The 230686-nt window shown below is 52.5% G+C and carries 208 protein-coding genes and 3 pseudogenes (2 of these 211 only partly in view); 109 read left to right on the top strand and 102 right to left on the bottom strand.

What is annotated here, in order from left to right; all coding sequences use genetic code 11:
* From ACR02O_RS10095 to rpe, 4 genes are all read left to right on the top strand, one after another.
* Positions 1–69 carry the 3' portion of an AAA family ATPase gene (locus tag ACR02O_RS10095; RefSeq protein WP_494523298.1) on the top strand. The gene continues 5052 nt to the left of window position 1, outside the view, so 69 of the gene's 5121 nt are visible here — the last part of the coding sequence; its start codon lies off the left edge, out of view; it ends in the stop codon at positions 67–69.
* A 28-nt stretch (positions 70–97) separates the two neighbouring features.
* On the top strand, positions 98–799 hold the full coding sequence (locus tag ACR02O_RS10090) for a response regulator (RefSeq protein ID WP_033155367.1): 702 nt from the start codon (positions 98–100) through the stop codon (positions 797–799).
* A gap of 20 nt (positions 800–819) precedes the next feature.
* The gene (locus tag ACR02O_RS10085) at positions 820–3210 is read left to right on the top strand and encodes a sensor domain-containing protein (RefSeq protein WP_415880395.1); all 2391 of its coding nucleotides are present in this window, start codon (positions 820–822) and stop codon (positions 3208–3210) included.
* Between the two features lie 106 nt (positions 3211–3316).
* The gene (rpe, locus tag ACR02O_RS10080) at positions 3317–3988 is read left to right on the top strand and encodes a ribulose-phosphate 3-epimerase (RefSeq protein ID WP_415880394.1); all 672 of its coding nucleotides are present in this window, start codon (positions 3317–3319) and stop codon (positions 3986–3988) included.
* Between the two features lie 70 nt (positions 3989–4058).
* Here the strand turns inward: rpe and ACR02O_RS10075 are convergent, their stop codons facing one another.
* The gene (locus ACR02O_RS10075) at positions 4059–5849 is read right to left on the bottom strand and encodes an autotransporter domain-containing protein (protein ID WP_494523297.1); all 1791 of its coding nucleotides are present in this window, start codon (positions 5847–5849) and stop codon (positions 4059–4061) included.
* 302 nt (positions 5850–6151) lie between these two features.
* Between ACR02O_RS10075 and ACR02O_RS10070 the strand changes: the two genes are divergently transcribed.
* A complete protein-coding gene (locus ACR02O_RS10070) occupies positions 6152–7366 on the top strand; it encodes a glycosyltransferase (protein WP_494523296.1) in 1215 nt (404 codons plus the stop codon).
* Here ACR02O_RS10070 and ACR02O_RS10065 read toward each other — a convergent pair.
* The 5 genes from ACR02O_RS10065 to ACR02O_RS10045 form a co-directional block, all read right to left on the bottom strand.
* Positions 7345–8109, bottom strand: a complete 765-nt coding sequence (locus tag ACR02O_RS10065; RefSeq protein WP_458137052.1) for an inositol monophosphatase family protein — start codon at positions 8107–8109, stop codon at positions 7345–7347. The two genes, ACR02O_RS10070 and ACR02O_RS10065, sit on opposite strands and share 22 nt — an antisense overlap.
* A gap of 84 nt (positions 8110–8193) precedes the next feature.
* A complete protein-coding gene (locus tag ACR02O_RS10060) occupies positions 8194–9462 on the bottom strand; it encodes an ammonium transporter (protein WP_205454462.1) in 1269 nt (422 codons plus the stop codon).
* 156 nt (positions 9463–9618) lie between these two features.
* Positions 9619–9957, bottom strand: coding sequence for a P-II family nitrogen regulator (locus ACR02O_RS10055; protein ID WP_020485493.1), 339 nt, complete (start codon positions 9955–9957; stop codon positions 9619–9621).
* 181 nt (positions 9958–10138) lie between these two features.
* A complete protein-coding gene (locus tag ACR02O_RS10050) occupies positions 10139–11542 on the bottom strand; it encodes an ammonium transporter (RefSeq protein WP_101055169.1) in 1404 nt (467 codons plus the stop codon).
* Positions 11543–11564: 22 nt separating this feature from the next.
* Positions 11565–11903: a P-II family nitrogen regulator gene (locus tag ACR02O_RS10045; protein ID WP_020485491.1), complete on the bottom strand. Its 339-nt coding sequence runs from the start codon at positions 11901–11903 to the stop codon at positions 11565–11567.
* 561 nt (positions 11904–12464) lie between these two features.
* Between ACR02O_RS10045 and ACR02O_RS10040 the strand changes: the two genes are divergently transcribed.
* The gene (locus ACR02O_RS10040; RefSeq protein WP_225892875.1) at positions 12465–13688 is read left to right on the top strand and encodes a porin; all 1224 of its coding nucleotides are present in this window, start codon (positions 12465–12467) and stop codon (positions 13686–13688) included.
* Positions 13689–13852: 164 nt separating this feature from the next.
* Positions 13853–15262 carry a glutamate--ammonia ligase gene (gene glnA / locus ACR02O_RS10035; protein ID WP_020485489.1) on the top strand — a complete coding sequence of 470 codons (1410 nt, stop codon included), beginning with the start codon at positions 13853–13855 and terminating at the stop codon, positions 15260–15262.
* Positions 15263–15389: 127 nt separating this feature from the next.
* Here the strand turns inward: glnA and ACR02O_RS10030 are convergent, their stop codons facing one another.
* Positions 15390–16661, bottom strand: coding sequence for an IS256 family transposase (locus ACR02O_RS10030; protein ID WP_494521800.1), 1272 nt, complete (start codon positions 16659–16661; stop codon positions 15390–15392).
* Positions 16662–16808: 147 nt separating this feature from the next.
* The gene (locus ACR02O_RS10025; RefSeq protein WP_494523295.1) at positions 16809–17171 is read right to left on the bottom strand and encodes a hypothetical protein; all 363 of its coding nucleotides are present in this window, start codon (positions 17169–17171) and stop codon (positions 16809–16811) included.
* A 248-nt stretch (positions 17172–17419) separates the two neighbouring features.
* Between ACR02O_RS10025 and ACR02O_RS10020 the strand changes: the two genes are divergently transcribed.
* Entirely contained in the window at positions 17420–18799 is a 1380-nt protein-coding gene (locus ACR02O_RS10020; RefSeq protein WP_494523294.1) for an L-serine ammonia-lyase, read from the top strand.
* Between the two features lie 329 nt (positions 18800–19128).
* Here ACR02O_RS10020 and ACR02O_RS10015 read toward each other — a convergent pair whose 3' ends face one another.
* Positions 19129–19695, bottom strand: coding sequence for a globin family protein (locus ACR02O_RS10015; RefSeq protein WP_494523293.1), 567 nt, complete (start codon positions 19693–19695; stop codon positions 19129–19131).
* 365 nt (positions 19696–20060) lie between these two features.
* Between ACR02O_RS10015 and ACR02O_RS10010 the strand changes: the two genes are divergently transcribed.
* Positions 20061–20201 (top strand): hypothetical protein, encoded by a 141-nt coding sequence (locus tag ACR02O_RS10010; protein WP_155931185.1) that lies wholly within the window; start codon positions 20061–20063, stop codon positions 20199–20201.
* A gap of 193 nt (positions 20202–20394) precedes the next feature.
* Here ACR02O_RS10010 and ACR02O_RS10005 read toward each other — a convergent pair whose 3' ends face one another.
* Positions 20395–21063, bottom strand: a complete 669-nt coding sequence (locus tag ACR02O_RS10005) for a Bax inhibitor-1/YccA family protein (RefSeq protein WP_171695947.1) — start codon at positions 21061–21063, stop codon at positions 20395–20397.
* A 126-nt stretch (positions 21064–21189) separates the two neighbouring features.
* Here ACR02O_RS10005 and ACR02O_RS10000 point away from each other — a divergent pair, with 126 nt between their 5' ends.
* The 5 genes from ACR02O_RS10000 to ACR02O_RS09980 are packed head-to-tail and all read left to right on the top strand — an operon-like array spanning position 21190 to position 25360.
* Positions 21190–21582, top strand: coding sequence for a group II truncated hemoglobin (locus tag ACR02O_RS10000; RefSeq protein WP_033155379.1), 393 nt, complete (start codon positions 21190–21192; stop codon positions 21580–21582).
* A 5-nt stretch (positions 21583–21587) separates the two neighbouring features.
* The gene (locus tag ACR02O_RS09995; protein WP_458137050.1) at positions 21588–23492 is read left to right on the top strand and encodes a bifunctional diguanylate cyclase/phosphodiesterase; all 1905 of its coding nucleotides are present in this window, start codon (positions 21588–21590) and stop codon (positions 23490–23492) included.
* Positions 23479–24150 (top strand): transglutaminase-like cysteine peptidase, encoded by a 672-nt coding sequence (locus ACR02O_RS09990; protein ID WP_445368516.1) that lies wholly within the window; start codon positions 23479–23481, stop codon positions 24148–24150. The genes ACR02O_RS09995 and ACR02O_RS09990 overlap by 14 nt, the downstream gene beginning before the upstream one ends.
* Positions 24147–24881 (top strand): M48 family metallopeptidase, encoded by a 735-nt coding sequence (locus ACR02O_RS09985; RefSeq protein WP_494523292.1) that lies wholly within the window; start codon positions 24147–24149, stop codon positions 24879–24881. Before ACR02O_RS09990 ends, ACR02O_RS09985 begins: the two co-directional genes overlap by 4 nt.
* A gap of 2 nt (positions 24882–24883) precedes the next feature.
* Complete coding sequence (locus ACR02O_RS09980) at positions 24884–25360, top strand: protein disulfide oxidoreductase (RefSeq protein WP_494523291.1); 477 nt, start codon at positions 24884–24886, stop codon at positions 25358–25360.
* A gap of 23 nt (positions 25361–25383) precedes the next feature.
* Here ACR02O_RS09980 and ACR02O_RS09975 read toward each other — a convergent pair whose 3' ends face one another.
* A complete protein-coding gene (locus ACR02O_RS09975) occupies positions 25384–25773 on the bottom strand; it encodes a PilZ domain-containing protein (protein WP_445368513.1) in 390 nt (129 codons plus the stop codon).
* 4 nt (positions 25774–25777) lie between these two features.
* Positions 25778–26422 carry an FHA domain-containing protein gene (locus tag ACR02O_RS09970; RefSeq protein ID WP_445368512.1) on the bottom strand — a complete coding sequence of 215 codons (645 nt, stop codon included), beginning with the start codon at positions 26420–26422 and terminating at the stop codon, positions 25778–25780.
* A 250-nt stretch (positions 26423–26672) separates the two neighbouring features.
* On the opposite strand from ACR02O_RS09970, the gene pta reads away from it, so the two are divergent.
* The 13 genes from pta (at position 26673) to bfr (ending at position 41211) form a co-directional block, all read left to right on the top strand.
* Complete coding sequence (pta, locus tag ACR02O_RS09965; protein ID WP_171695952.1) at positions 26673–28802, top strand: phosphate acetyltransferase; 2130 nt, start codon at positions 26673–26675, stop codon at positions 28800–28802.
* Entirely contained in the window at positions 28799–29326 is a 528-nt protein-coding gene (locus tag ACR02O_RS09960) for a DUF2380 domain-containing protein (protein WP_171695953.1), read from the top strand. The genes pta and ACR02O_RS09960 overlap by 4 nt, the downstream gene beginning before the upstream one ends.
* 24 nt (positions 29327–29350) lie before the next feature.
* Complete coding sequence (locus tag ACR02O_RS09955) at positions 29351–30556, top strand: acetate/propionate family kinase (protein WP_101055159.1); 1206 nt, start codon at positions 29351–29353, stop codon at positions 30554–30556.
* Between the two features lie 277 nt (positions 30557–30833).
* Positions 30834–32864, top strand: a complete 2031-nt coding sequence (locus ACR02O_RS09950; RefSeq protein WP_494523290.1) for a TonB-dependent receptor — start codon at positions 30834–30836, stop codon at positions 32862–32864.
* 80 nt (positions 32865–32944) lie between these two features.
* On the top strand, positions 32945–34162 hold the full coding sequence (gene zigA, locus ACR02O_RS09945) for a zinc metallochaperone GTPase ZigA (RefSeq protein WP_494523289.1): 1218 nt from the start codon (positions 32945–32947) through the stop codon (positions 34160–34162).
* The gene (locus ACR02O_RS09940) at positions 34131–34400 is read left to right on the top strand and encodes a hypothetical protein (RefSeq protein WP_494523288.1); all 270 of its coding nucleotides are present in this window, start codon (positions 34131–34133) and stop codon (positions 34398–34400) included. Before zigA ends, ACR02O_RS09940 begins: the two co-directional genes overlap by 32 nt.
* Positions 34397–35182, top strand: a complete 786-nt coding sequence (locus ACR02O_RS09935) for a ZIP family metal transporter (RefSeq protein ID WP_205450768.1) — start codon at positions 34397–34399, stop codon at positions 35180–35182. Before ACR02O_RS09940 ends, ACR02O_RS09935 begins: the two co-directional genes overlap by 4 nt.
* A 123-nt stretch (positions 35183–35305) precedes the next feature.
* Positions 35306–35908 (top strand): DUF1826 domain-containing protein, encoded by a 603-nt coding sequence (locus ACR02O_RS09930; protein ID WP_458139232.1) that lies wholly within the window; start codon positions 35306–35308, stop codon positions 35906–35908.
* Positions 35909–35918: 10 nt separating this feature from the next.
* Positions 35919–37604 (top strand): formylmethanofuran dehydrogenase subunit A, encoded by a 1686-nt coding sequence (locus ACR02O_RS09925; RefSeq protein ID WP_205450770.1) that lies wholly within the window; start codon positions 35919–35921, stop codon positions 37602–37604.
* A 43-nt stretch (positions 37605–37647) separates the two neighbouring features.
* Positions 37648–38436 carry a GTP cyclohydrolase FolE2 gene (folE2, locus tag ACR02O_RS09920; RefSeq protein ID WP_205450771.1) on the top strand — a complete coding sequence of 263 codons (789 nt, stop codon included), beginning with the start codon at positions 37648–37650 and terminating at the stop codon, positions 38434–38436.
* A 10-nt stretch (positions 38437–38446) separates the two neighbouring features.
* On the top strand, positions 38447–39442 hold the full coding sequence (locus ACR02O_RS09915) for a CobW family GTP-binding protein (protein ID WP_205450772.1): 996 nt from the start codon (positions 38447–38449) through the stop codon (positions 39440–39442).
* A gap of 189 nt (positions 39443–39631) precedes the next feature.
* Entirely contained in the window at positions 39632–40606 is a 975-nt protein-coding gene (locus tag ACR02O_RS09910; protein WP_205454465.1) for a CobW family GTP-binding protein, read from the top strand.
* A gap of 134 nt (positions 40607–40740) precedes the next feature.
* Positions 40741–41211 carry a bacterioferritin gene (bfr, locus tag ACR02O_RS09905; RefSeq protein WP_205450773.1) on the top strand — a complete coding sequence of 157 codons (471 nt, stop codon included), beginning with the start codon at positions 40741–40743 and terminating at the stop codon, positions 41209–41211.
* Positions 41212–41323: 112 nt separating this feature from the next.
* Here the strand turns inward: bfr and ACR02O_RS09900 are convergent, their stop codons facing one another.
* From ACR02O_RS09900 to ACR02O_RS09880, 5 genes are read right to left on the bottom strand one after another with little or no spacing between them, the layout of a single operon-like run.
* Positions 41324–44482, bottom strand: a complete 3159-nt coding sequence (locus tag ACR02O_RS09900) for a response regulator (protein ID WP_494523287.1) — start codon at positions 44480–44482, stop codon at positions 41324–41326.
* 52 nt (positions 44483–44534) lie between these two features.
* Positions 44535–47183, bottom strand: a complete 2649-nt coding sequence (locus ACR02O_RS09895; RefSeq protein WP_494523286.1) for a PAS domain S-box protein — start codon at positions 47181–47183, stop codon at positions 44535–44537.
* Positions 47180–49501, bottom strand: coding sequence for a PAS domain-containing protein (locus tag ACR02O_RS09890; protein WP_494523285.1), 2322 nt, complete (start codon positions 49499–49501; stop codon positions 47180–47182). Before ACR02O_RS09890 ends, ACR02O_RS09895 begins: the two co-directional genes overlap by 4 nt.
* Before the next feature lie 17 nt (positions 49502–49518).
* On the bottom strand, positions 49519–50439 hold the full coding sequence (locus ACR02O_RS09885) for a response regulator (protein WP_494523284.1): 921 nt from the start codon (positions 50437–50439) through the stop codon (positions 49519–49521).
* Between the two features lie 7 nt (positions 50440–50446).
* Positions 50447–51547 carry a response regulator gene (locus ACR02O_RS09880; RefSeq protein WP_033155397.1) on the bottom strand — a complete coding sequence of 367 codons (1101 nt, stop codon included), beginning with the start codon at positions 51545–51547 and terminating at the stop codon, positions 50447–50449.
* 298 nt (positions 51548–51845) lie between these two features.
* Here ACR02O_RS09880 and tgt point away from each other — a divergent pair, with 298 nt between their 5' ends.
* Positions 51846–52955, top strand: coding sequence for a tRNA guanosine(34) transglycosylase Tgt (tgt, locus tag ACR02O_RS09875; RefSeq protein ID WP_494523283.1), 1110 nt, complete (start codon positions 51846–51848; stop codon positions 52953–52955).
* Between the two features lie 71 nt (positions 52956–53026).
* Here the strand turns inward: tgt and lpxB are convergent, their stop codons facing one another.
* From lpxB to ACR02O_RS09860, 3 genes are all read right to left on the bottom strand, one after another.
* Positions 53027–54178, bottom strand: a complete 1152-nt coding sequence (gene lpxB / locus ACR02O_RS09870) for a lipid-A-disaccharide synthase (protein WP_494523282.1) — start codon at positions 54176–54178, stop codon at positions 53027–53029.
* A gap of 61 nt (positions 54179–54239) precedes the next feature.
* A complete protein-coding gene (locus tag ACR02O_RS09865; RefSeq protein WP_494523281.1) occupies positions 54240–55337 on the bottom strand; it encodes a DegT/DnrJ/EryC1/StrS family aminotransferase in 1098 nt (365 codons plus the stop codon).
* A 12-nt stretch (positions 55338–55349) separates the two neighbouring features.
* Complete coding sequence (locus ACR02O_RS09860) at positions 55350–56288, bottom strand: Gfo/Idh/MocA family protein (protein ID WP_101055132.1); 939 nt, start codon at positions 56286–56288, stop codon at positions 55350–55352.
* 375 nt (positions 56289–56663) lie between these two features.
* Here ACR02O_RS09860 and ACR02O_RS09855 point away from each other — a divergent pair, with 375 nt between their 5' ends.
* Genes ACR02O_RS09855 through ACR02O_RS09840 form a run of 4 tightly spaced genes read left to right on the top strand, consistent with a single transcriptional unit; the run spans position 56664 to position 60864 of the window.
* The gene (locus ACR02O_RS09855) at positions 56664–58130 is read left to right on the top strand and encodes a hypothetical protein (protein WP_171695972.1); all 1467 of its coding nucleotides are present in this window, start codon (positions 56664–56666) and stop codon (positions 58128–58130) included.
* Between the two features lie 2 nt (positions 58131–58132).
* Entirely contained in the window at positions 58133–58639 is a 507-nt protein-coding gene (locus ACR02O_RS09850; protein ID WP_033155403.1) for a cytochrome c3 family protein, read from the top strand.
* An 11-nt stretch (positions 58640–58650) separates the two neighbouring features.
* The gene (locus ACR02O_RS09845) at positions 58651–59232 is read left to right on the top strand and encodes a hypothetical protein (RefSeq protein ID WP_033155404.1); all 582 of its coding nucleotides are present in this window, start codon (positions 58651–58653) and stop codon (positions 59230–59232) included.
* Positions 59233–59247: 15 nt separating this feature from the next.
* The gene (locus tag ACR02O_RS09840) at positions 59248–60864 is read left to right on the top strand and encodes a methyl-accepting chemotaxis protein (protein WP_051669651.1); all 1617 of its coding nucleotides are present in this window, start codon (positions 59248–59250) and stop codon (positions 60862–60864) included.
* Positions 60865–60908: 44 nt separating this feature from the next.
* On the opposite strand, the gene ACR02O_RS09835 is transcribed toward ACR02O_RS09840, so the two are convergent.
* Genes ACR02O_RS09835 through ACR02O_RS09825 form a run of 3 tightly spaced genes read right to left on the bottom strand, consistent with a single transcriptional unit; the run spans position 60909 to position 63987 of the window.
* Positions 60909–61466: a Uma2 family endonuclease gene (locus ACR02O_RS09835; RefSeq protein ID WP_494523280.1), complete on the bottom strand. Its 558-nt coding sequence runs from the start codon at positions 61464–61466 to the stop codon at positions 60909–60911.
* A gap of 9 nt (positions 61467–61475) precedes the next feature.
* Complete coding sequence (locus ACR02O_RS09830; protein ID WP_494523279.1) at positions 61476–63725, bottom strand: heavy metal translocating P-type ATPase; 2250 nt, start codon at positions 63723–63725, stop codon at positions 61476–61478.
* 52 nt (positions 63726–63777) lie between these two features.
* Positions 63778–63987: a heavy-metal-associated domain-containing protein gene (locus tag ACR02O_RS09825; RefSeq protein WP_494523278.1), complete on the bottom strand. Its 210-nt coding sequence runs from the start codon at positions 63985–63987 to the stop codon at positions 63778–63780.
* Positions 63988–64107: 120 nt separating this feature from the next.
* On the opposite strand from ACR02O_RS09825, the gene ACR02O_RS09820 reads away from it, so the two are divergent.
* Genes ACR02O_RS09820 through mutM form a run of 4 tightly spaced genes read left to right on the top strand, consistent with a single transcriptional unit; the run spans position 64108 to position 67227 of the window.
* A complete protein-coding gene (locus tag ACR02O_RS09820; protein WP_445368490.1) occupies positions 64108–65313 on the top strand; it encodes an EAL and HDOD domain-containing protein in 1206 nt (401 codons plus the stop codon).
* A gap of 28 nt (positions 65314–65341) precedes the next feature.
* Positions 65342–65779: a rhodanese-like domain-containing protein gene (locus ACR02O_RS09815; protein ID WP_458137037.1), complete on the top strand. Its 438-nt coding sequence runs from the start codon at positions 65342–65344 to the stop codon at positions 65777–65779.
* 1 nt (position 65780) lies between these two features.
* Entirely contained in the window at positions 65781–66404 is a 624-nt protein-coding gene (hflD, locus tag ACR02O_RS09810) for a high frequency lysogenization protein HflD (RefSeq protein WP_171695979.1), read from the top strand.
* 7 nt (positions 66405–66411) lie between these two features.
* Positions 66412–67227: a bifunctional DNA-formamidopyrimidine glycosylase/DNA-(apurinic or apyrimidinic site) lyase gene (gene mutM / locus ACR02O_RS09805; RefSeq protein ID WP_458137036.1), complete on the top strand. Its 816-nt coding sequence runs from the start codon at positions 66412–66414 to the stop codon at positions 67225–67227.
* 5 nt (positions 67228–67232) lie between these two features.
* Here mutM and ACR02O_RS09800 read toward each other — a convergent pair whose 3' ends face one another.
* Positions 67233–68936 (bottom strand): ATP-binding SpoIIE family protein phosphatase, encoded by a 1704-nt coding sequence (locus ACR02O_RS09800; RefSeq protein WP_458137035.1) that lies wholly within the window; start codon positions 68934–68936, stop codon positions 67233–67235.
* A 75-nt stretch (positions 68937–69011) separates the two neighbouring features.
* Here ACR02O_RS09800 and ACR02O_RS09795 point away from each other — a divergent pair, with 75 nt between their 5' ends.
* Complete coding sequence (locus ACR02O_RS09795) at positions 69012–69383, top strand: DUF6164 family protein (RefSeq protein WP_458137034.1); 372 nt, start codon at positions 69012–69014, stop codon at positions 69381–69383.
* Between the two features lie 7 nt (positions 69384–69390).
* Here the strand turns inward: ACR02O_RS09795 and ACR02O_RS09790 are convergent, their stop codons facing one another.
* From ACR02O_RS09790 to ACR02O_RS09730, 13 genes and pseudogenes are all read right to left on the bottom strand, one after another.
* Positions 69391–69627, bottom strand: a complete 237-nt coding sequence (locus ACR02O_RS09790; RefSeq protein WP_171695983.1) for a TIGR02647 family protein — start codon at positions 69625–69627, stop codon at positions 69391–69393.
* Positions 69628–69651: 24 nt separating this feature from the next.
* Positions 69652–70455, bottom strand: coding sequence for a DUF3530 family protein (locus ACR02O_RS09785; RefSeq protein ID WP_494523277.1), 804 nt, complete (start codon positions 70453–70455; stop codon positions 69652–69654).
* The gene (locus ACR02O_RS09780; RefSeq protein WP_129871393.1) at positions 70452–71201 is read right to left on the bottom strand and encodes an IS5 family transposase; all 750 of its coding nucleotides are present in this window, start codon (positions 71199–71201) and stop codon (positions 70452–70454) included. The genes ACR02O_RS09785 and ACR02O_RS09780 overlap by 4 nt, the downstream gene beginning before the upstream one ends.
* A 90-nt stretch (positions 71202–71291) precedes the next feature.
* Positions 71292–71867: pseudogene (locus tag ACR02O_RS09775) on the bottom strand (IS5 family transposase); the annotation flags it as partial.
* A gap of 86 nt (positions 71868–71953) precedes the next feature.
* On the bottom strand, positions 71954–73024 hold the full coding sequence (locus ACR02O_RS09770; RefSeq protein ID WP_033155782.1) for an AI-2E family transporter: 1071 nt from the start codon (positions 73022–73024) through the stop codon (positions 71954–71956).
* A gap of 18 nt (positions 73025–73042) precedes the next feature.
* Positions 73043–73678: a DedA family protein gene (locus tag ACR02O_RS09765; RefSeq protein ID WP_494523276.1), complete on the bottom strand. Its 636-nt coding sequence runs from the start codon at positions 73676–73678 to the stop codon at positions 73043–73045.
* Positions 73679–73745: 67 nt separating this feature from the next.
* A complete protein-coding gene (locus ACR02O_RS09760) occupies positions 73746–74066 on the bottom strand; it encodes a cold shock domain-containing protein (RefSeq protein ID WP_051669653.1) in 321 nt (106 codons plus the stop codon).
* 355 nt (positions 74067–74421) lie between these two features.
* On the bottom strand, positions 74422–74784 hold the full coding sequence (locus ACR02O_RS09755) for a hypothetical protein (protein WP_033155415.1): 363 nt from the start codon (positions 74782–74784) through the stop codon (positions 74422–74424).
* Positions 74785–74889: 105 nt separating this feature from the next.
* Positions 74890–75297 (bottom strand): ketosteroid isomerase-related protein, encoded by a 408-nt coding sequence (locus tag ACR02O_RS09750; protein ID WP_064007374.1) that lies wholly within the window; start codon positions 75295–75297, stop codon positions 74890–74892.
* Between the two features lie 62 nt (positions 75298–75359).
* Positions 75360–75896, bottom strand: coding sequence for a cob(I)yrinic acid a,c-diamide adenosyltransferase (gene cobO, locus ACR02O_RS09745; RefSeq protein ID WP_033155417.1), 537 nt, complete (start codon positions 75894–75896; stop codon positions 75360–75362).
* Between the two features lie 193 nt (positions 75897–76089).
* A complete protein-coding gene (locus ACR02O_RS09740; protein ID WP_033155418.1) occupies positions 76090–76908 on the bottom strand; it encodes a hypothetical protein in 819 nt (272 codons plus the stop codon).
* 112 nt (positions 76909–77020) lie between these two features.
* Positions 77021–77806: a hypothetical protein gene (locus tag ACR02O_RS09735; protein ID WP_033155419.1), complete on the bottom strand. Its 786-nt coding sequence runs from the start codon at positions 77804–77806 to the stop codon at positions 77021–77023.
* An 85-nt stretch (positions 77807–77891) separates the two neighbouring features.
* On the bottom strand, positions 77892–78221 hold the full coding sequence (locus tag ACR02O_RS09730) for a hypothetical protein (RefSeq protein WP_033155420.1): 330 nt from the start codon (positions 78219–78221) through the stop codon (positions 77892–77894).
* A gap of 133 nt (positions 78222–78354) precedes the next feature.
* Here ACR02O_RS09730 and ACR02O_RS09725 point away from each other — a divergent pair, with 133 nt between their 5' ends.
* The gene (locus ACR02O_RS09725; protein ID WP_033155421.1) at positions 78355–79299 is read left to right on the top strand and encodes a ribokinase; all 945 of its coding nucleotides are present in this window, start codon (positions 78355–78357) and stop codon (positions 79297–79299) included.
* On the opposite strand, the gene ACR02O_RS09720 is transcribed toward ACR02O_RS09725, so the two are convergent.
* The 4 genes from ACR02O_RS09720 to ACR02O_RS09705 are packed head-to-tail and all read right to left on the bottom strand — an operon-like array spanning position 79296 to position 82917.
* Positions 79296–80114: a GntR family transcriptional regulator gene (locus tag ACR02O_RS09720; RefSeq protein WP_033155422.1), complete on the bottom strand. Its 819-nt coding sequence runs from the start codon at positions 80112–80114 to the stop codon at positions 79296–79298. The two genes, ACR02O_RS09725 and ACR02O_RS09720, sit on opposite strands and share 4 nt — an antisense overlap.
* 19 nt (positions 80115–80133) lie before the next feature.
* Positions 80134–80400, bottom strand: a complete 267-nt coding sequence (locus ACR02O_RS09715; RefSeq protein WP_033155423.1) for a SemiSWEET transporter — start codon at positions 80398–80400, stop codon at positions 80134–80136.
* Between the two features lie 10 nt (positions 80401–80410).
* Positions 80411–80605: a hypothetical protein gene (locus ACR02O_RS09710; RefSeq protein ID WP_033155424.1), complete on the bottom strand. Its 195-nt coding sequence runs from the start codon at positions 80603–80605 to the stop codon at positions 80411–80413.
* 5 nt (positions 80606–80610) lie between these two features.
* Complete coding sequence (locus ACR02O_RS09705) at positions 80611–82917, bottom strand: DNA translocase FtsK (RefSeq protein ID WP_033155425.1); 2307 nt, start codon at positions 82915–82917, stop codon at positions 80611–80613.
* A gap of 171 nt (positions 82918–83088) precedes the next feature.
* On the opposite strand from ACR02O_RS09705, the gene trxB reads away from it, so the two are divergent.
* On the top strand, positions 83089–84045 hold the full coding sequence (trxB, locus tag ACR02O_RS09700; RefSeq protein WP_205450797.1) for a thioredoxin-disulfide reductase: 957 nt from the start codon (positions 83089–83091) through the stop codon (positions 84043–84045).
* Between the two features lie 43 nt (positions 84046–84088).
* Here the strand turns inward: trxB and ACR02O_RS09695 are convergent, their stop codons facing one another.
* The gene (locus ACR02O_RS09695; RefSeq protein WP_240348015.1) at positions 84089–84661 is read right to left on the bottom strand and encodes a methyltransferase family protein; all 573 of its coding nucleotides are present in this window, start codon (positions 84659–84661) and stop codon (positions 84089–84091) included.
* An 88-nt stretch (positions 84662–84749) separates the two neighbouring features.
* Between ACR02O_RS09695 and ACR02O_RS09690 the strand changes: the two genes are divergently transcribed.
* The 6 genes from ACR02O_RS09690 to ACR02O_RS09665 are packed head-to-tail and all read left to right on the top strand — an operon-like array spanning position 84750 to position 94379.
* The gene (locus ACR02O_RS09690; RefSeq protein WP_205450798.1) at positions 84750–85448 is read left to right on the top strand and encodes an ABC transporter ATP-binding protein; all 699 of its coding nucleotides are present in this window, start codon (positions 84750–84752) and stop codon (positions 85446–85448) included.
* A complete protein-coding gene (locus ACR02O_RS09685) occupies positions 85445–87856 on the top strand; it encodes an ABC transporter permease (protein WP_458137025.1) in 2412 nt (803 codons plus the stop codon). Before ACR02O_RS09690 ends, ACR02O_RS09685 begins: the two co-directional genes overlap by 4 nt.
* A 47-nt stretch (positions 87857–87903) precedes the next feature.
* Positions 87904–90090 (top strand): PhnD/SsuA/transferrin family substrate-binding protein, encoded by a 2187-nt coding sequence (locus tag ACR02O_RS09680; RefSeq protein WP_494523275.1) that lies wholly within the window; start codon positions 87904–87906, stop codon positions 90088–90090.
* The gene (locus ACR02O_RS09675) at positions 90087–92273 is read left to right on the top strand and encodes a CHASE domain-containing sensor histidine kinase (protein ID WP_494523274.1); all 2187 of its coding nucleotides are present in this window, start codon (positions 90087–90089) and stop codon (positions 92271–92273) included. The genes ACR02O_RS09680 and ACR02O_RS09675 overlap by 4 nt, the downstream gene beginning before the upstream one ends.
* Positions 92263–92712, top strand: coding sequence for a response regulator (locus tag ACR02O_RS09670; RefSeq protein WP_494523273.1), 450 nt, complete (start codon positions 92263–92265; stop codon positions 92710–92712). Before ACR02O_RS09675 ends, ACR02O_RS09670 begins: the two co-directional genes overlap by 11 nt.
* 2 nt (positions 92713–92714) lie before the next feature.
* Positions 92715–94379, top strand: a complete 1665-nt coding sequence (locus ACR02O_RS09665; protein WP_494523272.1) for a diguanylate cyclase — start codon at positions 92715–92717, stop codon at positions 94377–94379.
* A gap of 32 nt (positions 94380–94411) precedes the next feature.
* On the opposite strand, the gene ACR02O_RS09660 is transcribed toward ACR02O_RS09665, so the two are convergent.
* From ACR02O_RS09660 to ACR02O_RS09645, 4 genes are all read right to left on the bottom strand, one after another.
* The gene (locus ACR02O_RS09660) at positions 94412–94825 is read right to left on the bottom strand and encodes an RNA recognition motif domain-containing protein (RefSeq protein WP_101055079.1); all 414 of its coding nucleotides are present in this window, start codon (positions 94823–94825) and stop codon (positions 94412–94414) included.
* A 167-nt stretch (positions 94826–94992) separates the two neighbouring features.
* Entirely contained in the window at positions 94993–96492 is a 1500-nt protein-coding gene (locus ACR02O_RS09655) for a phytoene desaturase family protein (protein WP_494523271.1), read from the bottom strand.
* Positions 96492–98084, bottom strand: a complete 1593-nt coding sequence (locus tag ACR02O_RS09650) for an aldehyde dehydrogenase family protein (protein WP_494523270.1) — start codon at positions 98082–98084, stop codon at positions 96492–96494. The genes ACR02O_RS09655 and ACR02O_RS09650 overlap by 1 nt, the downstream gene beginning before the upstream one ends.
* A gap of 3 nt (positions 98085–98087) precedes the next feature.
* Complete coding sequence (locus ACR02O_RS09645) at positions 98088–99623, bottom strand: phytoene desaturase family protein (protein ID WP_458137019.1); 1536 nt, start codon at positions 99621–99623, stop codon at positions 98088–98090.
* 279 nt (positions 99624–99902) lie between these two features.
* Between ACR02O_RS09645 and ACR02O_RS09640 the strand changes: the two genes are divergently transcribed.
* Positions 99903–101086 (top strand): IS3 family transposase gene (locus tag ACR02O_RS09640; protein WP_458137018.1). Its coding sequence is split into 2 segments (ribosomal slippage): positions 99903–100167 and positions 100167–101086, totalling 1185 coding nucleotides; the frame shifts between segments, so codons are not numbered across the junction.
* Between the two features lie 116 nt (positions 101087–101202).
* Positions 101203–102048, top strand: coding sequence for a PA4780 family RIO1-like protein kinase (locus tag ACR02O_RS09635; protein ID WP_458137017.1), 846 nt, complete (start codon positions 101203–101205; stop codon positions 102046–102048).
* A 69-nt stretch (positions 102049–102117) separates the two neighbouring features.
* On the opposite strand, the gene ACR02O_RS09630 is transcribed toward ACR02O_RS09635, so the two are convergent.
* From ACR02O_RS09630 to ppgK, 4 genes are all read right to left on the bottom strand, one after another.
* Complete coding sequence (locus ACR02O_RS09630) at positions 102118–102288, bottom strand: hypothetical protein (RefSeq protein WP_165385976.1); 171 nt, start codon at positions 102286–102288, stop codon at positions 102118–102120.
* Between the two features lie 127 nt (positions 102289–102415).
* A complete protein-coding gene (locus ACR02O_RS09625; protein WP_458137016.1) occupies positions 102416–104773 on the bottom strand; it encodes a xanthine dehydrogenase family protein molybdopterin-binding subunit in 2358 nt (785 codons plus the stop codon).
* A complete protein-coding gene (locus ACR02O_RS09620; protein ID WP_033155785.1) occupies positions 104770–105237 on the bottom strand; it encodes a (2Fe-2S)-binding protein in 468 nt (155 codons plus the stop codon). The genes ACR02O_RS09625 and ACR02O_RS09620 overlap by 4 nt, the downstream gene beginning before the upstream one ends.
* Positions 105238–105770: 533 nt before the next feature.
* Positions 105771–106514 (bottom strand): polyphosphate--glucose phosphotransferase, encoded by a 744-nt coding sequence (gene ppgK / locus ACR02O_RS09615; protein WP_458137015.1) that lies wholly within the window; start codon positions 106512–106514, stop codon positions 105771–105773.
* A gap of 1163 nt (positions 106515–107677) precedes the next feature.
* On the opposite strand from ppgK, the gene ACR02O_RS09610 reads away from it, so the two are divergent.
* The 5 genes from ACR02O_RS09610 to ACR02O_RS09590 all read left to right on the top strand — a co-directional run bounded on the left by ACR02O_RS09610 (position 107678) and on the right by ACR02O_RS09590 (position 111314).
* Positions 107678–108094: a thiol-disulfide oxidoreductase DCC family protein gene (locus ACR02O_RS09610; RefSeq protein WP_458137014.1), complete on the top strand. Its 417-nt coding sequence runs from the start codon at positions 107678–107680 to the stop codon at positions 108092–108094.
* A 24-nt stretch (positions 108095–108118) separates the two neighbouring features.
* The gene (locus ACR02O_RS09605; protein WP_458137013.1) at positions 108119–108736 is read left to right on the top strand and encodes an SOUL family heme-binding protein; all 618 of its coding nucleotides are present in this window, start codon (positions 108119–108121) and stop codon (positions 108734–108736) included.
* Positions 108737–108847: 111 nt separating this feature from the next.
* Positions 108848–109597 carry an IS5 family transposase gene (locus ACR02O_RS09600; RefSeq protein ID WP_129871393.1) on the top strand — a complete coding sequence of 250 codons (750 nt, stop codon included), beginning with the start codon at positions 108848–108850 and terminating at the stop codon, positions 109595–109597.
* Positions 109594–109965, top strand: coding sequence for a sirohydrochlorin chelatase (locus ACR02O_RS09595; RefSeq protein WP_458137012.1), 372 nt, complete (start codon positions 109594–109596; stop codon positions 109963–109965). The genes ACR02O_RS09600 and ACR02O_RS09595 overlap by 4 nt, the downstream gene beginning before the upstream one ends.
* Before the next feature lie 209 nt (positions 109966–110174).
* Positions 110175–111314 carry a DEAD/DEAH box helicase gene (locus ACR02O_RS09590; protein WP_458137011.1) on the top strand — a complete coding sequence of 380 codons (1140 nt, stop codon included), beginning with the start codon at positions 110175–110177 and terminating at the stop codon, positions 111312–111314.
* A gap of 526 nt (positions 111315–111840) precedes the next feature.
* Here ACR02O_RS09590 and ACR02O_RS09585 read toward each other — a convergent pair.
* Positions 111841–113016, bottom strand: a complete 1176-nt coding sequence (locus ACR02O_RS09585; protein ID WP_494523269.1) for an acetyltransferase domain-containing protein — start codon at positions 113014–113016, stop codon at positions 111841–111843.
* A gap of 78 nt (positions 113017–113094) precedes the next feature.
* Here ACR02O_RS09585 and ACR02O_RS09580 point away from each other — a divergent pair, with 78 nt between their 5' ends.
* The 3 genes from ACR02O_RS09580 (at position 113095) to ACR02O_RS09570 (ending at position 116059) form a co-directional block, all read left to right on the top strand.
* A complete protein-coding gene (locus ACR02O_RS09580) occupies positions 113095–113343 on the top strand; it encodes a Rho-binding antiterminator (protein WP_494523268.1) in 249 nt (82 codons plus the stop codon).
* Between the two features lie 62 nt (positions 113344–113405).
* On the top strand, positions 113406–114080 hold the full coding sequence (locus tag ACR02O_RS09575; RefSeq protein WP_494523267.1) for a transaldolase family protein: 675 nt from the start codon (positions 113406–113408) through the stop codon (positions 114078–114080).
* Positions 114081–114286: 206 nt separating this feature from the next.
* Positions 114287–116059, top strand: coding sequence for a L,D-transpeptidase family protein (locus ACR02O_RS09570; protein WP_494523266.1), 1773 nt, complete (start codon positions 114287–114289; stop codon positions 116057–116059).
* Between the two features lie 65 nt (positions 116060–116124).
* Here the strand turns inward: ACR02O_RS09570 and mepK are convergent, their stop codons facing one another.
* On the bottom strand, positions 116125–117102 hold the full coding sequence (gene mepK, locus ACR02O_RS09565; protein ID WP_415880332.1) for a peptidoglycan L,D-endopeptidase MepK: 978 nt from the start codon (positions 117100–117102) through the stop codon (positions 116125–116127).
* A gap of 434 nt (positions 117103–117536) precedes the next feature.
* Positions 117537–118808, bottom strand: a complete 1272-nt coding sequence (locus ACR02O_RS09560) for an IS256 family transposase (RefSeq protein ID WP_494521800.1) — start codon at positions 118806–118808, stop codon at positions 117537–117539.
* 781 nt (positions 118809–119589) lie between these two features.
* Here ACR02O_RS09560 and ACR02O_RS09555 point away from each other — a divergent pair.
* Together ACR02O_RS09555 and ACR02O_RS09550 are read left to right on the top strand one after the other, a co-directional pair.
* Positions 119590–120912, top strand: coding sequence for a DUF3422 family protein (locus ACR02O_RS09555; protein WP_101055029.1), 1323 nt, complete (start codon positions 119590–119592; stop codon positions 120910–120912).
* Positions 120913–121154: 242 nt separating this feature from the next.
* On the top strand, positions 121155–121325 hold the full coding sequence (locus ACR02O_RS09550; protein WP_020485394.1) for a rubredoxin: 171 nt from the start codon (positions 121155–121157) through the stop codon (positions 121323–121325).
* A 70-nt stretch (positions 121326–121395) separates the two neighbouring features.
* Here ACR02O_RS09550 and proS read toward each other — a convergent pair whose 3' ends face one another.
* On the bottom strand, positions 121396–123153 hold the full coding sequence (gene proS, locus ACR02O_RS09545; RefSeq protein WP_494523463.1) for a proline--tRNA ligase: 1758 nt from the start codon (positions 123151–123153) through the stop codon (positions 121396–121398).
* Here proS and ACR02O_RS09540 point away from each other — a divergent pair.
* Complete coding sequence (locus ACR02O_RS09540) at positions 123134–123256, top strand: hypothetical protein (RefSeq protein ID WP_494523482.1); 123 nt, start codon at positions 123134–123136, stop codon at positions 123254–123256. The genes proS and ACR02O_RS09540 overlap by 20 nt on opposite strands.
* A gap of 117 nt (positions 123257–123373) precedes the next feature.
* Positions 123374–124012: a response regulator gene (locus ACR02O_RS09535; protein WP_033155451.1), complete on the top strand. Its 639-nt coding sequence runs from the start codon at positions 123374–123376 to the stop codon at positions 124010–124012.
* 43 nt (positions 124013–124055) lie between these two features.
* On the opposite strand, the gene ACR02O_RS09530 is transcribed toward ACR02O_RS09535, so the two are convergent.
* The 3 genes from ACR02O_RS09530 to ACR02O_RS09520 all read right to left on the bottom strand — a co-directional run bounded on the left by ACR02O_RS09530 (position 124056) and on the right by ACR02O_RS09520 (position 126798).
* Positions 124056–124961, bottom strand: a complete 906-nt coding sequence (locus ACR02O_RS09530; protein ID WP_101055023.1) for an NAD(P)-dependent methylenetetrahydromethanopterin dehydrogenase — start codon at positions 124959–124961, stop codon at positions 124056–124058.
* 47 nt (positions 124962–125008) lie between these two features.
* A complete protein-coding gene (locus ACR02O_RS09525; RefSeq protein ID WP_101055021.1) occupies positions 125009–125917 on the bottom strand; it encodes an NAD(P)-dependent methylenetetrahydromethanopterin dehydrogenase in 909 nt (302 codons plus the stop codon).
* An 86-nt stretch (positions 125918–126003) separates the two neighbouring features.
* On the bottom strand, positions 126004–126798 hold the full coding sequence (locus tag ACR02O_RS09520) for an inositol monophosphatase family protein (RefSeq protein WP_033155453.1): 795 nt from the start codon (positions 126796–126798) through the stop codon (positions 126004–126006).
* A gap of 90 nt (positions 126799–126888) precedes the next feature.
* Between ACR02O_RS09520 and ACR02O_RS09515 the strand changes: the two genes are divergently transcribed.
* From ACR02O_RS09515 to ACR02O_RS09490, 6 genes are all read left to right on the top strand, one after another.
* The gene (locus ACR02O_RS09515; protein ID WP_494523265.1) at positions 126889–127614 is read left to right on the top strand and encodes an RNA methyltransferase; all 726 of its coding nucleotides are present in this window, start codon (positions 126889–126891) and stop codon (positions 127612–127614) included.
* Positions 127615–127618: 4 nt separating this feature from the next.
* Positions 127619–128371: a serine O-acetyltransferase gene (gene cysE, locus ACR02O_RS09510; RefSeq protein ID WP_494523264.1), complete on the top strand. Its 753-nt coding sequence runs from the start codon at positions 127619–127621 to the stop codon at positions 128369–128371.
* A 62-nt stretch (positions 128372–128433) separates the two neighbouring features.
* Positions 128434–129168 carry a class I SAM-dependent methyltransferase gene (locus ACR02O_RS09505; RefSeq protein WP_458137003.1) on the top strand — a complete coding sequence of 245 codons (735 nt, stop codon included), beginning with the start codon at positions 128434–128436 and terminating at the stop codon, positions 129166–129168.
* A 113-nt stretch (positions 129169–129281) separates the two neighbouring features.
* Positions 129282–129767 (top strand): Fe-S cluster assembly transcriptional regulator IscR, encoded by a 486-nt coding sequence (iscR, locus tag ACR02O_RS09500; RefSeq protein ID WP_033155456.1) that lies wholly within the window; start codon positions 129282–129284, stop codon positions 129765–129767.
* Positions 129767–130870: a cysteine desulfurase family protein gene (locus tag ACR02O_RS09495; RefSeq protein WP_458137002.1), complete on the top strand. Its 1104-nt coding sequence runs from the start codon at positions 129767–129769 to the stop codon at positions 130868–130870. Before iscR ends, ACR02O_RS09495 begins: the two co-directional genes overlap by 1 nt.
* A 15-nt stretch (positions 130871–130885) precedes the next feature.
* Positions 130886–131209: a HesB/IscA family protein gene (locus ACR02O_RS09490; RefSeq protein WP_033155458.1), complete on the top strand. Its 324-nt coding sequence runs from the start codon at positions 130886–130888 to the stop codon at positions 131207–131209.
* A 51-nt stretch (positions 131210–131260) separates the two neighbouring features.
* Here the strand turns inward: ACR02O_RS09490 and ACR02O_RS09485 are convergent, their stop codons facing one another.
* Positions 131261–131605: an HvfA family oxazolone/thioamide-modified RiPP metallophore gene (locus ACR02O_RS09485; protein WP_101055015.1), complete on the bottom strand. Its 345-nt coding sequence runs from the start codon at positions 131603–131605 to the stop codon at positions 131261–131263.
* A 198-nt stretch (positions 131606–131803) separates the two neighbouring features.
* Here ACR02O_RS09485 and def point away from each other — a divergent pair, with 198 nt between their 5' ends.
* Genes def through ACR02O_RS09465 form a run of 4 tightly spaced genes read left to right on the top strand, consistent with a single transcriptional unit; the run spans position 131804 to position 134447 of the window.
* Positions 131804–132331, top strand: a complete 528-nt coding sequence (gene def / locus ACR02O_RS09480) for a peptide deformylase (RefSeq protein WP_458137001.1) — start codon at positions 131804–131806, stop codon at positions 132329–132331.
* An 11-nt stretch (positions 132332–132342) separates the two neighbouring features.
* Positions 132343–133257, top strand: coding sequence for a quinoprotein relay system zinc metallohydrolase 2 (locus ACR02O_RS09475; RefSeq protein ID WP_101055011.1), 915 nt, complete (start codon positions 132343–132345; stop codon positions 133255–133257).
* Positions 133258–133275: 18 nt separating this feature from the next.
* Positions 133276–134109, top strand: a complete 834-nt coding sequence (locus ACR02O_RS09470; RefSeq protein ID WP_458137000.1) for a quinoprotein dehydrogenase-associated SoxYZ-like carrier — start codon at positions 133276–133278, stop codon at positions 134107–134109.
* Positions 134109–134447 carry a DUF2845 domain-containing protein gene (locus tag ACR02O_RS09465; protein WP_101055009.1) on the top strand — a complete coding sequence of 113 codons (339 nt, stop codon included), beginning with the start codon at positions 134109–134111 and terminating at the stop codon, positions 134445–134447. Before ACR02O_RS09470 ends, ACR02O_RS09465 begins: the two co-directional genes overlap by 1 nt.
* Positions 134448–134582: 135 nt before the next feature.
* Here ACR02O_RS09465 and ACR02O_RS09460 read toward each other — a convergent pair whose 3' ends face one another.
* The 5 genes from ACR02O_RS09460 to ACR02O_RS09440 all read right to left on the bottom strand — a co-directional run bounded on the left by ACR02O_RS09460 (position 134583) and on the right by ACR02O_RS09440 (position 140332).
* Entirely contained in the window at positions 134583–135485 is a 903-nt protein-coding gene (locus ACR02O_RS09460; RefSeq protein WP_458136999.1) for an EAL domain-containing protein, read from the bottom strand.
* A 28-nt stretch (positions 135486–135513) separates the two neighbouring features.
* Positions 135514–136512: a sulfate ABC transporter substrate-binding protein gene (locus tag ACR02O_RS09455; RefSeq protein WP_458136998.1), complete on the bottom strand. Its 999-nt coding sequence runs from the start codon at positions 136510–136512 to the stop codon at positions 135514–135516.
* 295 nt (positions 136513–136807) lie between these two features.
* Complete coding sequence (locus ACR02O_RS09450; protein ID WP_458136997.1) at positions 136808–137536, bottom strand: VPLPA-CTERM sorting domain-containing protein; 729 nt, start codon at positions 137534–137536, stop codon at positions 136808–136810.
* A gap of 526 nt (positions 137537–138062) precedes the next feature.
* Positions 138063–139565 carry a hypothetical protein gene (locus ACR02O_RS09445; RefSeq protein ID WP_458136996.1) on the bottom strand — a complete coding sequence of 501 codons (1503 nt, stop codon included), beginning with the start codon at positions 139563–139565 and terminating at the stop codon, positions 138063–138065.
* Positions 139566–139930: 365 nt separating this feature from the next.
* Complete coding sequence (locus ACR02O_RS09440) at positions 139931–140332, bottom strand: hypothetical protein (protein WP_026603983.1); 402 nt, start codon at positions 140330–140332, stop codon at positions 139931–139933.
* Between the two features lie 443 nt (positions 140333–140775).
* Between ACR02O_RS09440 and ACR02O_RS09435 the strand changes: the two genes are divergently transcribed.
* The 7 genes from ACR02O_RS09435 to ACR02O_RS09405 all read left to right on the top strand — a co-directional run bounded on the left by ACR02O_RS09435 (position 140776) and on the right by ACR02O_RS09405 (position 149720).
* Positions 140776–141162 (top strand): hypothetical protein, encoded by a 387-nt coding sequence (locus tag ACR02O_RS09435; RefSeq protein ID WP_458136995.1) that lies wholly within the window; start codon positions 140776–140778, stop codon positions 141160–141162.
* Positions 141163–141597: 435 nt separating this feature from the next.
* Positions 141598–143493 carry an ATP-dependent zinc metalloprotease FtsH gene (gene ftsH / locus ACR02O_RS09430; RefSeq protein WP_458136994.1) on the top strand — a complete coding sequence of 632 codons (1896 nt, stop codon included), beginning with the start codon at positions 141598–141600 and terminating at the stop codon, positions 143491–143493.
* Positions 143494–143736: 243 nt separating this feature from the next.
* A complete protein-coding gene (locus ACR02O_RS09425; protein WP_240348017.1) occupies positions 143737–145251 on the top strand; it encodes a TolC family protein in 1515 nt (504 codons plus the stop codon).
* 119 nt (positions 145252–145370) lie between these two features.
* The gene (locus tag ACR02O_RS09420) at positions 145371–145841 is read left to right on the top strand and encodes a MarR family winged helix-turn-helix transcriptional regulator (protein WP_205450832.1); all 471 of its coding nucleotides are present in this window, start codon (positions 145371–145373) and stop codon (positions 145839–145841) included.
* Positions 145828–146277 carry a YtcA family lipoprotein gene (locus ACR02O_RS09415; protein ID WP_240348019.1) on the top strand — a complete coding sequence of 150 codons (450 nt, stop codon included), beginning with the start codon at positions 145828–145830 and terminating at the stop codon, positions 146275–146277. The genes ACR02O_RS09420 and ACR02O_RS09415 overlap by 14 nt, the downstream gene beginning before the upstream one ends.
* Before the next feature lie 15 nt (positions 146278–146292).
* Positions 146293–147450, top strand: a complete 1158-nt coding sequence (locus ACR02O_RS09410) for an HlyD family secretion protein (RefSeq protein WP_494523263.1) — start codon at positions 146293–146295, stop codon at positions 147448–147450.
* Positions 147447–149720: an FUSC family protein gene (locus ACR02O_RS09405; RefSeq protein ID WP_494523262.1), complete on the top strand. Its 2274-nt coding sequence runs from the start codon at positions 147447–147449 to the stop codon at positions 149718–149720. The genes ACR02O_RS09410 and ACR02O_RS09405 overlap by 4 nt, the downstream gene beginning before the upstream one ends.
* Before the next feature lie 88 nt (positions 149721–149808).
* On the opposite strand, the gene ACR02O_RS09400 is transcribed toward ACR02O_RS09405, so the two are convergent.
* The 5 genes from ACR02O_RS09400 to ACR02O_RS09380 all read right to left on the bottom strand — a co-directional run bounded on the left by ACR02O_RS09400 (position 149809) and on the right by ACR02O_RS09380 (position 154918).
* On the bottom strand, positions 149809–150918 hold the full coding sequence (locus ACR02O_RS09400) for a HupE/UreJ family protein (RefSeq protein WP_494523261.1): 1110 nt from the start codon (positions 150916–150918) through the stop codon (positions 149809–149811).
* A 152-nt stretch (positions 150919–151070) separates the two neighbouring features.
* Positions 151071–152249, bottom strand: a complete 1179-nt coding sequence (locus ACR02O_RS09395) for a hypothetical protein (RefSeq protein ID WP_494523260.1) — start codon at positions 152247–152249, stop codon at positions 151071–151073.
* 60 nt (positions 152250–152309) lie between these two features.
* Positions 152310–153950, bottom strand: coding sequence for a DUF4331 domain-containing protein (locus ACR02O_RS09390; RefSeq protein ID WP_458136991.1), 1641 nt, complete (start codon positions 153948–153950; stop codon positions 152310–152312).
* Between the two features lie 92 nt (positions 153951–154042).
* Positions 154043–154732, bottom strand: coding sequence for a DVUA0089 family protein (locus tag ACR02O_RS09385; protein WP_026603972.1), 690 nt, complete (start codon positions 154730–154732; stop codon positions 154043–154045).
* A gap of 12 nt (positions 154733–154744) precedes the next feature.
* Positions 154745–154918 carry a hypothetical protein gene (locus tag ACR02O_RS09380; RefSeq protein WP_494523259.1) on the bottom strand — a complete coding sequence of 58 codons (174 nt, stop codon included), beginning with the start codon at positions 154916–154918 and terminating at the stop codon, positions 154745–154747.
* Positions 154919–155199: 281 nt separating this feature from the next.
* Here ACR02O_RS09380 and ACR02O_RS09375 point away from each other — a divergent pair, with 281 nt between their 5' ends.
* From ACR02O_RS09375 to ACR02O_RS09365, 3 genes and pseudogenes are all read left to right on the top strand, one after another.
* Entirely contained in the window at positions 155200–155817 is a 618-nt protein-coding gene (locus tag ACR02O_RS09375) for a sigma-70 family RNA polymerase sigma factor (RefSeq protein WP_494523258.1), read from the top strand.
* 5 nt (positions 155818–155822) lie between these two features.
* A pseudogene (locus ACR02O_RS09370) lies at positions 155823–156242 on the top strand (cupin domain-containing protein); the annotation flags it as partial.
* Between the two features lie 204 nt (positions 156243–156446).
* Positions 156447–156662: pseudogene (locus ACR02O_RS09365) on the top strand (cupin domain-containing protein); the annotation flags it as partial.
* Between the two features lie 38 nt (positions 156663–156700).
* On the opposite strand, the gene ACR02O_RS09360 reads toward ACR02O_RS09365, so the two are convergent.
* Positions 156701–158293: an ABC-F family ATPase gene (locus tag ACR02O_RS09360; RefSeq protein ID WP_036276341.1), complete on the bottom strand. Its 1593-nt coding sequence runs from the start codon at positions 158291–158293 to the stop codon at positions 156701–156703.
* A 180-nt stretch (positions 158294–158473) separates the two neighbouring features.
* Here ACR02O_RS09360 and ACR02O_RS09355 point away from each other — a divergent pair, with 180 nt between their 5' ends.
* Positions 158474–159163, top strand: coding sequence for a glutathione S-transferase (locus tag ACR02O_RS09355; protein WP_494523257.1), 690 nt, complete (start codon positions 158474–158476; stop codon positions 159161–159163).
* Between the two features lie 12 nt (positions 159164–159175).
* Positions 159176–159478: a hypothetical protein gene (locus ACR02O_RS09350; protein WP_020485356.1), complete on the top strand. Its 303-nt coding sequence runs from the start codon at positions 159176–159178 to the stop codon at positions 159476–159478.
* 97 nt (positions 159479–159575) lie between these two features.
* Here the strand turns inward: ACR02O_RS09350 and ACR02O_RS09345 are convergent, their stop codons facing one another.
* Complete coding sequence (locus ACR02O_RS09345) at positions 159576–159737, bottom strand: hypothetical protein (protein ID WP_165786391.1); 162 nt, start codon at positions 159735–159737, stop codon at positions 159576–159578.
* Between the two features lie 206 nt (positions 159738–159943).
* Between ACR02O_RS09345 and ACR02O_RS09340 the strand changes: the two genes are divergently transcribed.
* Together ACR02O_RS09340 and ACR02O_RS09335 are read left to right on the top strand one after the other, a co-directional pair.
* Positions 159944–160228, top strand: coding sequence for a type II toxin-antitoxin system HicA family toxin (locus ACR02O_RS09340; RefSeq protein ID WP_494523256.1), 285 nt, complete (start codon positions 159944–159946; stop codon positions 160226–160228).
* A 74-nt stretch (positions 160229–160302) separates the two neighbouring features.
* Positions 160303–161556, top strand: coding sequence for a hypothetical protein (locus ACR02O_RS09335; protein WP_494523255.1), 1254 nt, complete (start codon positions 160303–160305; stop codon positions 161554–161556).
* Positions 161557–161608: 52 nt separating this feature from the next.
* On the opposite strand, the gene ACR02O_RS09330 is transcribed toward ACR02O_RS09335, so the two are convergent.
* The 6 genes from ACR02O_RS09330 to ACR02O_RS09305 form a co-directional block, all read right to left on the bottom strand.
* Positions 161609–166033, bottom strand: a complete 4425-nt coding sequence (locus tag ACR02O_RS09330; protein ID WP_494523254.1) for an EAL domain-containing protein — start codon at positions 166031–166033, stop codon at positions 161609–161611.
* 5 nt (positions 166034–166038) lie between these two features.
* On the bottom strand, positions 166039–166983 hold the full coding sequence (locus ACR02O_RS09325) for an ABC transporter substrate-binding protein (protein ID WP_494523253.1): 945 nt from the start codon (positions 166981–166983) through the stop codon (positions 166039–166041).
* A 50-nt stretch (positions 166984–167033) separates the two neighbouring features.
* The gene (locus ACR02O_RS09320; RefSeq protein WP_458136981.1) at positions 167034–169184 is read right to left on the bottom strand and encodes a TonB-dependent receptor plug domain-containing protein; all 2151 of its coding nucleotides are present in this window, start codon (positions 169182–169184) and stop codon (positions 167034–167036) included.
* Between the two features lie 205 nt (positions 169185–169389).
* Positions 169390–171228, bottom strand: a complete 1839-nt coding sequence (locus ACR02O_RS09315; RefSeq protein ID WP_494523252.1) for a bifunctional protein-serine/threonine kinase/phosphatase — start codon at positions 171226–171228, stop codon at positions 169390–169392.
* Positions 171229–171247: 19 nt separating this feature from the next.
* A complete protein-coding gene (cynS, locus tag ACR02O_RS09310) occupies positions 171248–171691 on the bottom strand; it encodes a cyanase (RefSeq protein WP_415880303.1) in 444 nt (147 codons plus the stop codon).
* Positions 171692–171766: 75 nt separating this feature from the next.
* Positions 171767–172579 carry a formate/nitrite transporter family protein gene (locus ACR02O_RS09305; RefSeq protein ID WP_033155490.1) on the bottom strand — a complete coding sequence of 271 codons (813 nt, stop codon included), beginning with the start codon at positions 172577–172579 and terminating at the stop codon, positions 171767–171769.
* A 531-nt stretch (positions 172580–173110) separates the two neighbouring features.
* Between ACR02O_RS09305 and ACR02O_RS09300 the strand changes: the two genes are divergently transcribed.
* From ACR02O_RS09300 to ACR02O_RS09250, 11 genes are all read left to right on the top strand, one after another.
* Positions 173111–174313: a hypothetical protein gene (locus ACR02O_RS09300; protein ID WP_494523251.1), complete on the top strand. Its 1203-nt coding sequence runs from the start codon at positions 173111–173113 to the stop codon at positions 174311–174313.
* A gap of 2 nt (positions 174314–174315) precedes the next feature.
* Positions 174316–175446 (top strand): glutathionylspermidine synthase family protein, encoded by a 1131-nt coding sequence (locus ACR02O_RS09295; RefSeq protein ID WP_494523250.1) that lies wholly within the window; start codon positions 174316–174318, stop codon positions 175444–175446.
* Positions 175447–175448: 2 nt separating this feature from the next.
* Positions 175449–175865, top strand: a complete 417-nt coding sequence (locus ACR02O_RS09290; RefSeq protein ID WP_494523249.1) for a DUF350 domain-containing protein — start codon at positions 175449–175451, stop codon at positions 175863–175865.
* Positions 175866–175869: 4 nt separating this feature from the next.
* Positions 175870–176562, top strand: a complete 693-nt coding sequence (creB, locus tag ACR02O_RS09285; RefSeq protein ID WP_171696048.1) for a two-component system response regulator CreB — start codon at positions 175870–175872, stop codon at positions 176560–176562.
* Positions 176559–177989, top strand: coding sequence for a two-component system sensor histidine kinase CreC (creC, locus tag ACR02O_RS09280; protein WP_171696049.1), 1431 nt, complete (start codon positions 176559–176561; stop codon positions 177987–177989). Before creB ends, creC begins: the two co-directional genes overlap by 4 nt.
* A gap of 83 nt (positions 177990–178072) precedes the next feature.
* Positions 178073–178375, top strand: a complete 303-nt coding sequence (locus ACR02O_RS09275) for a hypothetical protein (protein ID WP_171696050.1) — start codon at positions 178073–178075, stop codon at positions 178373–178375.
* A gap of 242 nt (positions 178376–178617) precedes the next feature.
* Positions 178618–179181, top strand: coding sequence for a protoglobin domain-containing protein (locus ACR02O_RS09270; protein ID WP_171696051.1), 564 nt, complete (start codon positions 178618–178620; stop codon positions 179179–179181).
* Positions 179182–179191: 10 nt separating this feature from the next.
* Entirely contained in the window at positions 179192–179554 is a 363-nt protein-coding gene (locus ACR02O_RS09265; RefSeq protein ID WP_033155499.1) for a roadblock/LC7 domain-containing protein, read from the top strand.
* Between the two features lie 340 nt (positions 179555–179894).
* Positions 179895–180644 (top strand): flagellar brake protein, encoded by a 750-nt coding sequence (locus ACR02O_RS09260; RefSeq protein ID WP_033155500.1) that lies wholly within the window; start codon positions 179895–179897, stop codon positions 180642–180644.
* A gap of 131 nt (positions 180645–180775) precedes the next feature.
* Positions 180776–181408 (top strand): LuxR C-terminal-related transcriptional regulator, encoded by a 633-nt coding sequence (locus ACR02O_RS09255; protein ID WP_051669661.1) that lies wholly within the window; start codon positions 180776–180778, stop codon positions 181406–181408.
* Positions 181409–181463: 55 nt separating this feature from the next.
* Positions 181464–181976: a PepSY domain-containing protein gene (locus tag ACR02O_RS09250; RefSeq protein ID WP_494523248.1), complete on the top strand. Its 513-nt coding sequence runs from the start codon at positions 181464–181466 to the stop codon at positions 181974–181976.
* 84 nt (positions 181977–182060) lie between these two features.
* On the opposite strand, the gene ACR02O_RS09245 is transcribed toward ACR02O_RS09250, so the two are convergent.
* A complete protein-coding gene (locus tag ACR02O_RS09245; RefSeq protein WP_494523247.1) occupies positions 182061–183575 on the bottom strand; it encodes a phenylacetate--CoA ligase family protein in 1515 nt (504 codons plus the stop codon).
* Between the two features lie 99 nt (positions 183576–183674).
* Between ACR02O_RS09245 and ACR02O_RS09240 the strand changes: the two genes are divergently transcribed.
* Complete coding sequence (locus ACR02O_RS09240; protein WP_494523246.1) at positions 183675–184652, top strand: MDR/zinc-dependent alcohol dehydrogenase-like family protein; 978 nt, start codon at positions 183675–183677, stop codon at positions 184650–184652.
* 48 nt (positions 184653–184700) lie between these two features.
* On the opposite strand, the gene nadA is transcribed toward ACR02O_RS09240, so the two are convergent.
* The 3 genes from nadA to ACR02O_RS09225 form a co-directional block, all read right to left on the bottom strand.
* Positions 184701–185795 (bottom strand): quinolinate synthase NadA, encoded by a 1095-nt coding sequence (gene nadA, locus ACR02O_RS09235; RefSeq protein ID WP_494523245.1) that lies wholly within the window; start codon positions 185793–185795, stop codon positions 184701–184703.
* 71 nt (positions 185796–185866) lie between these two features.
* Positions 185867–186262 (bottom strand): hypothetical protein, encoded by a 396-nt coding sequence (locus tag ACR02O_RS09230; protein ID WP_415880287.1) that lies wholly within the window; start codon positions 186260–186262, stop codon positions 185867–185869.
* Positions 186263–186419: 157 nt separating this feature from the next.
* Positions 186420–186968: a DUF2780 domain-containing protein gene (locus tag ACR02O_RS09225; RefSeq protein ID WP_494523244.1), complete on the bottom strand. Its 549-nt coding sequence runs from the start codon at positions 186966–186968 to the stop codon at positions 186420–186422.
* A 266-nt stretch (positions 186969–187234) separates the two neighbouring features.
* On the opposite strand from ACR02O_RS09225, the gene ACR02O_RS09220 reads away from it, so the two are divergent.
* The 3 genes from ACR02O_RS09220 (at position 187235) to ACR02O_RS09210 (ending at position 193026) form a co-directional block, all read left to right on the top strand.
* On the top strand, positions 187235–188164 hold the full coding sequence (locus ACR02O_RS09220; protein WP_494523243.1) for a ZIP family metal transporter: 930 nt from the start codon (positions 187235–187237) through the stop codon (positions 188162–188164).
* A gap of 82 nt (positions 188165–188246) precedes the next feature.
* Positions 188247–188903, top strand: coding sequence for a TMEM165/GDT1 family protein (locus ACR02O_RS09215; protein ID WP_494523242.1), 657 nt, complete (start codon positions 188247–188249; stop codon positions 188901–188903).
* A gap of 25 nt (positions 188904–188928) precedes the next feature.
* Positions 188929–193026 carry an EAL domain-containing protein gene (locus ACR02O_RS09210; RefSeq protein WP_494523241.1) on the top strand — a complete coding sequence of 1366 codons (4098 nt, stop codon included), beginning with the start codon at positions 188929–188931 and terminating at the stop codon, positions 193024–193026.
* A 186-nt stretch (positions 193027–193212) separates the two neighbouring features.
* On the opposite strand, the gene rnd is transcribed toward ACR02O_RS09210, so the two are convergent.
* Positions 193213–194361, bottom strand: a complete 1149-nt coding sequence (gene rnd, locus ACR02O_RS09205; RefSeq protein ID WP_205450934.1) for a ribonuclease D — start codon at positions 194359–194361, stop codon at positions 193213–193215.
* 201 nt (positions 194362–194562) lie between these two features.
* Between rnd and ACR02O_RS09200 the strand changes: the two genes are divergently transcribed.
* Positions 194563–196893, top strand: coding sequence for a TonB-dependent receptor (locus tag ACR02O_RS09200; protein WP_494523240.1), 2331 nt, complete (start codon positions 194563–194565; stop codon positions 196891–196893).
* Positions 196894–196923: 30 nt separating this feature from the next.
* On the opposite strand, the gene ACR02O_RS09195 is transcribed toward ACR02O_RS09200, so the two are convergent.
* Genes ACR02O_RS09195 through ACR02O_RS09185 form a run of 3 tightly spaced genes read right to left on the bottom strand, consistent with a single transcriptional unit; the run spans position 196924 to position 201424 of the window.
* Positions 196924–197469: a DbpA RNA binding domain-containing protein gene (locus ACR02O_RS09195; protein ID WP_494523239.1), complete on the bottom strand. Its 546-nt coding sequence runs from the start codon at positions 197467–197469 to the stop codon at positions 196924–196926.
* A gap of 6 nt (positions 197470–197475) precedes the next feature.
* Complete coding sequence (locus ACR02O_RS09190) at positions 197476–198762, bottom strand: peptidylprolyl isomerase (protein WP_458136959.1); 1287 nt, start codon at positions 198760–198762, stop codon at positions 197476–197478.
* Between the two features lie 7 nt (positions 198763–198769).
* A complete protein-coding gene (locus ACR02O_RS09185; RefSeq protein ID WP_494523238.1) occupies positions 198770–201424 on the bottom strand; it encodes an LPS-assembly protein LptD in 2655 nt (884 codons plus the stop codon).
* Between the two features lie 257 nt (positions 201425–201681).
* Between ACR02O_RS09185 and ACR02O_RS09180 the strand changes: the two genes are divergently transcribed.
* Complete coding sequence (locus ACR02O_RS09180) at positions 201682–202683, top strand: aminoglycoside phosphotransferase family protein (protein ID WP_458136957.1); 1002 nt, start codon at positions 201682–201684, stop codon at positions 202681–202683.
* A complete protein-coding gene (gene murU, locus ACR02O_RS09175; protein WP_458136956.1) occupies positions 202680–203378 on the top strand; it encodes an N-acetylmuramate alpha-1-phosphate uridylyltransferase MurU in 699 nt (232 codons plus the stop codon). Before ACR02O_RS09180 ends, murU begins: the two co-directional genes overlap by 4 nt.
* Here the strand turns inward: murU and hemJ are convergent.
* The 6 genes from hemJ to pyrC all read right to left on the bottom strand — a co-directional run bounded on the left by hemJ (position 203375) and on the right by pyrC (position 208439).
* Entirely contained in the window at positions 203375–203800 is a 426-nt protein-coding gene (hemJ, locus tag ACR02O_RS09170) for a protoporphyrinogen oxidase HemJ (protein WP_458136955.1), read from the bottom strand. The two genes, murU and hemJ, sit on opposite strands and share 4 nt — an antisense overlap.
* A gap of 17 nt (positions 203801–203817) precedes the next feature.
* On the bottom strand, positions 203818–204270 hold the full coding sequence (locus tag ACR02O_RS09165; RefSeq protein WP_458136954.1) for a DUF4124 domain-containing protein: 453 nt from the start codon (positions 204268–204270) through the stop codon (positions 203818–203820).
* A 127-nt stretch (positions 204271–204397) separates the two neighbouring features.
* Positions 204398–204769, bottom strand: a complete 372-nt coding sequence (locus ACR02O_RS09160; protein ID WP_033155518.1) for a lipid-A-disaccharide synthase N-terminal domain-containing protein — start codon at positions 204767–204769, stop codon at positions 204398–204400.
* Positions 204770–204816: 47 nt separating this feature from the next.
* Positions 204817–205542 (bottom strand): glycosyltransferase family 2 protein, encoded by a 726-nt coding sequence (locus ACR02O_RS09155; RefSeq protein WP_458136953.1) that lies wholly within the window; start codon positions 205540–205542, stop codon positions 204817–204819.
* 76 nt (positions 205543–205618) lie between these two features.
* Positions 205619–207196 (bottom strand): ArnT family glycosyltransferase, encoded by a 1578-nt coding sequence (locus tag ACR02O_RS09150; protein ID WP_458136952.1) that lies wholly within the window; start codon positions 207194–207196, stop codon positions 205619–205621.
* Positions 207197–207401: 205 nt separating this feature from the next.
* Positions 207402–208439: a dihydroorotase gene (gene pyrC / locus ACR02O_RS09145; protein WP_458136951.1), complete on the bottom strand. Its 1038-nt coding sequence runs from the start codon at positions 208437–208439 to the stop codon at positions 207402–207404.
* A 113-nt stretch (positions 208440–208552) separates the two neighbouring features.
* Between pyrC and ACR02O_RS09140 the strand changes: the two genes are divergently transcribed.
* From ACR02O_RS09140 to ACR02O_RS09130, 3 genes are all read left to right on the top strand, one after another.
* Positions 208553–208816 carry an FmdB family zinc ribbon protein gene (locus ACR02O_RS09140; RefSeq protein ID WP_026603920.1) on the top strand — a complete coding sequence of 88 codons (264 nt, stop codon included), beginning with the start codon at positions 208553–208555 and terminating at the stop codon, positions 208814–208816.
* Positions 208817–208906: 90 nt separating this feature from the next.
* The gene (aspS, locus tag ACR02O_RS09135) at positions 208907–210697 is read left to right on the top strand and encodes an aspartate--tRNA ligase (protein WP_494523237.1); all 1791 of its coding nucleotides are present in this window, start codon (positions 208907–208909) and stop codon (positions 210695–210697) included.
* A 246-nt stretch (positions 210698–210943) separates the two neighbouring features.
* Positions 210944–211219, top strand: coding sequence for a hypothetical protein (locus ACR02O_RS09130; RefSeq protein ID WP_101054934.1), 276 nt, complete (start codon positions 210944–210946; stop codon positions 211217–211219).
* A gap of 90 nt (positions 211220–211309) precedes the next feature.
* On the opposite strand, the gene epmA is transcribed toward ACR02O_RS09130, so the two are convergent.
* Complete coding sequence (gene epmA, locus ACR02O_RS09125) at positions 211310–212287, bottom strand: EF-P lysine aminoacylase EpmA (protein ID WP_494523236.1); 978 nt, start codon at positions 212285–212287, stop codon at positions 211310–211312.
* Positions 212284–212853: an elongation factor P gene (efp, locus tag ACR02O_RS09120; protein ID WP_033155525.1), complete on the bottom strand. Its 570-nt coding sequence runs from the start codon at positions 212851–212853 to the stop codon at positions 212284–212286. Before efp ends, epmA begins: the two co-directional genes overlap by 4 nt.
* Before the next feature lie 73 nt (positions 212854–212926).
* Between efp and epmB the strand changes: the two genes are divergently transcribed.
* The 5 genes from epmB (at position 212927) to ACR02O_RS09095 (ending at position 220719) form a co-directional block, all read left to right on the top strand.
* Positions 212927–213913, top strand: coding sequence for an EF-P beta-lysylation protein EpmB (gene epmB, locus ACR02O_RS09115; protein WP_494523235.1), 987 nt, complete (start codon positions 212927–212929; stop codon positions 213911–213913).
* Between the two features lie 99 nt (positions 213914–214012).
* Positions 214013–218011 carry a PAS domain-containing protein gene (locus tag ACR02O_RS09110; RefSeq protein WP_494523234.1) on the top strand — a complete coding sequence of 1333 codons (3999 nt, stop codon included), beginning with the start codon at positions 214013–214015 and terminating at the stop codon, positions 218009–218011.
* A gap of 4 nt (positions 218012–218015) precedes the next feature.
* A complete protein-coding gene (locus ACR02O_RS09105) occupies positions 218016–218939 on the top strand; it encodes a diguanylate cyclase domain-containing protein (RefSeq protein WP_033155528.1) in 924 nt (307 codons plus the stop codon).
* 89 nt (positions 218940–219028) lie between these two features.
* The gene (locus ACR02O_RS09100; protein WP_020485298.1) at positions 219029–219754 is read left to right on the top strand and encodes a sulfite exporter TauE/SafE family protein; all 726 of its coding nucleotides are present in this window, start codon (positions 219029–219031) and stop codon (positions 219752–219754) included.
* A gap of 11 nt (positions 219755–219765) precedes the next feature.
* The gene (locus ACR02O_RS09095) at positions 219766–220719 is read left to right on the top strand and encodes a sigma-54 interaction domain-containing protein (protein ID WP_033155529.1); all 954 of its coding nucleotides are present in this window, start codon (positions 219766–219768) and stop codon (positions 220717–220719) included.
* 53 nt (positions 220720–220772) lie between these two features.
* On the opposite strand, the gene ACR02O_RS09090 is transcribed toward ACR02O_RS09095, so the two are convergent.
* The 10 genes from ACR02O_RS09090 to smc form a co-directional block, all read right to left on the bottom strand.
* Positions 220773–221516 carry a PP2C family protein-serine/threonine phosphatase gene (locus ACR02O_RS09090; protein ID WP_494523233.1) on the bottom strand — a complete coding sequence of 248 codons (744 nt, stop codon included), beginning with the start codon at positions 221514–221516 and terminating at the stop codon, positions 220773–220775.
* A gap of 4 nt (positions 221517–221520) precedes the next feature.
* Positions 221521–222264, bottom strand: a complete 744-nt coding sequence (gene pdxJ, locus ACR02O_RS09085) for a pyridoxine 5'-phosphate synthase (RefSeq protein WP_494523232.1) — start codon at positions 222262–222264, stop codon at positions 221521–221523.
* A 73-nt stretch (positions 222265–222337) separates the two neighbouring features.
* The gene (gene recO, locus ACR02O_RS09080; RefSeq protein ID WP_171696081.1) at positions 222338–223039 is read right to left on the bottom strand and encodes a DNA repair protein RecO; all 702 of its coding nucleotides are present in this window, start codon (positions 223037–223039) and stop codon (positions 222338–222340) included.
* Positions 223039–223929 carry a GTPase Era gene (era, locus tag ACR02O_RS09075; protein ID WP_171696082.1) on the bottom strand — a complete coding sequence of 297 codons (891 nt, stop codon included), beginning with the start codon at positions 223927–223929 and terminating at the stop codon, positions 223039–223041. The genes recO and era overlap by 1 nt, the downstream gene beginning before the upstream one ends.
* On the bottom strand, positions 223926–224609 hold the full coding sequence (gene rnc, locus ACR02O_RS09070; RefSeq protein WP_494523231.1) for a ribonuclease III: 684 nt from the start codon (positions 224607–224609) through the stop codon (positions 223926–223928). Before rnc ends, era begins: the two co-directional genes overlap by 4 nt.
* On the bottom strand, positions 224606–224983 hold the full coding sequence (locus ACR02O_RS09065; protein ID WP_033155535.1) for a DUF4845 domain-containing protein: 378 nt from the start codon (positions 224981–224983) through the stop codon (positions 224606–224608). Before ACR02O_RS09065 ends, rnc begins: the two co-directional genes overlap by 4 nt.
* Before the next feature lie 96 nt (positions 224984–225079).
* Positions 225080–225856, bottom strand: a complete 777-nt coding sequence (gene lepB / locus ACR02O_RS09060) for a signal peptidase I (RefSeq protein WP_494523230.1) — start codon at positions 225854–225856, stop codon at positions 225080–225082.
* A gap of 12 nt (positions 225857–225868) precedes the next feature.
* Positions 225869–227668 carry a translation elongation factor 4 gene (gene lepA / locus ACR02O_RS09055; protein WP_494523229.1) on the bottom strand — a complete coding sequence of 600 codons (1800 nt, stop codon included), beginning with the start codon at positions 227666–227668 and terminating at the stop codon, positions 225869–225871.
* A 71-nt stretch (positions 227669–227739) separates the two neighbouring features.
* Positions 227740–228477 (bottom strand): cell division protein ZipA C-terminal FtsZ-binding domain-containing protein, encoded by a 738-nt coding sequence (locus ACR02O_RS09050; RefSeq protein WP_033155538.1) that lies wholly within the window; start codon positions 228475–228477, stop codon positions 227740–227742.
* On the bottom strand, positions 228477–230686 hold the 3' portion of the coding sequence (gene smc, locus ACR02O_RS09045; RefSeq protein ID WP_494523228.1) for a chromosome segregation protein SMC. It continues 1291 nt past the right edge of the window; the window shows 2210 of its 3501 coding nt (coding positions 1292–3501); its start codon lies beyond the right edge, outside the window — the gene reads right to left on this strand; its stop codon occupies positions 228477–228479. The genes ACR02O_RS09050 and smc overlap by 1 nt, the downstream gene beginning before the upstream one ends.

Genomic DNA, 230686 nt, shown 5'->3' with positions numbered 1-230686 from the left:
GGCTCGATAGCCGTGGAAAGCCGCATTGGCGAAGGTTGCCGCATCCGGTTAAAATTCCCCCACTTTTAGTATTTGTTAACGAATAGAGACACAGGCGATGGTAAACAACATTCTGGTGATTGACGACGACCCGGCGGTACGCGGCGCCTTCAAGCTGATTCTGGAAGAAGAAGGCTATCGTGTGCGCGAAGCCGAGAACGGTCTACAAGGTATCGCCATGGTGGAAGCCGATCGTCCCGATCTGATATTTCTGGACTTACGCATGCCCGGCATAGACGGCGTGGAGACCTTACGCCGCCTGAAGGCGTTGGACACCAGCCTGAATGTCTATATCGTCACGGCCTTTGCCGCCGAATTTATGGACCAACTGAAAGACGCCCATGAAGAAGGCTTGCAATTCGAACTGGCCAGCAAACCCTTGTCGGCATCGCAAATCCGCAATATCGCCCAAGTGGTGCATATCGCCAAAGTTCACGAAGAACGCCGGGCCAACCACCATAAGCTGGTTTTGACCTTATACGTGGTGTCGCTGAATCCGGAAACCCGCAGGCTGGTGGAGCAAATCAGCGCGGTGCTGGCCGGCATATACGAGCCCGGCCATTGGGTATTCGACGTGGTCGAAGTATTGGGCATGCCGGAAAAGGCGCTGGAAAAAGAAATCTTTGCTACGCCGATGCTGGTGCGCGACCTGCCGGAACCGGTGTTGAAACTGCTAGGCGATCTTTCGCGAATGTCGTCGGTGATGGCGGCCATCACTACCCAAAATGTTGGTACAGGTGTGCAGACAGTGATCGTTTGATGCCCGTTCGTAACCACTAAATGCCACAAACACTCAAACAACTCAATCTGATCCTGGACACCATTACCGACGGCGTAATGGTGGTCGACCCGCAAGGCAGCGTTATTTATGCCAATCAAGCAGCAGAACAATTGCTGGAACGCGGCAGCCTGATCGGCCATTCCCTGGCAATTCCGATTTCCGCCGACAAAATTCAATTTCAAGACATCAACCTGATTCGCCCCAGCGGCATAGCCTGGGCCGAACTGCGCTCCACGCCGCTGGAATGGGAAGGCGCGCCGGCCTATGTCATCGGACTGCGCGACATCACGGCCCGTAAGCAAGCGGAAATCGCGTTGCAGGAAAGCGAGCTACTTTTTCATACGCTATCGAAGATTGCCCCGGTCGGCATTTTTCGCACCAACGAAAAAGGTGAGTGCGATTACGTCAACCATCGCTGGTGCGAAATCACCGGCTTGCATTTTATCGATTCGCACGGTGACGGCTGGATAGCCGGTTTGCTTGCCGAAGACCGCGAATCGGTAATTGCCGAATGGCAGCGATGCGTATCCGCCTTGCAGCCCTTCAATATGCAATACCGTTTTCAACTGGCGGACGGCAGTGTGCGCTGGGTGGTGGGGCGCGCCGAACCGGAATTGGACGAAACGGGCGGATTGTGCGGTTACGTCGGCACCATTACCGATATTTCCGACATCAAAGCCAACGAAGAGCGCTTGGGACAAGCCGCCGCCGTATTCGAAAGCACCCGAGAGGGCGTGATGATTACCGATGCCCAACGCCGAATCACGATGGTCAACAAGGCCTTTAGCAACATCACCGGTTACGATAATCGGGATGTGATCGGTCATAGCCCCAGCATCTTAAGTTCCGGCCGCCACAACGCCGATTTTTACCGGGAAATGTGGGCCAATATTGCCACTACGGATCATTGGCAAGGCGAAATCTGGAATCGCCGCAAGTCCGGCGAGGTGTATCCTGAATTGTTGAGCATCAGCACCGTGCGCGACGGCAAAGGCGAGATCAGCCACTACGTGGGTGTGTTTGCCGACATTTCCAAGCTGAAGGCTTCGGAAATGGAACTGGAATTCCTGGCCCACCACGACCCGCTGACCAAATTGCCCAACCGCATGCTGTTCCTGTCGCGCCTGCAACACAACATCGAAAAAGCCCGCCGCCAGGCCAACAAGATGGCGGTGTTGATGCTGGACTTGGACCGCTTCAAGGACGTTAACGATAGCTTCGGCCATTTGGCCGGCGACGATTTGCTGCAAATGGTCGCCGAACGCCTGACTACCCGGCTGCGTACTAGCGACACCATTTGCCGGCTCGGCGGCGACGAATTCGTGGTGTTGCTGGAGGAAGTCAACCAACCTGAGACCGTCGCTCATGTGGCCACGCAAATCATCAATGCCTTGAACCAAACCTGGCAACTACCCAGCGGCCATGAAGTACGCATCGGCGTCAGCGTCGGCATCGCCATGTTTCCCGAACACGGCGCTTCGCCGGACGAGTTGATCCAACAAGCCGATACGGCCTTGTATCAAGCCAAAAATGAGGGCAGGAACCGCTTCAAATATTTCTCGGAAGATTTGACCCGCGCCGCGCGCGAACGTATCGATATAGAAATCCGCCTGCGCCAAGCTATCGAGCAAGGCGAATTGCGGGTGTTTTTCCAACCGCAAATTTGCATCGAGAATGGCGCGATTATAGGCGCCGAAGCCTTGGTCCGCTGGCAGACTGCCAGCGGCGAACTGATACCGCCGCTACGCTTCATCCCGATTGCCGAGGAAACCGGTCTGATTACCAGTATCGGCAATTGGGTGTTGAGAGAAACCTGTCACCACGGCCAGCGCTGGCGGCAAGCCGGTTTTCCAGCCTTGCGTCTGGCGGTTAACCTATCGCCGCAACAGTTTTTGCATAGTGATATTAGCGAAGTGGTCGCCAGGATTTTGGCAGAGACCGGTTTTCCGGCCGAGTGCCTGGAACTCGAACTCACTGAAAGCGCGTTGATGAAACGGGAAAAAGAAGCCATCGAAATTTTACACAAGCTGCACGGCTTGGGTGTGCATCTGGCCATTGATGATTTCGGCACCGGTTATTCGTCGCTGGCTTATTTGAAACTATTTCCGCTGGATGTCTTAAAGATCGATAAAAGTTTTATTGAAGACATCCCCAAACACACTGACGATATGGAAATCACCGCGACGATTATCGCCATGGCTAAGACGCTACGCATGCGCGTGGTAGCGGAAGGCGTGGAAACCGCCGAGCAACTGGCTTTTCTGAAAAGCCGGCAATGCGATCTTTACCAAGGTTATCTGGTCAGCAAACCGCTACCGATAGCGGAATTCGAAAAGTTTCTGACCGACTACGCTCTTAACAAAAATCTTGAGCCGGTGGTGTCGGCTTGAAACAAGCGCCGGCAGCCCTAAAGTGTGCAATCAATCCACTGTTTTAGCCAAACGCCGGAAAAAAGTTATAATGCCGGTTTTTTAACCTCACCAAAAGGATCAAAAGATGGCTGACAATCTGATTGCACCTTCCATACTCTCCGCAGACTTCGCACGCTTGGGCGAAGAAGTTGTTAATGTCTTAAATGCGGGCGCAGACATTGTGCATTTCGATGTGATGGACAACCATTTTGTGCCCAATCTGACTATCGGTCCCTTGGTTTGCGAAGCGCTACGCAAGCATGGCGTTACCGCCCCAATCGACGTCCATTTGATGGTGGAACCGGTAGACCGCATCATCCCGGATTTCGCTAAAGCCGGCGCCAGCTACATTACTTTCCACCCGGAAGCATCCAGACACATTGATCGTTCACTGCAAATGATCAGAGACTTGGGTTGCAAATCCGGTCTGGTATTCAACCCAGGCACCCCGTTGCATTACCTGGAGCACGTGCTCGACAAAGTCGATATGATTTTGCTGATGTCGGTCAACCCCGGATTCGGTGGTCAATCTTTCATTCCATCCGCGTTGGATAAATTGCACCAAGCCAGAAAAATTATCGACGACAGCGGTTTGGATATCCGCCTGGAAATCGACGGCGGCGTAAACGTGGCTAATATTCGTGAAATCAAGGAAGCCGGCGCGGACACCTTCGTAGCGGGCTCCGCTATTTTCGGTAAACCGGATTATAAAAAAGTCATCGACGACATGCGCGCGGAATTAGCCGCAGCCAAATAAGTCTGAATTAAAGACAACCGCTGCGGGATGTCCCGCAGCGGTCACTTCCCCAAAGCATTCACTATATTCCTTAAAACGGAATTCTCGCTCCCAACTCGATAGTGTGATCGGTAATATAGGCCTGCCCTAAGCGGTATTCGTATCGCAAAAAGCCCGCCCGACCTTCCGGCAAGCTCAATGCCAACGACGTACCGATATTGAAATAGTCGCGATCCGGCGTATCGGTTTTTACGCTGAATCTTCCGGCACCGGCAGCCGCCTGACTAAAGCGCGCCTGAATCAAACGGCTTTCGTCCAGATATTGATGCACCCATTCGAAGCGCACGCCGGGCGACAACACACCCCAAGAGGTGCTGATCGCGTTACTGGCTTGACCGCCGATAGTCGATGTCGCCGAATCGATAGATTGGCCGGCAAACTCCATGGCTAAACCTCCACCGCCGCTTTCCTGATAGCTATCCACTTCGGTTTTGCTGTAATCCAGCCTTACATAGGGATTAATCACAAAACTTTGCAGCGCAAAGTCTTTACCAAACCCCAAACTAAAGCCGTACTGGTCGCCATTAGCGCTACTGGTAGCCGTATTATCGAATCCGGTATATTGGATGCGCCGATTGATATCGAAGGAATGCAGCGCATAACTCATAATCCAGTCGATATAAAATGACTGCGGCAGGAAATAACTGCCATACGACGAAAACTCGTACGCATCGGTCGACATACTCCCGCTGTTTAAATTGTAATTGGTATCGGTAGAGCCGTAACCGAAGGCCGCACCCAACACCAATTCATCCATAAAACTGTAATCCAGACCGAAGGTAACCGCCTTTCTGTCGGCTTTGAAGCCCCGTTCGCTGCCGGTATTGGCTTTTTCGCCGACGTTGAATTGACCTTTCAGAAAGAAACCTAACGGGCTATCGCGAAACGGCTGTTCGTTTGGATCATCCCCAGCCGCCCCGCCCCGAGCCGGGCCTAATGCTGTCATCAACGCCTTGCCGACCGGTATGGTTTCGCCATTGACATTAATGGTGGAATAACCCAATAAGGAGGCGCTTTGCTGTTGGGAGTTGCGCAGATTAACGATGCGGCCATGCACCACGGAAAATTGCTTGTAACCAAAATCCACGGCGGCCGCACCTTGCGCCGCCACCGCATCCGGAATCACCGCATTCAGGTCGGCGTTGTTTATTTCATTGCAGCGGGCCAATAAATCGCCGCCAGCTCCCGAGCAAGCACTGGTTAAACCTTCGTAAATTGCTTGCTGATTAGGGGTAAAGGTCGGATCGGCGGTTAAGTTGGGCGTCGAGGTTATTGGCGTAGTGGGCGTAGTGGGCGTCGTTGGCGTGGTGGGGGGCGGAGCGACGTCGTTGTCCGCGATGCTGGCGACTGCTGACGCGCCCGCCGACACCGAATCACCGGTACAGCTTGGCGTTACATTCTGAAGAGATAAGGTCACAGTTTCAGTACTTTCTACCAATGCATCATCGATAATATTGATGGATACCGGCGCACTATCGGTATGAGACCCGCCAAACAAAAAGGGAACGCTGAAAGAAAAGGTGCCGCTCGAAATATTGTAGTCACTGCCTGCGGTTGCACTGCCGCCGGCAGCGACGACATCGCCGCTTATGGTGCAGCCGCCATAATCGCCGGAGCTGCTAGCCAGACTAACGTTAGCCTGGACAACACCATCCGCTTCGTTAAAGTTATAGGACCTGGAAGAAAAATCCAGAGTCCAGGCTTGTACTGAAAATGGTGCGAAAGATAAAGCGGCCGCTGCTACCAGCAATACTTCCTTGGAACTGAATGCAAGGGGTCGAATTGCCCGGTTTAAGCACTGGCGCGAAGACATTGGCGGCATTGCCGTTAGTCCGCATAAACCTGATAATTTTTCTGAATGTAATATAGGTAGGATCATGAGAATTTAGCAGGTTAGATACAGCGTAATTAAAGAATAAAAACCTTGTATGCTAATTATGGCACTGAATACTATCGATGATTCCAAATCATTAGCAAACAGTCTGAATTCTATTATTGACTACCATCATGAACATAGATAAATGCTAGCGCATAAATTCTTAAACCAGTTGTTTCAACAAAAGTTATTGCTAAACGCTGTAGACAAACTCCAACTTCAACCTTTTGTAAAGCAAATCCACTGCCATGGCTAGAGTCCTGTATTGCTGGGAATTAGGGGCCGGCTACGGTCACACTGCCGCATTTCTGCCCATAGCCCGACAACTTAAAAGTCTCGGGCACGAGGTTATATTCGCGCTTAAAGATTTGGAATACGCCGACACTTGGTTAGCTGCCGATCATTTTTGTTACCTACAAGCCCCGATACGCTGGCCTGACAGTCGTCCGCAAGCGCCAGCCTCCAGTTATCCGGGAATTCTACAAAACGCCGGCTTTACCGATGAAACTGCTCTGCTAACCCGAGCAAAAGCCTGGCAATCCCTTTATCGCCATGTAAGTCCTGACTTGATCGTATGCGACCACGCACCGACCGCGTTACTGGCTGCCCGCAAATTTGACACGCCTCGAGCGGGGTTCGGCACCGGCTTTTTTTCGCCGCCGCGCATCAGTCCGATGCCCAATATTCGCCCCTGGTTGCGCGTTAGCGATAAGGCCTTAAACATTATCGAAAGCCAAGTGTTAAACACGACTAACTCGGTTTTAGAGCGTTTGAATACACTACCATTAAGGATTTTGGCGGACTTGTTAGAGTTTACGGAAGATTTTATCTGCACGTTTCCGGAGCTGGACCATTATCGGCAATACCGTAACGCAAATTATTGGGGACCCACCATTTTGCAGACGGACGGCATGGAGCCGATCTGGCCGAGCGTCGGAGCCGAAAAAATATTCGTCTATTTGCACCCGGAATATCCCAGCCTGGAAGTGTTGCTAAAACAGTTGCGCGCGTCACCTTGGTCGATATTGGCGCACATACCCGGCACAACACCCGTATTTATAGAAAAAAACAGCAGCGCCAATCTACACATTACTCCGCAACCGGTAATCATCTCGACTGCTGCCAAACAATGCGATTTGGCTATTTGCCATGGCGGTATGGCGACATTGTCGGCATTTTTACTGTCTGGCAAACCCTTGCTGGCATTGCCTTTTCAGCTCGAACAACTGATCAGCGCTCAAAACCTCGCCGCTCTGGGCGCGGGCACTTACATCACGGCGGAAAGCAAAAACCCTAACTACAAGGCAGCCCTGACTGAGTTATTGCGTCATTCGAAACACACGCAGGCCGCCCAGCAGTTTGCGGAAAAGTACGCCGATTTCTCGCCCGCCCAGCAAGCTATCGATATTGCCAAGCGTTGCGAGATGTTGATGAAAAACGCTTACATCAACGGCAGCAACTGATCGAGAATCTTGCCGTTTGTTACAAAAACCTGCTTGGGAAACACGCCGGGATTACCTTTAAAATCGGTGACCGTCGCGCCCGCCTCTTTGGCGATCAACACACCCGCCGCGATGTCGTAAAGATTCAACTCCTGCTCCCAAAAGGCATCGACCTGGCCATCCGCAACCGTGCATAAATCCAGCGCGGCGGAACCCAGGCGCCGCTGACCGGTAGTGGCTTGTGCGATACGATTAAATCGCGGCAGGTTGTTGTCCTCCAAATACTGACGCAGGCACGCGAAACCGGTGGATACCATGCTGCTGGCCAAACTGGTTTCATCCGAAACCCTGATAGGTTTGCCGTTTTTCCAAGCGCCCTTACCTTTTTCCGCGCAGTAATAATCGTCCAAGGCCGGGCCGTAAACCGCGCCCATTCTCAATTCGCCGTCAATTTCCAAGGCTACACTAATGCCCCAAAAATACTGGCCTTTCGAGAATGAATGGGTACCGTCAATCGGATCAACGATCCAGCGGCTGGTTTGATTGGCGGTTTGACCGCTTTCCTCGCCCCAAAAACCGTACTCGGGACACTGCTCGCCGAGAGCTTGTTTCAGATAATTTTCCACCGCAACATCGGCATCGGTGACCAAGTCGCGCGCACTTTTTTTGTTGATCGCCAGAGAATCTAAGTCGTTGAAATATTGCATCGCCACATCGCCGGCGGCGCGAACGATGGTTTCTAAAGCTTCGAGAGTAATGGGCATGATTTTCCTGATTTTATAGGGATGCGGGCAACACGGCCATCCGCCCTGCCCGCAAAGAGAAGCCTGTAGTTTAAGCGCTAATGTTTACAGATTGTGGTAGCCGGTTTCTTCGTGCAACACAATATCCAGACCTTGCTGCTCTTCGTCTTCGCTGACGCGCAAACCGATGAACACGCCGATGAGTTTCAATAAAACGTAGCTGAACAAAGCGCTCCAGGCCGCCGTCACTAAAACCGCAAGCGTTTGCACGCCGACTTGCTGGGCAATAGTCACGCCGTTCAATCCCAAGCCGCCGAAACTTTCAGCAGCAAACACGCCGGTTAAAATCGAACCGACGCAGCCGCCGACGCCATGTACCGGAAACACGTCCAAGGAATCGTCGATTTTCAAACGGCGTTTGACGAATTGCGTGGCGTAAAAACACACGGCGCCAGCCACAATACCAATAACCAAACCACCCATGGGCCCGACAAATCCAGAGGCCGGCGTAATGGTGCCCAAGCCGGCGACCATCCCGGTGACGATACCTAAAACACTGGGCTTACTAAAACGCAGCCATTCAATGGTCATCCAGGTTAAAGCACCGGCGGCCGCGGCGATATGAGTCACGGCAATCGCCATCCCTGCACTGCCGTCGGCTTTTAACGCGCTACCACCGTTGAAGCCGAACCAGCCGAACCAGAGCATCCCGGCACCCGTAACCACCATGGTCATATTATGCGGCGGCATCGCCACCGTGGGAAAGCCTTTACGGCGCCCCAACACTAATGCCGCCACCAGAGATGCCACTCCGGCGTTGACGTGAATCACAATCCCGCCGGCGAAGTCCTTCGCACCCATCGCCGCCAGCCAGCCGTTGCCCCATATCCAATGGCAAATCGGCATATACACCACAATCAGCCAAAGTCCGCTAAACCACAGCATGGCTGAAAACTTCATCCGTTCGGCAAACGCGCCAACGATCAAGGCCGGGGTAATAATCGCAAAAGTCATTTGAAACATGAAAAACACGGTTTCCGGAATATCGCCGATCAAAGTTTGCGTGTTCATGTCCGGCAGAAAGATCTTGCTGCCGCTCCCCAAAAACGGCTGCCAACTGCCGCCATCGGCAAATACGAAGCTGTATACACCGGCCAGCCACAGTAGTGATACCAGACAGGTAATCGCAAAACATTGCATCAATACCGACAGCACGTTCTTGCTTCTGACCAAACCGCCATAAAACAGCGACAGGCCAGGAATGGTCATGAATAAAACCAGCGCGGTGGAGGTTAAAACCCAAGCGGTGTTGGCTTGGTTAATGCCTTCGGCCCAAGCCTGCTGCGGCAACATCAAGCTGTATGCCATTAGCATCAGCGTTCTTTTTATTGTTGTCATTGTCTTTCACTAGATGATGTGTGTTGTTATTTTTAAGCTGTCTATAAACAACAAAATCGCCCTGGTCTGCGAATTTCGCGCAGACCAGGGCGATTTTTGATGTTCTACTGCTTTTTGTTTTTTGTTGAAGACTTAGATAGCGTCTTCTCCGGTCTCGCCGGTTCTGATACGGATAATCTGTTCCAGGTTGGTCACAAAAATTTTACCGTCGCCAATTTTGCCGGTGTTTGCGGCTTTGACGATGGTTTCCACGGCTTGGTCGACAACGTGTTCCGCAACTGCAATTTCCAGCTTGACCTTAGGCAGAAAATCCACCACGTACTCAGCGCCGCGATATAACTCGGTATGGCCTTTTTGCCTGCCAAAGCCTTTTACTTCGGTCGCCGTTACACCAGCCACCCCGATCTCGGACAAGGCTTCCCTGACGTCGTCCAGCTTGAATGGTTTGATAATCGCTGTAATTAATTTCATGCTATCCCCAAATTCGAATGATTAAAAAGCTGTTTCGTCACTGTTGCCACCATAATAAATAATTCCGGTAGAACCTACAATTTACCCGAGCAAAAGCACCAAAGTAGTGCTTCATGATAACAAAAACGGGCAGCCATCGCCGACCACCCGTTTCTTTTCGCGTTAACCGCAGCTTTCAACCCTAAACGTGATAAGCGGTTTCGCCATGCTCGGTGACATCCAGACCTTCGCGTTCGGTCGCTTCGCTAACCCGCAGACCAAGAGCCACATCGGCAATTTTGAAGGCAATGAAGGACACCACGCCGGACCAAACGATGGCGATGCCTACACCCCAAGCTTGGCTGGCAAGCTGGGTAAGCACACTGTAGTCAGGCAAGGTTGCGTTGGTGACGTAGTCCCAGACGCCGGTACCACCCAAATCAGGGCTGGCAACCACAGCAGTACCCAAGGCGCCGATAATACCGCCCACCCCGTGCACACCAAACGCATCCAGCGAGTCGTCATAACTCATCGCGTGTTTCAAAAAGGTTACCGACCAGAAGCATACTGCGCCGACCACCAAGCCCAAACCGATAGCACCCATCGGCCCTGACCAGCCGCAAGCAGGCGTAATCGCAACTAAACCGGCAACCGCGCCTGAGGTAGCGCCCAACATGCTAGGTTTACCACGCACAGCCCATTCCGCACCCATCCAGGCCAGAGTTGCCGCCGCTGCCGCCAACAATGTGTTGACGAAAACCAATGCCGCCAGACCGTTGGCTTCCAGGTTGGAACCTGCATTAAAGCCAAACCAGCCTATCCATAACAAGGATGCGCCTATCATGTTCATCGTCACGCTGTGCGGCGCGATAAATTCTTTACCATAACCAATACGCTTGCCTATCATTAAACAACCGACCAAGCCGGCGATACCGGCGTTGATATGTACCACGGTGCCGCCGGCAAAATCCAAGGCGCCTTTTTGGAATAAAAAGCCCGCAGTCGCGCCTGCTGTTTCAGCTGCAGCGGCATCGGTATACGCATCGGGGCCTGCCCAGTACCAAACCATATGCGCCATCGGTAAGTAGCAAAAGCTAAACCAGATCACGGTAAACAACAGCACCGCTGAAAATTTAACCCGCTCGGCAAATGCGCCGATGATCAACGCGGGCGTGATGGCCGAGAAAGTCAGCTGGAACGCTACATAAATAAATTCAGGTACATAAGCCCCTTTGCTGAAAGTGGCCGCCATCGAATCCGGGGTAATACCCTTCAAAAATGCCTTGCTGAAACCGCCGAAGAAGGCGTTACCCTCGGTAAACGCGACGCTGTAGCCGAACGTCGCCCACATAATCGCCGTCAACGAGAAGATAACAAAGACTTGCATCAAGATAGACAGCATGTTTTTGGCTCGCACCATACCACCGTAGAACAAGGCCAAGCCAGGTATTACCATTAAAGCAACCAGTACGGTTGCAACTATCATCCAGGCGGTATCGCCTTTGTTAACGGTGGCTTGCACGGCCGGTGCCGCCACTTCTTCCGCAAACGCCATGCCCGAGAGTCCAAACAGCGCGAACAGCGCCATGCCTGTTAAATATTTCATTGTTGGTTTCCCCATCTTCATATTAAAGAGCTTCTTCGCCGGATTCGCCGGTTCTGATCCGAACCACCTGCTCCAGATCGGTTACAAAAATTTTGCCATCGCCGATCTTCCCGGTATTGGCTACTTTCACAATCGCTTCGACGGCTTGCTCAAGCAAAGCATCCGCAACCGCTACCTCGATTTTTGCTTTGGGTAAAAAATCCACCACATATTCGGCACCACGATACAGTTCCGTATGGCCCTTTTGCCGACCAAAGCCTTTTACTTCAGTAACCGTCACGCCAGATACACCGATATCCGACAACGCCTCACGCACGTCGTCTAGCTTAAACGGCTTAACCACCGCTGTTATCAGTTTCATAGTTCAACACCTCTTTGCTTGAGTTAATAAATTCCCGAAACAAGCAAAGCATGATGCATGCCACTATTTATTCCCCTGATTTTTAAAGCTTTATTAAACACATCCATTAAAAGGACAACAGAATCGCACCAAACCAGTGCAACGCTTTTTGGATTGCACCATTGCAACTCAATACCACCCTACAGGCCTTGATCTGCCAGTTTCAGTGGTTTGCTTTAAGAATAAATAGGGCTTTGTCGCAACATAGCAACACTGCATTACTTTGGTGCAACAAAAAGAATTTGCACCATTGCGAATCATGAACTAGTCTACATATGCCGCCTATCTTATTGATTTTTAATAAATCGAATATGGCCTAAAAACTGCTATAGAATCTTCAGTAGTCACTGAACCAAGGGGATAACCACCATGAGAAACAACACAACGTTAACAAAATCACACAGCCGCGCTTGCTTAGCCGGGTTAATGGTGATTTGCAGTGCCTCCGCTAGCGCGGACAGCTGGACAGAAGCATCCGGACTACTGGGTGCAGCGGGGATTGACCCAAACGCATCGAAATTCATGACCGATCATAATCTGAAGGTTGGCGGCTGGCTGAACAGTAGCGTCGGCGCCAACATGAATAGCAACGGTGACGGTTTTAACGGCCCAGTGACATTCAACGACCGTAGCGGTGAATTGCAACTCAACCAGTTGTATCTGTATTTGCAAAAAGCTATCAATGTGAACGGCGACTCTTTCGACATCGGCGGTCGCGTCGATGTGATGTACGGTACCGATGCCGCGTTTACACAAGCTTACGGTTCATTCGGATTCGACCCCGGCACCCTAGCGGACAGTGACCGTGGCAACTGGGATCTGAATTTGAGCGGACACGGGGAGCGCTTCTACGGCTTGGCATTACCACAAGCATACGCCGAGTTTAACCTCCCATTCGGTAATGGTATCGCAGTCAAAGCCGGGCACTTTTATACTCCAATCGGTTACGAAGTAGTTACCGCTCCCGATAACTTCTTCATCACCAAACCCTACACTATGCAATATGGCGAACCATTTACCCATACTGGCATACTCGCAACCTACGCTTTCAATCCGAATTGGACAGTAATGGGCGGTGCAGTTACCGGAAGCAACTCGGGCGGCTGGGACGGCAACTGGGACAGAGACCTGGGCAACTGGGCTTGGTTGGGCGGGGTAACCTGGACAAGCGACGACGCCGGCACATCTCTGGCTATTACTTCAACGGCTGGCGAACGCTCCGAAAACAGCAAAGACACATGGGCCATGTACAGCATCGTCGGCAAGCACAATTTCACCGACAAGTTGCATTATATCATTCAACACGATCACGGTTTTGCCAATAATATCTGGACCGGGAACGCAAGCCTTGCAGGGCTTCCAGACGGCAGGGAAGACGCCGAATGGTATGGCGTCAACCAATATTTGATTTATGACGTCAACGACAAAGTCTCAGCCGGTCTGCGTGCAGAATGGTTCCGTGATCATAACGGCATCCGAGTTCTCGGCCCTGGCCGTTGCTATGCTGCAGCAGGCACAGTCGGCGACAACTTCGCTTGTGGCAGCAACTACGGCGCTAACTATGTCCCGTTTCAAGAAGCCAGCGGATATTACGCCGTTACAGCCGGCTTGAGCTACAAACCGGCAAAATGGTTGAACTTGCGTCCAAACTTGCGTTACGACTTTACCGATAATGCTAAAGCGTTCGACAACGGTACACGCCACAACCAATTCTTGGTTACTGCGGACGTAGTCATCACTTTCTAAGTTGGTAGCCTAAGTAAATCATCGTTATAAAGCTGTACGCCTCCATTGCGTTGAAAGCCCTTTGGAGGCTCTGTTTGTTATAGCTCTTTACTACGTTTGATGATATTGTTAAATCGTTTAAGCTTCTCAACCAAAACAACTACAACCTACGGAGACCCTCACTAATGTCTGTTGATCACGTTCTGAAATTAATTCAAGAAAACGACGTTAAATTTGTCGACTTCCGCTTCTGCGACACTCGCGGTAAAGAACAACACGTTACTTTCCCAGCGCACACCATCGACGAAGACACCTTTGAAGAAGGTAACATGTTTGACGGTTCGTCCATCGCCGGCTGGAAACACATCAACGAATCGGACATGATTCTGATGCCGGACCCCAGCACCGCGGTTATCGATCCTTTCTTCGACGACAAAACCCTGATCTTGCGTTGCGATATTATCGAACCGAAAGACATGCAAGGTTACGCTCGTGACCCACGCTCTATCGCCAAACGCGCTGAAGCCTATTTGCAATCTACCGGTATCGCCGACACCGCGTTCTTCGGTCCTGAAAACGAATTCTTCATTTTTGACGACGTCCGCTGGAACACCAGCATGGGTGGCTGCTCCTACCAAATCGACTCAGAAGAAGCCGGCTGGAACTCAGAAAAAGTTTACGAAAACGGCAACATCGGTCACCGTCCAGGCGTTAAAGGTGGTTACTTCCCCGTACCGCCAGTCGATTCATTCCAAGACATGCGCTCTGCAATGTGCCTAGTTCTGGAAGAAATCGGCCAAACCGTTGAAGTACACCACCACGAAGTGGCAACTGCCGGTCAGTGCGAAATCGGTGTTAAATTCAATACTTTGGTTAAAAAAGCCGACGAAGTACTGGGCTTGAAATACGTGATTGCCAACATCGCGCACGCTTACGGCAAAACCGCAACCTTCATGCCTAAACCACTGGTTGGCGACAACGGCAGCGGCATGCACGTTCACCAATCTTTGGCTAAAGGCGGCGTCAACCTGTTCACCGGCAACCTGTATGGCGGTTTGTCAGAAACCGCGCTGTACTACATTGGCGGCATCATCAAACACGCCAAGGCATTGAACGCTATCACCAATCCATCAACCAACAGCTACAAACGTCTGGTTCCTGGTTTTGAAGCGCCTGTGATGCTGGCTTACTCAGCACGTAACCGCTCTGCGTCTATCCGTATTCCTTACGTCACCAACCCTAAAGGTCGCCGTATCGAAGTACGTTTCCCAGACTCCACCGCTAACCCATACTTGGCGTTTTCTGCTATGTTGATGGCGGGTCTTGACGGCATCCAAAACAAAATTCACCCAGGTGAAGCGATGGATAAAGACTTGTACGACTTGCCACCAGAAGAAGAAAAAGCGATTCCACAAGTGGCGTTCTCTCTGGACGAAGCCTTAGCGGCTCTGGATGCAGACCGCGAATTCTTGACTCGCGGCGGTGTATTCACCGACGACGTAATTGATGGCTACATCGCATTGAAACAAGAAGACGTGACTCGTCTGCGCATGAGTACTCACCCTGTTGAGCTGGATATGTACTACAGCCTATAAATAGTTAAGCCCGTTCTTAGCCTGTACTATCCCAAAACCCCGCAAGTCATAGGCTTCGCGGGGTTTTTTATGCACTGGCGCGCACCCTCACGAGAAATAGTCAAATCTGGTGTATGGCTGATTTGAATCAGGCGGCCATCTGCTGTGTTTCTTCTGTTTTCTCCGGTTCCATAATGACAGCCATGCCGTCCTGAAAACGAATGCCCTCAATCACATCCGGCAATCGTTTAAAGCCGCGTATCTTGCGCCAACTCTTCTCGGCGGTTAACGCCAATTGGAACACCAAGCCCAACAAGGTATTGCGGGACACGCAGTTCTTGGTGCGGGTGGTCCGATGGCGAATCGTCGCAAAGCTGGATTCGATCGGATTTGTCGTCCGAATGTGTATCCAGTGCTCGGCGGGAAAGTCGTAAAAGGCCAATAGCGATTCACGGTCTTTTTCCAACACGCCCACCGCCTTGGGGTACTTGGCTTCAAAGTCACGCAAGAACGTGTCGAAGGCTTGATTGGCCAGGGCTTTGGTTTCCGCCATCCAGATTTCTTTCAGCCCCGCCTTGGCCTTGCCTTGGATTGAATCGGGTAGCGTCGCCAGCACATTCGCCGTCTTATGCACCCAGCAGCGCTGGTGTTGTGTGGTGGGCCAAGCTTCGTTGATGGCTGCCCAGAAACCCAAAGCGCCGTCGCCGGTAGCCAGTTTCGGCGCGTCCTGTAGACCTCGCGTTTGTAAATCCTGCAAAACACTCAGCCACGAGGCTTTCGATTCCCGATAACCGTCCGATAAGGCCAGCAAGCGCTTTTCACCCTGTTCGTTGACTCCGATGATGACCAATAGGCACAGCCGATCATCCTCGCCACGCAGGGTCGAATAGATGCCGTCGGCCCAGACATACACAGTGCGCTCCTTCGATAAATCTCGCCGATTCCAGGCCAGATAATCCTCGGCCCATTGGGCTTTCAGGCGGCTAACCACGGCAGGTGACAAGCCTTTGGCATCGTCACCCAGCAACACCGATAAGGCCGACTGCATGTCGCCGGTGGAAATGCCGCGCAAATACAGCCAGGGTAAGGCCGCTTCCACCCGTTTTGTCTTGCGAACATACGGCGGCACCAGCGACGAGTTGAACTTGATCCTGCCGCCGGAACGGTCTCGAACCTTGGGGATTTTGACCGTCACGTTACCCACGCCCGTCACGATCTCCCGCTCCGGCAAATAGCCATTACGCACCACGGTTTGCCGGCCCCGTAAATCGGTAACCTTGGCGTATTCGCCCAGAAAAGCCTGTAGCTCCGCCTCAACGGCTTGTTGGATCAAGGCTCTAGCACCCGTCTTCAACAAATCCGTCAAAGGATCGTTAATCCCACTGGCATTATTCCAGTCTTTTGCATTATCTTTGTTCATGGCGTCTCTCATTTTGCTGTTATTCGATCTCGACAATCTCATTTCAGCAGAGGGCGCCACCTTTCATCAAGTCGGGCCGTACACCAGATTTAGTTATAACTCCACCCTCACACACCTGTACCGCTTTTTAGGTGCGTAGAAGAACACCTATTTGTCATCCTCCGGCAATTCAGGCTCGTTCCATGTCCCCCGCTTATGGGCTTCCATCACGGTTTGCCACCCATCCTCCAGTTCCTTTTCAGTGATACCAAGTTGCTGAAGAATGCCATTAAGGCCGGACGGCACTTCAAGCGTTGGCTTGGCAATATTATTGGCGCGCGGCACGCCCTTTGGAGAAGATGAAATTATTACGCTGCCATTGATAGGTTTGATGGCTCCTCTAGTACACCGCGCCTGATCGTCGGTATACAAGGTTTTTCCATCGACCACACATTTCATGGGTTCGGCTAACGCCTGACAAACCGGTAAAAATGCGAATATGCTAAAGCCCATTAAAAATAGTATTTTCACGGCCTAATTCCATTGGTTTAAAAGAAAGACATTCGCAGCTCGAACGCAAAGTGCATCGAAAAACCGGCACCCAATTTTTTTCGCAAGCAACCTTTACCGACAAGTCTAGTTTGGAATGCCCCTGCTCATTCGATTCGAGATGCTGTTTATAATCTCACAACGGAGGTACATTAATTGCTTTTCAACTGAAGGGGGCATAGCTCCTTTGTTCCCGATACCCTTTCCTCAGCACTATTTAGGCGACAATTATGGCTATCAGCGTCTTCGATATTTTTAAAATCGGCATCGGACCTTCCAGTTCTCATACTGTGGGGCCCATGCGGGCAGCAATGACGTTTGTCAATAATCTGGAACAGCGAGGTGTTATTGATGAGGTACAACGCCTGCGCATCGAATTATTCGGTTCGCTTGGTGCGACAGGTAAAGGCCATGGCACCGACAAAGCGATATTACTTGGCCTGGAAGGCGAAGCACCCGATTTGATTGACCCCGCCATCATCCCACAACGGCTATCCGCAATCCGCGAATCCGGAGCAGTTAGGCTATTGCAGCGTTACCCGGTAGCGTTCAACGAGAAAGCCGATTTGCTGTTTCAACGTAAAGTACTTCCCTACCACTCCAATGGCATGCGCTTTAGTGTGTTTGGCGTAAACGGCGCCGAACTGCTGCAAAGCGATTACTATTCGGTAGGCGGCGGGTTTGTCGTGACCGACGCGGCAGCCGCAGCGGACAGGCTGAGCAATGACGACACCTGCCTACCCTATCCTTTCAAAACGGGTGCAGCGATACTAAAACTGTGCGCGACACATAACAAATCAATCAGCGACTTGATGCTGAGCAATGAAAAAGCTTGGTTGGGTGAAGAGGAAATCCGCGAGAAATTATTGAACATTTGGCAGGTGATGCAAGCCTGCGTCAAACGAGGTCTGCATGAAGAAGGGGTTATGCCGGGCGGCATGAAAGTCAGGCGCAGAGCGGCCAATCTCTACCGGCAGTTGAGCGGCGAAATTCCTCGGCAAACTCCCAGCATGCCGGTGGGAACCATGGAATGGGTAAACTTATTTGCACTTGCCGTCAGCGAGGAAAATGCTTCCGGCGGACGGGTCGTAACTGCACCCACCAACGGCGCTGCCGGCATCATCCCGGCGGTATTACATTATTACTGGCGCTTTTGCGATGGTGCGAATGAAGAAGGGGTGATTCGCTTCTTGTTGACGGCAGCTGCAATAGCGATTCTGTATAAAGAAAACGCCTCGCTATCCGGCGCCGAAGTCGGCTGTCAGGGCGAAGTCGGGGTCGCTTGCTCTATGGCTGCCGGCGCACTGGCCGAAGTATTGGGCGGCACGCCCGAGCAGGTGGAAAATGCCGCCGAAATTGGCATGGAGCATAACTTGGGCTTGACCTGCGACCCTGTTGGCGGTTTGGTGCAGGTGCCCTGCATCGAGCGTAACGCGATGGGTTCGGTTAAGGCTATCAACGCGGCGCGCATTGCCCTGCGCGGCGACGGCAAACATTTTGTATCGCTGGACAAGGTAATCAAAACCATGCGCGAAACCGGCGCCGACATGAAAACCAAATACAAGGAAACCTCACGCGGCGGTTTGGCGGTGAATCTGATTGAATGCTGACAACGGCTTAAACGCAATCTCAAGCTGTTTTATATACCCTCTTTCGCAAGAATCTCCAGCGCAGCGTCGCCCCTGCATGGAAACGGGTAGCCAATCACATAAATGGTACGCTGCGAATAAGATTTTCTGCGCTGATCGGCTTTGAGAACCTTCTGCATGAGGGAATGACGAGCTTTTAGGCGCCGGTTTTAAACGCTATTCACGCTATCCTTACAAATTACCTTTCGCCTTAATGCCTTTAGTCTATTGAAGGCCACACAAGCCCGGGCCTCGACGAGCACAGCCTGAACGGCATAAGCGTAATAAACAGGACCGGGTAAACAATAAAACTAGCCATGCGTCCGGAAGTCGGTCGTTTTTTCACCATCATCATAAATAGCTTGGCCCCTGCCCAGAATACCGTCCCGGCCGGAAGCCGCGAATGCCATGATCTGCTCAGTCGTTTCCTGCGGAACTTGCAATTGATTGAGGCTGCTTTGCAACAGTTCCAACACCACATCGTAGTTATCGTCAATGGGCTGTAATCTTAAAAAATGGGAATGTCCGGGACATAGCAGGGTCAGATGGGGTTTCTCGTCGCTACCGACTAGATCGCCCGTAACGAACATCTCCAAAAACGCAAAGTCTCGATTATTGACCAAACTGGGCTTGGCGTTCCCTCTGGCAAAAGCCGCCGCAAAATAATCATCAGCCAATTCGGCAAGTTTTTTAGGCTCGACCGGCTCTGCGCTGAGCAAAGCATTAACAAGTTGCTTCAGCGGTTTGGTTTGTTCTTCTATGGGCCTGGAGTAAAAATACCGGTTGATACGATAGTCATCGAGCATGCCGGCATAGAAAATGTCCACGATTTTGGACACCAGGTTCTCGTCAATTTTTGGCAATAGTTTATCGTTCATCGTTTTATCCCCCGTTTTTGTAGTTAACCAGCTTATTTGCTTAAGTCAAATACCGCATGAGTAGGTCCCTTTTGCGTCTATTAACCGCAGCACCAGAGTATAAGTCCGATCCGATAATATCCGCTTAAACGTTTTTCAAAAATCAGCGTCCGCCAGCTAAAGACATAGCCTCTGAAAAAAAAATTTTTAGCAAACAACATTAAAGTCCAATGTTAAGTCTCTGAAGATACGTAACATTGAAAAATCGCGCCACAGATGTCGTTTAAAAACCACTTGAAATCCTTGTTTAACATAGGAAAATCGCGCCCGAAGCGAGGTTTTTTTAGACGCTGTTCACACTTTATTCGATCAAATGAGGAGGCATTATGAAAATTGCACTTGTCGCTATGGCCGGAGTCACTATCGGGGCGCTGATAGCTATTTCAGCTTTTCAATTATTGAAAGTCATTTTTCAAGAAATGTACAAAATGGCAGCTGAAGCTTGGTATAGCCCCGAACAACATTAAAGCGGCCCGTATACATCCTTGCGGACGGGTTAAGTAACAGGCGAAAACCAGCCCTTCGCTCGCCCCCCAGCTTTAATGCCCATACTCAAAAAAATGCCCCGCCGGTTTCCCGACGGGGCATTTTCTTTATCAACGTTGCTCTAACAGCCCGCTTTGTCTAGCACGCACTGTGATAAGGTATTTGACCGAATTATCAGTCGTTACCGCCAAATACGCCCAACAGTTGCAGTAAGCTGGTGAACAGGTTGTAGATGGACACGTACAATGACACGGTAGCTAAAATGTAGTTGGTTTCGCCACCGTGGATGATTTCACTGGTTTGATACAAAATCATACCGGACATCAACAATACGAACATCGCGGAAACCGCCAACGACAGCGCGGGTACCGAGAACAGTAACGCAGCCAAACCCGCGAAGAACGCTACCAGAACGCCCACCATCAGGAAGCCGGCCATAAAACTAAAATCCTTGCGGGTGGTCAAGGCATAGCCTGACAAGCCAAGGAAAATCACGCCGGTACCGCCCAGTGCGGTTAAAATTAGTTCATGACCGTTGCTGAACGCATGTATATACATGTTTAAAATCGGCCCCAAGGTCATCCCCATGAAACCGGTCAATGCAAACACAAACACCAAGCCCAAAGCACTGTTACTGAAACGGGTGGTTAAAAACAGCAGGCCGAAATAGCCTACCATGGTGATAATCAAGCCCGGATGCGGCAAATCCAGCGTCATGGCTACCGCAGCCATAGCGGCGCTGAACAGCAAAGTCATCGATAGCAATAAATAAGTATTCTTTAAAACCTTATTGGTCGCCAGTATGCCGGCTTCCGAACGAGCAGTTGCAGTATTTAAACGCATGATCAGTTATCCTCTCAAAGTTACAAGTAATGCTATGACCGCGCAACGGCCCTGGAGTTTCAAGGCATTGTCGGTACCGTCTGCTAGTATACCTAAAGAAATTGCACATACGAGGTTAAATAGGACATGAGCCCCACCCCCTACGAGTTAATCGGCGGCGAGAATGCGTTGCGCAGCCTGGTCGACAGATTCTACTTTTACATGGATATTCTGCCGGAAGCCCAGGGCATCCGGGCCATGCATGCCCCCAGCTTGGCAAGCGCCAAAGACAAATTATTTAAGTTCTTCTCCGGCTGGCTGGGCGGCCCCAATTTGTTTATCGAAGAATTTGGCCATCCCATGCTGCGCGCCAGACACTTTCCGTTTCAAATTGGCGAATCGGAGCGCGATCAATGGATGCTATGCATGAACAAAGCCTTGGATGAAATTGAGACAGACCCACGCCTGCGCGAAAACATCCGTACCGCCTTACAACAACTCGCGACGCATATGATCAATCAAGAAGCCACGGGAAGCTGAGCCAAATGTCATTATCCAAACAATTGTTAATCCTGATATCCGCGCTGTTTTTGATGATCTTCAGCGTCAATTTCGCATTGAGCGTCAACAACATCAAGGACTATCTGGAAGGCGAATCAAAAAACCATGCCCAAGATACGGCCACCTCGCTGGGTCTATCGCTTAGCCCTTACATGGTCGATAACCGCGATCCGGTGATTAAAACCATGATGAGCGCCATTTTTGATATGGGTTATTACAAGGAAATCAGGCTAGTCGACGCCGACAACAAAGAACTGGTAGCCCTGAGCAGCGATAAACGCATAGAAGGTGTGCCGGACTGGTTTACCGAACTGCTGCCCATGACATCGGCCACCGCCGAAAGCGAAATCAGCTCTGGCTGGAACATGAGCGGCGTGATCTACGTGACAGTCAACTCCGGCTATGCCTATTTAAAACTGTATGAGCAAGCCAAATCCGGATTTTATTATTCCCTGGCGGCATTTTTACTATCCATTGCCTTGTTAGCCTTGTTATTGCGCGTCACGCTGGCATCGCTAAGTAGAATCGATTTACTGGCTCAGCAGATCAGCGACGGCCATTTCGAAAGCATAGAAGCCTTGCCCTGGACCCGCGAAGTGCGCAACGTGGCGGCATCGATGAACACCATGTCGCATAAGATCAAAACTACGATAGCAGCGTTGCATGGCAAGCTGGATCAAATGGGCGCCAGCCTGTTACGCGATGACTTGACCGGGCTGTATAAAAAATCCGTGTTCGAAACCGACATGAAAAATTTGGCATTGGAAGACGCCGATGCTTTTGTAGTTTTGATTAAAATCGATAGCTTGGTCGATCTGGTCAAAGAGCGCGACAGCGACGTGATCGATCAATTCTTACAAGCGTTTGCCGCCATCCTGGGAAAAATCGCCGATCTGGCTGGAGCACAAGCCGGCAAAGCTTATCGATTCTACGGCGCCGAATTTGCACTCGTACTGAAGCTTGGGAATTCGGAACAATTGGAAGAGTTGATGAAAACCTTGAGCAACGAAGTAACCGAATTGGGCGAACGTTACCAAAAAACCGATTTGGCCCACATCGGCGTGGTTGCTTTCAATCCGCTGCTGACCACCGAAATTTTATTGGAAGCCGCCCACGAAGCTTATGAACAAGCGCATCTGATCGGCACTAACAGTTATTTCATCCGCACCGGCGATAATTTTGCGCGTGATATTGCCACCTGGAAGGACTTGGTCTTCGATTGCGTCGATAACGACGGTTACTCGGTTTGGTATATTGGCCAGATCGCCGCATTCAGTAGCGGCGAACTGTTGATGGAAGAGGCTTTCATTCAGGTACACGATAAACAGGGCGGCCTGGTGGCCATCGGTCCATTCATCTCGATTGCCGAAAAATTCGCCAAAATCGTCGATCTGGATAAAGGTGTGATACGCATCGCGCTAGATCATATTCAACACAATCACATCGAGCACGCCATCGCCGTCAACGTATCGACCCGCACTATCAAAAACAGCGATTTCCGGCTCTGGTTGGAAAAACTAATCAAACAAAATCCGGCGGAAGCCAAAAAGCTGGTATTCAGTTTGTCGGCTTATGCCGTCGTCAAGGATATAGGCGCCTATCAGGCCTTCATAGAGACTGTGCATGCTTGGGGCGCCCGGGTGATGATCAAGCGCTTCGAAACCCAATCCATGTCGGCGGAATTGGTCAAACGCCTGAAACCGGACTTTATCCGCCTGGCCCGCGACATCGGCAACGGCATCGACAGTTCCTCGCAAAAACACGCTTTTGTGCAAACCATGCAAGAAATTTCCACATTGCTGGATATTTCCATCTTGGCGGAAAACGTGCAATCGGATCAGGATTATCGCCGCTTAAAGGCGATAGGAATCGTCGGTGCCAGCCGTTAACAAGGGCGCACTCAACGCTGCCAAAATCGCTATTATCGCCTTCAGCCTGTGTTTCGGCATTGCGCTGGCAGCCGGCCTGTTAATCGATCAGAGTCTGCTGGATAGAGTCGAAAAAAAATACGGTGCGGCCGCCAAGCAACGTTTTGTGGACTGGCAAAGTTTGATCGAGAACGGCAAGAGCTGGCCTGAAGCAGAGAAATTGGAGCGGGTGAATAATTTTTTCAACGGTAACGTCGAGTTTGTTGACGATATTATCCTGTGGCAAAAAACCGATTACTGGGCGGCACCTACCGAGTTTCTGGCTAAAGGCGCCGGCGATTGCGAAGATTACTCCATCGCCAAATATTTTACTTTGGTAGAAATGGGCGTCGATGAAAGTAAATTGCGGATTACCTACGTCAAGGCTTTGGAACTGAATCAGGCGCACATGGTATTAACCTATTTCGACTCGCCGCGCGCGGTACCCTTGGTGCTGGACAATCTGAAGCCGAGCATAGTCCCGGCTACGCAGCGCAGCGACTTACAGCCCGTATACAGCTTTAACGGTACCGGCTTATGGCTTGCCAAAAGCAAAGGCTCCGGGCAACATGTCGGCGGTTCGGACCGCTTGAGCATGTGGACCGAACTTAAATTAAGAATGCTGGAATCGCCTTTTTGAACAAGCAAACCACCCCCTTACCTTACAAGCTGCGCCGCAGCAGCCGGGCCAAAAACACACGCATCGTGGTAACCGCCGACAAAATAGAAGTGGTAGCCCCGCTCAAAGTGTCCGAACGGCACATTCAGGATTTTGTGCAAGCCCAAAAAGACTGGATAGAAGCCGCACTAAAGCGCGTCGCCGGCAGAGTGCAAACCGCCGCCCCCAAGCTAGCACCAAGCGAGTATCGGGATGGCGCGCATATACCCTACCAAGGCCGCCGCTTACCACTAAAAATCACCACCGGCAAAGCCAAAACGGTCCGCATCGAGTTGCTTAACGACGAGATGTTTTGGGTGAAATTACCGGTTGGGATTGCCGATGAACAATACTCCGCACTGATCCAGCAAGCGTTGACACGTTGGATGAAAAACCAGGCCAAACAGCATGTCCAGCAATGGGTTGATCTGCACGCGCCGCGCTTTGCCCTGTTTCCGCGCAGCATCCGCATCAAAACCCAAAAAAGTCGCTGGGGCAGCTGCGGTCCACAAAACGACATCAATATGAATTGGCTACTAATGCTGGCTCCGGCCGCCGTTTTGGAATACGTGGTAGTCCACGAACTTTGCCACATCAAACACAAAAATCATTCTCCGGCTTTTTGGCAATTGGTTGGCGAACACCTACCCGACTTTAAACAACGCCGGCTCTGGCTAAAACAGCACGGCGCCAGCGTGATGCAAGGTCTGTAATTTTGAAAAAATTGGGATTTTATATATTTGCGGCACTGTTTATCTTTGCGGGGCAATTTTTAGTCCATCAGGATTTGGTCAGCGGCACCCCGCCGCCCATAGTGCAAACCACGCTGACCGGCGAAAACCCTATGCCACGCATAAGTAAAGGGCCGGCTGTGTTGTATTTCTGGGCGGAATGGTGCGGGATATGCCGAAGTATGCAGGGCAGCGTCAGCAATGTACTGCGGGATTATCCGGGACTGACTATAGCGGTGCGCTCGGGCGACGACGGCACCTTACAGAACTATCTGAACGACAAACAACTGAACTGGCCGGTTGTGAACGACAACAGCGGCAATCTCGGTCAACGCTATGGGATTAGAGGCGTGCCGGCTGTATTTTTTATTAACGCCACCGGCGAGATTGTCTTTACGACAGTAGGCTATACGTCGGAATGGGGTATGCGTTTTAGACTTTGGCTGGCAGGATTGAGCTGAGTTTATCGAAGTAACAATCTCAATCAATGATCAGCGTGTTCAGCTAAATCACCCAAGGCCGCCAGCTCCCGCTCCAGCAGCTCGCTATCGCCCAGGTTGAGTTCCACCAATCGGCGTAAGTTGGAAATGCTATCTATGTCGATATGCACGCATTTAAAACCCACCCTGTTGGCATCGGCATGGGTTGCTGCCACTTCCATGCTGATACTGATTTCTTCGGATAAATCGAATTTCAAGTTATATAAAGTATCGGCCTGACCGGCTAAGGGCTGCTCACAATCCAACAGGCAACCGCGCAGGGACAGATCAATAATTTTGCAAGGATAGGTTTGACCCGAACCGGTTAACACAGCGCCCGTATGGTAAAAAATCCTGTGAAAACGGCGTTTATCATCGCTTTTTTCAAATGTCATACGCTTAATCCAAGAAAAATTGCATTGAGGTACTGTCAACGACAATCACATCGTTGCGCTGCAACTGTACGGTGCGGTCGCCTAAGGGCTCATCGTTAATCGCCAGCCCCTCATGCCCTTGCAAGGCGGAAAGGAAATAGCCGTCCTTGCGTCTGGCTATCACAATAACCCCTGCGCCTTCGTGGCCCAGGCGGGTCATGGCTTTCTTCAAGCGCAGAATTCGACCGATATGCATGCCGTTCAATACTTGCAAATTGGCTTCGGGGGATTTGACGGCATCTTCCAGCTTTTCATTTAAGGCCCGCACGTCTGCATCGCCAAAGTCGGCTGGCGTCGATACCAGGACTTTTTCCGAAAACTCATCGGTCGTGTGGTAGACGATATAGTGCTTGCCGATATTGATGATGTCGTTGTTTTGCAGACTCCATTCTTTGGTGTGCTGATCGTTGACCAACAGCGGAAATTTTTCGTTCAATTGCTTGAGAACACAAGTGCCGTCTTTAATCACGGCAACGGCATGCGCGGGCGCGACGGCAAGACTATCAACCACTAGGTCATTGGTTTCATCACGACCAATATGCACTACACCAGAATCAAAAACACCTGTATGGATTGCATTGTCTTTAAAATAAACGGTAAATTTCGCCATCTCTGTTGTTCAAGTAATCCCTGCGCCCGGCTAGTAGTATAGCCATTAAAGCCAAGCTTGCAGATTAATCAATAATTATTTTGATATTACATTATTTTTTAAATCCAAACCTATGATAGCCAAAGACTATTTGCATGCATCCAATACCTCTGCGGTGCCCGAATAAATAAAAATATACAGTCGCCAAGCGGCGCGCCATGTGGCAACATCCACGGTTAGACTTTCCCATCAATACATTAAGTCATCGATCATGAATCCAACTCAGCCCCATGCACCAAGCGAGCCCTTGATTTCGCAAGACATCTATATTGCCGGTGTCGACGAGGGTAACGGTAAATCCTTGATCATGTTGGCCATCATCGAAATGTTGTCCGGCTACGCCGACAATATCGGTTTTTTTCGGCCCATTATTCAAAGCGATACCGACAAAGACGATTTGATTCAATTCATTAGCCACCGCTATCAGCTCTCCACACCCTACGATGCCATGTATGGATGTACCAGCGCGGAAGCCAGGCAGCTCTTGGCAAACGAACAGTACGACGAACTGCTGAAAACCATTCTGGCTAAATACCGGGCCTTAAAGGCCCGTTGCGATCATGTGCTCTGCGTCGGCAGCGACTATCGACACGGCAACGCCATTTCCGAATTCGATTTCAACGCCGATGTCGCCAACAATTTGGGCTGCCTGATGATGCCGGTTATGCAGGGCGAAAATCGTAGCGACGAACAAATTTTAAATGGTTTGGCCAGCCTGAAACATTCCATGCACGAGCACGATTGCGAATCGCTGGCCACAGTCATCATCGGGGTCGCGCAAAATCAAATTGCCAGCCTGCGCCACAGCTTGAATCATTCCACTGAATTTCCGGTGTACGTGGTGCCCGCCGAATCGTCCCTGGAAAAACCTACCGTCGGCAATATTGCCAAGGTTATCGGCGCTAAAGTGTTTTCCGGCGAAAACGCCACCATGAGCCGCGAGGTGTACCACTACAAAGTGGCGGCCATGTTGGTGCCGGACTTTCTGGACTATGTGGAAACCGGCGACTTGATCATCACGCCTGGCGATAGATCGGACATCATCATGGCCAGCCTGATGGCCTACAACTCCAGTAACTATCCGCAAATCGCCGGCTTGATATTAACCGGCCACCAACAGCCTGCCCCGCAAGTGCAAAAATTGATCGATGGCCTGGGCGGCACACCGTTTGCGGTACTCGGCGTCGATTCCGACACCTTCACCACGGCTATGCAGGTCAGCCAGGTCACCGCCCGCCTGCATTCGCAAGATGACCGCAAGATCGCCACCGCGCTGGGACTAATCGAAAGTAACATGAATATGGTGGAACTGCGGCTGCGGCTGTGCAGCAAGGTTTCGCATAAAATCACGCCGCTGATGTTCGAGTACGATCTGTTGCAGCGCGCCAAAGCCAAGAAGCAGCATATCGTGCTACCGGAAGGCAATGAAGAGCGGATTCTGCGCGCGGCAGAGATTTTGCTGCTGCGCGATGTCGTGAAAATCACCCTACTGGGTAACGAAGCCGAGATCCGGCAAAAAATTCAGGCCATGGCTTTGAAGATGGACAATGTCAACATCATCGACCCGATTAAATCGGATCTGCGGCCCTTGTTCGCGGAAACCTATTACCAAGCCCGCAAGCATCGATGCATTGTTTACGATACTGCCTTCGACCTAATGGCCGATCCCAGCTATTTCGGCACCTTGATGATTCATCTTTCTTATGCCGACGGCATGGTCTCCGGCGCGGTGCATTCGACGCAACATACCATTCGTCCGGCCTTCGAAATCATCAAAACCAAACCGGGCGCGTCCATTGTTTCCAGCGTGTTTTTCATGTGCCTGGAAGATCGCGTATTGGTCTATGGCGATTGTGCGGTGATTCCCAACCCCAACGCTGCGCAATTGGCCGACATCGCGATCAACGCCGCCGAAACGGCACGCATGTTCAACATCGAGCCGCGCGTTGCCATGCTGTCCTACTCCACCGGTGAATCCGGCAAGGGCGAAGCGGTGGACAAAGTCAGAGACGCCGTCAAAATCGCTCAAAGTCTGCGTCCGGACCTACAGCTGGAAGGCCCGATGCAATACGATGCCGCCGTGGACGCCAGCGTTGCTAAAACCAAACTACCCGACAGCCAAGTTGCCGGCCGGGCCACAGTATTGATTTTTCCGGACCTGAATACCGGCAACAACACTTATAAAGCGGTACAGCGTTCCTCCGGCGCAATCGCTGTCGGCCCCATCCTGCAAGGCTTGAACAAACCGGTCAATGATTTGAGCCGCGGCTGCACCGTGACAGACATCGTCAACACCGTCGTCATCACCGCGATTCAAGCCCAAGAAGCCGACAAAACATGATATATAAAACGCTATCAAGCAGTTTGCTGTTTTGCCTTCTAAGCTTTAATTTACAGGCACAGACCCGCATCGCCATCCTGGATTTTGAATTGAAAGACCTGACACTGGCTCCCGGCGTCCCCGCCGAATTGCAAAGAACCGCGTCGATCAAACCGCTGCTGGAACAAGAATTAGCCCGCGCCGGCTATCTAATCGTAGCCATACCGCACCAGGCACAGCAAGCCGCCAATAGCGGCGTTGGCTATTTGTTCGACCATGCCGACGCCGCCGCGCAACTTGGCAAGCTATACCACGCCGACTACATTTTGGTGGGGCGGCTACACAAACCCAGCTTTTTATTCGCATATCTAATGGGGCGTTTGGTCAAGGTAGACAATGGTAGATTGGTCGGCGATTACATTGCCGAATCCAAAGGCCCCAACGCCAGCCTGACCATCAAAGCCGTGGAAAGCCTGACCACGAAAATCGACCATGATCTGGAGCGCCGCTACAGCCCACCGCCACCGGCGAAGCTTGTACATTAATCACCCCACCCTTTTACGATATTCATGAAAATCCTGGTGCTCAACGCCGGCAGTTCATCGGTTAAATACAGCTTATTCGAGATGTCTGATCGCTCGGTGCTGATCGCCGGTATCATCGAACGTATCGGCGAAGATGCCGCTAGCCATAGTTATGCGCTGGCGAATAATGACCGGACACGTGACGAAATCAATTGCCGCAACCATCAACAAGCCTTGCAATTGTTGTTCGAAACACTGGCTGCCTGCCGCGTTTTGACCGACCGCCGCGAACTGGCCGGCATTGGTCATCGGGTGGTGCATGGCGGCGAACATTTTCGTGAACCGGCCTTAATCGATGCGCAAGTGATGCAGCGCATTGCCGAAGTGATCCCATTGGCGCCGCTGCATAACCCTGCCAATCTTTTGGGCATTGAGGAAGCCATCCGGCAAATGGACGATACGCCGCAAGTGGCGGTATTCGACACGGCGTTTCATCAAACCCTGCCCGATTATGCCTATCGCTATGCCGTGCCCAACCATCTTTATACCGATCATGGCGTCAGACGTTACGGCTTCCACGGTACCTCGCACCGCTATGTTGCCGAGCAAGCCGCGCAGTATCTTAGCAAACCGTTGTCTGACACCAATCTGATCACTTTGCACCTTGGCAACGGTGCCAGCGTCACCGCCATCCAAAACGGTCGGAGTATCGATACCTCGATGGGTATGACGCCGCTGGAAGGTTTGATGATGGGCAGCCGCTGCGGCGACATCGATCCGGCCATCCATTTTTATCTAAGTCGCACGCTGAATTTGTCCAATGAGGCCATAGAAACCTTGTTAAACAAAGAAAGCGGCTGCAAAGGCGTTTGCGGCGAAAACGATATGCGGGCGATACACCGGATGGCGGAAGCCGGCGACGATCATGCCCGGCTGGCATTAGCGATGTACGCCTATCGCATCAAAAAATACATCGGCGCTTATTTTGCGGTGCTGGGCCGGGTCGATGCCTTGGTATTTACCGGCGGCATCGGCGAGAACGACGCTTGGCTGCGCGAACACGTCTGTCTGGAAATGCAAATCTTCGGTATTGCCTTGGACCCGGAAAGAAACCAAAAACCGGTGAAACCATGCGACAACATCAGCCCAGCCAACGCCGGCGTGGCGATATTGGTGATTGCCACGAACGAGGAACTGGAAATTGCCATCCAGGCCCAGCAATGCCTGGAACAAAAGCACGCCCTAAATTAGCCGGCCGTAGGCACAAACTACTAGGCGTTACCAACTCAGCCGGGAATAAGTATTTCATCCCGTAGCTCAAAGAAACATTTCCGTAACATTTCAACCCTATGATCTCGAAAGCGGTCCGCGCCGCCCTTCGGGATTGTTACTGTCAGCTTGTTGTTTTCACCACGCTTCGAACGCAAATCTTCAAATAGGCCGCAAAAAAACCAATGTGATAATATTGCATTCATGTGCGTTACAATATAACATCTTTGCACATCTTTACTGACAGCTTGTCTTACTCATGAAAAAAACCGCTGCCCTAATTTTAATGTTGCCATCGCCGGTTTTGCTGGCCGAAGAACTTGCGATTCAAGCACTAGACGAAATCATCGTCACGGCACCGTTGCAAGATAAAAAATCGGACAGTCCGGTACCGGTCACCGTGTTGAGCGACGACGATTTACGTATGAAGACCGGCCACAGCATCGGCGATACTTTAAAAAACGAATTGGGTATCAGCAGCCAATCTTTCGGCCCCGGCGTCGGCACCCCGGTGATACGCGGCCAGGCCGGCCCGAGGGTGAGAGTCTTGAGCAACGGCATCGGCAGCAATGATGTCTCGGCGATCAGCCCCGACCACGCCACCAGCGTCGAACCGCTGCTGGCGGAGCGCATCGAAGTCCTGCGCGGCCCGGCCACCCTACTCTATGGCAGCGGCGCGATGGGCGGCGTGGTTAACGTCATCGATAACCGCATCCCAGGCCGCCAGTTCGACAAGCTGGTAGGTGCGGCGCTAGAACAACGCTTCGATTCCACCTCCGACGAAACCAGCACCACCATGAAAGTCGAGGGCGGCAAGGGCAACATTGCCTACCACCTGGACGGTTTCTACCGCCACCGCAACAATCTGGACATCGGCGGCAGCGGCATAGACACCGCTAAAGTGGCCATCACCGATCCCAGCTTGGCGATTGTCGACAACCCCAAAGGCTATCTAAACAACACCGGCGCCGAAGCCATCAGTGGCTCGGCCGGCTTGTCCTGGATCGGTGCCCCCGGTTTTGCGGGCGTATCCATCAATAATATAAATAACAATTACGCCATCGCGCCCGACGGCACCGGCGACGAAACCGTCAGCATCGCGATGCGGCAAACCAAATACGATTTTAAGAGCGAATTAAACAACCCGTTCCGTTTCGCGAAAAGTCTGCGTACCCGGCTTGGATACACCGATTACCAACACACCGAAATTGCCAACGGCGAACCTGGCGCTTATTACACCAATCAGTCCTACGAGGGCCGCATGGAAATGGCTCACCAGGACCTGGGACCGCTGCGCGGCGTGGTGGGTTTTCAAGCCCAAGCCAGCGATTTTAATGCGATCGAAAAACTCACCGGCGACAGCATCGTCCCGCGTTCGGACATCAGCAGTTACGGTGTATTTGCCGTGGAATCGTTCGATATTGGTGCGGTGACTTATCAACTCGGCACCCGCGTCGAACAAACCGATATTCGCCCGGACGGTTTCGCCAATCTCAGCTACACGCCCGTCAGCGCGTCGGCTTCGGCCGTTTGGAAACTGGATAATCGCAACAGCCTGAATCTGGCAGTCACGCGCTCCTCGCGCGCCCCGCAAGTCCAGGAACTGCTGTCCGACGGCTACCATGACGCCACCCGCAGTTACGACAGAGGCGACCTGGGTTTGCGAGAAGAAACCTCCTACAACCTGGATCTGGGTTACCGCTTCAAAACCGACTGGTTACGCGCCGAATTCGACTTATTCCACAACTGGGCTAGCGATTATATTTTCCAGCAACGTAGCGGCGAATTCGTCGATCAAGACGGCAATCCCTGCGTAGCGGATTGCGTGCCTTTGGTTACCAGCGGACAACACGACGCCATCTTCAAAGGCTACGAAGCCAAACTGATTATGCCCATGATGGAAAACCAGGTCGGCTTATTAGAGATGACCTTATTCAGCGACTACACCCGCGGCGAATTTCTCAACGGCAGCGACGTACCGCGCATGCCGCCTTTGCGCTACGGCCTACAACTGGATTTCAACCGGGACAAATTATCCACCTATCTGCGCTTTACCCGCGCCGAATCCCAACCCCATGCCGGCGATTTCGAAACCTCCACCGCGGGCTATTTCTTGCTGAATGTCGGCGCCAACTATCAGGTCCAGGCCTATAAAGACGCCAAACTGATGGTGTTCGCCAAAGGTAACAACTTGCTGGATCAAAACATCCGCAACTCGACATCGTACTTGCGAAACTTTGCGCCGGAAGCCGGACGCGGCGCGGAAGTCGGCTTTAGAGTCAGTTATTAAAACGCTGAAACCGGCGCTGTTTTTTTCGACAGCGCCTTTTTTTGGCTAAGCAAACGCTACAATATATCATCCAAAACACCATGACCCTCGCATCCGCACCAGCCAAACAACTCCCTGTCACCGTACTGTCCGGCTTCCTGGGTGCGGGTAAAACCACCTTGTTGAACCACATCCTCAACAATCGGGAGAATTTAAGCGTGGCCGTAATCGTCAACGACATGAGCGAGGTGAATATCGATGCGGCAACGGTCAAAAACCAAGTACAACTGAATCGTGGCCAGGAAAAACTGGTCGAAATGAGCAACGGGTGCATTTGCTGCACGCTACGCGAGGACTTGCTGATCGAGGTCGGCAACTTGGCCAAGGATGGCCGCTTTGATTACTTGGTAATCGAATCCACCGGCATTGCCGAGCCTTTGCCGATTGCGGAAACCTTCACGTTTCGCGACGAACAGGGTTTGAGTTTATCGGACATTGCCCGCCTGGATACGTTGGTGACCGTGGTGGACGCGGTCAACTTTATGCGCAATTACCTGGAAGCCTTGAGTTTAAAAGAAACCGGCGAATCACTCGGCGAAGACGACGCACGTAACGTCGCCGATTTGCTGGTCGATCAAATTGAATTTGCCAATGTCATTCTGATTTCCAAAATCGATCTGATCGCCAGCGACGAGCTTATCAACCTAAAAGCGGTGTTACACAGCCTCAACCCCGATGCGGAAATCCTCCCTATCGTGATGGGTCAGGTCGATTTAAGCAAAGTACTCGACACCGGCTTGTTCGATTTCGAAAAAGCCGAGCAAGCCCCAGGCTGGTTAAAAGAATTGCGGGGCGAACATAAACCGGAGACCGAGGAATACGGCATAAGCAGCTTCGTTTACACCGCCCGGCGCCCCTTTCATCCGCAGCGTTTCTATGATCATCTGCACCACGGCGATTGGGATAACGGCACATTGTTGCGTTCCAAAGGTTTTTTTTGGTTGGCATCGCGCCCGGATCACGCCGGCAGCTGGTCACAAGCGGGCGGCGTGATGCACCATGGTTTGGCGGGTCGCTGGTGGGCGACAGTACCGCCTCAGGAATGGCCGCAAGACTATCTGCTGGACATCCAGTCACAATGGGCCGAACCCTACGGCGACTGCCGCCAAGAGCTAGTATTTATCGGTCAAAACCTCAATGCCGACCAAGTGCGCCGCGAATTGGACGAGTGCCTGTTAACCGACGCCGAACTGGCAGCCGGCCCGGCAGTTTGGCGACACTATCAAGATGAATTTCCGCAGTGGTTTGCCGATGGCTAGCATCGACAGCTATCTGCATATCATCGGCATTGCATTGTTGCTTATTCTGGCCATTGTCTTGCCCTTGATTGACAGACCGCCCACCAAACGTGTGCTGTCAAAACTGTTTTTGACTGTGTTGGGGTTCATGCTGGCGCATTTTGCTACCCATGCCTTGCCGAACAAATTAGCCGGATTTATTTACAGTTCTCAGCACGAATACCACTCGCTCAAAGCCAAAACACCCCATCGCACATGACTATCGCTATCAGCACTATGGCCGGCGTCATTGCGGCCTGTCTCGCCGTCAGCCTTTGCTCGTTGTCCAGCTTATTTGCATTGTGGTTGAAACCCGACACCTTGCATCGGGTAGTACCGTATCTAGTCGCGCTGGCAGTCGGCGTACTCCTGGGCGATGCTTTTATTCATTTGATCCCCGATGCCATAGACCGCCACGGCAGTGTCAGCGATGTCTGCCTGACGGTATTAGTGGGTGTATTCGGTTTCTTTGTATTGGAAAAATTGGTGCGCTGGCGGCACGACCATAATGTCGACAGCACGCCAACCGGTGGTGAGGTCATGCCATTGGCTAAAATGAATCTGATCGGCGATGCCATGCACAACTTCGTCGACGGCATCTTGATTGCCGGCAGCTTTCTGGCCGATCCGGCACTGGGACTGACCACCACCTTGGCCATTATCGCCCACGAAGTCCCGCAGGAACTCGGGGATGTTGGCGCCCTGCTGCGCGGCGGCTATACACCCAAGCAAGCCGTACTCTACAACTTTTATTGCTCGCTGACCGTTTTGCCGGGCGCGATTTTTACCCTGTTACTCAGCCAGTTAGCCGAATCTTCCTTGTCGCTGCTGTTACCCATCGCTGCCGGCGGCTTTATTTATATCGCCGCCTCCGATCTGATTCCGGTATTACACGAACCATGCAGTTTTTCCAGCCTGAGCGGACAAACCGCCGCGTTTGGTTTCGGCATAGTCTTTATGCAATTCATCGTATTTTTCGAACAGTTCCTGATCGCTAGTTAAGGAGTTTTTGTGTTTGCTCGCATACCCTTTCGTCAATCATCCCTGTCGCCGTTAACCGGCCCCACATCCTTCCAGCCCGTTTCGTATCGGCCATCGACCCGCTCCGTCGTCTCCACAAACTTCGTGGATTTGACGCGCATCTACGAGGATGGCGTGAACTTTTGCTTAATAGAACGACCATTGCCCGCCACAATTGAAGGCTTTATCTATCAAGCCTTGAAGCTATTCGGCCCCTTGGAACTCAGTCAGCCCGTCAATCCATCCGAATTCAACTATACAAACCTGTGGCCCCAAACCCGGCAACTCGATGGCTATGACACATGGCTGGCAGACATCGAACTATTGACGACGGCGTTCTGCGAGCTATTCGAACTCAAGCAAGCCGGCTTGCGCCTAAGGACCTTGAAAACCGCCATGTGTCCGCGCTTTCATGTGGATAGAGTACCCGCACGGATGATTTGTAGCTACGGCGGCATCGGCACCGAATGGCTACCGGAATATGCGCTGGATCGACGAAAGCTGGGGATGGGCAGTGGCGGCCTGGATGATGCGCAGTCCGGTTTGATCGTCGACCAAACGGCGATTCGGCGGATGCCCGCCTATGCCGTGGGCCTGATGAAAGGCGAAGCCTGGGAAGGTAACGAAGGCCAGGGGTTTGTGCATCGATCACCTACGCCAACGGCGGTGCAGCCGCGGCGCTTGGTACTGACGCTGGATATGCTGTGAGGGCCGGCCATTGCTGATCAAATTAGCAGGCGGACACCTCTACGATCCCGCACAAAACCGGCAAGGTGAATCGCACGATCTATTTATCCGTGATGGCGTAATCACAGCCGACCCGGGCCCCGACGCCAAGTTCGATCAGGTATACGACGTATCCGGCCAGATTGTCATGGCCGGCGCGGTGGATATTCACAGCCATATTGCCGGCGGCAACGTCAACACCGCACGCCTATTGTTGCCTGAACAACACCGTAATCACATGGAACGGCGCTTGCGTCATCCCTTCAGCACGGCGAAATGGTCGACCACCGACACCGGCTACCGCTACGCGCGCATGGGCTACACCACGGTGGTCGAACCGGCCATGTTACCGGTCAATGCCTTGGACGTGCATTTGCAGATGGCCGATATTCCCATTATGGATACGGCCGCCCTGGCTATTCTGGGTAACGACGACTTGTTGTTGCGACTGATACGAGCCAAAGCCAGCCAAAACCAAATCAACGACTACGTAGCCTGGACTTTACACGCTACCCGCGCGCTGGGCTTGAAAGTCATCAACGCCGGTGGTGCCAACGCCTTTAAAAGCAATGCCCGCCAATTCGCTTTGGATGACATTGTCCCCGACTACGGCGTCAGCTCCCGGCAAATTCTGCAAACCTTGCAAACTGCCGTATGCCAACTAGGCGTGCCACACCCGGTACATGTGCATTGCAACAACTTGGGTATTCCAGGAAATATCGAAACCATCATAGACACCATGGCAGCCGCGCAAGGACTGCCTATGCATCTAGCCCACGTCCAGTTCTACGCCTATGGCAAGGACGGCAGCAAGGGCTTTTCCTCTGCAGCCGCGCAACTTCTGGAAGCGTTCAACCGCCATCCGAATATCACCATGGATGTCGGCCAGGTGCTGTTCGGCCAGACCGTGACCATTTCCGGCGATGTCATCGCTCAATACAGCCGCCACGCGGATGCCAGCCCCAATAAATGGGCAATGTGGGACGCCGAGTGTGAAGGTTCCGGCGGCGTGGTGCCTTACCGATACCGGGAAGCCAGTTTCGTCAACACCTTACAATGGGCCATCGGCTTGGAGCTTTTTTTGCTTGCAGAAGCCCCGGAGCGTTTATTCTTTACCACCGACCATCCGAACGGCGCACCGTTTACCGCCTACCCCGAATTGATCCGACTGTTGATGGACGCCGATTACCGCCAGGCCTATATGGCAGGCTTAAATCAAGAAGCGCTGGCGATGACCTTGTTGCCCAACCTCAAGCGCGAATTTACCTTAAACGAAATTGCCAGCATGACCCGCAGTGCTGCCGCAAAGTTATTGGGCTTGCATGATCGCGGTCATCTGGCGCCGGGGGCAATAGCCGACATTGCCGTCTACGACCCGGCGGGTATTGGCAGATGCGATCCGATCACCGGTGCATTTACCACCCATCCCCAAGCAAATATCGCTGCCATGTTCGCCAATGCCGCTCTAATGTTTAAACACGGTGAACTAGTGGTGCAAAACGGCGTGGTCGTGGCGCGGCCAAGCGGCCGAGCTCAAATGCTGCAACCCAATTACGATGCCCGCATCACGCGGACGGTGCAAGATCATTTCAACCGGTTCTACAGTTTGAAACTTAACAATTTCGCCATCAACGATGCCGACTTCGCAGAACGCCCCCGGTTTAGGGTGCACCGCTGATAAGCGGACGAACACAAAAATCCTGAATAATTCAGTTAAACTCATGCTCCCTATCGAAGACATTCAAGGCCGCCCTGACACACGGCGCATTGCCATCGACAAAGTCGGCATCAAAGACATTCTGCACCCGATCCGGGTCAAAGAGAAAAGTGGCGGCGAACAACGCACCGTTGCGCACTTTGCGATGTACGTCAATTTGCCGCACGACTTCAAAGGCACCCATATGTCCCGTTTTGTGGAAATCTTGAACGATCACGACCGGGAAATCAGCATTGCCTCATTTCCGGCGATGCTGCAGGACATGCTCGCCAAATTGGAGGCCGAATCCGGGTATATCGAGATGCGTTTTCCCTACTTCATCGATAAAGCAGCGCCGGTCAGTGGCGTCCGCAGCTTAATGGACTATCAAGTCAGTTTTATTGGCGAAATCGATAACGCCGGCTGTCGCATCAAAGTGAAGGTGATAGTGCCGGTCACCAGTCTGTGCCCTTGCTCCAAGGAAATTTCCGAACGCGGTGCCCATAATCAACGCTCACACGTCAGCGTGACTGTAGAGGCCAAGTCGTTTATCTGGCTTGAAGAACTGATCACGCTGGTAGAAGCCGAAGCCTCCTCGCAAATTTACGGCCTGTTAAAGCGCCCGGACGAAAAATACGTCACCGAATACGCCTACGACCACCCCAAATTTGTCGAAGACATGGTGCGCGATGTAGCCGCCCGCTTGAACGCAGAGCCACGGATCATCAGTTACAGCGTCGAATCGGAAAACTTCGAGTCTATCCATAATCACTCAGCTTATGCACTGATACAGCGTGTCAATTCCCCATCCTGACGGAGGCCCTATGAACGCCAACCCCAAACGTAACTACCCCGTACCGGTGACCATTCTCACCGGCTTTCTCGGTGCCGGCAAAACCACTTTGCTTAACCGAATTCTTAGCGAAGACCACGGCAAACGGATTGCGGTGATAGAAAACGAATTCGGCGAAGCCGGTATCGACAACGAGCTTTTGATGCAGGCCGACGAACAAATCGTGACCATGAATAACGGCTGTATTTGTTGTACCGTGCGCGGCGACTTGGTGCGTATCCTCGGCGAACTCAGCGATGGCCGCGAATCCGGAGAACTCCAATTTGAGCGGGTCATCATTGAAACCACCGGTTTGGCCGACCCGGCTCCGGTTGCCCAAACCTTTTTCATCGAGGAAAACATTGCCGAAAACTACCATCTGGACGCCATCATCACCGTCGTCGATGCCGTGCACGCCCACCACCAGCTAGCCGAACACCACGAAGCGCAAGAGCAAGTCGGCTTTGCTGATCGCATCCTACTATCCAAAACCGACCTCCAAGAACCGGAAATTGTTTTAGACCTGGAAACCCGCCTCCGGGCTATGAACCCCAGAGCGCCAATCAAACACGTGCATTTCGGCCAAACCGAACTGCAAGATATTCTGGATATTGACGGTTTTAACCTGGATGACATTTTGAAAATCGAACCGGATTTTCTGGAAGACGTCAGCCACGAGCACGAGGACGACATCCGTGCCTTGGTCTACCAAACCGACCGGCCTCTGGATGCCGCGCGGATTCTGGCATTCCTGAACATCATGATCCGCGACTACGGCAACGAGTTGCTCCGCTACAAAGGCATTCTCAACATCGCCGGCAGCGAACAAAAAGTGATTTATCAAGGTGTGCATATGCTGATGACCGAGACTTTCGGCAACCCTTGGCAAGCCGATGAAGCACGGGAATCGAGTATGGTGTTTATCGGTCGCGACTTACCCAAGGAGGATATTCTGGAGGCCTTGGCTTCTTGCCGGGTAGGCGTTTAGACAAAATCGCTGAATGGGTTTTTGGGCACTGGGCAGATGGCCAGTCACCAGTTGTCTTTGACGTTCCGGTTCAAAAAACAGGCATAATTCGCCTTTACAGATAACCGGTCCGAATAGGTAAATTAAATTTGTATTCGCTTGGACCTCGTAATCACAGCTTTTCATGAAGAAAGCGGCGACCACTTGAAAATGCCCGATCCAGACAAAATCCCTGTTTTTGTGCTCACCGGCTTCCTCGGCAGCGGCAAAACCACCTTGTTGAATCGATTTTTGGCTGACGGGGTAAAGACCGCTGTGGTGATAAACGAGTTCGGCGAAATACCGGTCGATCAGGATTTGTTGGCAAACCAAAATCTGCCGCTGACCGTGCTGTCCGGCGGGTGTCTATGCTGCAAGGTCAAAGGCGCGTTGGCGCCCACGTTAAAAAACCTGTGGATGACCTGGGAGCAAGCGGCAAGCAAGCCTTTCGCACGCATGATTATCGAAGCCAGCGGCATCGCCAGCCCGGAACCGATTCTGGATACTCTGTTGCGCGAGCGCTGGCTGGCCAGCCGTTATCATTTACAAAACGTCATCGCCACCCTGGCTATACCCTCGGCTGCAGCACAGCTGGACAGTTTTGCCGAAGCGCGGGCGCAGGTGGCTTGGGCCGATACTTTATTGCTGACCCATGCCGACGTAAGCAATGCCGACCAGCAAACCGCATTGGCAACCCGCTTGCAAGTTCTAGCGCCGGCCACGCCCAGACTGACGGCAGAAGACTTTCATGCACTTAGCCTGCTGACTAAAGCAGGCCCAAGCTTGCGCCGCTTGCCTCCTGCCGGCCCGTTACCGGTACATAACTTTCGCAGTATCTCGCTGCATCTGGAACAAATTCTGCCCTGGCAACACCTGCAAACCCTCCTCCAAGAGCTGCTTAACCGCCACCCACAAAACTTATTGCGCATCAAAGGCGTGGTTTATCTTGCCGAACAAACCGAACCGATGGTGATTCAGGCAGCCGGCACTCGACTGTACCCACCTACCCCATTAACCGCCAGAACAAGCGACGACGGCCGCAGCCGGCTGGTATTCATCATTCATGGCGAGCCAACGGCACTTGCTACCGATCTAAACAAGACTTTTGTTCCGCTGCTTAGCAGGAACGCTATCAAGCTGCATTAATTTATTAAGCCGAATGGTATTTTTAAGGGCCGGGGTGACAATGGCCCAGCGGGAATCCACGCAAACCCAGTATCCGGCGGCATTTTGTATTACCATAGCCCAGGGCATTAGCAAATTTATCCGGGAGGCGGCATATGCAAGGCGACAAACAAGTCATAGCTCACTTAAACGAATTGCTGGCAGGCGAACTGACCGCAATAGACCAGTATTTTATTCATTCCAGGATGTATGAAAACTGGGGCTTCAGCAAATTATACGAACGCATCAATCACGAGGTTCAAGACGAAACCAACCACGCCGATGCCTTGATCAAGCGAATTTTGTTTCTGGAAGGCACGCCGGATTTATCCAAACGCGAACCGCTGGCGGTCGGCACCAACGTGCCGGAGATGCTGAAAAACGATCTGGCGGTCGAATATAAAGTGGTTGCGGATTTGCGTAAAGTCATCGCCTATTGCGAAACCGTGCGCGATTACCAAACCCGAGAAATTCTGGAAGTGATGCTGGACGACACCGAGGAAGATCATGCACACTGGTTGGAAAAACAATTGGGATTGATCGACATGATTGGTTTGCCAAATTATCTGCAATCGCAAATGTCCTGACTCGGCACTTTGCACAGCAATAGCCGCGGTCGCTTTTAGTGACTGCGGCTTTTTTATGCCAGCCGCTACCGATTGACAGCCATAGTTTTAAAACCTCACTCAGCTTACAGCCTTACAAATCCGCAGCTTGTAAAAGCAATAAAGCGGCTTGATAGTCGAACGCTTCGATTTGCCTGGCAAAATCCGGATATGTAGCCCCCAATTTTGACCGCAGCAACACGGCGTATTCCCGCGCCAAACGGCTGGCTTGCGCATCGCCAATTGCCAAAAGACTTGCCAGTGCAGCTACGACTTGGCGCATATTTTCCGCATCGATAATTTCCTCATCCGCGTCGCTGCTTGCCGGTTGGGAAGGTAAATCCAGGATAGCGCGAACCAAATGCGTCAATTCGCTATCGCACAACGCCGCCAACTCCATGCAGACCGCCAAATCGCTGCTTTCGGCTATCGCCCGATCCAATTTAGCCGCCAAATCGGCAACCTGTTTGGCACCCAGCGTGCCGGCAACGCCTTTTAAGCAGTGACTGATGCGTTTTGCTTCGGCGGATTTGCCATCAACCAAGTAGGCCTGAACTTGTTTCAAGTCTTCATTGTGGGCATCGGCAAACATGCTCAACAATCGTTGATATTTATCCACGTCGCCCTTCACTACAGCCAGGCCTTGCTTGGTGTCCAGGCCGCTGATGGCCAGCAAAGCCGGCGGCAACGTATCGTCCGTTGCCCCTGTTTTTGCCGAAAAACGCCCTGCCTCCGCTTTATCGGGCCTCAGGGGACGCGGATCAGAACGCGGTGCCAACCAGCGCAACAAGGCTGCGTAAAGATCTTCCGGAATCACCGGTTTAGCGACAAAATCGTTCATACCCGCAGCGAGCGAAACATGCCGGTCTTCCTCGAACGCAGCGGCGGTCATGGCCAAAATCGGCAAGCCGGCAAAACTCGGCTGCGCACGTATCGCCCGCGTCGCCTCCAGACCGTCCAATTCCGGCATCTGTACATCCATCAACACCAGATCGTAGGCGTTCTCGCCGATTTTTTCGAGGGCGATTCGCCCGTTCTCGGCGGTATCCACTGCCAAACCCACGCCATGCAACAACTCCAGCGCCACTTCCCGATTGATCGGATTATCTTCCACTAAAAGCAAACGCGCGCCGGCGTAATCTCGGCGTAACGCCATTTCCGCGTCGACGGGCTTTTCACTGGGGTGTAAAGGCATGACGCCGTGCCCGCGTTGAACCAGGGCGGTAAACCAAAAGCAACTGCCTTCACCCAATACGCTATCGACGCCGGCATCGCCGCCCATCATATTCGCCAGGCGGCGGGTAATCGCCAATCCCAAGCCTGTCCCGCCATATTTGCGGGTGGTCGACACATCAGCCTGAGTGAAAGCCTGAAATAAACCGGCTTGTTGCTCCGCTTCTATACCGATTCCGGAATCGTTCACCTCGAAGCGCAGCAGCAAGCCCGCCGCGGTTTCCTCCTGCACCATCGCCCGCAACCGGATCGAACCGCGTTCGGTAAACTTCACGGCATTGGTGGCGTAGTTGAGCATGGCTTGGCGCAGACGCATCGGATCCCCGCGCAGCCATTGCGGAACGCCCTGCCCATCCACCTCTATGCTCAAGGCCTTGGCCCGCGCCTGATCGGCGATTATGGAACGAATGTGGTCCAATACCGCCGCCAGGGAAAAATCGGTTTGCTCCAGCTCCAGCCGGCCGGCTTCGATCTTCGATAAATCCAGCACGTCGTTAATAATCGACAATAGATGTTGGGCGGCGCCATCGATTTTGTCCAAACGCTCGCTTTGTTCCGGATTGGGACTGCTTTGCCGCAGCAAATAAGTCAAGCCGATGATGGCATTCATGGGGGTACGAATCTCGTGACTCATATTGGCCAAAAAGGCGCTCTTGGCTTGATTGGCGGCATCGGCCAACAGTTTCGCCGCTTCCAGTTCAGCCGTGCGGCTGGCCACTAAATCTTCCAGGTGGTGCCGATACTGATCCAGCTCCAGCGCCACACGTTTCTTCTCGGTGATGTCTTCCTGTACCGCAACAAAATGGGTTACGCTGCCGTCGGCCTGACGGATTGGCACGATGATGGCAAATTCCACATACTCGCTACCGTCCTTGCGTTTATTGATAAATTCGCCTTTCCAGGTCTGACCACAGCCCAGTGCGCTCCACAACGCCCGATAATTTTCCGGCGGGGTTTTTTTCGATTGCAATATGCGCGGATTACGGCCGATGACCTCGTCGCGCCGGTAACCGCTCACCTGCAAAAACGCCTCGTTAACGTATTCGATATCGCCGTTCAGGTTGGTGATGATAATACTGGCCGGGCTTTGTTCCACCGCCTGCGCCAACTTACGCAGTTGCTGTTCGGTTTGTTTGCGCTCACTAATATCCAGATTGACCCCAAACAGCATGATCGGTTTACCCGCGGCATCGTATTGCGCACGGCCCTTGCTGCTCAGCCATCGCGTTTCGCCGGTTGGCAAAATATAGCGAAACTCCACCTCGAACGCCTCGCCACGCAAAATGCGGCTTTCCCACTGTGCATCAATCAAATGCTGATCGTCCGGATGCACTCTTGCGCGCCAGTCGGCGTTGAACCGCACACTGCCGGGTTCCAAGCCGTATAGCCGCTCGCATTCCGGCGACCAATAACCGCGATCATTGACAATATCCCAATCCCAAATCCCGACATGCGCCCCCTCCTGCGCCAGCATTAAACGCCGTTCGCTCGCGCGCAAGGCTTCCGCGGCAGCTTCCGCGCGCTGGCGGGCCGCGATGGCATCTTCCATCAAATTTAAGGCCGCCAGTTGCGCCTGATGCTGCTCTAACAGCGCTTGCTCCTGGCTTTGCCGCAAGGCCTGCTCCGCGTCACGTCTTATCCTGCGTTGATCGCGTTCCTCGACAGCCCGGCGTATGGAGGGCACCAAGCGGACCGGATTGTCCTTGTACACGAAATCGACCATCCCCAGCCGTAACAACTCCATCGCGACTTCTTCGCCGACGCTGGCGGAGACCAGAATAACCGGCAAATCTTTACTGTGCGTTTGAATGAATTGCAAGGTATCGCGAATATCCATTCCCGGTACCGCGTAATCCGACAGCACCAAATCCCAGTCGTCTTGCAAAGCCAGCGCCAGCGCCGCGCGGCTATCTATCCGCCGGCATGCCACGCTTAGGCCGTTCTGCTGCAAGTGGTGCACCAGGGCCAGATAATCAGCCTGTAATTCTTCGATAATCAGTAATTTCAATTCAGGATTCATAGACCCATCACGATCATCATGGCGGCTAAGTAATACGCAAACCGGGCGCGGTTCATCCCGGAACATTCCCAACCGGGTTTGTGCCGGCTTGCTCTATAAACGCCAGCGGATAGGGTCGTTCCTGTCCCAGTTGCCCGGACAGCTCGTTGATGGTTTGTTTCAATGCGATCATGTCCATTTCCCTGCCGACCATGGCTCGGTTGAAACGCTGCAGGGCCTCAGTTTGCTCGCGCAGAGCAACCTCGGCGGCTTTGCGCTCGCTAATATCTAAGGCATAGGCCACACGCCTGATGGATTTGCCGTCGCCGGATTTGATAATAGTCACGTCTATCATCACCGGAAAACGACTGCCGTCCTTGCGTTGATGTTCCGCCTCAAATACCCCATGACAGGTCGAATCCAGAATATTGATCTGCTGTTTGATCTGTTCGACCCAATCGGCCGGATAAACCGTCATGACCGGTTTGCCGATCAATTCTTCTCGGGCGTAACCACGCTCCTTAGCAAATACCGGATTCACGGCCAAGAACAAATTGCTCTGCGCGTCGGCAATCGCCAATCCGAATTCGGCGTTTTCGAATGCTTGCGCCCAGAGCTTGAGTTCGTTTTCAGTATTTTTACGTTCGGTAATATCGATACAAACCCCAAATACCCTTTGCGCCCGGCCCATATCATCGTAACTGGCTCCGCCCTTGCAATTTAGCCATCTGAAACGCCCCGGCTCCGCTTGCACCCGAAAATCAAAATCAAAAGTCCGATGCGCGGCAACCGCTGAATCTCGAAAATGCTCCAGCTCGACCAAATCGTCGGGATGCACGCGCTGGGAAAAAGCCGAGTAGTCTCCGGAAAAAGTGCCTGGCGCATAACCGAACATCGTCTCAAGTTCCGGAGTCCATTGCACTTTGTCGTTATCAATATGCCAATCCCAGATGCCGATATTGGCAGTACTTTGGGCCAGACGTAAGCGCTCCTCGCTTTCCACCAAGGCCATTTCCGCCAATTTGCGCTCGGTGATATTGGTGTGAGAAACCACCGCGCCGCCTTCCCCAAATCCCAGAGGCGTGACGACCATGGCAAACCAGCGCTGCTTCTGCGCAGAATGGCAGGCATATTCATACCTGAATCGGGGAAGCCGGCCTTCCAGCACCGCCGACAATCCGTTGAACACGGCCTGCGACCCCTGCCGATACGGACCCGATGCCTGCCGGCAAATCTGCAAATAATTGGTGCCTATACTGCAAATATCAGCGGATTGTCCGCATGCCAGAGCATCATCCTCGGCAAACTGCTGCCAGGGTCGATTGACGGAGACAATCACACCATCGCGGTTCAGCACGGCAATGTTGGCGCTCACCGAATCCAAAATAGCCCGCTTAAATTCTTCGCTTTCGCGCAGCGACGCATTCGCCGCTTCAAGCGCTTTGCGGGCCGCCAGCGCATCTTCCATCAAATTGAGTGCGGCTAGCCTGGCCTCGCGTTGCTTTTCCAGGGCCACCCGCTGCGCCTCTTGCAGCGCAAGTTCGGCTTGTTTACGTGGGGTAACATCCTGCACGGTACCATGCAAAGCCACGATATTAGCCTGCTCATCACGGACCGCTTCGCCGCGGGCCACTACCCAGCGATGCAGTTCGCCATCGTTCTGCAATTCCACCTCGCATTCATAAGGCAAGCCGTCGCTACAAGCCTGAGCTACGGCAGCTTGCAAGCGCTGCCAGCTCTCGGGCTTAAAATACCGCCCAACCTCGTCATAGCCGGCTGGCGGTAAATGAGGGGCGCGGCCGAATAAACTGTATATCTGCTCCGACCACTTCGATTCGCCGGTGCGCAAGTCCCATTCCCAACTGCCCAAGGCGGCTAAACGCTGAGCGACTTTCAAAGCCATCTCGCTTTCATGTAGCGCCAGTAACGCTTGTTCACGCTGCTCTATGTTTTCCATGAGCAAGATAAAACACGCAGGGCTACCATCCGGCTTACGCGCCACGGAAGCGCTTAATCTAATCCAGACAACACTGCCGTTCTTATGAATGAAACGCTTGTCTCCGGAAAAACTATCTATTTCACCTTCACCTGTCGGCATCTGCAACAAATCGCCAAAATCCTCCCAATAGGTAATGTCCGAAAAATTGCTGCTTAGCAATTCTTCCAGGCTATAACCCACTATCTCGCAAAATTGGCGGTTAGCCTTCAGCCAACGCCCGTCCGGTGCCAATAGGCAAATGCCTATCGCCGCTTGTTCAAACGTAGTCTGAAATAAGGTTTGGCTAACCTGCAGCTGGTCGCGCGCGTCCAGCAATTGTTGCCAGTGCGCATTCTCGCGTTGCCGAGTCCGCAGCAGGAATTCGCTGAGCAGGCTGATTAAAACGCCATTGGCAATCAATAACGTCCATTGCACTACATCGTAAGGGCCGGCAATTGCCAAGCTGTGATAGGGAGGCAACAGTTGGAAATCGCTGACCATCGCCGCCATCAATGTCGCCAATAATCCAGGCCCCAAGCCGCCGAACAAGGCACTCACGATCACCGGAAACAAAAATAACAGCAACATCGGGCGCTCGCCAATGGATGCCGGCAAACACAAGCGAATTGCCAGCGCGGCCAATACCAGGACCACCGCCGAGACGTAGGCGAGTCTTTGGCTGCTCTGGAAACGGGAAGGCACCAACGCGGAAAATTCGCCTGATGGCGGCTCGGGGATACTCATAAACGGTCTTCTTCCGCAGCCGATGTATCGCCGCCCATTAATCCGTCCGCATTGCTTACTGATATTCCGTCCGGTTTGAGAGGGTCCAAGCCGGATTCGGTGTGAACTTCAGCAAAATCATGACCAACAGCACTTTCGGGTTGGGTTGAGAGAAACGCCAATGTATAGGGGGGCTGGCGACCAAGCTGCGCAGACAGATCATTGACCTGCTGCTTTAAATTAACCATATCCAGCTCACGGCCGACCATGGCCCGATTAAACCGCTCCAATTCATCATTCCGTGCTTTTAATTCCGCGGCCTGGAGATTAAGTTGGTCTTCGGCGGCTTTACGGGCGCTGACATCCAGAATAAAACCAATCACCGCCGGCCGGTTTTTATAATCGAAACTGCGGCCATGGACTTCAACATGAATGCAGTGGCCGTTGTGGTGCAAGCCTTCGAAACGGTAGTTAAGGTCTTCAATCTCGCCATCAATCCGTCGGCGCAAATTTTCCAACACCATCTGCCTGTCCTGCGGACAGACCAGATCGGCCACTGTTTTGCCGTCGATAATATCCTCGGTCCGCTGATAGCCGAAGATCCTGGCAAACCCTGGATTCACGTAAACAAAGCGTGCATCTTGAATAATATAAATGCCGGCCAGTGACTGTTCCACCAAACCGCGAAAGCGCGCCTCGCTCTCGCGCAGCTTCAGCTCGGCCTGTTTACGTTCGGTAATGTCCCGCGAGATACCGAACACCCCGATGGTTTTACCGTTTGCATCGCACAGCGGGCCTTTGGTGGTCAAGAAAGTTCTTGATCCGAATTGGGTGTCCAGGGTTTCTTCTTCCGTCAGCGTGATATTTTCCGCCATTACCCGGCGGCTAAACTCTTTCAAGTGCTCGGCCTGATGCGGCGGAAATAGCGCGCCATCGTCCTGGCCGATGACTTCCTCGACCGGCTTGCCGACAAAATTAGCGGCGGCGGTATTAAACAAAATATACCGGCCGTCTAGGTCTTTGGCATAGATCGCGTCCACGGACAAATCGGAGATTGCGGCTAATAAATCAAGCGCCCGCAATCGCTCCGCTTGCGCCTTCTGCACCGCCGTGGCCAAGGCCAGTCTCTGACTTTGCCGCAACAGATAAAAACCGGCGCAGACGATAAAAATGGTCAAACTACCGACACAAACAATCCAGACGACTTCGCTTCTGGCTTTGCTGTAGATTTCGACCTTATCCAACTTAGTCAGTAACAGCCAGTCGGTACCGCTAATCGCCTGTACCAGACCGATGACGGAGACATTACGGTAATCCTTAGCTTCCAGGATGTTGTCGAGACTAACCGGACTTTGCAACGCCTTGCCGGCCAGCAAGTTAGGCGTGTTGAGCGGCAGACGCAGCGAAGCAGCCGCATCCGGGCGAAAACGTAGCGGATTCAGATAGAGAATCTCATCGCCGGCACGCCGAAACAACAAGGTTTCGCCGCTGCCGCTCGCCACAGGCCAACTCTCCAGAACCGGAAACAGCCACTCGCTGAGATCGATATGTAAAATAATCAGCGGCGCCGCTACCGGCTGCGCTGTCAGCGGCACCACCAAATCCAGCAGGACGCGCCCGCTATCATCTCTGTAGGGATTAACTAATTGGATTTGCCGCGATTTGGTCGACAACTCTGTAAGTTTTAGCAGCTCAGGCAACAGCGTGGCGGGAGCTTTCGCGGAACGCCATAAGCATTCGCCATCGGGTCTAAGCAGACTGATAGCCGTGACTCCCCAGCTTTTACGAAATTGCTCCAAACGGCTTTGCAGGCGCTCGGCGCTTTGCAGATCCCCACCAATCTGCCAACGGTGATACAAGTCGACGATAAATTCGCTGGTTTGGATAAAATCCGCGTCGCCGCGCCGTTCAGTCAGCCAGTCGCTGATTTGCCTGGACTTGAAGCCGGCGACCGCCTGAAGCCTGCCGAACTCTTCTTGGGCGTGTTGCTCAATCGTCAGCGCCGCGCTGGCAGCCATCAAAGCCAGGATGGCGACTATCAATAAGCTCAGCGGCAACCAATGGCTACGCGGTACCTGGGGAACGGTTTGCGGTTCGCTGTTTCGACCAAACCAGCGCCGCATCAAACCGTAGAGCAATAAAGAAGTCACCAACACATAAAACCAGCCTTTCAGCATGCTGGCTAGCGTCAGCTGGTCCGGATCTTTGAATACGTGGTGTACCAATTGATCCGATACCAAAATCCAGCTGGCGGCGAAGATGGCGTATACCAGTACGACGGCTAAGACGCTTTTGCGGCTGACCTGCGCTGAGTTTGATGGATCGTTATTCGACTGCATGGGCTTGCAAAGTCTAATTAATGGTCGAAGCCGTACAAAAAGGACACGCCGTTGACCACAGCAGTTACCGTGTTGCCGTTACCTTGATATTCCAGACGATCAAAGCTCATCAATCTGGCCATCGCGATACCGCGGCCATGCAAATCGAACACCCGTTCCGGGGAAAAATCCAGGAAGTCTTGCCAATCGAAACCATCTCCCTGGTCTTGAATGGTGAACACCAGCTTATCCGGCAAACGCTGGAAATGCACAGTAACAAAACGCCGGCTGAATTTCGGGAGTGTCAAACGTCTTTGAATTTCCTCCAGCCAGACTCCCGCCAGCATCAGTTCGCCTTTTTCCGCATAAGAAACCCCCAGATTACCGTGCTCGATCGCATTGACCATCAACTCCTGCAAACCCTGGACGACGCGCTCCGGCTCCGGACAGGATTGGGCTAAACAATGACTCAACACCTTGGCTTCATCGAGATCGCGAAAACGAAATACGGCGGATTGCACTAGTGCCAAAGGACGCCCGGCGCGATTGGCTGTTTCGGACATTTCCTGCAACTCACGGCGTTGTTGCAGTGCGGCATTGATCACGGCGATCAAGATTTCCGGTTGAATCGGTTTGGTCAGATAGTAATAAGCCCCCTGACTAAGCCCTTCCTGGATGCTTCGTTTGTCGCTGCGGGCGGTCTGCAGAATCACTGGTATGGCAGCCAAGACCCGATCTCCCTTGATCAATCGCAGTAAATCCATACCGTTCATCCCCGGCAAGCCCCGGTCCAACAGCACCAGGTCGTAGCCCATCCGGTCGTGCTGCAACGTTTCCCAGGCAATGCAGCCATTTGCGCAAACCGTCACCTGAAAGCCCTCGGCAGCGAGTAAATCCCGAATGATGATGGCGATGATTTCCTCGTCTTCAACCAACAATATACGAGCGTGTTGCGTCATGACTCATTTACTCCGGGATTGAATCGAGATGGCGTTGGGCAATAGCGCAGAATGAATCGAAATCGGCTAAAAATGCATCGGCTATGTCCGGATCAAAGTGGCGACCACGTCCCTCAGCAATAATAGTCTTGACTTCAGCAAAAGCCATGGGCTCTTTGTAAACGCGCCGGGATATTAAAGCGTCGAATACATCCGCCAGCGCCATAATCCGCGCGGAAACCGGAATGGCATCGCCGGCCAACGCCTCCGGATAGCCGCTGCCATCCCACTTTTCATGGTGCCAATGCGCGATTTCCTTCGCCAAAATCAGAAACTCCACCGAGCGCGTCGCATCGCGTTCGGCCATTTCTATCGCATCGCTGCCCAATTTGGCGTGGGTCTTCATCACCGCCCATTCTTCGGGAGTGAGTTTACCCGGCTTTTGCAGGATTGCGTCCGGTATCCCGACTTTGCCAATATCGTGTAGCGGCGCGGAGCGCGTCAGTAATTCGATGTAATGATCAGTCAATGTCGCGAAAAAGCGCGGATGGCTCTGCAATGCAAGCGCCAAATGCTGCACGTAACCTTGGGTGCGCAGGATGTGATTGCCGGTTTCCGGATCGCGAATTTCCGCCAGATGCGCCAAGGCGCGAATACTGACTTTTTGAATCAACTCGTTTTCGCTCATCCGTTTCGCTATTTCCATTTCCAAGTAGGTGTTTTCGTCGCGCAACCAATCTCTGGCCTGCTTTAACTCCAGCTGAGTGCGGATCCGCGCTAAAACGATGGGCGGCAGAATGGGTTTGGTAATGTAATCGACCGCGCCGACATCCAATCCATGCAGTTCGGACTCCATGCTGTCCATCGCCGTGACGAATATCACCGGAATCGTGCGCGTAATAGGATCGGCGCGCAGATGCTCGAAAACTTGGTAACCGTCCATGCCCGGCATCATCACGTCAAGCAAAATCAAGTCCGGATAAGGCTGATTGGCGGCCATCTGCAAGGCTCTTTGCCCGGAGGTAGCGACGCGCACGCGGTATTGCGGTTGCAGTAATTCGCTGATGACGGTGAGATTTTCCGGAGAATCATCGACTACCAAAATGGTTTTGCTTTTAGTATCCAACATACTTCTCCCGATAACGGCCGATTATTGTTGTTATGGCCTGAAGAAAATTCATCAATTTTGCTAGTTTACATAGTGAAATGAACAATATCCCGATAATAAACGGAATTACTAAACCTGAGGTATTTCGATAGAAAAGCTGCGGCAAGTGCCTCAAATTTATAACACAATCCGACACCAACAAGTTTTCTCAGGGGACAAAAGCCGCCACGCTCGCCTATTGATCTAAAAACGACAACTCCACTGGCTTGCGGAACGAAAAGGACCGATAATTCCGCCTTTTTTCATTTGCCGGATTTGCATGGAATTCAAACTCAAAGCCACCGATGGTCACGCCCGCCGCGGTCAACTGACTTTTGCCCGCGGCGTGGTGGAAACCCCCATCTTCATGCCGGTCGGCACCTACGGCGCGGTAAAATCGCTAACCCCGGAAGATTTAAACGCACTAGGTGCACAAATCATTCTCGGCAATACCTTTCATTTGCTGCTGCGACCCGGCATGGAGGTGATGAAAGCCCACGGCGATCTGCACGACTTCATGCGCTGGCAAAAGCCTATTCTGACCGACTCGGGCGGCTTTCAGGTATTCAGCCTGGGCGCGTTGCGAAAAATCAGCGAACAAGGCGTGACATTCAAATCGCCGGTCAACGGCAGCAAAATCTTCATGGGCCCGGAAGAATCGATGCAGGTGCAGCGCGATCTAGGGTCGGATATCGTGATGATTTTTGATGAATGTACCCCATACCCGGCCACCTATCAAGAAGCCGCTGACTCCATGCGCTTGTCCTTGCGTTGGGCGGAACGCAGCAAGCGTGCGCATGAAGGTAACTCGTCTGCATTGTTTGGTATTGTGCAAGGCGGCATGTATCCGCAATTGCGCGAAGAATCGATAGCCGGGTTGACCGACATCGGCTTTGACGGCTACGCCATCGGCGGCTTGTCGGTCGGCGAACCCAAGCACGAAATGTTGGCGACACTGGATGCAATTCACCAGAAAATGCCGGTGGATAAACCCCGTTACTTGATGGGCGTCGGCACCCCGGAAGATCTGGTGGAAGGTGTCAGGCGCGGTATCGATATGTTCGATTGCGTGATGCCGACCCGCAACGCCCGCAACGGCCATTTATTCACCCGCCACGGCGTGATCAAAATCCGCAACCAGCAATACCAATTTGATACCCGACCCTTGGACGAAGATTGCAGTTGCTACACCTGCCGAAACTACTCGCGCTCTTATCTAAAACACTTGGACAAGTGCAAGGAAATGCTGGGCTCCAGGCTCAACACCATCCACAATCTGCACTATTACCTGGAGTTGATGCAAGGTTTGCGGGACGCGATTGACGGGCAGACTTTCGATGAATTTGTTGCGGCGTTTTACGACCAACGCGGCAGCCGCGGACCGGTTTAAAAGCCGCCGTTACGCATCAAAATACGGTGGTTTGCCGGCAAGCCGCCGGATGCTTTACCCGTGTTGAGCGGCTAAGCACCGCCCAACATCTCTAAGGCCAGTTGCGCCATATTTTTTGAGCCGCCGCCATCACCAAGCTGGTGTTTGACGGCCTGCAACTCAGAGATACAGCGCTGCCGATAATCGCTGTCGCCCAACAGTTGCAGAATCTCGGCCGCCAAATTTTCCGGTGTTAGTTGTTCCTGAATCAATTCCTTGACGATGGCTTTGCCGGCAATGATATTCGGCAGCCCGATAAATGGAATTTTTACCAAGCGCTTACCCAACCAGTAACTGAACGCCGCCAGCCGGTATACGATGACCATTGGCACCCCGAGTAAGGCAATTTCCAGCGAGGCGGTGCCGGACGTAGTCATCACCGCGTCGCAGCATTGGATGACATCATAGGGCTGCTGTTTGATCACCTTAACGGCTAGCGAAGTGTTTACGAAATGCGCAGCCAATTCCGCATCGCTGATCGAATCGGCTTGCGGCAAGACAAACTGCAATTCCGGCCGCTGCGCGGCCAAACTAGCCGCGGCAACCAACATCACCGGCAGGATACGTTTGATCTCGTTGCCGCGGCTGCCAGGGAGTATGCCGACGACAGGCCGATGGGGATCCAGGCCGAACAACTCGAAATCCTCGGAGCGACTGCGCTGCGGATGGACTTTATCGACGGAAGGATGACCCACATAACGGACCGGGACATTTTCGGCTTCGTAATAGCGGGTCTCGAACGGAAAAATCACCGCCATCATGTCGATGGCCTTGCCGTAGGTCACCACCCTGCCCGGCCGCCAAGCCCAAACTTGCGGACTGACGTAAAACAACACCTTCACGCCTTGGCTTTTTGCAAAGCGCGCCAGCTTGAGGTTGAACTCTTTGTAATCGACGCAAACCAGCAAATCCGGTTTTTCATCGCGAATGATCTGTTTCAGTAAATTCAATGCGCGGCGGATCTCGCCGTAGTGCTTCAGAATTTCCACCAAACCGATCACGCCGATGCCGGCCGAGTCGTAGCGCACGTCGATACCGGCCTGGCGCATTTTGCTGCCGCCCATGCCAAGGCCACGAAGCGCCGGACAACGCTGTTTTAGCTCCAGAAACATATTGGCGGCGTGTTGGTCGCCGGAGGATTCGCCGGCACTAAACAGCACCGTGTAGGCAGATTGATTGGTCATTTGAGAATAGTTGGTGGGCTGCGCGGTGCTTAGCCCACCCTACATTAATGCGTTTTGGAATTTACGCTTGGAAAACGCCGCGAATGACGCCGACAATTTGCTTGACGGTATCGTCGCTCAGATTGGAACAAATCGGTAAAGAGAAGCAACGCGCCGCGACTGACTCAGTAACCGGCAGAGAAAGGCCGGCGCACTCTTCTTTAAACACATTCTGTTGATGCAGCGGTACCGGATAGTAGACGGCACAGCCAATCTTCTGCTCTTGCAAGGCTTTCATCACCTCGTCGCGGCGGTCGGACAACAAAGTGTATTGATGATAGACATGCACACCAATGCCGTCTTCATACGGCGTAGTCAAGGGCAAATCGGCCATCAAATCAGAATACAAATGCGCGGCATGGCGGCGAGCGGCATTGTATTGATCGATGCGTTTTAACTTAGCGCGCAACACCACGGCCTGTAGCTCGTCCAGCCGGCTGTTGTAGCCTATCACGTCGTGGTAGTAGCGCACGTCCGACCCGTGATTGCGGTATTGCTTGATCTTGGCGGCCGTCGCGTCGGAATCGGTCGTCACCAAGCCGCCGTCGCCGAAGCAGCCCAGGTTCTTGCTGGGAAAGAAACTAAAACCGGCTGCATTGCCGAAACTACCGGTTTGCTTGTTGTAAACGGTGGCGCCGAAGGATTGCGCGCAATCCTCGATCAGTTTCAAACCATGCTTGTCGCAAATGGCTTTGATGGCGGGCAAATCGGCGGGCTGGCCGAACAGATGCACCGGCATCACGGCCTTGGTTTTGGCTGTGATGGCTTTTTCGATATTTTCCGGGGTGATATTGAACGTGCCCGGATCGATGTCGACAAACACCGGTTTGGCGCCGACGTATTTGATTGCTTCTGCGGTGGCGATAAAGGTAAATGCGCTGGTAATGACTTCGTCGCCCGCGCCTATGCCTTCCGCCAATAAGGCTAAATGCAATGCATCGGTACCGGACGCGCAACCGATGGCATGTTTAACGCCCAGATAGGCAGCGGCTTCTTTTTCAAAAGCCTGCACATTCGGCCCCAGGATAAACGCGCAATTGTTAAGGGTTTCGGTGAAACCGCCGACGATTTCATCTTGAATTTCCGCATACTGCGCTTGCAGATTGACCATGGGGATCATAGTGTCAGCCCTTTATCGATGGGTTAAAAATTTGGTGATTTCTATCGCGGTAGCCAAGGCTTTGCGGCCCGCTTCGCCGGGGACCAGCGGATTTTCGCCGGTCTTGATGCAATTGACAAAATGTTTAATCTCATCAAGCAAGGCATCGCCGCTTTCAAATACCGATTCCTCAGTGACGATTTCCGGAATACCGGGGAACATTTCTTTATCGCCGGTTCTATGTTTAATCAAAACCCGATTCTGAAAATCCACGGAAATATAGGAACAAGGACGGAACATGCGCATCTTGCGTTCCATTTTCATGCTGATGCGGCTGGCGGTGACGTTCGCCACGCAACCGTTTTTAAAGGTGATGCGGGCATTGGCGATGTCGGTACCTTGGGTTAATACGGCGGTGCCGCTGGCATCGATTTTTTCCACTTCCGAATCGACCAGCGCCATGATGATGTCGATGTCGTGGATCATTAAATCCAACACCACGCTGACATCGTTGGCGCGCGGATTGAACGGCGACAAGCGATGCGACTCGATAAATAGCGGTTTGTCTTCCATTTTCTCCAAACCGCGTACGGCCGGGTTGAAGCGTTCCAAATGCCCGACCTGCAGAATAACGTTCTTTTCCTTGGCAATCGCGATCAGTTCATCGGCTTCTTCTACGGTAACGGTGATCGGCTTTTCCACCAGTACATGCGCACCGGCATTCAGAAAGTCTTTGGACACGCTGTGATGGTAGCTGGTGGGCACCACAACACTCACCGCATCGACTTTGCCGAGTAAATCATGGTAATTCGTCAACGCTTGAGCGCCGTTTTTTTCGGCAACTTGTTGCGCCGCCTCGGCATTGATGTCAACCACCGCCACCAACTCGCAATCCTTTAACGATGCGTATTTTTCCGCATGAAATTTTCCTAAATATCCGGCACCTATCACGGCACATTTCAGTTTATTCATAAACGACCTAAGCTTGATTCGCGGTTTCCCAGCCTTTGACAGACGCGCGCCGGGCATAAAACCGTTCATTGTAACATCAGATTCTGTGTTGAATAAGCCGCACCAGCATTCGCAAACGGATCGGCGAATGATTAACCCGGCCCTTAGATACCATTCGCCTTTATGCCCTTGAGAGTACTGAGTCTATCGAAGGAAAAACCACTCCAGCCAGGCTTTGACGAACTCAGCTCAAACGAGGCGCCAGGGATAAGTTGAGCCCGCTGGATAAGGCCAGCCCCATGCATCAACTTGAAATGCCGACAAAAGCAACTAACCTTGCCTCGATACGAAGATTCTGAAAAAAATGTAGTCCTAAGCTTACACACAGAGACAGATATGCATCCAAGAAACCAGCGAATAGCTATCGCCCTGCTCAGCCTGGCAGCCCACGCCAACGCGCATGCCACCGCAGCGGAAGACGAACATATCCGCCAGATTGTGCAAGGCGTGCTGAAGGAAAAAGACCAGAAAATCGAACAACTGGAAGCCCGTATCAAACAACTGGAACAAGAAAGAAGCGGCGCTGTAGCGGCCGCGCCAAGCCCGGCAGTCGCTAAGGCCGGCGAACCCGCCCCGGCACCGGTGAAAACGGCTGCGAACGGCAAACCTGAGCCAACCGTGGACACCAAACTCCAGGCCCTGGACAAAAAAATTGCTGCCTTAAAAGAAGCGGCCGAAGCCAACGGCCTGCAAATGAGCGGTTTTTTCGACATCAACGCCAAAACCGGCAACTCTACTGACCAGACCTTTAGCGTCGGCTCGGTGGAGTTGGACCTGGACTATGTGCACGACGACCACTTCGGTGCCAGCTCGGCTTTAGTGTTATGCGGCAACTCATCCAACGCCGACTATGGTGCGCCCGGTGCGGTATTTTGCGGTAACAGCGGCCCCGGCGCGCTGAGTGGCGGCAGCACAATGGCCGGTATCGCCGTCGCGCTAGTCGACTACCATATGTTTAATGATCGTATTCCGCCGCGCGGCCGGATTTTCAATAACAAAGGTCTGCACATCCAGGCCGGCCGTTTCGACTTACCGTTCGGCAACGATTACCAAAACTTCGCTAACAAGGACCGCATCACTGTTACCGCCCCGTTGACCACCTCCCGCATGCAATTGGGCGGTTACAATGCCGACGGCATTCGTTCCTACGGTGCCTGGGATATATTCAACTATTCGGTATTCTGGACAGACGCGCTGTACGCCAATGACGGCCATACCGTCGGCGGCCGGGTGGGCCTGGCTATGGGGCAAAATACCTACAAAATCCACAACGCCAATCCGGAAGGTATCGAAATCGGTGTCTCCCATCTGAGCGAGTTCGATGGCGAAAACCGCATCCGCAATACCGTTTACGGCGCTGACTTGAGTATCGGCTACGGCATGTGGCGTTTACAAAACGAATTCATGCTGCTGAACGCGCATCAACAGGTGTTTTTGGAACAAGACGCGGATGGCAACCCACTACCTGTCATCATCCCCGATCCAAACACCAGCCCGTTCGGCAAAGGCCACCAATTGGGCTACCACTCCACGCTGACCGTGGATTTGGAAAGCCTGAGCAAACAGCCCATCGTGGTGTTCGCCCGCTACAGCCGCTGGCAGCCTTCGCAAGACCTTGGCCTGGACTTTGATGGCAGCACAGTGGCGATCAACGATCTCTCCATGCTTAGCCTCGGGTTTAACTACAAATTCAGCGATCATTTACGGGTCAAATTTGAATACAACGATTCGCTGGGCACAGAAACCGCCGAGCGCTATTTCGACAGAAAACTGGGCATAGCCCAAATCGTCATGTCTTTTTAATCATGAACAAGCTCCTATACAAATGCTTATTGGCCGGCGGCACCGGCGCACTTTTGTTATTGTTCGTCAGTGGCGCGCATACCGCCGACGACAATCCGCACCTCATTTCCAAGCAATCGCCGCAAGCGGGGTGTAGTAATTGCCATACCACGACGCCGGAAATCAAAGAGGACGGCATTTTACACAGCAAAAATATATCAGCGGATCAAACCACCTTTAGCAAGGATGGCGTGGCCATGTGCTCCTCGTGCCATAATCCCAACCAAGGCCACAAAGTGGGCTTGAATATCGACTTTCCGGTACCCGCCGACTTGCCGCTTAACGAGGAAAACGACATTACCTGTCTGACCTGCCACTACACGCACGGCAAGCTGGATAGCGACCGGCCACAAGCCAGCCACAGCTTCATGGATAAACTGATGAACGCCGAAAGACTGAAAAAAAGCTTTTTGCTCCGCCGTAACAACAGCGACGGCGAGCTCTGTTTAACTTGTCACAACGTCAACTAAGGTTCCTGAAAATGAACAATACCGTTACCAAACGTCGCCAAATTTTTATCAAAAGGGATTTTCAAGGCCGTTTCATCCTCGGCGCTTTTGCACTGATATTGCTGGCCGGATTATGTTCGGCCTTACTGATTTATTGGATGACCGGCGGCGATCTGCAGGCCCAATCCCAGTCGGCGCACGCCAATATCGTTAATGCGGCGGAACGCCTGGGCGTATCGATTTTAATCGGCAACTTGGTGGCCATTTTGGTTGCCGGCGGCATTGCGGTGAGCACCGTTCTTTACGCCTCGCATAAAATCGCCGGGCCCTTATATCGCTTCGAAACACTCTGCCAAGAGGTCGGCGACGGCAAGCTTGATACCGTCACGCACTTGCGAGAAAACGATCAGCTACAGGATTTGGCGCTGTCGTTTTCGAATATGGTTGCCAAACTACGCAACCGCCGCGAGCATCGCGCACGCTTAATTGCCGAACTCAACCGGCAGATCGGTTTGTACGCCTTAAACAACGGCGACGCACTGTCAGAAGCCCAACACCATGCCGTTGCGGCAATGGCGGCGTTGGTGACCGATTTAGAAAAACTTGAAAAATAATTACCCAAAAACCTCATGTTTAAAAATATCTCAATCAAATCTTCGCTGATCTTAATTGCTTCCGCTTTGGCATTTGCCAATCTGCTGTTTGTGTTGTCGCTGTGGCATGCGTTTCAGTCCATAGACGACAACTTGCAGGCGGCAACTCAGAAACAAAACACCTCGGACTATTTGTCTCATGTGCGTTTTCATGTCGTGCAGATTCAACAATTTCTGACCGACGTCGGCGCGACGCATGATGATGGCGGCTTTGCCGAAGCCAAAGAAAACCTGGACGCCGCATTGTTAAATCTGGACAAAGCCGAACAATCTCACCCGGTACTACGCGCGCAAGTCGAAACATTGAAACGGGAAATTCAAGTAATGCACGATGCCGGCGTAAAGATGGGTTGGGATTACATTAAGTTGGGCACCGAAGCAGGCACCGTTACCATGAAGGCGCCGGGCTCAGGTCTTGACGACACAGCTGCCACGCTGACCGAAGAATTAATCAGAATTACCGAGCAACTTGATCGGGAGCTTGCCCTCGCCAAACAACAATTAAGTTCGTCTTTGCACGATTACAGCCTATCGCGTATTGCTTTTTCCATCGTGTTGCTACTGTTTGTGACGGTCTGTTTGAGCATGCTTTATTTCAAAATAGAACCGCCATTGACCGAGCTGCAAAAATCGCTGTATCTGCTTAGACAGGGCGGCGGCGATTTGACCCGGCGCATTCCGCACGAAGGCAGTGACGAAGTCGGCATTATCGTCACCCAGTTCAACGAATTTTTAAGCGTCTTACACAGCCTGATGCGGCAAGTGGCGACGGAATCCAACCAGTTGAACACCGCCTCGAACCGCTTGAGCCAAATGTCCGAGCGGGTACAAGAGGATATTTTGAAACAGCAGATGGGCACGGATCAGGTCGCGGCAACGGTAACGGAACTATCCGCGACAGTGACGGAAGTGTCCAACAACACGGCTAACGCCGCGCAAACGGCGCAGAAAAGCAGCGTGGCCGCCAACCACGGCAAGGCAGTGGTGACCAATACGGTGCAATCGATTCATGCGCTGTCTAACAATATCGACAGGGCCAGCACCGTAATCGGTAATGTCGAGCAAAACTGCGTGAATGTCAGCTCGGTGCTGGATGTGATTCAGAGCATCGCCGATCAGACCAATTTATTGGCGCTCAATGCGGCGATTGAGGCCGCCAGAGCCGGCGAACAAGGCCGTGGTTTTGCGGTAGTGGCGGACGAAGTGCGGACACTGGCCAGCCGAACCCAGGATTCCACGCATGAAATTCAAGCGATGATAGAACGCTTGCAGCAAGGCTCGCGGGAAGCGGTGAAAGCCATGTCGGAAAGCCGAAATCAGGCTAAGGAGACCGTTGAAGTCATCGAAAGTACCGGCGAGTTGCTGGACAACATTTCCAGCATGGTGGCGCAAATTTCCACCATGAATACGCATATTTCCGACGCGGTGAAGGAACAAAAAATCGTCGTCGAGCACATTAATCAAAACATCAATTCGATTAATGACGTCACCATCAACAACTCGAAGGACGCCGAGCAAACCGCGGAAGAAGCCCATCATTTGCAAAAAATCGCCGGTAATTTACATACCACGATTTCCCAATTCAAACTGTAAGCCACCCAGCGCGCTATTCGGTTTGCCTGCAAGCCAATAGCGCCTTACAACTCAAATACCTCCGCCAAGGGCAAAATCAACTCCGGCAAGCTCAACAGGGGCAAATCTTCCTCAACCCCAAAAACGTCGGCATTGGCATAGCGACCGTCTGCGCCCAGAAAAAAACGCTGAACATAATTTTCCAACGGGTCGATGACCACATATTCCCTCACGCCGGCACGCTCGTAGAGCGCTTTCTTTTCACGCATATCCTTCAGCGCCGTGCTGGGGGACAAAACCTCTACCACCAAATCCGGCGCACCGTGTATGGCTTTTTCGCCGATCTTTTCCGGGTTGCAGACCACTAACAAATCCGGTTGCACCACATCATGCTCGGAGAGAATGACGTCCACAGGGGCGATTAAAGGCTTGCAGGGCTTACCTTTTAAAAATTGTTCCATCCGGCTAAAAACACGTCCAGCAACCGTCTGATGTTTGATGCTGGCTGCGGGACTCATATTGTAAGGAACGCCGTCGATTAACTCCCAGCGCTCATCGTCCGGCCATCTCGTATAGTCGGCGACACTGAAGGTTTGTACCGACAATTTAGGTACGCTATTCATTCTTCGCTCCTACTGAACATCCAGCTTAATCCAGCGCAATCGGTTGGCATTGCTGACGACCGTGACCGATGACATGGCCATGGCCGCGCCGGCAATCATCGGGTTCAGCAACAAGCCAAATAACGGATACAGTAAACCGGCCGCAACCGGAATGCCGATAGTGTTATAAAAAAACGCACCCAACAGATTTTGCTTGATATTGGCCACCGTCAATGTCGACAGCGCCATCGCCTCGGACACCTTTAATAAGGAGCCTTGCAGCAACACAATGTCGGCGCTTTCGATAGCCACGTCGGTGCCGGTGCCAATCGCAAAACCGACATCCGCTTGCGCCAGGGCCGGCGCGTCGTTGATACCGTCACCGACCATGCCGACAATTTCGCCTTGCTGTTGCAAGGCTTTTACCACGGCGGCTTTGTCTTGTGGCAAGACTTGCGCTCGGACTTCGCTGATTCCGGCTTGCGCCGCTATCGCTTGCGCGGTGATCTCGTTGTCGCCCGTCACCATCAGCACGCGGATACCCTGCTTCCGTAATTGCCGTACCGCTGTGGCGGAATCGGGTTTAATCGGGTCTGCGACAGACACGATGCCAACGACAGAATTTTCGACGGCCAAAAACATTGGCGTCTGGCCTTTTGCCGCCAATTCGGCCATTTTGTCGCGATGCTTGCTATCGTCGATGCCATGTTCCGCCAGCAACGCGGCATTGCCGAACAAACATTGCCGATCCGCGATGCGGCCGGCGATACCGTGCCCGGCCACGGCCTGAAATTTTCTGACCTTCTCCAACTTAAGCTGTTTTTGTTCGGCAGCCGCCAGTATCGCTGCGGCCAAGGGATGTTCGGACCCCGATTCCAGAATGGCGGCATACTGCAACACCTGAGCTTCGTCGACATCGCCAAAAGCAATCACCTCCGCCAGACTGGGCTTACCGGCAGTGACGGTGCCGGTCTTATCCAAAATCAGACAAGTCAACTTGCCGGCGCTTTGCAAGGCTTCGCCTTTGCGGATCAATATACCGATTTGCGCGGCACGACCGACCGCGACCATCACCGAAATCGGCGTCGCCAAACCCAGCGCGCACGGGCAAGCGATTACCAATACCGTCATCGATGTGACAAACGCATAACCCAGAGCCGGGTCTGGGCCGATACTCAACCAAATTAAAAAAGTCAGTACCGATATGCCCACCACGGTGGGGACAAATACCGCGGAAATCTTGTCGGCCAGTTTGGCGATGGCCGGCTTGCTGTTCTGCGCTTGCCGCACACTTTGAATAATCTGCGCCAAAGCCGTATCGCGGCCGATGCGGGTCGCGCTGAATAAAAAACTGCCTTGCTGATTAATCGTGCCGGCGGCGACACTGGCACCTTCGACTTTCTCAACCGGCATCGATTCGCCGGTGAGCATGGATTCGTCGATAGTCGAGTGGCCTTCCAATACCACCCCGTCCACGGCGACTTTTTCGCCGGGTCTAACCCGTAAGATTTCGCCCAGACCGACTTGCTCAATAGGAATATCAATCTCCTGCCCTTCGCGCACCACGCGAGCGGTGCGGGGTTGCAAGCCAATCAATGCGCGTATCGCCGCCGAGGTTTTACCTCGTGCGCGCGTTTCCAGCGCACTACCCAGATTGATGAAGGCCAAAATCACCGCAGAGGCTTCGAAATAAGCGTGCGCGGACAGCGAAGGCAGCTGACTGGAATAATCGATGACAATACAGGAATACAGCCACGCCGAACCGGTACCCAGCGCGATCAGGGTGTCCATATTGGCTTGCTTAACGAGCAGCAATTTCAGCGCGCTGTGGAATAAATGTCCGCCGGAATAAAACATCACCGCCAACGTCAACAGGGCCACCTCGGACCAAAACACCGTGCCGGCGGCACTGCCCATGGCCGGAAACCAGTCCAGATGTGCGCCCAGCATCAAAGGCAGACCCAATGCGCCTGCCACGCCAGCTTTTCGCAGCAGGTCGCGATAACGCTCTTCTTCCTGCTTTTCCTCTTCACTCGGGTCTTCCAAGCCTTCCATCACCGCCGCATCGTAGCCGGCGGATTTTAAGGCCTGCTTCATGGCTTGATGATCGGGATCGCCGCCGACGGTAGCAGAGTGGTCGGCAAAATTGACGGTGACGGACGCAACCCCCGGCACCGATTGCAAGGCGGTTTCCACTGCACTGACACAGCCGGCGCAACGCATGCCGAGTATGGAAAGGCGTATTTCCTGCTGCTGTTTAGTCGATTGATCTAAAGTCATGACGATTCCCAAGCAATATCGTGTTGATCCGTAGGCAAACGCCGATACGGTTTTATTCGACCTTGAAACCGGCGTCGATGATAACGTCTTCGATTTCGTCCAAGTCGGTTTGCGCCGGATCAAATTCAACTTCGACCCGTTTGTCTTTATGCGAGGCCTGCACCGTTACCACACCGGCAATCGCCGATACCTTATTGACGATGCTGCTCTCGCAACCGCCGCATTTCATACCGCTTACTGTTAACGTTGCTGATTCGGACATGTTGATCTCCTTATAATTGAAATTAAGAGCGGCCGGCCATTCTCGACTTAAACTGTTTGAACATGGTATAAGGCGCGACCTATTCGCATGATAGTGCAATGATCGGGAGCCCGTAAATAAATGACAGATTTTCTGATTGGCAGACAGCAAATTCTGGACCGCCATCTGGACACTTTCGCCTACGAGATTTTATTCAGGGGCAAAGATTTCGATCTCAGTTTGAAAGATGGTGCCGCCAACGCCACAAATCAAGTTATCACCGATACGCTGCTGGAAATCGGCCTGAACGAACTGGTCGGCCCCCACAAAGCCTTCATTAATTTCACCACGCAAAACATCCTAGACAAAACGCCGCTGCATCTGCCCAAAGAGCGTATCGTCATCGAAGTATTGGAAAGCGTTACTATCGATGACAACATTGTCGCCAACCTGAAAGAATTATCACAACTGGGCTATACCATCGCGCTGGACGACTTCGTCTTGTCCCCGGAGTGGCTGCCCTTGCTGGAGTTTGCCGATATTATCAAGCTGGATGTGATGGCCGACGGCCTGGACGGCACCCGGCAACTGATTGAACAGCTAAAACCCTATAAACTCAAATTGCTCGCGGAAAAAGTCGAAACGCATCAGGAGTTTGAAACCCTACGCGAATGGGGTTGCGAGCTGTTTCAAGGCTTTTTCTTCAGTAAACCCAATATTGTGGAAGGTAAACGGCTAGGCGTCAGCCAAACCGCCGCCATCCAATTACTGTCGGCCGTGAACAAGGCGGACGCCAGTTTTGCGGAAATCGGCAAGATTATCTCGCAAGACGTTGGGATGAGTTTTAAATTGCTACATTATTTAAATTCGGCGTTTTTCGGCTTGCCGCAAAAAATAGAATCCATTCAGCATGCCATAGCTTGCCTGGGACTGGTCGAGATCAAACGCTGGGTGAATATTCTGGCCTTATCTTCCATGTCCGGCAAACCGTCCTCGGTGCTGCAAAACGTGCTGATCCGCGCCAAAATGTGTGAATTAATAGCGCGAGAACTTAAAGACGATCAGGAACACTATTTTTTAATCGGCATGCTGTCGGGTTTGGACAGCCTGTTGGACATGCCGGCGAACAAAGTATTGGAACAATTGCCGCTGGCGGAAGATGTTGACGATGCCATTTTGAAATATCGCGGCAACGCTGGCGAAGCGTTACAATTCTGCATCGCCTACGAGCGCTGGGAGCCTGGCCTTGGCACCTTCCGCGGCATAAATCCCGAGTGTATCGCCAATATCTATCTGGAGAGCATAGACTGGTGGGCGACGCGCATTTTACCTTTCTTGGCCGCTTGAGCCATTTACCCCACCTACCGACATCATCATGAAACTGAGACTGACTTTATTCTGGCTAGGCTGTCTATTCGCGGCCCATCTTTACGCCACCGAACTAGGCGTGGTGACGGCAGAACAACTCATAAACATGCAGCAAAATCAGAATGCGCTGGTCGTGGATGTGCGTACCGCGCCGGAATGGCAAGCCACCGGCGTCATCGCCAACAGCCAAAAACTGGAATCCTTTGACGGCAACGGCTACTTCGACCAGGAAAAATGGCTGGCCAACTTGGAAAAACTGAAATCGTCGCCCGACCAACCAATCATTTTGGTTTGCCGTTCCGGGAATCGGAGCGGCAAGATCGGCCAAATCCTCACCGAACAGCTGGGTATGAAAAATGTCTATCATTTGTCTAACGGAATCCAGTCATGGATCAAAGACGGCCGCCCGGTTAAAGCCGATTGTTTGACTACCGCCTGTAAGTAACATGTCCCTGAACACGCTCAGTAACCAAACCATCGCGCTGGCCGGCATCGCCCAAGCCTGCTCCTTGGTGCATCAGCTTGCCGGCACCGGCACTTGTCCAAACGCCGCATTGGAAGCCAGCATCAGCAGTTTGCTGAAAATAGACGCGGACAGCGTGATTGATGTCTACGGCGGCTTGATCGGTATCGAACACGGCTTACAACAGCTCACGACCCAGCTCGGCAGCCGGGTGCTGGCCAGTCCGGAACAGGCCCGATACGCAGCACAGATTGTCTATTTGCAAAAACAGTTGAACAAACAGCCGGACATGCAAAAAACCATACAAGCCGGCGTCAGCAAGGCTCAAGCTCAAACCGAACATTTCGGCGTGCTGCATGAAAATGTGCTGGCCAATCTGGCCGATGTGTACCACAGCACCATCAGTACCCTGCAACCGCGGATCATGGTGCAAGGCGATCAGCAATATCTGGGCAACCAAAGTACTGTGAATAAAATACGCGCCTTACTGTTGGCTGGCATACGCGCCACTTTATTGTGGCGGCAATGCGGCGGCAGCCGTTGGAAGCTATTGTTCTTCCGCAAAAAAATCCAGGACGAAGCCCAGTTTTTACTCACCCAAATTTGACGCCAACATGCCGGAACTACCCGAGGTCGAGACCAGTCGGCGCGGCATAGCGCCGCATATTACCGGCAAAACCTTTAAAGCCGTGATTGTGCGTCACCCGCAGTTGCGTTGGCCGGTTCCTGAGTCCCTGACCACCGATTTGCCGGGCCAGCGTCTGGACGCTGTCGAGCGGCGCGGCAAATATTTATTACTCGGCACGGGGCGCGGCACGCTGATCCTGCATCTGGGCATGTCGGGGAATCTGCGCATCACCACACCCGAGCAAACGCTGCGCAAGCACGACCACATCGACTTCATTTTTGCCGACGATACGGTACTGCGCTTTAACGATCAGCGGCGCTTCGGCGCGGCCTTGTGGACTGCCGAAGATCCGATGTTGCATCCCTTGCTGGCCACGCTGGGGCCTGAACCGCTCTCCGCGGTATTCGACGCTAACTATTTGCGGCAGCGGGCGGCAAACCGCGCGGTGCCGATCAAATCATTGATTATGGACAGCCATGTCGTGGTGGGCGTGGGAAATATTTATGCCAGCGAAGCCTTGTTCTTAGCAGGCGTACAGCCGATGCGCTGCGCCGGAGAACTGGATACGCCGGCGTGCGAAGCGTTGGTGGCGGCGATCAAAACCGTATTGCAACAAGCCATCGATAAAGGGGGCACCACGTTGCGCGACTTTAGCAATGCCGAGGGCAAACCCGGTTATTTCAAACAATCCCTAAATGTGTACGGTCGCGGCGGACAAGCCTGCCTGCGCTGCGAGGAACCAATTCAGCAACTCAAAATAGGTCAACGAGCCAGCTACTATTGCGGCAATTGCCAACACTAAGCCCGTTAATGCCGCCAATCGAAAACGGCGGTTACGCGATTGCCGCAACCGTGGTAGCTCAGGCTGCTGCATAAAGTCTCCAGCATGATAATGCCGCGGCCGCAGTAAGCCTCATCACTCTTCCGCAAACCGATGCGCCGTCGCCAATCGAAGCCATTGCCGCTATCGACGACTTTAACGATCAAGCGGCCACCGTATTCGGTCGCATGATGGATAAACGATAAGCGGATTTTGCCGCGCTGTAGCTGTTGCAAGCGTTCGTCCTTCATCGCATAAAAGCGCATAAAGCCTTCCGGACTGCTCTTCAGAGCCGAATCCAAGCCCAGCACGCCATGGTCCAGCGCATTCGCGAACAATTCACTGACTATCATGAAAATATCCTGGCGATAATTCTGTAAACCCTGGATTTCCATGACGGTGTTGACCATGACCGGCACCGGATTGATCAGGCGCAAACTATCGATGTCAAATTCCAGTACCTGCTTCCAGGTCGTCGCGGCGGTCCGCTGCCGGGGAAGCCGGACTTCTCGCCGCCCCCAGGGCACGCTATCGACCGCACAGCTCAAAATAACCAGGGTATTGTCATCTTTCTGAATCGCACCGCCGGTGTGCGCTTCAAGGCTGGCCTGCAAATTTTTGATGGCGTCGGATTTACTTTGCCGGATAGCATTAAGAATGCGTTCCCCGCCGAAAAGCTCACCTTCAGCATTTTCCGCCTCAAAAATGCCATCCGTGAGCAGATATAAACGCTGATTCTCGCTTACCCGATGCAGTTGCTCTTCGATGTCAATCGAAGGCTGAATACCCAGCGGAATATTCAAAGAGCGTATCGCCAAAAAACTGTTGTCGGCATGATTGACTAAAAAATGCTCGGGTAGCCCGCAGGTAATGCTTTTCATCGACGACGACTCGGGATACAGCGCCACCACCGTCGCCGCCAAAAAGCGGTTGGCCGGCAACACCCGATACAGTTTGGCGTTAATTTCGGTAACGATTTCGTTAATATCGAAACCTTTCCGCGTCATGCCATAGAAAATATCCGCCAGCGGCGTAGCGGCTATCGATGCCGACAAACCGTGGCCGGTAAAATCGCCCAACAGCACATGCAAATGATTTTCCGGGGTTTTGGCAATCAACACCAAATCGCCGTTAAACAAGGCCATCGGCGACATCACCACTTCCACGGCTTCAGTTTCCAGAAAGTCGGCTTTTAACACGTCGTTGAACAGTTTGGCCGCGACTTCATGTTCCAGGTCGGAAGTCTGCCAATAATCGAGCAACAGCGTTTTTTGCGCGTGCTCGTGCTGATACAACATGCGCAGTTTTAACGACGACCGTATTTTTAACAGCAATAAATGCTGATTGACCGGTCGACAAATGACGGCGTCGATCTCAACCGCAGCGCAATGGTCCAGCAGCGTGTCGGTTAAATCATCGGCAATCAATATGATAGGCAGGTAGGAGTCGGCCGCATCGCGCATATCGGCTACCTGCCGCCAAGGCCAATCTCGACAGGCAATAATCAGTAAATCCACCGGCGCATTTGTCAGCAGCTCCATCACCTCTTCCACACTCGACGCCACCGCACAGCGAAAATCCTGCGCGCGCAGCACGCCTTGCAAACTATCTGCACTTGGCTTTGCTCCAGCATCCTCCAGCAAAACAACAGAGGTCTGAGCAGGCAGTGGAAATGAGTTCGGATGATTCATTCTGAAGAGTTTGCTCGCCGCTCGATGCACGCTTATTGATTTATAATTTGTGCTTCTTACACCATGCGACTGGCTATGACGATTTTATTTTTCTCGCTAAGAGGGGTACCCACGGACGAAGCGGACGATGTTCGGCAGTTACTGGCCGACAACGATATTGAATTTTACGAAACGTCAGCAGGCAACTGGGGCATTTCCATGCCGGCTATCTGGCTTTATCAACGCGATGACGTCGATAAAGCCAGACAATTATTCAACAAATACCAACAAGAACGCGCCCTAAACCAACGCGCACTGTACCGGCAATTGAAGGCGCAAGGCGAATACCAAGGCTTTTTCCGCCACAATCTGAACAAGCCCATCCGATTTCTCGGCTATAGCCTGCTCATAGTCCTGATTTTTTACGTCTCTTTGAAATGGTTGTTCGAGCTGGGCCTAGGCCTTTGAATTGTCGTTAGTTAGACTGCAATATCGTCAACATCCGTTGGGCGTGTTCCGCCACTTCTATACCCAGGTCGGTCAGATACCCGCCGTCATGCTGGGTAACCAAACCTTTGTCGAACAGACGTTGCGCCGCAGCAATCAATACCGGCTCAGCATTGCCATGCACCTTGACGCCTTCTTGTACGGACTCCAGATTGAACAAGGATAAAAATTTAATTTCCGCGACCAATTCTTCGGTTAAAAGCATGTGTTACACCCTTTGTAATAATTATTAATCTTCGCTGACCGTCGTAGTCAGCCAACTGTATACGCGCTTTACAAGCAAATCGTAATCTTGTTGATAGCCGTGATCCTCGCCATCCATTCTTATCTGCCGATACACCGGATTATCTTTACCGGCCATACGCCGTTGCCGGGCGCTATTGAGCACTGCCGGTAAATCAAACTCGGCATAGACATCCAAAAAAGGCAATTGCACTTTTTTAATCAAATCGAGGCTTTGCGCCTGTGTTGCAGTGGTTTGCGGCACGGGCAAACTAATCGATACCAGCGCCGTCACGTCATTGGGTTTATCGGCAAGCCTGGACGCGGCCATCAAAGCGCCCATGCCGTAGCCGACAATTGCGATATGTTTCGCACCGTTTTTCAGCAGATGCTCGACAGCCGCATCAATCCGTCCACGTGCTTCCTCGAACAGCGGGTAATAGTCTTCAGCCTGCGCGCCGCTTTCCCTGATAGGCATTTGTAAGGCAAGCGTCGCCCAATTATGCATCGGCAACGTGGTTCGCAAGCGATGAATCAAGGGCTTGGCATCGGGATGTTCGCCCATATCGTGCAGTACGATTGCCACTTGGCTGTTGTCGGTCTTTTCGGCTTCCGTAAAGAGCGCCAGAAAGGTCTTGTCGGCGGATTTCAACCAAGTCGCCTGCCCCACGGGCAATTGTTGCTGAATAGCCGCAGCAAAGTCCTGCTCTCTGCGGCTATCGGTCGCAAACACCGATGTCGAAACTAGCAATAATGCCGTAAATAACGACGCATTGCGCATAGCCAACACTAGGGGCTGTTGCCGTTTCACATCGGTAACCATATAAATGCACAAGCCAGGGCGATAGCACCTTCAAAATTGCGTTTTAGTTTGTCATATCGGGTGGCAATAGCTCTAAAATGTTTCAGTCGCGCAAATACGTTTTCAACGAGGTGGCGATATTTATAGAGACACCAGTCCATTTCCTCATTCCCGACTATTGAATTTTGTTTTCTTGGGATGATGGGGACTGTGCCTTGGTCTCGAATTTGAATCCGTAACGGCTCGCTGTCATACCCTTTGTCTGCAATCATGTAGCCCGCCTGGGGGAGCTTGGCCACAAATTCCGGCGCTTCTTTGCAGTCATGTACTTCGCCCCCCGTAATCGAGAACTGGATGGGAAGTCCACCGGCATCAACCGCCATATGGATTTTGGTCGTGTTGCCTGCGACCGATTTCCCGATGGCTGTTGGATTTTCATGGGCGCCGCCGCTACTGTGTTGATGGGCTTTAATAATGCTGCCATCAATAAATAGCCATTCCAAATCAGGCTCAATCACTAGCGCCTGAAAGATACCCCTCAGCTTTTCTTGCAGTGACCAGGCATTGAAGCGCTTGTACACGGCATTCCACTTGCCAAAAGCGACGGGCAAGTCTCGCCAAGGGCAGCCAACACGCAAACGATAAAAAATCCCTTCGACCGTTTGCCGAAGACCGGGTTTGTCGTAAATGCTGAAACTCAACATAATCGTTTTTAGCTTTTCCCAGTGGGTATCTGTAAGCAGTTGGCGTGGCATTCGCTAGTTATCGTTTGATTGAAAACTCAATCAATATGGCTCGCCAATCGATTTTCAAAGGGATTATGACAAAATGGCAACAGCCCCTATTGAATTTTGTTTTCTTGGGATGATGGGGACTGTGCCTTGGTCTCGAATTTGAATCCGTAACGGCTCGCTGTCATACCCTTTGTCTGCAATCATGTAGCCCGCCTGGGGGAGCTTGGCCACAAATTCCGGCGCTTCTTTGCAGTCATGTACTTCGCCCCCCGTAATCGAAAACTGGATGGGAAGTCCACCGGCATCAACCGCCATATGGATTTTGGTCGTGTTGCCTGCGACCGATTTCCCGATGGCTGTTGGATTTTCATGGGCGCCGCCGCTACTGTGTTGATGGGCTTTAATAATGCTGCCATCAATAAATAGCCATTCCAAATCAGGCTCAATCACTAGCGCCTGAAAGATACCCCTCAGCTTTTCTTGCAGTGACCAGGCATTGAAGCGCTTGTACGCGGCATTCCACTTGCCAAAAGCGACGGGCAAGTCTCGCCAAGGGCAGCCAACACGCAAGCGATAAAAAATCCCTTCGACCGTTTGCCGAAGACCGGGTTTGTCGTAAATGCTGAAACTCAACATAATCGTTTTTAGCTTTTCCCAGTGGGTATCTGTAAGCAGTTGGCGTGGCATTCGCTAGTTATCGTTTGATTGAAAACTCAATCAATATGGCTCGCCAATCGATTTTCAAAGGGATTATGACAAAATGGCAACAGCCCCTAACCTTTGCTGTAAAAACCGCTAAAGGTATAACGCTCATGGATATGCCGCAACAGCACCATAATCACCGACGCCACCGGCAAGGCCAACAAGACGCCTAAAAACCCGAACAGCTGACCACCCGCCAGTACAGCAAACATCACTGCTACGGGATGTAAACCGATTTTGTTTCCGACCAACCACGGCGTCAACAGCATGCCTTCCATGCTCTGACCCACCGCAAAAACGATCAACACCGGCAGTAAATGCATCGCATCCTGAAATTGCAGCAAGGCCGCGATGCAGGCAAAGACGATACCGGTTATAGCGCCCATATACGGCACGAAACTGACCAAGCCGGCCAGCATGCCGATCACCAAGGCCAGTTCCAGATCCACCAACCATAAGCCGACGCTGTAAATCACGCCCAGCGCCAGCATCACGTAAAACTGGCCGCGCATGAACGCACCCAACACCACGTCGGCCTCGCCGGCCAATTTGGCGACAGTGCCGGCAACGCGGCGTGGAAACAAATCGTGGATTCGCGCCACTAAGTCGTCCCAATCGCGCAGTAAATAGAAGGTAATCACCGGAATCAAAACCAGATTCATCACCCAACCAACGATCACCGCACCGGAATGGGAGACCGATTGAATCAGGTTCTCGGCAACGCCGTCGCCGTCTTGCCAATGACTCTTGATCAGATTAATCAATTGATCTTCGCGCAACGGTCTAATCGTGCGTCCCAGATATTTTTGCAAAACCGGCACGACCGATTTGTTTATCCAGTTTAAATAAGACGGCAGTTTGTCGATGAATTCGCTGATTTGATATTCCAGGGCAGGAATGATGACGATCAGCAGCGCCGCTATCGAAAAAATGATGCCGGAAAACACCACCATGACCGCCAGCGTCCGATTTAAACGCCAACCACGGAATTGCAAAGTTTCCAGCCTATCCACAACAGGATCGCCTAGGTAAGCGAGAATGGCCGCAAACGCAAAAGGCATCAGCACCGGCGCCAACACATACAATAGGCCGCCGAAAGCCAGTATAAAAGCCAGTACAAACCATTTTTGCGAATCGTTCATCTCTACCATCATGCGACCTTATTGCTTGGATTGTTTACGGGCTTTCCAAATTTCCAGCACTATCGGCAAGATCGAAATCAGCACGATGCCTAACACCACTAACTCAAAGTTTTTCTTCACCAGCGGAATATTGCCGAAGAAATAGCCGGCAAACACGCAAATTAACACCCATGCCACTCCGCCGATAATGTTATACAAAATGAAAGTGCTGTAAGGCATTTTCCCTATCCCGGCCACGAACGGCGCAAAGGTGCGCACGATAGGCACAAAGCGCGCCAGTACGATAGTTTTGCCGCCGTAGGTATCGTAGAACGCCTGGGCGCGGTCAAGATGTTCGCGGTTTACCCAACTGAGCGAATAGGCGCGTTGACCAATGCTGCGGCCTATCCAATAGTTGACGGTATCGCCCAGCACCGCCGCAGCTCCCAAGACGCCGAGCAATATCGGCAAATTGAAAGCATCCATTGCCACGAAGGCACCGGCGGCAAACAACAGGGAGTCACCGGGCAAAAACGGCATCACTACGAAACCGGTCTCGACAAAAATCACTAAAAACAAAATGGCATAGGTCAGCGTACCGTAGTCGCTGATGATATTGGCCAAATGTTTATCGATGTGCAGCAGAATGTCGGTCAAATAGTGTAGCCAGTCCATGTTTTACTCGTTTGGTTGAAAAATCTCGGTCAATAATATCTGCTACTAATGACAACTTTTCGGCGCGCTAGAAGAAATAAGCCGCTACTGCCCCGCTTATCAGAGCAAGTGCCGCCGCCAGCAACCATACCCACAGTTTAGGCTTACCGGATTTTTGCTCGTAAGGCACGCCTTCGATGCGCGCATTCACTGCTTTCAATTTACCGCCCGTATCACGGGCGACTTCATAAAACAACACATCGCCGCGCACCGGACGGCGAGCCATGCCTTTTAAAGAGGAAATATGTACAAAAATATCTTTGTCGCCGTTATCCGGCTGAATAAAGCCAAAACCTCTATCGTCTTTCCAGGTTTTTAAAACACCTTTCAGGATGGTCGTATCCGCCATCTTTTCACCTCTAGTTAATTATTATTTTTGTGTATTTTGTCTGAAAAATCCCGAAAACATAAAACCCGGCCTGGGCGCTTTTGATCGATTACGCCGCCTGACTTTGCGATTCCCGGTAAACCTGGCATCCGCTACTACGATGCGTTAGCTGTTTTACCAGCCAACGTGCCTGGCAAACGGCAGACGGTATTGCCGGTTCTGTTTGGATGGTTAATTTGCGAAGAAGACGACGACCACACCCGGCGTCGATATTCATAAAAGCACTGACAAATCGGCTAACGAAATCTTTCACCGCTAACCGATCAATGGGAGACAAGGCGACGTTTCCAGCTATCGCGCAAAACGCCGCCTTTGATTAAAATTTCTTGTCAATCAAAACCTTATCATCGATAACCAGCTTCGACACGCCTCCCAATGCCAAATGCAGGGTGCAGGATGCGGTTTTGAAGTTAGAGTCTTTCTCGCCTACCCATTCCATCGTGACATAGGTCGTTTTATCGGTATCGGTTTTGGACGGGAAATACACTTGGGTACCGGTTTTGTTTTCGATCAATTTCGGACATTTTTGGTTAGCCATTTCCTGCATGGCTACCAACGTGCGGATTTGCGCAGCGGCCTCTTTTTCCTCGTTGGATTGATCCTTGCTGACACCCACCAAGATAAAACCGGCTACAAACACCCCCACCACAGCGATCATCAATTTCTGTGTTTCACCCATTGTTGCTCTCCTCTGTTTTGTAGTTATTTTTTCGGCGAATCCGAATTGTTACCCTTCGGATTCTATGCCAATCGACCGGTATCGGCAATGCGCCTGACAAAAGCCTTACTGCGGATCCACCTGCGCAATCCAATCGCCTAAATTATAGTAGTTGGTGATGCGCGCGACTTTACCGTCGCGAATATCGAAAAACGCGCCGGCCGGCAAACGATAAGTTTGGCCGTTGGCTTCCGGCAGACCTTCGTCGGTATTCAGATATTCGCCCAATACCACAAACTCCGCTGCGCCGCGGGTGCCGTCTTCGTTAGCCATGATCACCATATCCACCAACTGTTCTTTGTAGTGGTGATTCATTTTTTTCATGAACTCGCCGAAAGCGGCCTTGCCTTGCTCGCGGTCGCCCTGGTTGATGTCATGTACCACATCGTCGGTCAACAAGCTCAGAAAGGTATCCATGTCGCCGCTGTTGAATGCTTGATAGTACTGTTCGATAAGTTTTTTTGCTTGTTGCATAGTGGTATTGGTGCCTGGATTAAAAACCGGCAATTCTGCCAGAAGCCCGGTTTTTTTTCAGCTTAAAATTCCACGCCCTGCTCGGCTTTGATGCCTGCGGCAAAAGCGTGTTTGATTCGGGTCATCTCGGTGACCGTGTCGGCTGCTTCGATGACTTCCGGTGCCGCATTGCGGCCGGTCATCACCAAGTGTAGCCAGGTGGGTTTATCGTTTTTGATGAAATCGGCGATTTCCTGGCCGCTGATCCAACCATAGCCGCAGCAGTAATTGATTTCGTCGAGGATTACCAAATCAAACTCTTCGGAGAGAATTTTTTGTTTGGCAAACTCCCAAATTTCCCGGCTGGTTTTAATATCTTGTTCCGGATTCTTGGTATCCCAGGTAAAACCATCGCCCAAGGCATGCCACTCGATTTCTTCGAATCGCGTCGCCGCCCGTTGCTCGCCGGTTTGCCACTGGCCTTTGATGAATTGAATCACGCAGACCTTCATGCCCCACCCGGCGGCGCGGAATACCATGCCAAACGCACTTGAGGACTTACCCTTACCTTCGCCGGTGTGTACCAGTACGACACCGTGCCTTCTATCTCTGGTTTTCATTAATTATGCTTCTCTGGCCGATTTAGCAGCCGCTCGTTCAAGTTGGCCGGGCATTGTAACAACTTAGTAGCTGCTACGAGACAGAAGCAGGGATGCGGCACCGCAACCGGTCAGGCGAAGGGCAAAAGCCGCAGTGAAGAATACTTTTGCCGCGCCTGCTTAAAGGCAATGGCGTGTCGATCTAGCCCAGGCACTACTTGCGCCGTACGGAATAGCCCAACATATACAATCCGGCAACAAAAGTCCAAAACGCGGCAGGTAACGGTACGGGCGCATAGCTAAAACCGCTGCCGCTCAGCAACTGATAGCGGCTATCGGCAATACCGAGATATACCAAACCGGTGTTCCCGAAATTGGCGGATGACTCGGTTACGGTGGGTTTGAAATAGCTACTGGCACCCGCTCCGACTTCCAGAAAAGCATCCAGTGAAATCAAGGTATTGACCGGCACCGAAAATGTCGCCACGCCGGTACACGACGCCAGCCATGAACAACTGAAGCTGCGCGGTGTATAACCATTTTCCGTGAAAGAAATACTGTCACCCGTACTTAGTTGCACAGCACCGCTGGCGGCCGCGGTGCCGGACAGTGCTCCCGACACCAAATAAGTCAAAGTCAGATCGATATTTCGACCGCTGGGGCCCACCAACTTGAAGTTATCGGCAAATGACACTTTGCTGCTGGCGCTGGCGACATTCGCGGCATAGGCTGTCGCACTGGCACTGGCACTGGCTTTCATTACGCCGGGAGTGACAAAACCGCCGGCGGCGGAGCGGTACGTCTCAACGTAACTACCCGGCCCACCCGCATTGGGTACTTGATACAACGCATCGACCGCAGACGATGAAGGGCTATTGATGTTGTTTAACACCTTGGAATCCGCATCGTAGGACTGACTGCCATAAGCGGCGTTCGCACTAGCGATCACGGTCAAGGATGTGGTGTACGCAGCTGCTGTTGGTGCATAAGCCAACACTGCACAAAGCGCCAGCAAAGACGAGAAGCGATTCATAAATGTCCTCTAATTGATTAACGTTGTTAAAAATGGTGGATGTCACAACTACCGGCCAGACTCAAAACGTGTGCCGGTGCGCTTAAACGCTACTTTGGAAGTCAGAAACGTTTCAGATACCGGCAGCAGCGGCCCATTGCAGACGCATCGCTCCGATTAGCGCCAATAATACCGATCCGAATAGCCAAGCCGAGGCTGGCAACGGCACTTGAGAAATCCCTGAAACGTTTGCGTAAGCATGAGTGGTAACCCTAAAAAATATGCGCCCGGTGCTCGTGGTTGGCAAAGTGACCGATAAGGTACCTCCAGCGCTGTCCGGCAAACTGCCGACAAAATTGGCGTTAAGAAACAGATCTTTTCGGGCTAGCAGCGATTGGTTAGGGTCGCCGAAATCATTGACCACCAGCACTACGGACGCCGATGCCACATCACTCGGTTCGCTACCGGGTATCAAACTGATATTCATGCTGTAATCGACCGAGAAGGTCGTCACCCCGCTGCCGGAACCAGTAAAGCTACCGGTGCGGGACGACTCAGTAACGACAGCATCGCCAAACGCTGGATCGAGATCCTGGGAATAGCTATATAGGACGTTGGGATCAACATCAGCTCGCGAGGTAAGCGAGCGAATACCGCTACCAGTTTGCAGGCTGGTTAGCGGCGTCACCCAATCGGACGAATAGGTACCGGTGCCATACGGCGTGTCCAGGCGCGTGCCCACGCCCGAAGATTTGTCGTACCAAGCGATGCCGGCATTCACATTGGTTCCAGACGTCACTCGGAAACTCCCCCAGTCAACGCTAACCTCGGCAGTTGCGTTCGCACTCGCGACGGCATTTGTATTGAAGACCACCAGATCGAGGATGGACAGGGTTAGTAATGCAGTTTTGACTTTCATAATATTTCCTTTGGAAATACGAAGCTTGGCTTCACCGGTCAGTTCGAATTTCTAAACGAACTGAAACGGTAGCATAAATAAAGGGCTACTCACTTGGACCAATGGCCAGATAACTGCAAACTACATCGACATCGGTTTCCAAACCTGTTTCGGTATTCGCTGCCGAAATGGCTATCAGGTCTCGGCCACCAGCCGCACCACCCGGAACGTACTCGATAGACCAAGGAACAAACGTAGTACCGGCGTTTGGCATACCTTCGGCGGAGTAGATACTAACGGTTACATCAGGTCTGGCCGAAAAAGGCGGCACACTGGCCCAGAGCAATCGGGTATGCGCGCCGCCCTCGCCTGGTGTCATGTTTTCCGTACCGCTGACGATTTGGGTGTTATTGATATTCAGAACTTGCTGGGTCATAGCTAATACTCCATCTTTTTGGTATTTAATTAAGTAACCATATAGATACCATTTAGATTTTTTTGCGTCAATCGTAAATTATTGGTTTTATTTCGGTACTATTTCACAGACTTTTTTCTAAAACGGAGATGTCGTGTCCATCCTAGTATTAGCCAGCTATGTCCATGCTCATTGCCTGAACGTTGAGCGCTTGCCTTGTTCGGGCGAATCCTTGCAAGCAACCGGCATGATCGAGGAACACGGCGGCAAAGGCTTGAATGTTGGCATAGCCGCGCATAGGCTTGGCGCTGAGGTGGCAATGCTATTGCCGCTGGGAATGGACTCGGCGGCGGATGAAGTAATTGAGCTCATCAAGAACGCGGGCATGAACAGCCGCTGGCTGCTGAAAACAGGCCCGCAATCCGGTTTTGGCGTGGGCTTTATCAGCCCGACCGGCGAGAACTTCCTGGCAGTCTATCCGGGCGCCAACACGCTGCTGAAAGAGGAACACGTCGAACAAGCCCTGGCCTCCCTGCCCCATCTCAATCTGATTTACGCCCAATTCGAAATCCCGGAAGCGCCGATCCGCAGGGCCTTCCAGATCGCTGGTCAGCGTGGTATCCGCACTATGCTGAACCCCTCGCCCTGGCGGCAACCTGATCCCGGCTTGTTAAAGCTGACCGATATTTTGGTGGTAAACGAAACCGAAGCCGCTGCATTATTCGGCCTAAGCAACAATGTGATCAGCCTGGCGCAGTGGCTGAGTAACTTATCCAAGTGGGCGCAACAAATTGCCTGGTCCGGGGAACTACTGGTGGTCACACTGGGTGAGGCGGGATGCGTGGCGTTAACGAAAGACGTGGTTCTTCACCAACCGGCTTGGCCAATAGCCGCACTGGACGCCACCGGCGCCGGCGACGCATTCAGCGCCGGTCTGGCAACTGCCTTGCTGAATAACCTGAGTTTAACCGAGGCTTTGAGACTAGCTAGTGCCAGCGGTGCCTGGGTTGCCAAGCATCATGGCGTATTGGGGTGCTTGCCGACACCAGCCGAGATTAATCATTTTATAAAAACCAATCCAATACCAAAATTAGTCTAGTTCGGCCGGATCTTCAGATTGACCCGGTAGGTATAGGCGTCGCCGCGAAACGTGCCTTCGACATACTCCACAATCTGCCCGTTGTCGGCGTAGGTCTTGCGCTTCAACAACAAGCAGGGACCCGGCTGGTCAAACCCGAATACGGCCGCTTCCGCGTCATCGCTGAGTACCGCTTCGATGGATTGTTCAGCGTGCACCAAGCCCAAGCCACATTGGAGCTCAAGGTATTGATAAGCGGAGCCTTCGCCGTTCCAATCAGCCAAAGCCGGCGCTACCGTTAGATCGTACCAAGCCACTTCGCGCGATAGCGGCATACCGTCTCCCAAGCGCACCCTTACCAAACGTAGAAATCGCGTAGACGCCGGACGATTAAAAATAGACGCGATAGTTCTATCGACGACAATCTTGTGCTCGAGAATTTGCGTAGACGGGATAACTCCCAACTCGCGCATTTCCTCGGTAAAACCTTTCAGTTTACCCATCTCCGGATTAATCCGCGAAGGTGGCGCCTTAACCGTGACGCCGGCGCGACCATGAGTAGCAATACAATCCTGAGCCCGCAATTCTTCATAACAACGCCGCACCGTGGTGCGACTAAGATCCAGCGCTTCCGCCAAAGCTCGCTCGGATGGCAGACTAAAACCATCTCCGAGCTCGCCGGACTGGATCATATCGGTGATGCGTCTTTGCAGTTGCTTGTAGACAGGCTCGGAAATGCCGGTATTCGGGCGAATTTTCTCAATGAAAGCACTGCTGTCATTGGCGGCGAAACTATCGGCTCTTATTTCGATATGGCTGGAAGCACTGGAAGACATTGTGGTTGACCCGGCATATTCATTTACGCAGCAGATTATGGATTTTAAAGCCCAAGATAGCCGCTGCCAGCAAAAAGGTAATAGCGTTGGCTACTATGATAGCTATATTCACCAAATAGATACCATAAATCAACCACAGCAACACCCCCAAGGTAAACATGCTGTACATGCCTAGTGACAAGGATTCGGTGTCGCGGGTTTTGAAGGTCTTAATTGCTTGAGGCAGAAAAGAAGCGGTGGTCAAAGTCGCCGCCAGATAACCGATTAACTCGGGAATTAGGTTCATGTCAGAAAAATCAAGCCGAGAAATGTTTCCAGCCGAAGTAGCTTAAGGCGACCAGCAATAATTGCGCGAAAGCCAACAGCCAGAAATAACCCAAAAACATCATGATCTTAACCGGCGTTTCCTGGCTTTGTTTAGAGCTGACTAACCAGCCGCCGATGCCGGAAACGGCAGCGACGACCAGCAAGCCTATAATGATAATACTCATTGCAATCAGCGCGGCGGGGGTGCCAATACCTCACGGGAGCCGTTGGTTTCCGGCATGCTGACCACGCCGGCGTTTTCCATGTCTTCGATGATGCGCGCCGCGCGGTTGTAACCGATTTTGAAACGGCGCTGCACGCTGGAGATAGACGCTTTGCGCGATTCGGTAACGAACGCCACCGCTTCATCGTAAAGCGCATCGGATTCGCTGTCTTCGCTGTCCAAACCGGCCACTTCGCCGCTATCGGTGCGCTCTTGAGTGATTTCGTCCAAATAATTGGTCGGACCGGTTTTTTTCAGGAACTCCACCACCCGATGTACCTCGTGGTCATCCACAAACGCACCATGGGCGCGCAACGGGATACTAGTGCCGGACGGCAGGAACAGCATGTCGCCGTTACCCAGCAAGGCTTCCGCACCGCCTTGGTCAATAATGGTCCGGGAATCGATGCGCGACGATACCTGGAAAGAAATTCGGGTCGGCACATTGGCTTTGATCAAACCGGTCAACACATCCACTGATGGACGCTGGGTTGCCAACACCAAATGAATACCGGCGGCTCGTGCCTTTTGCGCCAAACGGGCGATCAGTTCCTCGACCTTTTTACCGACCACCATCATCATGTCGGCCAACTCGTCGATGACGATGACGATGCTGGGTAGTGTGTCCAGCAAAGGATAGTCTTCCAATGCCACCGGCGTTTCCGGCCGGAATAGCGGGTCGCGAATCGGCTGACCGGCCGCTTCCGCTTCCCTGACCGCCTGGTTATAACCGGCCAGATTTCGCACACCCAATTTGGACATCAATTTGTAACGACGCTCCATTTCCGCCACCGCCCAACGCAAGGCGTTTTGCGCGTCCTTCATGTCGGTAACGACCGGCGTCAGCAAATGCGGGATGCCTTCGTACACCGACAATTCCAGCATCTTCGGGTCTATCATGATCATTCGCACATCTTCCGGCTTGGCTTTGTACAGCAAACTCAGAATCATGGTGTTGATCGCTACCGATTTACCGGAACCCGTGGTGCCGGCCACCAGCGCATGCGGCATTTTGCCCAGATCGGCCACCACTGGCGTGCCTGAAATGTCCTTACCCATCGCGATGCTGAGCTTGGATTTAGCCCGCTCAAACTCATCCGATACCAGTAAGTCGCGTAGCGAAACCATTTCCCGCTCTTGATTCGGAATCTCCAAACCAATCACCGATTTACCTTCGATAATCTCGACGATACGCACGCTGGTTACTGACAAACCGCGCGCCAAGTCTTTGGCCAGGCTGCTGATGCGGCTGACTTTCACACCGGCCGCCAAGCGTAATTCGAACCGGGTAATCACCGGTCCAGGCAATACCGCTTCCACTTCGGCGGCGATACCGTAATCCTGCAATACATCCTCGACTTGGCGGGAAATTTCTTCCAGCTCGGTTTTGGAATAGCGCTTCACCTTGATTTCACGCTTGTCCAGCAAAGACAAGGTTGGCAAGGCGTTGATGTAGGCGCCGGGCTCCATATCGTCCACGGGTTTGCTGTCTTTTCTACGCAAGGGTCTAACCGCGACAGCGGCAGAAGGTTGCGCGGCTTCTAGCACTTGAATTTGCGACTTTTTCGCGCGCTCTTCGGTTTTAACTTCGGATTGCTGATTACGCGGTTTTTTGGTTTCTTTTACAGGTTCGAGTCGCGCGGGTCTATCCGCGCGATAACGCTCGGGCACCTCAACTGCCTGCCGGCCCACAACCGAACAGGCCGTCATCGCGCATTTGCCGATAAACGCCATCATCGTCAGCCAGGACAAGCCGGTAAACAAGGTCACGCCGGTCATGAAAATGGCCAGTAACAACAGGGTAGAACCGGAATTGCCTAACAGATGTACCAAGGCGTCGCCAATTTCCCGCCCCAGAATACCCCCCGGGCTCTCCGGCAAATCCATCTTGGTACGCAGAAAATGCAGGTGCAAAAACAGAATCGCCGAGCCGGACACTGTAGTAGCCAGGAAACCTGCCGAGCGCGACGCCAGCGCCCACTGCCCACCGGTCTGGCGGGAACCTTGAAACAGGATGTAGCCATACCAGAAAATCATCACCGGAATCAGGTAGGCCATCAAGCCCAGAAAACTCAGTACAAAATCCGCCAGCCAGGCACCAAACAAACCGCAGGCGTTACTGATGGATTGATACGATGTGCTATGACTCCAACCCGGATCGTTGGAATTAAAAGTGACCAGGGCAATTAAAAAAAACAACGCACAACTCGAAAATCCCAGTAATGCGATTTCGCGATAGCCTCGCGAGGCTCTTTCTTCCACAACAGCAACCATAGTTGTCGGCTCACAATAAAAGCGTCACAAAACATGATTATAGATGATGTAAATCGATTTCACATTAGCTTTACCGGCCACGCCATTAAAAACCAGTCGGTAAATCGGTTTTATCGCGGGGGGAATGCCCTTATAATTTTGCTACCCTAACCCGCATGGAGACTCGAAATAATGGCTGCCGCAAAACATTGCAAACTCTTAATCCTAGGTTCCGGCCCGGCCGGTTACACCGCAGCCGTTTACGCCGCGCGCGCTAACTTGAATCCGGTGATGATCACCGGCATGCAACAAGGCGGCCAATTGACCACCACCACCGAGGTGGACAACTGGCCCGGCGACGTGGAAGGCTTGCAAGGTCCGGATTTGATGGAACGGATGCGCCTGCATGCCGAACGCTTCAATACCGAAATCATATTCGACCACATCCATACCGCCGATCTGTCGCAAAAGCCGTTTACCTTGACCGGCGATGCCGGCGTTTATACTTGCGATGCGTTAATTATCGCCACCGGCGCTTCGGCTAAATATCTGGGCCTGCCGTCCGAGGAAGCCTTTAAAGGCAAAGGTGTTTCCGCCTGCGCCACTTGCGACGGCTTCTTTTACCGCAACAAACCGGTCGCGGTGATCGGCGGTGGTAATACTGCTGTGGAGGAAGCACTGTATTTGTCTAACATCGCCTCCGAGGTGATCGTCGTGCACCGGCGCGATAAATTCCGTTCCGAAAAAATCTTGTCGGATAAACTGATCGAAAAATCAAAATCCGGCAACGTGCGTATCGAATGGAATCACGAGCTAGACGAAGTACTGGGTGACGACATGGGCGTTACCGGTCTGCGTATCAAGAGCACGCAGGACGGTAGCACCAGAGATTTGGACGTGCACGGCGTATTTATCGCCATCGGCCACACTCCGAACACCGACATTTTTACCGGCCAGTTGGAGATGGACCACGGCTACATCGTCGTTAAAAGCGGCATCCACGGCAATGCCACGGCCACCAGCGTACCGGGCGTATTCGCGGCTGGCGACGTGATGGATTCGCATTACAAACAAGCCATCACATCAGCCGGCGCCGGCTGCATGGCCGCTTTGGATGTGGAAAAATATCTGGACGAATTGACCGGCTAGGTCTATCCGCTATTGGGGCGGTTAAAACCGCCCCAATACGCTTTCAATATATCCAAGGCAACAACCGCCAGGTCGATAAGCAAAAATCGGCATAAACCGCACCGAACTCAGCCAGCAACATCCGCTCTTCTATCTCAATGCGCCGGGTAAACGCCCAAACCGTCGGCCCTAGCAACATCGCCAACGCCAGAACATCACCCATCGCCACTCCGGCAGCAAACAAGGCTATCAACAAGCCGGTGTAGGCCGGATGCCGTAGCCAACGGTAAGGCCCTTCTTTGATTAATCTGTGTTCTTGCTGTATCAGCACGTTAGTTGTGAAAAATCGGCCCAATTTCATCACCGCCACGTAACGCAAATAAAGCCCCGAAGCAAACAACAGCATGGCCAACATTTGCCTAGGCAGATAATCAATCCTTATAGGCGCCAACGCCAGATTTTTAAACCACAATGCCAGCGCCAGACTTGCCAAAATACTGATCCACAAAATGCGCTGCGAACGCCGCTCCGTATTCACGACCGGCCCGGCTTGCAGCACAGTACGGCGGGCCAAAGCAATTTCCGCCGCTATCCAAACCAGGCAAAGCACTAGCCACAAAATCCGTACCGATGTCATTAATCGCCCTCCGGCGCAGTGTGCGTGAAATGACGGGTATGCCAGGATCCCCGCGCCTCGTGTAACATACCGCAATTTGCCGGCTGTTATGAAAAAGATCATCGAACTGAAACAGGTTTATAAGGACTATCCGCAAGCTGGCACGCTGCAAACTGTCTTGCACGACATCAATCTGGATATTTACCCCGGCGAATTTGTTGCTATCGTCGGCCCGTCCGGCAACGGCAAATCCACCCTTTTAAACTTACTCACCGGCATCGACCACCCCAGCCAAGGCCAAGTCAGCGTCAACGGCACCGAGCTGCAAACACTCAGTAACGAAAAACTCAGCATCTGGCGCGGCGCCAATGTCGGCATCGTGTTTCAGTTCTTCCAGTTATTGCCTACCTTAAATCTGCTGCAAAACATCGTACTGCCCATGGATTTTCTCGGCCGATTAAGCAAAAGCCAGCGCCGTGAGCGGGCCATGTATTTACTGGAACTGGTCGGATTGGCCGATGCTGCGGAGCGCTTGCCCAGCCAGGTTTCCGGCGGCCAACAACAACGGGCGGCGATTGCCCGCGCGCTGGCCAACGATCCCCCGCTGATCGTCGCCGACGAACCCACCGGCAATCTGGATGCGGCCACCGCCGATTCGGTGTTCGATTTGTTTGCGCATCTGCGCGACCAAGGCAAAACCTTGGTAATGGTCACCCATAACGAAACCCTGGCCGACGCCGCCAGCCGCAAACTGGAAATTCGTTCCGGACGAATCCACGCCGACAGCCAACCGGTAGGCAGCAGGTGAATACGCTGTGGCATAAAGTCTGGGCCGACTTATGGCTGACCAAAAGCCGCACTACCTTGGCGATTATCAGCATCGCCGTCGGCGTCTGTTGTGTCGGGACTTTATTCGGCATGATCGATTTACTGCTGAACAAAATGGATGCCGCGCATCGGCAATCGCAACCCTCGCATATCAATCTGATCTTGCGCAATGATGCCGATATTAGTTTGTTGGCGCAAATCAAAGCCATACCCGGCGTAGCCGGCGTCGATACCATGACGCCGCTGAGCGTACACTTCCGCAGACCGGGCGAGACCGACTGGCATCTGGGCACGCTGATTATTCGCCCCGATTATGAACACCAGCATTTCGATAAAACCGCGCTGCAATCCGGCGATTGGCCGAGTGCTGACCGGATTGTGATAGAAAACCTGTCCGCCCTGTCCAGCGGCATGCAAAGCGGCGACATAGAATTCGAAACCGCCCAAGGCCCGCAGACCTTGCCGATTGGCGGTATCGTCCGCCATCCCTTCGTTAAACCGCCCAAATTCGGCGGCCAAATACATTTTTTTGCCGGCACCGCGCAAGCTACCCAATTCGGGATTCCGGCACACAGTTTCCGGCAGTTGCTGGTGCAAATCGCCGAACCTTACAGCAGCGAATCCGCCCGCAACGTTGCCGGGCAAATTCGCAGCCTGCTGAGCGCGCAACATATCGGCGTCAATGTCACCTTATTGCAAGACCCGGAACAACATTGGGGCCGGCCGTTTCTAGCCGGGATCAACGGTGTACTGCAAATCATGGCCTTGGTCTCGTTAGCCCTGGCTAGCGTATTAATTTTAAACACAGTATCGGCCCATATTACCCAGCAAACCGATCAGATCGGCGTGATGAAAGCGCTGGGCGCCAAGACCATCACGATTGCCAAACTGTATCTGCTGGAAATCCTATTTTTATCGTTGATGGCGATAGTTTTCGCCGTACCACCCGCCCTGGCTGCCGCTTATTTCAGTGCCTGCCGACTGCTGGCTTTATTCAATATCGACTGCGGCGCATTCGCCATTTCAGTGCCCGCCGTTAATTACATGCTACTCGGCGGCCTGCTGGCGCCCTTGCTGGCGGGTTTACCGCCGATTCTGCGCGGTGCGGGAATGACGGTACGTGCAGCAATCGCCAGTTACGGCGTGGGCGCCGATTTTGGCTACAACCGTTTCGATCTACTAATAGAAAAGTTCGGCGCGCGCTTTCTACCGACTTTATCCGCCGCAGCTTTAGGGAATTTGTTCCGCCGTAAAGCCAGGCTGGTCTTGACGCAAAGCGTATTGGTCTGCGCCGGCGTGATGTTTTTGGTGTTGACCAGCTTGATCGCCTCGCTGAATTTAACACTGGACCGGGAAATGGCCCGCAGCCGTTATACCGTGCGGCTGGGTTTTACCCAAGACCAATCCGAACAAACAATTCGCGATATTGCCGCAGCAGTAGCCGGCACGGAACAAATTGAATTCTGGCAACGATCCAGCATACAAATTGCCAAGGACGGCCTAGCGTTGCCGCAAAAAGGCAGCCTGGGTCTGCAGATGCTGGCATTGCCGGCCAACTCGACGATGTACCAACCGCTGATTGAATCCGGACGCTGGTTCCAAGCCAGCGACGCCGGCCAGCGCGTACTGGTGCTGAGTGCGGATACGGCCGCATTGAACGCTGTCCGAGCCGGCGACATGCTGGACGTCGCGCTAGGCGCCGATCACCAGAAATGGCAAGTGATAGGCATCTATCGTTGGTTGGCCGGCAATAGTTATGCAGTGGAACCGGTCTATGCGCCGTTGGAAACCCTACGGCAGATTACTCAAAACCGGAAAATGGCGTCGTTTGCACTGCTCGATGCGCCGGTCGCCGACCTACATCAGGAGGCCGACTACCTACGCAACTTGCAACAACAGTTTCAGGACCATGATGTACAACTGGATGTTTACACCACGCTTGCCAAACTGGAACAACGCCAGTTTACCCGCAACCAGTTCAAATCAGTGCTCAACACCCTGCTGGGCCTGGCCTGCATGATTGCAGCGGTCGGCGGTATCGGTTTATCAGGCACATTAGCCATTAGCGTATTGCAGCGCATTCGCGAAATTGGCGTGTTGCGCGCCATCGGCGCCCCGTCCAAAAAAATATTCCGCATGTTTTTACTGGAAGGCCTGCTGCATGGCGGCATGGCTTGGTTACTGAGTATTCCGCTCGCCTATCTGGCCGCCGAACCGCTAGCGAAACAACTCGGACGAACTATGCTTGGCATACAACTGGATTTCCGCTTCGACTGGTGGGCTGTTCTGTACTGGTTGATGATCATGTTAATCGTGGCCTGGATAGCCGCCTTCTGGCCGGCGCGCAAGGCAACCCGCCTGAACATTAGAGAATGTTTGGGACATTGAACAGCTGAGTATTGGGTTTTACCTAAATGAGCCGTGGCCATTTATTAATGATTACAAACGCTTTGCTTAACCGGATTAAATTTCTGTTACTGGGCTGTTGCGTGCTGGTCAGCTTTTCAGCGCTGGCCGACGCACCAGTGCGGATCGGTGTATTAGCCTATCGGCCCAAGCCGCAAACCCTGGAACAATGGCAAGCACTGAGTAAAGTCTTGCACCAGGCTATACCGGAGCGCGAATTCATCGTCGAAGCTTTGAACTACGACGAACTGGAGGCCGGTGTGGACAGTAGCCAATTGGACTTTGTGCTGACCAATCCCGGCCACTATGTCCATATCAGCTATCAACACGGCTTTTCAGCACCGCTGGCCACATTGCTCAGACACGAGGACGGCGGCTCTCAGGATAAGTTCGGCGGCGTCATCTTTGCGAAAGCCGAGCGTTTGGATCTCAACGCACTCGGCGACCTGCGCGGCAAAAAAATCGCCGCTACCAGTCAAGACTCCCTGGGCGGCTTTCAAATGCAAGCCTACGAAGCCGCCCAAGCCGGCATAGACATAGTCAAGGCATCCCAATTGGTCATCACAGGTATGCCGCACGATGCGGTAACGGAAGCGGTATTGTCCGGGCACGCCGATATAGGCTTTGTCCGCACCGGAGTTCTGGAGGATTTGGCCAAAAATGGCAAGCTCGATCTGCGGCAAATCAAAATCCTCAACGTCCAACCCTCTACTGAATTCAAGCTGCTATCGACTGCGCTTTATCCCGAGTGGCCGTTTTTAGCTATGCCCAACGTAGACCGCGCGCTGGCCAAAAAAGTCGCCGGCTGTTTGCTGCTGATGAGCCCCGACCTTATTCCGGGGATTGAAGGCTTTACCATCCCGGCCGATTACAATTCGGTGGAACAACTACTGCGGAACGTGCGTGCCAAGCCCTTCGACGCCGTTCCGTCATTCACGTTGACGGATATTTGGCAACGCTACCCGACACCGATACTGGCACTCAGCGCCGGTGTCATGCTGGTAGTGTTACTCAGCTTGAGTTTGTTCTGGGTAAACCGTTATCTCGCTGCGGAACGGCGCCGAGTCCGCGAACAGAATATTCGACTGGCGGATAGCGAATATCGCTGGAAATTTGCTCTGGAAGGCGCCGACGAAGGGGTATGGGATTGGGACATTGTCAGCGGCGAGGTGTTTTTCTCGCCGCGCTGGAAATCAATGGTGGGTTATCAACCCGAAGAATTCGCCAATAACTTCGATGCCTGGCGCGACAGCCTGCATCCGGACGATACCGACCGGGTACTGCAAACCCTGTCCGACTACTTCGACGGCAAGAATAAATTGTATTGGGTGGAGTTTCGCATGCGCTGCAAGGATGGACGCTATAAGTGGATACTCGCCAAGGGCATGGTGGTGGCGCACACGCCCGAAGGCAAACCGCAACGGATGTTGGGTACGCATGTCGATATCGACAAGCAAAAACAGATAGAACAAGAATTAAGGCAAAGCCACGACGCCTTGTTGCGTTCCAATGTCGATCTGGAACAGTTCGCTTACAGTGTCTCCCACGATATGCGCCAGCCTTTGCGCATGGTCTCCGGCCATTTGCAATTTTTGGAACGCAATCTCAGGGAATCACTGGATGAAGACGCGCGGCAAAATCTGAATTTTGCGCTGGAGGGTGCCAAACGGATGGATGCGATGATCGTCTCGCTGCTCGAGTATTCGCGCGTCGGCCGCAAGACTCAACAAAAATCCTGGATTGCCAGCGACGCGGTCCGCGACGAAGTGTTGCAATTCGTCGAACCCTTGGCAACACAATGCCAAGCCAACATCCGTTGCCAAGGCGACTGGCCTATCCTGTATGCCAGCCGCGACGAGCTCAGCCGCCTGCTGCAAAACCTGTTGGTTAACGCCCTGCACTACCGGCAAGAATACCAAGCTCCCATTATCGATGTTAACTCCGAGGTCATTGACGGCTGTTGGCGGCTCAGCGTGCGCGACAACGGCATCGGTATAGACCCCGGACAATTTGATAGGCTGTTTCAGTTCTTTAGCCGCCTGCAAGCCCGCACGCGCTTCGAAGGCACCGGTATGGGCCTGGCTTTGTGCCGGCGCATAATAGAACATCACAACGGCAAAATATGGGTGGATTCCGCCGGCGAAGGCCTGGGCTCCTGTTTTACGTTTGAAATTCCCTTGGGCTATACCCCCACAACCGACAGCCAGCCGACATGAATAAGCACCCTGAAACTTCGGTCGGCGCCCAGCCACGCTCAAGCCTGAGCAAACCGCGGTATTACAGCCACTGGCTGACGGTGGCAGTCCTGCTGATTACATTGCTCACCAGCTATCAGGCTTGGCGGATTGCGGTTGAAGACTTGGCACACGAACGCCAGCTCTATTTCGATTTCCGCGTCCGGCAATTGGTGCAAAGTATTGAGCAACGATTACAAACTTACGAGCAAATGTTATATGGCGCCCGGGGTTTGTTTGCCGCATCAGGACTGGTAGAACGCAGCGAATATAGGGAATATGTCTCCGCACTGAACCTTGACCAACGCTTTCCCGGCATCCAGGGCGTGGGCTTTTCGCTGTGGATACCGAAAACCGAGAAAGACCGGCATGTTGCCGAGATGCGCAAACAAGGCTTTGCCGATTACGACATCCATCCCGCCGGCGAGCGGGATTTTTATACATCGATAATTTATCTGGAACCTTTTTTAGGTCGCAATCTACGCGCCTTCAGTTTCGACATGTTCTCTGAGCCAACTCGAAACCGCGCGATGAGCTATGCCCGCGACAACAATAGCCTGGGCATCAGCGGCAAAGTAATCTTATTGCAGGAAACCGAACAAGACGTGCAAGCCGGCTTTTTAATGTACCTGCCAGTGTATAAAAAGGACGTGCCGCACGATACGCTGGAGCAACGCCGCGCCGATCTGCTGGGTTGGGTTTACGCACCATTCCGCACCAAGGACTTAATGGCCGGAATTGGCGGCGAACTAGAAAGCGATTTGGGATTGGAAATATTCGACGGAGAAACATTAAACGAAGAAAGCCGCATGTACGGCTCCGCACCGCCGGCAAACATTCAACCACTATTGACTTCCAAACAACAGATTGTGTTGGCTTGCCACCCGTGGACCTTATTGATTCATGCCGAACCGAATTTCCAAGCGCGTGTCGATCAAGACAAGCCATTCATTATCGCCGGCAACAGCGTAAGCCTGAGCCTGCTATTAAGTCTGTTGACTTGGCAATTGGTGAATAGCCGCAGCCGAGCAATGGTCCTGGCAGAAAACATGACCGCCGAATTGCGCGAGAGCGAAAGCCGGTTCCGCGCCATGGCGGACTCGGCGCCGGTGATGATTTGGCTCTCGGACACCACCCAGCGTTATTATTGGTTTAACAAAGTCTGGTTAGACTTTACCGGGCGCAGTATCGAACAAGAACAAGGTAATGGCTGGTCAGAAACAGTGCATCCGGATGAACTGGCGTTTTGTCTAAACCACTACACGCAACACTTTGAAAAACACCTGCCGTTCAGCATGGAATATCGGATGAAACGCTACGATGGTGAATATCGCTGGTTGCTCGACACCGGCATTCCCCGCTACGACGACCACGGCGAATTCGTCGGTTATATCGGCTCGTGCATCGACATTACCGAACGCAGACAAATCAGCATGGCGCTGGAAACCAGCAACGCCGATCTGAGCCGTTTCGCGGAAATTTCCGCCCATCATTTGATGGAGCCGACTCGCCGCTTCGGCAGTTTTACGCAACGCTTACGCAACTCATTGAAGGCGTATCCGGAAGCCTTAGGCGACGAAGACATTAATAGCAGCCTGGATTATCTGGAACACGACGCCCAGCGTTTAATCGGTCTGGTACGTGACATTCAACTGTATGTGACGGCCGATCAAGCCCGCGACAAAATGACCCATGTGGACGCCAAAGCCGCTGCCGAAGCAGCTATCCAGGCATTAGCGGACAAGATAGCAACTGCCGGCGCCAGTGTCAGCGTCGGTGAATTACCGCATGCCTTTATCGATCTCCCCCGCATGACCGAGCTCTTTAGATTGCTTTTGGACAATGCCCTCAAGCACGGCAGGCCAGCCCATCCTGAACACCCCTTACACATCGAAATTGGCGGCGTATCCGATCTGGACGTAAATCGTTATTATGTGCGGGATAACGGCGACGGAATCGATGCGGAATACCGGCAACGGGTCTTTGAAATTTTTGAGCGCCTGCATTATCGCGACAACGAGGCCGGCACCGGGATCGGTTTGTCGATAGCCCGCCGTATCGTCAGTAGCTGTCGCGGCAAAATTTGGATAGAAAGTACGGCGCAGAACGGTACGGCAGTGGTGTTCGAGCTACCCAATATCGAAGGAAATAAGCATGACGGATAAATCAACGCAGCTGTTCGATGTGCTGCTGGTGGAAGACGAACCCGCCGACGCCCATCTGGTGAAAATGAGTTTCAAGGAAAACCGGGTGCGTTGCAATCTGCATCATGTCTGGGACGGTGTCGAAGCGCTGGCGTTTTTGCGGCGGCAAGGTGCCGACTATACCGATGTGCCGCGCCCGGATTTGATCTTGCTGGATCTGAATATGCCGCGTATGAACGGCCGCGAGTTTCTGGCTAAAATCAAGTCGGAACCGGACTTCTCCAGCATCCCGGCTATTGTCCTGACCACATCCGATATTGAGCGTGACGTAGTGGCAACCTACCAACTAGGCGCCAGCAGTTACATCACCAAGCCGGTGGATGTCGAACAATTTATCGCGGCGGTTCGGCAAATCGAAGGCTATTGGTTCAATGTCGTGCGCTTACCCTGCAAGCAATAACTATGACTGAAGCGACAAATTGCTGCGTTTTATTAATTGAAGACGAACCGGGCGATGCCAGCCTGGTTCGGCAATATTTGCGCGCCTCGCCTAATCTGCGTTTTGAGTTGATCTGGCGCGAAAATTTGGCGGATGGCGAACAAATCATTGCCCAACAAAAGATCGACGTGGTGCTGGTGGATTTAAGCCTACCGGATTCGCGCGGCCTGGATACCGTCAGACGCATCCGCAAAGCGACCCGAGTGCTGCCGATTATCGTGCTGACCGGGCACGACGATACCGAGTTTTCTCTGAAGGCTCTGGACTGCGGCGCGCAGGATTATCTGCTCAAAACCAGCATAGACACCGACAGTTTAGTCAGGGCCATACGCTACGCGCTGACGCGGATAAGCTTGGAAAAACGGCTTCACGAGTCCGAACAACGGATGGGCATGGCCTTGCAGAGCGCCAGCCTGGGCTTATGGGATTGGCATGTTCCCAGCGGGAAAGTGATTTTTAACGACCTATGGGCCTCGATGCTGGGGTACACGCTTGACGAAGTCGGATCCGATATCGACATATGGAAACGCTTGGTGCATCCGGATGACTGGCCGTTAATCACAGCCTCTCTGGAGCCGCATTTGCGCGGCGAAACCGAGCTTTACTCTGTTGAACATCGCTTACTTCACAAGGATGGCCATTGGGTTTGGGTGCACGATACCGGCCGCGTGCTGGAGTGGGATTTTCATGGTCAACCAATTCGCGCGGTGGGTATCCATCAGGATATCAGCTTACGCAAGGCGTCGGAGTTGCGCGACCACTTGCTGATATCAGCTCTGGAAACGGTGGAACACGGTGTCGTGATCACCGACATCAATGCCAATATCGAATGGGCCAATAAAGCTTTTGAAACCCTGACCGGGTTTAGCCGCCACGAAGCTATCGGTATGCGGCCCAACGAACTGGTCAAATCCGGCAAGCAAGACCCGGCCTTTTATCACAATTTATGGGACACCATACTGTCCGGAAACACCTGGCGCGGCGAAATCGTCAACCGGCGTAAAAATGGCGAACTGTATGACGAAGAGCTGGTGATTTCCCCCGTCAAGGATCAGCAAGGCTGCATACGCCATTTCGTGGGCGTTAAGCAGGATGTCAGCGAACGTAAACGGATGCAAACCGAACTGTGGGAATTGGCAACGACCGACGGCTTGACCGGTTTTTTAAATCGCCGGCACTTTATGGCCCGTCTGGAAAACGAATTTGCTAGGGTAAAGCGCAATAATCACCGGGTAGCGGTATTAATGCTGGACCTGGATCATTTCAAGCAGATTAACGACGGTTACGGACACCCCACCGGCGACGCGATGTTGCAGCACTTTGCCGGCATTATGCGCGCGGAATTACGTCAGATCGATGTGGTGGGCCGGATTGGCGGCGAGGAGTTCGCGATATTCATGCCTGAGACCGATGCCGAACCCGCCATGATCATTGCCGAACGCTTACGTAAGGAGCTGGCCGATACACCGCTGATGATAGATAAGCATGTAATTCCAATAACCGTCAGCATCGGGATTGCCTTAATGCATGCCGATAGCGGTACGGCGGATTGCGTCTTGACCAAGGCCGATAAAGCGTTATACACCTCTAAGGAAAATGGCCGGAACTGCGTGCGCGTCTGGCTTTAGCAGCGGTCTAATACCCAAACGGCATGGCGCCTTTAAAGCGTGATGGGATAGAACACATTGGAAAAATCGACATAAATTTCCACGCTAGCGCCGCGGCGCCGATCCTGAATGCGTTTCTCGATAATCTCACTCGGCACCGGCACCCCATTGCGGCGCCGGTCATTTTTGACGTCGCGCTGTTTGTAAACTCGCACCAAAACCTCGCAACCGTTAAACAACAGGCCGTTCAGATTCTTAATAGCGCGAATACCGGCTTCATCGGAATTCACTGACACCAGGCCGTGATGCTCCAGCTGATTGCTGCGCTTGTCCCGAATCACCATCACGTCGACGGTTATCACGTGCTTGGCCTGTTCTATTAAATCTTCACTGACCGCCATCGCCACGTAAGAATACAACTCGTTGGGCCGGGTCGATGCCGGGATATTCCGAAAAAAAAGCAGCATAAAATCTAGCTAACAGTAGGCATACGAAATAAGCCAAAGGCGCGTGAACACTGCACTCCGGCGCGAATGGGTTTATGCCGGGCTAACCCCAAGCCATGCAAACGCCGCTTAAGTGTAGGCTTAAATTTAACCGGCTTATGCAAATCCTATTTTTTGTCTGCCTGGGGCTAAGCCTGCCCCAAGTCCGCCAAAATCTTATCCCGCACCAACTGTCCGGACAAGGTCACCATCGGCATACCGCCGCCCGGATTGACGCTGCCGCCGACGAAATACAGATTGCTTAATTGCTTGCTGCGTTGCGGGGCCTTGAAGCCGAGATTTTTCCAACGGTCCGCCACCACGCCGTAAATCGAGCCCAGATTGGAATAATATTTGGCCTGAATATCCAGAGGCGTCCAGTATTCTTCGGTGACGATGTGTTGGCGCAAATCGGTCAAACCCATGCGCTCCAGTTTGGCCAATACCCGCTCGCGCAACGCCCAATAATCGTCGGCCGTCAGCGGTTTGTCCGGATTGATATGCGGGATATGCGGCAGGATCTTGATAATCTCGCAACCGTCCGGCGCCTGGCTCGGATCGGTTTTGCACGGCGCGACCAAATAGATCGTTGGGTCGTCGGACAATTTGCCGCTACGAAACACCGCGTCGAAATGCTCGCGCGGATGATCGGAATAAAAGAAATTGTGATGCGCCAATTGCGGATACAACCGGTTCACACCCAAATGCAACACCAAGCCGGAACAGGTCGGCTCGAAGCGCTGCATTTTTTTCAGTTCCGCCGGTGAGTTATGCAGCAATTTGTCCATCGCCGGAATCACTTCCATATTCGATACCACGATGTCCGCCGCCAATACCTCGCCGCCTTGCAGTTTGATGCCGGTGGCTTTGCCGGCTTGGTATTGAATTTCCTCAACTTCGCTGTTCAAACGAATGGTTACGCCCAACTCGAGCGCCAACTTTTCCATAGCCTGCGCCAAACCGTACATGCCGCCTTTCACATACCACAGGCCGTATTCGTATTGAATGTAAGGCATCAGATTCATCAATGCCGGCGAATCGTAAGGCGACGAGCCGACGTATTTGATGAAGTAATTGAGGATGTCGATCAATTTGGGATGGGAAATAAAGCGTTTGACGCCCTGATCCATCGACCGAAATACGTCGAAATTCAAGGCGCGGATGGGGCCGTAAAACTTCAGCAATTCCCAGAAGGTATCCAAGCCCTTGGCAAAGTAACCGGCTTCGGTTTCCGTACCCAGCTTTCTGGAATAGGCCATAAAGTTGGCGAATTCGGCGGCAGTATTCGGGCCCAGTTTGTCCAGCTCGCGGCGCTGATTTTCCGGGTCTTCACACAAATCAATGGTCGTGCCGTCTTCAAAGAAATTGCGCCAATGCGGCTCGACTTTTTCGATGCCGACATAATCGGCCATGTTTTTACCGACTTTGGTAAACAGTGCTTCGAAGATATGCGGCATGGTCAGGATCGACGGTCCCAAATCGAAAGTGAAGCCGTCTTTGGTCATGATGTTCAGCTTGCCACCGACCTTGTCGTTCTTTTCAACCAACTCCACCGCGAAACCTTCGCTAGCCAGCGAAATAGCCGCCGACAAACCGCCCAGACCGGCGCCGATGACGACGACACGTTTATTGTTATTGTTTTGCTTCATCAGTAGTCCCGTTTCCATGACAACAGTAATTTAAGATTTTGCCAGCGCTGAGTTAAATCGAACGCTGAATATTCCCGAAAAGCTTGTAGCGCCGGCCAGTTGCGCTTGATGCGTTGCAACAGCGAACCTTCGCCGTAGACAAAGTCCATATAGCCCTTGAAATCCTGGTAGCGCTGTTCCGAATACGGAAACCAGTTAGGTTCCTTGGGTAAATGGCTGCGGCTGGTCATGCCCGCCACCGCATACGTAAAATTGCGCAAACCTTCCGCGCCGTGATAACGGCCAAAGCCGCTTTTTTTCACGCCGCCGAACGGCAAGCCGGGATGGCCGATGTTCTTGATCACGTCGTTGACTGCCCAGTTACCTACTTCGAGTTGGCCGGCGACCCGCTCGGCTTTAGCAATATCCTGGCTCCAGATGCTGGCATTCAAACCAAACTCGCTGTCGTTAGCCAGACGGATGGCGTCGGCTTCGTCACTAAAGGCCATCACCGGCAGCAAGGGCCCAAAGCTTTCCTCGCGCATTACCCGCATGCCGTGATGGACATTCCATAGCACGACGGGTTTAAGGTAATTACCCTGCCGTTCCAGCGGCCCGGAGGCTTGCGCGCCTTGGGCAATGGCATCCTGGTAATGCGCCTCGACAACTGCAATTTGCCTTTCGCTGGTCATTGCACCCAAGTCGCCGTGCGGGCGGTGCCCGACCTGCAATTGCGAAACGCCCTGTTGCAACAAGCTTAAAAATTCATCGTGACAGTCCTGCTGGACATACAAACGCTCGACCGACACGCAGACCTGGCCGCTATTGCAGAACGCACCGTACAAAGCCGCATCGGCCGCGCGTTGCAATACCGCATCGTTGAATACCAGCATCGGGTCTTTGCCGCCCAATTCCAGCAACACCGGAATCGGATGCTGCGCGGCGCGCTGCATGACGGCTTTACCACCAGTCAGGCCTCCGGTAAAAAACACCAAATCCGGACCGGCGTCGATCAGCTGCGCCCCGGTCACACCGTCGCCAACCAACCATTGCACTAAACCTTCAGGTAAATCCAATTGCTTAAATAAAGCGAAAATCAGCTGACCGACCGGCAAGCTTAATTCGGAGGGTTTCAGAATCACCGCGTTGCCGGCAAACAATGCGGTCAGCATCGGCCCGACCGACAGTTGAAACGGATAATTCCACGGTGAAATGACCGCCACCACGCCGTAGGGCCGCCGCTCGATACCGGCAGTGGCGCCAGGAAAGGCAAACGGTGACGTGGGAATGCCTTGATAGACCAGGATATTGGCGGCGTGCTTTTGGTAATAGCGGGCCAAATCCAAAACCGGGTAAATCTCACCCAGCAAAGCTTCGGTACGAACTTTGCCCGTAGTCAGACTGATTTGCTCGCAAATCGCGTCCAATTCGGCCATCAATAAAGGCACCAGCTTGGCTAGAATTTTCGCCCTTTCGGCTACCGGCCGTTTGTCCCAGATTTGCGCCGCAGCACGCGCAGCAAGCATCTGCTGCTGAATCGCCGCTAAATCGCTAACCGGAAAGTCACCCAACACGCGGCCATCGACCGGTGAAACGGCCTGCATCGTCGCCATCACTTAGGCCTTGGCTTTTTTCAGCCAGGTACTTTGCTGGATTTCCTTGAAATGCACCCGGTGCTTGCGGGAAATCAGATTCGAGGAAATCCGCGCCGACTCGTAAATAGTCGGCAAACCGCTACCGGGATGGGTGCCGCCGCCAACCAGATAGCAGTTATCTAACTCTTCAAAGCGATTATGCGGCCGCCAGTACAGCATCTGGCTGAACTTGTGCGACAGGCTGAAGGTCGCGCCTTTATAAACGTGCTCCTCGCTTTCCCAGGTGCCGGGGGTGATGATCTTTTCACATTCGATATGCTCACGAAGATCGTTCAAACCCAGACGCGCGCCCAGCGTATCCAGCACTTGCTCGCGCACAGCGGCGCAATGAGCTTGCCAATCCACGCCACTGTCGTTATTCGGCATTGGCACCAGCACGTATAGCGCCGACTTGCCGGCCGGCGCCAGGCTGGCATCGCTGACCGAAGCGTTTTGCACGTAAAACGAAAAATCCTCGGTCAAAGTTTTATTGCTGAAAATATTACGGATATTGGTACGGTAATCCTTGGCAAATACGATGGTGTGGTGCGGCAAATCGTATTGTTTATCCAGGCCCAAATAGAGCATGAAGGTCGAGCAGGAATACTCGCGCTTTTGCAATTGCTGATGATCGTATTTGCGCAAGGTACCGGGCTCCAGTAAATGCGTCATAGCGTGGGCAAAATCGGCATTGACGATCACTTCGTCGCCGCGTACTTCCTCGCCGTTTTGCAGTCTCACACCCTTGGTCGCGCCGTCTTCGACGATCAAGGAGGAGATTTCGGCATTCAAATGAATCTCGCCGCCGGACTCGGTCACCACTTGCGCCATCGCCGTCGCAATCTTATTCAAACCGCCGGCCACATGGTAAATGCCATATTCATGCTCAAGGTACGGCAACATGGTAAACAGTGCCGGACACTCCCAGGGCGACATGCCCAGATACTTGGATTGGAAACAAAACGCCAGGCGCATTTTTTCCTTGTCAAAATACTGGCCCAGGTTGTTGAACACGCTTTTTGGAAAGGCAAGCCAAGGCAAGGCCTTGATCAAATCCAGCGAGAAGAACGAAGACCAATTCGAGTAATCGCGGGTAATGCACGGGTACAAACGATTGAAGCGGCTGCGCTCGTTATCCATGAAACGCTCGTAGCCGGCGCTGCCTTCATCGAATACCCGCTCCAGTTCGGCGCGCATGTTTTCCCGGTCGGAAAACACATTGATCTCGCGGTCGTCATACAACAGGCGGTACATCGGACTCAGCGGCATAAACTGCATATAGTCTTCGCTACGCCGGCCGCACAACTCAAACATTTCGTCCAAAACACCCTTCATCAGCAAAAAGGTCGGGCCGGTATCGAAGGTAAAACCATCCATGGTGATGGCCCGATTGCGGCCGCCGACATTGGGATGTTTATCGAAAATGGATACTTTAAAGCCGCGATGACTGAGTAACATGCCGGCGCACAAGCCGCCCGGGCCAGCGCCAACGATGATGATATGTTTTGAATCTGCCATGATATGAGATGAGCGGTGCTTGCCGAGTCGTTTTATAAAAGCGCTAATGTAACAGCAAAATGTCAAAAAGCGACCTATTCACCAACACCAAAGTAAAACCAAGCGCACTAGCAGACGCTACGCGAGCCCGGCAAACCCGATTTTATCTAAGGTTGTAGCCACCGAGAAATCAACGGCGATTCAATGGATAGCCTTTACGAATCGGCGCTTATTGTAGTGGTCTAATAATAATGGACACCGAGATAGGTTGATAAACTATCAATCTAGAAGGTGAACCTAATGAAACAAGAAAGACGAAGTTTTGATGCGGCGTTCAAGCTGCAAGTAGTGAAGATGATCCAGGAGCAAGGACTGACGGTGGCTCAGGTTTGCCAGGAACTCAAACTGGGTGAGACGGCGGTGCGTCGCTGGTTGAAGCAGGTGCAGGCGGAGCAATCCGGTCAGCCGGGTATGGGCAAGCCGTTAACCCCGGACCAGCAGCGGATTCGGCAGCTGGAACAGGAAAATCGGCAACTGCGTTCGGATAACGAACTGCTCAAAAAGGCTTCGGCCTTCTTTGCCAGAGAACTGCGATGAAACACCAAGTGATTCAGCAGCTAACAGCAGAGAAGGCCGTCACCGTACAACAGAGCTGCCAATTGCTGGGCGTCAGTCGATCTGGACTGTATGCGGCCCGACGGCGCGTTCGGCAGCCGCAAGCGCTTTGCGGCACGCGGGTTCGGCTGCGGAGCCTGTTTGACGCCACGGGTCAATGTTATGGCAGTCGCCGTCTGCGTAAAGAATTGGCGGGACAGGGCGTTGAGATCGGCCGCTATCGTGTGCGCAGCCTGATGAAGGAACTCCAGCTCAAGCCGATCTGGAAGCCCAAATTCGTGCATACCACCGACAGCAATCACAATCTGCCGGTGTACGAGAACGTGCTGGATCGCCAGTTTGAACAGACTGAGGCTAATCGTGCCTGGGTCTCGGACATCACGTATATTCGGACCCTGAGCGGCTGGCTGTATCTGGCGGTGGTGTTGGATCTGTATTCGCGCAAAATCGTGGGCTGGGCCATGGCGCCCAACATGCCGGCGGAGCTGGTTTGCACGGCCTTACAGATCGCTATCGCCCAGCGCCGACCGCCGCCGGGCCTGATCGTGCATTCCGACCGGGGCAGCCAGTACGCCAGTCACGAATACCGGGATTTACTGGCACGCCATGGCTTTCAAGGCAGCATGAGCCGTAAGGGCAACTGCTGGGACAATGCGGTGATGGAGCGCTTTTTTCTGAATCTGAAGATGGAGCGCGTCTGGCGCCGCCAGTATGCCAACCATACCGAAGCCAGCCGCGACGTGACCGACTATATCGTCAATTTCTACAACAGTCGGCGCTTGCATTCGTCACTGGGCTACCTGCCGCCCAATGGCTATGAAATGAAAATGGCAGATCAACAACCTATTTGGCTGTCCGAAAAAAGTTGACCACTACATATTGATTTGAACCGGAGGGGACTATAAGGATTGTTCTCGCGGCTAAAAGTGCATCGATTGGCAGAAGTTTTGCGCGATATTCATGCGAGCGCGGCATAATAGGCAGTATGAAAACACCGAAAAGACTTGAACCCCTAATCGATAGCGGCTTGATCGACGAGGTCATAGGCTCGCTGAAGAGCGGCAAGGAAGCCGCCGTGTATGTGGTGCGTTGCGGCGCGGAAATCTGCTGCGCCAAGGTTTATAAAGAAGCCGACCAACGCAGCTTTAAGAAAAGCGTGCTTTACCAGGAAGGCCGCAAAGTGCGCAATAGCCGCCGCGCCAGAGCCATGGAAAAAGGCAGTAGCTATGGCCGTAAAGAGCAGGAATCGGCTTGGCAAAATGCCGAGGTGACGGCTTTATACCGCTTGGCGGATGCCGGCGTGCGAGTACCTAAACCCTATAACTTTATTGACGGCGTTCTGTTGATGGAATTGGTCGCAGATGCCGACGGCCACCCGGCACCTAGGCTGAACGATCTGGAAATGCCGGCCGAGCTGGCCCGCGAATACCATGCGTTTCTGATTGGCCAGATCGTGCGCATGCTCTGCGATGGTCTGGTGCATGGCGATTTGTCGGAATACAACGTGCTGGTCGGCAGCGACGGGCCGGTGATTATCGATTTACCGCAAGCGGTGGACGCGGCCGGCAATAACAACGCCCGCGCGATGTTGGAGCGCGACGTTGCTAATATGGCCGCCTACTTCGGCCAGTTCGCGCCGGAATTGTTGACGACACACTTTGGTAAGGAAATGTGGAAGCTATACCAAAGCGGCGATTTGCACCCGGAAACTCAGCTGACCGGGCATTTCGCAGACAGTAATAAACCAGCCGATCTACGCAGTGTGATCCGCGAAATAGACGCCGCACGCGAAGACAACGAAGCCAAGCAGCGTTTTCTCCAAACTCCATAGCCCTGAGCCCTAAAAAAGAAAAAGCCGGTGTTACCCGGCTTTTTCTTACTGCTTGGCACCGCTGGCCTATCAGGCATAGGTGTCGATTTTGCTGCCTATTCTTGCATCATTATCGCCATCTGTGTCTTTCACAACCGCTTGCACGGGCGGCGTTGCTGCTTGCTGATTGGCTGCGGGCTGTTTCGCTTGGTTGGTGATAGGGAAATACGGTGTTGAACCTACTCCCGATACGGATGACATGATTTATCTCCTCTGGATTGAATAGTACCCGCCATGTTTCGGCTGGCATCCATTTATCGACCGGTTTTACCAAAGCTTTAAACGGGTGCGGCAAGCTAATTCAGCTCACCGCCATGCCCATAAATTCTCAGTCTTTCAGCAGCTGATCGCCTATCGGTAACTGCCGGATCCGCTGCCCGGTGGCGGCAAAAATCGCATTACACAGTGCCGGCGCAATCGGAGGCACGCCCGGTTCGCCAACCCCGCCCAGGGGCGTATCGAATTCGGCGGGCGGCAGCAGATGCACTTTGATTTCGCGTGGCGCGTCGTCGATGCGCGTGAGTTGATAAGCATGAAAATTGTCTTGCTGCACGGCGCCGTTTTTAAAACTGATTTCACCGAGCGTCGCCAAGCTGACACCGATGACACAAGCCCCCTCGATCTGCGCACGAATCCGCTCGGGATTGACTTGCGGCCCACAATCCACCGCCACATCGACCCTAGGAATGCTTAATTTGCCGGCTTCATCCACTACCACTTCCACAACGACAGCCACATAAGTCACAAAGCTGTAATGTGCAGCCAACCCCAAGCCTTGGCCTTTGGGCAACTGCCGGCCCCAGCCGGCTTCGCGAGTCACCGTTTCGATCACGCGGCGCAGACGGCCGGTATCGACCGGATAAAGCGCGGGCGATTCGCCATGATTCCAGGTGTCGTTTAGACTGGTCGGATCGATACGCCGCGCCGGGCCAATTAAGTCCAGCAGAAAATCCCGATGATCGCGTCCCGCCGCGGTCGCCATTTCCGCCACAAAGGACTGCACGGCAAACGCATGCGGAATATTGGATACCGAGCGAAACCAGCCGATACGGGTATGCGCGGCGGCCGGCGGATTTTCGATACGCAGATTGTCGATGGCAAACGGCACGTTAATCACCCCCATCCCCAATTCCACCGGCATCTGTTGCTTGCTGTCCGGTCCGAAAGTAGATGAAATGCTCGGTGCCGCAGTTCTGTGCAGCCAGGCTATCGGTTTGCCCTGCGCATCCAAACCCGCTTCCAAACGCTCCAAGGACACCGTGTGGAAATAGGCATGATGCAAATCGTCCTCGCGGGTCCAGGTGACTTTGACCGGTTTGCCTTGCATCGCTTGCGATAACAAAGCCGCTTCGATGACGTAATCGGGCTTGGATTTACGGCCAAATCCACCACCCAGCAGCGTAACATTCACCGTCACTTTGTCTTCCGGCAGTTTCAGCCATTTCGCGACCTTATCCCGGGTTAACTGCGGCGCCTGGGTACAAGTCCAAATTTCGCAATGGCCCTTGCTGATTCGGGCCGTCGCTGCCGGTGGTTCCATCGGTGCCTGGGCGAGATGCGGCAAATAATATTCCGCTTCCAGACGTTCGGCCGCGCCTTGCAAGGCAACATCGACATCACCTTGTTGGCGCACCACTTTGCCTGGTTGGCGGACTGCTGCTTCCAGTTCGGCTTTGTAAGCTAGAGAATCGTAGCTGGCGTGTTCGCCATTGTCCCACTCGATTTTTAAGGCGTTGCGGCCCTGAATAGCCGCCCAGGTGTTGCTGGCAATCACCGCGACGCCACCAAGCGGATTAAATTCGGCCGGCAGCGGACTGCTGGGCAGTTCCACGACTTTGACAACCCCCGGCACCTTCAGCGCGACACTGGCGTCATATTTTAAAACCTTGCCGCCCAATACCGGCGGTCGTGCCACGACGGCGTAGAGCAGGCCCTTCAGTTGGGTATCGATGCCATACATGGCACGTCCGGACACAATATCCCGGCCATCATAAATGCCTTGCCGGCCTTTACCGATGTAACGAAATTCCGCAGAATTCTTCAAACGCAAGCTATCGCGGTCTGGCACCGGCAATTTCGCCGCTGCTTTGGCCAATTCGCCGTAGCCCAAGGCTTTGCCGCTGGGGATGTGCAGTATCCGGTGCTGCTCGGCGCGGACTTCTGTTACCGGCACGCGCCAACGGGCTGCCGCCGCAGCTTCCAGCATTTGTCTGGCGGCCGCGCCGACCCGGCGCATCGGCATGAAAAAGTGGCGCATGCTGCGTGAACCGTCGGTGTCTTGATTGCCAAAGCGCTTTTCGTCGCCGGGCGCCTGCACCACATGCACCCTGGACCAGTCGGCTTCCAGCTCGTCAGCCACCACCATCGGCAAGCTGGTGCGTATGCCCTGCCCCATCTCGGAACGATGGCAGATGATATTGACCGCACCGTCGGCGGCGATAGCCACAAACACCAAAGGATTATCAACCCAACCGTGCGGCATTGCGTCGGCCCCGAACTTGCCGGCGGCTGCCGGTGCGGCGGCTTCGTCCGCTCTGAGCAAAGTAGGCAGACCGACGGCCAACACGAAGCCGCTCAAAGCAAACTGCTTGATAAAGGTCCGGCGGCTGACGTTGTCGATCAAATAATCGTCGTCGGTATCGCTTGGCTTGTTATTGGCTTGCAGAAATTCGGCTGAGTTTTTCATGATTGTACCTCCGGCAAACCGGCAGCCTGCTTGATCGCTGCGCGAATCCGCGGATAAGTGCCGCAACGGCATAAATTGCCGCTCATGGCTTTATCGATGTCGGCATCGCTGGGTTGCGGATGATTTTTGAGCAAAGCCGTAGCCGCCATCACTTGCCCCGCTTGACAATAACCGCATTGCGGCACGCCCAAATTCAACCAAGCGTCCTGGACTTTTTTACCGGTCTGATCCTGTTCTATCGCTTCGATAGTGACAATTTTTTTGCCCACCGCAGCCGAAATAGGCGTGACACAAGCGCGGGTCGGCTCGCCGTCGATATGCACCGTACAGGCGCCGCACACTGCCATACCGCAACCGTATTTGGTGCCGGTCAACCCTAATTGGTCGCGCAGCGCCCAAAGCAGTGGTGTGTCAGCGGGCAGATTTATCTTGCGGCTTTTACCGTTGATATTGAGCGTTGTCATGAGTTTTCTCGCTTCGGTCGGCGGTTGATAACGGCGCCGGCACATCCATCAGCAATATCGGCGCGATAGTTCGCAGCATGGTACACGGGCGGGATTGGGCAGTAAAGGCACTTGGCGTTGGAACAAACTAAAACGCTGGTACATGGCGTTTTAGTCATTTGCGGATAAAGAAACTACCAGGAATGATACTGATGACGGGCCTCTAGCTATCTCCCGACCTAGAGGCTTGCGTCACCAGCACCACCCATGATTTGCACCAATCTCCGACAAGCTTGCGATACAAGAAGTCAGAAAATTAGCTTTTACTACATATGGGAAATATGAGGCTGCCGACTATCTTGTCTGATTGCTCTCACGGAAAAATAAATTTTTCACTGCCAGCAACCTCATGAGCTCAGGTTACCGCGGGTAATTTCATAGTCAAGGTGACTTGGAAACAGAATTTATCGAAGGTAAAAATATTAGCGCTACTTGAAAAAACTCTTGTTTTACCGTCTTCAATAACAAGGTTTTCTGTCCTGAAGCGCCATCGCTCAGGTAACTTTCGATTTAGCAAATAAAGCCGCGCCGACAATACCGGCCTGGTTTAGAAATGCCGCCGGCTTCACCGGCGTTTTTATGCCTATCTGCTCTTTGAATTTATCAAATTTTTTACTCGCACCGCCGCCCAAAATGATCAGATCGGGCCAGAACAGTTTTTCCATCGTATTCAAATAAACGTTGAAGCGATTGCCCCAAGCTTTCCAACCCAAATCTTGTAGTTTACGGGCGGCATCGGATGCGTAACGCTCGGCCTCCAGCCCATTTTCCAGATACACATGACCCAGCTCCGTATTAGGTAGCAGACTGCCGTCGGTAAATAGCGCTGTTCCCAAACCGGTGCCGATGGTAATCAACAGAACCACGCCTTTTTGGTCGGCACCCTCGCCGAAATGCATTTCCGCAATACCTGCCGCGTCCGCATCGTTTAAGTTGTGACACTCGCAGTTAGTGGCTTCTGAAAACAATTTATCGATATTAGTGCCGATAAAGGCCTTGGAGATGTTGGCGGCCGTGCGCACAACGCCCTGTTGAATCGCTGCCGGGAAACCGCAGCCCATGGGTCCAGTCCAGCCAAAATGCAATACCAATTGCGCCAGCACTGCGGCTACCGCCTCCGGGGTTGCCGGCTGCGGCGTATCGATCCGGTGCCGTTCGGAGACCAGTTCGCCCGTTAAGGTATCGACAATCGCACCTTTGATACCCGAACCGCCAATATCCACACCAAGAATTTGCATAAAATATCCTGAAAGTTTGCCATGCAGATTAGACATTCTAGGCGAAGAGCAGCTAAGAGCTTAGAAAATTTTCCGTCAAAATGATCGGCAAACAAAGGTTGCAGCTATCGATTTCCGGTGTTGAGTAATTGATGAATCAGGTAACCGTGGTCAATTATTAGCCAATTTACGAGCGCCTGCTTAAATACAGCAACTTGCGCTAACTTTTACCAGCCTACCAACAAGCTTATCCACAGTTTTTGTGGAAAACCCCGATCAGCGCCGACAACACTAACACGCAAAAGCTGTTGCCAAAGCAATTACCGGATTATGTACCCGGATTTCTGTTATAAATGCCGCACAACAATAAAGATAACCAGGAGTACAAAATGATTACAGTGTCAATTTACCTTTTAACCATGTTTTTTGCCGGCTACGCGATTTACCACGTACGGAGCAAATAGCCCGTCATGTAGATAAAAAAAAGCCTCTACCGAATACCACGATAGAGGCTATAGAGTGTGCAGTGCCGGAGTCACTGCTTACGAGGGAGGTCACACATAAAACATAAAGCACTAGCGGGTCCAACAAAAATCAAAGTACTGAAAATTCGCAGCAGCGAACGACAGCGTAGATATAACCAACTCATCCATCGAAAAGTTCCAAATACCCACAGTAAACTGAGGATAGGCAATACTGTTTTTCCTAAGCTTACCTGAAGCGTTTATCTGCTCTGCATCAAGCGTTTGCAGTGGCTCTAAACTACGGCTTCACTATAATCCCCTGTCGAAAATTTACAATTAGCCATTTATGTTATTCATAATTCCCTTTTCATAAACAATAAAACGGGAACTATCGCTGGAATAGCCTATCAACATCGTTTTTGTCCCTGCCGCCCAGAAAGCGGGAATGTGGCGAGATCACCCTACCTTTTTTTAGCATTCGCCCCCTTGCTTCCGCCACATCCGCTGGTAGATTGCGGAGTGCTAAATTTGTTGATTCCTTACACACGTTCCGTCCTCAGAGGGGTGCTTGATAGCCCGTAATCCCCTTCGATGCGAGTTTCTCGCCAACTGCGCGAGTCCCGCATCGTAAGGGGACTTTTTTGCGGAAGCGTATGTTGGATCCGGCTGCCAGCCTGATTATGACAAGCCTGCTAGCGCAAAACTTCCCGGAACAACCCCATGAATAATGAACACGTGTTCACGCTACTTTACGACAGCCACTGCCCCATTTGCCGAAGGGAAGTGACTTGGTTGCAGTCGCGAAACAAGCAAAACAAGCTGGGTTTGCAAGATATTCATGCCGAGGGGTTTAATCCGGCGGACTATGGTAAATCGCTGGACGAATTGATGGCGGAAATCCATGGCGTGGATGCCGATGGCCGCCTAATCAAGGGCATGCCGGTATTTTACGCTGCTTACAGCGCTGTCGGCTTGGGATGGCTGATGGCTCTCACCCGCTGGCCTCTGCTAAAACCGCTGTTTGACCGTCTGTATGCAGGGTTTGCCCGGCACCGTTTACGCTTAGGTACTTTGTTTGGCGCCAAACCCTGCCAAGATGCCAGTTGCAGCATTCGCTCCGGTCATGGAAAAACATGACTCTATCTGACGAGACTCGCTTATATGAAAAACCCCTTAGCACTACTCGGCAGCCTGATTTTGACTGGATGTACGGTGATGGGCATTAGAAGCAGCGCAGAACCGCAATACCAATTGCTCTCGGAACAGGGAGACGTGCAAATCAGGCAATATCCATCCTTGCTGATTGCCGAAACCGTGATCGACGCCGATTATGCGCAAGCCGGCAATATCGGTTTCAATCGCTTGGCCGGCTATATTTTTGGTGGGAATCAGCAAAAGCAACAGATGGCCATGACCGCCCCGGTGTTTCGGGAAAATGCCGGCGAACACATCCCTATGACCGCGCCAGTGTTACAGCAGGCAGTCGATAATAAATGGACTATGGCTTTTGTGATGCCGGCCGGCTATAGCCTCGAAACCTTACCAACGCCAATCGATCCCCAAGTGACTATCAAAGCTTTACCCGCGAAAAAAGTCGCGGTGTTGCACTATTCCGGCAGTCTGACTTTGGAAAAAATTAACGAAAAAAGCAGCCTCCTGATGGCCTGGATCGAACAACAACAGCTCACTGCCTTATCTGCCGCGCGTTCGGCGGCCTATGATCCGCCTTGGACGCTACCAGCCCTGCGCCGCAACGAAATTCATATCGACATCGAATAAGGCTGTCCGGTGACGCATTTACTAGGGGCTGTTGCCATTTTGTCATAATCCCTTTGAAAATCGATTGGCGAGCCATATTGATTGAGTTTTCAATCAAACGATAACTAGCGAATGCCACGCCAACTGCTTACAGATACCCACTGGGAAAAGCTAAAAACGATTATGTTGAGTTTCAGCATTTACGACAAACCCGGTCTTCGGCAAACGGTCGAAGGGATTTTTTATCGCTTGCGTGTTGGCTGCCCTTGGCGAGACTTGCCCGTCGCTTTTGGCAAGTGGAATGCCGTGTACAAGCGCTTCAATGCCTGGTCACTGCAAGAAAAGCTGAGGGGTATCTTTCAAGCGCTAGTGATTGAGCCTGATTTGGAATGGCTATTTATTGATGGCAGCATTATTAAAGCCCATCAACACAGTAGCGGCGGCGCCCATGAAAATCCAACAGCCATCGGGAAATCGGTCGCAGGCAACACGACCAAAATCCATATGGCGGTTGATGCCGGTGGACTTCCCATCCAGTTCTCGATTACGGGGGGCGAAGTACATGACTGCAAAGAAGCGCCGGAATTTGTGGCCAAGCTCCCCCAGGCGGGCTACATGATTGCAGACAAAGGGTATGACAGCGAGCCGTTACGGATTCAAATTCGAGACCAAGGCACAGTCCCCATCATCCCAAGAAAACAAAATTCAATAGTCGGGAATGAGGAAATGGACTGGTGTCTCTATAAATATCGCCACCTCGTTGAAAACGTATTTGCGCGACTGAAACATTTTAGAGCTATTGCCACCCGATATGACAAACTAAAACGCAATTTTGAAGGTGCTATCGCCCTGGCTTGTGCATTTATATGGTTACCGATGTGAAACGGCAACAGCCCCTAGTGGTAGCGCACGGCAGCCGCCGGGAGGATTCCAATCTTGAGATTCGCGAGCTGATAGAACAACTGCGGCTGGCGCCTACCCGCTTCGCCGCAATAGACTATGCTTTTCTAGAAATCGCCGAACCGACTATTGCCCAAGGCTTACGCCAACAAATAGCCCACGGCGCGCGGCAGATTGTCGTGATGCCTTATTTCCTGTCGGCGGGACGCCACGTCAGCATCGATATTCCCGAACAAGTGCAAAGGATTCACGATATACATCCAAAAATCGACATACGCATTGCCAACCATTTGGGCGCGGCGGAGAAAATCCGCGAGATACTGATCGATCTGGCCAGTTTGACAATTTGAACACGGCTTTTGCACGTCAATTTCGCCGCAACGAACAAGCGTCAGATCAAGCTAACACGGGTTTCCTAACCTTAAACCACTAACCGTGATAGACTGCTGCCTGAAAGTTCATCTTCAATATGTAATTCCCTTAGTCCCCGGGCGGACATCGCGACAGCATTACTGCCGCACACAGATTTCTCCCCTTATTTTCCCCTTTGAGACCCTTAATGCCATTTTCCAATCTCGGTTTATCCGAGGCTTTAATTAAAGCAATCGCCGATTCCGGCTACACCACCCCTACCCCTATTCAAAATAAAGCCATACCCGCCGTATTAACCGGCCGCGATTTACTCGCCGCCGCACAAACCGGCACCGGCAAAACCGCCGGCTTTACCTTGCCGATATTGCAGCGCTTGGCGCAAACCAGCCATGGCCGCAATCGCCCAGTCCGCGCGCTGATTCTGACACCGACCCGCGAACTCGCCGCGCAAGTGGGCGAATCTGTTAATAAATACGGCGCGCATCAGCAACCGCGTTTAAAGTCGGAAGTAGTGTTCGGCGGCGTGAAGATCAATCCGCAAATGATGCGTTTACGCGGCGGTGTGGACATCTTGACTGCAACACCAGGTCGGCTATTGGACTTGGTCAGTCAAAACGCCGTCAAACTGGATAAGGTGGAAATGTTGGTGCTGGATGAAGCCGACCGCATGTTGGACATGGGCTTTATCAAAGACATCCGCAAAATTCTGGCGATGCTGCCGAAAAAACGCCAGAACCTGCTGTTTTCCGCGACTTTTTCCGCCGACATCCGCAAGCTAACCGGCGATTTGCTGGTCAACCCGGTCAAAATCGAAGTGGCTTTGGAAAACGCCGCTGCCGAGACCATTGAGCAGCGGGTTTATACGGTCAGTAAAACCGCCAAAACCGCGCTGTTAACCCATTTGGTCAAAACCAAAGATTGGCAACAAGTATTGGTGTTTACCAGCACCAAGCACGGCGCGAATAAACTCACCGAAAAGCTGAACACGGCCAATATCAAAGCCGCGGCGATACACGGCAACAAAAGCCAGGGCGCCAGAACCAGCGCTTTGGCCGGTTTCAAAGCCGGCGAGATTCGCGTATTGGTCGCCACTGATGTGGCAGCGCGCGGCATCGACATCGCCCAATTACCGCATGTGGTCAATTTCGAATTGCCGCGCTCTTCCGCCGATTATGTACACCGCATCGGCAGAACCGGCCGGGCCGGACAAAACGGTCAGGCAGTTTCGCTGGTATCGCAAGACGAATATCAGGCCTTGCGTCTGGTGGAGAAACTGATAGGCCTGCAAATTCCCCGCGAGCAGGTAGACGGCTTCGCGGCCGCTTAAGTTAAGTCAATCCCCGCTCGCCAGCCTGTCATGTGGTTGAGCGTGCAAAAACCTAGGATGCCTCGCTGTTCCGTCAGTCACTTTATCGACAGAACGGCGAGGCAGATTGGGCCGTATTTCATCGCAGTAAAATCATACCCGCACTTGCTTGTCGGCTTTTCGCTGGTAGATTCTTGCTCGCAGTGGATTAGTTTCAATATTTCCTAGTTAATGCTCCCGCCGGCTCGATCAAAGCAATACAGCGCATCGTTGCTGAGCCGGCGGGAGCACTTTTATCCCTAATCAACGCACCACTAGAGGTTTATTATGCCGTTCGCTCACCAACCACCGCCTCCCCGTCCCGGCTGGAATTATCAAAGCTATTTTTTAAATCAGTTGAACAAGCAAAAGCAGGCTAAGGAAGCCACACCCGGTTAATAGCGGTTTAAAATTTTACCGAGCACGGGTCACAGCCATTTGGCAGTTGCCAAACTTGCCGCGAAAACTTAATGGAAAATTGCCGCCTCGTGAAAACACGCCATGCAGGTTACAGGTATTTGAGCCAACGCCAATCAGGCTTGCGGGCTTTTAGGGCTTCAAAACTTCGACAAACCGGATACAGCGTTAGCACCACTAACACCCAAATGCCATAAACCACCGGCAAACCATAGCCGTAGTCTTGCGGCAGCTCCGGCACCCAAATACCGCCACCGATTATTGCTGATACAGGTCCGTCTGTGACCGTCGCCACCAATACTGCCAGACCATGAATCAGGTACAAGTGCAGCAGATAAAATAACAACGGATTCCTGCCGAATACTTGCAAAACACCGAAGCGTTCCGCGGACTTGCCCTCAGCCATCCCCAAAATCAGCAGCGCCGGTCCCAAAGTCATTAACAGATACAATAAGGACGGCGGGTATTTATGACAGTTGATAAACGACAATACGCTAAATACGGGGTCCGGATAGCTTTGCCATGGCTTGGGGTCACCGTAAACATTGCTGAAACGCAAAACCAAAAACAACCCTAACAGGCTTAGACCTAAAGTAAACAGCCGGCGCCGCGTGCGCCAGACATTGTCAATCAATAAGTTTCCAAAACCGAAGCCAACCGCCATCACCCCTATCCACGGAATCAACGGGTAATAAGGATTTAATAGCCAGCCGTCACCGAACGGCACATCGTCACCGGTATGCAGCACGGCCCATAAGGGACCAAAACCACCCAAGTCGGCAGGCTTGACTGCATCGAAGGCATTATGCCCGACGATCATGGCCGCACCGAAGGCTACACACCAAGCCAGCGGCAACTTCACCAGCCCGGCCAAGGCGATCATCGACCAAGCAATTGCCCATAACACACCGCCGTCAATATGCCGCAGATCGGCGCGAAAATTCCACGACCAGGCTTCCACGGTGCAGGTTAAAACCAACAGCAATAGGCCACGTTCCAGCAAAAACCGGCTCAACGGTGCATCCGCTCCCCGGCGACTCTGCCATAGATACGCGCTGGTACCGGCCAAAAACACGAACACCGGCGCGCAGAAATGCGTGATCCAACGGGTCAGAAACAAGGCCACTGAGGTCTTATCCAGATCGGTGGGACTAAAACGGCTGTCGCTGAAAAAATCGCGAGTATGATCCAACGTCATCAATACCATGACCAAGCCGCGCAAAATGTCGATAGACGCCAAGCGTCTTGAAGATGAATTGCTACCCAAAATAATTTGCCCCAGATGATTGGCTGTCGAAGACGTCGAGGGTAAGATCGATGAACAAAAAACTCAAGGGGAGATGCCATGAGCGAATCACGGATCGCTTGCGATTTGCACGACTATATCGAAATTGCCTGTCTATACGGCTATCGGGTTAGATTGACATTAAAGGATCAAAGAATCGTCGAGGGCCGGGCACTGAATGTAGTGACCGAAGAAAGACGCGAATTTCTATTGGTAGAAGATAGCCCGACCAGGAAAATCGCGCTGGATCAACTGGCAAAACTGCAAGTAATCACACCGAACGCGCGATTTACCGAGGTAATTTTCTAAAGATAAGCAACAGCACTGGTTATACTGGCGGCTTTTATCCGTAAAACCACACGCCTTGTTCCATGTTAGAAATTTATTTAGACAGCGCCGATGTCGCCGGCATTAAAAACCTTTGCCCTGCTTTGCCCTTGGCGGGCTTTACTACCAATCCGTCGATTATGGCGGCGAACGGTACAGGTCTACAGGAACTGCTGCCTGCGCTGACAGACATCATTGGCCCACAGGCGCGGTTTCATGTGCAAGTACTTAGTAACTCGGTTGACGGTATCATTGCGGAAGCACATAAACTTCATGAATTGCCGTTCGACATTATCGTCAAAATACCCGCGCATACCGCTGGTTTGAGTGCTATCAAACAGCTGAAAAAAGCTAATATCCCGCTATTAGCCACTGCGATTTACAACGTGCAGCAAGGGATGCTTGCTGCGCTGCATGGCGCGGATTACCTGGCGCCCTATCTCAACCGCATCGACAATCAAGGCTTTGACGGCATTGCTGTCGTCAGCGATTTGCAGGCTTTAATAGACCGCTACCAATTGCCCAGCAAACTTTTGGTTGCCAGCTTCAAAAACGTCAATCAGGTGTTGCAGGTGTTAAAACTTGGCGTTGGCGCAGTGACCTTACCGCTGGACATTGCCCTGCAAATCTTGACCACCCCGGCTACCGACACCGCCGTTGAGAAATTCAGCCACGACTGGCAAGCGGCATTTGCCGATAAACTGTCTTTTGAAAGCTAAAGTACGGGGGAGGAGGTGTAGGGAACTCTGAAAACAACCCCGCCCTTCTCCTGGTACCGCACATTACAAAGCTTTGGCAAGCTTTTCGCGTCAACTGTTGTCATAACAGGGTACAATTAGACTAACATTATATTGATTAGCTTTGCGGCTAGACTTAAGCGCAAAGCGCACAATAAACACCCAATTCGAACCCTATTCGTGTAACCATGACAACTCAATCGCACGCCCTGAAAAATTCGCGCCATAGGTATGCCAGGTTAGCGTTGGCGGCCTGTATTTATTATGCGGGAACGGAGCAGGCATGGAGCGCAGATATGCCGGCTACAGTGCCGGAAACCAGTCTGCCTTCGATAAACAGCGTTCCTGAAGTCGTTAATCCTATCCCTGCCGACAACCCGATTGGCGCCATTCTGCTTAGCAAACGACATCCGCTGTTGTTACGCGCCGACTTTAGCCGCGTTAGCGAACTTGTTAGCCAAATCTACCTGAGTACTCAATTTCAACCGATCTGGTTTACGGCAAATCGCTCGGAAAAAAACCTTAACGATTTATTGAGCATATTAAACAATGCATCCAATGATGCGTTGAATCCTGCCAATTATGATGTTGACCGCCTGAAACAGCTGATCAATGAACCAAATCCGGATAGTGCGGCCGTTGCGGGATACGATGTGGCTTTGACCGTATCTTTGGCGCGTTATCTACACGATTTGCGGCACGGCCAAGTGGATCCGCGCGATGTTGAGTACCCGGTACACATCGCCCCCAAACCCGCTTTGGACTTGGCTGGCTTGTTGAAACAACACTTGGCAGCGCAAACATTGACCGAGGTAGTCGGTCAGTTTGAGCCTAAAACCAAGCAATACCAACAACTCAAACAAATTTTCACCCGCTTACAGCAGTTGGGAAATCAAACGGGGACTCAGGAATTCAAGCCCGGCAAAATGCTACGTCCCGGCGATAAACATCCACATATCGTGCAATTGCGCCAACGGCTACGGGACATGGCCTTACTGGACAATAATAATGCCGCCGACAGTAAAACTTACGACAACGATTTAGTTGCCGCCGTCAAAAAAGTTCAGCAACAACAAGGTTTAACGGCCGACGGCGTGATTGGTTCGGCCACTGCCGCATTATTCAATCAATCTTCGAGCGAAAAAATCGCCCAGATCGCGCTAGCCATGGAGCGCGCGCGCTGGATTCCGGACACCACCGACGGGCCGATGATTGTAGTTAATATCCCGGCATTTGAGTTATGGGCGTTTAATTCAGTTGACGATCCCAACCCGCTGAACATGAAAGTAGTTGTAGGCAAATCCCCGAGCAACCAAACGCCGGTACTTTGGGAAGAAATGAAGTATTTAGAATTTATGCCTTACTGGAACATTCCAAAAACTATTTATGAAAAAGAAATACTTCCCAAAGCAGCCAATAACCAAGGCTATTTAGCCAGCCAGGAAATAGAACTGGTAAGACATCAAAACAGTGAAGAGAAAGGCGGTGGCAGTTATTTACGCGCGCGCCAGCGGCCTGGCAAGAAAAATCCGTTAGGACGGGTTAAGTTCGTATTTCCCAATACCGCCGACGTGTATTTACACGACACCCCAGGCCATGCTGCATTTAACCGCCCTCGTCGGGATTTAAGCCATGGTTGCGTGCGGGTATCGGCGCCGGAACAATTAGCCGAATTTGTTTTGGGTGATCAGGCCGGCTGGGACAAAGAATCCATCAAGCAAGCAATGTCGGCCCCTAAAACCCGCCACGTGACGCTAAAACGTGCCGTACCGGTACTGTTTTATTACGGCACGACATTTGTCGACCATCAAAACCAGTTACGTTTCTACCCGGACGTTTATGGCCAGGACGAACAACTGAAAAAGGCCTTGGACAAAATCCATGCGCCGACAACGGCTAGTTCGACAGCGAATAATCAATTAGTGATGAGCAAAAGCACGGACGTCGGCACTAATCCATAAACAGGAAAATCGAGCAGACATAAAAAAAGCGCCGCAAATGGCGCTTTTTTTATGAGCGAACGACTCTATAACTTCCAGGTTCTGAAGGTTCCCGTGTCCAGATGGATAAAGTTTGACTCAGGATAATATCCAACGCCGCCACGGTGCATAGCCAGTGCCGCACCATGAATACGCCGAAGGTCAAAGCGCTCGATACGAATATCCACTGCCCGCCCCTGCATGTGGAAGCTATTGTTCGCCACACCGGAATTCTCGGCATGCAGTTTAGCGTTGGTCAATGGGGAACGATAACCGCAAATCACATCAAAAGGTTGATTTAAACCCAAAATTTGTTTCAAATCGTGTAACTGATCCAGTAGCTCCGGATCGATAGGATGCACATCGTCGGTACGATAATCGCGCAACAAAAAGCTGATTTCATCCAAGGCATCGCTAAGGTAACGACCTCTTTCAAAATACGTCAGGCTCAATTTGTCCCCAGTATGCGGATTTTGAAAAGCCAAGGCCCGGTGAGTTGCAAAACGCCCGTGATCCGCCAAAAACAAAGAATCCTGGCTAGGCTCCATGAATGATTCTCTTGGTGCCGGCTGAATAATAGAATGCACTCTACCGCCCTGATTACCATGTCGATTGGCATGGTAGGAAGCAGTGTTTACGTGTTGTTTTTTGCCTGTATAAATATCTCGTACACGAGACTCATGTAGGGAGTGGCGTTCTGCATGGGCTGTATGCAGCTGTCCATGCTGGCCGGCTACAGGTCTAAGGTTATTGCCGCCAGCGCTTTTGCTTAGTTTGGCAGGATGACGAACAGCCTTAGTCGCTTGAATGGCTCCATGTTTAGGCAAGCGCACTGCGCTCCTTGCCGACTTCTCCAGTCGATGGTTTTTATCCGCTTTTACCGCTACGCTTTTCGCAGCATGAACGACGCCGGGCATCGCAATAGATAAAACCGCACCAACAGCCAGACGCCCAAAGAAGCTGCGTCGAGACAGCTCTACGTCGTCCTGCTTATTGTCTTGATTTTCTAAATTATGTCTCAGCATCCATAATCTCCTGATTCAACATCATTCGGATAGTGATGATTCCAAAGGCTAATGCCTAACGGGCTTTTGCAATTATAGCACTCTGTCACATTTCAAATTCGCTTTTGCCGACATTTTGCCGCAAGGATTGCTTACAAAGGAGACACGTGCAAACATTCAATCCGCATCAAATTGCCACTCAATACCGCGCGAAATCTCGCTTTCTCTGCTTACTATTCGCGCTGATAGCATTTTACCGACCGCTGTAAAAGCACCAGCAACAGCCTGACAAACGCGAACAATTTAACCCCTTTGATATGCCAATACAGTCAAGCCGCATCATATTGAAATACTCAATTCTTGACCGTATGGTAGCGTAAAAGCTGACTAGAAAATTAAGCCGCCAAAACTTGCGGGGGGAGAAATAGTCAAATCTGGTGTATGGCTGATTTGAATCAGGCGGCCATCTGCTGTGTTTCTTCTGTTTTCTCCGGTTCCATAATGACAGCCATGCCGTCCTGAAAACGAATGCCCTCAATCACATCCGGCAATCGTTTAAAGCCGCGTATCTTGCGCCAACTCTTCTCGGCGGTTAACGCCAATTGGAACACCAAGCCCAACAAGGTATTGCGGGACACGCAGTTCTTGGTGCGGGTGGTCCGATGGCGAATCGTCGCAAAGCTGGATTCGATCGGATTTGTCGTCCGAATGTGTATCCAGTGCTCGGCGGGAAAGTCGTAAAAGGCCAATAGCGATTCACGGTCTTTTTCCAACACGCCCACCGCCTTGGGGTACTTGGCTTCAAAGTCACGCAAGAACGTGTCGAAGGCTTGATTGGCCAGGGCTTTGGTTTCCGCCATCCAGATTTCTTTCAGCCCCGCCTTGGCCTTGCCTTGGATTGAATCGGGTAGCGTCGCCAGCACATTCGCCGTCTTATGCACCCAGCAGCGCTGGTGTTGTGTGGTGGGCCAAGCTTCGTTGATGGCTGCCCAGAAACCCAAAGCGCCGTCGCCGGTAGCCAGTTTCGGCGCGTCCTGTAGACCTCGCGTTTGTAAATCCTGCAAAACACTCAGCCACGAGGCTTTCGATTCCCGATAACCGTCCGATAAGGCCAGCAAGCGCTTTTCACCCTGTTCGTTGACTCCGATGATGACCAATAGGCACAGCCGATCATCCTCGCCACGCAGGGTCGAATAGATGCCGTCGGCCCAGACATACACAGTGCGCTCCTTCGATAAATCTCGCCGATTCCAGGCCAGATAATCCTCGGCCCATTGGGCTTTCAGGCGGCTAACCACGGCAGGTGACAAGCCTTTGGCATCGTCACCCAGCAACACCGATAAGGCCGACTGCATGTCGCCGGTGGAAATGCCGCGCAAATACAGCCAGGGTAAGGCCGCTTCCACCCGTTTTGTCTTGCGAACATACGGCGGCACCAGCGACGAGTTGAACTTGATCCTGCCGCCGGAACGGTCTCGAACCTTGGGGATTTTGACCGTCACGTTACCCACGCCCGTCACGATCTCCCGCTCCGGCAAATAGCCATTACGCACCACGGTTTGCCGGCCCCGTAAATCGGTAACCTTGGCGTATTCGCCCAGAAAAGCCTGTAGCTCCGCCTCAACGGCTTGTTGGATCAAGGCTCTAGCACCCGTCTTCAACAAATCCGTCAAAGGATCGTTAATCCCACTGGCATTATTCCAGTCTTTTGCATTATCTTTGTTCATGGCGTCTCTCATTTTGCTGTTATTCGATCTCGACAATCTCATTTCAGCAGAGGGCGCCACCTTTCATCAAGTCGGGCCGTACACCAGATTTAGTTATAACTCTTGCGGGGGACAAACTACCCCGTAAAACGAAAGCGCCAGCGTTGTGAATAGGCCTGTTTTCTTGCCATTTTTTTGATAAAAACACAAAATAATTTTAACTACGAACCGCTTGTCACAGAAGCTTTTTGCTAGAAAGCGTATGGTATCTCGACTGCAAATCATTGGAGAACGACATGGAAAAACTAATTAAACCCCAAAATCAACTGACACTGTCTCAACAGCTCTGTCATTCCTTTTTTTCCCAAAAAGGCTACGATCCTTTTATAAACTTTCATTCGCACGATGGCAGCGCAATGTACGACTCTTACTTACATCATCAAAGGAGTTTTGCATCCGGGATAACAGGACAAAACTGCCAAATCAGTTTTGTAAGCAAATTCACCAAATTGGAGTAATACACAACGGCGAACATAAAAGCCGCAACCGATTACTCAAACTAGTGAAGCGTCGCGGATAAATAATCGGCCTGTGCCAACAGCAGTAGACTTAGCAATCTCGACACCTAACCCATATCAGTCATTAGCTTGGCACAAGCCGCTTTATCAACACATTAGGATATGAGCATCAACAAGTTCTGATGCAGTTTTTTATAGCCCATTGCCCTCATTCGCTTAGGCAGTAGCAACCTAGCCCTCTCTACGTTATATTCATCGGTAAAAGCGATAGACGCTAACCTTTGATGCTACCCAATTTACTTGTGACTACTCTATTTCAAATCCCGGAAAATCATCCTCAACGGTTTATATTACATAACGAAGTTCATGCCAGGGCCTCGTCTATTCTAAGCTTGCCGGTCAGGGCCAGTTACTTGGCGCTGGCGTTATCAAGCGATGAAAAAATGCAGGAACGTCGGCATTTGAAAGCACTTTGCGAACGGTTTGGAACTGTACCACCCGACCTAGATGCAGACCACTTTAGCGCGAGCTTCGATGCGTTCCAGATGAGTTGGGAGCAACACGGCGAATTCAGTACCTATAGTTTTTATGCCTACGACATAGACACAGAGCCGTTTGCAGCTCCTGCTTTAAAAAAAGTCCCGGTCGATTGGTTATCGCAGATCAGCGGAAAAGTGATTGTTGCCGCACACGCCAGCATCGTTTCCGCCGAGGAGGTTAATTATCAGGATGAAATGGATTTATCCCCGTTAACCGCCTACTTTGCCGGCAACCCAATCGTTGGTTCAAAAGTAACAGGCGGCGCGGCAGCCGTATTTACCGACTTCCGGATTCATGTCGATGGCTTTAGCCGTTTCTTGGTGGTTAATCAAAATTTGAGAACCGCGCAGGCCGGACGCTTATTGCATCGTTTGTTCGATATCGAAGTTTACCGCGTGATGGCGCTGTTGGCGTTTCCGATTGCGCGTAAACTGTATCCGGAATTAAAGAAGGCAGATCGGCAGCTGTATACCATTACTAATTCGATGACCCAGCCGGATAACGACGACGCTAAACTATTGGATGAATTAACGGCATTAGCGGCTGAAGTTGAGAATCATATTTCCACTCATCAATTTCGCTTTGCCGCAGCCAGCGCTTACTACCAATTGGTCGGCCAACGCCTGGAAGACTTGCGCGAAGTGCGGATTCAGGGCATTCAAACCTTGGGCGAATTCATGAAACGGCGTATGGAACCGGCGATGCATACCTGCAATTCCGTATCCCACCGCTTCACCCTGGTTTCCGAGCGCGTCAGCAATGCCAGCCAGTTGTTACGCACCAAAGTCGACATCATTATCGAGCGGCAAAACCAAGGCCTGTTATCCTCCATGGCCCTGCGTGCAAAAATGCAGTTGCGCATGCAACAAATGGTGGAAGGCATTTCGATGGTAGCTATCACCTATTATGCAGCGAGCCTAATCGGCAAAATCGCCGAAGCATTGCACAGTTTAGGATGGCACGTAGACGCCGAGCTAGTGGAAGGCGCATCGATTCCGTTTATTTTGGTCATCATCGGCATAAGTACTAAGCGAATTCACAAGATCATTGCCAATACGACGGAATGAATACCATCCCATCATGGTGTGCGCCGTAAACCAGCCAAATATTGAACAGAACAAAGATGACATTTATTTATCAAAATCATGCCATTAGATGGTTTTAAGGATAGACTGATTAAGCCCGGCCGGACGACTTTCAGGCAGTCCGAACAATCCCCTCCAAATCTTCGTGGTTTTTTGTGCGCGGAGCATCGGCTACAATCGCCGGGCTTTCTTTAAACCGTGATTACAATTCGAGGAATCTATCAATGGCAGAGTATAGAAAATACAAATGCAAAACCTGCGGCCACATTTACGACGAGCAGTTGGGCGATCCACGCAACGGCGTCGCCCCCGGTACTCGTTGGGAAGACGTACCGGAAGATTGGGGCTGCCCTAAATGCGGCGCGGTAAAATCCATGTTTACTCTGGTACGCTAACAAGCGTCTAGTGCGGTAAATAAAAAGGGCGCAATTTGCGCCCTTTTTCGTCTGATTAATCTAATCGACGCTAAGCAAGTTTGTCCTTTATAAAACCGACTAGATTGCCGAACTCAACATTTTGGCTTTCTTTATCCATCCGTCCTTGATATTCGACGGTACCACTATCCAGGCCGCGGTCACCGATTACAATCCGGTGCGGAATGCCGATCAGCTCCATGTCCGAGAACATAAATCCCGCGCGAACCTTTCTGTCGTCCAGCAACACTTCGATGCCGGCATCGGTTAAATCCTTATAGATCTTCTCGACCGTATCGATCAAGCGATCCGACTTATGCATATTCATCGGGCAAATAGCCACTTGAAATGGCGCCAGCTCATTGGGCCAGATAATACCGCGCTCATCGTGGCCTTGTTCGATGGCCGCCGCAACCACCCGCGAGATACCAATCCCATAGCAGCCCATGATCATGATCTGGTTTTTACCGGCTTCGTTAATGATGGAGGCGTTCATCGCTTCACTGTATTTTGTACCCAGCTGGAAAATATGCCCCACCTCGATACCTCTAGCAATGGTAATTTGCCCTTTGCCGTCGGGACTCGGATCACCTTCAACCACCATGCGCAAATCTGCAATGTGCTCCGGCAGTTCTAAGTCGCGTTGCCAATTGACGCCTTGATAATGTTTGCCTGGAATATTCGCACCACATATGAAGTCACTCATAACTGTCACGCTGCGATCTGCAATTATTGGAATGTTTAGACCTATAGGCCCCAACGATCCCGCAAAATGTTCAAAATTTTCTCTTCTTGTATCTCTTCGGTTTTGTTCGCGATTTTGCCTTTGAATTTCTGTTTCACCAAAAATCAAAGTAGCTTCAGCTCGGCTAGTTTCGTTACCCGTTAAAATGTCTTGTAACTCTAACTCTGAAGGAAAAATCAGCGGTGTGCTTATGCCTAACTTATTCAATTTAACTTCGTTGGCCGTATGGTCACCTCGTAGTAATAGAGCTACATATCCACCTTCCTCCTTTTGGACAATTAAAGTTTTCAGAACTTGTCGTTCATCAACTTTGAAGAACCGACTGACATCCTCTATGCTGTGCTGATTTGGCGTATCAACCAACGTTTTGCTTTGGCTCGGCTCGATGCGTGTGCCTTCCGGCATTAAGGCTTCGGCTTTTTCGACATTCGCAGCGTAATCACTGGCGGTAGAAAAGGCGATCGCATCTTCGCCGGAGTCGGCTAATACGTGGAATTCATGGGAAACCGCACCGCCAATTGAGCCTGAGTCGGCTATCACGGCCCGGAATTTCAAACCAAAGCGGTTAAAAATATTGGTGTAGGCTTGATACATTACGTCGTAAGTCGCCTGTAACGATTCCTGATCGAGATGGAACGAGTAAGCATCTTTCATGATAAATTCGCGCGAGCGCATCACACCGAAACGCGGACGAATTTCATCACGGAATTTGCTCTGAATTTGGTAATACGTTACTGGCAGCTGTTTGTAGCTTTTCAACTCATGACGAGCGAGGTCAGTAATAATTTCCTCGTGCGTCGGGCCCAGACAAAATTCGCGGTCGTGGCGGTCTTTCAGCCGCGCCAATTCCGGTCCGTATTTTTCCCAACGACCGGTTTCTTGCCATAGCTCCGCAGGTTGCAAAGCCGGCATCAGTACTTCCAGACCGCCCGCTTTATTCATTTCCGCACGTACAATATGCTCCACTTTACGCAATACCCGCAAACCCAGTGGCAGCCAGGTGTAGACGCCCGCGGCAAGTTTACGGATCAAGCCGGCGCGTATCATGAGTTTGTGGCTGGCTATTTCGGCGTCGGCCGGTATTTCTTTGACGGTACTAAGAGGAAATTGGGAAGTGCGCATATTGGCCCTGAAGTTGTTTTATCAAAACCGCTATTTTAACGGCTAAACGCCAAAACCACGAATCAACGACACTATTTGAGTCTATCCTACTAACTTTTAGCATTGCTGTTGTTGATGAAATTTGGGAAACTTGACCTGATAGAAGCCCCAGAAAAAGGAAGTTATGATTAAAGTATTGCTGGTTGATGATCATGAGCTTGTCAGAAGCGGTATAGAAGCTTTGTTGGCAGCTGAAAAGGATATTGTGGTGGTCGCCGTCTGTAATTGTGGCGAGGAGGCTTTGCGGATTGTCGAACAAGAGCCGCCCGATGTCATTTTGATGGACATTAATATGCCCGGCATAGGCGGGTTTGAAGCGTGCCGGCGCATACTGCAATCGCAGCCATCGATTAAAATCATCGCCTTGTCGGTGCATAACGACGGCCCCATACCGCAACAGTTGCTGAAACTAGGTGTGGTCGGCTTTGTATCCAAGGCTTCGCCGGTCAGCGAAATGGTGGCGGCAATTAAATCGGTAATTTCCGGTAAGCGCTATTTGTGCCAGGACGTGGCCAGTAATTTGGCTTTTCAGTTTTTGCCTGGCGCGGATGTCTCGCCTTTTTTACAGCTTTCCCAGCGTGAGGCTGAAGTAGTACGTCTGATTTTGCGTGGCAGGAGCATTCAGGAAATGTCGGAGGCTTTGCAACTGAGCGACAAGACCATCAACACCTACCGCTATCGCTTGTATCGCAAATTGAATATAAAGAACGATGTGGAGTTGACCAGATTGGCAGTCAAATTTAATTATCTTGATGCCCTTTAAAAAACAGGGATGCGAGGCTGTTTGCCACACATCCCTAGAGTAGTCAGACCAAGGTGCGGGCTTTGGTAAAGGCTTCCCGAAAATCCAGAAAGACCGGTTTTTCCGCTTCCAGCATCATTTTCAACAATTCATGTTGCAACTGATATTTGACATTACCTATCGCCAGCGCACCGACACCGACCGCATTTGTCGCTTGATTCGCCAAGCTTAATGGTGCTGATAAATCATTTAACTCTACGCCTTCTATACCGGAAGGCGGTACGGCATTGACATCACCGGCTACTTTCAACTGCTTGGCTTGCGCCAGAACGGCCGCATTGATAACTCGAATACCGGCCTTTGCCGTGCAGAATACTAAGTCTGCATCGGCTATTAACGCGGCTTTTTCTTCGTCATTGCGGGCAACTCCGCCACTCATGGTGGCACCAAAACGCCGGTTATATTGTTTGGCCGCGTCTTTTGCGGAATCTATTGATAGATGATCCACCAAGATTGTTTCCGCGCCTTGCAACGACGCTATCACGCCGGTGGCGATGCCGACCGGACCGGTGCCGCCGAACACTACCGCTTTACTGCCCTTCAATTCCTTACCATGATGTTGTTTAAGCGCCTTTTCCACGCACGCCACCAAAGCTGCTGCGGTGGTGCAAGCACCGCTCGGATCGGCAAATACTGAAACCTCAAACGGCGGCACCATGGCCGGCTTGGTGGCTTGCAGCATGTCAATAGCCATGCCCATATCCCTGCCGCCGATAAAGATAGCGGTTTTCTTACTGGCCGACGGACTACGCGAAAAAATCGCATCTTGGGTCAAATTGTGAATGGTCTCCAATTTGACGTTGGAATACGGCATCAGCACATCAAAGCCTGCGTCGAGTGCCATGTTAATGTCAAACGGACTGTTGTTTGGCATCGGGTCGAACATGTGAAGTATGCTGCGTTTTGCCATTTTTACCTTACCCTCTGTGATAGGCAGACTTTGGGGAGCTTAGCTAATTACTTAGACGATTTGATGAATTCGCGAGCGACTTCAAAAGCGTGTTCGAAATGTAAGAATAGCGGTTGATCGCTTTCCAGCATTCTTTTCAGCAAACGACTTTGCGCTTGGTATTTGATGTTGCCTATCGCTAGCGCGCCTATACCTACCGCACCGCTGGTGGATCCGGCTAACGGTTTGCCGTTATCGAACGCATCCACACCGGCAATGCCGGCCGGCGGCACCGCATTGACATCAGCGGCTACTTTCAATTGCGCAGCTTGGGAGATTAATTCTGTGCTGAGCAATTCAATGCCGGCCGCACCCGTTGCAAAAACCACATCGGCGGTTTTCATGTATTCGGCCTTATCGGCGTCGGCGCCTGCCAGCACCGTAATTTTGCCGTCGCCAAATTCTTCGCTGCATAGCTCTGCGGTGCGCTCGGCTTTATCGAGTTGCCTGCCGATAATTCTGACTTTAGCGCCTGCTTGAGCTGCAATCACCGCAGCCGCTTGACCGACCGGACCGGTACCGCCCAGGGCGATCACGTTTTTACCTTCCAAGGTGGTGTCGAATTTTTCAGCCAGTTCTTTTTCAACTGCTGCGACCATACCGGCTGCCGTAGTGAATGCACCGCTAGGATCGGCGAATACCGATACTTCGAAAGGCGGGACCATGGAATTCTTGGCCATTTTCAACATATCCATTGCTTGCTTGGTCTCCCGGCCACCGATAAAGATGGCGGTGCGCAACAGACCTTTCGGGCTGCGCGAAAAAATAGCATCTTGGACCAAGCCCCTGACTTCGCTGGGTTCAACATTGATGTAGGGGATTGCTGAAATCCAGCCTGCGTCCATCGCCATATTGACGTCGAACGGGCTTAAGTTCTTGGCTGTAGTCAGCATGTGCAGGATAAAGGGTTTTTCCATGATGGCCTCTTATAATTTGATTAGCCGGTAAGTATAAAAGAAAAGGCAAGACGATAACAATTTTAGGCTAAATGCCGAATTGCGCATTATTTTAAGCGCGCCGGCACATGCGGCTCGATGGCGTGGTACATCAATTGATGCATCTTAGGGTTGCCAACAATGATGTTGCCGGACTGTAAGTATTTGTCGTTAAAGGAAAAATCTGTGGCGACACCACCAGCTTCCTGCACCAGCAATACGCCGGCGGCAATATCCCATTCCTTCACGCCGATTTCCCAGTACGCATCCAGACGACCGCAGGCCACATAAGCCATGTCCAGTGCGGCGGCTCCGGCGCGGCGGATACCTGCTGAGTCGGCACAAACGGCTTTAAACATGCCCAAATAGGGTTCGATATTTTCCATGGTTTTAAATGGAAAACCCGTGCCAATCAGGGCGCCGCGCATACTGCTTTGTTTGGTGACCCGGATTTTACGATTGTTCAACATAGCGCCGCCGCCACGTTCGGCAGTGAAGAGTTCGTCGCGGCTAGGGTCGTAAATCACACCCAACTCTAGTTTATTTTTGTTTTTTAGCGCTATAGACACGGCATATTGTGGAAAGCCGTGTAAAAAATTAGTGGTGCCATCCAAAGGGTCAATTATCCAGGTGTAGTCGTTACCTTTGTGTTCGCCGCTTTCTTCGGCGAGAATGCCATGGTCGGGAAACGCGGCGCGAATGACTTTGATAATTTCCTGCTCGGCGGCCCGGTCAACCTCGGAGGCGTAGTCATTACGGCTTTTTTGATCGATAGTGAGTTTCTCGATATTTTGTGAAGAGCGTTGGATTAGGTCGCCGGCGTTCCGCGCTGCGCGGACGGCAATATTAAGCATCGGATGCATAGATCGAATTGAAAATGAGCAGTTAGAAAACTCGGATAGGATAGCAAATTTTGCTAGAATCGCTGCTTTTTTAGCCGCAGAGGCCGGGCATTGCTATCACATTTTAAAGTGGTTTTAGTGGAGACTTCCCATCCCGGCAACATCGGTGCGGTGGCTAGAGCCATGAAAAATATGCAGATGGACCAACTGCGCTTGGTGTCTCCAAAAAGCTTTCCGCATGCCGATGCCACGGCCAGAGCGTCCGGGGCCGACGATGTGCTTAGATCTGCAACTGTCTTCGGTTCTTTACAAGATGCTATTGCCGATTGCCAGGTAGTATTGGGCTCCAGCGCACGCGATAGAACCATCAGCTGGCCAAGCTTGACTGCCAGGCAAACTGCCGAAAAATGGGTAGTTACATCACCGGAGCAAAATATCGCCTTGGTGTTCGGCCGGGAAAACTCCGGTTTAAAAAACCATGAATTGGACTTATGCCACTATTTGTTGCGGATTCCGTGCAACACAGAATATAGCTCGCTGAACTTAGCGGCGGCAGTACAAGTTGTATGCTACGAGTTATTCGTCGCATCCGGCCAGGAAATGCTCAGCACGGTGGGCGATATTGGCGAAGAACCTCTGGCGACAGCCGAACAGATGGAAGCGTTTTATGTGCATCTCCATCAAACCATGGCGGATATTGGTTTTCTGCACCCGGAGCGCTCTAAATCTATCATGCGTCGTTTGCGGCGCATCTTTAATCGGACCCAACTCGATACCAAGGAGTTGGATATCCTGAGGGGCATACTGCGCTTCTCACAAAATCACAACGCCAAATAACCCCATGCTGGCCAGACTCAAAGAAGATATTAACTGCGTATTTGCCCGGGACCCGGCCGCGCAGTCGGCTTTTGAAGTGATAACCACCTACCCCGGCTTTCACGCCGTACTGATTCACCGTTGCAGCCACTGGTTATGGTTGCGTGGCTTTAGGTGGGCCGGTCGTTATGTATCGTTCTTGGGCCGGTGGCTAACCGGTATCGAAATTCATCCCGGCGCGCAAATCGGCCGGCGGTTCTTTATCGACCATGGCATGGGGGTGGTGATCGGTGAAACTGCCGTGATTGGGGACGATTGCACGCTATACCATGGCGTGACCTTGGGCGGCACCAGTTGGAACAAGGGTAAGCGCCACCCGACCCTGGGCAATGGCGTGGTAATAGGGGCTGGGGCCAAGGTGCTGGGACCGATTGAGGTCGGCGATGGCGCGAGAGTCGGTTCGAATTCGGTAGTAGTAAAATCGGTGCCCATGGGGGTGACGGTAGTTGGGATTCCCGCACATATCGTCGACCCAAAAGCCAAACAAGAAAAAGCCCGGCGCGATGCAATGGCACAGAAAATGGGTTTCGACGCATACGGCGCCACGGGTGATATGCCGGATCCTATCGCTAACGCTATCAATCTGATGCTTGACCATATCCATCAACTCGATAAACAAATAGCCGATATGCAACAGGTATTGAACGATGCCGGCATTAATTTCCATCGCCAAGCCATGTCGGCTTTGGATGATTGTGAAATTAAGGACAAACAATAACTTATAGATGGCTTGGGCATTTCTCTTGGGCAGTCTTCAGAAAGCAAAAAAAGGTCTGCAAAATGAATATCAGAGCGTTGAAAAACCTCCTCAAGCCACTGGCCAACACGCCTTTTCACCCGCAGTGGTTGTTTACGCAAGGCATAAATAAAACTGCCGAGCATTTAAAATCAATTGGTAACGACAAGACCGTACTAGACATAGGCTGCTTTAACAAATGGCCTCGTCAGTTATTACCAAAAAATTGCCACTACATAGGTCTGGACTATTTCGAGACAGCTACTGATTGGTATAGCTCGGTACCAGATGTTTTCGGTGATGCTTGTCATTTACCAATACAAACTTCGACAATCGATGTGGCACTGCTGTTAGACGTGTTGGAGCACTTACCCTCCGCCGAAGATGCTCTTTGTGAAATCAGTAGAGTGTTACGGCCTGGTGGCAGTTTGATAGTTCAAATACCGTTCTTGTATCCTTTACACGATGAACCCAGGGATTATTCGCGATTAACTCGCCATGGTTTTGCCGAACTTGCGGATAAACATGGTTTGGATATTGAGTGTTGTAATGCTCAAGGCCTGCCAATTGAAACAGCTGCGTTGCTGACGAATATCGCCATTACTAAAGTTGTATTCGGATGGATCGCTCAAAAAAAACCAGCCCTAATTTTTTCTATATTGGCACCCATCATCATTTTATTCATCAACTTGCTTGCTAAAGCAATTAGCAGCCTCGGCCAGCAAGATGACTTTATGCCCTACAGCTACCAACTCGTGGCAAAAAAACGATTTGGATAATGGTGTAACTCGCAAATTAGGATGTGAGAGGTTAGTCCACGGTAAATACTTGACCAAATTACTGGGTTTATTTATAGTCAGCATTATTTTCATTAGTTTGTAAGGGGTTTGAAATGCGGCTTACCACAAAAGGGCGTTACGCGGTCACCGCGATGCTGGATTTGGCTTTTCACAGTCAAGCCAACCCGGTTACTTTGACTGACATTGCGACTCGGCAGACCATCTCCTTGTCTTATCTTGAACAATTGTTTGCTCGTTTACGCAAGGCCGGCATGGTGAAAGGCGTTAGAGGGCCCGGCGGCGGTTACACACTTAGTCGTAGCGCCCGGGAAATTAATATTGCCGACATTATCGAAGCAGTCGACGAACCTGTCGATTCGACCAAATGCGGTGGCAAGGCCAATTGCCACAACGATGAGCCTTGCCTGACCCACGATTTGTGGATGGGCTTGAGCGAGCAAATTCGCGCTTACTTAAAAGAAATTAGTCTTGGACAATTACTGGAGCGCGATTTTGTCAGTGACGTGGCAAAAAGACAGAGCAAACAAGTCGAACATGTCATCGAAATGCAACCTCGGCAGGAAAAACGCATCGCGTAATGATCTATCTGGATCATAACGCCACCACCCGTTGTGACGAGCGAGTGGTGGAAGCCATGTTGCCTTATTTGCATGGCATGTACGGCAATCCGTCCAGTTTGTATAAGATTGGCCGCATAGCCCGTAGCGCCATCGACACCGCCAGGGAGCAAATATCGGGGCTGATAGATGCATCAGGAGCGCAGATTGTATTTACCAGTGGCGGGACTGAAGCAAATGCCTTGGCACTAGCCAACGCCCGTGACTGCGGACTAGCAATTTCTGCAATCGAACACCCCTCCATATTCGAAAACGCCGCATACTTCCGGCAGTGTTTTCGCGACTTGCAAACGCTTGAGGTGGATGGCGCTGGAAGAATGCCCTTACTCGCGCTGGACAAAGCAAATTGGCAAGCCGGCGACATGGCCTCGGTGATGTTAGCGAATAATGAAACCGGCGTTGTTCAAGACCTTGCAGCCATCGCCGAACGTTTGGCTGAGCGAGGTGTCAACCTGCATACCGACGCCGTCCAGGCCTTGGGTAAAATCTCATTTTCGTTCAAAAAGCTGGGCGTTAAATTGATGAGTTTATCCAGCCACAAAATATACGGTCCAAAAGGCTGCGGGGCGTTGGTCGTGGCAGAAGATTTTGTTCTAAAGCCTTGGCTACGCGGTGGCGATCAGCAGTATGGCTGGCGGGCCGGAACAGAAAATGTCGCGGCAATAGTGGGTTTTGGCAAAGCAGCCGAGTTGGCTAAGACAGAAATAGACGCAAGACAAGCTCGTACGCTGGCGCTGAGAATGCATTTGGAACAAGCTCTACGCACCATTCCGGGCTTGGTGATCTTTGCCGAACACGCCCCAAGATTACCGAATACCATGCAGTTTGGTATTTCCGGCATTAGCGGCGAAATGTTATTAATGCAGTTGGATCAGCGCAATATCGCGGTTTCCAGCGGCTCCGCCTGTTCAGCATCGTCCGGCGAAATCAGCCCGGTATTGACGGCTATGGGCGTGGAAGCCTCTTTGGCTAAATCGGCTATCCGCGTCAGTTTGGGTAAAGACAACCAAGAAACCGAAATCGATCAATTCGTCGATGTGTTAAAAACATTGATAGCAAATTAATTAGGAGAATGAGTAATGGCTATTACCGTGACCGAAAGTGCCGCCCGGCAAATCCAAAAACAGTTACAAAAGCGCGGCACAGGCTTAGGCTTGAGATTGGGCGTAAAAACTTCCGGATGCTCCGGCTATGCCTACGTGTTGGATTATGCCGATCAGGCCGAAGCCGATGAGGTGGTATTCGATCAACACGACGTAAAAGTGCTAGTAAAACAGGCTGATTTGGATAAATTGAGCGGCATTGAGCTGGATTATGCCAAGGAAGGTTTTAACGAGGCCTTTAAATTCAACAACCCCAATGTAAAAGGGACTTGCGGTTGCGGGGAGAGTTTTTCGGTTTAGCTTATAAAAACGCCGGCTTTGCAATCTCAATAAAGCCGGCGTCATCGGCACTTATTTCATATTAGCGCCGCAGTTTCCTTCCATTTTTTTGCCGTCAGCGGCTTTGTCGGCGGCTGGAGCAGCCGGTTTGTTACCAGCACACTTGCCTTCGGTAGCGGCTTTGCTATCAGTGCTTTTTTTCATCATGGACGCACCGCATTTGCCTTCGCCGCAAGAACCGTCCTTCATTTTATCGGCACCGGCTTCAGGTTTGGCTTCGGCAGTCAGCATATAGCCTGAGCTTAACTCAGACAACGCAAACGGATTGCTGTCAGCTTGAGCAAAATTGCCCGCCAGCGTTGGCAGCAGAGATGCGCCGATTGCAATGGCGAACGGGGTTTTGTTGATTTTCTTCATACTATCTCCTGTGGAAAAAACGAATTGTTCTAATAAGCGGTTTGCAACCGGAGCCCTGCATTTCCGGCAACTGGCCTGTTGTTAATATCACAAAAAAGCCTTGTAAAGTAAAGGCAGGAAGATTACGCCAATCGGCAGTATACTCTCGCCCGAAACGACTTATTTCCGCAACCTGCCTATACGCTATCCGGCACAACCATGACTTCGAAAACACCGATTGCCCAACTGGGAGCCGAGGTATTGCGGCAGCAGGCGCAGCCTGTTGACGACTTTGCCTGCCCGGAGTTCCATAAACTGATTGAAACCCTGCATGAGACTATGCTGGAGGCTAATGGTGTCGGCATAGCCGCCCCGCAGTTGGGTGCTTCCCGGCAAATTTTGATCATCGCTTCCCGGCCGACAGCCCGTTATCCCCATGCTCCGGAAATGCCGCCGATTCTGATGGTCAATCCAAGTTTTAAGATTGTCGATAACTCATTGCATAAAGACTGGGAAGGCTGTTTAAGCGTGCCGGGTATCCGGGCGCTAGTGCCGCGTTACCGGGCTATCGAAGTGCAATATCAAGATCGGCAAGGTGAAACCCACCGCTTGGCCTTGCAGGATTTTCCAGCCCGCGTCTTCCAACACGAGTTCGATCATCTATTGGGATTGGTCTATCTGGATAGGGTGGAAAATAACCAAGATATTATCGCCGAAACTGAGTTTTTCAAACGTATCGCCGCATAGGAGTCGATTGGATGAAGTTTGTGTTGTTATTAGTGGGTCTATTGACTAGTTACAGCAGTATGGCTCTGCCGCCGCTGTCTTTCAGCCAAGTGGCGCCGGGCATCTATCTGCATATCTCAGCACATCATTGGCCGGATCGAGATAATCACGGCGAGATTGCCAATATCGGCTTTATTGTTGGTGAGCGCTGCGTAGCGGTGATCGATAGCGGCGGCAGTCCACAGCAGGGTGCCGCGTTGCGAAATACCATCAAGCAAGTGACCACCAAACCGGTTTGCTATGTGATCAACACCCATGTGCATCCCGACCATATCTACGGCAATATCGCTTTCAAGGAACCGGGCGTCCAGTTTGTCGGCCATTATAAGCTGGCGCGAGCCATGGCCACGCGCGGCGACCATTATCTCGGTCGCGCAGCGGAATTGCTGGATATTCACGTCAATCACGACAACATTATTCCGCCCGATATAGAGGTGAATGACAGCATGACCCTGAACATCGGTAATCGTGAACTGCTGCTGACCGCCCATCCCAGTGCGCATACCGATAACGATTTAAGCGTCTACGACAAGACCACCGATACTATGTGGCTAGCGGATCTGTTGTTTTTAGAGCATATCCCGGTGATAGACGGCAGCATCAAAGGCTGGTTGTCTGAGATGGAGCGCTTGGAGAAAAATCACTACAAACTGGTCGTCCCCGGTCACGGTCTTTTAGTTAAAGATTGGCCGGCAAGTCTGCAGCCGCAAAAAGCCTATTTGAACAGTCTGGCTACCGAAGTAAGGGCTATGATCAAACAGGGCAAAACCCTCGAGCAGGCCGTGAATACCGTCGGCTTGCCTGCTAAAAAAAATTGGCAGCTATTTGAACAATTCCACCGCAAAAACGTGACTATCGCCTTTGCCGAGCTGGAATGGGAAGATTAAACAGAGGAGAGTAAAAGCATGCATAAACCTTACAACCTTATTTATCTGCTGGCTTTAATGATTTTGCCCGCGACCGCTGCTGCGGAAGGCGATGACATTACCTGGAACACGGTTTTGAAAAGCCAGTTTTTCGCCGGTAAAAATATCGACGAATCCAATGCGGTTATCGAATTGGATGCGCCTTATCGGGCGGAAGATCCGGCGATTGTACCGGTTAAAGTCACCAGCAAATTTGCACAAAGCAAAGACAAATACATCAAAAAAATCTGGCTGTTTGTCGATAAAAATCCGTTTCCATTTGTTGGTGAATTCGAGTTCTTTCCGGAGAGCGGTAAAGCCGATCTGGCTTTGCGAGTGCGCGTCAATACCTATAGCGACATTCGCGCGGTTGCCGAAACCAATGACGGCAAGTTCAGCATGACCAAAAAATTTGTCAAAGCCAGCGGCGGTTGCTCTGCGCCGATTGGTGCGGACCTGGATGAAGCCATGAAGCGGCTAGGCAAAGTTAAGTTTCGGCTTGACGACGGTATTCAAAGCGGCCAACCGGCTTTGACGCAATTGATGATCAGCCATCCCAACCTTACGGGCATGCAGATGGATCAAATGACCCGATTCATCCGAAAATCGCACTTTATCGATCAACTAAAAGTGACTTTTAACGACAAGCCCGTGCTTAACGCCAAAATCGATATTGCGATTAGCGCCGACCCTAATTTCCGCTTCTACTTTGTGCCGGATAAGGCCGGCGAGTTAAAAGCCGAATTTACCGATGTATCCTGTGAATCGCCCACCAGCCGAAACGTTTGCAATAAAGGCGGTAGCTACTCGCAAAGTTATACGGTAAGCCCTTAATGACCCGTTCGCCAATCAGAGGCATTTTGTTGGGATTGGGCATGCTGGTATTTGCCGGCGATGCGCTTGCGCTGCGCTGTGGACATAAACTGGTCCAGGTGGGTGATTATAAAGCCGAAGTCTTGGACAAATGCGGGGAACCGGATTCGGTCGAACAGCGCCGCGCAATCCGCGGCAGCCGCTTACGGCATCCCTACGGCGCGTTGGAGGTAGATCAATTTGAAGAGGTGCTGATCGAAGAATGGATTTACAACTTCGGGCCACGCAAGTTTCAGCAGTTGCTGGAGTTTGAAGATGGGGAGTTGAAAAAAATCAGCAATTTGAGTTACGGATACTAAATCGCAAGGTTTTCAGCCCTGACCCAACCTCAAAAAAGCCCCCGCCGAGAAGGCGGGGTTAGCAGGATTGCCACAGGAGAGCACATCTCACCGAGTTTTCGGTAAACCATCAAACTATCTTGCAGTCGCTACACACTACATACCGTGCTGAGCCGGGACGCTGAAACTGCCGAAATGCATCGGCGCACCGGGCATTAACAGATTCTCTTGCGCCGCCAGCCTGGGTTTTTGCCAATACCCAGCCGCAGCAGGCCGGCCCAGGAAATAACCTTGCAGCAATTTACCGCCGGCATCCAAGGCAATATCCAGTTGCACCTCGTTTTCAATGCCTTCGATAATCGCTTGCGCGCCCAGAGCCTGGATGATTTCGATTAATTTCGGCAACACCCGGCGGATCTTGGCATCGGTTTGCGCCTGATGGATGATGCTTAAATCCAATTTCACAAAGCTGGGCGATAAGCGCCACAAGCGGTCCAGATTGGAATGCCGGCTGCCGAAGTTATCGATAGCCACCTGGAAGCCGCGGTCGCGGTAATTGTCCACCGCTTCCAGCAACTGTTGATCGGCTTCCACCGCGTTTTCCATGATCTCCAGCACCACCCTGGTGGTCGGCACCGAATGCAGATGCAAAATGTGCTCGAACACCTTGCCGTGCGTATTCACGCTAACCAGCAATTTGGGGTGCACGTTTAAAAACAACAAGCCTTTGTCCGCCGGCAGATTCAGATAATTCAGCATGTGCAGGGTTCTAGCCACCCTATCCAGCTTCACCAATTTGCCCTGGTTGTCCGCCCAACTGAACGCAAAATCCGGACCCACGGCTTCCAAGCCGGTGGAGGTGCGCAGCAAGGCTTCGTAGCCAAGCAGTCCCTGGGATTTGCCGGCATCGAATATCGGTTGAAACTCGCTGCGCAATTTCAGGCCGATAAACCGGCTCAGTACTTCCTGTTGCTCGATTTCCAGTTTGAATTCGTCCAAATCCAGATACAAGGCCCGTTCCAAATCGTCACGGAGCAATTCGATGGTATTTTCCACCATGGCTACACCCTCCTCTGCCTAAACCTTCTTAGCGCCCGTAAATTTTGTCAAACACGCCGTTATCGTCGAAGTGTTCTTTTTGAATCAAACCCCAGCCACCCAATTGGCCTACGCTGACTAGTTCCAAGGTCGGGAATTGTTTGGCGTATTTAGCTGCGATGTCTTTGTCGGTGGGCCGGTAGAAATTTTTGGCGATAATCTCTTGGGCTTCTTTGGTGTAGAGATATTTCAGGTATTCGATCGCCAGATCCTGGTTACCATTCTTTTTCGCCACTGCTTCGATCACCGCGACCGGCGGTTCGGCCAGGATACTGAACGGCGGGGTGACGACTTCGAATTTATCGGCGCCGAATTCTTTGAGCACCAAATACGCTTCGTTTTCCCAGGTAATTAACACATCGCCGATTTCGCGTTCGGCAAAAGTAGTGGTGGAGCCGCGCGCACCAGAATCCAATACCGGTACGTTTTTAAACAGTTTCTCCACGAAAGCCTTGGCGGCGTCCTTGCTGCCGTTTTTCTTTTCCGCGAACGCCCAGGCCGCCAAGTAGTTGTAGCGGGCACCGCCGGAGGTTTTCGGGTTGGGGGTGACGACGGAGACGCCGTCTTTGATCAGATCGTCCCAATTTTTAATGGTTTTGGGATTGCCCTTGCGCACCAGGAACACGATAGTCGAGGTGTAAGGCAGGCTATTGTTGGGCAATTTGCTTTGCCAATCTTTAGGCAACAGATTGGCTTTCTCGTGGATTTGATCGATGTCGCCGGACAGGGCCAAGGTCACCACGTCGGCTTCCAGGCCGTCGATCACGGCGCGGGTTTGCTTGCCGCCGCCGCCGTGGGATTGCTGGACACTGACGTCTTCGCCGGTTTTGGTTTTCCAGTATTGGGTAAACAGTTGGTTATATTCTTTATACAACTCGCGGGTCGGGTCGTATGACACGTTCAGCAGGGTGCGTTCGGCCAGCGCATTGCCGCTGAGGGCCAGGGCGATGCCGAAGAGTAAGGGCTTGAAGGTATGGGTGAATCTCATGGGTGCTCCTGAAAAAAGTTATCGATCTGCTTGCGGCAAGCTGAATGTTGGTTGACCACGGGGCTTATGCTACGCAAAGCCGATAACCAACAAAAACGATATAATTAGAATTAAATATCTTATATTGAGATATAAAAATCCAAATACAGACCTAACCAACGCATGGCTAGGCTTGCCGTAAACAAAGGCTTTCAGGGAAATTTCGGAACATCAGCGAGTAAGGAGTTCGCTAGTTTTGGTGCGATACCAGACCGTAAAATAGCGGGAAGCCGAAGCTTCCCGCTGTTAACCAAGGTCAAACCGCAACTATCTTACGCCGCCCTACCGCCGCCAATCCGGCCAGCGCACTGCCGAATAACCAAACGGCGCCGGGAACCGGCACTTGCGAGACGGTGATGGTATTGCCAGCCAGAGAAAAATTCAGGGTATCGGAGCTCAAGGTGAGCCGATAGTCGCCATGATCGCGGGCGGGAAGCCCGGTCGGTAAGGTCAAGTTATCGTTAGTATTGATACCCGCGACGGCTTCACTGGTCGATAAGGTGTAATCGGCCACCAGATACAAATAATTGCCGGCCTGCAAGGTTACGTTAAATGCCGGATCGCGCAAGAAAAGCGAACCGTCCGCCGAACCGTCGGTGTTAGTCAAAATCGGCTGATTGCTGCTATCGGGGCAGTGATTGCCGTCGGAATCGTCGCAACGCGCCAACATATCGCCGGCATCCAGCAAGCCGTCATCGCGGTAGATATAAGTATCCGGATCCAGAAATGTAATTTCACCGTCGTTGTTCAGGTCTACTTCCTGGTAACCGGCGGTGGATGTTTGCTTTTGCGTAGCCTCATAAGCCAACACATCAACTTTGAATGTACCTCCACTCAGCATATTGATTTTCCAAGTGTCGTAAGTAGTACCGCCGCTTACTTTATAAATGGTGCCTGACACTTGCAGTGTATTTGCTTGGGCCTCGGCAAAGAGCGCACACCCCGCCAATCCGGCGACACCGATTGATTTTATTAGTTTATTCACGATTACAACCTTTATGTTGATTGAAGTTAAAGCGCGTAGGGATCTTGATTTTAGGAGCCTCTAAAAATTCGCCGTTCCCTCGTCTTTGAAAGCAGGTAGGCCGCGGCGTACTTAGTTTGCTAAGTCGCCTATAGAAACGAGTATGAATTATCGGAAGTCCTTCATCGTGTTAGCCGTTTCCACGCCTATGGCTAAGCACGGCGATCCCTATACAATATTCAGACCACAAAACATTTTTGTTTAAATACAGAAAGATACGTAGATGACCAGTATTAATGCGCGGTGAATTTTCCGTGAAATAACTTACGCACAAAGTTATTTGCCACAATTTATGCCCTTTGGGTATCTGCATAGGCATGACGGATTTTTTGGTTTAACTGAAGCCGCTTATTAACCCGGCCCTCAAATATCGTCGCTCCGGCCAACGCGGGAATAGCGGAACCCGGTATTTTAAGGGTCTACTGAATAAGCTGAAGAGAGGGTGCGCAGCCGCTGATGAAAACTGCTTGGGCAGAGGTTCCTTCAATCAGAAAACTTCGGTATTTCTCCGTTTCCCGCGCACCAGCCAGCCAAACCCGCCGAGTACGGAAAGAAACAGGGAAAACGCCCCCGGCAAAGGCACCGGTGCCGATTGCAGCGGGCTCATATACCAGGCCAACGCATAATCCCAACTGAACGGACTGGCTTCGCCGGATTTGACCCGCAATTCGTAGTCATGACCGGTGACCAATCTAAGCCACAGGTTCTCGCTGTTGTCGGCGCTGCTCGCCGAGAAAGCGGCGATGTTTTGCGCCGTGGCGTCGAATAACTCCAGATTCAGATCGTATAAAGTGGTTGTTAGATTCAGATCGTTCGATACCCCAAGGTTCCAAACCAAAGACGCCTGCAAATTCAAAGCCGTCGCGGCGGCGAATTTGTATGTCGCCAAACTATTACTAGCCAAGCCGCCGAACGCCGTATCGACATCAAATCCAGCCAAGCCGATGCCGTTTGCAGCACCGCCATCTTCCAGGCTATCTTGTTCGCCACCGGCGATGATTTGGTAACTATGCAAAATATTCAGTTGGCCGGCACCGAATCTATCGTCCAGGCCGTTCAGTGTTTGATGCCCGCTGCGGCGATAGTCGACGATGTTGTCCGTGGTTGCAGTATTCTGCGTCGCTCTGTCGGCACCCGCCAGCAACGCAGCTTTAACGGTTTCGGCGCGTTCAGCGTTGTAAACGGTTCCCACGCCCTCAATATTAATCGATCCCTGCGATAAATTAGCCCCACCCTTGTGGCCGGTCTCAACTAATAACGCGGCAGCAGCGGCTACTATGGGTGTGGCTCCGCTAGTGGTGGTTTGCGGCGCCACTAAATCGGGGCGCGTCCGCCCCGATATATATAACGAGTCGACCGCATCGGATCCTCTATCCTGCCTACCGTCCGTGCGCCCTACCGCAATTGCATTGTAAGTGCTGCCCAACAGCGGCGAGTCGCTGAGGCTATTGTGCATACCAACCACTTGGATGAATTGGTTGCGCTGCACCTGTCGATCAACCAAACGCAAAATCATCGCCGTTTCCGGAACGGTGTCGCCTTTGCCGACCCAGCTATGGTTGGCAATCCGACTGGCGTTGAAGGGAGCCAAGGCCGTTGGACTAATCAGACTATCGATCCAGGCGTTGGCATCATAACTGGCAATGTTGCCGATGCCGTTGGCAATGGAATCCTTACCGTAAAATCTGGCACCGACGCTGTCAGCATGTCCCGATGGTGCGGTACTGGCTTTTTTTCCCGGAAAACTGAACGTCTTACCGGCGAATTGGGTGTTACGAATATTCGGCGCATAGATGGGGTAATCCGAGTGATCCCGCGATTCGACTAATGACGCTTCGGCGTGAACCACATTGACACCAGCGCCGGTCGGCGTGTTTGCACCTAATTGCGTGAGCAAGGCTTGATAGCCGATGTCGGCTTTGTAATCAGCGGCGGCAGCGGATGTGAAAAACAACATCGGAAACAGATAAAACCCAGGCTTTTTAGTCATTGTTATCACCCTTTTAATCGCTTGAACTGCGGTCAACGCTATCCGGTCGTTCCGAAAATTACCGCGCAGCAAGCGGGATAAAACTGGCCGTCCGACTCGTGGCGATACCGGAATGAGGCGCCACACTGAGCGCATCTAACGTCCCAGCACTGGATATGCCGGTCAATCGCAACTATAGACCAGATACCAAGTCTTGCCGGATGCGCGTTGTTCGTTGATTTTGGTGATTACAGCATTCCGCAAGGGAAGGCTCTGAATGCCCGGTGTAGATTATTCCTAACCTTGGAAATTGCGGCGGCCGCATGAAGAATGGGACTCCCGCCTGCGCGGGAGCGACGATGTTTGACGGCCGAATTAATTAGCGATTAATGAATGCGAATCAGATAGCCGTCGGTTTTTTCACAACCGGGTTTGCTGTGGGCGGTAATACTCAAGCGCGCAAATCCACCTTCTATAGGTCTATCCACTTTGCCCTTTATCTCCAAGCGGCCGCTAGGTTGTTGGGTGATTTGCAGTTGCTTTGAGGTGAAATGGTATTTGGTTTCGCCGGCACTCACGTTAACCACCACCGATGTCGGTGTGGTGTTCGCGGAAGCCATCAACGAAAACTCGCTGAACGATTGCAAATATTTATTGGTTGCCGGCTGAAACTCCGAAAACACCGGTTTATCGCAGTGCTGAGAACTCTGGCTGCTGCCGTAGGCATGTGCCGCAGTGCCGCTCAAACTCAACAAAGTGGCGGCGGCAATTTTTAATAGCGTGATCATTATTTTCTCCGAGGCGTGGTTATAAGAATAGTTATGCCCTTAGCTTACCAATAAAACCGCACATTGCAGGTGTTCAATTCAATCAAGCAAACGCCAGCGCGCCCTTTACGGCTGGCACGCTTATGCATACTCAATTATAAACCCGGCCCTATTTCACACGGGTACACCGTTCGGACTGAGCGCTTCGAAGCCTTATGCCGCGCGTCCTTCGACACACTCAATCCGAACAATATTTAAGATCCGGGGCAATAAAAAGTGTGACGAAAAGCACACATATAGTTCTTATGAAAACAAATTAAGTTCTAATCAGAACCATAGTCTGATAGACTTTACCCACACTATCAATTGAAACGAAGCTCTCGAAACATAAGTTCGTTTTGATCCTGAAGTGCCGAGGCGCAAGCCGCTATCGATTTTTTTTCTGGTTTACCGAGGCTAACATCATGATGTCATGCAAAAAATTCATAACTTTCTCTATCGCAATCCCCCTTATCAGCGCGCTGAGTTTTCCGGTCTCCGCGGCGACTTTTAGCCACGAAGAAGTAAGAGCCGCTCTGGAAAGCACCATTTCCAAAGTCAAAGCGTCCATCTCCGCAGTAGAAAACGGGGCGGACAAGGAAACGGTAGCCGAACTGGTCAGCCATGCCAAGCAACAGCAAAAAGACATCGAGAACAACGATCTCGAAGTCAAACGCCAGCATGCCGGTAAACGCCTGAATACCGCATGGAAAGCAGCCCGCGGCGGCGATTTGCAATTGGCCGGCGAATCCTTGAAAGACGCTTTAAGTCGCTACGAGGAAATGCACACTCTTTATATTTCCAGCCATTAAGCCGCGTAAAACCGCCGGTTGAGCCACGCCTCAAAGGGCCGAGCGGCGCACAAAATCGGGGCGTTTTGTGTACAAATTGGACACAGGCTAGAGCATTGTAGGGCTCAAGCTGTATGTAAAGACTGCCATTTACGACCCGCATTGCGGATAACGCCGGCGCATTTGATGCGCGTGCGTCGGCCTTGGACCTATGGACCAAGCGTTTTCTTACCTCCGAAAAGACAAACGTGACAGTTAACTTGTTCGCCAGCTGGCGAAGCGGTGATGCGGGTCTTTTTTATATCGAATTAATGGCGCAAAAGTTGCTGATTTTTTTATGTCGAACCAGGGTTCTATATTCTCGCCTGGTTCGATGCGGCAAACGTCCGTGCTCCAACCCAAGTCTTGCCGAAGCGTATCACTTGAACCTTGCATCCTAAACAGGAGATCGCAATCATGAAAAAGCTCTTCATCGCTCTATCCATAACCGTTGGCATTGCTATCGTGATGTTCGCGGTATTCAATCCCAGGCTGTCTTCCTACAATTCGCAAAACGACATTTCCTATTCCGATTTCATTAAGGATGTGCGCAGCAAATCCGTTGCCGAAGTAGTGATCGACGGCAGATCCATCGACGGCCGCCGCCATAACGGCACCCGCTTTGCCACTTACAACCCTGGTGATGCGCGGATCATAGACGATCTTTTGGAATATGACGTCAAGATCAAAGTCGAGCGGCCTGAGACGCAATCCACCCTGACGCAACTGTTATTCTCTTGGGCCCCCACTTTGCTGCTGATCGGGGTATTGATCTATTTCATGCGTAAGCAGCAACAGGGTGCCGGCGCGCAAAACGGCTTTGGTAAAAGTCGGGCCAAATTGATGACTGAAGATCAAGTTAAGATACGATTCAATGATGTGGCCGGCGCCGAGGAAGCCAAACAGGACGTGGCTGAAATGGTCGATTTCCTGAAAGATCCGGGCAAATACGAAGCTTTGGGGGGCAAAATTCCGCGCGGCGTGTTGATGGTGGGCCCTCCCGGTACCGGTAAAACCCTACTGGCTCGAGCGATTGCCGGCGAGGCTGGCGTACCGTTCTTTTCCATCTCGGGTTCCGACTTCGTGGAAATGTTCGTCGGTGTCGGCGCCTCCCGGGTAAGAGATATGTTTGAGCAAGCTAAAAAGCGCGCGCCCTGCATTATCTTTATCGATGAAATCGACGCCGTCGGTCGCCAGCGCAGTAGCGGCGGTAATATCGGCGGCGGCGAAGAACGCGAACAAACTCTTAACCAGTTATTAGTGGAAATGGACGGCTTCAGCGGCAACGAAGGGATTATCGTCATCGCCGCGACCAACCGGGTCGATGTGCTGGACAAAGCTTTGCTGAGGCCGGGCCGTTTTGATCGCCAAGTGCAAATCGGCTTGCCCGACATCAAAGGCCGCGAACAAATTCTCAAAGTCCACGCCACCCGCGTTCCCTTGGCGGACGATGTGAATATCACCGACCTGGCGCGCGGCACACCGGGTTTTTCTGGCGCCGAACTGGCCAATCTGATTAACGAAGGCGCCTTGTTCGCTGCCCGTAACAACCAACGGGAAGTGACGATGCACAACCTGGACAGCGCCCGCGACAAAGCCATCATGGGTGCCGAGAAACGCACCATGATCATGAGTCGCGAGGATTTGCTGATGACGGCCTACCATGAAGCCGGCCACGCCATCGTCGGCCGTTTGATGCCTGAGCACGACCCGGTTTACAAAGTCAGTATCATGCCGCGCGGCGGCGCGCTGGGCATTACCATGTTTCTGCCGGAACACGACCAATACAGTGCCTGCAAAGATAAACTGGAGGGCCAAATTTCCAGCCTGTTCGGCGGTCGGATTGCCGAGGCCTTAATTTACGGCAAAAACAAAGTCACCACCGGCGCCTCAAACGACATTCAGCGTGCTACTCAATTGGCCCGGAATATGGTGACCAAGTGGGGCTTATCTGATCGCCTGGGTCCCATGGATTGCGGCGACAACGACAGCGGATTTATGGGTTCAACCAAACCGATGTCCGAGCAAATGGCCCGCCTGATCGATCATGAAATCAGACAAACCCTGGCGAATAACTACAGACGCGCCGAAGCCATCCTGAAAACGCATATGGATATTCTGCACAATATGGCGCAAGCCTTGCTGGATTGGGAGACGCTGGACAAATATCAGATCGACGAGCTGATGCAGGGCCGCAAGATCGCACCACCCAAGGCAGCCCAGCCGGCAAAACGGCACTGCGACAACGGCAAATCGCCCAGACCGACCACTGAAACGGTAGCTCCTATCGGCAAAATACCGGCTTTGTCGTGATCTCAAGACCTGACAGCCCCTTCGCACAGCAAATTTCGGCAGATCCTCTCTCTCCCCGCCGGCCGGGGTTGGGCGAGGGATCAAAAAACCGAAATTTGACGTGCGACGACTTTATAAAACTTAACTGCATCAATGAACTGTTTCTCGCCGGCCCCAAATAAATGATAGAGTCGGGTTTAAACAATACAGCAATGACCAGAGGATTTTTTCCAAATTAGAGTGATTCGACAACCCAATAAACGCTTGAAAAAATTCGTTTCCAATTCGGCACTATCGGCTTACTTAGCGCCAAGCTATCGCAGCGCGGCGACTGCAACATTGACAGTGTTGACAGCCTGCAGCGTGCCGACGCCGCTACCGCATGCAGAAAACACTCCGCCAGTCCCCGCCCAGTCGGCTGTGTCTTGGCGCGCTTATCAAGCCCAAAACCGGCCGCCAGCACCTGATACATCCAGTCCCAGCGCTGTGGACGCCGGAATCGATATCCAACAAACCTACGATTTACCGGCCTTGGTGGATTTGGCTTTACGCACCCATCCGGAAACCCGGATTAGCTGGGAGGAAGCAAAAGCCGCTGCCGCGCGCCTGGAAAGAAATCGCAGTACCTGGTATCCAACGCTAACGGCAATGGCATTCGGCCAACATTTTACCAGCAGCTTTCCCATCCCCGGCAGCGCGCTGGTCAGCAACGGTTACGCGGCGTTCGCCAGTTTGGATTTGGCATGGACCTTATTCGATTTCGGGCGCCGGGAGGCACTGGTCGATGCCGGTACGGAGCGTCTGACCGCGGCTAATTTTGCCTTCGACCGTAAACACCAGGAAATTGCCTATCGGGTGGCCAGCAGTTTTTTTGCCTATCAGGCCGCCTTGGCCAAGGTGACGGCGGCGCAGCAAACGTTCGAGTCGGCCAAGACCAACGCCGACTCGGTGCAAGCTAAACTCAAACAAGGCCTAGCCACCAAGCCCGACTTGTTGCTGGCCTTGCAAGAGCAGGCAAAATCCAGTTATGACTTGCAAGATGCGCGTGGCTCGGTGACTCAGGCACGCGCCGATTTGACCAATAATTTGGGTATTTCGCCGGCATATAGCCTGCATCTGGTTGACCTGAGCCAGCTGCCCTTACCCGCCGAACTGGCGCAATCGGTGGAAAAAATCGTCGATCAGGCCTTGGAACAACGACCCGATTTGCTGGCGCGCCTCGCCGAATTGCGCGCCCGCGAAGCGGAGGTTAAAAAAGCCAGAGCGGAATTCTGGCCGAAAATATCGCTACGCGGCATGGTCGGCAATCAATACTGGGGTGACGTGCAGACCAAACCGAGCGGCGGAGAGAATTATTCCGCCAACGCCATGGTCGATACGGCCATGTTGAATGTGGAATGGACATTGTTCGACGGTTTTGAACGCAGCAATGCGGTGCGGGAAGCCGAGGCCAAAAGGTCGGCATCCCAAGCCCAGTTGGAGGCCTTGCGTCTGGAAATCATGCGCGACATCTGGAAAGCTTACGCCGACACCAAAACCGCGCTGGAAAAACGCGAGTTTGCCTTGGCGCTGTTGAAAGCCGCCGAAGAGTCCTACGCCGCCACCCAGGAATCCTATACACACGGCTTTTCGACGGTAATCGAACTGTTATCGGCGCAAAAAGATCTGGCGCGGGCCCGCTTTACCGAAATCGACAGTCGTGCGGGCTTATTGCGGTCCGCCGCGACACTGGTTTATGTGTCAGGCAAGCAAAACCAGGACGTGTCAAATGAGCCTTAAACGGCCGTCTTTCATGACCACACAGCCAGTAACCCCAAACCCATGCGCCGGGATGGTCTTGAGCATGAATGAGCTTACGGTTATCATCGAATCCTAATTAGAACAATTATTTTCACATTATGTCCTCCGACTCTACCTTTCCAACCGTTTTGCGCCAGTTACTCCGCACCCACCAGGCCTTTTTGTCTTATGCGGCCCGCCACGTTCACCGGCTCGAATTAACCTTGCCGCAATACGATGTCATCATCACGCTAGGCAAAACCGCCGGCATGCAGCCCAAGAAACTTGGCGAAGAAACCTTGATTACCAAAGGCACGCTCACCGGCGTAGTCAGCCGTTTGGAGGACAAGGGCCTAGTGGAAAGGTTGGCCTCAAAAAAAGACGGCCGCAGCCAGATCATCCGCCTGACCGATGCGGGCCGCGCCGTATACGAACAAACTTTTCCCGAGCATTTGGCCCATATCGGCCGCCTATTCGACGATTATGCGCCCGAGGACATCGAAAGACTGGAGGCGGATTTACAGCGGCTGCATGAAGCGGTCATCGCCGCTCGCGGCAATCATATCGAACAAGTCGATGATGAATTCTAACGAGTACCGAAATCTTTATACGTTTGAAGTGAAGCGCACAATGATCTCCGGGCCATTACTTAAGTGGGCCTCTAAAAATAAAAACACCTCCTTCTCCTCACGTAAGAAGGTTGGGATGAGGGAATTAAAATCAATTACTTACCCCCCTAGCCCTCTCCCTAAGGGCGAGGGAATGTTTAGAGGTTCCCTTAAAACGTTTTTCCCGGCGAGTCTCCCGATTTTCCTGACCGCGTGCGATCCGCTGCTCAGCGTGCAAGGTTCGTTCTGGCCAGCCTGGATCATCTGCATCCTCGGCGGGCTGGCGGCCAGCATGCTGCTGATGTGGCAATTGGTACACTATCGCCTGGCACCGCATTTGGGGCCACCGCTGCTGATCGCCCCCAGCCTGTGGGCTTTGTGCACCTTTAGCATCTGGCTGGTGTTTTATGCAGCATGAAAACGGCGGTGCCTGATGGAAAACAGTCAAAACGATAGTCAAGGGTTAAGCCTGAAAAATCGGATGTTGCTGGGTCGCCTCATTGGCATAGCCATCGTGCTGGGTGCGGTGGCGACCGGCTCGCTGGTTTGGCATATCAACTATCAAAATCCGCGCACCAACGATGCGATGGTGCGGGCCAACATCGTCGGCATCGCGCCGGAAGTCAGCGGCCGCATCGTGGAACTGCATGTACAAGACAATCAGTACGTCAAACAAGGCGACTTGCTGTATGTGATTAACCCGCAGCCTTATCAGGCCAGATTGGACAAAGCCAAGGCCGAATTGCTGCTGGCGGAAAAAGACGTGGATTCCCGGCGCGCCTCCAGCGGTTCCGCGGAAATGGCTATCGAACGCCTGGAACACCAGCGCGCTGCCGCCAGTGCCGAAGTGAAAAAAATCGAGGCGGAAGACGAATATCTGCATAACTATCTGGAACGGCTGGAACCGTTGGCGGATAAGCAATACGTCACCGCCGACCAGCTCAAACAGGCGCGCTCGCGTTATGCGGCTTCGCGCGCCGAACTGGCGGATGCGAAAGCTAAAGAACTGTCGGCTCGCAGTGCCATCGAGGAAGCCAAGAGCGATAGCCGGCGAGCGGTATCGTTAGTCGCCCAGGTCGGCGACGTCAATGCCCGTATCGAAGCCGCCAGAGCCCTGGTCACCGCCGCCGAGCTCGATCTGGAATACTGTTACGTGCGAGCGCCTTTCAATGCCTACGTCACCAATTTGAATACCCGCGAAGGCGAATACGCCAAGGCCGGTACGCAAATGTTCGCTTTGGTCGATGACCGCCAGTGGTATGTGATCGCCGACTTCAAGGAAACTTATTTGCAGTCGATCAAACCCGGCCAGGAAGCCGAGGTGTTTCTGGTTGCTTATCCGGGCAAGCGCTTTCGCGGCGTGGTGACCGGGATCGGCTGGGCCAATTCGCCCGACAATATCAAACAGCATGGCGTGTTGCCGGAGATAGATCGCACGCTGAACTGGGTCATTCTGGCTTCGCGTTTTCCGGTAAGAATCGAGATTAAACAGCATGACCCCGCGCATCCGCTCCGTATGGGCATGACCGCGTTTGTGACGGTACGGAAAGCCACTGCCGACGCAACCGGTACAGCTCTGCCGCCGTCATGACCCGAGGCGACAGCCGGACTGGTTCAAGCACACAGTCAAAACCCAACCGGCTTTGGTTTGGCACCAGCCTGGGGCAATTCCTAACCGCCGAACTCAAAGATACACCGGCACGGCGCGTCGCCGCCCTGCGTTTATTCGTCGTCACCCTGACAATCGCACTCGTCAGCCAAACCTTGCATATCCCACCGCTGGGGGCAATTTCCATCTTGATTTGCCTAAGCTACGACGCTTACGCCAACGCCGGCCAATCCCTGGCATTTGGTATACGCCAGCTCGGTTACCTGATAGTCACGACCTTGGTATCGGTATTGACGCTGATGCTGGCCGGCAACGACCCTTGGTTATTGTTGCCGCTATCGTTCGTCATCTTGGCCTTGTCCCTGTTTCACGCCCGGCTGATCGCCTGGCCTACCGGCATTGCCCTGTGGTATTCGGTGGCGGTGCTGTACAGCCCCAGCACGCCCGATGAAAATATTTACCATGCCTTATGGAATATCCCCATTATTGGCGTACTGGCGCTGGGAACATGGACGGTAGTGCATTTGACCATCAAACCGCAAGATCCTCTGAAACTGTTACAAGCGGAGATCGCCATGCAATTGGCGGCGGTGGAATACATTTTCAGCGCCCGTCTGGCCGATGCCGGTGCGTATAGCCTCAGACCTGAAGCAGCCATGCACGCCGCTGCCGGCAGCCTCGGCAAACTGCTGGGTTTACTGGCCAACGCCGAATTGATCCATCCTACTTTACACGAACGCCACCAGACTTATCGGGCGCTGCTGCTGGAAATAGACGGTCTCCGGCAATTGGCGGATTGGCTTAATCAGGTGCTGGCTGCGGAATATCGAGTCCAGCCGCTGACGCCGGAAAAACTAAATGTTTATCAGGCCTTACAAAGCGCCTGCGCCAATTTGCGGCAAGGCGTGGCGAAATCACGCGATGTGTCCGCAGACGTCACGCGCTTGTTAAGCGAGGAGGTGTTGCAAAGTTATGCCCGGGAATCAAATCCGTCGCTGTTAACCGCTTTGTGGCGGGCCTTGCAACGCATTGCCGGTTTGACACAGGCTTTACATCAACCTATAGATGTTGCGGACAGTAAGGACATCGACCAGGAATCCGACGATAAGCCTGAACATGGCTGGCTGCCGGCCTGGTTGGGTTACGAGTTTTGGGCCAGCCATGCCGACAGCGTGCAATTTGGTATCAAATTCTCACTGGGCGCGATCCTGTGCATGCTGATCGTGGAAAGCCTGGACTGGCCCGACATCAACACCGCGATTCCCACCTGTCTGGTCGCGGCGCAAACCAGTCTCGGCGCCGACTACCGGCTCTCGCTGTTGCGGGTGACGGGCGCTGCTGTCGGCGGCATTTGCGCTTATTTTTACGTATTGGTCTTTCAATCTCAGCTCGATACCGTGGTCGGCTTTGCTTTCGCCACAGCGCCGTTCTGGGCCTTGGCGGCCTGGATTACCGCCGGCAGCGAACGCATCGCCTACCTGGGCCGGCAGCTGGGGTTTTCGTTTGCGTTGTTTGTGCTGCACGATTTCGGTCAAGTCACCGATCTGTATCTGCCGCGCGACCGGGTCATCGGCATTTTGCTCGGACTGATCGTGATGGGCGTTATCGATTACGCGCTATGGCCGCGGCGCTCGACAGTGCTGGCGCGCCATCACAGCATTGCGGCGTTACGCACCCTTGCCAATTTCACCAGCCGCCTACCCGATGTCAGCCAGCTTTTTACTTACACCTTACCCTTACGGCTATCGGCGGAAAAACAGCTGGCCGCCGCGCAAGACTTATTGGCGCACGCGGTATTGGAACCGGATGCGCGCTTAGCCGAAAAAGTGCATGAACGAGCGGCGCTGCGGACTATTGTCAGGGACGCCGGCCATTTATCCGGTTTGTTACAAGTCCGCAAACGCTACCGTTTACTCAGCGGCCAGCGCTTCAGTCATTTTCCCGACGAATTGCAACAACTCAGCCGGGCCTTCGATGCCGCGCTGACAACCGCCCTGGAATATGCCGCCAGCCTCCTGCAAGGCGAACCAGTCGGCAAACCCGTCGAGCTTGCCGAGCACCAAGCACGTCTAAAGCAAAGTTATACCGAACATCATGGTATCGACAATCTGGCAGACGATTTGGCGGTGGAATGGCAGCTACGCTTTATGCTGGACGAGCAAATTGTGGCGCTGATAGCTCGCATCGAAACAGCAGTGCTGGCCGCCAACTCATATACGCAAAAGTCCGCGCCGTACCTTGATTTTCAATAAGACTACCCTACGAATCCACTATAGCCACTGGTCTCCCGCCCTGGCTGGAGCGACGATAAGTAAGCCGCAGCGATATACGCCAAGTTGCTCAAAATATGTTCATCTGAAAATCCAGACTTCGTTCCGCTAACCAAACCAAAGCCACGGCGACGATGGATGCTGAGCCGGTTTTCATCACGACTAGCGGATAATAGCGATAGCGGCTAAAGCCGACTATCAAAGGCAAAACCGCACCGACAATCGCCAACTGCCCTGCTTCCACACCCAAATTAAAGCCCAATAGCGGTAACAGCCGCTGCGTGTCCGGCAAGCCCATGTCCAACAACACACTGGCGATGCCCATGCCGTGGATCAAGCCGAAAGCAAAGGCAAACCAGGTGCGGCGTTTTACCAACACCGGATAAATATTGTTCAACGCTGCCAACACCACGGAGGCGGCAATGGCCGATTCTACCCAGCGGGACGGCAGACAGAGGTATTGCAACACCGTAAGGCTCAGGGTGAATGAATGTGCCAACGTGAAGGCGGTAACCACACCTAGCACGTCGAAAAATACCGGTCTAAAGCCTGGTTTTGGCTGCCAAGCACCCCGCTCCCACGCCAAAGCCGCCGGCAGCAACAGACTTAACAAAAATAGAATATGGTCAAAACCGATCCAGATATGCCATAGCCCGGCGTAGCCGAATCGCGCCACGGTCCGCCACCCGGAATAATCAGCGTCCCGCACAAATTCGCTACGTTGGTGGTCAGGACTAAAGATCGCGGTATCGGTTTTAGCGGCATGAATGACGCTTATCAGCCCGCGATGCTGCGGGTCGAGATCGAAAAGCAAGCGATAGTCTATCGACAACGGCGTGGACGCAGACGGACAAGTCGCCCGGAAATTTAATACGGCGTAATGACCATCGCTGTGTTCGTCCACCCGTAAATCCCCTGCTTGCAGCGAACAGACTTGCTTAGCCGTCGTCATTTGCAAACGACTCAGCGCATAGGCATACACAACATCCCGACTATTTCGCAACTCCGCCCAGGTAATATTACCGTCGTCGTTTGCATCCAAACCCAAGGCGTAATCCAGGTCGCGCAAGGCAATATCCCATTGCCCGGAGATCTGCCGCCCGTCAACCTGCACCGTCATGTAACTATCGCTGGCCTTATGGGCAAAAACATTAAAACTTGCAGTCAGCAGCCAGACCATGATTAACCCGACCCAAATGATTCCGCGTATTCGGTTCGAGCTTAACCCGTCTAAGCTTGGTGGGGCCTGCCCTTCGACAGGCCTGCCCTGAGCGCAGTCGAGAGGCCCAGGGCAAACAGTATTTAAGGGGTGAAGGAATTTTGCCGGCCCGTTCATACTCCGCTCCCACCAATTTGCGCGAGTAGCGTTTGCAGTCGCACATCTTGCAATTTGGACTCGGTTAAAAACATCAGCAGCGGTTGCAGCTGTTGTTGCGTTTTGCCGCTAGCCAGCGCCGCTTCCAACAAAATGCGCGCGTCGCGCGGCTCGCGCTGCACCGCCCAATTGGTTTGCGCCAAGGCCAGCGCCGATTCGGGCTGGTTTAACACATGCAATAAAAAGCGCGCCTCGTCGCCTTGATGGCTGGTATCGCCGCGCATCCGGCTCGCGGCAAAGCGAGCGGTCAGCGCATCTATATGCACAGCGGCGGTTGGCAGCCGCAAGGCTTTTTCGGCAAAAGTCAAACGCAATAACAAGCCGTCGGCGCGCGTATCGTTAGCTAACAATTCCACCACGTCTTGGAAACGATTCCGGTCTAATAAATAATCGGCATAGGTAGCCAACAGATAGCCATTGCGGCGCGGCATTTGCAGCGCCTGCCGATAATAACGGTCGGCCGCATCTGTATTACCCATGCGCTCGGCCATTTCCGCCAGCGTGGTCAATGCCCATTGTTGGTCTGCCGGTGCGGCACTGTGCGTAGCGCTTACTGCTCGTGCCAACTGGCGATAAGCAGTGTCGAGCTGGCCGGAAACACTCAGAATGGAATTCAGACAAACTTGGCCGATCAGCGGCTCTGCCAATTTCAACAAAGGTAAACAGCTGTTCAGAGCATCGGCGTGTTGGCCTTGCACTTCCAAAATCGCCGCCCGCGTCAACCAAGCTTGCGCCAAGCGCGGCTGACGCGCCAAAGCCCAATGCAAATATTCCAGAGCCGCCGGAAATTCGTGGCGATTTTGAAACAAGGTGGCTCGCAACGTCAGGACTTCGGCACTCGGTTGCGCGACTGTCAGCCAAGGCGCCAACGCCGCTTCCGCGTAACCGAAATAGCGCGGATCCGATTCAGCGCGGCCCAATTCGATATAGCGCCGGACTAAAGCTAAAGCCGGTTCCAAGTCATTAGGCTGAGCCGCGACTTGTTTGCGCAAGTAACGAATTTCCAGCCAGCTTTCGCCCCTGGCCGGCAAGACTTCGACGATTTCGTCATCGGTTTTGGGTAAATAAGCTTGTGCCCCGGCGTCACTGAACACAGCAACAGACATTACCAAACCTAATGTAAGCCAGTGTTTCATCGGCTCCTCCTTTGGATGTTTACCAGACAGGGGGCGAGCACAGCCGCCCCCTGACCTCTGCTAATTATTTGGACAACTACCCACAGCTAAGGAAACAGCATCGAAACAACCGGATTCGCCAGGATCGACATGACGGCTTTGCCGACCACTATTGGCAAAGGCCACGTACGGAAATACTTCCTGATAGCTTCTGTCGTTGGTGTTAACGCCATCGGCGACCCGGTTATTCGGGAAGCTGTTGAATGCCGGATTCAACACCCCAACCACCGCTTGCGCGGCAATATCGGTCACATCATCGGACACCCGCCGCCCGTTCGGAAAGCCGGCGCTATCGCCCGCCAGAAATGCCATGCGTTTGCGGGCGCTGACAGGCGCGGGGCCGATGCCGGTGTTCAAGCGCAGCAAATCCGCCACTGGTCCACGTTGGGCTGAAGAACAGCCGGGGCAAATGGGCGCCGCATAAAACACCAAGGGGCCCAGATCAAAACTAGGATTGGCCGGATTTACCCTGGGCGGCGCCGGAATCGGCACCGCACCGCCGTATGCGGCGTTGACGACTCTGGCCAATAACGGATCCAACACATAACCGGCAAAACTAGCGTCGTCCTTGGGTTCGCTCATACTGAACCGGTCTTTGTCGCCGGTACCGATTAACACCTCATTGACCAAGGGATTACCCATGCGCTGAATCTGCACATAGGCATTGGCGAGTTTAGGCTTGCCGCCTGGTCTGTCTGCATACGCTTTGGTGCGCGGCCGCGAAGTGATGGCATAAGTGCCGATCACCGCCAAGGCCTCGCCGGCGCTATGTTGCTTGCCGTCTTGGGTGAGCATGGCGATAGGCAATTCGATAGCGATGGAATTAACGTTGTAACCGGCCACATCGTCCGACGCGAAGTTTTGGTTTTCCGCATCATTTTGGTTCTCGGCAAACACGCCCGGCACACCGGCGCCGGACGCGCCGGACCGGAAATTAAAGGTATCGAAAGTCGCGCCCAAATCGATGTAAAACGGATCGTCGACGGTACCGGCAAACACGCTAACCCCGCCGCCTAAATCGTAAATCCCTTGGCTGGCCAGATTTTGGTAGTTGGGCATGGTGCGCGGTCCGACGTTGGAGGGCACGGCATAGAGCTTTTGCTGATTGGTTAGATCGATGACTTGGCGATTGGCGCCCTTGCCCTTGATCAGCGTCACCGTATAACTCTGCCGCAAACCCAATCCTTCCGAGCCAGGGCCATCCAATGCGGTAATCGCCGGCGGCACGATCAAGCTGCCTGGCGCGACCGGAGCCGGCGAATTGGCCGGGGCGACAATGCCGGTGCCGGCACCGACAAAACCGGTAAACACGCTGGGCAAGCGGGTTTCGGTTTTAAACCTGAACTGCAAGGTAATGTCTTCATCTGCGTCGAAATTGTTATCCACCTTCATTTCATACAGAACTTCCGGATCGAACGGAAAATAATTCGGGCCGTTGCTGGGCTCCAGCAAGGGATCGACATTCAATATCATCGTTACCTTGCTGGGATCGTTATAGCTAACGAAAGCGTACCAATCGGTGATGTCGGCCTTGGTATCCAATGCGGTTAACGGTGCTTCGCGGTGATTGGCCGCATCAACGGGCGGTAGGCCGCCCATCAATAATAAAGCGCTGGCGAACATGGTCAGCGGCCAACGGCTGTAGTGATGTAAGTCTTTCATAGTCTAATTCCTCATTAATTAAAGCCGCAGCTTCAAGCAGCTGCGTTAGGGAATACGTGGAAAATCGGCAAACGGATGCCGGAAAATGGAATTTATGCCAAACGCACCGGACTGGCCGCTTCCGCGTCGGTTCGCGGTGCGGATCTAGCCTTTCCCAGCCGGCCACCGAGCAAAAACAAGCCGGACAAACTCAGCAGCATCAGGGTGGGCGGTTCCGGCACACTGACGATCTGGGCGTTGGCGACGTTGAGAATGTGTAGATCCCAAGCCGCCGTGCGATTCGGTTCCACCGGATCGCCATTGCTATCGGTTAAAGATCCCTCGCAAAACCGGCCGTTCGAACAACCGAAGGCGGCGGTAAATTGCGGATCGGCATCCCGTAAAAATCCGTCGGCCAGCGCGGCGCTTACCGAAAAGTTGTCGTATTGAGTCAAGGTTGCCAGGTAATTCCCGGCGACAAGATTGATGGCTAAATAGCTGTCGAATTCGCCGTAATTGAAATTAACCCCGTTCGACAATTGGCTGCCGCCCAAGCCGCCGTCGTCTTGCTCGGCCAATTGGTTGCCTAAGCCGTCCCACAACGTCAAAATCGGATCGAAACCGCCGCCTAGCCAGGATGAGGTAAACAAGGTCACCGTGCCCGGCGAGCCGAGCGAAAAGGCAAAGCTCAGCTTATCGTTATCGTTGGCAAAGTTGCCGTTAAATTCAAAGTCCGCGGCCTCAACCGCTGTCGCTGCGGTCAGGCAGACGCCCAACAACGCAACCGGAAATAGCTTTTTCATCGTGGTTTCCTCTCAGTCTGTGGTTAGAAATGGCAAGCCGGCGGCGGATTCCAGATGCGGATGGCGATACTCGGCATTCGCGCCGGCTTGCGATGACTGATACGCGGCCAATTCGGCAATGGATGCAAAACAGGTAAAAATATTTGCGGCCGGGTTTGTGCAACGAACGGTCGGTGCTTGGCACATAAGCATCTTTCGATAGGAAACGACGAGTGTTATTAACCCAGAGCGCAAGCCATAATCGCTTCGGTAGTTTGACTATTTGCCACGCGCAAACGGCTGTTTTATAGTGGTCCAACCACAAACCCCTAGTCTCTGCCCTCTTAAATGCGCCCACCAATCTTGGCAAACCAAGAAAAATCCACAGCCCTTATGTCGCTTGGTTCACACTTTGAGCGCTATCCCAACATCGCCTCGCATCCAAACCAACCGATGCCGCGTATAGCTTTTAAAGGGATGCGAGGACGATGACGGATAGCGATTCGGACGACGACCAGAACCGACAACTGGCAACGACCGCCGACGAAGCCTTATTGAGGGAATGGATCGCCGACGTCGTGGATCAGGATCAAGCCGCGCTGGGGCGCTTATACGATAGCCTGGTCGATCAGGTCTACGGTTTGGCACTACGCATCACCCGGCGGTCGCAGTGTGCCGAAGAAGTGGTGCAAGACACGTTCTGGCAGATCTGGCGGCAGGCGCCGCGCTTCGATGCCGAACGCGGTTCGGTAAAAGCCTGGGTGATGACGATGGCTCGCAGCCGGGCACTGGACGCCTTGCGGCAACTGGACGGCAATCTAAGCGAGCTGGAACCGGACGCTCTGGTGCTAATCGAAGCCCCAGCCGAACAAATGCCGCCGGATTTACTATCAGCGGTGCAGCAAGGTCATCGCTTGCAAACGGCCCTGGCGGCTTTGGAGCCCTTGCCCCGGCAATTGGTGTCTTTGGCATTTTTCCGGGGTTTGAGTCACGACGAAATCGCTGTTTGCAGCGGTTTGCCCTTGGGTACTGTGAAATCACATATCCGCCGGGCCCTACAGACTATGCAGCAATTATTGACAGCCGATGCCGGCGAGGTTAACTAAACAACATGACAGACAAATTCCCGCCTTTGGATAGCGCAGATGCCAACGATTTGCAGCAACTCGAAACGCTGCTGGCCGACGGTTTGGCGCCGATTCCGGTTGCCGGCGAACGCCGCAATTCGTTACGCCAAGGCCTGATGACGCAAGTCACGGCCAGCCTTGCCAAACAAGCCGGCTTACTCACCGTGCGCGCCAGACACGGCGCCTGGCAAGCCCTGAAAACCGGCATCCGCGTCAAACCACTATGGGACGGCGGCCCGCAAGGCCACTCGGTATTGATCGAATTCGCCCCCGGCGCCAGCCTGATACCGCATCGGCACAACTGTCTGGAAGAAGGCATCGTCTTGCACGGCGATTTGCAAATGGGCGACTTGCGGCTTGGCCCCTTGGACTATCACGCCTCGCCGGCCGGCAGTCGGCACGGCGGGATAAGGTCGGCTAACGGCGCACTAGCCTATTTACGCGGCACTTCACTGGGCGATAGCCGCGAGGTGTTGCGGGAAGTACTGGCGGGGCTGCTGCCGTTTGGCAAGGCTGAGTCGTTTAGCGTGTTTACCAAGCAAATAGACGACTGGCAGGAAATTGCCCCCGGCGTCTGGAAAAAACCGCTGTGGCAGGACGGGGAACGCGAATCCGGTTTTTATCGCCTGGAAGCCGGCGCCAAATGCCCGGCACACGGCCATCGGCTGGAAGAGGAATGCATGATGCTGGACGGCGACTTGTTTATCGACGACGTCTTGCTGCGCGCCGGCGACTACCAACTGGCGCCGGCCGGCAGCGCGCACCGCGAGGTGTATACCGACGTTGGTGCGACACTGTTCGTGCGCGGTGCCAGAGATTACTGACCGATTTATCCGGGCCGGAATGCTCTGGCGGCTTAGCCTTAGTTGATGTCTTGACTGTTTAAATAGTCTTCGTAATTACCGCTGAAATCTACGATGCCGTTCGGCGTGAGTTCGATAATCCGGGTCGCCAGTGACGACACAAACTCCCGGTCATGGCTGACGAAAATCAGCGTGCCGGGATAATTTTCCAAAGCCGCATTCAGAGATTCGATCGATTCCATATCCAAATGGTTGGTGGGTTCATCCAGCACCATCACGTTGTTTTTTTGCAGAATCAATTTGCCGAACAACATCCTGCCTTGCTCACCACCGGAAATGACTTTTACGGATTTGTTGATTTCGTCATTGGAAAACAACAAACGCCCCAGCGTGCCGCGGATGGTTTGATCGTCGTCCGATTCCTTGCGCCATTGGCCCATCCATTCAATCAGCGGCATGTCTTCGGCAAAATCCTCGGCATGATCCTGCGCAAAATAACCGACGTCTGCATTTTCCGCCCACTTCACTTCGCCGCTGTCCGGGCTCAAATCACCGACCAGGGTTTTCAGCAAGGTAGATTTACCGATACCGTTGGGACCAATCACCGCCACCCGCTCGCCGACCGCAATCATCATGTTCAAGTTCTTGAACAAGGGTTCCGCGCCGTAGCCTTTGGCCAAATCTTTAGCTTCCACCGCCAACCGGTAAAGCTTTTTAGCTTGATCGAAACGAATAAACGGATTGACCCGGCTGGACGGTTTGACTTCGTCGAGCTTGATTTTCTCTAACTGCCGCGCCCGGGACGTGGCCTGCTTGGCCTTGGAAGCATTCGCCGAAAAGCGCGCCACGAAGGTTTGCAATTCGGCAATCTGGGCTTTTTTCTTGGCGTTGCCGGCCAACAATTGTTCGCGCACTTGGGTGACGGCGGTCATGTAATCGTCGTAATTGCCCGGATACACCCGCAATTCGCCGTAGTCCAGATCGGCCATATGTGTGCAGACGCTATTCAGAAAATGCCGGTCATGCGAGATAATCACCATGGTCGAGTTGCGCTCATTCAGTACGTTTTCCAGCCAACGGATGGTGTTGATATCCAGGTTGTTGGTCGGCTCGTCCAGCAGCATGATGTCAGGATTGGAAAACAAGGCTTGCGCCAGCAAAACCCGCAGTTTCCAGCCTGGCGCCACCGCGCTCATCGGGCCGTTATGTTGTTCCAGAGGAATATCCAAGCCTAGTAGCAATTCACCGGCCCGGGCTTCGGCGGTATAGCCGCCGAATTCGGCAAACACCGTTTCCAGATCAGCAGCGCGCATATAATCGTCTTCGCTGGCTTCCATATTGGCGTAGATGGCGTCACGTTCCGACATGGCCGCCCACATCTCGGCATGGCCCATCATCACTACATCCAGCACTCGCTGCTCTTCGTACGCGAATTGATTCTGGCGCAAAATACCTAGACGCTCGTTGGCGTCGACGCTGACGTTGCCGGATGTGGGTTCCAGATCGCCGCTGAGAATTTTCATGAAGGTCGACTTGCCGCAACCGTTGGCCCCAATCAGGCCGTAGCGATTACCGTTGCCGAATTTCACGGAAACGTTTTCAAACAGGGGCTTGGCCCCGAATTGCATGGTGATATTAGCGGTAGAAATCAAGAGAGTGTCCGAGGATAAAGAGTAAAAAGAGCGTTGTCGCCGTTTCAGGCGTGTGACGAAATAAATGGGTTGACGCGAAAATCGGTTATTTTACCAGACTTTAATCGACGGTCATTTACAGTAATGCGTCACTGACGATCCGGCTGGTAAAGAACTTACATTCAATGCTAAAAATCCCCTATGACTGCGCCGCACCCAAATACCACTGCACAGATTTATCCCATCTTTTACAGCTTCCGCCGCTGTCCGTATGCGATGCGGGCACGCTTGGCCATTGCCGCATCGGGGCTAAGAGTCGCGCTCAGAGAAATCGAGCTCAGCAATAAACCGGAGGAGATGCTAAGCGTTTCGCCAAAAGGCACCGTACCGGTATTAATGTTGCCCGACGGGCAAGTCATCGAACAAAGTCTGGATATTATGCGGTGGGCCTTGGCGCAACACGACCCGCAAGACTGGCTGGACCAAATGCCGGAAGATGCGAAGCGATTAATCGACTGGAACGACGGCGATTTCAAATACTATTTGGACCGCTACAAATATGCGGACCGCTATCCGGAACAAACGCAAACTGTTTATCGTCAACAAGGCGAGGTGTTTTTAGCCGAGCTGGAAACCCGCTTGCAGCGGACTCGCTTTTTGTGCGGCTTAACTTTCGGCTTGGCCGACGCCGCCATTGCGCCGTTTATCCGGCAGTTTGCCGCAGTGGATAACGCTTGGTTTTCCAGCTCGCCCTACCCGGCCTTGCAACACTGGTTGGACGACTTTTTAACATCCAATCTGTTTGCGGCGGTTATGCGAAAATACCCGCCCTGGAAAGCTAACGACCCGTTAGTCCTTTTCGGGAACGAGGCCGGCCTCGTACCATTTTAAAAGGTGCCCGACATGTTAAAAATCTACAAGAAAACCATCCGCATCGACAGCTCCGGTGCGCATCCCCGCCTTGAGTCACCTCCACAAAGCAAGCTGTCCAATCTGCTGACCATTCCGGCGATGATTGCCGGCGCGGTCTTGGGTACCGTGGTGTTTTCGGCTTTTTTTGCCTTACTGCTAATTCCGCTGACAATAATCGGTATCAGAGGCTGGTGGTTGCTGCGAAAGCTGAAAAATGCGCAGGTTGACGGGCAAAGCCTGGAAGCTGAATATACTGTGGTTTCAGACCCGGCAAAAACCTCCAAGTCCGACTGAGAAATCGCCTGCTTGAATACAAAAAAAGCCCCCACCTTGAGCAGGGTGGAGGCTGTGGAATGTGTAGCTTTACAACGAGGAGGTACTACGAAAAAACTTAAAATCGGACCGGTTTAGCCACTTCGATATTGCTAAACAGGGAAGCAGCGCCAAAAAACAGTGTGGAAAGAACAAACTGACCGGACAGGAAGCTGAACATACCGGTAGCAAAAAACAATCCGGTGACGATGTCTTTATACAGATTGCTTGACTTGTTCATTTTTTCCACCTTGACTGGGTTTCAGCCGATTCATTGAAGACGGTTTAACTATAAACCTTTGCCATTTATTTACAATAAGGCATTTACTACATGATTTGTTTCTTATTTTGAAACAAATTTAGTTAAACACCACCTTTCACCAGCCAAATTGAACCCCAACTCGGTTCAAACTTAAGCTACCAATTTTGATGCAGGAGGATGCAGCCATGAGCCACCATTTAAATCTGCTACGCGCGATATTCCAGGATCCGGTTAGCGGCAACATCCATTGGCGGGAAATAGAATCGCTGTTGCACCACCTGGGCGCCAACCTGCAACCCAGCCATGGTGCGCGCTTTCGCGTGATACTGAATAATGTCGAAGGCGTGTTGCATCATCCACACCACAGCGGCATATGCACTAAACAGGAAGTCAAACATCTGCGCGAATATCTGGCAAGCGCCGGCGTCAGTCCGTCGGCATATGAAGAACAGCGCAACAAACCACATTAGCCCAACGCCTGCCCTAAGGTTTTTAAGCATTTAACACGACCATGGTCCACAGCAAGGATTGAACGGAACGCCCGATGAAATGGATTACAAAAAGCGTATTGCTGGCAGTGTTGCTATTGCCTGTATTGTCCGGAATGGCGCTATGGCTGGCTATTGATGACAAGCCAAAATTACAAACCCGAGCCGACCTGACACCGGCACAAATTGCCCGCGGCAAATTAATTTTTCGGCAAAACGATCCGCGCCGTCTAAAATCCGGCGCGATCGCCCGAGTGGCACTGGATCAACAGGAATTGGACCTGGCGATCAATTATCTTGCCAATCAATACGCTAACGGCGTAGCGGGTTTACGGCTCTATCAAGGCCGCGCCCACATCGACGCCAGCTTGCCTTTACCCCGAAATCCTGTAGGCCAATATCTGAATTTGACGTTGGCGCTTAAGCAAACCAGCGACTTACCGGAAGTGGACCACCTGTCTTTGGGACAAGTCCGGCTGCCCGGCATGCTAGCCAAACCCTTGCTGAAATGGGCGCTCAACACCTTGCAACCGGCAGCGGATCGGCAAGCCTTCGCCGATATTGTCAAGCATGTGCTGTTTCAACCCCAGCGCCTGACGGTAACCTATCGTTGGCAAACTGACTTGCCCGGCAAATTGCGCGGCGCCTTGCTAACGCCTGATGATCAGCAGCGTCTGCAGGCTTATCAGCGACATTTAGCGGAACTAAGCCGGACAGATAACAAAAGCCTCAGTCTCACTGATTTCAGCAAGCCGCTGTTTCAGCTGGCCGCACAACGAAGCGCCAGCAACGACCCGATTCAGGAAAACCGGGCATTGATTCTGATATTGACACTTTATGCCAATCAACAGCGCCTGACGAAAATTCTCCCGGAATCCAGACTTTGGCCCCGCCCGATTTGGCGCCAAATAACGCTGAACGGCCGCGACGACCTAGCGAAACATTACCTGGTTTCGGCGATGCTGGCGGCCTATTCCGGCACTCCGTTGGCCGACGCGGTGGGTTTGTTTAAGGAAATAGAAGATTCGCGCGGCGGCAGCGGCTTTTCGTTTAACGATCTGGCCGCCGACCGGGCCGGCACGCGCATGGGCGAACAAGCTGTCGCCAGTCCGGCGCTGGCACGGAAAATTCAAGCGATTATGGCTGTCGCCGATGAAAATCAAATCATGCCGGCTACCGCCGATTTACCGGAATCACTAACCGAAGCCGAGTTTATCCGCCGTTTTGGCGGTACCGACGGCGAAGCGTACAAACAACTGATGCAAGACATAGAACGGCGTATCGCGGCCTTACCGGTGAACCGGGAATGATGGATGAGCGAAAATCTGGCTGGCCGGCGAGGCCACCGCAAACGGTTGGTGACTAACCCACGGCCACTTTTGCTCGCGCCAACAAGGCAGTAAACTCGTCGGCGGCCATCGGCTTGCCAAACAGATAACCCTGCGCCTCGTCGCAGTCGTTTCTTAACAAGTATTGCGCCTGCTGCTCAGTCTCCACGCCTTCCGCTATCACCTTGAATTTCAGAATCTTGGCGATGGAAATAATCACCATCACAATCGCGGCGGCGTCTGCGTCGTCGGGTATGTTCGCCACAAATGAGCGGTCGATTTTCAGCTTGTCGAAGGCAAACTGCTTGAGTTGGTTCAAACTGGAATAACCGGTGCCGAAATCGTCTATCGAAATTTGCAAGCCGGCTTCCCTGAGCTTGGCCAATATAGCCCGCTTCCGTCCCGGATTGCGGATGAACAAACTTTCCGTCAACTCCAATTCCAGGTATTCGGCGGGCAAGCCGGTTTCATTGACGATGTCGATAACTTGCGCGACAAAGTCTTCCTGATCCAATTGCCGCGCCGAGACATTGACCGCCATCGTGAACGCCGGATAGCCGCTTTGCCGCCAAATTTGGCTCTGCCGGCACGCCTCGCCCAACACCCACGCACCTATCGCCTCAATCAGGCCGATTTCTTCGGCGACCGGAATGAATTGATCGGGCGGAATCAAGCCCAGCTCGGGATGTCGCCAGCGGATCAGCGCCTCGGCGCCGACAATCCGCCCGGAATCCAGATCGATTTGCGGCTGGTAGTGAAGAAAAAATTCGTCGCGTTGCAGCGCCCGGCGTAAGTCGCTTTCCAGACGCAGCTTGGTCGACACGACAAATTCCATATTATCTTCATAAAAACAATAGGTATTGCCCTGCTCCTTGGCGCGGTACATCGCGGTATCGGCGTGTTTGATCAGCAAACCACTGTCGGCGCCGTCGGCGGGATACAGCGAAATGCCGATACTGGAGCTGACGTAAAACTCTTGCTCCATCAACGCGAATGGCTGGGCGATGGCGATACGGATCTTGTCGGCGACGGCAGCGGCGACTTGCGGATTGCTGATATTTTCCAACAGCAGCGTAAATTCGTCGCCGCCGAACCGGGACACCATGTCTTCCCGCCGCACACAGCCTTGAATCCGCTCCGCCGCGGCTTTCAACAACTGGTCGCCGACATCGTGCCCCAAGGTGTCGTTAGTCAGTTTGAACCTATCCAAATCCAGAAACAGCACGGCATGCAGCTGATTTTGATCAGCGCTGACGGCGATCACCGAGTTCAGCCGGTCGATGAATTGCGTGCGATTGGCCAGATTGGTCAAGGGATCGTGGTAAGCCAGGCGATTCAAGGTCCGCTGGGTCAGGCTGGCTTCCAACAAATGCGCGATACGTTTACGCAATACCGCGAAATGAATCGGTTTGGGAATGTAATCGTTAGCCCCAATGGAGAACGCCAATTCCACCGAATGGTCGTTTTCCAAAGCGGTAATCATCAGTATCGGCACCTCCGCCCCATGGGGCAGCGCGCGAATTTTGCGGCAGGCCTCGAAACCGTCCATTTCCGGCATCATCGCGTCCATCAAGATCAAATCCGCCATTTGCCGCTGGCACAGCGCCAGCGCCTGCCGGCCGGTGCCGGCCAAATCCACCCGGTAGCCATCTTTCTCCAAAACATCTTGCAAGGCAAACCGCATGGCTCTATCGTCGTCCGCCACCAAAATTCTGGGGCCGGCCTGCGGGACCGGGTCAGCAGCCGTTTCCGCGCCTATTTCCAAGCTCAACAGTTGTTCGATGAACCGGTATTCGTCGCGCAATTGCTGCAGTAAGGCCTCGCCGTTTTCAATCTGCGCTTCAGCCGCCTGCTCTTCCAGTTGCCGGGCGATCAGCGCCAGCTTTTCTGCGCCCAGGTTGCGGCTGGCGCCCTTCAGGCCATGGGCCGATTCGCGTAATTGCGCGTGATTGTCCGTCGCCAGCGCCTGGGCGATTTGCTCGATTTGCGCCGGCGCGTCTTCCAGGTAATAGCCGACCATCTTCACAAAACCCTGGCCGATTTCCTCGCGCAATTGGCGTAAAACCGCGTGATCCAGCGCCTCCAGCGACGGCTCCGGCGAGAGCGGCTCGGCGGTCAGGCACGGCCTGCCCTCGAACCAACTCAGCAGTTTTTCCCGCAACGGCTTCAGCTTGATCGGTTTGGCCAGATAATCGTCCATCCCGGCCGCCAGACACAAATCGCTATCGCCTTGCTGAGCGTTGGCGGTCATCGCCACGATGGGCAGCCGGCCCACGGGCTCGGGCAGCAGCCTGATGCGTCGAGTCGCCTCAAAGCCGTCCATAGTCGGCATGTGGCAGTCCATCAGGATCAAATCGAAAGCCTGATGCTCCAGCCAAGACAAGGCCTCGACGCCGGAGCCGGCGATTTCGTAGCGGCAACCCAGCCGCTCCAGCATGCCCGCGGCCACCATTTGACTGGCACGGTTGTCTTCGACGATCAATATGCGCCGCCGGAGCACGACGCTTTGCTCGACCTCGGGCGCCAAGTCGGCCGCGGGTTCCTGATAATCCTGACCGGCGGTTAATATGAAATCGTACAGTTTGGAAACCTGTACCGGTTTCGCCAACTGTGCGGCCACGTTCGGCAAGCGCGATAGATTGACGGCGTTGCCGGGGTCGGACAACAACACGATTTTGACATCGGCCAGCGCCGGGTCGTCAACGACCATATCCACCCAAGTGGCATCGCCGGCATCTCTTAGATCGATGATGACAAATTGATAAGCTTGATCCTGATCGCAGGCGGAACGCAACATGTCCACGGCTTTGATGCCGTAGCCGCTATGCCGGTAGTGTATCTTCCAGCGCTCCAGGCTTTGCGCCAAAAACTGCCGCATTTTGTCGTTTTCGGTGACGACCAATATTCGCAGATTGGCGAAATAAGCTTGCCGGGCCTCGGAGATGCCCTCGGTACCGCGCGGTGGCTTGAAGGGTACGGTAAACCAAAACGAACTGCCGTGCCCTTCTCGGCTTTGGACGCCGATTTGCCCCCCCATCAGTTGCACCAACTGCCGGCAAATTGCCAACCCCAGGCCGGCACCTTCATGATTCCGGGTCCTGGAGCCGTCGGCCTGCACAAAAGCATCGAAAATACTGGTTTGTGCTGCCTCCGGTATGCCCATCCCGGTATCGGTCACGCAGAACCGCAACTGGACGGCATCGCTTGCCGCCGCTTCGACGTTTACATCAATGGCGATGCCGCCGTGTTCGGTAAACTTCAGCGCGTTGCCGACCAGATTAATCAGCACTTGCCGCACCCTGGACGCTTCGCCGTTCAACACCAGCGGTATATCGTCGGCCAGCGAGTAAGTGAGTTGCAGATTTTTTCGGTGCGCCTGCGCGGACATCAATTCGACGACTTCGTCCAAGGTTTCGTAGAGCACGAAGTCGACCGGCTGCCGCTTCATCATGCCGGATTCGATACGCGAGAAATCCAAAATATCTTCGATTAACTTCAACAGCGCTTCGCCGGCGTTGCGGGCTACCATCGAGTATTCCAGTTGCTTGGGCGTCAGCCCCATATCCTGCAGCAACTCCAGCATACCCAGCACCGCATTCAGCGGCGTGCGCAGTTCGTGACTGACATTGGCGGCAAACTCGCCTTTCAGCCGCGCCGATTCCAGCGCTGTGTCGCGGGCTCGTTCCAACTGCCGTTCCCGGGTTTCCAACACCGCCATCATGGTGTTGAAGGCTTCACCCATTTCGATAATATCGCGCGGCCCGTTTAATCTGGCCCGCACATTTTTCTCGCCGGCCGAGGCTTTACGCATCCTCAACGCCAATTGTTGAATCGGTGAGGTCAAGCGCCGTGACATCGCCAGTAGAAACAACAGAAACAGCGCGGCCGAGCCGCTGGACGCCATAAAAGTGGTCCAGCGAATTTTTTCTTTCATGACGCTGAGCGATTGCTTGCCCATCACCAAGCGCACGTAGCCGACCAATTCCGGTGTCGGCATTTGCGCCTCGAACGGTGACGTCTCTTGCGTGGCGGCATTGCGAGCGTATACCGGCGCGGCAAAATACCAGGCTTGCTCGTTCTCATGCACCAAGGCTAGGGACTCCGGCCAGCGCGCGGCGTCAGCATCCGGCATGGCCGGTTCGCCGCGTTCGAATAACGGCTCCAGGGCGCTGTTGTAGATAGCCACGCCGCGCACATCGGGAAACGCCAGGAAACGGCGAGCCGGCTCCTCGGCATTCTCCTTGCTGGCATACAACAAGGCCAGCGTGCTCTGTGCGGCAAAGGCTTCCGTGGTTTGCCGGCCTTGGGCGATCCATTTATCGCGGACAATGTAGTAGGACAGCGTGGAAATGCCGAATGCCGACAACGTCGAGATGACGATCAGGCCGAAACAAAAGGTCACGGCCAGCTGTTGCAGGAAACTCGCCCGCTTGAATCTGGGCCATCGCAAACGCTTCATTGCGTTTAAGGTACCGGGAAAACCATCGCAAATTCACGGCGCGTCTGACTGGAAAAACGCAAACCCAGATGTTCCGCAGTGCGTAAATTAACGGCCACCAGCAAATCCCGCAGCAGTTCGACCGATTCGAATTTACCGCCCGCCTGTACTTGCTGGACCGCCAAACCGGCCAAACTGCGGCCCATGCTGAAGTTGTCCGGGTACAAGGAAAATAACGCCCCTTTGCGCACATGGTCGAGATTGCTGGAAAACACTACGAAATTTTTCTCCCAGGCTTCACGCAGCACTTCCGGTAACAAGGACGATTCGTCCATGGCGGCGTTTTCGCGCGGCAGCCAGAGGGCTATGGAATTATCTTTAATTTCCAGCAAAATCTGCCGAAACTGATCCGAGGAATCGTGTAAGTTGCCGGTCGGCTGCGCCACCAACGTCAAGCCGCGTTCAAGAGCCGCCCGCCCGGCACGCTCGATCTCCCAGGCGGTTTGCCGAGGGTCGTAAATCACGGTAATTTTTTTCACCTCCGGCACCAATTTTTTCAAATGGTCGAACATGGCTTCCGGGGCCGGCGTCAGACTGATACCAGCCAAGCCTTGCACTTCGTCGGGCCGGATCATGGTCGCCCCTATCACCACCGGAAACTCGGTGGACACCGACTTGGCAACCGCCAAGCCGGCGCGGCCCAGTGTCACGACCACATCGATCCGATCGTTTTTCAAATCCTGAATCAATTTTTCGACTGACTTGTCGCGCTCGCTCAACAGGTAATGACCAACCGGCTTACCCAGCTCCTGTTCCATGCCGCGCGCGATCTCCATGAACACCGAACGGTAAGGCTCGCGCACATCGGGATAAACGATGGCAACGGTGGGCGCTTGCGCCCAGGCGCCGCCGCAAAAAGGCCATAGCAGGCATAAGGCCAACCCCAGCTGAAAAAATAGTCTATAGAACAAAATGACTCCCGAACTACGGTGTAAACAAGACCCAAGCAACGGCGCCTCGGCTAAAAATGAAGACTGATTTCGCCGTAAAAACTGCGCGGCGCCAATGGTAAATCGTTAGGAATGGCGGCCGGATTGCCGGCCAGACTGGGTTCACGGGCACTGACATCAAACAGATTGCGCACCGAAAACGCCACTTCCAGATGCTTGGCCAAATTCTGCCGGCGTAGCGTCACATCCACCCAAGTATAATCCGCGACCGGCTTGCGGGTATCGCCGAAACTACGGTCGCGGCCCACTATCCATTTCGCTTGCGGACTGAGCTGCCAATCCGGCAAAAACTCCCAATTCAGACGCAGATAGACCTGATGGTGCGGCGCATACCCGCTATCACGATCCAGAGCCTGGTCGCGGCTACGTTGATAGGCGTAGTTGCCGATAATTTTCAAAGTGTCGGCGGCCTGCCATTCCGCTTCCAGTTCGGTGCCGTAGCCTTGCTGGACACCGGTATTTTGCGCCGTCGAAGTGGTGGCATTGGCATCCGGTACAAAACGGATGATGTCCTTCCACCAGAAGTTAAAGAAATTCAAACCCAGGCGCAGGCTGTCCGTCGGCCGATAGTCGAAGCCCAGCTCGACGTTTTCCATGGTTTCCGGGCGTAAGGCGGCATTGCCGAGTTGCGCCGGGTTGTTGATGATATACATTTCTTGAAACGACGGCGCCCGAAACGCCGAACCGTACATCAGTTTTGCCGTTAAATCGTAGCGGGCTTCCCAGATCAAGGCCGCGCGCGGATTGAAGGTATTGCCGAAGTCCGAATAGCGGTCGTAACGAGCACCGGCGGTCAAACTCCAGTCGTTGGCAAAATTCCATTGGTCTTGTAAAAACAGGTATGCCACTTTCCTATCCACTTCCGGAATGAAGGTCGCGGAGGTGCCGGAAACGTCGGTCAGCGGAATCCCCGGCAGCGACGGTATCGGCGCGCCGGTGGCGGGATCGATACCAAAATTCTGACTGACCCGTGCCTTGAACAGGCTGTCGTAATTAAAACCGATGCCGCTGCGTAACTGATGTCCCTGAAAACCGCCGTAAGCAAAGGTCTGGCTGATGCGGACATGGCGTTCCCACACCTCAGGGTTGCCGATGTAACCATTGGGAAACGTCACCGGCGCGCCGGCGCCGATCTGGCCGTTGGCGCCGATAGGCAAGGTAGTGCCGGCCGGAAATAGCGTCAGATTGCGCTCGATTTCCTGACTGGTTTCGAAATAGCTGGCTTGCGTCGTCAAATCCCAGTTTTCGATGTCGGCGTTATGGTAAGTGACGTCGGCGTTCCAACGGTCGCTGGCATAACGGTTGACCGGGTCCAGGGCTTGCGCGATACCGGAGCCGTTGCCGAAATCGCTGCGGTGTTGCAGCCCGCCGCGAAACCGCCAATGGCCGCGCGACAAATCCAATCGGGCGTCGAGATTGTCGCGCGACATGTTCAACGGCCCCGGCGCCAGCGAAGCGCGGGTCCCCAACAAGCTATCAAACTGGCTTTGTAGGTCGGCATCGACGTTGGCGTCCTGCCCGGCAGTCTTGTGGTATTCGAAAGCCAAGGCAACGTCAAAACCGGCCCATTCGCCGCCATGCAAGGCCCAGCCGTCATAGGTATCGAAGCTTCCGACCCGGCCGCCGACCTCAGTACCTTCAATGTCCTGTTTGGTTTTGGTGATGACGTTGATTACCCCGGCGAAGGCATCGGCACCGTATACCGCCGATCCCGGCCCGCGCACAATTTCGATACGGGCGATGTCGCGGATCGGCATGCCGCCCCACACCTCGCTGCGGCTGCCGGTATAGGAATTGGTGATCGGGATGCCGTTAATCATCATCAGCACTTGCTGATTGAACTGCGAATAAATGCCGCGAAACGTGTAAATCGGGTTATAGCCTATCGTGTTGCGTTCGACGTGCAGGCCGGGCACGCTTTCCAACGCTTCGTCTATGTCGGTGGCGCCTATTTGTTTGATGTCGTCGGCCGTGATAACGGTGGCAATCGACGGGGCTTTGGAAATCGGTTGTTTGTAACCGCTGGCGATACTGACCATATCCTCGGTGCCGTAGATTTGCGACAAAGCTCTTTCTTCCTCTTCCGTGGAAACCGGTTGCGCATGCGTGGACGCACTGATCAGGCAAGCGCAACAAGTGACAAACAGCGGGCGGACCAACATGGCTAACTCCAGTTTGGAATTCTAGTTATTTCGGAAGTTATGCATTAACACTGGGGCTAATTTTGCCGAAGGATACCAAGGAGCGGGCGATGTTTGTTAATTTTCAGCCTATCGATTAACTCAGATCAATTCTTCCAGGTTTTCCGGCACAGCCGAAAGGATAGCAGAGACAAGCAAATTCGGGCCGGCGATACCGATGGGCAGGCTAGCGAGTGTGGGGTGACCCGGCCCTGTTTGCCGCAGGCGCGGGGGACCGGCCACCCTCTTCCACCCGGCTGTTCCGGGCGCAGCTAACAGACTCGGCTTGATCGGTATTTGCGGATTGCCCGATTAACAAGGCCACGATAACCCCCGCCAATATGCAGGACACGCCCTTCCAGAACGCCGCCGGATTGCGTTCCAGCAATGCCGGACCGGTTTTGGTCAAAAACGCCGGATTGGGATGGCGTAAGTCAAAAATGAATTCGGATAAATCTTCGTAGCGCTTATACGGATCGGAATGCGCGGCCTTGCGAATCGCATCGTCGACCCAGCCCGGAATATCCCGGTTGCGATACAAAGTGGCGTCGTAGCGAAGTTTGTTTTGCGCGGCCCTGGATTTGCATTTGACCACTTCCGCGCCGTAAGGCAGTTTGCCGGTCAGCATTTGATAGGTAATCACCGCCAGGGAAAACTGCTCCGAGCGCACCGTGCCCGGCTCGCCCAGAAAATACTCCGGCGCGGTGTATTGCGCGGTACCGAGCATATGCTGATGGCCGATAGGAGTCCCCATTTCCAGCACGCCTGCCACCCGCGTCGAACCAAAGTCGATGATTTTAACGGTGCCGGTGCTGTCGATCATGATGTTGTCCGGCCGCAAATCCTGATGCAGCATTTCCAGCCTATGAAAGCCGCGCAAGCCCTTGGCGATTTGTTCGACGATGCCGCGCACGGTTTCCAAATCAGGTTGCGGATGATCGATCATCCATTGCTTCAGGGTCTGGCCGTCGATAAATTCCGTCGCCACATAAAGAAAATTGCGCTTGCGCGTCTGCGCGCACGGCTGCAACACATGGGCGTTATTGATGCGCCGGGCGATCCAGTCTTCCATCAGAAAGCGCTCCAAATACGCCGGGTCGCCGCGCAAGTCTATGGATGGGGTTTTAAGCACCACTTGGGCCTGGGTGTCGTTGTCCACCGCCAAGTAGATATGGCTACGGCTGCTGGCATGCAATTGCCGGACGATGGTGTAACCATCGAATTCCATCCTGGCGTCCAACGGCGGCGGAAACGGCAAATCGGTCAAGGACTGATACAACTCGTTGGCGCTGGGTAGCGGCAGTTGGTCGATACGCACAATCTGCACGGTCAGATTATCGCTGCTGCCATTTGCGTAGGCCGCCTCGACGATGTTTTTTGCGGCAGCGTCCAGATCGTCGCCGGCTTGCAGGATAGTTTGGGTAACGAAGCGCGGGCTGACGTATTCGTAGACGCCGTCAGTCGCCAGCACCAATATATCGCCCAAACTGACGGCCAGCGTTTGATAGTCGATTTCCAGATGCGAATCCATGCCCATGGCCCGGCTCAGGTAACTTTTTTCCTGAGACAGCCACAAACGGTGGTCGTGGGTCAGCTGTTCTAGCTCGTCGCCGCTTACCCGGTAAATCCGCGTATCACCGACAGAAAACAGATGCGCGGTGGCGGATTTAATCACCAGCGCACTCAAGGTGCAGACATAGCCGCGATCCATATCATAGCAATCGCGGCTTTGCCGGGTTTGCGCATACAGCCAGGAATTGGTGGCCGTCAGTACCCGCTGCACGGACTTCTTCACCGACCAAGCTTCCGAGGTGCAAAAATAATCCGCCAAAAACCCGGTCACCGCCGCCTGGCTGGCGATATGACTAACCTCGCTGCTGCTGATGCCGTCGGCCAAGGCGATGGCAATGCCTTTGGCGCTTAACTGCGGCTCCTTGGCCATATAAACACCATGAAAATCCTGATTCAGCGCCTTGCGGCCCTTGTCGGAATATTGGCCGACTGTAATGCTTAATTTCCCGGACATGGTTTAAAGCAAGGCAGCCTCAGTAACTCTTGTAAGGCAGAAACTTCCCGCTCATGACGATCTTGACCCGATCGCCTTTCGGATCGGGCTCACGCTGCAAGTCCATACTAAAATCGATGGCGCTCATGATGCCGTCGCCGAATTCTTCGTGGATCAAAGCCTTAAAGGTGGTGCCGTAGACATTCACCAGCTCATAGAAGCGGTAGATCAAGGGATCGGTCGGCACGGCGCTAGGCAGCGAACCTTTGTACGGCACTACCTGTAGCTGAGCGATGGCCGCGGGCGGCAACTCCAGCAACGCGCCGATGGTTGCGGCTTGTTCGGCATTCAGGGTCATCTGCCCCAGCAATGCAGCGGTGGTCCACTCCTTACTTAACCCAATCGCTTCAGCCAGTTGTGCCCAGCTCAATTGCTTGGCCAGTTTTTGCGTAACGACCAATTCGGTCACTTCGTTGCGTGTCATGTTTAACTCCTTAGCTAGGTTAACAGCGAGAAAAAACCCCGTGCTCAGCGGCATCGGGGCCGGATCGCTTGGCGCTTAGTTGAAAGAGCGCTTCGGCGCAGTTTTGACATGCGTGGAATACAGCGTCAAACCGGTAAACGCCAAACCGCCGACCAGATTACCCAACACGGTGGGGATCTCGTTCCAGACAAAATAATCCATGATCGAAAAATTGCCGCCCATGATCAAACCTGAGGGAAACAAAAACATGTTCACCACCGAATGCTCGAAGGTCATGCCGAAGAACAGCATGATCGGCATCCACATTGCGATCACCTTACCGCTGACCGAGGTGGAAATCATCGCCCCGACCACGCCGGTGGATACCATCCAGTTACACAGCATGCCGCGGATAAAAATGGTCAGCCAGCCGGCAATGCCGTATTTGGCATAGCCCAGGGTTCGCGCTTCGCCGATGCCGGCCAGTTTTTTACCGACGGCGTCCGGTTCCACGGAGAAGCCATAAGTAAAGACCACCGACATCATCACCGCCACTGTCAACGCGCCGAGAAAATTGCCTAAAAACACCAAGCCCCAGTTTCTGAGCACGCCGCTCAACGTCACCCCGGCGCGCTTGTCCAACCAGGCCAGCGGCGTTAATACGAACACGCCGGTCAGCAAATCAAACCCCAATAAATACAACATGCAAAAACCGACCGGGAACAAAATCGCCCCAAAGATCGGCGAGTTGGTTTGCACGGTAATCGACACCGCAAATACCGCCGCCAAAGCCAGGATCGCCCCGGCCATGTAAGCGCGGATTAACGTGTCGCGGGTAGACATGAAAATTTTGGATTCACCGGCATCGACCATTTTTGTGACGAATTCCGAAGGGATCAGATAGGACATAACTCACCTTTAAATTGTGGGAACGACTTGAATGTCGGTGGTTATCAAGCACCGACATTCGTTTGATTAAGCCTGTATGCGCAAGCTAAAGCTCCCTTGGAAACGGCGTGTTTGTGGTCAGCGAAAGTCCTGAAGGGATAAAAGCAGGACAACGGCCGAGCAAACAGTATTGCGGGTTATAAAACCAGCAACGTTTCAACGCCGTTGTTGAAGGGAACCGAGGGTGCGCCATTGCACCGGGAAAATTGCAGCACGGATTGTGCCAGCGCTTTGAATGCAGCCCAACCAAGCTTTGCGCTGCCAACCTCAGCAAGCTAAATCAGCATCGCGCACCAAAACGGACTGCCACCGCACCAAAACAGGAAAACACCAATCTGAGACAAGCCCGAAGACAGATGCGAAGCCAATGCCAGCAATCAGCTTCCAGCAACCGGCCCCTTGCGGCTATTTTCAGCAAAAACACCGAGTAGCGGCTATGCTTCGCCGACGATTATCCAGCATCTAATTCCATCGCCCTATTTAGCCGAGCCCATGCCATCGTCGTCGCTTAATAAAAAACTGGTTCTTACTTACAGCGCTTGGAGACAACTACTTGCGCTACTGGGATTAGCGCTGGCCTTCCTAATGGCTTGGGCGGGATTTCTAAGTAACTTTTTCATCGTCGAAGTTATTTTTATTTTATTCGGCGCGTATGCTGCTTGGGCGCTGCTTGGCATCATCTCGACTCAATCGATTACGCTGTATCCCGACAAAATCGTCAAACACAGCTGGCTCGGCCAAACTACTATTCCAACCCATGCCTTGCTGGTGGCTGATAGCCAAGATCAAGGAAATGCGAAATCCTGGCGCTTTTTTCACGGCTCCAACAAAAACCAACGTGAGTCCATTCAAATAGCAGGCAATTTTTTGTCGGCGGAGCTGCGACTATGGGTGGATTCGTATCGACGTAACATCTATCGGCTCGGCAGCTTTTCCAGCAGCCCGCTGAGTAGCAACAGCGCTGTCTGCGTGGAGTTCGATAAAGCGGTGTCGTCCTTTCGTTTCATGGCCGTGCAGACCGGCGTCTATCTGCTGGTGTACGTGATTTATGCAACGATGCTGCACTGGCAATATCCGCTATTTGCCGGTTACGCGCCCCAATTGCCGGCCTGGCCGGTGCGCTTGTTGTTTGTTGCCATCGCCTTGGCGGCCTATCCGTTATTGCAAACGCTGGCCAAGCCGCCCATCGGCGTTTCGAACTATACGGTGCGCGTGGCGCTGGCCCAGCAACGAGCCTTCCGCTCCGCATTAATCGCCAATGGCGTGGCCTGGTTGGGCTTACCGCTGTTTCTGCTGTGCGGAAACAGGCTGGACTTTTATCTGCTGTTGTCGATAGGCGCGCTTTATCACTACGACTTCTATCCCCGGCTATCCACCTGGGAAAGCGTGTTGCAAGCCGCACCGGAAACCCGGCCGGTGCAAGCGGCAGTCCCTCGGCGTTCCATGCAGGTGTCACTGGCTTTGTTGGGCGGCTTATCGTTAGCCAATTATCACGCCAACCCCGACGATTTTCGGATCCGCCAACAAGATTGCGTCGACGACCAGGGCAACCCGATTGAATGCCGAAGCAGCGGTGGTCACGGCGGCGGCTCAAGTTCCAGCTATCGCGGCAATGGCAGCGCGGACAGCCATAGTTCGGTCAGACGTGGCGGCTTTGGTTTCTTCGGCGGCTCGCACAGTTCTTTCGGCGGCTAAGCATGCAACGGATCGAACTAAGGCCCCGCGCCGATTGGCAGCAGCGGGTCGAAGCCGTGGGGATGAATTATCACACCCTGGACGGCGATGTTTATTGGGACGAATCGGCCTGTTACCGGTTCACGGCCAGCCAGATCGATATGCTCGACGACGTCACCGCCGAATTACATGCACTGTGTCTAAAAGCCGTTCAGGCCATCATAGACCGCAAGTTGTTCAAGCAACTGCTGATTCCGGATTGGGCCGTGCCCTATATTGTCGATTCGTGGGAACGCCGTGAACCCAGCGTTTACGGTCGCTTCGATCTGGCCTGGGACGGTAGCGGCCAACCCAAATTGCTGGAATACAACGCCGACACGCCCACCGCGCTGCTGGAAGCGGCGGTGGTGCAATGGTTTTGGCTGCGGGATTGCTATCCGGACGCTGATCAATTCAATTCGATACACGAGAAACTGCTGGTCTTTTGGCAAGATTACCGGCAGCGCCAACCTAGCCTGCATTTTGCCGGCGTCGACAGCAGCGACGAAGACAGCGGCAATCTGGAATATCTGCGCGACACCGCTGTACAAGCCGGCCTGCAAACCCAACGTCTGGCTATCGAACAAATCGGCTGGGACGCCAACCGGCTACGCTTTGTCGATCTGCGCAATAACCCCATCCGCGCTTTGTTCAAGCTTTATCCCTGGGAATGGCTGTTGCAAGAAGAGTTTGGTCCTTACTTGCCGCAAGCCCAGCCGGCGATCCTGGAACCGCCCTGGAAACTGCTGCTCAGCAACAAGGGCCTGTTGCCTATTTTATGGGAGCTGTTTCCCGGCCACCCCAATTTGCTGGAGGCTAGCTTCGCCGATAAACCCTTGTTGGGCAATTACGTGCGCAAGCCGCTGTATTCCCGCGAAGGCGCCAACATCCAGATTCGCCGGGGCGCCAGCCTCGTCGAAACCGGCGGCAGTTACGGCGGCGAGGCCTGCATTTATCAACGCTATACCCCGCTGCCCGAGTTTGCCGGCAATTTCCCGGTGATCGGCTCCTGGATCATCGCCGATCAACCGGCCGGCATCGGCATCCGTGAAGACAAAACCGAAATCACCAGCAACAATAGCCGCTTTATCCCGCATTATTTCGTCGAGAATTGACTATGGAATCGCTAGACCTCTCTCACATCCTGGCCGGTGCCAACGGCTTTTTTCTGCACTTCGTCGCGGCCGCCGCGCTAACCGGCGCGTTTGCTTTCTGTTATCTGTGGATTACGCCCTACGCGGAATTCAAACTGATCCGCGAGGGCAAAACCGCGCCGGCCGTAGCGTTTAGCGCCGCGCTGCTGGGCTTCGTATTGGCGCTTTGCGGCGCTATCGCCAACAGCGTGTCGTTTATCGATATGTTGATTTGGGCCGGCATCGCTTTATTTTTACAGGTGCTGGTGTTTGTTGGCCTGCGGCTGGCTTTCGCGGACCTATGTAAACGCATCGCCGACGATGAACTGGGCCCCGCCATAGTGCTGGCGGGCTTTGCGCTGGCGGCGGGCTTATTAAGCGCGGCCTGCATGACTTATTAAAGCCGTGACTGCCGCCAAACGCATCTTAATAGTCGAGGACGAACCGGCGATTGCCGACACATTGATTTATGTGCTGAACAGCAGCGGTTACCGAACCGAGCACGTCAACTTAGTGCAAACCGCCTTGGTCAGATTGCAATCCACCGAGTTCTCTTTGGTGATTCTCGATGTCGGCCTGCCGGACGGCAACGGTTTTGACTTGTGCCGGCAGTTGCGTCGATTTTCGGATATTCCGGTGATTTTTCTGACCGCGCACGGCGACGAAATCGACCGCATCGTTGGTTTGGAAATCGGCGCCGACGACTATGTGACCAAGCCGTTTAGTCCGCGCGAAGTGGCGACCAGAGTGGGCGTGATCCTACGCAGACTAAATGCGCCCATCGGCACCGACCAATCGCCTACGCTTGCCGGACAATTTGAACTGGACAGCCAAGCCGGCCGCATCCGCTATTACGGACAATTGCTGGATTTGACCCGTTACGAATTTTTGTTGTTGAAACTATTCATCGAACACCCCGAGCGGATTTTCTCCCGCGAACAACTGCTGGAAAGAATCTGGCAAGACCCCGGCGACGTGTTCGACCGCACCGTCGATACCCACATCAAAACCTTGCGCGCCAAACTACGCTTGGCCGCCGCCGATCAAGATCCTATACGCACCCATCGCGGCCTGGGTTATAGCTTGCAAAGCCGATGAAGTTATCGGTACGGCTGTTTTTAGGCTACTTCCTGCTGGTGGCCGTGACTGGGCAACTGGTGTTAATGCTGGTGGTGAAGCAGATCGGCCCCGGCGTGCGCACCGCGCTGGAAGCCAGTTTGGTCGATACCGCCAACCTGCTGGCCGAACTGGCCGCGCCGGATTTGCGGCAAGGCAGCATCGCCGACGGCCATTTCGCTCAAGCGGTCAAGCGCTATAGCAAGCGACCGGTATCCGCGACCATCTTCGGCTTTCCGAAACAAAGCCTGGATTACCGGGTTTACGTCACCGACGCGGTTGGCATCGTTCGTTTCGACTCGGCGGTTACGGCAATCGGCGAAAACTACTCGCGCTGGAACGACGTGTATCTGACCCTGCAAGGCCAATACGGCGCGCGTTCCTCGCAGGCCAATCCCGGCGATAAGGCCAGCTCGACCATGCATGTCGCGGCGCCGGTGCGCGACGGCGATAAATTGATCGGCGTGGTCACCGTCGCCTACCCCACCGCCCTGCTGCAACCCATCGTCGACGCCAGCAAGAATGCTATACAACGCGGTGCCTTCTGGCTGTTCGGCGGCGCTTTGCTATTCGGCGCGGTATTCAACTGGCGCTTGACCCGCGCCATCGATTTACTGGTCGGCTACGCCCGCAGCGTGGCGTCCGGCGGCAAAGCCAGCCCGCCCAAATTGCGCAGCGTCGAATTGTCCACGCTGGCACACGCGCTGGAAACCATGCGCCAGGAATTGGAAGGCAAACAATACGTTGAGCGCTACGTACAAACCCTGACCCACGAGATGAAAAGCCCGTTGGCCGCCATTCGCGGCGCGGCGGAATTGCTGGAAGATCCGTTACCCGATGCCGACCGCCGTCGCTTCGCCGGTAATGCCCGCGAACAAGCCGAACGCCTGGACCAATTAATCGAACGACTACTGGGACTGGCGGAATTGGAGCAGCGCCAGCAGCTATCCGATCCACAGCTATTGGATTTAGGCGAATTGCTTAATAGCGTCCTGGCCGAAAAAGCCCCGCAACTGCTGCAACTCAATTTGCACACCGCCGTGTCGGTAGACAAACCGCTGCCCGTGCTGGCTGAAGAGTTTTTATTGCGGCAGGCCATCTCCAATCTTTTGGATAACGCCTTGGCCTTTGCCCCTGCCAAGTCCACAATCGAAATCGACGGCCGCCGCAACGGCAAGCAAATCATCTTGCGCATCCGCGACCACGGCCCCGGCATACCCGACTACGCATTGGAACGTTTGTTCGAACGCTTTTACTCCCTGCCCCGCCCCCACAATGGCCGGAAGAGTACCGGGTTGGGCTTGGCTTTCGTTAGGGAAGTGGCTGTGTTACATGGCGGGAAGATCAAGGTCGGCAATGCCGAGGGCGGCGGGGCGATGGCAGTGTTGAATTTGTCGGCAAGTGATTGAGAAACAGTGTAATCGACGACCAATTTACCTTTGTCTGATCATCATTCCAAACTCCTGAATTCTGACTACCAAATGGAAGAAAAATGAATACATCGACAATTGCAGCCATCAATTTCTATGTCCGTCAGCTAAAATCCGCAATAGCAATAAAGAATATTCGTATCCTCAGATCGGACAAGCATGGCAAGCTGGCAAATATGATCCTTGGGGCATGGGTTTTGGGTTTGGCGACAATACCAACTCCGGCACTAGCTTGCAGTTGTTGGCATCCGCACCCGGAAGAATATCTTCAAGCCAGTGCATTGATTTTTAAAGGCACGGTAGTGTCGATTGAGAAAGTCGTGCCGAAAGCCTTAGCTGGCGAATACGATATCACCCGGTTTTAACCGCAATGCTACAAATTGACCTTAAGCACAATGCTTTGGCGATAGACGCTCGAAAAATTAATAACACGATGGTTTGCGAGCTAATTCTCATAAGCCACAAATAAGCCGTGCAAAAAAATACCTAACAAAAAACCTGGTATATGCTTTCCTCGCTGAGTCTAACTAGCAAGACCATGCGGCCGCACTAAAAACACCCCCACAAAGTCGGCTGCATTTTTTTTAGTTCACGAGGAGAGTGTTTAATGTCATTGGATTTCGAAAAGCTGACCGTATACGGCAAATCGTTTAGCGGGTTTACCCCCGATAAGGAAGCTTTGTTGCTAGAGGTTGGGTCGCAAATTAAGCCACATCTGGCGGCGGTAACCGACGAATTTTATCAACAGTTGGCCACCATACCGGAAACGGCTTCGTTTCTGGAAGGCCGAGTCGAGGGTTTGAAAAAAACCCACCGCCTATGGATGGAAGGACTATTCACAGGCCCCTATGATAAAGACTTTACCGCACAGATGTTCAAGGTCGGTGATGTGCATGTCAAGGTTAAATTGCCTGTCGAATTCATGGCCGGAGCGATGACTTTGATCAATAACCGTCTTTTCACGCTGATAGTTGAAACCTTTGGTGACGATAAGCAATATTGCGCTCGGACGATTGCCGCGGTTAACTCGGTAACCGGCTTTTCATTGCTGGTGATGCAGCAATCCTATCAAGCCTCGAGCCTGGCGGAAGAACTGGAAAAGTTTTTGAAAATTTCCGGCATGAGCCGCACGTTATTCACCAATCTGGCCTTGGCCTACAGAGACAAATAAGGAGATCACTATGCGCGCGGATTTATTAATATCTGTTTTGACGGAATTGAATGGTTCATCGGCCGACATCGAAGCCAGTGGCGTGATATCGACTGATGGTTTAATGATGGCCTCGGTATTACCGGCTTCCATGGACGAAGACCGGGTAGGTGCGATGAGCGCCGCCATGTTGTCATTGGGTGACCGGACTGCGCAAGAGCTGGCGAGAGGCGAGTTGGAGCAAGTGCTGATCAAAGGCAAGGCCGGCTATGTGTTAATGACCTATGCCGGTTCTGAGGGTGTTCTCACCGTTTTAACCAAGTCATCGGCCAAATTGGGCTTGATATTTCTTGATGTTAAGCGAGCGGCGGTTCAGATCGCGGAGATGCTGTAAAGATTGACTTGGAGTGACGGGATTACGCCCGTCACCTCGATCTTACCACCGGTCAGACTGTTTGCCGCATCCGGCAGTCGATCCCTGCCTTCAAATACCTTTACCGCTCCCAGGGGATGTCAATACCAAAGCTAGACAGATCAAGGTGCGCGCTATGCTTCCCTGACAACTTAGCCTGAATTTGTCACATCGGCACTCGCTCATTGCTCCAGCGTTGCACCCACTAGACCTAAACGTCCCCGCCCTAAAAAGCTTAAGCCCCTCCTTATTTCCAACAAGGCAACAATCCGGTTTTTAACGTATATTTTCCGCATATTTGCAAAACCGATGATCACTAGCAATGGAAAACGACTACGCGATTTTTAGCCCGAAACAGATTGTCAATTATTTAACGGAGATCCAGCAGCGTAATTGCATTTTGTCGGCTCGCTATGGCGCGGATAATCAGGCGTTTTTAACTGCGATTGTGCAAATCGACCCTAAACACAATACCTTGGCGATAGACATTGCGCCCACCCAGGAATTGACAGACCGTTTGTTACTGAGCAAGCGCGCGCATTTCTTCACACAGGTGGATGGGATTGATGCGGCTTTTCAAGGGGTGAACATCAAACTGGCGCAAAGCACGCATGGTGCGGTACTGACCATGCCCTTGCCCGATAGACTGTACTGGCGGCAACGGCGTAATTATTACCGGGTGAAAGTGCCGCAGTCGCATGCCGGCACGTATTGCCAATTCGGTTTTAAGCTAAGCGGTGCGGATGGCGAACAAATATCTGTCGTTAAAACCTTCAAACTGATCGATATTGGCTTGTGCGGACTGGCTTTATTGAATCCGGACCATGATTTGCAACAGGAATTGCTTAGTGTTGAAGTCGTCAGTTGCACCTTATTTCTGCAAGACCACGAACACCACCACGCCGACGTTGCGATGCGCGCCAAATACAGTATCGACGTCAAAACCAATACGATAAGCACTGCGCATCGCATAGGTTTTCAATTTACCGCCATTTCGCCGGCTTTTGAGAGTAGTGTGCAGATCTACATGCAATCTATCGAACGGATGCTGAAAAACATCGAGAGTCATTGAATCGGCGCTAACTCGCGCTGTTTCCGTTAATCTCCAAGTTTAGCTGGGCTCAAACTAAAAACGGCAATACCTTATTTACCAAAAGGTCCTAGGTTTGCCATTCCACCCGTTTAGACAATAGGCAATATATCGTGTCAGTCATCAGGTTATTGCTACCCGCGCAAGGGTTTGCAGAAATTAGCCTTAATCCGAAAGAATTGGAAAACCAAGGCATTGCCGTCATCACAATCGAGCCAAACACTACGGAACCGATGAATTTGTTGGCTTTAGACGTCGTCCTGATCGATGGTGACGCGGCGTTGCTAGACAATCTGGATCTGATCGATCAAATAAAAGGCATTACACCCACCTGTAAGTTTGTAGCCTTGCTTAGCCATTCCAGCGCCCATGCCCTGACGTATTTGCAGGTCGGAGTGACCGGGTTGCTGAGATGGTTTCCCGACGCGGCCAAGTTGGCTGAGATCATCCGCACGATTGTGCAGGGTGAATATTACCTGGACCAAGAGATTGCCCAATTGCTGGCCATGCGGCAAATCAAACAACAGTTAGAACCCTTTGTTTCTCTGAGCTCCCGCGAGTTTGATGTGTTTTGCCTATTAGCCGAAGGTTGTTCGTTGCAAACGGTAGCCGCGCAACTCGGTATCAGCAGTAAAACGGTCTCCAATTGCCAAACTCAAATCAAGCTGAAACTGGTTATCGACAGTCGGGACACACTGACAAAATTTGCCAATAGCCATGGCTTGATTATGCATAAAGGCGTATGATTCCCGATATTCGGGAATTTTTCCTATTTTTGCGAGGTGGTTTATGAAAAAGTCAGTGTTAGCATTATCTGTATTAGCCGGTTTTGGCATGTTGTCCGCTAATGCCTTAGCAGCCGATCAAGGCTTGGAAAATTGCATCCAAGCCGTCAAAAAAGAAAAAGCGGGTGAGCTGGTCAAACTGGAAAAGCTCAACGTAGCCGGTAAAGGCGCCTATGAACTGGAACTGCGCGACAACAACCGCCAGGAATGGGAATACATGTGCGATGCCGACAGCGGCAAGCTGACTGAAAAAGAAGCTGAAGTAGCCGACCCCAATAGCCAGGCATTCAAAAAGAATGTCAAAATCACCGAGGAAGATGCCGCGGCAATTGCGTTAAAAGCCAACCCCGGCAAGATTGAGGAAGTCGAATACGAAGTGGAGGAAAACGGCGGCTCGTCTTACGAATTCGACATCGTGAATGACAAAGGCTTAGAAACCAAAATCGAAGTGGATGCCGCCAGCGGCAAAATCATCGAAACCGCCACCGAGGAATGGGAAATCGGCGAAGAGGCTGACGAAAAACGTTAATTCCGGGGCCAGCAACTTCCACAACCCTGGCAGTTTTGGGGCTCTCACTATTAGAGCCCCAGCACCCGCCGCCGAATATACCAATTAACGCCGGGTATACCGGTGTTTTACCCCAACGGGGAAATAATCCGCATCCGCAAAGTTATGAAGGCTAATCATCGGCAGTTGTTTTTCGGCTGGGGTGTAATGGGCAAACTCGCTGTTCAGACGCAGTAGTTGTGCGCGGATAGAGGCGGCTATCGTCGGCGCCATCGCCGGTTCGGGCGCCACGCCAGGCAATAATTCCACGGCAATCTGCAGATACTTATCGCCCTCCGCATTTTCCTGAGTTTGCAATACAAACTTACCGGTCACCCAGGCCATGATCTCCGGCTGTTCCAGACCTACCGTGACGTTTTCCGGATAGATATTGGCGCCGTAGTAGGACACGGTAAAATCGGCGCGGCCGAACACATACACAAACGGCAAATTACGCGCTTGAAAACTGCTAGCCAAACCTAAATCCTCGACCGACTGCACGCCGTGCTGCCGCAAAAAATCCCACAGTTGCTCATAGCTCAGCACCCCGCCCTTGTCGGCGATGTGATAGCGCAGCAAAGGCACACTGTTCTCACCGGAGACCACCAAAGTCCCCTCGTGTTCTTCGAAGAAACGGCTATGCGGATCGTATTGCACCAGGGTGGGCAAGCGCGATTCGCCGAACAACGCTCGGGCCGCTTCCGGTCGTTGCGCCAGCCAGCGGCGAATGGCGATGCTAAGCGGCGTTTCGTTACCCAGCACGCCGCCGTCGGCGGTACCGTATAACGATGCGGAATCGAAACAAACCGACTGCGAGCCGATACGCTCGGACAGCAAGCTGCGCCATTCCTCGCTAAACACCTCGCCGGCAAACACCAGTTTGGGTTTGAATTGCGCCCAGTCTATGCCTTCGGCGGCACCGGCATCGATCACATCTTTCACAAACGGCGGATACCCTAGCAACACGGTTTGCTCAAAGTGCGGCGCCAATTCGCGCACCACTCGAAAAATTTCGGCTTTGTTATTACCCGGCGTCGCCACCAGCAAGGGATAGCCCTTCTGCGCCAGATGCCAGCAGCAGGATGTGGTAAACAAGCCGCCCACCCAATTACCCAAGGCAAAACACACCACCGCCAGCGTACTGCGTTTATCGGCCTGAAAACTGTCCTTGAACACCTGCTCGAAGCGCACCGCCACATCCAACTCATATGCCGCCGAACGCGGCCAGAAAGTCGGCACGCCGGTGGAGCCGGACGACACCGCTACCCGGTCCGCCCCACTCAAACTGCCGCCGAAACAACGCGCCGGCAAAGAATAAGTTTGCATGTAATTAACCTTGTTGATTAACGGCAGCTTTTGAAAATCCGCGTAAGTATTAATCTGCCCTGGATCGATTTGCTGGGCTTGTAAAAACTGCCGATAAGCGGGAACCTCTGCCGCACAACGCTGAAATAGAGCCAGCATTTTTTGCTGCGGATTAAGCGCTTGATGCTTGGTAAGCTTGGTAAGCAAGGTATCCAATGGCGTGGCCAGAAAATGTTGAAATGCTGCCGCAGAAGACGTCGTCGGTAAATCGCTCATTGCAAACCACCTGAAAAATGCTGGAAAAACCCTAAAGATATATTCTTGGATTGAATGTTTGGTAAAACGTTAATTCTGCACAACACCATGCCCATACCGATGCAAGCATTGAGATTAGACAAATCATTATCCTACCGCAACGATATGCCGATACCCGAATTAGCTGCCGGCGAAGCTTTGATTGCACTGCGCCTGGCCGGCATCTGCGCCACCGACCTGGAACTGGTGAAAGGCTATGCCGGTTTTTCAGGCATCCTTGGTCACGAATTTGTCGGTACGGTCATCGCCGTTGCCGATGACAAACACAGAGATTGGCTGAACCGGCGCGTGGTTGGTTCCATCAATATCGGCTGCAACGCCTGCGAGGTGTGCCAGCGCGACGGCCCCGAGCATTGCTTGAATCGTAAAGTTCTGGGAATACGCGGCAAAGACGGGGTATTTGCCGATTATTTCAGTTTGCCGGTTGTTAACTTGTATCCCGTGCCAGATTCGGTATCTGACCAAGCCGCCGTGTTTACTGAGCCGCTGGCCGCTGCTCTGCGAGTAGTAAAACAAATAGCCGCACTGCCCATCGCCGACATCGCGGTGGTCGGCCCCGGCCGCTTGGGTTTGTTGATCGCCAAGGTGTTGCGTCTGGCCGGCTACCAAGTCACGGTGTTGGGCCGGTCGGCGGCATCCTTGGCATTACCTAAACAGTGGCAACTGGCGACCGGCTTGACTAACGAGATTCCAGACAACAGCTTCGGCTGCGTTGTCGACGCCAGCGGCCAAGCCTCAGGTTTTGCGCAGGCCTTGCGTATCGTCAAACCGCGCGGCACCTTGGTGTTGAAAAGCACCTTTGCAACCAACGCGGCGCTGGATTTAAGCAAAGTGGTGGTTTACGAAATCAACATCATCGGCTCCCGCTGCGGCCCCTTCGCGGACGCATTAGCGCTGCTGACAGAAAACAAGCTACCCGTGGAAACCATGATAGACGGCCAATACCCACTGAGCGATGGACTTGCCGCATTCGATCACGCCGCCCAAGCCGGCGTCAGAAAAATTCTGTTACAGCCTGCACTGCATTCAGATTATTAACCCGCTTGAACTCGCCAGCACCGCCAGCGAGCGCAAGCTTAGAAGGCGTTAAGACGCCAGCAGCATATTATCCAAAGTCTTTTTCGCCAGCGCCGCCTGCTCAGCAAGCACGGAGACTTGGTTAACCACATGCCCGGCCGCCAGATTTTCCAGCACCCAGCACAGATGCTGCGGGTCGGTGCGGAACATCGTTGAGCACATACTTAAAGTAGGCGCCATGAAATGCACGCTTTTGCCTTGTGCCTTGCATTCCTGATTCAGGCGATTAACCAGATTCAGCTCGGTCGCCACCAACCAACGGGTATTGGCTTCGGCTTCGCGGACGATTTTCAAAATCATTTCAGTGGAACCGATGTAATCGGATTTTTCGCAGACTTCAAAACAGGCTTCCGGGTGAGATATGACGATGGTTTCCGGGTATTTTTCCTTAAAATTGTCGATCTGTTCGGGCTGGAAGGCTTGATGTACGGAACAATGACCCTTCCAAAGAATAATCTTGGCATCGCGGATTTGCTGTTCGGTCAAACCGCCCTGCGGTTTGTTGAAATCCCAGGTTACCATTTGTTCCAGCGGGATACCCATCCGGTAACCGGTGTTGCGGCCCAAGTGCTGATCCGGGAAAAACAAAACTTTTTCGCGTTTGGCAAAGCTCCATTTCAGGATTTTTTCGGCATTGGAAGAGGTACAGACAATACCGTCATGCTGGCCGCAAAAAGCTTTTAAATCGGCGGCGGAATTGATGTAAGTCACCGGGGTGACGGTATTTTCCACATCAATCACTTTCGCCAATTCGTCCCAACATTGCTGGACTTTGACCTTATTGGCCATGTCGGCCATGGAACAACCGGCCGCCAAATCCGGCAAAATCGCGATTTGCTCCGGCCGCGACAAAATGTCCGCCACTTCCGCCATGAAATGCACGCCGCAAAAGACGATATATTCGGCCTCGGATTGCGCCGCTTCCCGCGATAATTTCAATGAGTCGCCGAATATATCCGCATGTTTGAATACTTCGTCGCGTTGGTAATGATGGCCCAGAATAATGCAGCGTTTGCCGAGTTTGGCTTTGGCGGCTTCTATGCGCGCGGCACATTCGGCATCATCGAGCAGGGCGTAATCATGTATGGGTAAGGCTGCAGTCATTTTTTAACCTGAAAACAAAAAGCGAGAATTTCGAAAACTTAGGCCCGGCTTTTTACAGCCGGCTCCATGGGTCATGCCGACAAAGCATGATTCAGTAAAGTGAGGCCAATCCAGCCAAAACCAAGGGTGGTGACGACAAAACTCAAAGCGGAATAGATCCGCCATATCGGCTTGGACCAAAAATCCGGATCGAATGCCGCCACCACAAACACGCCGGGATTGGTCAAGCCGCCGATCACGACCAACCAACAAGCGGTTACGGGCAGCGGCACTTTTGTGCCGTAAAAGCCCAGGCAAAACAGCGCCATCAACGCAAAGTCCACATGCGCCCGAATCAGGGTTTTGTAGTCTTTTAAAAACTCGCCGTCTATGCCTTTGATCGGAAACCATTTGGCAAAAGTCATCAGCCATGCGGATAACAAAATGGCGAAGATCATCAAAACGGCGCCTATCAATAATATTTCCATGATTTTTTAGTCTGTGATTGTAAAAATTAGATTGAGGTCCACGCCATTTCATTCACCAGGCCCTTATATCTTCTGGTGTCGTCATTCCCGCCTGGGCGCAAACGACGATATTCGCGAGCGGAGAAGCGGGGCCCAAACCGGAAAGTGGGCGCGCAGTTCAATATAAAGCGTGCTGAAGCAAACTCATAGCCCCAGCACCGCTTTGGTTTTGCACATATTGTAAAACCACCGGCACAAACTGGCTGACCATGGACGGATTCATACCCAAAGATTGAAACGATCCGGCTAAATTCGCCAGACTGCCGAGTTGCCCGCCCATTAACCCGCCCGCAGCGCCCAGCAAAGATTGCGAGCCGGAAGTGGAAACCTGTTGCGGTACCGAGGACAAATAGCGGTCCATGTCCGGTACGGCATTGCTCAATTGCGAAAAGTCACCGGGATTCATGCGTTGCTGCGCCACTGAAAAAATTGACCCCACGCCGCCCAGCGCTTGCTGCGGGCTGATGCCCAATTGCCCAACCAGAATATCGATTAACCCTAGTTGGTTGGCCTGCCCCACCGCACCGGCGATAGAACCTGCTGCACCATAACCGGCTGGCGACCCGCCCAAGGCAAAAGTCTGATCTGAAACCTGCTGTTGAACCGGTGCGCAAGCGCTGATGACCGCGAGAACACCGACTGCTGTAAAACCTTGCAAAACCTTCATTCTGTCGAACTCCTGAAAAACGCCGAAATACCGGACCAAGCCACATCATGGCCGCCCAAACCGGCACTGTAAATCGAAACCTGCCCAGGACACAACCTGGGCTATTTTATCGCCGCAGGCGGACAGCCGCGGCGTCCTGTGCAAAGACGGCGTGTTATCTACCGATAACCGAGAAACTCCCCGCAAACATTGTGGGTAAAAATCGGCAATTCGCATGAATTCAGTATAATCCTGGCTTTAGCCACAAGAACAATAAAGGTAAAAATATGCTGAATATTCAAAAAACGCTCGAAGACTATTATCTTCGCTTGCAAGCCCATCCTAAATACCTGCATGTGATGACCTTACCGCTGATGCAACGCTGGGGGGTATTTATCGGTTTGTTTTTGCTTTCCCAGCTTTTGGTATTCGGCAGCCTGTACCTTATTTTTGACAAAGTAGTGGTGATCGGCTTTCTGGCCAGCGTGCTGGCTGGATTGGCTACCGGCATCGGCGCCTTGCCGGCCTTGTTCTTTAAAAATATTTCCGACCGGCTATTCAACGGCTTGCTGGGCGCCGCAGCGGGCGTAATGCTGGCGGCCACCGCGTTTTCACTACTGGTGCCCGGCTTGGATTACGGTGAGCAAATCTGGCCCGGCAAAGGCTTATGGATCGTATCGGCCGGCATGCTGATAGGCGCGCTGTTTTTACATTTTGCCGACAGTCGATTGCCGCATCTGCATTTTGATTCAGTCAGCGATCATTCCCTGGATTCGCTGCAAAAAATCTCTTTATTCATCATCGCCATCACCATCCATAATTTCCCGGAAGGCATGTCGGTCGGCGTCAGCTTTGGCTCCGGCGATATGAACAATGGCTTGGTGTTGTCTATTGCCATTGCCTTGCAAAATTTGCCGGAAGGCCTGGCAGTCGCCCTGCCCCTAGTCGGCCTGGGTTACAACAAATGGAAAGCCGTCGCCATCGCCACGTTGACAGGCTTGGTGGAACCGGTGGGCGGCCTATTGGGCATTACCATGGTCACGGTGTTTTCGTCGATATTGCCGATTGCAATGGGTTTTGCGGCCGGTGCGATGTTGTTCGTCATCAGCGAAGAAATCATCCCGGAGACGCACGCCAAAGGCCGCTCGCGCATCGCGACATTTTCATTAATGGCCGGTTTCATCATCATGATGATCCTGGACAAAATACTGACATAAACACCGCCTAAACCAAGTGCGCCACCCAAAAAGCAGCAGCTTTTTGGGTGTTTTATCTTCCGATCAAACTCCTCAGTGCCGAATGGAATACCTAATCGCATTCATCACCCAAATAAGCACCTTAAACTTTGCGGAATTGCTCGCGACCGGCGGCACCAGCTTTGCACTGATAGCCGCCGCAGAAATTGGCGATAAAAGCCAACTGGTATGCATGACCCTGGCCTCCAAGCACAGACCGACTCCGGTGTTATTAGGAGCGATTGCCGCGTTCGCGCTGCTGAACACTTTGGCGGTGGTTTTTGGTGCGGCGATTGCGACATGGTTACCGGAATATCTGGTCGCGGCCACCGTCGCCCTGCTGTTTGCGGCATTCGGTCTGCATGCTTTGCTCAACCACGACGAAGACGATGACGACGAGGAAATCGTCGAGAAAAGCGGGCACGGCATTTTTTTTACGACCTTTTTATTGATCACCGTCGCCGAATTTGGCGATAAAACTCAATTGGCCGTCGTGGCATTCAGCAGTACCGCGCAACCGATTGCAGTGTGGCTGGGCTCGACGCTGGCGCTGGCGTTTACGTCCGCACTGGGCGTGCTGGCTGGCCGCACCGTGTTGCAGAAAATCCCCTTGTCCTTGCTGCATAAAGGCAGCGGCGTGTTTTTCCTGATTTTATCGGCAGTTGCGGCTTATAAAGCCTACGAAAGCTTGCTGGCTGCGGGTTTGCTCCCCCAACTTTAGCCAAATTCCAGACTTGCAGCGATTCATGGCATTTCCCAATTACCGCTGGCTAGACGTTGCGGCAATACTCGGCTTGGCGGGGCTGTATTGCCTATTAGCCAAAATTGTACTGTCTTATTTCTCAGAGACCGGTAACATCACCCTGGTGTGGTTTTCCGGCGGATTGGGATTGGCCGCCTTATTGCTGAAAGGCCTTTGCTATTGGCCAGGCATATTTCTGGGCGCGTTCGCCGCCGGCTTGATGGTAGACGACTCGCTCCCACTGTCTTTTGCCATTGCAACGGGCAACACACTGGAATCGGTGACAGCCGCCTACCTGCTAAAACACCAACAGCGTTTTTCTTTAGACTTAACCGAGCCAGGCCACTTTATCTGGCTAACCCTAACCGGCGCCGCTTGCTCGTTGATCAGTGCAGGCATTGGCCCTTTGGCTTTACATCAGGCCGGCTTCATACCGCTAGCGGCTATGCCGCAAGCGATTTTACATTGGTGGATGGCGGATGCTTTCGGTATTGTCACGACCACCCCGATATTATTGGTTTGGCGAAATTGGCCAAAGCAATGGTTTGCTGAAAAGCGCGGCCTGGAAGCGTTGCTGCTGATCATTGTTGCCCTGTTCGCCGGCCAAGTAGTATTCCTCGAAGCTTTCCAGCCTGTCTTTGGCAAAATCGCCCGCGGTTACTGGATGTTTCTGTTTGCCATTTGGGCCGCCCTCCGTTTCAATCGCCATGGCGTGACCCTGATTTCCAGCTTGATTACCATCCAAGCGCTATTCGGTGCCGCACATCATCTGGGCTTTTTCGGCGACGACTTCGAGAAAAGCGAATTGCTGAATCTTTGGTTTTATATATTGGTACTGTCCTGGACCGGCACCACTTTGGCACTTACTCTGCACAAGCAGCAGCTGATTACCTCAGGACTGAGCGATAGCGAAAAACGTTTGAAGGCTATCATCGACTACTCGCCAGTACCCCAGGCCATTTACAACGCCGAAGGCAAGTTCACATTGCTAAATCCGGCTTTCAGCAAAGCTTTCGGTTACACCTTGGAAGACATTAAAACGCTTGACGAATGGTGGCCCAAAGCCTATCCCAACCCCGCCTACCGCCAAAACATTATGGAAACCTGGCTGGAGTTGACTGATAAATCCCGTCGCGTGCAAAGTTTCGAAACCCTCCAAGCGGAAATTCATTGCAAACACGGCGAACGGCGCACGGTGCTCGCCGGCTCGGTATCACTGGGCGAATCGTATGTCGGAGACAATCTGGCCATTTTGTTCGATATTACCGAGCAACTAAAATCCGAAAAAGCACTGACCGAATCCCATTTACTGTTGCAGACCATCCTGGAAACCTTACCAATCCGTGTATTCTGGAAAGACCTAAATTCTCGCTATTTGGGCTGTAACGCGCTATTTGCCGGCGATGCCGGACAATCCAGCTCCAGCGAGTTAATCGGCAAGGACGACAGTCAATTGAATTGGCGAGATCAAGCCGCAAGTTATCAAGCAGATGATCGCCAAGTGATAACATCGGGGGTAGGCAAACTGGCGTATGAAGAACCCCAAACCACACCTGCCGGCAATACCATTTGGCTACGCACCTCGAAAATACCTTTGCGCAATTCCGATCATGCAATGATCGGCATTTTGGGGATCTACGAAGACATTACCGAAAACAAAGTCCGCGAAGACGCTTTAGCCCAATCGGTTTCCTTGCTAAAGGCTACGCTAGAAGCCACGGCCGACGGCATTTTGGTGGTCAGCCTGCAAGGTCAGATCGTTACTTACAATCAGCGTTTTTTTGAACTGTGGCAGTTGCCCAGCACGGCTGTTGGAGAAGATAAAGACGATATAAAACTTTTGCATTTAGCCGTTAAGCAGCTAAAAAATCCCGATGCGTTTTTCGACAAAGTTCAGGCTCTTTACAATCACCCCGCGGCAGAAAGTTACGATCTGATCGAGTTTACCGATGGCCGGATTTTTGAACGCTATTCCAAGCCACAAAGTATCGCCGACAAAATTGTCGGCCGCGTCTGGAGTTTTCGCGACATCAGTAATCAACATCGTACGGAACAAGCGCTGCAAAAGAAAGAATACTATCAACGCGCATTGCTGGATAACATTCCGCATGCGATTTGGCTAAAAGATACCGATAGCCGCCTGCTGGCCGTCAACCAGGAGTTCGCCAACGTATTTTCCGCGGTCAACCCGGAGGCGCTGGCGGGCAAAAACGATTTCGACATTGCCCCGTCGGAACTGGCCGAAAGCTACGTCGCCGATGACCGGCGCGTGATGGCTTTGCGAGACAAATTGATTGTCGAAGAGGAAATTGTCGATCGCGGCGTGCGCAAATGGTTCGAGACCTATAAAGCGCCTGTAATGGATGAGCAAGGTCAGTTACTGGGTACGGTTGGTTTTGCCCGCGACATCAGCGAGTTGCGCAAAACCGAAGAGAACCTGCGGCTGGCGGCCCTGGTTTATCACAACAGCAGTGAAGCGATGATAGTGGTGGATAGCGATAACACCATCCTCAGCGTCAACCCCGCATTTACCAAGATGACTGGGTATACGGAGGCTGAAGTTGTCGGTAAAAATCCCCATATTCTCAGTTCCGGCGAACATGATACGGGGTTTTACCGAGAATTATGGACCACGTTGCAAACGACCGGTGCGTGGCGCGGAGAAATAAAAAATCGCTGTAAGGATGGTCACTTGTTTGTCGAAGAGCTAGCCATCAACACCATTTATGATGCGGAAGGCAAGCCGCTACGCCGGGTCGCCCTGTTTTCCGACATCACTCAGCGTAAACAGTCCGAGGAACAAATTTGGCGACAAGCCAACTTCGACCCGCTCACCGGCCTACCTAATCGGCGGATGTTCCGCGACCGCCTGGAACTGGAAATCAAAAAAGCCCACCGCATGGGCCAATTATTTGCACTGTTGTTTATCGACCTGGACCGCTTCAAGGAAATCAACGATACGCTGGGCCACGATATGGGCGACAACTTACTGAAGGAAACCGCGCGGCGTTTACAGACCTGCGTGCGGGAGTCCGATACCGTGGCGCGCTTGGGGGGCGACGAATTCACAATTATCTTGAGCGAGTTGGACTGTATCGAAGTGTCCGAACCGATAGCTAAAAACCTGCTGCAAAAACTCAGTGCACCGTTTAGCTTGGACGGCGAACTGGCTTATGTCTCTGCGAGTATCGGCATCACGTTTTATCCAAACGACAGCACCGACTTAAGCCAATTACAAAAGAATGCCGATCAGGCCATGTACGCTGCTAAAAACCAGGGCCGTAACAACTACCATTTCTTTACCCAAGCCTTACAGGACGCGCTGGAAGCCCGCGCCGCAATGCTCGGCGACTTACGTACGGCGCTGGCCAATACGCAATTTTTGCTGTGCTATCAACCCATCGTCGACTTGCTGAGCGGCGAAGTGCATAAAGCGGAAGCCTTGCTGCGCTGGCATCACCCAAAACGTGGCTTGATTAACCCGGCAGAATTTATACCGCTGGCGGAAGAAACCGGTCTAATCAGAGAAATTGGCGATTGGGTATTCGAAACCGCGGCACGGCAAGTGCAAACGTGGCGCACCACGATCCATCCCGAATTTCAAATCAGCGTCAACAAATCGCCGGTACAATTTCAAAGCCCCGAGCATGCCCCTCAAGACTGGTTCAACTATTTGCATCGACTGGGATTGTCGGGCCAAAGTATTGTGGTGGAAATCACCGAAGGCTTGCTGTTGGACGCCAATCTGTCTGTACACAATCATTTGATGGCGTTCCGCGACGCCGGCATGCAAGTCGCTATAGATGACTTCGGCACCGGGTATTCCGCGTTGTCTTATCTGAAAAAATTCGACATCGATTATTTGAAAATAGACCAGTCGTTCGTGCGCAATTTAACGGAGGATTCGAATGACTTCGTACTTTGCGAAGCCATCATCGTTATGGCGCATAAATTGGGCTTGAAAGTCATAGCAGAAGGTGTGGAAACCGAGCAGCAACGCGATTTGCTGACCGCTATCGGCTGCGATTACGGCCAGGGTTATCTGTTTGCCAAACCGCTGCCTGCGGCAACATTTGAACAACAATTCGGTAAATCAGCATAGCGGATTCTCAGCCGTTCCCCGCCGCCGATGCAGTTATCTTCGTTATCGCACTCGCTGCCGTACAGGCGGGAGCCCGGTCAATAAAAACGCTGCTATTCGATAGACCGGCTTATACGGAAATGCCGGCCACCGATACATCGGGGGGATTAATAATTCAGCATTATGGCTATTGCAGGCCGCCGCATGCTAAACCGCACTAATCACCACGCCATCCGGCTTCAAGCTCAAGGTTAAGTCACCGCGCAATAAGCCCTGCAACTCCCGGCCGGCCATGTTGTAACGCCAGCCGTGCAACAACAAGCAATCCTCATCGCCGGACAGTAATTGCTCCAGATCCTTGCGGGTAGCCAAGATGATGGGATTCAGCGAGTTTTCCTCAGCACGGATTCTGACCACCGCGCTGAGTACATCCAGTATCGCTTCGTGCTGTTGGGTTTTCTTGCCGGCTTGATCCTTTTCGGCCAAGGGTTTGGGCGGACGTTGTTTGGCACTGTCGATCAATTCGCAAATCGTTTTGCCGTAACGATTGACGGTACGGTCGTTGATGTTGCGGATCTTGGCTAGATCGGCCAATGTCACGGGTTGTAATTTGCCAAGTTCCAGCAGCAAATCATCCTGCAACAACCAACTGCGGGGTTTGTTTTCTTGCTGAGCGGTACGTTCGCGCCATTCGGTAAGGCTTTGCATGATAGACAATTGCTTACCGGTCAGCTTGTTTTTGCCACGAATCTTCAACCAGGCATTTTCCGGCGAGAGTTGGTACAGCTCCGGATCGTTCAACAGCGCAAAATCACTTTCCAGCCAATTTGCACGCCCTAACTTATCCAATTGCTCGCACATGATTTTGTAGATCTTGCACAGGTAAATCACATCGTCGGCGGCATACTGGATTTGATCCTGGCTCAAGGGCCGCTCCGACCAATCGGTACGAGTATGCGCTTTGCTGAGATTGACGTTTAAAAAGCTGGATACCAGCATCGCATAACCCGGATTCTCCTGAAACCCCAGCAGCGGCGCGGCAATCTGCGTATCGAAAATCGGGCCCGGAATTTTGCCGGTAATCTGGTAAAAAATTTCCAGATCCTGCCGGCAGGAATGCAACACTTTGACAATATTGGGATTGTAAATCGCCTCTAACAGCGGCGTTAAATCGGCAATCGCTAACGGATCAACACAAGCCACCCAGCCCGGCGCGGCTATTTGCAGTAAACAAAACTTGGGGTAATAGGTTTTCTCGCGAAGAAATTCGGTATCCAGGGCTATCCAAGGCTCCTGGCTGATCAGTTGGCAAAGGCTATCGAGTTGATCCGGGCGGTTGATATATTGAATAGTCATAGTCGCTATGGCAATTAACAGGGCTTGCCGAAAAACGGCGTGACTGCGTATTTTACCCCGTCGGGGCCTTATTGACTGAAATATTCCGGCATTGGCCGACGCGATGCAAATCAGGAATTTTTCCTTTTTATTGCCGACAATGGAACCCCCGGCCCTGCTTGTTTACCATGCCGCTTTTGTTTTGTATTCTCAGGTAAATTTATGAAAAAAGTTGCGCTCGGCGTGCTGCCATTGTTCAGCATGCTGCCCTTAGCCGAAGCCATAGCCGCGGAAGTTGCGACCAATCTGGAGGAAGTGGAAGTTGTGGCGGTAACGCCTTTACAATTCGGCGGCGTCGATATCAATAAAATTCCGGCGAACGTACAAACAGTGTCAGCCGAAAAATTGCAGGAAGCCCAAGCCCTGTCTCTGGCGGACTACATGAACCGCTATCTCGGCAGCGTCAACATCAACGATGCGCAAAACAACCCCCTGCAACCCGATGTGCAATACCGCGGCTTCAGCGCGTCCCCGCTGATGGGCTTGCCGCAAGGCCTGGCAACGTATGTCAACGGTATTCGTTTCAATGAACCGTTCGGCGACATGATCAACTGGGACTTAATCCCTAACGGCGCTATACAGAATATGAGCCTGCAACCGGCATCGAACCCGGCGTTTGGTTTGAATGCGCTGGGTGGTTCAATCAACATCAACACTAAGACCGGTTTCTCGGCACCCGGCCACAGTTTCGAAGCCCAAGGCGGCTCCTGGGACCGCCATTCCGAAGAACTCACCAGCGGTTGGAACAACGGCACCTGGGGCTATTTCCTTGATGCCAAGTATTTCAACGAAAAAGGCTGGCGCGCCCACTCCCCGAGCGAAGCCAAACAAGGCTTCGGCACCCTGAGTTGGCGCGGAGTCAAATCCGGCCTGGACTTAAGCATCGCCGGCAGCGACAACACCTTGCGCGGCAACGGCGCCCTTCCCCAGGAAATGCTGGCATTCGGCCGTGATCAAGTATTTACGCATCCCGACATTACCCGCAACCGGATGATGCTGGTGTCGCTGGCCGGCGATACCTGGCTGAACGACCACAATCAATTATCCGGTACGATGTACTACCGCCGGAATAAGATCGGCACCTATAACGGCGATGGTAGCGAATTTGGCGAATGTATTGATGAAGGCGCTGGCGAGGACAACTTTTTGTGCGCCGAATCCGGCGGCGAGTTGGACGATGAGGGCTTGTTCGATCTAGGCGGCAGTAATATAGCTGCCTCACCAGCGGTCGAGGGCGGCACCATCAACACTTCCAGCACGCTACAGCAATCGTTCGGCTTCGCCTTGCAAAACGCTTTCGACCACAAAATATTCGGCCGCAACAACCATCTGGTAGGCGGGGCCAGTTTCGACCACGGCAACGCCCGCTATCACGCCGACACCCAGCTGGGTTCGTTAACCGCTGATCGCGGGGTGTCCGGGGGCGGGGTATCGTTGCAAGACGCCCATGTCCGCCTGACTACCGAGACCGATCATTACGGTGTATTTTTGACCGACACCTATTCCTTGACCGACAAACTGGATCTGACCGTCTCCGGCCGTTACAACCAATCCCATATTAAACTGCGCGACCATGTCGGCGACGACCTGAACGGCTCGCACTCATTCGACCGCTTCAATCCGGCGGCGGGTCTGACCTACGCCTTCATGCCGGAATTGACCTTTTTCGGTAACTACAGCGAATCGTCGCGGGTGCCGACACCGATGGAGTTAAGCTGCGCCAACCCGGACGACCCTTGCCGTTTGCCGAATGCTTTCGTATCCGATCCGCCTCTCAAGCAAGTAGTCGCCAATACCTTCGAAACCGGGGTGCGCGGCCGGTTGAAAAACTTGCTGCCCGGCTACATGGACTGGAATTTGGCTTTATTCCGCACCATCAACAATAACGACATCATCTTCAAGAGCACCGGCGGTGTCGGCAGCAATGTCGGTTATTTCGACAATGTCGGCTCTACCTTACGCCAAGGTGTAGAAGTGGGATTGGCGGGTAATTTTTACGAGCGCTGGCGCTGGTCTAGCCATTACACCTATATCGATGCCAGCTTCGAAACGCCGTTTCTGGGCAGCAGCCCCAACAATCCGCTGGCGGATGGCGACGGCAATATCCAGGTACAGGCCGGCGACAAGCTACCCGGCATCCCAGCCCATCAGTTCAAGTTCAGCACCGAATTCGACATCGTCTCCGCCTGGACTCTGGGAATGGATATGAATTACAACAGCTCGCAATATCTGCGCGGCGACGAAGCCAATTTGACGGCCAAGCTGCCGGGATTCGTCGTATTTAATTTGCGTAGCGAATACCGCTTCAACAAAAACGTCGCGCTGTTCGGTAAAGTGAGCAATTTGTTCGACCGCCAATATGCCAATTTCGGCACCTGGGGCAATACCGGGGATGTACTTGACGGCGTGGGATTGCCAGGCGACCAACAAAGCCGCTTCGTTGGGGTCGGCGCACCGCGCGCCGCTTGGATAGGCATTCGCCTGACGATGTAGTCCAAACCTGGACGAGGAAAACGGCTGAAATTAGCCGTTTTCCTCGTCCAGCTGATTGTTGTTACGGGTTTGCCTGAATTTATTCGGTTTGATGCGTTTGATGTTGAGGCGATGCGGTCCTATGGACGCTTCGGTCAATAACTGAAAAATATCCGCCGGCATGCCGTCCGGTAACTCCACCAACGTATACGTATCGCGAATGTCGATCCTGCCAATGCGCTTTTTATCGACGCCGGACTCTTCGACCAATACCGCTTGAATATCGTCGCGACTGATTTGGTGCTGGCTGCCGACGGCCAGGCGATAACGTACCATTTTGCCGTTTGCATGCGAACCGCGACTGTGAGGTTGCGGTAGAGGAACCAACAACCTGGGCTGCTGAGTATGCGCGGGATACAGGTTTGGTTGGCTTAGGTAAACCAAGGCCGCGGCGCAAGTCAATAGGTCTATATCCAATTCGGCCGCGGTACGCTGAATCAGCTCCCGTTGCTGGGTCAGGTCTTCTTCGCTGACTATGCACTGCAAGCGCCTTTTAAACTTATCTTCCTTACGACTTTCGGCAGAGAAAGCGTTCATAGGGCCTTACAATCTATCCAGATCGATTTCCACAAAAGCCTCGTCGCGCAAGCGCCGCAACCATAATTCGGTTTCTTCCTCGATTTTACGTTTACGGATTTCCTCGCGAATCTTGTCTTTTTTGAATTGCTCGCTGTTGTCCTGATTTTCGCGCCCCAAGACCTGGATCATGTGCCAACCGAACTGGGTTTGCACCGGCTGGCTAATCTCGTTAATCGCCAACTTGTTCATCGCTTCCTCAAAAGGCGGCACTAATGCACCCGGACCCACCCAATCCAGCGAACCGCCGTTAATCGCCGAGCCTTTGTCGTCGGAATGCGCGCGCGCCAAATTGGCAAAATCGTCGCCGTCATTGATCCGTTCTCTCAGCGCTATCAAACGCTTCTGCGCTTCGGCGTCGTCCACCAATTCATTGGTCTTGATCAGAATGTGCCTGACCTTGGTTTTGGTAACGATATGCTGTCCGGCACCCTCAGTTTCCAGCATTTTAATGATATGAAAACCGCTGGGACTGCGGATCGCTTCCGAGACATCGCCTTGATTCATCGTCGTCACGACTTCCGTGAACAGGGATGGAATCTGGCCGATGCTGCGCCAACCCAAGTCACCGCCCTTCAAGGCGTTATCGTCGTCGGAGACACTAACCGCAACTTGTTTGAAATCCTTGCCGCCGCGTAAATCGGCGATGACTTGATCGGCCTTGTCCTTAGCTTTTTGAATCGCGGAGGCCGAAGCCGCTTCCGACACCGCAATCAGAATATGCCCCAAATGATACTGGGAATTGCTCTGGCCGGCTTTGCTCTGCGTTTCCATGTAATGCAACACTTCGGCATCTGTAACTTTGACCCGCGAACCGATTTCCCGACCACGTAGCTGGTTGATGATGATTTCGTTGCGGAGATTATCTTCGAACGCTTTGTAGTCCATGCCTTGCTTGGCCAACTCGTTACGAAAACTTTCAACAGACAGGCCGTTCCGGCTGGCTATATCAGCAACTGAAGTGCTGAGCATTTCGTCGCTGACCTGTACGCCCGATTTAGCCGCCAGTTGCCGTTGCAACTTGTCGACCACCATGCGTTCCAACACCTGTTTGCGCAGCACATATTCGGGAGGCATCGTTACATTGTTACTCCGCAATTTACTGACGATGGCCCCAACTTCGTTATTCAGTTCGCGTTCCAGAATCACATCTTCTTCCACCACCGCCACTATCCGGTCCAACACCTGGGCCTGACCCGGAGCCATGTAAGCACACAGGAGCAAACAGAAAATCACTAACCAATTTTTTATCATGCGTTGCTTACTCAAAATAGCTGGCTTTGCGATAGCCTTTCAGGTTGGTTTGCAGGAAGGTATCGACATTGTCACCGAAGCTGGACAGACCTTTCAGTTCCAACTGTACGAAAAACGCCGTTTCCGGTTTGGTGCTAGGATCGATAAAGGCGATGGTATTGGCACCGTTGATAAAGCGCCTGCCCAGAATACGGAAGCGCCAGCAACAGTTTTCCCGCTCCACGCCAATGAAACTTTCCGTGGTTTTATCGAAATTCAAAGAGTACTGCCAGCGACCGAAGCCGTACCATTCGCCAAACAAAGGTAAGCGGAACGATACGTCGGTTTGCGAGATGGTTTGTAAGCTGTCCAAGGGGTTACGACGGTACCGATAGCCGAGGTTCACAATCTGGTTCGGTTGCATATTGTATTTTAACGCCACCTGACCGCGCGCGAAGCCGTTGGCTTCCGGATCCCACTGGGTACCGGTCATATACGACCAATGTTTACTGAATTGGCCACTCAGTTCTCCAACGAAATTGGAGGTATTACTGGTCTCAATCGGCTGGCCAGGCATCGTCACGGTTCTGTCCTGGAAATACATAATCTGTCCCAGACTGACTTTTAAAGGCTCCAAACCGGTATTGGAATCGATAAACCGCGAAACGGTGGCCAGCGTGATCTGATTGGCGTCCTGAATCCTGTCCCCACCAGCGAAACGGTTTTCCCGGAACAAGCTGTAAAAATTGGTATCGTACAGAGCGGTATCGAAGACCGGAATATTGCTTTGATCCTTGCGCGGGATATACAGGTAAAAGGCCTGCGGCTCCAAGGTGTGCAGATACTGCGAACCACCGAAATTAAGGTCTTTTTCGAAATTCATACCGCTGCTAACCGAGAAGATCGGCAAGGTCCGGCTAATAGTACTGGGCTGCCCGGCTAAGGTTTGGTTGCTCAATTGATACTGCGTGTATTGCCCTGTGATTCTCGGGATGAAATACCCGGCGCTACTTTCCAATGGCAAGCTGAGTGACGGGGCAATATTAATCCGCTGACCGTTAACCAGATCGGTGTGATAAAAATGGGTGAACTCGTTATTCATCGCCAGCGTAACCGGCAAACCTTCAAACGCATGCGCCACGTTGAAATTGACGCGAGGCAGCATATCGTAGGGCATCGCGGCATCGGGAATGGTTTTATCCACCGATTGATAATGATATGCCCCCACCGACAAACCTAGAGCGGTGCCGGCAACAGCCCCGCCGTAACTCAGTAATGCGGTACTGGGCAAATAACTGGTATTTTGGAAACCCAAGGCATTGTTCAAGTCGTTGAAATAGGTTTTGTCGGACACATAATTCAAATCCAACAAGGAATTTAAACCGGGTAGCAAACTGGTTTGATCCTTCCAGCTTGCCGAGTAACGGGCCTTGTTGACCAATTGATCGTTGGGCATATATTCCGCAGAAAACGTACCTCTGGATATATCGGTCAGATAGCGGAATTTATTACGTAATTGCTCGCCACGCTTGGTCATGTAACGCGGCGTGACGATATCGTCGAAGTTGGGGGCGATATTCCAATAAAACGGCACGGAAACGTCAAAACCGTTCCGCTGTGTGTTACCCCAAGTTGGCGCCAATAGGCCCGACAGGCGGCGATTGTCGGTAGGAAAGGAAATATAAGGCGTGTACAGCACCGGTACGCCTTTAAATTCCAGCCAGGCGTTTTTCGCTGAACCTTGTCCGCTGTCCCGGTTAATTTTCATCCGCGACGCATGCACAATCCAGTCCTGGTTGCCCGGCGCACAACTGGTAAACGCGGCATCGTTATAACGCGACAAGCCTTTACTCTCGCGATAAACCACTTCGGCATTGCCGCGAAACGGCGCCTCCGCGACGATAAATTGCGCCTTGCGCAAGCGTGCTTCGTCTTTACCCAGGCTCAACGAGGCGGTCTCGCTGGAAAAAGCCAGCTGGTCTTCGCTGTATAACACGCTACCTTGTGCGTCCAAGGTTTCGGCAACCGTATCGTAACTGGCCTTGTCGGCAACCAAATGCTGATCCGCGCGCACCATATCCACATTACCGGCAAAATTAAGCACTTCGCCGTCGAACACTTCCGAAAAATCGGCATTAATATCGGTAGTTGCTGCATCGCGGACCTCGGCGGAGGTGGCTCTGATTTTGCGCTTTTTAGCGCCCCACACTTCACAGCTTTGCCAAGGATCTTTATCAAACTCGGCCCGTAAGGTTTGAAAATCCCGCTCTTGTTTGCGATCAAAGGTCGGCGTAAGCCAAGACGAACCGGACTCATCACTGCCGCTGCCTTCGGCTACGACATGGGCCTCGCCTTTCGGATCGGCACCCACCAGATTACAGTTCCAACCGCTCTTATCATCACCGGTTTTGCAAGTCCAACCGGGCACTTTGCCGGTGTTGGCATTGGCTGTCTCGGTTTTGGGCTCGACTTTTTCCAGCACCGGTTTTTGATTTTCAGTGACTTTAACCCGCAACTTTTGTGGCTCGGCAACAGCTTTTTCCACCGCCTTTTCAACCACCTTAACTTTTTCCGGCTCCGATTCCGGTTTGATCGCTTGCTGAACCGGCGCAGGCACGACGGGAACAGGCGGCTGCGCGACTGTTTCCGGCTGGGTTTGGGCGGGCGGGGTGGGTTTAATCACTTGCGGCTGAGCAGTTGGCTCGTTGCCAGCAGGTGTTTGATTTAGACAAGTCCATTCGCCATTTTTGGTTTGCTCACAATTCCACGCCGCATTATTGGCAGCAGAGGCGACGCCCGTAAAAAACAATAATGCTGAAGAAATTGTATAAAACCGATAATTCATGTCTTGGCGAATGCGGCTAAATTGACTTAGCGGAATGGAAATCGAATAAAATGCTTGTCATCATTTTACCTTAGGTTGACCCGCAATTAATAAAAATGTACGTTTCCAGCTCAGACCGCCGCTTGGCGGAGCTTGTCGATTGGCTCAATAACGACGTCGCTCTCGATATACAACAAATCACCCCGGCTTCCAGCGACGCTAGCTTTAGGCGATATTTCCGAGTTGAGCACCGGGACGGCTGCCACATTGCCATGGATGCACCACCGGACAAGGAAAATACCGAACCGTTCGTACGCATCGCCGGATTGCTGAAACCGAGCGATATTCATATCCCGAATATCTATCAACAGAATAGCCGACAAGGTTTTCTGTTGCTGGAAGACTTAGGCTCCACAAGCTTTCTCGACCGCTTACAAACCGGCGATGCAGAACTGTTGTATCGACAAGCCATGGACAGCTTGTTCAAATTGCAAACCGGCGTAAATCCGCTCGATTGCGGCTTGCCGGTTTACGACAGCGCTCTGCTACTGCGGGAACTCGGTATTTTTTACGAATGGTTTTTGGAAAAACTATTGGGCATTACGATTCCCCATACGCTCGCGACATCTCTCAACGCTATCTTGATCGATTCGGCACTTGAACAGCCGCAAGTCTGCGTGCACCGCGACTTCCACTCGCGCAACCTGATGGTGCTGGAACACAACTCACCGGGCGTTATCGACTTTCAAGACGCCGTCGTCGGCCCTATCAGCTACGATTTGGTGTCGCTGCTGCGCGACTGTTACATCGCTTGGCCCGAACAGCAAGTCATCAGCTGGGCCCAGCAATATCATCAACGCCTGTTGTCAGCCGGACTGCTGAAAGCCGATTTCAATCAATTCAAACGCTGGTTCGATCTGATGGGCATGCAACGCCACCTGAAAGCCGTTGGTATTTTCGCCAGACTGCATCTGCGCGATGGAAAATCCGATTATTTGGCCGACATTCCACGCACCTTGGCTTATATCACCAGGGTTTGCGGGCTCTATCCCGAGTTAACCGAGATGCAGCGGTTTCTGCAAGAACAGGTGCTGCCGCGTGTCGAGGCATCTGCATGAAGGCAATGATTTTAGCGGCCGGGCGCGGCGAAAGAATGCGGCCCTTGACCGACCACACCCCCAAACCCTTATTGAAAGCCGCCGGTAAGGCGCTGATTGAATACACCCTGGAAAACCTGGCACACGCCGGCTTTACCGAAATCGTCATCAACATCGCCCATCTAGGCGCGCAGATTAAAGACTATTGTGGAGATGGTAAGCGCTGGAATGTTTCGATTGAGTATTCAGATGAAGGCGAAACCGCGCTGGAAACCGCCGGAGGCATTGCCAAGGCCCTGCCTTTACTGGGCAATGAGCCGTTCCTGGTGCTTAACGCCGACATTATTTGCGATTATCCCTTGGCCAACTTGCGAACCCAAGCCATTGATCTGGCTCATTTGGTGATGATCAATAATCCGCCGCATCACCCGGAAGGTGACTTTTCGCTGAATGCCGACGGTGTATTGTCGGAACAAGGTTTAAACAAACTCACCTTCAGCGGCATCGGCGTTTATCACCCCAAGTTGTTTGCCAACATCCCGGTCGCCCCGTTAAAACTGAGACCGGTGTTAAACCTTGCCATGCAACAACAGCGGATTAGCGGCGAGAAGTTTTCCGGCCTGTGGATGGACATAGGCACACCGGAACGCTTGGCAGAGCTGAGTGAGCATCATTCACGCCTCAGGGGCCGACATGCCGCGGATGGCATGTATTAGAAAGGTTTGACGACGGCCAGCAAAATTATGGCGACTAAAAACAATACCGGAATCTCGTTGATCCAGCGGAAATACACATGCGAATGCCGGTTGCGATCATGCTTGAAATCCAGCAGCCATTTGCCGCAAAACACATGGTAAACCACCAGCAAGCCCAACAAACCCAACTTTAGATGTAGCCAACCGCTGCCGGCATATAGCATCCAGGCATAATCGCCCAACATCCACACACCAAAGATAAAGGTACAAATCATGCCCGGCGTCATGATGCCGTAGTACAGTTTGCGTTCCATGACTTTGAAGCGCTCGTTGCTGATACTGTCGTCGCTCATTGCGTGATAAACAAATAACCTGGGCAAATAAAACAAGCCGGCAAACCAGGTCACCATAAAAATCAAATGTAAGGCTTTTAACCAGAGCATGAGGTTCCCGAGACTGACTAACGTAAAATTTCGGTGGTCACCGGCGCGGGCATGCCCGGTAACGCGGTGGGAGGCGCGACAATCAACACCCGATTACTGTTTTGTTGCGCTTGTCTTTCCAAAGCTGCCGCTTGACGTTGTTCCGCTTCAACTTGCTGCTGCTGAGCAATCGCACTTTGCTTTAGGGCATTTGTCGATTCGGTTTGGTTTTTCAGTATCGCATCGCGTCTTTCAGCTTCCAGTTTGGCGGCTTTGGCAGCTTCCTGTTCGTTTTGCAGGGCTTCCAGCTTGGCTTTGGCCGCTGCCTCTTGCGCTTCATTGGCTTGAATATCCAACTGCACGGTCTTATCGCTGGTTTGGCAAGGCTTGGCTTGATAAATGGTTTTGCCGTCCTTGCCGATACATTTAAATACTTCCGCGCTTGCCGAGTGATAACTCAGAACCATCGCCAGCATAATTAACACCCTCATCGCACACCTCGCCAAAACGCCATTTGCACGGGCCATAGTTTAGGGTAAAAATTCAGTCTGTTTTCAATAGTTAGGAAAAATCCTTGCGCCAAAATAGCTTATGTCGTTATCCGGCTAGTCAAATCGATTAGGTCCCCAGATCTTGCTCGGTCATCTCCGCCAACGCATCGCGATGTTCGCGGCGAATTAATATTAGGTTTCTGGCATACACAAAAGTACCGGGCAATTGACCCAGAATAATCACGGGATCCACTCGGTGAATACCGTAAGCCAATACGATGACCCCGCCCGACAAACTGAAATACCAAAAACTTACCGGAATCATGCTCTTCTGGTGCCGCTCGCTGTGTATCCATTGCACGATAAAACGCATCATGAACAAGGTCTGGCCCACCAAACCGATGCTGAGCCAAATGATGTCATTCGAGTCCATGATGGATAAGTGGTGCTGCCATTTATCCGCCAAATGCGTAAAAAAATAAACGATTCCATTTTCCATGTTAACGACTCCTAAAATACTCCGGAACAAACGGGTTGAACCAGCAACTAGCCACGCTGAATCTCGCTGACAATCGGCAGGCTATGGCGTTTTTTCAACCAAACCACGCCTAGCAAGTCGACGATGCCAACCAGCGCCCGATCCAAGGTTCCGTACTTCGATGTGCCAAAATTTCTCGGCCTATGATTTACTTTTACGGAAATGACATTCCCGCCCGCCATCCGGATTAACGCCGGCAAGAAACGGTGAATATGATCAAAATAAGGCAAGGCCAAAAACTTATCGCGCAGAAATAACTTCAAGCCGCAACCGGTATCCGGCGTGGCGTCATGCAAAATTGACTGCCGCACCGCATTGGCAAATTTAGAGGAAAACTTGCGCCAACCGGTATCGTTGCGCTTATGCCGAAAGCCGGCCAGCATCCACAATTGGCTGTCGTTTTGCTCGCGCCAGGCCGCGACCAGATGGGGTATATCGGCCGGATCGTTCTGGCCGTCGCCGTCCAAGGTGGCAATCCATGGGTAACGCGCCGCCGACACCCCGGTGTGCACTGCACGGCTTTGTCCGCAACTGCGTTGATGCGTCAGCACGCGCAGAGTCGGATATTGCTGCATTGCACCTTGCAGTTTTAGGCCGGTGTTATCGGTACTACCGTCGTCCACAAAAATCATTTCATAGGTTTCCCCATCGCCCAGCGCACGATGGATTTCCTCGATCAGCAATTCGACATTGTCCGTTTCATTGTGAACGGGGACTACTACGGAAATCTTCATATCTTGGTAAAAGTTGAAAAAGTTGTGAATTGTATCAAACGCTTATACACGGATAAGAATTTTGTACAGGTTTGAGTTATAGGGGCTTGACATCAGCAGCCTGCCCCGCGCGCCGAAATACCAGCCAATATTCCCGATGCGGCAGTAGATATACGACGTCGCTAGGCTGGTTTTTTTCCAGGGAAATCAAATAACCGTCCGCATGCTGTGCCGCCCAATCGGCAAGCCGTTCAGCAGATAAAACCAGCAGTGGCTGGATTAATCGCCCCAAGAAATTGAATTGCCCTTGGTAATTGCCAACATAGACATAAGGAATATGCTGATCGTTAAAGCTTTTCACTTTTAACGCAGCGGGTTGCAGGTCGTATGCCGGGCCGGCATAACGAAAGAAAAATATAAATCCGACAAAAATTGCCGCCACCAACGCAGTCGAGATTGCCGCAACCGACAACGTGCGCTTAATCCAAACCAATAGCGCCAACATCATGGCAATAGCCAACACACTCAAACCCCATGCCGGCTGCACAGTCTGAACCCAGTTCAATTTCGACAAACCCGGTACCTTGGGCAGATAAACTAAAAACACCCCGATTGCGCCGAACAGCAATGGCAGCAACCACTCGCCGCCCAATCTCGGCTTTTGGGTATTCGCCACCACCCTGGCTACCAACAACGCAAACGCCGGCAACATCGGAATCAAATAATGAATCTGCTTGCTGGGCAACAGCGAGAACACCACAAAGGTTGATACCAGCCACACCAGACAGAAACGTAGACCGCGATCATTAAAAAATCGGCTGCCGCGCAAAATGCCCCAGAAATGCGGCCAGAACAACCAGGGGAACAAAAACATCGGTAAAAAAGGCAGATACCAAAACAGCGAACGGGTATGGATTTTGGTGCTGACTGCGCGATCAGCGGTCTGATGCCACAATATCGCGTTGGCGTATTGCTCACCACCGGCAATGGCAGCCGGAATCGCCCAAACCAGGGCTATCGAAACTCCAATCAAGGCCGCGATCAACAAACCAGCACTCCAGCGACTGAACACAATCGAACGCGGAGCCCAAACAGCAACCAAAATTGCGGTAGGGATTAGATGCAAAAAAACCACAGGCCCTTTACTTAGAATACCGAACCCCACTGCTGCCGCAACCAGCACCCAACCCTTGCGCTCATCGCCTTGCACAACCTCCAGCAAGCCGAGCATTCCCAACAGCACCCAGCTAGTCAGCAGAATATCAAACATGATAGACGTGGCGAATAAGGTCCACAGCAAGGTTGCAATCAAGACCCACGGCGCAGCCATTGCTACCGCAGTTTGCTCCGGCCAAAGTTTTTCCGCCAATTTTCGCGTCAGCAACAGATTTGCCAAAGCAGCCAACGGCCCGACCAAACTCGGCCACCACTGATTAACGCCGAATATCCACCACCCGGCGTGAATCAGCCAAAATAATAAAGGCGGTTTATGGCTGTAGGTTTCGCCATTCAAATACGGCACCAGGAAGTCGCCGCGCAGCCACATCTCCCAAGCCACACTGAGATAGCGCGTTTCATCGATGGGAATGGTCGAGCGAAAATAAACGCTTGCGGACAACAGCAGCCAAAGCGGCAGGATGCCCCAGCGGTAAATCAGTTTATCGGGTATGGTCATTTTTCGAGAAAATATCGATTCGGGGCATGGGTCATCCAAGCGACCAGAATCACGCCAGCGTTATGACAAAAGCTTAAGCCAATTTCATGCCAACACTATTACAGCCGACAAAGCCCGAGACATCTCAAGCCGACATCAAAAGGCCGAGAGGATCGGTTGAAACAAACCGTTAAGCGGGTTGAATTGCCCCACTTATCACAAGGGATCAGGCGGCCACTAAGCGCCATGGCAAACTCTCTCCAGCCCGTAATGGGGTAATAGTGTCATCGGTATTGGCATAGGCTTCCGGCACGATCCAGGCTTGTTTTTCCAACGTAACGCTCGCAGAGTTGCGCGGCAAACCATAAAAATCCGCACCATAAAAACTGGCGAAGCCTTCCAGCTTGTCCAGTGCGCCAACCTGTTCGAAAGCTTCGGCATACAATTCCAATGCCGCATGCGCGCTGTAACAACCGGCGCAACCGCAGCTATTTTCTTTCAAGCCGGTCAAATGCGGCGCGCTATCGGTACCAAGGAAAAATTTGGGATTACCGCTGGTAGCCGCTTTTATCAAGGCTTGGCGATGATGCTCGCGCTTTAAAATGGGCAAACAATAGTAATGCGGCCGGATACCGCCCGCCAAAATGGCATTGCGGTTATAGAGCAAATGCTGTGGGGTAATAGTCGCGGCGATATTCTCGGATACAGCTTCGACAAATTGCACCGCTTCCTGGGTCGTCAGATGCTCTACAACGATGCGTAGTGCCGGAAATTGCCGGGTGAGCTTGCTTAACTTGTTATCGATAAACAGTTTTTCGCGATCAAAAATATCGTATTCCGCATCCGTCACTTCACCGTGGATTAACAGCGGTACGCCGTGTTGCTCCATCGCCGCAAATAAAGGATAAGCCGCTTCAATGTCGGCGACACCGGCATCGGAATTGGTGGTTGCACCGGCCGGATATAGCTTGAAGGCATGAACATGCTCGGCATCGGCCACCTTTTTGATTTCCTCAACGGAGGTACTTGCCGTTAGATACAAAGTCATCAAAGGCTGAAACGTGGAGTCTGGCGGCAAAGCGGCCAAAATTTCCTGCCTGTAAAGCAAAGCCTGCGCGACCGTGGTGACCGGGGGTTTTAAATTCGGCATGATAATGGCGCGACCGAACTGCCTGGCAGTATGCCCGATCACCGTTTTTAAAATACTGCCGGTTCTGACGTGCAAATGCCAATCATCAGGTTGGCGAATGGTCAATTTATCCATAATCTCCGGGCGTTTTCATTTAAAATAGCTAGTTATTCTAACATTAAGGGCCTTGAAAATTTAAAACCCCGCCCTTAGTAAGCCGATTTAAACACTTTCAACTGGAGAAGCAGATGCCTATTTACGAATACCAATGCAATGCTTGCGGACATGAACACGAAGCCCTGCAAAAACTGGGTGCAGAGCCCTTAATCGTTTGCCCGGCCTGTAATGAAGCGGAATTAAAAAAGAAAATTTCCGCAGCGGGATTTCGTTTGAAAGGCGGCGGCTGGTACGAAACCGATTTTAAAAGCGGCAACAAGAAAAACGTCGCCGGCGAAAGCAAAGCCCCGGAAAAAGCCAGCAGTTGCAGCGGCTGCCCGAACCATAACCATTAGGAAACCCTTGGTAGCTGCCAGTTTTTGTAAAATGACTGGCACTTCCTAATTTTTACCTACCCCCGTATTTTGATTAACCCGAGAACAACTATGCGTAGCCACAAGTGTGGAGAATTGAACACCCAACATCTAGGTCAAACCGTTGCCCTGTGCGGCTGGGTACATCGTCGTCGTGACCACGGCGGCGTTATTTTTATCGACTTGAGAGACCGCGCCGGCTTGGTGCAAGTGGTGTTCGATCCCGATATGGCCGAAAGCTTTGCGATTGCCGAGCATGTGCGTAGCGAATACGTGCTGCGTATCGAAGGTATCGTCCGAGACCGGCCTGAAGGCACGCATAATCCCAATATGTCCACCGGCCAAATTGAAATATTGGGTAAACACATTGAAGTTCTGAACGAAGCCGAAACCCCGCCGTTCCCTCTGGAAAGCGACATCGACGTCAACGAGGAAACCCGTTTGCGTTTCCGTTACATCGACTTGCGTCGCACCGCGATGCAGCAAAAAATGAAGGTGCGCCGCGATGTAACCCGCAATCTGCGCCAATACCTGGACGATCACGAATTTTTCGAAATCGAAACACCGTATCTGACCAAGGCTACACCAGAAGGTGCGCGCGATTACATCGTACCCAGTCGTACCCATCAAAATTCGTTCTTTGCTTTACCGCAATCGCCGCAGCTATACAAACAGTTGCTGATGATTGCCGGCATGGACCGCTATTACCAAGTCGTGCGTTGCTTCCGCGACGAAGATTTGCGGGCTGATCGCCAGCCGGAATTTACTCAGCTGGATATCGAAACGTCATTCATGAACGAGCAGGAAATCATGGCGGTGATGGAAGAAATGATCCGCCGCTTGTTCAAGGACATAATCGACGTGGATTTGGGCGACCAATTCCCGGTCATGAGTTATGCCGAAGCCATGAATCGTTACGGTTCGGATCGTCCTGACCTGCGCATCCCGCTGGAATTGGTGGATATAGCCGAGGAAATGAAAGGTGTGGACTTCAAAGTCTTCTCCGGCCCCGCCAACGATCCAAACGGCCGCGTCGTGGCAATGAAATTGCCTGAAGGCGGCGACTTGAGCCGCAGTGTGATCGACGATTTGACCAAATTTGTCGGCATTTACGGCGCAAAAGGCTTGGCCTATATCAAAGTCAACGACTTGGCGGCCGGCGTCGAAGGCTTGCAATCACCCATCGTGAAATTCGCCCCTGCTGATGTCTGGGCCAAAGTTATGGCAAAAGTTGGCGCTCAAAACGGCGACCTGATTTTCTTCGGTGCCGACAAAGCCGGCATCGTCAACGAAGCGATGGGCGCACTGCGCGTCAAACTCGGCCTGGATCGCAATCTGATTACCGGTCCCTGGAAACCGCTTTGGGTCGTGGACTTCCCGATGTTTGCCTGGGACGAAAAAGCCCAACGCTACACCGCGATTCACCATCCGTTCACCGCGCCGAGCTGCTCGGTGGAAGAGCTGGTCGCCAATCCCGGCACCGCATTGTCGCGCGCTTACGACTTGGTGTTGAACGGCACCGAAGTTGGCGGCGGTTCGATCCGGATCAACCGCACCGCGATGCAGCAAACCGTATTCGACATTCTGGGTATCGGCTACGAAGAAGCCCGCGAAAAATTCGGCTTCCTGCTGGATGCCTTGAAATACGGCGCACCACCACACGGTGGTATCGCCTTTGGTTTGGACCGCCTGGTGATGTTAATGACCGGCGCCAGTTCGATCCGCGACGTCATTGCATTCCCGAAAACCCAGACTGCCGCCTGCCCGCTGTTCAACGCTCCAGCTTTAGTCAGCGAAGAACAATTAAAAGAATTGGGCATTAGACTCCGTACCCCTGCCGGCAAAACCGAAAAACAGGATTAAAGCAATTACCAGGGCGGACTAGATTGTCCGCCCTTTTTCCCTGCCAAGCTTACTACCCGAATATCTTGCCAGACTGCTAACCAAGGTATTGATATACGTCAAAAAACCCCACTAAATACCCGTTGACTTTTTTTGTCAAATTGATAAGTTAATCACGTTGTTTTTATTAAATAACAGATCCCGGTTGCGGATCTTCGCATGGCATAAGGATTACCGCCCAACACTCCGAATGAGGAGGGGGATGCTATGAATAAAATAACTCCACATCTACTTCGCGATTTGAACGCCACCCTTCCTGAGGGTGCAGAGTGCTATCTGTGCGGCGCAGTCAGAAGAGCGCTACACCATTACCGCAAGGGTCGCGAACCCGTGGCCTACCTAGACAAAGATCAAGCTCTACCGGTGCTAGCCCATCGCCTTGGCCGCGGCCTTAGACGCTTTTTCGTAGACGACATACAAACAGCGCTAGATGCTGCAGACCATCCGGACCAGCAAAAAAGCTCGCTCAGCTGGCCCTACTAAATAAATCGATTAATCGTTTTTAGGGACACCTACCGACTACATCCCCCTTCGACGAAGGGGGAGTTTTTTCAAGCCTTTCAACATTGAGCCTCAAACGCGGACCGGAAAAGCCAGCACATCACTGATAGACTCGCTGCCCAGAGCAATCATCAGCAGCCGATCCAAACCAATTGCTACCCCGCTGCAATCCGGCAAACCGAATTTCAATGCCTGCAAAAATGCTTCATCTTTGCTAACTACCGGCAAGTCATGGCTTAGCCGATAAGCAATTTCCTTATCAAAACGTGCCTCCTGTTCAACAGGATCGGCCAGCTCATAAAAGCCGTTGCCCAACTCCACACCGTTGATGAACACTTCAAAACGCTCACTGATCATTGGATCATCGACATGCAGACGCGCCAGCGAAGACTGTATCGCCGGATAGCTATGCAGCAAATAAATCGTATCTTTATCCATCGTCCGCTGGACACAATGGCTAAAAATAAAATCCAGCCACAAGGCATGATCGTCGCCGCATAGGTCGACAGCCTCCGGAAGCGCATTCGCAGCCGCATAAGCCCGATAGTCGCTGATGCAAAATGCCAAGGGATCCAAGCCGGTGGCGTCCAAAAATAGTTGTTGGTAGCTGATTTGTTTGGTTGACAATGCGGCATGAAAAGGTTGCAACAACTGCAACAATAATTCGGCGACTTCCGCCATCAATTGCCGCAAATCGTAGCCGACCCGATACCATTCCAAAATCGTGAATTCCGGATTGTGGTAGCGCCCGGCTTCGCCGTTCCTAAAGGCCTTGCAGATCTGATAAATACTGCCGCTACCAGCGGCCAACAGCCGTTTCATCGCGAACTCAGGCGAGGTTTGCAGAAACAGGGTGGGCTGGCTGGGGGGGAAGTTAAACTGGCTGCTGAAAAAATCCAGCTGCGGATCGGTACCGGTGGCTGGGCACAATAGCGGCGTCTCGACTTCCAACACATCCCGTGCCTCGAAAAAACGCCGTATCGCCGCCAGCATTTGCGCGCGAGTGCGCAAATGCACCAGTGGGCAGCTCGGCTGCCAGCTTACCGTCACTCTTTGACGCGGGAGACGTATTCGCCGGTTCGGGTATCGACTTTAATGACTTCGCCGATTTGCACAAACAAGGGTACGCGCACCACGGCACCGGATTCCAGGGTTGCCGGTTTACCGCCACCGCCGGATGTATCGCCCTTCAGACCGGGATCGGTTTCGGTGATGGCCAATTCTACGAAATTGGGCGGGGTAACCGATAACGGTGAGTCGTTCCACAAGGTCATCGTGCAAATATCTTGCTCTTTCAGCCATTTAATGGCATCGGACACCGCATTTTTATCGGCTTGGTACTGCTCAAACGTATCGGGCACCATGAAATGCCAGAATTCGCCATCGCTATACAGATACTGCATTTCTTTATCAACGACGTCCGCACCTTCGACGGTATCGCCGGATTTAAAGGTACGTTCGATGACGCGGCCGGTTTTCAGATTTCTGATCCTGACCCGATTGAACGCCTGCCCCTTACCCGGCTTCACAAACTCGTTTTCGATAATCGAACAAGGGTCGTTGTCCAGCATGATTTTCAAACCGCCCTTGAACTCGTTGGTGCTAAAAGTCGCCATTTTTTCCTCGTGAAACAAATAATAGTCGGACGATTATAATGGATAAGATTTTTAATCGGAAACCGGAGCAGCATTGAACACCCAAACCGCCGGCTGGCAACAGGCGCTGGCCGACGCATTTACCAGCGTCGAGGCCCTTTGTGACTATTTGAATATTTCAACAGACAGCGTGGCATTGCTGCCGGATTTCAAAGCCTTTCCGCTCCGTGTGCCGCGCGGCTTTGCTGATTGCATGCGCCGCGGCGATCCAAATGACCCCTTGCTGAGACAAGTGCTGCCGACTCAGAACGAACTGATCGACTATCCGGGCTACAGCCATGATCCGGTAGGCGACCTAGGCGCGGTCGCCGAAGCAGGCATCATTCATAAGTATCACGGCCGGGTATTGTTGATCAGCACCGGCGCTTGCGCAGTGCACTGCCGGTATTGTTTTCGGCGCAATTTCCCTTATGCGGAGTTGCAGTTGTCAACGCAAAAAATTCAACAAGCGCTTAGCTACATCATTAGCCATCCGGAAATCAGCGAAGTCATCCTCAGTGGCGGCGACCCCTTGCTGCTAAATGACGAAAAACTCGGCCAGCTGTTGGCGCGGTTAGGTGAGATTGAACATGTCAAACGTATTCGCATTCATAGCCGAGTGCCCATCGTGTTACCAATGCGCATCACCCAACCACTGCTCAACTTTTTCTCCAGCCTGTCGCAACAAGTTGTGATGGTATTTCACGCCAATCATGCGAATGAGCTGAGTGCTGCCGTTGGAGCTATTTGCGGCGATTTACGCCGCCACGGCATCACTTTATTGAACCAAAGCGTTCTGCTAAAGGGAGTTAACGATGCCGGCCGCACTCTCTGCGAACTGAGCGAAAAGCTATTTGATCTGGGGATTTTGCCTTACTACCTGCATTTGTTGGACCACGCCAGCGGCACCGGTCATTTTGAAGTATCCGAAATCGCCGCCCGGCAATTGCTCGAAGATATGCAAAGCCATCTACCCGGTTATCTGGTTCCCAAACTGGTTAAAGAACAGGCCGGAGCAGCCTATAAAATCCCAATTTGCTGAGCACCGGACAGTTTTCCGGCGACATGGATTCACATTTACCGATACCCGGTCTAAGATTTTTCCCGTCCCTCCCGGCCAGATCCCCGACATCAGCAAACTATGACAGATAAACTTGCCAATACTGCCAATCAGATACGCCGGTTCGTGCTGGTCGCAGTGTGTTTACTGTTGATAGGTGGGATTACCGTTGTGCTCTATCAAAACATAAACGGCACGAGTGAGCTGACCAAAATATTGATAGTTTTGCTGCCCGGACTGGCTGTCTTGTTGATTTTTAGCGAACTGCTGTCAAATCGGCAAATTTTATCCTCCGGACTGACACCCATCGGCGACTTTTACGACCATCTCGCCCAATCCGCCATCGTGGTCGATAATCAGGGGATTATTCGCCATGCCAACCAGGCAGCCGCTTTGTCGGTGGGCAAGTCCCCGGCGGAATTAGTCGGACAAACCATACACGCCTGGTTTCACCCGACCCACCATGCCGAAACAGAGTGCCCCTTATGCCAACATATCATGGCCGGCAAGGCTATGCAGGCCAGCGACTTTGCCTTTCCAAATCAAACATGGCAGCAAATCTCGCTTACCCGTCTGTCCACACATAACAACAGCGAATTAATTCAGTTCCATATCGACATCACGCCGCGAAAACAAATTGAAGAACAATTGGCCCTGGTCATAGACGGCGCCCAGCTAGGCTACTGGGATTGGAATTATCTAAGCGGCGAACATTCCGTGAATCAACGTTGGCTGGACATGTTGGGCCTCAGCCATGACGAGCTGGATAACTATGTCAGCGACTGGGACAAACGCCTGCATCCGGACGACAGACAACGAGTGAAACAGTTCGTTGCCAAACATATAGCCTCCGACCGCCCCTATGTCGTGGAATTTCGCATGCGCCATAAACTCGGCCATTGGGTATGGATACAAGGCTCCGGCGCCGTTGTCGCGTACGATCCGGTCAGCGGCGCTCCAAGCCGGCTATGCGGCACGCACCAAGACATCAGCGTGCGTAAACAGTCGGAGCATAATCTGCAACGCGCCTATCAAATTATCAGCCAGAGCGCGGCAGTGGTATTGAAATGGAATAATTCCGAAGGATTACCGATAGAATTCGCCACTGAGAACGCCCGCCAGCTATTCGGCCATAGTGTCGAACAATTGATTACAGGCAATCTGTTTTATCTCAACCTGATCCATCCTGACGATGTCGGGGTTTTCCTTCGCGAGATAGCCACCTGCCGCAACGATCCGGACTGTTCCGAAATAGCGCATCAACCCTATCGGATCGTCGCCCAAAACGGCGGCATAAAATGGGTGCAAGACCGCAAGATGGTGGTGCGCAACGAGCAAGGCAAGATTATCGACTATCAGGGTCTGGTGAGTGACATCACTCAGCAGCGCCAGCAATCCAGTGTGATTAGGAATATCGTCTCCAGCAACCTGCCGCAAAGTGCCGCGTCGCTGCTGGATAATCTGACACTATTGACCGTGGAAACCCTGGGAGCCGATTTTGCATTAATTGCCGAAACAACGGGCAATGGGCGTGCCCGTAGCCTATCGCTTTGCGCAAAAGGCAAAATTGTCGGTAACCGCGAATTCAGCCTGGATAATTCGCCTTGCCGCGAGGTGGCCGCCGGCACTATTTGTTGTGTCGAACATAATGTAGCGGAACGATTCCCCGACGCCGACTGGCTGCGACGCCAACAAATTCAAGGTTATCTGGGCATTCCATTACACGACAAACAACAAAATAGTTTCGGATTTATCTCGGTATCCTACTGTCGGCCGATTCCCGATACTACCTTTGCCACAGACACCCTGAAATTATTCGCGTTGCAAATTACCGCCGAACTGGAACGCAGCCGTGCCATCAATGCACTGCAAGACCAAAAACAGCGCTTACTGGATGCACAAAGTATTTCCCATATCGGTGATTGGCATTGGCATTTGCCGGACAATCACTTTAGCTGGTCGGACGAAATGTATCGGATCACCGCAACCAGTAAAGCTGTTTTTACCCCCAACTTTTCCAGCATTTTAAGCACGCTGATTCATCCGGACGACCAAAGCTTCTTCAAAACATCGATGCAAAACGCGATCAGTAGCGGCAGTCTCGATTTCAGACATCGGATAGTGCTCGGTAACGACCAAATTCGTCATGTCCACCAACGCGGACAAGTTATTCGCGACGTTAATGACAAACCCACTGGCGTTCAAGGCACCATGCAAGACATCACCGACCGCCTGCAAACCGAGCAACGGCTGTTGGAAGCCAAGCAGCAGGCAGAACAGGCAACACGGGTAAAATCGGAATTTCTCGCCAATATGAGCCACGAAATCCGCACGCCGATGAATGCCATTATCGGCTTGGTTGAATTATGTCTGAACAGCAGCATCTCCGCCAAACAGCGCGACTACCTGGAAAGAGTGGAAACCGCCTCGCGCTCGTTGATGACCATCATTGATGACATTCTGGATTTTTCCAAAATGGAAGCCGGAAAAATGCAACTGGAATCCGTACCTTTTCTATTGGAAGAAATGCTGGACAAGGTGTTTTCCACGATGTCGGAACTTTGCGCCAGCAAAGGCATAGCCTTGATTCGCCCACCTAAGACGCTAACTTTTCTCCCGGTGATCGGCGACCCGCAACGGCTAAGGCAAATTTTTATCAATCTGATCGGGAATGCGATCAAATTTACCGAACATGGCGAGGTAAGAGTCACGCTCACCGAACTTAAGCGCTCTGCGCAACAGACTTGTTTGCAGTTTAGTATCAGCGATACCGGCATCGGCATGAATGCAGAAAAACAAGCCAAACTATTCCAGGCGTTCAGCCAAGGCGACAGTAGCGTCACACGTCATTACGGCGGCACGGGCTTGGGCCTGATCATTTCCAAACAATTGGTTGAACAAATGGGCGGAACGATAAGCGTCGCCAGCCAAGAAAACCTAGGCTCGACATTTACCTTTAGCGTCAAACTGGGCATTACCAGCCTTGCTTCGATACGCAATGCGCAATACCAACAAAAGCTTCCCCTCGATACTGGGAAATTGCAACATATCAGCGGCGCCCGAATATTGCTGGTTGAAGACAACGAAGTGAATCGAATTGTGGCCATAGAGTTGCTGGAACAAGCACATTTGCAAGTCGACGTGGCCGAAAACGGCGAAATCGCCTTGGGCAAACTGCAACAAACCACTTACGACTGCGTGCTAATGGATGTGCAAATGCCGGTGATGGATGGCTATCAAACCACCAAACAACTACGAACACTCCCCGGCTGTCAAACCTTGCCGGTCATAGCGATGACCGCTAACGCGATGAGTAATGATCGCAACAAATGCTTTCAAGCCGATATGGACGATTTCATCAGCAAACCGATATTACCGGAAACGCTTTACGCCACGCTGGCAAAATGGATCAAACCGCGAGCCGACGGGATACCCCAGACCGATCCCAACAGCGAACAGTTGGAAAGCAATCCGCTTCCTTATCTGTATGGCATAGACACCTCCGCCGGCTTACAACATACGGCCGGGAATCTTGCCGTCTATCGAAAAGTGTTACTAAAATTTGCTGAAAACCATGCGGATACCATGAACGAAATCGGCCAAGCCTTCATACATAACCAGTACGACAAGGCCTGTCAATTAGTCCATACTTTGAAAGGCTTAGTCGGCTCCCTCGGGGCGTTACAATTGCAAAGCCACTTAGTACGGCTGGAAGAGTCGCTAATCGATTTCCGCGCCAATATTGCCGACGTACCGTATATCGATAGTAATATTGCCGCCACAACACTGGAGATGAGCAAGGTTATCAGCAGTATCAACAGTAATTTGGCCAACAGCGAAAGCCACAGCGACGGTGAACCGCGCTACTCGACACTGGAAACTCGGCAACAGCTGGCCATATTGATTGATAAACTGCAAACCTTCGATTCCGACTCAGACCAGCAACTTGAGCGGATTATGCGCCATATCGATGATAAAGCTCTGCTGCAAATCTTATTGCCCATCAAAAAACAAATTGCCAATTACCAGTTTGTAGATGCCGCGCAAGCTCTCAACCACATACTGGAACATCGGATATAGGAAAATGGAAAGTAGAAACACGCATACCATTCTGGCCGTGGATGATAGCCCGGAAAATCTGGATCTTATCAAGAATATTCTCGAACCCCATTACACGGTAAAAGTAGCCGTGCATAGCGAACTGGCGTTACATATCGCCACCAGCCAGCTTCCCGATCTGATCCTACTGGACATCATGCTGGACGACATGGATGGTTATGAAATATGCCACCAGCTCAAGTCGTCGGATAAAACCCGCAATATTCCGATTATTTTTCTGACCGCTAAACACTCGGAAGAAGATGAGGTACACGGTTTTCGAATCGGCGGTAGCGACTACATCACCAAACCGTTTTCGCCATCGATTGTTTTAGCAAGAGTACGCACTCAAATACAACTAAAAACTAAATCCGATTTATTGGAAAAACTGGCATCGCTGGATGGACTGACCGAGATACCCAACCGCAGAGCGTTTGACGCCGCCCTGGAACGCCAATGGAACCAGTCCAAACGCACCGGCATGCCGCTCTCGTTGTTAATTGCCGATATTGACAATTTCAAACAATTTAACGACTACTTTGGCCACCCTATGGGCGACGAGTGCCTGAAACGGGTGGCGCGTGCGTTACAAACCATTACCCACAGACCCGAAGACTTGGTAGCAAGATTGGGCGGTGAAGAGTTCGCCATCCTGCTTCCCAACACCGACAGCATAGGCGCCCTGATGCGTGCCGAGCAGTACCGCGAAGCCATAGAGAATCTGAAAATACGGCACACACAGAACAATCCCAACAATTTCGTGACCATATCCCTCGGGGTTGCGACGCTACAGGCCCACACGTTCGACGACGTTGCCAGTTTATTGAAAGCAGCGGACGATGCGTTATATCAGGCCAAGCATCAAGGGCGGAATCGTATCTGCGCGAATAACTTGTCCAACGGCAGGTAGTTTAGAGATCTGCGCGTCGTTCCCGTTTCCGAAAGCGTCTATAATCCCCGCTAATCCACTCGATACCTTATTACCTCGGCTTTTTGTTTATGCATCTTTACCTCGACTTTAATGCTTCCTATCTTGCCGCGTTTGTAATGGGTTTATTCAGCAGCCTGCATTGCATAGGCATGTGCGGCTCCATTATCGGCACCCTGACTTACAGCCTGAAACCCGAACTTCGTAACGATAAACGCCGTCTGTTCGGCATCGTGCTGAATTACAACATCGGTCGGGTTCTCAGCTACGCGATGGCCGGTGCCTTGGTTGGCGTGCTGGAGGCCTTCTTAACTTTACCTTTTGCTCAAGGCCAAGCGCACAGATTTTTGCAACTCCTCTCCGCCGTGGTGATGGCGGGTGCAGGGCTTTACCTTGGCGGCTGGTTTCCGTATTTTGCCTATATAGAAAAAATGGGCGCACGCTTCTGGAAACTGATCGAACCATTCGGCCGCCGATTGATTCCGGTACAAAACCGCACCCAAGCTTTGTTGTTTGGTATGGTGTGGGGCTGGCTACCCTGTGGCCTGATTTATACGGCATTGGCACTAGCAGTTACCACGGGGAGCATTACCCACAGCGCGCTCACGATGTTAGCATTTGGATTGGGCACTTTACCTGCCGTAATGGGTGTCGGTATAATGACCTCATTACTGGCGAGGCTTTCGAAAATCCGGCACTTTAAACACGCGGTGGCAGCCTTGTTTATTATCTTTGCGCTATTGGCAGCCTTCCCATGGCTCTATCCGATGCGCGTTGAACACATCATGACGTTTTGAGAGGTTTTACAGTGGATAACTTCGATCCTATTATTGGACAATCTCCCGCAATCGAAGCATTGATTCGCAGCGCTCGTATCGTTGCGGCGACCGACGTTACCGTGCTGATCAAAGGCGAAACCGGCACGGGAAAAGAAGTACTGGCAACGGCAATTCAAAAGGATAGCCCGCGCGCAAATAAACCTTTCATCGCCTTAAATTGCGCAGCACTCCCTGAGGGTCTGGTTGAATCAGAAATATTCGGCCATAAGAAAGGCGCTTTTACCGGCGCAGTATCGGACAAGCAAGGTTTGTTTCAGGCAGCCGATGGCGGCACATTGTTTCTGGACGAAATCAATTCTTTACCCTTGGGAATCCAGGCGAAACTTTTGCGCTTTCTGGAGTCGGGAGAATGTTTACCCGTTGGCGGCACCAAACCCTACATGGTGAATGTGCGCGTGATTGCTGCCTCCAATGCCGACCTCACCAAGCTGATAGAAAACGGTCAATTTCGTCAGGACTTGTATTTCCGCTTAAATGTAGTGCCGCTGGAATTGCCGGCATTGCATCAGCGCACCGAAGATATAGAAATACTGGCGAAACACTTTTTCACACACTTCTCGGCCGCACATTCCCTGGAACCCCCTACTTTCAGTAGACAAGCCATAAAAACGCTGCGCAGCTACAAATGGCCGGGCAATGTACGTGAATTGCGCAATCTTTGCGAAAGACTGAGCATTCTGCTGGCGGGCAAAGTAATCGAGCCGGAAAATCTGCCCCACGAATTCAACCGCAGCGCAATAACAGTCAGCTCGGACTTTACTTTGCCGGAGTTGGGTCTACAACTAGATGCACTGGAAGCAGATATGATTCTGCAAGCTTTGAACAGAACCAAGGGCAATCGCAGCAAATCGGCGCGCTTATTGGGCATTTCCAGAGACACCTTGCTTTACCGGATTCAAAAGCACGGCTTGGCAACACACTAAGCCATACGGTTTACCGGGGCTGCATGGTTCAGCCCCAGCCTCCACCTAAACAGCTAACGCCGCCTGATCCACTGCACAGTAACATTATCGCTTTTACCTTGGGCTCGTAATACCGCCATTTTTGCCATCTTCTGCAACTCCGGCTTTCCGCTGCACTCTTGCGATAACGCCAACAATTCCTGTTCCTTTACAAACTCCCAAAAACCGTCGCTACAAAGCAGAAAGGTTTCGCCGCATTTCATCGGTGGGAAACAGGCAATATCCACCGCAGGCGTACTCAACACATTGATGCTTCGCGTGAGCTTATGCTGGTCGGGATGAACCCCCATCTCCCATTCGCTGATTTTTCCCTCGTTAAACAGTTGTTGGGGCACCGAATGATCTTTTGTACGCCATAGCACTTGCTCGGAATTGATCCGATAAACTCGCGAATCTCCGCAATGCGCCACTATCGCTCGCTCCTGGTCCAGATACAGAATTGCGCAGGTGGTGTGGGCATCGCTTGCAAACGGATCGTCGGCAAATAGTTCACTCATATTCCTAACAGCTTCCGCAATCCAAGCAGCCATGACCGTTTCTGCCTTCACTGAGGCTATATGAGCATGATATTTTTCCGCCAGAGCAATCAAGCTACGGCAAAAAAATTGTGACGCTTTTTCGCCGGAGTAATGTCCGCCTAATCCGTCAGCGACCACAAATAATGCGTAATCAGCGCACACCCGGTGCGCCATGCAATCCTGATTGACCTCGCGATTGCCTATCGAGGTTAATTGATAAAACTCTAGTTCGTTCTGCATTACATCAACCGTGTAAACGCGACTCCCGCATGACGCGCTTCATATCCCTGACCGCGCTACCCAAGCCGGAAAACAACGCTTGCGCAATCAAGGAATGACCAATGTTTAGCTCGACAATCTGCTCGATCCGGCAAATAGCTTCCACATTGGCGATATTCAAGCCGTGGCCGGCATTGACTTGCAATCCCGCTTGATGCGCATAAGCCGCAGCCGTGCGGATTCGTTGCAATTCTTGCTCCCGCGCTAGCTTGCTTGCAGCATCGGCATAACGGCCGGTATGTAACTCCACCACCGGCGCACCCGCCTTGACCGCCGCGTCGATTTGCCGACAATCCGGATCGATAAACAAAGAGACTTCTATATTCGCGTCCGCCAATTGTTGGCAGGCAGAACGCATCTTATCCGCGGCACCGGCCACATCCAGACCGCCTTCGGTCGTCAATTCCTCTCGGCGCTCGGGCACCAAACAACAAGCTTGTGGCTCGACCTTAACCGCAAACGCCAACATGGCTTCTGTCACGGCCATCTCCAGATTCAACCGGGTGTGCAACATATCCTTTAACAAATAAATATCTCTGTCCTGAATATGCCGCCTGTCTTCGCGCAAATGCGCGGTAATACCGTCAGCACCGGCTTGCTCGGCGATCAGCGCAGCCTGCACCGGCTCGGGATAACGAGTACCTCTAGCCTGACGCAAGGTCGCAACATGGTCGATGTTGACACCTAATAAGATGATTTGTTTTTCCATTGAATATAAGTCCGCAAGCGGATGAGAAAGAGGGATGAAAGACGGTCAACCTATCCTGATCTTTGTCTTTCGCCTATAAATACTTAATAATTTTTGCCAGGACATCCCTACTTTTCAACTGTCTGCCTTGCAAATGTCCATCCAGCATTTTTCTGAAGAGCAGTTTGGCTTCGAGCAGCGCGCGGCCTTCCAATGAAGCCCTTGCGGCCAATATTGACAAGGTTTCACCACCGATCAAACCTTCGTTATCCGCGACCATGCCGCAATCAGCTAAAAAATTGTAGCGCTGACCTATCTTGATGGGATTACCGTTAGCTTCCGAATCCATCGCAACGGCGTAGCCAGCTTCTTGCAATAAATCCAGTTCAAAATAACGCAGAGTCTGCTCGATACATTCACCAAGCAATAAACCACTCAAGCAGCGCTCGTAGCAGCTAAATATCTCGGGCTGGGGATCGTTTTTGTGCACGAATAGTTGCACCAGCTCGTTCACATAAAATCCGCAGTAAAGCGCCAAGCGCTCTAAAGGGTAGCTGTCGACGTATTCCACCTGAGACAGAATTTTTAGTTCGTTTTTATCGATAAAGGACAGCCGCAATGCACTGAAAGGCAATAACAACCCGGCTATTTTCGACTTTTCCTTACGCACACCCTTGGCAAGCATGGACATCACGCCAAAATCCCGCGTGAAGACCTCTAACAATACACTGGTTTCCCGGTATGGCCGATGCTGCAGAACAAACGCCGGCTGTAAATAAACGGCCGAGCCGCTCATTAATGGTCAAAATCGCTAAAACCTAAACTCTGCAAGGCGCGCTCGTTATCCGACCAACCCTTTTTCACTTTAACCCACAATTCCAGATAGACTTTTTGGCCGATCAATTTTTCAATATCAACCCGCGCCTCGCTACCGACTTTTTTCAACATTTCGCCTTGTTTACCGATGACGATGCTTTTTTGGCTATCACGCTCCACCAAGATGGCCGCGTATATTTTGCAAAGCTCCGGAAACTCCTCGTAACGTTCGATTTCGACAGTCAGCGCATAAGGTAATTCATCGCCTAAACGCCGAGTCAATTTTTCGCGAATAATTTCAGCGGCAAAAAAGCGCTCCGGCCTGTCGGTGATTTGATCTTCCGGATAAATGAGCTCGGCCTCGGGCAGCAACGCCATAATGTGCTGTTCCAGCACCTCAAGATTGGTATTTTTCAAGGCCGAAACCGGCACGATATGCTGAAACGGATATTTTTGCTGCGCCTCGGCGAAGAACTTCAGCACCGCATCCTTATCCTTGATTTTATCGACCTTGTTGATTGCCAAGATAACCGGCAGTCCGGCTTGCTCGAGTTTCTTGAAAATCTTCTCGTCGTAGTCGTGCCAATACAGGCCATCCAGCAACCAGATCACGACATCGACTCCCAGCAAGGTGCTGTCCGCAGTCTTATTCAGATAACGATTCAATACCTTTTTTTCGTCGCTGTGCATGCCCGGTGTGTCCATGAAGATGGCTTGACCAGCGGCTGTCGTCTTGATACCCAGAATTCGGTGCCGGGTAGTTTGCGGTTTTCTTGAGGTGATACTGAGTTTCTGACCCAGCAAGTGATTCATCAGCGTCGATTTGCCGACATTGGGCCTACCGATTAAAGCAACATATCCGCAGTTCATTTATCCCTGGATTGTAAAAAATTTAACATATTTTCGGCAGCAGCCTGCTCGGCCTTTTTTCTGGAAATACCCACGCCGTTGCGCGTTTCCGGTGTTAATGCGATGGTGCATTTCACTTCAAAGGTTTGGGCATGATCCGCGCCGGACATGCTGACCAATTCGTAAATCGGCAAGGGTTTACGGCTGGCTTGCATCAACTCCTGCAAACGAGTTTTCGGGTCTTTGGTCCAATCGTCTACTTTCAGCGCGGCCAGCTTGTCATCGAATAATCGCAATATCCACTGCTGACAAACCTCAACGCCTTGGTCTTTCAGCAAGGCCCCCATGATGGCTTCCAACGCATCCGACAAAATCGAATCTCTACGGAAACCGCCGCTTTTCAGTTCGCCGGAACCGAGAATTAGATAATCACCGATATTGTGCTGCCTGGCCACTTCCGCCAGCGAATTCTGATTGACCAAACTGGCCCGCAGCCGACTTAAGGCGCCCTCTCCCGCCTCGGGGAACAGTTCGTATAGTTTTTGGGCGATCACGAAGCCCAGCACGGAATCGCCCAAATATTCGAGACGCTCGTTGTTTCTGGCACCCATGCTACGATGAGTCAAAGCCATCGCAAATAAGCTGGGATCGTTAAAGGTTAAACCCAACTTACCGGCTAGAGTTTCAGGTTTTTTAATCACTTATTGCCAGCTTCGAATCCCTCGTGGAATTCAACCAACACACTCAAATTACCCATGATGGGCTCCACTCGCTCGTAGTCGATGTCAACCCGTACATAGCCGGGTTGCGCGACAATTTTGATATTGTCATTGGTGACGTGCTCTACATAATTCATATCAAAGCGTTTTTCCAAGCTACCCTTTATATCAGACTTAGTTTTAGTCACTATATCGGTAGTGTTTTCCACCGCTTTCAAGGCGTTAACTACGCGGCTATGATTAATATAAATCGGCGCAATTTTTAGAATCAATAAGGTAAAAAAACCAATTAACGCCAAAATAAAGGCAATGGACAGAAAGGTTAAACCGCGTTGTTTTTTTAATGATGACGGCATAACACTACCCCCGAGAAAAATTAGAAATAAACCGACGACTGTTGAGAGTCCACCGCATTAAGCATTGTTTTTTCGGATTATCTAACAGCAAACCGCTCAACGCAGCACTGTGCCTAGCCGGTCGAAAGCAATACCGTTATTTTGCCAGTCCCAATTCATCCAGATAAAAAAGGCTCTACCCACCAGATTAGCTTCCGGTACCGTACCCCAATAACGACTGTCATTACTGTTATCGCGGTTATCGCCCATGACGAAATACTGACCCTGCGGCACGACGAACACATCCTCTACAGACGAAGCCCCGTGACTTACCAGGATGGAATGCTCAACCCCCAACAAATCCTCTTCCAGCCGCTCAGCACCGCTCATATTGCTGCCCTGCCCGACGCCTTGATAACGCCCAAGCGACACTTGCTTGGCGGGTACGCCGTTGACGTAAAGCTTTTTATCAAAGTAAGCGACGCGGTCACCCGGCAAACCTATCACTCGTTTGATGTAATCGACTTCCGGCTGTTTCGGAAACCTGAACACCACGATATCGCCGCGCTTGGGCTCACCCATTTCGATAACCTTGGTGTTCAGCACCGGTAAGCGCACTCCATAACTGAATTTATTCACCAAAATAAAATCACCGACCAACAATGTCGGCATCATCGATCCCGAGGGAATCCGAAAGGGTTCGAACAGAAACGAGCGCAGCAACAATACGATCAACACCACCGGAAAAAACGAACGGGCATATTCGACCAATAGCGGCTCGTTCTCAGTAGGATAAGGTAGATTGGCCCGCTTCAGATATAAGGTATAGCCACCCCAGACAACGCCGGTGACAAAACTGGCTACCACCAGAAAAAATGAAAAATCGTAATCCATAATTGATCGTTATTACTCTTTATTGACCTGCAACACCGCCAGGAAGGCTTCCTGTGGAATCTCGATACTACCCACCTGCTTCATGCGTTTCTTACCGGCTTTCTGTTTTTCCAGCAGCTTTTTCTTACGGGTAATGTCGCCACCATAACATTTGGCTGTGACATTTTTGCGCATGGCTTTGACCGTAGAGCGGGCGATAACTTTTGCGCCAATGGCCGCCTGGATCGCCACTTCGTACATCTGTCGAGGAATCAGATCTTTCATCTTATCGACTAAATCTCGACCACGGTTCTGACTCAAATCCCGATGCACAATAATAGACAAGGCATCGACTTTGTCGCCGTTGATCAAAACGTCCAGCTTAACCAGCGGCGCAGGCTCGAAGCGCAAAAATTCGTAATCGAAAGACGCATAGCCGCGGCTACAGGATTTCAAACGATCAAAGAAATCCAGCACTACTTCACTCATCGGTAGTTCGTAGCTAAGCGATACTTGGCTACCGGCATACTGCATGTTTTTCTGGATGCCGCGTTTTTCGATACACAGATTGATCACGTTGCCCAAGTAGGCCTGCGGCACCAGAATATTGGCCTGAATAATCGGTTCGCGAATCTCGACAATGGTGCCGGCATCCGGCAGCTTAGCTGGATTGTCGACCATAACGACCTCGCCGCCATGGGTTTCCACTTCGTAAATAACAGTCGGCGCGGTGGTAATCAGATCGATGTTGTATTCGCGCTCCAGCCGTTCCTGGACGATCTCCATATGTAGCATGCCGAGGAAGCCGCAACGAAAGCCAAAACCCAGCGCTTGCGAGGTTTCCGGTTCGTAATTGAGTGCCGAGTCATTCAGACGCAATTTATCCAACGCTTCGCGCATGGCGCCGAAATCATCGGAACTGACCGGATACAAACCAGCAAACACCCTCGGCTGGACTTTTTCAAACCCCGGCAGTACTTCGCTGGCGGGATTGTCGGTAGCCGTAATGGTGTCGCCGACCGGCGCGCCGAAAATATCCTTGATGCCGGCGACAATGAATCCCACCTCACCGGTGTTGAGTTGCTGCTTTTCCAATTGTTTGGGGGTATAAACGCCCAATTTATCAACCAGAAATGACTTTCCGGTCGACATGACGGTAATTTTTTGCTTTTTACGTAGACTTCCGTTGACGATGCGCACCAAGGACACCACGCCCAGATAGTTGTCGAACCAGGAATCGATGATTAAAGCCTGTAACGGCGCATTTTCATCGCCAGCTGGCGGCGGAATCTTTTGAATCAGTTGATCCAGCACGGCTTCCACGCCGATGCCGGTCTTGGCACTGATCTTCAAAGCTTCATCGGCCGGAATGCCGATCACATTCTCAATCTCTTCCATCACCCGCTCGGGCTCAGCTGACGGCAAATCGATCTTATTCAAGACCGGCACGACTTCCAAACCTTGTTCGATGGCGGTGTAGCAGTTAGCGACGCTTTGCGCTTCGACGCCTTGAGCCGCATCGACGACCAGCAAGGCACCCTCGCAAGCCGCCAGCGAACGCGAAACTTCATAGGAAAAGTCCACGTGGCCCGGCGTGTCGATAAAGTTCAGCTGATAGGTGACGCCATCACTGGCCTTGTAATCCAGGGTGACGCTTTGCGCCTTGATGGTAATACCACGCTCCCGTTCCAGATCCATGGAATCGAGTACCTGCGCCTCCATTTCCCGGTCGCTTAAGCCGCCACAAATTTGAATGAATCGGTCTGCCAATGTCGATTTCCCGTGATCGATATGGGCAATGATGGAGAAATTTCTGATATTTTTTTGATCCACTTAGCTTCTAGTTAATTCGTTAGGTTTACAGAATAAATGCGGTAGCTGCCCTGCCCCCGCGAGGTACTGCTTTAGGCGGCCTTGGCCAGTATTTGTCTGAATTGCGCGACGGTTTCGGCAGTCAGCGGCTGCCGCTGGTTGTCCCAGACCACGCCGTCAAGTTCGTCGGCCAACGTATCGATGGTTTCCATGAAATCATCGAATACCGCCAACGGTGCATCGACTTCGCGCGGTTGCATAAAAAACACGATGCCGGGGCAATAAAAATCTTGTAGCCCGGTGTCCGGGAAAGTACCGGGGTCAACCATGCTGGCGACCGCGAAATCGACCATGCGATTGGCATCCACCCGCTCGAATACCCGCACACTGCCATAGCGCAAGCCCACACGTTCGAAAGCCTCGAACAGATCTTCGCCATTAAAGCCTTGGTCGGCACGGGCAACGATGCTGAACTCGATCAAAGCCGGCAATTCCAAACGCCGCGAATTAGCCAACGTCGCGGCTTGTTTTTTCTCGACATCCTTGCGCAAAGCGTCGGCAGAAGGTTTTGGGCTGGGCTTGATGGCTTGATCGTCTAACAGAGCATCTCCATCAACCAACTCGTTGCCTAACGCAAATACATCCATTTCATCGTCGTCTTCCTCGACCGAAAACTCGTCAACCACTCGGTCGTCGTAAGAGTCCTCGTCGTAATAATCGTCAGGGGTGCGTCTTTCTCGCAACGACTTGACAAAATGCCACAACACCATGCCGATCATCACCAGCACGCCGATCAAAATAATCACGACTCTTAATAATTCTTTATCCATTAGCTTTCTGCCATGCTCACTGCTTCATCAATATCAACCGCCACCATTCTGGATACTCCAGGCTCCTTCATGGTAACACCTGCCAGATGTTTTGCAATTTCCATTGTGACTTTGTTGTGCGAAATATACAAAAACTGTACGGTTGCCGACATGTCTTCCACCATCTGCGAAAAGCGCACGACATTAGCATCGTCGAGCGGCGCGTCCACTTCATCCAGCAAACAAAACGGCGCCGGATTCAGTTCAAAAATCGAGAACACCAGGGCCACCGCAGTCAGCGCCTTCTCTCCGCCGGACAACAAATGAATCGAGCTGTTGCGCTTGCCGGGCGGCCGGGCAATGATGTTGACGCCGGCTTCCAGCAAATCGTCTTCGGTCAACTCCAGATAAGCCTGGCCGCCACCGAACAAACGCGGAAATTTTTCTTTCAAACCACTATTGATCTTGTCGAAAGTCTCTTTAAAGCGTTGGCGGCTTTCCTTGTCGATCTTACTGATGGCCTGATCCAAAGTATTTAAGGCATCGACCAAATCGTCATGCTGCTCGTTTAAAAATTTCATCCGTTCGGATTGGGTTTTGAACTCTTCGATGGCAGTCAGATTGATGGATCCCAGACGCTCGATTTGATCAGTCAGCTCGTCGACGGCATTTTTCCACTTCGTTTCGCTCGCGCCTTCGGTTAGGTTGCTTAGAATCACCTCCGGATCAGCATCCACCTCAGTCAGCTGCTCGGCAATGGTTTGCTGCCTGACTCGGCTATCCTGTTGCTCGAAACGCACCTGATCCAAGGCTTCTTTTTGTTTTTCCAAGGAACGCTGCGTTTGCGAATATTGCTCGGCTAACTGACTGACCGTCTGTTCGCTGGCTTGTTGCGCCTGGCGCTCGGACTGCAAGTTGTCCTCAAATTCGGCTTTGCGCTCCAACAACTCTTCCAACTGCATTTTCTCGTCGTCGAGCGGAGCTAATGAAAAGTGCAATTTGTTTTCCAGCTCGGCGATTCGATCAGCCGATTGCTGATGCTGTAATTGCAAACGCTCGATCTGTTTGGCGGTCAGCACTTCCGAAGACTTCAGCGATTCGATCTGCGCATGCAAGCGGTGCAAATGCCGGCGCGCTTCATCGACCGAGGCATCGGTGTTTTGCTGTTGCGCTTGAATCTGTTGATTCAATTGCTCCAATTCGGTTTTCTTGTCGCCCAAATCGCCCAAGGCCTGCTCGGCGTCCTGCTTGATCATTTCCGCTTCGGAAATGCTTTCGGCATTTTCCGCCAGATGCTGGCTGATTTCTTCAATCTCGTGATCGAGTTGCTCCAGGCGGCGTTTTTGCTGTTCGAAACGCGCCGATTGCGCACTGTACTCGGCGCTCTTAGCGGAAAACTCGGCACTGAGCAGTTTTTCCTTTTGTTGATATTGCTCTCGATTGTTTTCGGCGGCCTTCAATTCGTGTTCGGAGTTGGCCAATTGCTCTTCGTCCTCGGCTATCATCATCTGCAATTCGCTTTGCCGCTGCTTCAGTTCGCGTAATTCTTTTTCCCTATGCAATACCCCGGCCTTGCTGTCGCTGCCCCGGCTGATTTTGATCCAGTCCTTGCCCAACCAAGTGCCGTCGGCAAGTACCACCGACTCATGCGCCTGCAAATTCATTTGCCTAGCTTGAGTCATTGTTTCCGCGCAATAGATTCCGCTTAACAGACTGGATAAGTCCCAGCGGCTGCGAAGCTTACTCGCCAAAGCCACTGGATCGGCACTCGCGCCAGCCAGATTTGCATGTGTCTCAAATACCACCAAGGACTGTTTGGTCAAATCCTGCAGCTCACCCAAAATTGAGTCCGCGCTATCCACACAGATCGCCTCTAGATAACTACCCAGTACGGTTTCCACGGCGGTTTCCCAGCCTTCTTCCGCATCGAGAAATTCGGCCAAGCGCGGTTGTTGCTCCAAGCCCACCTGCTCCAGCCAGACTCCCAACTCCTTTTTGTCCTTACCCATCGCATGCTGCTGCAACAATTCCAAGGAACTGATCTTACCGTTGACCTTCTGCAACTCGGCGCGATTGGCGTGCAGGCTGTCGTGAAGTTGTTTGATGGCCGGCCTTAGTTCGGCGATGCGTAGCAGCACGACTTCCAGTTGCTGCTGCAACTGTTCGCGTTCGGCTTCAATCAATTCGATACTGCTATCCAGGGTTTCTAATTCCAGTTGCAACTGTGTAT

This window comes from Methylomonas sp. PHL2-19, assembly GCF_059331595.1.
The sequence above is the reverse complement of the archived record's forward strand: the minus strand, read 5'-3'. Positions and strand labels throughout refer to the sequence as shown.

Coding starts and splice junctions, on each gene's coding strand:
- ACR02O_RS09770 (WP_033155782.1), bottom strand. CDS start 73,024: ATGAACGATTCGCAAAAATGGTTTGTACTGGCTTTTATACTGGCTTTC.
- ACR02O_RS09720 (WP_033155422.1), bottom strand. CDS start 80,114: ATGTCTTCCAGTGCTTCCAGCCATATCGAAATAAGAGCCGATAGTTTC.
- trxB (WP_205450797.1), top strand. CDS start 83,089: ATGGCTGCCGCAAAACATTGCAAACTCTTAATCCTAGGTTCCGGCCCG.
- ACR02O_RS09590 (WP_458137011.1), top strand. CDS start 110,175: ATGCCATTTTCCAATCTCGGTTTATCCGAGGCTTTAATTAAAGCAATC.
- ACR02O_RS09830 (WP_494523279.1), bottom strand. CDS start 63,725: ATGACTTTAGATCAATCGACTAAACAGCAGCAGGAAATACGCCTTTCC.
- ACR02O_RS09860 (WP_101055132.1), bottom strand. CDS start 56,288: ATGAATAAACTGAAATGTGCCGTGATAGGTGCCGGATATTTAGGAAAA.
- bfr (WP_205450773.1), top strand. CDS start 40,741: ATGCAAGGCGACAAACAAGTCATAGCTCACTTAAACGAATTGCTGGCA.
- ACR02O_RS09260 (WP_033155500.1), top strand. CDS start 179,895: ATGGAAAACGACTACGCGATTTTTAGCCCGAAACAGATTGTCAATTAT.
- ACR02O_RS09220 (WP_494523243.1), top strand. CDS start 187,235: ATGCTGAATATTCAAAAAACGCTCGAAGACTATTATCTTCGCTTGCAA.
- ACR02O_RS10085 (WP_415880395.1), top strand. CDS start 820: ATGCCACAAACACTCAAACAACTCAATCTGATCCTGGACACCATTACC.
- ACR02O_RS09660 (WP_101055079.1), bottom strand. CDS start 94,825: ATGCTGCTTTTTTTTCGGAATATCCCGGCATCGACCCGGCCCAACGAG.
- ACR02O_RS10005 (WP_171695947.1), bottom strand. CDS start 21,063: ATGCGTTTAAATACTGCAACTGCTCGTTCGGAAGCCGGCATACTGGCG.
- ACR02O_RS09265 (WP_033155499.1), top strand. CDS start 179,192: ATGCGCGCGGATTTATTAATATCTGTTTTGACGGAATTGAATGGTTCA.
- ACR02O_RS09890 (WP_494523285.1), bottom strand. CDS start 49,501: ATGCAGTCGAATAACGATCCATCAAACTCAGCGCAGGTCAGCCGCAAA.
- ACR02O_RS09570 (WP_494523266.1), top strand. CDS start 114,287: ATGACAACTCAATCGCACGCCCTGAAAAATTCGCGCCATAGGTATGCC.
- ACR02O_RS09465 (WP_101055009.1), top strand. CDS start 134,109: ATGACCCGTTCGCCAATCAGAGGCATTTTGTTGGGATTGGGCATGCTG.
- ACR02O_RS09315 (WP_494523252.1), bottom strand. CDS start 171,228: ATGTCCGGGAAATTAAGCATTACAGTCGGCCAATATTCCGACAAGGGC.
- ACR02O_RS09960 (WP_171695953.1), top strand. CDS start 28,799: ATGATATATAAAACGCTATCAAGCAGTTTGCTGTTTTGCCTTCTAAGC.
- recO (WP_171696081.1), bottom strand. CDS start 223,039: ATGAGCGGCTCGGCCGTTTATTTACAGCCGGCGTTTGTTCTGCAGCAT.
- ACR02O_RS09460 (WP_458136999.1), bottom strand. CDS start 135,485: ATGGTGGAAAATACCATCGAATTGCTCCGTGACGATTTGGAACGGGCC.
- pta (WP_171695952.1), top strand. CDS start 26,673: ATGAATCCAACTCAGCCCCATGCACCAAGCGAGCCCTTGATTTCGCAA.
- ACR02O_RS09300 (WP_494523251.1), top strand. CDS start 173,111: ATGCCATCGTCGTCGCTTAATAAAAAACTGGTTCTTACTTACAGCGCT.
- ACR02O_RS09395 (WP_494523260.1), bottom strand. CDS start 152,249: ATGAAACACTGGCTTACATTAGGTTTGGTAATGTCTGTTGCTGTGTTC.
- creC (WP_171696049.1), top strand. CDS start 176,559: ATGAAGTTATCGGTACGGCTGTTTTTAGGCTACTTCCTGCTGGTGGCC.
- ACR02O_RS09345 (WP_165786391.1), bottom strand. CDS start 159,737: ATGAACAAGTCAAGCAATCTGTATAAAGACATCGTCACCGGATTGTTT.
- hflD (WP_171695979.1), top strand. CDS start 65,781: ATGTCCCTGAACACGCTCAGTAACCAAACCATCGCGCTGGCCGGCATC.
- ACR02O_RS09505 (WP_458137003.1), top strand. CDS start 128,434: ATGAATATCAGAGCGTTGAAAAACCTCCTCAAGCCACTGGCCAACACG.
- hemJ (WP_458136955.1), bottom strand. CDS start 203,800: ATGCTCTGGTTAAAAGCCTTACATTTGATTTTTATGGTGACCTGGTTT.
- ACR02O_RS09560 (WP_494521800.1), bottom strand. CDS start 118,808: ATGAACAAAGATAATGCAAAAGACTGGAATAATGCCAGTGGGATTAAC.
- ACR02O_RS10015 (WP_494523293.1), bottom strand. CDS start 19,695: ATGAACGATAAACTATTGCCAAAAATTGACGAGAACCTGGTGTCCAAA.
- era (WP_171696082.1), bottom strand. CDS start 223,929: ATGAACTGCGGATATGTTGCTTTAATCGGTAGGCCCAATGTCGGCAAA.
- ACR02O_RS09600 (WP_129871393.1), top strand. CDS start 108,848: ATGCCACGCCAACTGCTTACAGATACCCACTGGGAAAAGCTAAAAACG.
- ACR02O_RS09740 (WP_033155418.1), bottom strand. CDS start 76,908: ATGAATCGCTTCTCGTCTTTGCTGGCGCTTTGTGCAGTGTTGGCTTAT.
- ACR02O_RS09840 (WP_051669651.1), top strand. CDS start 59,248: ATGTTTAAAAATATCTCAATCAAATCTTCGCTGATCTTAATTGCTTCC.
- ACR02O_RS09825 (WP_494523278.1), bottom strand. CDS start 63,987: ATGTCCGAATCAGCAACGTTAACAGTAAGCGGTATGAAATGCGGCGGT.
- ACR02O_RS09855 (WP_171695972.1), top strand. CDS start 56,664: ATGCATCCAAGAAACCAGCGAATAGCTATCGCCCTGCTCAGCCTGGCA.
- zigA (WP_494523289.1), top strand. CDS start 32,945: ATGACCCTCGCATCCGCACCAGCCAAACAACTCCCTGTCACCGTACTG.
- lpxB (WP_494523282.1), bottom strand. CDS start 54,178: ATGACCAATCAATCTGCCTACACGGTGCTGTTTAGTGCCGGCGAATCC.
- ACR02O_RS09885 (WP_494523284.1), bottom strand. CDS start 50,439: ATGACGCAACACGCTCGTATATTGTTGGTTGAAGACGAGGAAATCATC.
- ACR02O_RS09865 (WP_494523281.1), bottom strand. CDS start 55,337: ATGATCCCCATGGTCAATCTGCAAGCGCAGTATGCGGAAATTCAAGAT.
- ACR02O_RS09935 (WP_205450768.1), top strand. CDS start 34,397: ATGACTATCGCTATCAGCACTATGGCCGGCGTCATTGCGGCCTGTCTC.
- ACR02O_RS09550 (WP_020485394.1), top strand. CDS start 121,155: ATGGCAGAGTATAGAAAATACAAATGCAAAACCTGCGGCCACATTTAC.
- ACR02O_RS09540 (WP_494523482.1), top strand. CDS start 123,134: ATGAGTTTGTGGCTGGCTATTTCGGCGTCGGCCGGTATTTCTTTGACG.
- ACR02O_RS09200 (WP_494523240.1), top strand. CDS start 194,563: ATGAAAAAAGTTGCGCTCGGCGTGCTGCCATTGTTCAGCATGCTGCCC.
- ACR02O_RS09195 (WP_494523239.1), bottom strand. CDS start 197,469: ATGAACGCTTTCTCTGCCGAAAGTCGTAAGGAAGATAAGTTTAAAAGG.
- ACR02O_RS09490 (WP_033155458.1), top strand. CDS start 130,886: ATGGCTATTACCGTGACCGAAAGTGCCGCCCGGCAAATCCAAAAACAG.
- ACR02O_RS09180 (WP_458136957.1), top strand. CDS start 201,682: ATGTACGTTTCCAGCTCAGACCGCCGCTTGGCGGAGCTTGTCGATTGG.
- ACR02O_RS09445 (WP_458136996.1), bottom strand. CDS start 139,565: ATGACTAAAAAGCCTGGGTTTTATCTGTTTCCGATGTTGTTTTTCACA.
- ACR02O_RS09580 (WP_494523268.1), top strand. CDS start 113,095: ATGAGCGAATCACGGATCGCTTGCGATTTGCACGACTATATCGAAATT.
- ACR02O_RS09895 (WP_494523286.1), bottom strand. CDS start 47,183: ATGAGTATCCCCGAGCCGCCATCAGGCGAATTTTCCGCGTTGGTGCCT.
- ACR02O_RS10055 (WP_020485493.1), bottom strand. CDS start 9,957: ATGAAATTAATTACAGCGATTATCAAACCATTCAAGCTGGACGACGTC.
- ACR02O_RS09335 (WP_494523255.1), top strand. CDS start 160,303: ATGAAATGGATTACAAAAAGCGTATTGCTGGCAGTGTTGCTATTGCCT.
- ACR02O_RS09970 (WP_445368512.1), bottom strand. CDS start 26,422: ATGGCGAAATTTACCGTTTATTTTAAAGACAATGCAATCCATACAGGT.
- ACR02O_RS09305 (WP_033155490.1), bottom strand. CDS start 172,579: ATGTCCTATCTGATCCCTTCGGAATTCGTCACAAAAATGGTCGATGCC.
- ACR02O_RS09680 (WP_494523275.1), top strand. CDS start 87,904: ATGATTACAAACGCTTTGCTTAACCGGATTAAATTTCTGTTACTGGGC.
- ACR02O_RS09290 (WP_494523249.1), top strand. CDS start 175,449: ATGGAATCGCTAGACCTCTCTCACATCCTGGCCGGTGCCAACGGCTTT.
- ACR02O_RS09850 (WP_033155403.1), top strand. CDS start 58,133: ATGAACAAGCTCCTATACAAATGCTTATTGGCCGGCGGCACCGGCGCA.
- ACR02O_RS10040 (WP_225892875.1), top strand. CDS start 12,465: ATGACCGATCATAATCTGAAGGTTGGCGGCTGGCTGAACAGTAGCGTC.
- ACR02O_RS09755 (WP_033155415.1), bottom strand. CDS start 74,784: ATGGGTGAAACACAGAAATTGATGATCGCTGTGGTGGGGGTGTTTGTA.
- ACR02O_RS09820 (WP_445368490.1), top strand. CDS start 64,108: ATGACAGATTTTCTGATTGGCAGACAGCAAATTCTGGACCGCCATCTG.
- aspS (WP_494523237.1), top strand. CDS start 208,907: ATGCGTAGCCACAAGTGTGGAGAATTGAACACCCAACATCTAGGTCAA.
- ACR02O_RS09050 (WP_033155538.1), bottom strand. CDS start 228,477: ATGGATAAAGAATTATTAAGAGTCGTGATTATTTTGATCGGCGTGCTG.
- ACR02O_RS09400 (WP_494523261.1), bottom strand. CDS start 150,918: ATGGTCTGGCTGCTGACTGCAAGTTTTAATGTTTTTGCCCATAAGGCC.
- ACR02O_RS09275 (WP_171696050.1), top strand. CDS start 178,073: ATGAATACATCGACAATTGCAGCCATCAATTTCTATGTCCGTCAGCTA.
- ACR02O_RS09715 (WP_033155423.1), bottom strand. CDS start 80,400: ATGAACCTAATTCCCGAGTTAATCGGTTATCTGGCGGCGACTTTGACC.
- glnA (WP_020485489.1), top strand. CDS start 13,853: ATGTCTGTTGATCACGTTCTGAAATTAATTCAAGAAAACGACGTTAAA.
- ACR02O_RS10020 (WP_494523294.1), top strand. CDS start 17,420: ATGGCTATCAGCGTCTTCGATATTTTTAAAATCGGCATCGGACCTTCC.
- folE2 (WP_205450771.1), top strand. CDS start 37,648: ATGCTCCCTATCGAAGACATTCAAGGCCGCCCTGACACACGGCGCATT.
- cobO (WP_033155417.1), bottom strand. CDS start 75,896: ATGAAAACCAGAGATAGAAGGCACGGTGTCGTACTGGTACACACCGGC.
- ACR02O_RS09695 (WP_240348015.1), bottom strand. CDS start 84,661: ATGACATCGGTACGGATTTTGTGGCTAGTGCTTTGCCTGGTTTGGATA.
- ACR02O_RS09130 (WP_101054934.1), top strand. CDS start 210,944: ATGAATAAAATAACTCCACATCTACTTCGCGATTTGAACGCCACCCTT.
- ACR02O_RS09575 (WP_494523267.1), top strand. CDS start 113,406: ATGTTAGAAATTTATTTAGACAGCGCCGATGTCGCCGGCATTAAAAAC.
- ACR02O_RS10030 (WP_494521800.1), bottom strand. CDS start 16,661: ATGAACAAAGATAATGCAAAAGACTGGAATAATGCCAGTGGGATTAAC.
- ACR02O_RS09705 (WP_033155425.1), bottom strand. CDS start 82,917: ATGGTTGCTGTTGTGGAAGAAAGAGCCTCGCGAGGCTATCGCGAAATC.
- ACR02O_RS09995 (WP_458137050.1), top strand. CDS start 21,588: ATGTCATTATCCAAACAATTGTTAATCCTGATATCCGCGCTGTTTTTG.
- ACR02O_RS10075 (WP_494523297.1), bottom strand. CDS start 5,849: ATGCCGCCAATGTCTTCGCGCCAGTGCTTAAACCGGGCAATTCGACCC.
- ACR02O_RS09385 (WP_026603972.1), bottom strand. CDS start 154,732: ATGAAAAAGCTATTTCCGGTTGCGTTGTTGGGCGTCTGCCTGACCGCA.
- ACR02O_RS09650 (WP_494523270.1), bottom strand. CDS start 98,084: ATGGCGACGATGCAGGCCGTTTCACCGGTCGATGGCCGCGTGTTGGGT.
- ACR02O_RS09900 (WP_494523287.1), bottom strand. CDS start 44,482: ATGAATCCTGAATTGAAATTACTGATTATCGAAGAATTACAGGCTGAT.
- efp (WP_033155525.1), bottom strand. CDS start 212,853: ATGGCGACTTTTAGCACCAACGAGTTCAAGGGCGGTTTGAAAATCATG.
- ACR02O_RS10000 (WP_033155379.1), top strand. CDS start 21,190: ATGAGCCCCACCCCCTACGAGTTAATCGGCGGCGAGAATGCGTTGCGC.
- ACR02O_RS09065 (WP_033155535.1), bottom strand. CDS start 224,983: ATGCCGTCATCATTAAAAAAACAACGCGGTTTAACCTTTCTGTCCATT.
- ACR02O_RS10070 (WP_494523296.1), top strand. CDS start 6,152: ATGGCTAGAGTCCTGTATTGCTGGGAATTAGGGGCCGGCTACGGTCAC.
- ACR02O_RS09410 (WP_494523263.1), top strand. CDS start 146,293: ATGGAAAACAGTCAAAACGATAGTCAAGGGTTAAGCCTGAAAAATCGG.
- ACR02O_RS09880 (WP_033155397.1), bottom strand. CDS start 51,547: ATGTTGGATACTAAAAGCAAAACCATTTTGGTAGTCGATGATTCTCCG.
- ACR02O_RS09800 (WP_458137035.1), bottom strand. CDS start 68,936: ATGAATCATCCGAACTCATTTCCACTGCCTGCTCAGACCTCTGTTGTT.
- ACR02O_RS09475 (WP_101055011.1), top strand. CDS start 132,343: ATGAAGTTTGTGTTGTTATTAGTGGGTCTATTGACTAGTTACAGCAGT.
- cynS (WP_415880303.1), bottom strand. CDS start 171,691: ATGACACGCAACGAAGTGACCGAATTGGTCGTTACGCAAAAACTGGCC.
- def (WP_458137001.1), top strand. CDS start 131,804: ATGACTTCGAAAACACCGATTGCCCAACTGGGAGCCGAGGTATTGCGG.
- mepK (WP_415880332.1), bottom strand. CDS start 117,102: ATGCTGAGACATAATTTAGAAAATCAAGACAATAAGCAGGACGACGTA.
- ACR02O_RS09295 (WP_494523250.1), top strand. CDS start 174,316: ATGCAACGGATCGAACTAAGGCCCCGCGCCGATTGGCAGCAGCGGGTC.
- ACR02O_RS09405 (WP_494523262.1), top strand. CDS start 147,447: ATGACCCGAGGCGACAGCCGGACTGGTTCAAGCACACAGTCAAAACCC.
- ACR02O_RS10065 (WP_458137052.1), bottom strand. CDS start 8,109: ATGCCCATTACTCTCGAAGCTTTAGAAACCATCGTTCGCGCCGCCGGC.
- ACR02O_RS09955 (WP_101055159.1), top strand. CDS start 29,351: ATGAAAATCCTGGTGCTCAACGCCGGCAGTTCATCGGTTAAATACAGC.
- ACR02O_RS09390 (WP_458136991.1), bottom strand. CDS start 153,950: ATGAAAGACTTACATCACTACAGCCGTTGGCCGCTGACCATGTTCGCC.
- rpe (WP_415880394.1), top strand. CDS start 3,317: ATGGCTGACAATCTGATTGCACCTTCCATACTCTCCGCAGACTTCGCA.
- ppgK (WP_458137015.1), bottom strand. CDS start 106,514: ATGCAAATTCTTGGTGTGGATATTGGCGGTTCGGGTATCAAAGGTGCG.
- ACR02O_RS09375 (WP_494523258.1), top strand. CDS start 155,200: ATGACGGATAGCGATTCGGACGACGACCAGAACCGACAACTGGCAACG.
- ACR02O_RS09645 (WP_458137019.1), bottom strand. CDS start 99,623: ATGGCAGATTCAAAACATATCATCATCGTTGGCGCTGGCCCGGGCGGC.
- ACR02O_RS09710 (WP_033155424.1), bottom strand. CDS start 80,605: ATGAGTATTATCATTATAGGCTTGCTGGTCGTCGCTGCCGTTTCCGGC.
- ACR02O_RS09655 (WP_494523271.1), bottom strand. CDS start 96,492: ATGAAGCAAAACAATAACAATAAACGTGTCGTCGTCATCGGCGCCGGT.
- ACR02O_RS09635 (WP_458137017.1), top strand. CDS start 101,203: ATGAAAACACCGAAAAGACTTGAACCCCTAATCGATAGCGGCTTGATC.
- ACR02O_RS09730 (WP_033155420.1), bottom strand. CDS start 78,221: ATGACCCAGCAAGTTCTGAATATCAATAACACCCAAATCGTCAGCGGT.
- ACR02O_RS09530 (WP_101055023.1), bottom strand. CDS start 124,961: ATGGCAAAACGCAGCATACTTCACATGTTCGACCCGATGCCAAACAAC.
- pdxJ (WP_494523232.1), bottom strand. CDS start 222,264: ATGGAAAAACAAATCATCTTATTAGGTGTCAACATCGACCATGTTGCG.
- ACR02O_RS09420 (WP_205450832.1), top strand. CDS start 145,371: ATGTCCTCCGACTCTACCTTTCCAACCGTTTTGCGCCAGTTACTCCGC.
- ACR02O_RS09470 (WP_458137000.1), top strand. CDS start 133,276: ATGCATAAACCTTACAACCTTATTTATCTGCTGGCTTTAATGATTTTG.
- ACR02O_RS09845 (WP_033155404.1), top strand. CDS start 58,651: ATGAACAATACCGTTACCAAACGTCGCCAAATTTTTATCAAAAGGGAT.
- ACR02O_RS10090 (WP_033155367.1), top strand. CDS start 98: ATGGTAAACAACATTCTGGTGATTGACGACGACCCGGCGGTACGCGGC.
- ACR02O_RS09110 (WP_494523234.1), top strand. CDS start 214,013: ATGACAGATAAACTTGCCAATACTGCCAATCAGATACGCCGGTTCGTG.
- ACR02O_RS09440 (WP_026603983.1), bottom strand. CDS start 140,332: ATGATCACGCTATTAAAAATTGCCGCCGCCACTTTGTTGAGTTTGAGC.
- ACR02O_RS10010 (WP_155931185.1), top strand. CDS start 20,061: ATGAAAATTGCACTTGTCGCTATGGCCGGAGTCACTATCGGGGCGCTG.
- ACR02O_RS09790 (WP_171695983.1), bottom strand. CDS start 69,627: ATGCTTTTAACCGAAGAATTGGTCGCGGAAATTAAATTTTTATCCTTG.
- ACR02O_RS09940 (WP_494523288.1), top strand. CDS start 34,131: ATGAATTTCCGCAGTGGTTTGCCGATGGCTAGCATCGACAGCTATCTG.
- ACR02O_RS09605 (WP_458137013.1), top strand. CDS start 108,119: ATGAAAAACCCCTTAGCACTACTCGGCAGCCTGATTTTGACTGGATGT.
- ACR02O_RS09240 (WP_494523246.1), top strand. CDS start 183,675: ATGCAAGCATTGAGATTAGACAAATCATTATCCTACCGCAACGATATG.
- ACR02O_RS09535 (WP_033155451.1), top strand. CDS start 123,374: ATGATTAAAGTATTGCTGGTTGATGATCATGAGCTTGTCAGAAGCGGT.
- ACR02O_RS09675 (WP_494523274.1), top strand. CDS start 90,087: ATGAATAAGCACCCTGAAACTTCGGTCGGCGCCCAGCCACGCTCAAGC.
- ACR02O_RS09225 (WP_494523244.1), bottom strand. CDS start 186,968: ATGAAGGTTTTGCAAGGTTTTACAGCAGTCGGTGTTCTCGCGGTCATC.
- ACR02O_RS10045 (WP_020485491.1), bottom strand. CDS start 11,903: ATGAAACTGATAACAGCGGTGGTTAAGCCGTTTAAGCTAGACGACGTG.
- ftsH (WP_458136994.1), top strand. CDS start 141,598: ATGAAAAAGCTCTTCATCGCTCTATCCATAACCGTTGGCATTGCTATC.
- ACR02O_RS09455 (WP_458136998.1), bottom strand. CDS start 136,512: ATGAGATTCACCCATACCTTCAAGCCCTTACTCTTCGGCATCGCCCTG.
- murU (WP_458136956.1), top strand. CDS start 202,680: ATGAAGGCAATGATTTTAGCGGCCGGGCGCGGCGAAAGAATGCGGCCC.
- ACR02O_RS09665 (WP_494523272.1), top strand. CDS start 92,715: ATGACTGAAGCGACAAATTGCTGCGTTTTATTAATTGAAGACGAACCG.
- ACR02O_RS09245 (WP_494523247.1), bottom strand. CDS start 183,575: ATGAGCGATTTACCGACGACGTCTTCTGCGGCAGCATTTCAACATTTT.
- ACR02O_RS09630 (WP_165385976.1), bottom strand. CDS start 102,288: ATGTCATCCGTATCGGGAGTAGGTTCAACACCGTATTTCCCTATCACC.
- ACR02O_RS09155 (WP_458136953.1), bottom strand. CDS start 205,542: ATGAAGATTTCCGTAGTAGTCCCCGTTCACAATGAAACGGACAATGTC.
- ACR02O_RS09190 (WP_458136959.1), bottom strand. CDS start 198,762: ATGATAAAAAATTGGTTAGTGATTTTCTGTTTGCTCCTGTGTGCTTAC.
- ACR02O_RS09165 (WP_458136954.1), bottom strand. CDS start 204,270: ATGAGGGTGTTAATTATGCTGGCGATGGTTCTGAGTTATCACTCGGCA.
- mutM (WP_458137036.1), top strand. CDS start 66,412: ATGCCGGAACTACCCGAGGTCGAGACCAGTCGGCGCGGCATAGCGCCG.
- ACR02O_RS09815 (WP_458137037.1), top strand. CDS start 65,342: ATGAAACTGAGACTGACTTTATTCTGGCTAGGCTGTCTATTCGCGGCC.
- ACR02O_RS09765 (WP_494523276.1), bottom strand. CDS start 73,678: ATGGACTGGCTACACTATTTGACCGACATTCTGCTGCACATCGATAAA.
- ACR02O_RS09735 (WP_033155419.1), bottom strand. CDS start 77,806: ATGAAAGTCAAAACTGCATTACTAACCCTGTCCATCCTCGATCTGGTG.
- ACR02O_RS09915 (WP_205450772.1), top strand. CDS start 38,447: ATGAACGCCAACCCCAAACGTAACTACCCCGTACCGGTGACCATTCTC.
- iscR (WP_033155456.1), top strand. CDS start 129,282: ATGCGGCTTACCACAAAAGGGCGTTACGCGGTCACCGCGATGCTGGAT.
- cysE (WP_494523264.1), top strand. CDS start 127,619: ATGCTGGCCAGACTCAAAGAAGATATTAACTGCGTATTTGCCCGGGAC.
- tgt (WP_494523283.1), top strand. CDS start 51,846: ATGGAATTCAAACTCAAAGCCACCGATGGTCACGCCCGCCGCGGTCAA.
- ACR02O_RS09150 (WP_458136952.1), bottom strand. CDS start 207,196: ATGACCATACCCGATAAACTGATTTACCGCTGGGGCATCCTGCCGCTT.
- ACR02O_RS09750 (WP_064007374.1), bottom strand. CDS start 75,297: ATGCAACAAGCAAAAAAACTTATCGAACAGTACTATCAAGCATTCAAC.
- ACR02O_RS09355 (WP_494523257.1), top strand. CDS start 158,474: ATGACTGCGCCGCACCCAAATACCACTGCACAGATTTATCCCATCTTT.
- pyrC (WP_458136951.1), bottom strand. CDS start 208,439: ATGGATAAATTGACCATTCGCCAACCTGATGATTGGCATTTGCACGTC.
- ACR02O_RS09525 (WP_101055021.1), bottom strand. CDS start 125,917: ATGGAAAAACCCTTTATCCTGCACATGCTGACTACAGCCAAGAACTTA.
- ACR02O_RS09670 (WP_494523273.1), top strand. CDS start 92,263: ATGACGGATAAATCAACGCAGCTGTTCGATGTGCTGCTGGTGGAAGAC.
- ACR02O_RS09760 (WP_051669653.1), bottom strand. CDS start 74,066: ATGGCGGATACGACCATCCTGAAAGGTGTTTTAAAAACCTGGAAAGAC.
- ACR02O_RS09835 (WP_494523280.1), bottom strand. CDS start 61,466: ATGAATAGCGTACCTAAATTGTCGGTACAAACCTTCAGTGTCGCCGAC.
- ACR02O_RS09140 (WP_026603920.1), top strand. CDS start 208,553: ATGCCTATTTACGAATACCAATGCAATGCTTGCGGACATGAACACGAA.
- ACR02O_RS09105 (WP_033155528.1), top strand. CDS start 218,016: ATGGAAAGTAGAAACACGCATACCATTCTGGCCGTGGATGATAGCCCG.
- ACR02O_RS09415 (WP_240348019.1), top strand. CDS start 145,828: ATGATGAATTCTAACGAGTACCGAAATCTTTATACGTTTGAAGTGAAG.
- ACR02O_RS09210 (WP_494523241.1), top strand. CDS start 188,929: ATGGCATTTCCCAATTACCGCTGGCTAGACGTTGCGGCAATACTCGGC.
- ACR02O_RS09270 (WP_171696051.1), top strand. CDS start 178,618: ATGTCATTGGATTTCGAAAAGCTGACCGTATACGGCAAATCGTTTAGC.
- lepB (WP_494523230.1), bottom strand. CDS start 225,856: ATGGATTACGATTTTTCATTTTTTCTGGTGGTAGCCAGTTTTGTCACC.
- ACR02O_RS09160 (WP_033155518.1), bottom strand. CDS start 204,769: ATGGAAAATGGAATCGTTTATTTTTTTACGCATTTGGCGGATAAATGG.
- ACR02O_RS09330 (WP_494523254.1), bottom strand. CDS start 166,033: ATGAAGCGTTTGCGATGGCCCAGATTCAAGCGGGCGAGTTTCCTGCAA.
- ACR02O_RS09690 (WP_205450798.1), top strand. CDS start 84,750: ATGAAAAAGATCATCGAACTGAAACAGGTTTATAAGGACTATCCGCAA.
- ACR02O_RS09380 (WP_494523259.1), bottom strand. CDS start 154,918: ATGTGCCAAGCACCGACCGTTCGTTGCACAAACCCGGCCGCAAATATT.
- ACR02O_RS09340 (WP_494523256.1), top strand. CDS start 159,944: ATGAGCCACCATTTAAATCTGCTACGCGCGATATTCCAGGATCCGGTT.
- ACR02O_RS09950 (WP_494523290.1), top strand. CDS start 30,834: ATGAAAAAAACCGCTGCCCTAATTTTAATGTTGCCATCGCCGGTTTTG.
- ACR02O_RS09320 (WP_458136981.1), bottom strand. CDS start 169,184: ATGTTGGTCCGCCCGCTGTTTGTCACTTGTTGCGCTTGCCTGATCAGT.
- ACR02O_RS09435 (WP_458136995.1), top strand. CDS start 140,776: ATGATGTCATGCAAAAAATTCATAACTTTCTCTATCGCAATCCCCCTT.
- ACR02O_RS09350 (WP_020485356.1), top strand. CDS start 159,176: ATGTTAAAAATCTACAAGAAAACCATCCGCATCGACAGCTCCGGTGCG.
- ACR02O_RS09620 (WP_033155785.1), bottom strand. CDS start 105,237: ATGACAACGCTCAATATCAACGGTAAAAGCCGCAAGATAAATCTGCCC.
- ACR02O_RS09230 (WP_415880287.1), bottom strand. CDS start 186,262: ATGGAAATATTATTGATAGGCGCCGTTTTGATGATCTTCGCCATTTTG.
- ACR02O_RS09975 (WP_445368513.1), bottom strand. CDS start 25,773: ATGACATTTGAAAAAAGCGATGATAAACGCCGTTTTCACAGGATTTTT.
- ACR02O_RS09610 (WP_458137014.1), top strand. CDS start 107,678: ATGAATAATGAACACGTGTTCACGCTACTTTACGACAGCCACTGCCCC.
- ACR02O_RS09090 (WP_494523233.1), bottom strand. CDS start 221,516: ATGCAGAACGAACTAGAGTTTTATCAATTAACCTCGATAGGCAATCGC.
- rnd (WP_205450934.1), bottom strand. CDS start 194,361: ATGACTATTCAATATATCAACCGCCCGGATCAACTCGATAGCCTTTGC.
- ACR02O_RS09795 (WP_458137034.1), top strand. CDS start 69,012: ATGACGATTTTATTTTTCTCGCTAAGAGGGGTACCCACGGACGAAGCG.
- ACR02O_RS09495 (WP_458137002.1), top strand. CDS start 129,767: ATGATCTATCTGGATCATAACGCCACCACCCGTTGTGACGAGCGAGTG.
- ACR02O_RS09910 (WP_205454465.1), top strand. CDS start 39,632: ATGCCCGATCCAGACAAAATCCCTGTTTTTGTGCTCACCGGCTTCCTC.
- ACR02O_RS09100 (WP_020485298.1), top strand. CDS start 219,029: ATGCATCTTTACCTCGACTTTAATGCTTCCTATCTTGCCGCGTTTGTA.
- ACR02O_RS09780 (WP_129871393.1), bottom strand. CDS start 71,201: ATGCCACGCCAACTGCTTACAGATACCCACTGGGAAAAGCTAAAAACG.
- ACR02O_RS09485 (WP_101055015.1), bottom strand. CDS start 131,605: ATGAAGAAAATCAACAAAACCCCGTTCGCCATTGCAATCGGCGCATCT.
- ACR02O_RS09215 (WP_494523242.1), top strand. CDS start 188,247: ATGGAATACCTAATCGCATTCATCACCCAAATAAGCACCTTAAACTTT.
- ACR02O_RS09555 (WP_101055029.1), top strand. CDS start 119,590: ATGCTACCCAATTTACTTGTGACTACTCTATTTCAAATCCCGGAAAAT.
- ACR02O_RS10050 (WP_101055169.1), bottom strand. CDS start 11,542: ATGAAATATTTAACAGGCATGGCGCTGTTCGCGCTGTTTGGACTCTCG.
- ACR02O_RS09520 (WP_033155453.1), bottom strand. CDS start 126,798: ATGCATCCGATGCTTAATATTGCCGTCCGCGCAGCGCGGAACGCCGGC.
- ACR02O_RS09625 (WP_458137016.1), bottom strand. CDS start 104,773: ATGAAAAACTCAGCCGAATTTCTGCAAGCCAATAACAAGCCAAGCGAT.
- nadA (WP_494523245.1), bottom strand. CDS start 185,795: ATGACTGCAGCCTTACCCATACATGATTACGCCCTGCTCGATGATGCC.
- ACR02O_RS10060 (WP_205454462.1), bottom strand. CDS start 9,462: ATGCTAATGGCATACAGCTTGATGTTGCCGCAGCAGGCTTGGGCCGAA.